The organism is Sphingobacterium sp. ML3W (assembly GCF_029542085.1).
Taxonomy (GTDB): domain Bacteria; phylum Bacteroidota; class Bacteroidia; order Sphingobacteriales; family Sphingobacteriaceae; genus Sphingobacterium.
In genome coordinates, this window is the sequence record NZ_CP107036.1 from 3,689,898 (window position 1) to 3,920,583 (window position 230,686).

188 protein-coding genes, 5 tRNA genes and 1 other RNA gene (2 of these 194 only partly in view) are annotated in these 230,686 nt (G+C 39.3%); 97 read left to right on the forward strand and 97 right to left on the reverse strand.

The genetic code is table 11. The features are described 5' to 3' along the window. The 17 genes from rpoB to OGI71_RS15765 all read right to left on the reverse strand — a co-directional run. Positions 1–3,241, reverse strand: the 5' portion of a protein-coding gene (gene rpoB / locus OGI71_RS15685; RefSeq protein ID WP_223583977.1) for a DNA-directed RNA polymerase subunit beta. It extends 569 nt beyond the left edge of the window; only the first 3,241 of its 3,810 coding nucleotides appear in the window; its start codon is at positions 3,239–3,241; its stop codon lies beyond the left edge, outside the window. 168 nt (positions 3,242–3,409) lie between these two features. After that, positions 3,410–3,787 (reverse strand): 50S ribosomal protein L7/L12, encoded by a 378-nt coding sequence (rplL, locus tag OGI71_RS15690; protein ID WP_002992785.1) that lies wholly within the window; start codon positions 3,785–3,787, stop codon positions 3,410–3,412. A gap of 78 nt (positions 3,788–3,865) precedes the next feature. Then, positions 3,866–4,384, reverse strand: coding sequence for a 50S ribosomal protein L10 (gene rplJ / locus OGI71_RS15695; RefSeq protein WP_223583976.1), 519 nt, complete (start codon positions 4,382–4,384; stop codon positions 3,866–3,868). A 2-nt stretch (positions 4,385–4,386) separates the two neighbouring features. Then, positions 4,387–5,085 carry a 50S ribosomal protein L1 gene (rplA, locus tag OGI71_RS15700; protein ID WP_046672240.1) on the reverse strand — a complete coding sequence of 233 codons (699 nt, stop codon included), beginning with the start codon at positions 5,083–5,085 and terminating at the stop codon, positions 4,387–4,389. Between the two features lie 22 nt (positions 5,086–5,107). Then, positions 5,108–5,551 (reverse strand): 50S ribosomal protein L11, encoded by a 444-nt coding sequence (rplK, locus tag OGI71_RS15705; RefSeq protein ID WP_028072660.1) that lies wholly within the window; start codon positions 5,549–5,551, stop codon positions 5,108–5,110. Positions 5,552–5,946: 395 nt separating this feature from the next. Further along, positions 5,947–6,150: a hypothetical protein gene (locus tag OGI71_RS15710; RefSeq protein ID WP_282250192.1), complete on the reverse strand. Its 204-nt coding sequence runs from the start codon at positions 6,148–6,150 to the stop codon at positions 5,947–5,949. A gap of 10 nt (positions 6,151–6,160) precedes the next feature. Continuing rightward, a complete protein-coding gene (locus OGI71_RS15715) occupies positions 6,161–6,634 on the reverse strand; it encodes a DUF5675 family protein (RefSeq protein ID WP_282250193.1) in 474 nt (157 codons plus the stop codon). 10 nt (positions 6,635–6,644) lie between these two features. Then, positions 6,645–7,274 carry a fibronectin type III domain-containing protein gene (locus OGI71_RS15720; protein WP_282250194.1) on the reverse strand — a complete coding sequence of 210 codons (630 nt, stop codon included), beginning with the start codon at positions 7,272–7,274 and terminating at the stop codon, positions 6,645–6,647. A gap of 544 nt (positions 7,275–7,818) precedes the next feature. After that, a complete protein-coding gene (locus tag OGI71_RS15725; protein WP_282250195.1) occupies positions 7,819–8,013 on the reverse strand; it encodes a hypothetical protein in 195 nt (64 codons plus the stop codon). Positions 8,014–8,711: 698 nt separating this feature from the next. After that, a complete protein-coding gene (gene nusG / locus OGI71_RS15730) occupies positions 8,712–9,257 on the reverse strand; it encodes a transcription termination/antitermination protein NusG (protein WP_046672242.1) in 546 nt (181 codons plus the stop codon). A 19-nt stretch (positions 9,258–9,276) separates the two neighbouring features. Further along, the gene (gene secE / locus OGI71_RS15735) at positions 9,277–9,471 is read right to left on the reverse strand and encodes a preprotein translocase subunit SecE (RefSeq protein WP_028072657.1); all 195 of its coding nucleotides are present in this window, start codon (positions 9,469–9,471) and stop codon (positions 9,277–9,279) included. 23 nt (positions 9,472–9,494) lie between these two features. Beyond that, positions 9,495–9,565: transfer RNA gene (locus tag OGI71_RS15740), tRNA-Trp, on the reverse strand. Between the two features lie 160 nt (positions 9,566–9,725). Continuing rightward, a complete protein-coding gene (gene tuf, locus OGI71_RS15745) occupies positions 9,726–10,910 on the reverse strand; it encodes an elongation factor Tu (RefSeq protein WP_120261630.1) in 1,185 nt (394 codons plus the stop codon). Between the two features lie 72 nt (positions 10,911–10,982). Then, positions 10,983–11,054 (reverse strand) — tRNA-Thr (locus OGI71_RS15750). Between the two features lie 95 nt (positions 11,055–11,149). Further along, positions 11,150–11,222, reverse strand: a tRNA-Gly gene (locus OGI71_RS15755). Positions 11,223–11,271: 49 nt separating this feature from the next. After that, positions 11,272–11,352: transfer RNA gene (locus tag OGI71_RS15760), tRNA-Tyr, on the reverse strand. A 26-nt stretch (positions 11,353–11,378) separates the two neighbouring features. Further along, positions 11,379–11,451 (reverse strand) — tRNA-Thr (locus OGI71_RS15765). 329 nt (positions 11,452–11,780) lie between these two features. On the opposite strand from OGI71_RS15765, the gene OGI71_RS15770 reads away from it, so the two are divergent. Further along, complete coding sequence (locus tag OGI71_RS15770) at positions 11,781–12,944, forward strand: BamA/TamA family outer membrane protein (protein WP_282250198.1); 1,164 nt, start codon at positions 11,781–11,783, stop codon at positions 12,942–12,944. A 148-nt stretch (positions 12,945–13,092) separates the two neighbouring features. On the opposite strand, the gene OGI71_RS15775 is transcribed toward OGI71_RS15770, so the two are convergent. The 4 genes from OGI71_RS15775 to OGI71_RS15790 all read right to left on the reverse strand — a co-directional run bounded on the left by OGI71_RS15775 (position 13,093) and on the right by OGI71_RS15790 (position 17,982). Then, on the reverse strand, positions 13,093–13,620 hold the full coding sequence (locus OGI71_RS15775) for a hypothetical protein (protein ID WP_282250199.1): 528 nt from the start codon (positions 13,618–13,620) through the stop codon (positions 13,093–13,095). Between the two features lie 263 nt (positions 13,621–13,883). Then, positions 13,884–15,203, reverse strand: a complete 1,320-nt coding sequence (locus OGI71_RS15780) for a HAMP domain-containing sensor histidine kinase (RefSeq protein WP_282250200.1) — start codon at positions 15,201–15,203, stop codon at positions 13,884–13,886. Positions 15,204–15,206: 3 nt separating this feature from the next. Beyond that, positions 15,207–16,568, reverse strand: a complete 1,362-nt coding sequence (locus OGI71_RS15785; RefSeq protein WP_282250201.1) for a sigma-54 dependent transcriptional regulator — start codon at positions 16,566–16,568, stop codon at positions 15,207–15,209. Positions 16,569–16,599: 31 nt separating this feature from the next. Beyond that, positions 16,600–17,982, reverse strand: coding sequence for a TolC family protein (locus OGI71_RS15790; RefSeq protein WP_282250202.1), 1,383 nt, complete (start codon positions 17,980–17,982; stop codon positions 16,600–16,602). Between the two features lie 324 nt (positions 17,983–18,306). Here OGI71_RS15790 and OGI71_RS15795 point away from each other — a divergent pair, with 324 nt between their 5' ends. The 16 genes from OGI71_RS15795 to OGI71_RS15870 all read left to right on the forward strand — a co-directional run bounded on the left by OGI71_RS15795 (position 18,307) and on the right by OGI71_RS15870 (position 55,307). Further along, entirely contained in the window at positions 18,307–19,560 is a 1,254-nt protein-coding gene (locus OGI71_RS15795; protein ID WP_282250203.1) for an HlyD family efflux transporter periplasmic adaptor subunit, read from the forward strand. An 88-nt stretch (positions 19,561–19,648) separates the two neighbouring features. Next, positions 19,649–22,015 (forward strand): ABC transporter permease, encoded by a 2,367-nt coding sequence (locus tag OGI71_RS15800; protein WP_282250204.1) that lies wholly within the window; start codon positions 19,649–19,651, stop codon positions 22,013–22,015. A 101-nt stretch (positions 22,016–22,116) separates the two neighbouring features. Continuing rightward, a complete protein-coding gene (locus tag OGI71_RS15805; RefSeq protein ID WP_104385115.1) occupies positions 22,117–22,800 on the forward strand; it encodes an ABC transporter ATP-binding protein in 684 nt (227 codons plus the stop codon). A gap of 103 nt (positions 22,801–22,903) precedes the next feature. Then, positions 22,904–25,321 carry an ABC transporter permease gene (locus OGI71_RS15810; protein ID WP_282250205.1) on the forward strand — a complete coding sequence of 806 codons (2,418 nt, stop codon included), beginning with the start codon at positions 22,904–22,906 and terminating at the stop codon, positions 25,319–25,321. 46 nt (positions 25,322–25,367) lie between these two features. After that, positions 25,368–27,773, forward strand: coding sequence for an ABC transporter permease (locus tag OGI71_RS15815; protein WP_282250206.1), 2,406 nt, complete (start codon positions 25,368–25,370; stop codon positions 27,771–27,773). Between the two features lie 199 nt (positions 27,774–27,972). Next, the gene (locus OGI71_RS15820; RefSeq protein ID WP_282250207.1) at positions 27,973–30,390 is read left to right on the forward strand and encodes an ABC transporter permease; all 2,418 of its coding nucleotides are present in this window, start codon (positions 27,973–27,975) and stop codon (positions 30,388–30,390) included. 57 nt (positions 30,391–30,447) lie between these two features. Next, positions 30,448–32,850 carry an ABC transporter permease gene (locus OGI71_RS15825; RefSeq protein WP_282250208.1) on the forward strand — a complete coding sequence of 801 codons (2,403 nt, stop codon included), beginning with the start codon at positions 30,448–30,450 and terminating at the stop codon, positions 32,848–32,850. Positions 32,851–32,900: 50 nt separating this feature from the next. Further along, on the forward strand, positions 32,901–35,309 hold the full coding sequence (locus tag OGI71_RS15830) for an ABC transporter permease (RefSeq protein WP_282250209.1): 2,409 nt from the start codon (positions 32,901–32,903) through the stop codon (positions 35,307–35,309). 59 nt (positions 35,310–35,368) lie between these two features. Continuing rightward, entirely contained in the window at positions 35,369–37,750 is a 2,382-nt protein-coding gene (locus OGI71_RS15835; RefSeq protein ID WP_282250211.1) for an ABC transporter permease, read from the forward strand. An 84-nt stretch (positions 37,751–37,834) separates the two neighbouring features. Beyond that, positions 37,835–40,195: an FtsX-like permease family protein gene (locus OGI71_RS15840; RefSeq protein ID WP_282250212.1), complete on the forward strand. Its 2,361-nt coding sequence runs from the start codon at positions 37,835–37,837 to the stop codon at positions 40,193–40,195. Positions 40,196–40,543: 348 nt separating this feature from the next. After that, entirely contained in the window at positions 40,544–42,934 is a 2,391-nt protein-coding gene (locus OGI71_RS15845; RefSeq protein ID WP_282250213.1) for an ABC transporter permease, read from the forward strand. A gap of 33 nt (positions 42,935–42,967) precedes the next feature. Then, the gene (locus OGI71_RS15850; protein ID WP_282250214.1) at positions 42,968–45,331 is read left to right on the forward strand and encodes an ABC transporter permease; all 2,364 of its coding nucleotides are present in this window, start codon (positions 42,968–42,970) and stop codon (positions 45,329–45,331) included. Between the two features lie 19 nt (positions 45,332–45,350). Further along, entirely contained in the window at positions 45,351–47,735 is a 2,385-nt protein-coding gene (locus OGI71_RS15855; RefSeq protein ID WP_282250215.1) for an ABC transporter permease, read from the forward strand. A 29-nt stretch (positions 47,736–47,764) separates the two neighbouring features. After that, positions 47,765–50,170: an ABC transporter permease gene (locus tag OGI71_RS15860; protein WP_282250216.1), complete on the forward strand. Its 2,406-nt coding sequence runs from the start codon at positions 47,765–47,767 to the stop codon at positions 50,168–50,170. 50 nt (positions 50,171–50,220) lie between these two features. Beyond that, on the forward strand, positions 50,221–52,605 hold the full coding sequence (locus OGI71_RS15865; protein ID WP_282250217.1) for an ABC transporter permease: 2,385 nt from the start codon (positions 50,221–50,223) through the stop codon (positions 52,603–52,605). Between the two features lie 296 nt (positions 52,606–52,901). Then, positions 52,902–55,307 carry an ABC transporter permease gene (locus OGI71_RS15870; RefSeq protein ID WP_282250218.1) on the forward strand — a complete coding sequence of 802 codons (2,406 nt, stop codon included), beginning with the start codon at positions 52,902–52,904 and terminating at the stop codon, positions 55,305–55,307. Between the two features lie 194 nt (positions 55,308–55,501). Here the strand turns inward: OGI71_RS15870 and OGI71_RS15875 are convergent, their stop codons facing one another. Then, complete coding sequence (locus OGI71_RS15875; RefSeq protein WP_282250219.1) at positions 55,502–56,185, reverse strand: hypothetical protein; 684 nt, start codon at positions 56,183–56,185, stop codon at positions 55,502–55,504. A gap of 136 nt (positions 56,186–56,321) precedes the next feature. Between OGI71_RS15875 and OGI71_RS15880 the strand changes: the two genes are divergently transcribed. The 5 genes from OGI71_RS15880 (at position 56,322) to OGI71_RS15900 (ending at position 63,718) form a co-directional block, all read left to right on the forward strand. Beyond that, complete coding sequence (locus OGI71_RS15880; RefSeq protein ID WP_282250221.1) at positions 56,322–56,546, forward strand: helix-turn-helix transcriptional regulator; 225 nt, start codon at positions 56,322–56,324, stop codon at positions 56,544–56,546. Between the two features lie 418 nt (positions 56,547–56,964). Next, positions 56,965–59,403 carry an ABC transporter permease gene (locus OGI71_RS15885; RefSeq protein ID WP_282250223.1) on the forward strand — a complete coding sequence of 813 codons (2,439 nt, stop codon included), beginning with the start codon at positions 56,965–56,967 and terminating at the stop codon, positions 59,401–59,403. A gap of 212 nt (positions 59,404–59,615) precedes the next feature. Then, positions 59,616–62,018 carry an FtsX-like permease family protein gene (locus OGI71_RS15890; protein ID WP_282250224.1) on the forward strand — a complete coding sequence of 801 codons (2,403 nt, stop codon included), beginning with the start codon at positions 59,616–59,618 and terminating at the stop codon, positions 62,016–62,018. A gap of 92 nt (positions 62,019–62,110) precedes the next feature. Further along, positions 62,111–62,770 (forward strand): ABC transporter ATP-binding protein, encoded by a 660-nt coding sequence (locus tag OGI71_RS15895; RefSeq protein ID WP_120261602.1) that lies wholly within the window; start codon positions 62,111–62,113, stop codon positions 62,768–62,770. 96 nt (positions 62,771–62,866) lie between these two features. After that, positions 62,867–63,718 carry a transglutaminase-like domain-containing protein gene (locus OGI71_RS15900; protein ID WP_335994728.1) on the forward strand — a complete coding sequence of 284 codons (852 nt, stop codon included), beginning with the start codon at positions 62,867–62,869 and terminating at the stop codon, positions 63,716–63,718. A 15-nt stretch (positions 63,719–63,733) separates the two neighbouring features. Here OGI71_RS15900 and OGI71_RS15905 read toward each other — a convergent pair whose 3' ends face one another. After that, positions 63,734–64,888, reverse strand: a complete 1,155-nt coding sequence (locus tag OGI71_RS15905) for a hypothetical protein (RefSeq protein ID WP_282250225.1) — start codon at positions 64,886–64,888, stop codon at positions 63,734–63,736. 177 nt (positions 64,889–65,065) lie between these two features. Here OGI71_RS15905 and OGI71_RS15910 point away from each other — a divergent pair, with 177 nt between their 5' ends. The 12 genes from OGI71_RS15910 to OGI71_RS15965 all read left to right on the forward strand — a co-directional run bounded on the left by OGI71_RS15910 (position 65,066) and on the right by OGI71_RS15965 (position 75,186). Next, a complete protein-coding gene (locus OGI71_RS15910) occupies positions 65,066–65,716 on the forward strand; it encodes an epoxyqueuosine reductase QueH (protein ID WP_282250226.1) in 651 nt (216 codons plus the stop codon). 102 nt (positions 65,717–65,818) lie between these two features. Further along, complete coding sequence (locus OGI71_RS15915; RefSeq protein WP_282250227.1) at positions 65,819–66,355, forward strand: DUF177 domain-containing protein; 537 nt, start codon at positions 65,819–65,821, stop codon at positions 66,353–66,355. 14 nt (positions 66,356–66,369) lie between these two features. Further along, positions 66,370–66,561 (forward strand): 50S ribosomal protein L32, encoded by a 192-nt coding sequence (gene rpmF / locus OGI71_RS15920; protein ID WP_077437804.1) that lies wholly within the window; start codon positions 66,370–66,372, stop codon positions 66,559–66,561. A 106-nt stretch (positions 66,562–66,667) separates the two neighbouring features. Further along, positions 66,668–67,606: a phosphate acyltransferase PlsX gene (gene plsX, locus OGI71_RS15925; RefSeq protein WP_077437805.1), complete on the forward strand. Its 939-nt coding sequence runs from the start codon at positions 66,668–66,670 to the stop codon at positions 67,604–67,606. Between the two features lie 6 nt (positions 67,607–67,612). Continuing rightward, positions 67,613–68,602, forward strand: coding sequence for a beta-ketoacyl-ACP synthase III (locus OGI71_RS15930; protein WP_120261596.1), 990 nt, complete (start codon positions 67,613–67,615; stop codon positions 68,600–68,602). Between the two features lie 75 nt (positions 68,603–68,677). Further along, positions 68,678–69,157 (forward strand): acetyl-CoA carboxylase biotin carboxyl carrier protein, encoded by a 480-nt coding sequence (accB, locus tag OGI71_RS15935; protein WP_282250229.1) that lies wholly within the window; start codon positions 68,678–68,680, stop codon positions 69,155–69,157. A gap of 71 nt (positions 69,158–69,228) precedes the next feature. Next, positions 69,229–70,584 carry an acetyl-CoA carboxylase biotin carboxylase subunit gene (gene accC, locus OGI71_RS15940; protein ID WP_282250230.1) on the forward strand — a complete coding sequence of 452 codons (1,356 nt, stop codon included), beginning with the start codon at positions 69,229–69,231 and terminating at the stop codon, positions 70,582–70,584. A gap of 76 nt (positions 70,585–70,660) precedes the next feature. Next, positions 70,661–71,521, forward strand: coding sequence for a twin-arginine translocase subunit TatC (gene tatC, locus OGI71_RS15945; protein ID WP_223583945.1), 861 nt, complete (start codon positions 70,661–70,663; stop codon positions 71,519–71,521). Between the two features lie 13 nt (positions 71,522–71,534). Continuing rightward, the gene (gene rpiB / locus OGI71_RS15950; protein ID WP_282250232.1) at positions 71,535–71,981 is read left to right on the forward strand and encodes a ribose 5-phosphate isomerase B; all 447 of its coding nucleotides are present in this window, start codon (positions 71,535–71,537) and stop codon (positions 71,979–71,981) included. 272 nt (positions 71,982–72,253) lie between these two features. Then, on the forward strand, positions 72,254–73,828 hold the full coding sequence (locus OGI71_RS15955; protein ID WP_282250233.1) for a M28 family peptidase: 1,575 nt from the start codon (positions 72,254–72,256) through the stop codon (positions 73,826–73,828). A gap of 127 nt (positions 73,829–73,955) precedes the next feature. Beyond that, positions 73,956–74,891: a J domain-containing protein gene (locus OGI71_RS15960; RefSeq protein WP_282250234.1), complete on the forward strand. Its 936-nt coding sequence runs from the start codon at positions 73,956–73,958 to the stop codon at positions 74,889–74,891. A 4-nt stretch (positions 74,892–74,895) separates the two neighbouring features. Further along, positions 74,896–75,186 (forward strand): chaperone modulator CbpM, encoded by a 291-nt coding sequence (locus OGI71_RS15965; protein ID WP_282250235.1) that lies wholly within the window; start codon positions 74,896–74,898, stop codon positions 75,184–75,186. A gap of 36 nt (positions 75,187–75,222) precedes the next feature. Here OGI71_RS15965 and OGI71_RS15970 read toward each other — a convergent pair whose 3' ends face one another. From OGI71_RS15970 to OGI71_RS15990, 5 genes are all read right to left on the reverse strand, one after another. Further along, positions 75,223–76,116: a hypothetical protein gene (locus OGI71_RS15970; RefSeq protein ID WP_282250236.1), complete on the reverse strand. Its 894-nt coding sequence runs from the start codon at positions 76,114–76,116 to the stop codon at positions 75,223–75,225. A gap of 12 nt (positions 76,117–76,128) precedes the next feature. Then, complete coding sequence (locus OGI71_RS15975; RefSeq protein ID WP_282250237.1) at positions 76,129–78,168, reverse strand: energy transducer TonB; 2,040 nt, start codon at positions 78,166–78,168, stop codon at positions 76,129–76,131. A gap of 29 nt (positions 78,169–78,197) precedes the next feature. Then, positions 78,198–78,566, reverse strand: coding sequence for a BlaI/MecI/CopY family transcriptional regulator (locus OGI71_RS15980; RefSeq protein ID WP_282250238.1), 369 nt, complete (start codon positions 78,564–78,566; stop codon positions 78,198–78,200). Between the two features lie 149 nt (positions 78,567–78,715). After that, the gene (arfB, locus tag OGI71_RS15985; protein WP_282250239.1) at positions 78,716–79,120 is read right to left on the reverse strand and encodes an alternative ribosome rescue aminoacyl-tRNA hydrolase ArfB; all 405 of its coding nucleotides are present in this window, start codon (positions 79,118–79,120) and stop codon (positions 78,716–78,718) included. Beyond that, positions 79,117–79,836, reverse strand: a complete 720-nt coding sequence (locus OGI71_RS15990; RefSeq protein ID WP_282250240.1) for a DUF1003 domain-containing protein — start codon at positions 79,834–79,836, stop codon at positions 79,117–79,119. Before OGI71_RS15990 ends, arfB begins: the two co-directional genes overlap by 4 nt. A 208-nt stretch (positions 79,837–80,044) precedes the next feature. Here OGI71_RS15990 and bshA point away from each other — a divergent pair, with 208 nt between their 5' ends. From bshA to OGI71_RS16010, 4 genes are all read left to right on the forward strand, one after another. Next, positions 80,045–81,187: an N-acetyl-alpha-D-glucosaminyl L-malate synthase BshA gene (gene bshA, locus OGI71_RS15995; protein WP_223583935.1), complete on the forward strand. Its 1,143-nt coding sequence runs from the start codon at positions 80,045–80,047 to the stop codon at positions 81,185–81,187. Positions 81,188–81,261: 74 nt separating this feature from the next. Continuing rightward, positions 81,262–81,966 carry a UMP kinase gene (pyrH, locus tag OGI71_RS16000; protein ID WP_075991132.1) on the forward strand — a complete coding sequence of 235 codons (705 nt, stop codon included), beginning with the start codon at positions 81,262–81,264 and terminating at the stop codon, positions 81,964–81,966. 28 nt (positions 81,967–81,994) lie between these two features. After that, positions 81,995–82,558 (forward strand): ribosome recycling factor, encoded by a 564-nt coding sequence (frr, locus tag OGI71_RS16005; RefSeq protein WP_223583934.1) that lies wholly within the window; start codon positions 81,995–81,997, stop codon positions 82,556–82,558. Positions 82,559–82,812: 254 nt separating this feature from the next. After that, the gene (locus OGI71_RS16010; RefSeq protein WP_282250245.1) at positions 82,813–83,796 is read left to right on the forward strand and encodes a sugar phosphate isomerase/epimerase; all 984 of its coding nucleotides are present in this window, start codon (positions 82,813–82,815) and stop codon (positions 83,794–83,796) included. Between the two features lie 43 nt (positions 83,797–83,839). On the opposite strand, the gene purE is transcribed toward OGI71_RS16010, so the two are convergent. The 8 genes from purE to glyA form a co-directional block, all read right to left on the reverse strand. Continuing rightward, the gene (gene purE, locus OGI71_RS16015) at positions 83,840–84,349 is read right to left on the reverse strand and encodes a 5-(carboxyamino)imidazole ribonucleotide mutase (RefSeq protein WP_282250246.1); all 510 of its coding nucleotides are present in this window, start codon (positions 84,347–84,349) and stop codon (positions 83,840–83,842) included. A 7-nt stretch (positions 84,350–84,356) separates the two neighbouring features. Then, positions 84,357–85,499: a 5-(carboxyamino)imidazole ribonucleotide synthase gene (locus tag OGI71_RS16020; protein WP_282250247.1), complete on the reverse strand. Its 1,143-nt coding sequence runs from the start codon at positions 85,497–85,499 to the stop codon at positions 84,357–84,359. 32 nt (positions 85,500–85,531) lie between these two features. Next, positions 85,532–86,035, reverse strand: coding sequence for an NADH-quinone oxidoreductase subunit B (locus tag OGI71_RS16025; protein WP_223583930.1), 504 nt, complete (start codon positions 86,033–86,035; stop codon positions 85,532–85,534). A 2-nt stretch (positions 86,036–86,037) separates the two neighbouring features. Continuing rightward, positions 86,038–86,625 carry an NADH-quinone oxidoreductase subunit A gene (locus tag OGI71_RS16030; protein ID WP_282250248.1) on the reverse strand — a complete coding sequence of 196 codons (588 nt, stop codon included), beginning with the start codon at positions 86,623–86,625 and terminating at the stop codon, positions 86,038–86,040. 126 nt (positions 86,626–86,751) lie between these two features. Continuing rightward, entirely contained in the window at positions 86,752–88,092 is a 1,341-nt protein-coding gene (ffh, locus tag OGI71_RS16035; protein WP_259186461.1) for a signal recognition particle protein, read from the reverse strand. Between the two features lie 135 nt (positions 88,093–88,227). After that, positions 88,228–88,923: a zinc metallopeptidase gene (locus OGI71_RS16040; protein ID WP_282250250.1), complete on the reverse strand. Its 696-nt coding sequence runs from the start codon at positions 88,921–88,923 to the stop codon at positions 88,228–88,230. A gap of 231 nt (positions 88,924–89,154) precedes the next feature. Further along, a complete protein-coding gene (locus OGI71_RS16045) occupies positions 89,155–89,745 on the reverse strand; it encodes a sigma-70 family RNA polymerase sigma factor (protein WP_077437828.1) in 591 nt (196 codons plus the stop codon). Positions 89,746–90,374: 629 nt separating this feature from the next. Beyond that, a complete protein-coding gene (glyA, locus tag OGI71_RS16050) occupies positions 90,375–91,646 on the reverse strand; it encodes a serine hydroxymethyltransferase (protein ID WP_282250251.1) in 1,272 nt (423 codons plus the stop codon). Between the two features lie 286 nt (positions 91,647–91,932). On the opposite strand from glyA, the gene OGI71_RS16055 reads away from it, so the two are divergent. From OGI71_RS16055 to OGI71_RS16085, 7 genes are all read left to right on the forward strand, one after another. After that, positions 91,933–92,283, forward strand: coding sequence for an iron-sulfur cluster assembly accessory protein (locus OGI71_RS16055; RefSeq protein WP_108635906.1), 351 nt, complete (start codon positions 91,933–91,935; stop codon positions 92,281–92,283). A 337-nt stretch (positions 92,284–92,620) separates the two neighbouring features. After that, positions 92,621–96,034 carry an isoleucine--tRNA ligase gene (gene ileS, locus OGI71_RS16060; protein WP_282250254.1) on the forward strand — a complete coding sequence of 1,138 codons (3,414 nt, stop codon included), beginning with the start codon at positions 92,621–92,623 and terminating at the stop codon, positions 96,032–96,034. Between the two features lie 3 nt (positions 96,035–96,037). Further along, a complete protein-coding gene (locus OGI71_RS16065) occupies positions 96,038–96,424 on the forward strand; it encodes a TraR/DksA C4-type zinc finger protein (protein ID WP_046674049.1) in 387 nt (128 codons plus the stop codon). Between the two features lie 54 nt (positions 96,425–96,478). Continuing rightward, the gene (locus OGI71_RS16070) at positions 96,479–97,129 is read left to right on the forward strand and encodes a lipoprotein signal peptidase (protein WP_282250257.1); all 651 of its coding nucleotides are present in this window, start codon (positions 96,479–96,481) and stop codon (positions 97,127–97,129) included. A gap of 129 nt (positions 97,130–97,258) precedes the next feature. Next, positions 97,259–98,203 carry a M20/M25/M40 family metallo-hydrolase gene (locus OGI71_RS16075; RefSeq protein ID WP_282250258.1) on the forward strand — a complete coding sequence of 315 codons (945 nt, stop codon included), beginning with the start codon at positions 97,259–97,261 and terminating at the stop codon, positions 98,201–98,203. 125 nt (positions 98,204–98,328) lie between these two features. After that, positions 98,329–99,243, forward strand: coding sequence for an SDR family oxidoreductase (locus OGI71_RS16080; protein WP_282250259.1), 915 nt, complete (start codon positions 98,329–98,331; stop codon positions 99,241–99,243). Between the two features lie 14 nt (positions 99,244–99,257). Further along, positions 99,258–99,785, forward strand: a complete 528-nt coding sequence (locus OGI71_RS16085; protein ID WP_120261652.1) for an acyl-CoA thioesterase — start codon at positions 99,258–99,260, stop codon at positions 99,783–99,785. 116 nt (positions 99,786–99,901) lie between these two features. Here the strand turns inward: OGI71_RS16085 and OGI71_RS16090 are convergent, their stop codons facing one another. The 4 genes from OGI71_RS16090 to OGI71_RS16105 all read right to left on the reverse strand — a co-directional run bounded on the left by OGI71_RS16090 (position 99,902) and on the right by OGI71_RS16105 (position 102,403). Beyond that, positions 99,902–100,312: an EVE domain-containing protein gene (locus OGI71_RS16090; protein WP_257093906.1), complete on the reverse strand. Its 411-nt coding sequence runs from the start codon at positions 100,310–100,312 to the stop codon at positions 99,902–99,904. Between the two features lie 27 nt (positions 100,313–100,339). Next, positions 100,340–100,690: a gliding motility protein GldC gene (gene gldC, locus OGI71_RS16095; protein ID WP_282250266.1), complete on the reverse strand. Its 351-nt coding sequence runs from the start codon at positions 100,688–100,690 to the stop codon at positions 100,340–100,342. 88 nt (positions 100,691–100,778) lie between these two features. Continuing rightward, the gene (locus OGI71_RS16100) at positions 100,779–101,024 is read right to left on the reverse strand and encodes a hypothetical protein (RefSeq protein ID WP_282250267.1); all 246 of its coding nucleotides are present in this window, start codon (positions 101,022–101,024) and stop codon (positions 100,779–100,781) included. 8 nt (positions 101,025–101,032) lie between these two features. Further along, complete coding sequence (locus tag OGI71_RS16105) at positions 101,033–102,403, reverse strand: DEAD/DEAH box helicase (protein WP_282250268.1); 1,371 nt, start codon at positions 102,401–102,403, stop codon at positions 101,033–101,035. A gap of 176 nt (positions 102,404–102,579) precedes the next feature. Here OGI71_RS16105 and OGI71_RS16110 point away from each other — a divergent pair, with 176 nt between their 5' ends. After that, the gene (locus OGI71_RS16110) at positions 102,580–104,718 is read left to right on the forward strand and encodes a S46 family peptidase (protein ID WP_282250269.1); all 2,139 of its coding nucleotides are present in this window, start codon (positions 102,580–102,582) and stop codon (positions 104,716–104,718) included. Positions 104,719–104,836: 118 nt separating this feature from the next. Next, positions 104,837–105,016, forward strand: a complete 180-nt coding sequence (locus OGI71_RS16115) for a hypothetical protein (protein WP_045753606.1) — start codon at positions 104,837–104,839, stop codon at positions 105,014–105,016. A 75-nt stretch (positions 105,017–105,091) separates the two neighbouring features. Here OGI71_RS16115 and OGI71_RS16120 read toward each other — a convergent pair whose 3' ends face one another. The 7 genes from OGI71_RS16120 to OGI71_RS16150 all read right to left on the reverse strand — a co-directional run bounded on the left by OGI71_RS16120 (position 105,092) and on the right by OGI71_RS16150 (position 113,852). After that, positions 105,092–105,883, reverse strand: a complete 792-nt coding sequence (locus OGI71_RS16120; RefSeq protein ID WP_282250277.1) for a GLPGLI family protein — start codon at positions 105,881–105,883, stop codon at positions 105,092–105,094. A gap of 1 nt (position 105,884) precedes the next feature. After that, the gene (locus OGI71_RS16125) at positions 105,885–108,602 is read right to left on the reverse strand and encodes an outer membrane beta-barrel protein (RefSeq protein WP_282250280.1); all 2,718 of its coding nucleotides are present in this window, start codon (positions 108,600–108,602) and stop codon (positions 105,885–105,887) included. Between the two features lie 298 nt (positions 108,603–108,900). Continuing rightward, positions 108,901–109,689 (reverse strand): GLPGLI family protein, encoded by a 789-nt coding sequence (locus OGI71_RS16130; RefSeq protein WP_282250282.1) that lies wholly within the window; start codon positions 109,687–109,689, stop codon positions 108,901–108,903. Between the two features lie 17 nt (positions 109,690–109,706). After that, positions 109,707–112,451: an outer membrane beta-barrel protein gene (locus tag OGI71_RS16135; protein ID WP_282250283.1), complete on the reverse strand. Its 2,745-nt coding sequence runs from the start codon at positions 112,449–112,451 to the stop codon at positions 109,707–109,709. A 184-nt stretch (positions 112,452–112,635) separates the two neighbouring features. Beyond that, entirely contained in the window at positions 112,636–112,986 is a 351-nt protein-coding gene (locus OGI71_RS16140; RefSeq protein WP_282250285.1) for a hypothetical protein, read from the reverse strand. Beyond that, the gene (locus OGI71_RS16145; protein ID WP_282250287.1) at positions 112,979–113,530 is read right to left on the reverse strand and encodes a sigma-70 family RNA polymerase sigma factor; all 552 of its coding nucleotides are present in this window, start codon (positions 113,528–113,530) and stop codon (positions 112,979–112,981) included. Before OGI71_RS16145 ends, OGI71_RS16140 begins: the two co-directional genes overlap by 8 nt. Positions 113,531–113,537: 7 nt before the next feature. After that, entirely contained in the window at positions 113,538–113,852 is a 315-nt protein-coding gene (locus OGI71_RS16150) for a hypothetical protein (protein ID WP_282250289.1), read from the reverse strand. A gap of 107 nt (positions 113,853–113,959) precedes the next feature. Between OGI71_RS16150 and OGI71_RS16155 the strand changes: the two genes are divergently transcribed. The 19 genes from OGI71_RS16155 (at position 113,960) to OGI71_RS16245 (ending at position 138,270) form a co-directional block, all read left to right on the forward strand. Then, a complete protein-coding gene (locus OGI71_RS16155) occupies positions 113,960–115,330 on the forward strand; it encodes a dipeptidase (RefSeq protein WP_282250291.1) in 1,371 nt (456 codons plus the stop codon). 61 nt (positions 115,331–115,391) lie between these two features. After that, positions 115,392–116,294 (forward strand): LysR family transcriptional regulator, encoded by a 903-nt coding sequence (locus tag OGI71_RS16160; protein WP_120261560.1) that lies wholly within the window; start codon positions 115,392–115,394, stop codon positions 116,292–116,294. Positions 116,295–116,374: 80 nt separating this feature from the next. Beyond that, positions 116,375–117,355 (forward strand): c-type cytochrome, encoded by a 981-nt coding sequence (locus OGI71_RS16165; RefSeq protein ID WP_282250294.1) that lies wholly within the window; start codon positions 116,375–116,377, stop codon positions 117,353–117,355. A gap of 1 nt (position 117,356) precedes the next feature. Beyond that, entirely contained in the window at positions 117,357–117,830 is a 474-nt protein-coding gene (locus OGI71_RS16170) for a DsrE family protein (protein ID WP_282250295.1), read from the forward strand. Position 117,831: 1 nt separating this feature from the next. Continuing rightward, positions 117,832–118,749 (forward strand): substrate-binding domain-containing protein, encoded by a 918-nt coding sequence (locus OGI71_RS16175; RefSeq protein ID WP_282250296.1) that lies wholly within the window; start codon positions 117,832–117,834, stop codon positions 118,747–118,749. A 66-nt stretch (positions 118,750–118,815) separates the two neighbouring features. Beyond that, on the forward strand, positions 118,816–119,607 hold the full coding sequence (locus OGI71_RS16180) for a lysophospholipid acyltransferase family protein (RefSeq protein WP_282250297.1): 792 nt from the start codon (positions 118,816–118,818) through the stop codon (positions 119,605–119,607). Then, positions 119,589–120,347: an ABC transporter ATP-binding protein gene (locus OGI71_RS16185; protein WP_282250299.1), complete on the forward strand. Its 759-nt coding sequence runs from the start codon at positions 119,589–119,591 to the stop codon at positions 120,345–120,347. The genes OGI71_RS16180 and OGI71_RS16185 overlap by 19 nt, the downstream gene beginning before the upstream one ends. Positions 120,348–120,469: 122 nt before the next feature. Then, positions 120,470–120,691 carry a DUF2795 domain-containing protein gene (locus OGI71_RS16190; RefSeq protein ID WP_028072584.1) on the forward strand — a complete coding sequence of 74 codons (222 nt, stop codon included), beginning with the start codon at positions 120,470–120,472 and terminating at the stop codon, positions 120,689–120,691. Positions 120,692–120,771: 80 nt separating this feature from the next. Next, on the forward strand, positions 120,772–121,239 hold the full coding sequence (locus OGI71_RS16195) for a hypothetical protein (protein WP_282250300.1): 468 nt from the start codon (positions 120,772–120,774) through the stop codon (positions 121,237–121,239). Positions 121,240–121,626: 387 nt separating this feature from the next. Beyond that, positions 121,627–122,616: an anthranilate phosphoribosyltransferase gene (trpD, locus tag OGI71_RS16200; protein WP_282250302.1), complete on the forward strand. Its 990-nt coding sequence runs from the start codon at positions 121,627–121,629 to the stop codon at positions 122,614–122,616. A 28-nt stretch (positions 122,617–122,644) separates the two neighbouring features. Beyond that, a complete protein-coding gene (locus OGI71_RS16205) occupies positions 122,645–123,244 on the forward strand; it encodes a phosphoribosylanthranilate isomerase (protein WP_282250303.1) in 600 nt (199 codons plus the stop codon). After that, positions 123,241–124,425 carry a tryptophan synthase subunit beta gene (trpB, locus tag OGI71_RS16210; protein WP_282250305.1) on the forward strand — a complete coding sequence of 395 codons (1,185 nt, stop codon included), beginning with the start codon at positions 123,241–123,243 and terminating at the stop codon, positions 124,423–124,425. The genes OGI71_RS16205 and trpB overlap by 4 nt, the downstream gene beginning before the upstream one ends. Before the next feature lie 3 nt (positions 124,426–124,428). Next, positions 124,429–125,190, forward strand: coding sequence for a tryptophan synthase subunit alpha (gene trpA / locus OGI71_RS16215; RefSeq protein WP_282250307.1), 762 nt, complete (start codon positions 124,429–124,431; stop codon positions 125,188–125,190). Between the two features lie 288 nt (positions 125,191–125,478). Beyond that, complete coding sequence (locus tag OGI71_RS16220) at positions 125,479–126,072, forward strand: RNA polymerase sigma-70 factor (protein ID WP_282250309.1); 594 nt, start codon at positions 125,479–125,481, stop codon at positions 126,070–126,072. A gap of 85 nt (positions 126,073–126,157) precedes the next feature. Beyond that, positions 126,158–127,342, forward strand: coding sequence for a FecR family protein (locus OGI71_RS16225; protein WP_282250310.1), 1,185 nt, complete (start codon positions 126,158–126,160; stop codon positions 127,340–127,342). A gap of 195 nt (positions 127,343–127,537) precedes the next feature. After that, entirely contained in the window at positions 127,538–130,882 is a 3,345-nt protein-coding gene (locus tag OGI71_RS16230) for a SusC/RagA family TonB-linked outer membrane protein (protein WP_282250311.1), read from the forward strand. A gap of 14 nt (positions 130,883–130,896) precedes the next feature. Continuing rightward, the gene (locus OGI71_RS16235) at positions 130,897–132,336 is read left to right on the forward strand and encodes a SusD/RagB family nutrient-binding outer membrane lipoprotein (protein ID WP_282250313.1); all 1,440 of its coding nucleotides are present in this window, start codon (positions 130,897–130,899) and stop codon (positions 132,334–132,336) included. Positions 132,337–132,343: 7 nt separating this feature from the next. After that, positions 132,344–134,809 carry a phospholipase C, phosphocholine-specific gene (locus tag OGI71_RS16240; protein ID WP_282250314.1) on the forward strand — a complete coding sequence of 822 codons (2,466 nt, stop codon included), beginning with the start codon at positions 132,344–132,346 and terminating at the stop codon, positions 134,807–134,809. An 872-nt stretch (positions 134,810–135,681) separates the two neighbouring features. Beyond that, entirely contained in the window at positions 135,682–138,270 is a 2,589-nt protein-coding gene (locus OGI71_RS16245; RefSeq protein WP_282250316.1) for a TonB-dependent receptor, read from the forward strand. A 39-nt stretch (positions 138,271–138,309) separates the two neighbouring features. Here OGI71_RS16245 and OGI71_RS16250 read toward each other — a convergent pair whose 3' ends face one another. Next, positions 138,310–138,891 carry a Maf family protein gene (locus tag OGI71_RS16250; protein ID WP_282250317.1) on the reverse strand — a complete coding sequence of 194 codons (582 nt, stop codon included), beginning with the start codon at positions 138,889–138,891 and terminating at the stop codon, positions 138,310–138,312. Beyond that, entirely contained in the window at positions 138,891–139,409 is a 519-nt protein-coding gene (locus OGI71_RS16255; RefSeq protein WP_282250318.1) for an HAD hydrolase family protein, read from the reverse strand. Before OGI71_RS16255 ends, OGI71_RS16250 begins: the two co-directional genes overlap by 1 nt. 602 nt (positions 139,410–140,011) lie before the next feature. Here OGI71_RS16255 and OGI71_RS16260 point away from each other — a divergent pair. From OGI71_RS16260 to OGI71_RS16290, 7 genes are all read left to right on the forward strand, one after another. Next, positions 140,012–143,443 (forward strand): response regulator, encoded by a 3,432-nt coding sequence (locus OGI71_RS16260; protein ID WP_282250320.1) that lies wholly within the window; start codon positions 140,012–140,014, stop codon positions 143,441–143,443. Then, positions 143,431–144,270, forward strand: coding sequence for a protein-glutamate O-methyltransferase CheR (locus OGI71_RS16265; RefSeq protein ID WP_282250322.1), 840 nt, complete (start codon positions 143,431–143,433; stop codon positions 144,268–144,270). Before OGI71_RS16260 ends, OGI71_RS16265 begins: the two co-directional genes overlap by 13 nt. Positions 144,271–144,276: 6 nt before the next feature. After that, positions 144,277–144,837, forward strand: a complete 561-nt coding sequence (locus tag OGI71_RS16270) for a chemotaxis protein CheB (protein ID WP_282250323.1) — start codon at positions 144,277–144,279, stop codon at positions 144,835–144,837. 22 nt (positions 144,838–144,859) lie between these two features. Beyond that, the gene (locus OGI71_RS16275; RefSeq protein WP_282250325.1) at positions 144,860–146,461 is read left to right on the forward strand and encodes a response regulator; all 1,602 of its coding nucleotides are present in this window, start codon (positions 144,860–144,862) and stop codon (positions 146,459–146,461) included. Between the two features lie 55 nt (positions 146,462–146,516). Next, complete coding sequence (locus tag OGI71_RS16280) at positions 146,517–147,050, forward strand: plastocyanin/azurin family copper-binding protein (protein WP_282250327.1); 534 nt, start codon at positions 146,517–146,519, stop codon at positions 147,048–147,050. 389 nt (positions 147,051–147,439) lie between these two features. Then, the gene (gene lpdA / locus OGI71_RS16285; protein ID WP_282250328.1) at positions 147,440–148,846 is read left to right on the forward strand and encodes a dihydrolipoyl dehydrogenase; all 1,407 of its coding nucleotides are present in this window, start codon (positions 147,440–147,442) and stop codon (positions 148,844–148,846) included. Positions 148,847–148,913: 67 nt separating this feature from the next. After that, positions 148,914–149,318 (forward strand): hotdog domain-containing protein, encoded by a 405-nt coding sequence (locus OGI71_RS16290; protein WP_282250329.1) that lies wholly within the window; start codon positions 148,914–148,916, stop codon positions 149,316–149,318. A 152-nt stretch (positions 149,319–149,470) separates the two neighbouring features. Here OGI71_RS16290 and OGI71_RS16295 read toward each other — a convergent pair whose 3' ends face one another. Further along, positions 149,471–149,770, reverse strand: coding sequence for a DUF3817 domain-containing protein (locus OGI71_RS16295; RefSeq protein ID WP_282250330.1), 300 nt, complete (start codon positions 149,768–149,770; stop codon positions 149,471–149,473). A 244-nt stretch (positions 149,771–150,014) separates the two neighbouring features. Here OGI71_RS16295 and lpdA (OGI71_RS16300) point away from each other — a divergent pair, with 244 nt between their 5' ends. Continuing rightward, positions 150,015–151,403 carry a dihydrolipoyl dehydrogenase gene (gene lpdA, locus OGI71_RS16300; RefSeq protein WP_335996174.1) on the forward strand — a complete coding sequence of 463 codons (1,389 nt, stop codon included), beginning with the start codon at positions 150,015–150,017 and terminating at the stop codon, positions 151,401–151,403. Between the two features lie 76 nt (positions 151,404–151,479). On the opposite strand, the gene OGI71_RS16305 is transcribed toward lpdA (OGI71_RS16300), so the two are convergent. The 4 genes from OGI71_RS16305 to OGI71_RS16320 form a co-directional block, all read right to left on the reverse strand. After that, positions 151,480–152,484, reverse strand: coding sequence for a LacI family DNA-binding transcriptional regulator (locus OGI71_RS16305; protein ID WP_282250332.1), 1,005 nt, complete (start codon positions 152,482–152,484; stop codon positions 151,480–151,482). Positions 152,485–152,615: 131 nt separating this feature from the next. Next, positions 152,616–153,146, reverse strand: coding sequence for an HAD family hydrolase (locus OGI71_RS16310; protein ID WP_282250333.1), 531 nt, complete (start codon positions 153,144–153,146; stop codon positions 152,616–152,618). Between the two features lie 73 nt (positions 153,147–153,219). Further along, entirely contained in the window at positions 153,220–153,699 is a 480-nt protein-coding gene (locus tag OGI71_RS16315) for a hypothetical protein (RefSeq protein ID WP_282250334.1), read from the reverse strand. Between the two features lie 103 nt (positions 153,700–153,802). Next, positions 153,803–154,453: an ABC transporter ATP-binding protein gene (locus OGI71_RS16320; RefSeq protein ID WP_282256144.1), complete on the reverse strand. Its 651-nt coding sequence runs from the start codon at positions 154,451–154,453 to the stop codon at positions 153,803–153,805. Positions 154,454–154,625: 172 nt separating this feature from the next. Here OGI71_RS16320 and sucC point away from each other — a divergent pair, with 172 nt between their 5' ends. The 3 genes from sucC (at position 154,626) to OGI71_RS16335 (ending at position 158,288) form a co-directional block, all read left to right on the forward strand. Next, positions 154,626–155,819: an ADP-forming succinate--CoA ligase subunit beta gene (sucC, locus tag OGI71_RS16325; RefSeq protein WP_120261531.1), complete on the forward strand. Its 1,194-nt coding sequence runs from the start codon at positions 154,626–154,628 to the stop codon at positions 155,817–155,819. 249 nt (positions 155,820–156,068) lie between these two features. Next, positions 156,069–157,514 carry an asparagine--tRNA ligase gene (gene asnS, locus OGI71_RS16330; protein ID WP_282250335.1) on the forward strand — a complete coding sequence of 482 codons (1,446 nt, stop codon included), beginning with the start codon at positions 156,069–156,071 and terminating at the stop codon, positions 157,512–157,514. A 153-nt stretch (positions 157,515–157,667) separates the two neighbouring features. Further along, positions 157,668–158,288: an L-threonylcarbamoyladenylate synthase gene (locus tag OGI71_RS16335; protein ID WP_223583873.1), complete on the forward strand. Its 621-nt coding sequence runs from the start codon at positions 157,668–157,670 to the stop codon at positions 158,286–158,288. 400 nt (positions 158,289–158,688) lie between these two features. Here OGI71_RS16335 and OGI71_RS16340 read toward each other — a convergent pair whose 3' ends face one another. From OGI71_RS16340 to tilS, 7 genes are all read right to left on the reverse strand, one after another. After that, positions 158,689–159,123, reverse strand: a complete 435-nt coding sequence (locus tag OGI71_RS16340; protein ID WP_282250336.1) for an SRPBCC domain-containing protein — start codon at positions 159,121–159,123, stop codon at positions 158,689–158,691. A gap of 248 nt (positions 159,124–159,371) precedes the next feature. Continuing rightward, positions 159,372–159,935, reverse strand: a complete 564-nt coding sequence (locus OGI71_RS16345; protein ID WP_282250337.1) for a Crp/Fnr family transcriptional regulator — start codon at positions 159,933–159,935, stop codon at positions 159,372–159,374. Between the two features lie 15 nt (positions 159,936–159,950). After that, positions 159,951–160,280 carry a DUF721 domain-containing protein gene (locus tag OGI71_RS16350; protein ID WP_077437878.1) on the reverse strand — a complete coding sequence of 110 codons (330 nt, stop codon included), beginning with the start codon at positions 160,278–160,280 and terminating at the stop codon, positions 159,951–159,953. After that, a complete protein-coding gene (gene recF / locus OGI71_RS16355) occupies positions 160,273–161,376 on the reverse strand; it encodes a DNA replication and repair protein RecF (protein WP_282250338.1) in 1,104 nt (367 codons plus the stop codon). Before recF ends, OGI71_RS16350 begins: the two co-directional genes overlap by 8 nt. A 34-nt stretch (positions 161,377–161,410) precedes the next feature. After that, entirely contained in the window at positions 161,411–161,731 is a 321-nt protein-coding gene (locus tag OGI71_RS16360) for a DUF4834 family protein (RefSeq protein WP_282250339.1), read from the reverse strand. An 88-nt stretch (positions 161,732–161,819) separates the two neighbouring features. Beyond that, the gene (locus OGI71_RS16365; protein ID WP_282250340.1) at positions 161,820–162,314 is read right to left on the reverse strand and encodes a hypothetical protein; all 495 of its coding nucleotides are present in this window, start codon (positions 162,312–162,314) and stop codon (positions 161,820–161,822) included. Between the two features lie 35 nt (positions 162,315–162,349). Then, the gene (gene tilS / locus OGI71_RS16370; RefSeq protein WP_282250341.1) at positions 162,350–163,681 is read right to left on the reverse strand and encodes a tRNA lysidine(34) synthetase TilS; all 1,332 of its coding nucleotides are present in this window, start codon (positions 163,679–163,681) and stop codon (positions 162,350–162,352) included. A 99-nt stretch (positions 163,682–163,780) separates the two neighbouring features. Here tilS and OGI71_RS16375 point away from each other — a divergent pair, with 99 nt between their 5' ends. Beyond that, complete coding sequence (locus OGI71_RS16375) at positions 163,781–166,282, forward strand: OstA-like protein (RefSeq protein WP_282250342.1); 2,502 nt, start codon at positions 163,781–163,783, stop codon at positions 166,280–166,282. Positions 166,283–166,326: 44 nt separating this feature from the next. On the opposite strand, the gene OGI71_RS16380 is transcribed toward OGI71_RS16375, so the two are convergent. Further along, entirely contained in the window at positions 166,327–166,902 is a 576-nt protein-coding gene (locus OGI71_RS16380) for a non-canonical purine NTP diphosphatase (RefSeq protein ID WP_282250343.1), read from the reverse strand. A 164-nt stretch (positions 166,903–167,066) separates the two neighbouring features. Between OGI71_RS16380 and OGI71_RS16385 the strand changes: the two genes are divergently transcribed. Further along, positions 167,067–167,681 carry a hypothetical protein gene (locus tag OGI71_RS16385; protein WP_282250344.1) on the forward strand — a complete coding sequence of 205 codons (615 nt, stop codon included), beginning with the start codon at positions 167,067–167,069 and terminating at the stop codon, positions 167,679–167,681. A 76-nt stretch (positions 167,682–167,757) separates the two neighbouring features. Here the strand turns inward: OGI71_RS16385 and OGI71_RS16390 are convergent, their stop codons facing one another. The 6 genes from OGI71_RS16390 to OGI71_RS16415 all read right to left on the reverse strand — a co-directional run bounded on the left by OGI71_RS16390 (position 167,758) and on the right by OGI71_RS16415 (position 175,070). Beyond that, positions 167,758–168,405 carry a hypothetical protein gene (locus tag OGI71_RS16390; protein WP_282250345.1) on the reverse strand — a complete coding sequence of 216 codons (648 nt, stop codon included), beginning with the start codon at positions 168,403–168,405 and terminating at the stop codon, positions 167,758–167,760. Between the two features lie 128 nt (positions 168,406–168,533). Then, a complete protein-coding gene (locus tag OGI71_RS16395) occupies positions 168,534–169,514 on the reverse strand; it encodes a deoxyhypusine synthase family protein (RefSeq protein ID WP_282250346.1) in 981 nt (326 codons plus the stop codon). Between the two features lie 142 nt (positions 169,515–169,656). Beyond that, positions 169,657–171,873 carry an outer membrane beta-barrel protein gene (locus tag OGI71_RS16400; RefSeq protein WP_282250347.1) on the reverse strand — a complete coding sequence of 739 codons (2,217 nt, stop codon included), beginning with the start codon at positions 171,871–171,873 and terminating at the stop codon, positions 169,657–169,659. Positions 171,874–171,893: 20 nt separating this feature from the next. Then, positions 171,894–173,369 (reverse strand): N-acetylmuramoyl-L-alanine amidase, encoded by a 1,476-nt coding sequence (locus tag OGI71_RS16405; protein ID WP_282250348.1) that lies wholly within the window; start codon positions 173,367–173,369, stop codon positions 171,894–171,896. Continuing rightward, the gene (locus tag OGI71_RS16410) at positions 173,362–173,733 is read right to left on the reverse strand and encodes a BlaI/MecI/CopY family transcriptional regulator (RefSeq protein ID WP_282250349.1); all 372 of its coding nucleotides are present in this window, start codon (positions 173,731–173,733) and stop codon (positions 173,362–173,364) included. Before OGI71_RS16410 ends, OGI71_RS16405 begins: the two co-directional genes overlap by 8 nt. A 239-nt stretch (positions 173,734–173,972) precedes the next feature. Next, entirely contained in the window at positions 173,973–175,070 is a 1,098-nt protein-coding gene (locus tag OGI71_RS16415) for a dipeptide epimerase (protein WP_282250350.1), read from the reverse strand. Between the two features lie 306 nt (positions 175,071–175,376). On the opposite strand from OGI71_RS16415, the gene gltB reads away from it, so the two are divergent. Further along, the gene (gltB, locus tag OGI71_RS16420) at positions 175,377–179,891 is read left to right on the forward strand and encodes a glutamate synthase large subunit (protein ID WP_282250351.1); all 4,515 of its coding nucleotides are present in this window, start codon (positions 175,377–175,379) and stop codon (positions 179,889–179,891) included. Between the two features lie 17 nt (positions 179,892–179,908). Beyond that, a complete protein-coding gene (locus OGI71_RS16425; RefSeq protein WP_282250352.1) occupies positions 179,909–181,369 on the forward strand; it encodes a glutamate synthase subunit beta in 1,461 nt (486 codons plus the stop codon). A gap of 148 nt (positions 181,370–181,517) precedes the next feature. Here the strand turns inward: OGI71_RS16425 and OGI71_RS16430 are convergent, their stop codons facing one another. Next, entirely contained in the window at positions 181,518–182,810 is a 1,293-nt protein-coding gene (locus OGI71_RS16430; RefSeq protein ID WP_282250353.1) for an esterase-like activity of phytase family protein, read from the reverse strand. A gap of 245 nt (positions 182,811–183,055) precedes the next feature. Between OGI71_RS16430 and OGI71_RS16435 the strand changes: the two genes are divergently transcribed. Beyond that, positions 183,056–186,103, forward strand: coding sequence for a VIT domain-containing protein (locus OGI71_RS16435; protein ID WP_282250354.1), 3,048 nt, complete (start codon positions 183,056–183,058; stop codon positions 186,101–186,103). A gap of 147 nt (positions 186,104–186,250) precedes the next feature. On the opposite strand, the gene OGI71_RS16440 is transcribed toward OGI71_RS16435, so the two are convergent. The 3 genes from OGI71_RS16440 to tgt form a co-directional block, all read right to left on the reverse strand. Further along, positions 186,251–187,162, reverse strand: coding sequence for an EamA family transporter (locus tag OGI71_RS16440; protein WP_282250355.1), 912 nt, complete (start codon positions 187,160–187,162; stop codon positions 186,251–186,253). Positions 187,163–187,271: 109 nt separating this feature from the next. Then, positions 187,272–188,351, reverse strand: a complete 1,080-nt coding sequence (locus OGI71_RS16445; protein WP_282250356.1) for an LptF/LptG family permease — start codon at positions 188,349–188,351, stop codon at positions 187,272–187,274. A gap of 99 nt (positions 188,352–188,450) precedes the next feature. Beyond that, entirely contained in the window at positions 188,451–189,581 is a 1,131-nt protein-coding gene (tgt, locus tag OGI71_RS16450) for a tRNA guanosine(34) transglycosylase Tgt (protein ID WP_282250357.1), read from the reverse strand. Positions 189,582–189,804: 223 nt separating this feature from the next. Here tgt and OGI71_RS16455 point away from each other — a divergent pair, with 223 nt between their 5' ends. Together OGI71_RS16455 and rsmG are read left to right on the forward strand one after the other, a co-directional pair. Then, the gene (locus OGI71_RS16455) at positions 189,805–190,968 is read left to right on the forward strand and encodes a glycosyltransferase (protein WP_282250358.1); all 1,164 of its coding nucleotides are present in this window, start codon (positions 189,805–189,807) and stop codon (positions 190,966–190,968) included. Positions 190,969–190,990: 22 nt separating this feature from the next. Further along, positions 190,991–191,626, forward strand: a complete 636-nt coding sequence (gene rsmG, locus OGI71_RS16460; RefSeq protein ID WP_282250359.1) for a 16S rRNA (guanine(527)-N(7))-methyltransferase RsmG — start codon at positions 190,991–190,993, stop codon at positions 191,624–191,626. Here the strand turns inward: rsmG and OGI71_RS16465 are convergent, their stop codons facing one another. After that, a complete protein-coding gene (locus OGI71_RS16465; RefSeq protein ID WP_282250360.1) occupies positions 191,627–192,217 on the reverse strand; it encodes a hypothetical protein in 591 nt (196 codons plus the stop codon). Positions 192,218–192,285: 68 nt separating this feature from the next. Continuing rightward, positions 192,286–192,519, reverse strand: a complete 234-nt coding sequence (locus OGI71_RS16470; protein WP_223583853.1) for a hypothetical protein — start codon at positions 192,517–192,519, stop codon at positions 192,286–192,288. 377 nt (positions 192,520–192,896) lie between these two features. Here OGI71_RS16470 and dprA point away from each other — a divergent pair, with 377 nt between their 5' ends. The 5 genes from dprA to accD all read left to right on the forward strand — a co-directional run bounded on the left by dprA (position 192,897) and on the right by accD (position 197,142). Next, entirely contained in the window at positions 192,897–194,018 is a 1,122-nt protein-coding gene (gene dprA, locus OGI71_RS16475; RefSeq protein ID WP_282250361.1) for a DNA-processing protein DprA, read from the forward strand. Between the two features lie 85 nt (positions 194,019–194,103). Next, on the forward strand, positions 194,104–195,606 hold the full coding sequence (locus OGI71_RS16480; RefSeq protein WP_282250362.1) for an MFS transporter: 1,503 nt from the start codon (positions 194,104–194,106) through the stop codon (positions 195,604–195,606). Continuing rightward, positions 195,599–195,826, forward strand: coding sequence for a DUF6814 family protein (locus tag OGI71_RS16485; RefSeq protein WP_282250363.1), 228 nt, complete (start codon positions 195,599–195,601; stop codon positions 195,824–195,826). Before OGI71_RS16480 ends, OGI71_RS16485 begins: the two co-directional genes overlap by 8 nt. A gap of 150 nt (positions 195,827–195,976) precedes the next feature. Then, positions 195,977–196,074, forward strand: an RNA gene (ffs, locus tag OGI71_RS16490) — signal recognition particle sRNA small type. Between the two features lie 225 nt (positions 196,075–196,299). Further along, the gene (gene accD, locus OGI71_RS16495) at positions 196,300–197,142 is read left to right on the forward strand and encodes an acetyl-CoA carboxylase, carboxyltransferase subunit beta (protein WP_282250364.1); all 843 of its coding nucleotides are present in this window, start codon (positions 196,300–196,302) and stop codon (positions 197,140–197,142) included. Positions 197,143–197,233: 91 nt separating this feature from the next. On the opposite strand, the gene OGI71_RS16500 is transcribed toward accD, so the two are convergent. Beyond that, positions 197,234–197,569: a hypothetical protein gene (locus OGI71_RS16500; RefSeq protein WP_282250365.1), complete on the reverse strand. Its 336-nt coding sequence runs from the start codon at positions 197,567–197,569 to the stop codon at positions 197,234–197,236. A gap of 296 nt (positions 197,570–197,865) precedes the next feature. On the opposite strand from OGI71_RS16500, the gene OGI71_RS16505 reads away from it, so the two are divergent. Both OGI71_RS16505 and OGI71_RS16510 read left to right on the forward strand, forming a co-directional pair. Further along, the gene (locus tag OGI71_RS16505; protein ID WP_077437903.1) at positions 197,866–198,201 is read left to right on the forward strand and encodes a MerR family transcriptional regulator; all 336 of its coding nucleotides are present in this window, start codon (positions 197,866–197,868) and stop codon (positions 198,199–198,201) included. Positions 198,202–198,356: 155 nt separating this feature from the next. Continuing rightward, positions 198,357–198,716 carry a DUF488 family protein gene (locus tag OGI71_RS16510; protein WP_282250366.1) on the forward strand — a complete coding sequence of 120 codons (360 nt, stop codon included), beginning with the start codon at positions 198,357–198,359 and terminating at the stop codon, positions 198,714–198,716. A gap of 98 nt (positions 198,717–198,814) precedes the next feature. Here OGI71_RS16510 and OGI71_RS16515 read toward each other — a convergent pair whose 3' ends face one another. Beyond that, on the reverse strand, positions 198,815–199,309 hold the full coding sequence (locus OGI71_RS16515; protein WP_282250367.1) for a metallophosphoesterase family protein: 495 nt from the start codon (positions 199,307–199,309) through the stop codon (positions 198,815–198,817). Positions 199,310–199,312: 3 nt separating this feature from the next. Then, positions 199,313–200,020: a methyltransferase gene (locus OGI71_RS16520; RefSeq protein ID WP_282250368.1), complete on the reverse strand. Its 708-nt coding sequence runs from the start codon at positions 200,018–200,020 to the stop codon at positions 199,313–199,315. A 95-nt stretch (positions 200,021–200,115) separates the two neighbouring features. Here OGI71_RS16520 and OGI71_RS16525 point away from each other — a divergent pair, with 95 nt between their 5' ends. After that, positions 200,116–201,273 (forward strand): hypothetical protein, encoded by a 1,158-nt coding sequence (locus OGI71_RS16525; RefSeq protein WP_282250369.1) that lies wholly within the window; start codon positions 200,116–200,118, stop codon positions 201,271–201,273. A gap of 220 nt (positions 201,274–201,493) precedes the next feature. Here OGI71_RS16525 and mutS read toward each other — a convergent pair whose 3' ends face one another. Further along, the gene (gene mutS, locus OGI71_RS16530; protein WP_282250370.1) at positions 201,494–204,100 is read right to left on the reverse strand and encodes a DNA mismatch repair protein MutS; all 2,607 of its coding nucleotides are present in this window, start codon (positions 204,098–204,100) and stop codon (positions 201,494–201,496) included. A gap of 144 nt (positions 204,101–204,244) precedes the next feature. On the opposite strand from mutS, the gene OGI71_RS16535 reads away from it, so the two are divergent. Then, positions 204,245–205,771: a TlpA disulfide reductase family protein gene (locus OGI71_RS16535; RefSeq protein WP_282250372.1), complete on the forward strand. Its 1,527-nt coding sequence runs from the start codon at positions 204,245–204,247 to the stop codon at positions 205,769–205,771. Between the two features lie 52 nt (positions 205,772–205,823). Further along, entirely contained in the window at positions 205,824–206,588 is a 765-nt protein-coding gene (gene mtgA / locus OGI71_RS16540) for a monofunctional biosynthetic peptidoglycan transglycosylase (RefSeq protein WP_282250373.1), read from the forward strand. A gap of 157 nt (positions 206,589–206,745) precedes the next feature. Here the strand turns inward: mtgA and OGI71_RS16545 are convergent, their stop codons facing one another. The 16 genes from OGI71_RS16545 to OGI71_RS16620 form a co-directional block, all read right to left on the reverse strand. Next, positions 206,746–207,204: an ABC transporter ATPase gene (locus OGI71_RS16545; protein ID WP_282250374.1), complete on the reverse strand. Its 459-nt coding sequence runs from the start codon at positions 207,202–207,204 to the stop codon at positions 206,746–206,748. Between the two features lie 25 nt (positions 207,205–207,229). Beyond that, positions 207,230–207,775 carry a DUF420 domain-containing protein gene (locus tag OGI71_RS16550; protein ID WP_282250375.1) on the reverse strand — a complete coding sequence of 182 codons (546 nt, stop codon included), beginning with the start codon at positions 207,773–207,775 and terminating at the stop codon, positions 207,230–207,232. A 4-nt stretch (positions 207,776–207,779) separates the two neighbouring features. Next, complete coding sequence (locus OGI71_RS16555) at positions 207,780–208,511, reverse strand: SCO family protein (protein WP_282250376.1); 732 nt, start codon at positions 208,509–208,511, stop codon at positions 207,780–207,782. 12 nt (positions 208,512–208,523) lie between these two features. Next, positions 208,524–208,901, reverse strand: a complete 378-nt coding sequence (locus OGI71_RS16560; RefSeq protein ID WP_112373816.1) for a cytochrome C oxidase subunit IV family protein — start codon at positions 208,899–208,901, stop codon at positions 208,524–208,526. A gap of 27 nt (positions 208,902–208,928) precedes the next feature. Continuing rightward, positions 208,929–209,663 (reverse strand): cytochrome c oxidase subunit 3, encoded by a 735-nt coding sequence (locus tag OGI71_RS16565; RefSeq protein ID WP_120261491.1) that lies wholly within the window; start codon positions 209,661–209,663, stop codon positions 208,929–208,931. A gap of 9 nt (positions 209,664–209,672) precedes the next feature. After that, positions 209,673–210,254, reverse strand: coding sequence for a cytochrome c oxidase subunit 3 (locus OGI71_RS16570; protein WP_108635990.1), 582 nt, complete (start codon positions 210,252–210,254; stop codon positions 209,673–209,675). Next, the gene (gene cyoE / locus OGI71_RS16575) at positions 210,254–211,159 is read right to left on the reverse strand and encodes a heme o synthase (RefSeq protein ID WP_282250381.1); all 906 of its coding nucleotides are present in this window, start codon (positions 211,157–211,159) and stop codon (positions 210,254–210,256) included. The genes OGI71_RS16570 and cyoE overlap by 1 nt, the downstream gene beginning before the upstream one ends. Positions 211,160–211,232: 73 nt before the next feature. Next, on the reverse strand, positions 211,233–212,276 hold the full coding sequence (locus OGI71_RS16580) for a COX15/CtaA family protein (protein ID WP_282250383.1): 1,044 nt from the start codon (positions 212,274–212,276) through the stop codon (positions 211,233–211,235). Between the two features lie 80 nt (positions 212,277–212,356). Next, complete coding sequence (locus tag OGI71_RS16585) at positions 212,357–214,228, reverse strand: cbb3-type cytochrome c oxidase subunit I (protein ID WP_181390647.1); 1,872 nt, start codon at positions 214,226–214,228, stop codon at positions 212,357–212,359. A 28-nt stretch (positions 214,229–214,256) separates the two neighbouring features. Further along, positions 214,257–215,594 (reverse strand): cytochrome c oxidase subunit II, encoded by a 1,338-nt coding sequence (locus OGI71_RS16590; protein ID WP_282250384.1) that lies wholly within the window; start codon positions 215,592–215,594, stop codon positions 214,257–214,259. Between the two features lie 43 nt (positions 215,595–215,637). Further along, entirely contained in the window at positions 215,638–216,873 is a 1,236-nt protein-coding gene (locus tag OGI71_RS16595) for a quinol:cytochrome C oxidoreductase (RefSeq protein ID WP_120261486.1), read from the reverse strand. A gap of 19 nt (positions 216,874–216,892) precedes the next feature. Next, positions 216,893–217,543 carry a cytochrome c gene (locus OGI71_RS16600; protein WP_120261485.1) on the reverse strand — a complete coding sequence of 217 codons (651 nt, stop codon included), beginning with the start codon at positions 217,541–217,543 and terminating at the stop codon, positions 216,893–216,895. Beyond that, positions 217,515–218,051: a DUF3341 domain-containing protein gene (locus tag OGI71_RS16605; RefSeq protein WP_120261484.1), complete on the reverse strand. Its 537-nt coding sequence runs from the start codon at positions 218,049–218,051 to the stop codon at positions 217,515–217,517. The genes OGI71_RS16600 and OGI71_RS16605 overlap by 29 nt, the downstream gene beginning before the upstream one ends. Before the next feature lie 6 nt (positions 218,052–218,057). Further along, positions 218,058–219,542 carry an NrfD/PsrC family molybdoenzyme membrane anchor subunit gene (nrfD, locus tag OGI71_RS16610; protein ID WP_077437920.1) on the reverse strand — a complete coding sequence of 495 codons (1,485 nt, stop codon included), beginning with the start codon at positions 219,540–219,542 and terminating at the stop codon, positions 218,058–218,060. A 29-nt stretch (positions 219,543–219,571) separates the two neighbouring features. Then, positions 219,572–222,586 (reverse strand): TAT-variant-translocated molybdopterin oxidoreductase, encoded by a 3,015-nt coding sequence (locus tag OGI71_RS16615; RefSeq protein ID WP_282250388.1) that lies wholly within the window; start codon positions 222,584–222,586, stop codon positions 219,572–219,574. A gap of 37 nt (positions 222,587–222,623) precedes the next feature. Further along, entirely contained in the window at positions 222,624–223,886 is a 1,263-nt protein-coding gene (locus OGI71_RS16620; RefSeq protein ID WP_282250389.1) for a cytochrome c3 family protein, read from the reverse strand. Between the two features lie 381 nt (positions 223,887–224,267). Here OGI71_RS16620 and OGI71_RS16625 point away from each other — a divergent pair, with 381 nt between their 5' ends. After that, on the forward strand, positions 224,268–224,696 hold the full coding sequence (locus tag OGI71_RS16625; protein WP_282256145.1) for a methionine-R-sulfoxide reductase: 429 nt from the start codon (positions 224,268–224,270) through the stop codon (positions 224,694–224,696). Here the strand turns inward: OGI71_RS16625 and OGI71_RS16630 are convergent. Then, the gene (locus OGI71_RS16630) at positions 224,686–225,696 is read right to left on the reverse strand and encodes a LacI family DNA-binding transcriptional regulator (protein WP_282250391.1); all 1,011 of its coding nucleotides are present in this window, start codon (positions 225,694–225,696) and stop codon (positions 224,686–224,688) included. The genes OGI71_RS16625 and OGI71_RS16630 overlap by 11 nt on opposite strands. A gap of 143 nt (positions 225,697–225,839) precedes the next feature. On the opposite strand from OGI71_RS16630, the gene OGI71_RS16635 reads away from it, so the two are divergent. Further along, positions 225,840–228,122 (forward strand): GH92 family glycosyl hydrolase, encoded by a 2,283-nt coding sequence (locus tag OGI71_RS16635; protein ID WP_282250393.1) that lies wholly within the window; start codon positions 225,840–225,842, stop codon positions 228,120–228,122. A gap of 77 nt (positions 228,123–228,199) precedes the next feature. Beyond that, a complete protein-coding gene (locus tag OGI71_RS16640) occupies positions 228,200–228,526 on the forward strand; it encodes a DUF493 domain-containing protein (protein WP_223583831.1) in 327 nt (108 codons plus the stop codon). Between the two features lie 38 nt (positions 228,527–228,564). On the opposite strand, the gene OGI71_RS16645 is transcribed toward OGI71_RS16640, so the two are convergent. After that, the gene (locus tag OGI71_RS16645) at positions 228,565–228,831 is read right to left on the reverse strand and encodes a hypothetical protein (RefSeq protein ID WP_282250396.1); all 267 of its coding nucleotides are present in this window, start codon (positions 228,829–228,831) and stop codon (positions 228,565–228,567) included. A gap of 285 nt (positions 228,832–229,116) precedes the next feature. After that, positions 229,117–230,686: the 3' portion of a polyribonucleotide nucleotidyltransferase gene (gene pnp, locus OGI71_RS16650; RefSeq protein WP_120261476.1), read on the reverse strand. Its footprint extends 617 nt past the window's final position; only the last 1,570 of its 2,187 coding nucleotides appear in the window; its start codon lies beyond the right edge, outside the window; the stop codon is at positions 229,117–229,119.

Here is a 230,686-nt window from a genome sequence, read left to right on the forward strand (position 1 = left end):
ACACGATATCAACCGGAGTACCATCTTCCAAGAATGGCATATCTTCATCACGTACGATACGTGCAACAATACCTTTGTTACCGTGACGACCTGCCATCTTATCCCCTACTTTCAATTTACGTTTCTTAGCTACGTAAACTTTCGCCATCTGCACGATTCCTGATGGAAGCTCATCCCCAACAGATACTGCGAATTTATCACGTTTGAATGAACCTAATTCTTCATTAATTTTAATATTGTAATTATGAAGGGCCATTTTGATCAACTCGTTTTTATCTTCGTCAGTTGTCCATCCCATTGGGTTGATGTTGTTGTATTCTAATTCAGCTAAGATTTTTTGTGTAAACTTAGCACCTTTAGCAACTAACAACTCTTTATATACATTGTACACACCTTGGCTTGTTTTACCATTCACTACAATGAATAATTTCTCCACCAAACGGTCTTTCAATGATTTAACAGCTCTATCGTGAGCAACCTCTAATTTCTCTAAAGTTTTACGTTCAACTTCTTTAGACATTTTCTTCGCACGAGAGAATAACTTCGTATCGATAACAACACCTTTTAATGAAGGTGGAGTTTTCAATGAAGCATCTTTCACGTCACCAGCTTTGTCACCAAAGATTGCACGTAATAATTTCTCCTCTGGAGAAGGATCAGACTCACCTTTAGGCGTGATTTTACCGATCAAGATATCACCACCACCAACTTCAGCACCGATACGGATAATACCGTTTTCATCTAAGTCTTTCGTCGCTTCTTCAGATACGTTAGGAATATCAGCTGTTAACTCTTCTTCACCACGTTTTGTATCACGAACTTCAAGTTCGAATTCTTCAATGTGAAGAGAAGTAAACCAGTCTTCTTTCGCTACACGCTCAGAAATTACGATCGCATCCTCAAAGTTATATCCTTGCCAAGGCATGAACGCTACCTTTAAGTTACGACCCAATGCTAATTCACCATTTTCAGTAGCATAACCTTCACACAATACCTGTCCTGGTTCAACTCGTTGACCTTTCTTAATGATAGGCTTCAAGTTCATACAAGTATTCTGGTTAGTTTTCTTGAATTTGATCAATTTATATGTTCTGACATCATCATCAAATGATACTAAACGATCATCATCGTTTCTGTCGTAACGGATTTTAATTTCATCAGCATCTACATATTCAACCACACCATGACCTTCGGCATTGATCAATGTACGTGAATCTTTCGCTACACGACCTTCAAGACCAGTACCTACGATAGGAGCCTGCGGACGCAATACAGGCACAGCCTGACGTTGCATGTTGGATCCCATCAATGCACGGTTGGCATCATCGTGCTCCAAGAAAGGAATCAATGAAGCCGCAATAGATGTAATTTGGTTTGGAGCAACGTCCATATAGTCAAGCATTTCAGGCTCGATAATTGGGAAGTCACCTTCGTATCTGGCTTTTACCTTTGCATCTTCAAAATTACCTTTGTCATCATACAAAGCATTTGCTTGTGCAATTGTTTTACCATCTTCATCCTCAGCTGACAAGTATACCACAGGTTGGTCTACAACAACAACACCATCTTTTACCTTACGGTAAGGAGTTTCAATAAAACCTAAATGGTTGATTTTTGCATGTACAGCCAAAGAAGAAATCAAACCGATGTTTGGTCCCTCTGGTGTTTCGATTGTACAAAGACGACCGTAGTGTGTATAGTGAACGTCACGAACCTCGAAACCTGCGCGCTCACGAGAAAGACCTCCTGGACCTAAAGCTGACAAACGACGCTTGTGCGTAATTTCAGCAAGAGGGTTAGTTTGGTCCATGAACTGAGACAACTGGTTGGTACCAAAGAACGAATTGATTACTGACGATAAAGTACGTGCATTAATCAAATCTGTTGGTGTAAACACCTCGTTATCTCTGATGTTCATACGCTCACGGATTGTACGCGCCATACGAGATAGACCCACACCAAATTGAGCATATAATTGCTCACCAACTGTACGTACACGACGATTTGACAAGTGGTCAATATCATCCACCTCAGCTTTGGAGTTGATCAGGTTGATCAAATACTTCACGATTGCAATGATATCTTCACGCGTCAAGACCTTAGTCTCATCTGGTGTACCCAATTTCAACTTACGGTTGATACGGTAACGACCTACATCACCTAAGTCATAACGTTTATCAGAGAAGAACAAGCGATCGATGATACCACGAGCAGTTTCCTCATCTGGTGGTTCAGCGTTACGCAATTGACGATAGATATGCTCTACAGCCTCTTTTTCTGAATTGGAAGTATCTTTTTGTAAAGTATTATATATAATAGAATAATCTGCATTATTTGACTCATCGTCTTTCGCTAAGATAATAGACTTAACGCCAGCTTCGATAATCAAATCAATGTGATCTTCTTCTAGAACAGTTTCACGTTCAAGGATAATTTCGTTACGGTCGATAGATACTACTTCACCAGTATCCTCATCCACAAAATCTTCTACCCATTTTTTTAATACCCTAGCCGCAAGACGACGGCCAACATATTTCTTAAGACCAGATTTACTAACTTTTACTTCATCAGCTAGGTCAAACAATTCTAAGATATCTTTATCTGAATCGTAACCGATCGCACGCAATAAGGTAGTAACTGGGAATTTCTTTTTACGGTCGATATAAGCATACATGACGTTGTTTACGTCTGTAGCGAATTCGATCCAAGACCCTTTGAAAGGAATTACCCTTGCAGAATAAAGTTTAGTACCATTTGTGTGTCTACTTTGACCAAAGAAAACGCCCGGTGAACGGTGTAATTGCGATACGATGACACGCTCTGCACCATTTACCACGAAAGTACCTTTAGGAGTCATATAAGGGATAGTCCCTAAATATACATCCTGAACAATAGTTTCGAAATCTTCGTGTTCTTCATCATTACAAGATAACTTTAACTTAGCCTTTAGAGGAACGCTATAAGTCAAGCCGCGTTCGATACACTCTTGGATATCATAACGTGGTGGATCAATGAAATAATCCAAAAACTCTAGCACAAAAATGTTTCTTGAATCAGAAATAGGGAAGTTTTCCGAGAATACCTTGAACAGCCCTTCCTGATGGCGGTTGTCAGAAGTAGTTTCTAGTTGAAAAAACTCCTTGAAAGATTCCAATTGCACATCTAAGAAATCTGGATATTCCAATACTTTCTTACTTGTTGCAAAGTTTATTCTTTCTTGTTGAATATTATTGTTTGCCAAGGGAATATGAATTTTAGTTTTAAAAAAACTGCGCTTACATGCATGCTGTAAACCACATGTCCACTGTGCCCAGCATATACACAGCATAGTGGCGTATTGATATAAATAGGAATAGACTCTGACGAAAAATCGTCAGAGTCTAAACCTTTTCGGGCTAATTAGTTGAGATTATTTAATCTCAACAACAGCACCAGCTTCTTCTAATTGTTTTTTCAAAGCTTCTGCTTCGTCTTTAGATACACCAGCTTTCAATTCTTTAGGTGCTCCGTCAACTAAATCTTTAGCTTCTTTCAAGCCTAATCCAGCTAAATCTTTAACCAATTTAACTACAGCTAATTTTTGACCACCAGCTTCTTTCAAGATAACGTCAAATGAAGTTTTCTCTTCTGCAGCAGCAGCACCACCTTCAGCTGGAGCAGCAGCTACAGCAACAGCAGCAGCAGCAGGCTCGATGCCATACTCGTCTTTTAAGATATCAGCTAATTCTTTAACTTCTTTTACTGTTAAGTTAACTAACTGTTCAGCAAGTTGTTTTAAATCTGCCATTTTATTTTGAATTTTTGAATGTACTTTGTAAAAATTGTTAATTAAATTGTAACGAATAATTCTGTTCTAGAGGATTCGTTAACCTCTTTCTTCTAAAGCTTTTACTAAACCTGCAACAGTATTTCCTCCTGATTGAAGAGCCGAAATAACATTTTTCGCAGGTGACTGCAATGCCGCGATAACGTCAGCAATAAGTTCGTTTTTAGATTTAAGATTAACTAATGCAGTTAATTGATTATCTCCTACGAATGCTGTTGCCTCAATGAAAGCCGCCTTTAACAACGGTTTCTCACCTGTCTTGCGCAATTCTTTGATCAATTTAGCAGGTGCATTAGCGACTTCTGAAAACATCATTGTAGACGCACCTTTAAGCGTTCCAAAAATATCTTCTTCTTCAACACCAGCTTCGATCAATGCTTTCTTAATTAAAGTGTTTTTAACAGCTTTAATTTCGATACCTTGCTCAAAACATTTACGACGAATGTTATTCACTTTTTCAACTGACAACTCAGCAGTATCGGCAATATAGAAGTTACCGTAAGATTTAATCTGTTCGGCCAAAGCTTGAACAATTTCTTGTTTTTCTTCTTTTCTCATGATTAAATACCTGCTACTGATTTAGTCTCAATATGAATACCAGGACTCATAGTTGAGGAAATGTGAATACTTTTAAAGTAAGTTCCTTTAGCTGCAGATGGTTTCAAACGTGCTAGAGTTTGTAATACCTCTAATGCGTTATCATATATTTTATCTGCATCGAACGACGCTTTACCAATAGAAGTATGGATGATACCGGTTTTGTCAACTTTGAAATCGATCTTACCACCTTTTACATCTGTTACAGCTTTACCAACTTCTGTTGTAACTGTACCAGTTTTAGGGTTAGGCATCAAGTTTCTTGGACCTAAAATACGACCCAATTTACCAACTTTAGCCATAACACTAGGCATAGTAATAATGATATCAACGTCAGTCCAACCACCTTCAATTTTGCTGATGTAATCATCTAAACCTACGTAGTCTGCACCTGCCGCTTTAGCTTCTTCTTCCTTATCAGGAGTACACAAAACTAAAACGCGAACAGTTTTACCAGTACCGTGAGGTAATGTTGCAATACCACGCACCATTTGATTTGCTTTACGAGGATCTACGCCCAAACGAACGTCGATATCCACAGAAGCATCAAATTTGGTCAATGAGATTTCTTTAACTAAAGCCGAAGCTTCTTTTAAAGAGTATGCTTTACCAGCTTCAATTTTGGATAGTGCCGCTTTTTGATTTTTTGTTAATCTAGCCACTTTTCTTAAATTGATTTCTTAATTAATTGTTCCAAGGAGCATTACCGGATACAGTAATACCCATACTACGTGCTGTACCAGCTACCATTCTCATAGCAGCCTCTACAGTAAATGCATTTAAATCAGGCATTTTATCTTTAGCGATTGTCTCAACTTGTTCCCAAGTAATAGCCGCAACCTTCTTACGGTTAGGCTCGCCAGATCCACTTTTTAATTTAGCAGCGTCTTTCAACTGAACTGCTACCGGTGGAGTCTTGATGATAAAATCAAATGACTTATCCGCGTAAACTGTAATGACAACAGGCAATACTTGACCTGGTTTGTCTTGCGTACGAGCGTTGAACTGCTTACAGAAATCCATGATATTCACACCTTTAGCACCTAATGCAGGTCCTACTGGAGGTGAAGGATTCGCAGCTCCGCCCTTAACTTGTAATTTTACTAACGCACTGACTTCTTTTGCCATTTTGTTTTGAATTTAATTTTGTTAAATGTCTGTTAGTAAGTTGGAAGCAAATAACGTAACATTCATCGATCAGGACGTAACACCCCAACCGAGGTGCAAAGTTAATAAGAAGATTTGAATCCTGCAAGTATATAACTTTTAATTTTTCAGGAATTTATGATTTTTTTACAGATATTTCAACATATAAAGCCATCCTCAATCAAGAGAATGGCTTTATATAAATAAACTAACAATTAACGACCTACTTCCGCAGCCTGCACTTCCCGATCAGCCATCCTACCGCGTAGCTGGCCACAGTCCCCAACACCGCCGACAGCATTGTCTGAAAAAGATCGCCCAGGGAGAAACTAGCCCAGATAGAGACCAGCGTACCGCCGAAGGTTCCAAAACGAATATCATTTAGCCGCATCCGGACCTCCTTTTTCTAATTCATCAGTGGAGTCTTCTGTCTCCGCATTATCCTTCTCAAGTACTGTTTCCATGATTCCCAGCCCCAAGGCGACATATCTGACGACTGCCAGCACTTTTCCCGGCAATTTGACAGGGGCCATCAGAATCATCTGCAAGGCCCGATTTATTTTATTTACTATTGTTTTCATGTGATTACATTTACGATAAACACTGTTCTTCAAACGTCGGCCCCGAGACAATCTCCACAGTTACTTTTTCGCCATTATCCCAAGCCTTGCACATAAGCACATAGAGCTGCAGATACGTCCTGGTCGATCCATACACCGCATAATCCCCATCCTTCATTTTCCAGTAATCCCCCACCAGCACACATCCGGCGGTATCACTGAAATAGTTACCGATATGGATATAGACGTATTCAAAATTTGGCACCTGCATCATTTGGGCCATACCGCGATGAAGCCCCGGATAAAGGCGAGAGTACCTTGCATGCATACCACCTGCTTTGCGTAGTTGCACGTTATATTGTCCGGCAGGTATGGCCGTACTCCCCGGTATCTTTTCGTCACGTACCGAATCTTCTAGCGCGAGACAGAAATACTTCCCATCGACGTAGACTTTGGAGAGCGTAGCATGCTCGCTACGCTTCTCCCTTTTAATGGTGATAATCATCTGAACTCCGCTATCGAACCAATATAGTTTCTGTTTGGCTCCAGTCGCCCGCTCCCTTGCTATTCACTGCACGGACTTTAAATTCATACAGCTGAGCCACTTCCAACGGCGCTATGATATTACCGCGTGAGGAGGTTGTCGTCAGGCGGTCACTCCACTCCGCTTCGGGCGTTTCCACTTTCCGATAGCAGTACTCATATAACTTTGCCGCTCTGCCCTGGGATTCAAAATCCAGCCTCAGCTGTCCCGATTGCCTTCCATCAGAGACTTTCACGCCCTGGACCTGAGCCGGGATTATACTGCCGACAGCTGGTGCACTCGTCGGAAAGCCTGAACTCAATAAGGTGGAGAGATGCCCCTTTGCTACGCTATTGACATAATAAGCCAGTTGCTGCAAAGCTTCGGCCAGCGGCTCTTTGCTTTCATCCTTACGTGCGGTATCCTCCGGCGATCCTCGTTTGCGGGCTATTGCCAGTTTGACCGAAAAGTCTTCAAGCAGGGTTTTGATATCATCCAGTGCGGGGCTAGGTGTTGTAAAATTACTGTTGCCAGTCATCGCATTGATGACCGTATTTCCTAAAATCATCAGTTCATCATCTTTCATTTTGACAAAACCGATCAGTGCTTTTGTTTTAGCCATTTTTTTCTGTTTAAATTTTTAAAAACATGTCCTTTACCTCGCGAGTTGATTGAACGATACAAACATACTTTAGCAGCTAAGGCGAATGCAAATAATGACGCTATTTGACGTAAAATGACTCGAAATGACGGGAATACCTGTCAGAAACATCACTCAAAAAGTTTATTTTCCGGATACAAAGTCCCAAAAACCGGATCACTCTCGTTAGAGACTGATGTATTTTTCTTAACTATCCGATACGGTTTGCAACAGACTTAATACAGGTTATGAAAAACCCGATACAGTTTATCACACCCCCAATACAGTTTGCGATAAATCAGATAACGTAAACGACAAACCTGATACAGTTTATGTCAAACCGGATACGATTTATGACAAACCCAACACCGTCCGCGATAAACCAGACAACGTAAACGGCCAACTAGACAAGGTAAACGATAAACCCGATACGGTTTACACCGAACCGGATACCGGTTGTTACCCACCTGATACCGAAAATTGACAGGATCCCCCTATTGACCATGCCTGTACTTCTTGTTGCGTCTCAGCGCCTCGCTGATATCGACATCTGTATAGTAATGTTTCCTTCCAGCTCGCTGGGATTAAGGAGCTGATCAGCGACGTAACATTCATAGTTTTTTTTGCTGATTTTCAATTTTTCCATGATAACGATTTTGTCCAGAATTTCCGATGCAGTCTTGGTTTCGATCTCTTTTAGCAGGTCAATGGATTGCTGCATCAGTAGGTTAGACTTTTTGTTGAGCAACACGGATTTCGTACAGAAAAGTGAGAATCTCTGTCAATGCATGCGCAATTCCTTCAATTGAATGGGATAATTGATTAAGCCATTGCATAATGTAAGTTAATTACGATACAGAGACCGGCTCCCCTTTATATTAGGTTATAATCTATAGACTAAATATGTAATATAAGTTAACAAACAATCTGGATAGGATCAGGTAATAATCGATGAAATGGACTGCTTTTGGGACGAAAATAAATATCGGTACAAACCTTTAAATCCAAGTGAGTCTATCTTTTTGCACATGTATTATTGATACGGCATCCCAGATATTTGATAGCAGGGAATGGTAATGGAATTGAAGAGAGAATTGAGAGAGAATTCAAGTATCGCTTGACGTTATGATACAAGTGCGTGCAGATTTAGCGAAAAGAGAGAAGTAATCTTTTGTATTCAATAGTATCAATGGAACTAGCGTCTTTCGTAGTGTAAGGAACACAACATTCTTCTTGTACAGGGTGATGAAATTGTATGCTTAAGAATGATTTCCCCAAAACTTTCGGTATGATACCATTTTCTTTACAAAGGACGATACGGATGAAGTAGTCATCAGTCCACGATAACATAGAAGAGGAAAAAACAAAAAAAGCCTTACATTTTCATGTAAAGCTTTTCTCTATCGTTAATTACTAATCTTACTCTTTTTCTACTTGCATGTAGTTCAATTCAAGTGGAGTCTTACGACCGAAGACCTTCACCATGACGATCAATTTCTTCTTATCTTCATGAACCTCTTCTATTTCACCTGTAAAACCGTTAAAAGGACCATCGTTTACTTTTACAGTTTCACCAACGTAGTAAGGAACATTAATGGTTTCACCTTGCTCAGCCATTTCATCAACCTTACCTAAGATACGGTTAACCTCTGCTTGGCGTAAAGGGACAGCGTTTCCAGCTTTATCTCCCAAGAAACCAATTACGCTATTGATATTCTTAATGATGTGCTCCAACTCTCCATCCAATGCGGCTTCTAACAAAACGTATCCAGGGTAGTAGTTACGTTCTTTAGCGACCTTCTTACCATCGCGCATCAAGTAATATTTTTCCATTGGAATCAACACTTGAGGAATCAAGTGTTCAATACCTAAACGACTAACCTCGGCATCAATATATTGCTTTACTTTCTTCTCTTTCCCACTTACAGCACGAACTACGTACCATTTTAAACCTTGATCTGCCATAAATAAATACTATTGAAAATTAAGAAGCAATACCGTACAAGAACTCTAACCCTACACTTGAAGCCTTATCCATTACAAAGACTACCAATGCAATAAGAAGAGATGCAACAAGCACAATAACAGCTGAACTTTGCAACTGAGACCATGTAGGCCAAGTCACTTTCTCAGTGATCTCTACATAAGAGTCTTTAAAAAAATCAAGTACTTTTGCCATTTTAGTTTATCTGTTTTTATAAGCACGGGCACCAGGACTCGAACCCAGACCAAAGGTTTTGGAGACCTTCGTTCTACCTTTAAACTATGCCCGTGTATTTCTTATTTTGTGATGCAAATATAGTGTTTTAAACCACTTTCTGCAAATCTTTTTTAACTTTTTTTTATTTTAATCCGATAAATCGCTTATCGAAAAAATAAGCTAATCAACCTCAGTCGATTAGCTTATTTTATCTTTTTCTAGATCTTTACAGACTAGATGATTTCAGTTACCTGACCAGCACCTACTGTACGACCACCCTCACGGATAGCGAAACGTAGACCTTTTTCCATTGCAATAGCAGAAATTAATTTCACGCTGATTGTAACGTTATCACCTGGCATAACCATTTCAGTACCTTCTGGTAAAGAGATCTCTCCAGTTACGTCAGTTGTACGGAAATAGAATTGAGGACGGTATTTGTTGAAGAATGGAGTGTGACGACCACCTTCAGCTTTTGACAATACGTAAACCTCAGCTTTGAAATGATCGTGAGGAGTTACTGAACCTGGTTTACAGATAACCATACCGCGTTTGATATCAGTTTTCTCAATACCACGTAACAATAAACCTACGTTATCACCAGCCTCACCGTAATCTAAGATTTTACGGAACATCTCAACACCTGTTACTGTAGATTTCAAGTTCTCAGCACCCATACCTAAGATCTCAACTGGATCACCAGAGTTGATTACACCTCTTTCGATACGACCTGTAGCAACTGTACCACGACCTGTGATCGAGAATACGTCTTCTACTGGCATCAAGAAAGGCAACTCAGTTAAACGTGGAGGAATTGGAATGTAGTTATCAACAGCATCCATTAATTCCATGATTTTCTCAACCCACTCAGGCTCACCATTCAATGCACCTAAAGCAGATCCTTTGATTACAGGGATATCATCACCTGGGAATTCGTAGAATGACAATAACTCACGAACTTCCATTTCTACTAAGTCTAACAACTCAGAGTCATCAACTAAGTCAGTTTTGTTCATGAATACTACTAACGCAGGAACACCTACCTGACGAGCCAACAAGATGTGCTCACGAGTTTGAGGCATAGGACCATCAGTCGCAGCAACTACGATGATAGCACCGTCCATTTGAGCAGCACCAGTTACCATGTTCTTAACGTAGTCAGCGTGACCTGGACAGTCAACGTGTGCATAGTGACGGTTAGCTGTAGAATATTCTACGTGTGCAGTATTGATTGTGATACCACGCTCTTTTTCTTCAGGAGCAGAGTCAATTGAATCAAATGAACGAGCTTCTGACAAACCTTTATCAGCCAATACTTTAGTGATAGCAGCTGTAGTTGTAGTTTTACCGTGGTCAACGTGACCGATAGTACCAATGTTTAAGTGTGGTTTACTACGGTCAAATTTCTCTTTTGCCATGTTTATGCGAATTAGTAATTATAAATTATTTCTATTTGTTATATACTCTTGCTTAACTTTTACACAAGTACGAGCCAAAGATGGGATTTGAACCCACGACCTCTTCCTTACCAAGGAAGTGCTCTACCCCTGAGCTACTTCGGCTTACTAAAAAACCTTATTTACGTATTAATGCCCCCACCTTTAGATACATTATTATCAAAGAAGATAGAGACTAAATTTAATACTTGAAAAATTTGAGCGGAAGACGAGGTTCGAACTCGCGACCTATAGCTTGGAAGGCTATCGCTCTACCAACTGAGCTACTTCCGCTTAATAATTAGAAACTAGAGTAAATCTAAACTCCAATTAAAAAAAAGTGTGGAGGGAGAAGGATTCGAACCTTCGAAGCCGAAGCAACGGATTTACAGTCCGTCCCATTTGACCGCTCTGGAACCCCTCCAGACCTGTAACTTTCGTTACATTTAGAGCCTCTTATCGGAATCGAACCAATGACCTACTGATTACAAGTCAGTTGCTCTACCAGCTGAGCTAAAGAGGCTTCTAATATTTTTTTTAAATAACTTACGTTCTATCAACGCTAATCAGATATATTCATCTTTTCAGCGAGTGCAAATATCGAATTTACTTTTGATTATTGCAAGTTTATTTTTTACTTTTTTTTTTCATTTAAAGAACTAAGCAAACTTCGTTTTTAAGAACCGTTGTTCCCTTGTTTGCTGATGCAAAGATAGACACAAAACTCACTTTACAAAAATATTTGTCAAAAAAAAACAACACTTTTTGTCAATTATACTGATATGCAGCACAATAATTTTTAATTGTTTATTTACCTATTTTGGTTATTTGCCTAATGTACTATCTTTGGGCATGCAAATTTTATCGCAATCACTTTCAAAACTTACCCGGTATACAACGCTCTGTGCTTTGTTTATAGCCGGAACAGGCGATTTGAAAGCTCAAAATATTATTCAAAAATTGAGTAAAAAATTCCTTTCTGCCGAAAAGGACTCTACCCGTTCAGGCAGTTTTATGGTTTTACCCGCTGTCGGTTACGCACAAGAAACAGGAGTAGAATATGGATTAGCCAGCTCATATAATTTTTACCTGGACAAGTCAGATCCCCATATCCGTACCTCCACGATGACATTAATGGGAACCTTTACATCCAAACATCAGTCAAATTTTAAATTTCAAACTGATCTTTGGACAAAAAATAACGACTACCATTTCGTCAGTGAAATCCGTTATCGCAACTGGCCTTTTAATTATTATGGCATTGGTATGGATACCTGGAAGACCGATGAAGAACGCGTTGACCAAAAGCTATTTCGTGTAAAATTGGAAGCGGAGAAAAAAATCGGCAACAATCTGTATTCCGGAATCAATATACAGTACGATAATTTTTCGATCCGTAGCGATAGTAGCGACCATATATTTAACCAATCTAATCTCATTGGAAAAGAGGGTGGGCAACAATTGCTGCTCGGCGTATCTCAGTTATTTGACAACCGAGACAATGTTTCCTATAGTACACGTGGTTATTATGCCAAATTACGACTGGCCTATGCACCGAAATTATGGACCAGAGAAGACTTTAATGGAGCAAATCTAGACCTAGACCTTCGCGGATTTATTCCATTACATCAGAAGGTCACATTGGCCCTTCAGGGGATCTTTCGTTCGACATTCGGAAAAACAATTCCGTTCTATAATTACCGTGAACTAGGTGGTGATATGATGATGCGCGGGTATTACCTCGGCCGTTATCGTGACAAGAACTACCTCGCTTCGCAAGCCGAATTACGTTATCGTTTTCATCCTCGTTTTGGCATTGTCGGTTTTTCGGGAATTGGATCAACCTTTTCAAAAGAAAATAGCAGTAGGTATGTGCCAAGTTATGGCGGCGGACTACGCTACTTCTTTAGTTTAGAGCACAATAGTAGTATTCGGTTTGATTATTCTTATGGTGAACAAAGGGCCGGTGAAAAACGTCAATCGGGCTTCTACCTATCTTTAAGTGAAGCTTTTTAAAAAAACCTTCATGCGTTCATAGCTGTATCTGCCTGTGAACGCATGAAGGTTCTTACTGGTCTATAAACCGAGCATAGCGAGTTCATTGATAGCTTTCAATATCCTAATTAAACATTCATTAAAGACTTTATGAAGGACAGCGAAAATGCTAAAACCTAATCAGAAAATTTTCTTTACGTTGTCCGGTCCTAAAAAAGACCAAGCCAATTCGATACAAATCTACGGTGACAACTACGCGACCATCATCCTTTAGCTTGTTCCAATAGTCTTCACGTTCTGCTGACAAATACGGTTCGTTCACTATCAGCATATCCCGGTCATTGATAGAAGTAAGCAAATTCAAGTCAAGATTCATCTGATCTACATAATAGATCTTCCGAAAAGAATAACTCCCGACCCTATGTTTAAATAGAGTCTCATAACTCGCTAGGGACTTTTCGGTCAAAAACACAAACTGATCATAAGCAAAAACCTTTAATAGACGATCGACCAGCAGATATTTTTTTTCCTCTGCCTTTCCCGTTGCCCTGATGTCGTGAGGCAAGTTTAAGATCGTATCAGGATCATCTTTCTGATAAATTACTTCATCGACCAATTTATAAACAAAGGGAGAATGTGTCCCATGCCGGCTATGGGAGATGAAATAATGGCGCCAATACTTCAGGTGGTAATTCATTTTGCTGCAAACTTCGAAAAATTTACCTTGATATACAATTAAATTCTCGCTCTGTAATGGTATATTTAATCATCTACAACTCTATAAAATCATTTCACACAGAATCCAGAATAGTTGACCTTAGTTTTACACACCGCAATACCACTTTTACTAATTATTTCACATGGAACATTCAAGCACAAAGACATGAACAAGTCATTTAAACCCTATTCGGGATACAGAGAGGACTTATGAATAAAATACATTGTATCTGGGATGATATTTTAAAATTGAAGTATAAAAGCACTACCTTCTCCCTCAATACTATTGAGAAAGATTGTACCCTTATGCAGCAACATAATTTGCTTGCTCAGGGTCAGGCCAACCCCTGTTCCCGTTTTCTTTGTTGTAAAAAAAGGTGTAAATATCTGTTCCTGGAGATCAGCGGGAATCCCGGAACCATTATCTTCGATACGAATTTGCACGCTTCCGTCAATTTCCAGTGCAGACAAACTAATATAAGCCGCCTCCCTGGTCTTTACTGCATCAATCGCATTTAGCATCAGATTGATAATAACTTGTTCGATCAAGTTGACATCAGCATACAGTATCAACCGGGTATTCTTTAAGATGATATCAACATCAATATTTTTCTGAATTAGTGTCGGCTCGAGCAACTGATAGATATGTTCAAATAATTGGGAAACCTGAATCGGAGCCACCTGTGGCTGATCCACCTTGTTGATCATGCGGTAGCTTTTTGCAAAATGTAAAAGCCCCTCACTTCGACGTTTGATGGTGGATATACCTGTTTTTAAATCATCGATGTCCTCATGTCCCCTGAAATGATCCAAACGTCCGTTAAGTGTTTCGGCCAACGAACTGATCGGCGCGATAGAATTCATGATCTCGTGCGTAAGTACACGCAATAATTTATGCCAGGCTTTTGTCTCAGTCTCGTCAATAGCTTCGTTAATATTTTGATAAACGACAATGCGAAATATAGCATCTTGTGTTTCAAAACTAGAACTCTGAATCAACAATTTTATCTTTCCTTTACTTGACTGAATAGACTCCATTTGTTGCCGCCCATTATCCAGTAACATGGTCTTTTCATAAAGGTCAGGATTTTTCTTTTTCAGTCCAGCAATATTCCCTAGGTGTGGTAGATGAAAAAGCTGTTTGAAGGCATCATTCACCCACATTACTTTTCCCGTGTCCATTTCATAGAAGATAATAGCCGAGTTAAGCATATTGATGACACGATCAAGGTACTGGTGCTGTATCTCCTGTTTAATATTAATTTCCTTATACGTTTCGTTAATTTGATTAAAAGCGAGGAAAAGCTGTCCCTCAACCGATTTTGGGTTTTTCACCAAAAAACGTCGTGTGAAATCTCGATATTTAACTGCCTCAGCAAATTCCACAAGCTGTCTTTCCAAAAAATTATACTGGGCATATAAATTAAAGCCAAGATAGAGCATAATACAAAAGATCAAAGACGCCTGTACATACTCACACTTCATCAATAGGTAGGCGCCGACAACCGCAGCTACCAACAGCAAAATAATCTTAATTACATTTAAAATCTTTCCATGTCTCATAGACTAGATATCGTATTTCTCCAAACGCCTATAGAGTGCCGCACGAGTAAGCCCCAATTCCTTTGCTGCCTTACTGATATTTCCATTATAACGTTCTATGGCCGACTTAATGGCTTTTCGCTCCAGCTCTTCTAGATTTTGACTACTAGGAACTGATTCAACAACGACCTGTTCAGCTTGCTGCTCAATAGGAGAGAAAAACAGATCATTTCCAGCAATACTTACTTGATCGGCCATGATAACAGCCCGTTCGATACTGTATTGCAACTCACGCACATTTCCAGGAAAGTGGTAAGCAAAGAGCTTTTTTATGGCATCCGGTTCAAATCCTTCTATCCGTTTATTGTACTTCTTCGCATAGATATCCAGAAAATGTGCCGCCAATAGTCTAATATCTTCTCCCCTATCCCGTAAAGGAGGAACTTGAATTTCCACGGTATTGATCCGATAAATCAAATCCTTTCGAAAACGGCTTTCGTCGGCCAAGTGTTTAAGGGATACATTGGTTGCGGAGATTAGGCGTATATCCACAGGGATAGGTTGATAAGAACCCAACGGCGTAACTTGTCGATTTTGCAGCACAGTCAATAGTTTGGCCTGTTGCTGTAACGAGATATTTCCGATTTCATCCAGAAACAACGTTCCACCATTTGCCGCTTCAAAACGTCCCTGACGGTCTTCCCGCGCATCTGTGAATGCCCCTTTTTTATAGCCGAAAAGTTCACTTTCAAACAATGTCTCTGTCAACGCACCTACGTCAACTTTCACATAGACCTGATCCGAGCGCAACGAGCGCCGTTGAATAGCTTGTGCAATCAAATCCTTACCTGTACCATTTTCACCCAAAATCAAGATATTAGCATCCGTTGGTGCTATCTTCTCAAGCTTATATTGCAGTTCGTCCATGACAACTGAGTTACCGATCAGATCCGGACTATTACTGGAACGTAACAGCGAACTCTTATTTTTCTTTTCTCTATTTTTTGATTCTGCAAGCGTGCTTTCAATTGTTGCCAGCAACTGTTCGTTTTCCCAAGGCTTGACCACAAAATCAGCGGCACCCTGTTTCAGCGATTTTACAGCCAGATCCACAGCCCCATAGGCTGTGATCATAATCACATGAACCTGTGGAAATTTTTCCTTGATCCGCGACAACCAATATAAACCCTCATTTCCGGTATTGATTGTGCTTTTGAAATTCATATCCAGAAGCACAAGGTCATAAGGCATTTTCTCCAAATGCCCAATTAGGTTCTCTGGATTAGATTCGACTTGAACATGGCTGACTTTAGGTTTTAGCAAGATCCGTGCTGCCGTAAGTAAATCTTGGTCATCGTCGACAACTAAAATAGATGCTTTTTTCATATTCCCTGGCTTCATTCAGACACTAAGATAACTATAAATTTAACGAGCCAGCGTAATAATCATTGATATATTTTTGTAGCAGCCACTCATACTGCTTGACAACCAATTGAATCTGGCTATTATCATATTTTGTCTTTGCAGTTAAAAATATGACTGAATTACTATTTCCCAGTTCAAAGACAACCTTAGCGATACGAAATGATTCAGCATAATTTGTATTTTGCTCATGCAATTGCGTGATCGTATTGCTAGCATTTTTCAGGTTAAAAACCGCATTTGCAGTCTCGGCCCTTAAATTATTCAGCGCAATCTCGCGTTGAAATTTACTTGATTCCAAATCTAGTTTAGCCAGTTTAACATCATTCTTAACCTTAAATCTATTAAAAACAGGTATTGAAAGATTTAATGATACAGACTTCCCAAGATTATTTTTCATCTGATACCAATAACCTCCAGTCGTTACATTTTTAGAATAATTCGAACTCAACCCACCATTTAAAGATAAAGAAGGCCAATAGGATGATTGTGCTATTTTGATATTCTTTTCGGCCGCCTTAATCCTCCATTCCAGTGCCGGGATATCTGGAAGGCTCTCCGTCGCCAATTTATAAAGTGCTGTAGCGTCCAATTTTTGTGCATCAGTCTTTAATTCCAATGCTTGTAAATCGCCCAATTGTGCCTCGTCTACATTTAAAAACCCGGCCAACTTCACACGGTTCGTATAAAGTCGCTGTTTATTGCTTTCGATCATATTGATATCGTTAGCAAGTTGCCCTTTCAGATCAAAATAATCACCGGGATTAATTGCCCCTTCTTTTTGCATCGATTCTGCACGACGCACCTGCTCACGTGTGACCTCTGTCTGCATCTCCGATTGCTTCAACACATCTTGTGCTGTTAATACTTGAATATAAGCCGTAATAACATCCAGTTTCAACGCGTTGACCTGCGAATCAAATTCAAGCTTTCCAGCCGTCTTCGCATCTGCCCGCATCCGAATATCATTCAATATGCGAAATCCATTAAAAACGGGTACACTAGCATCCAACCCAAAATTTCCAGATGAGTTATTTCTAGTAATATACTGATTTGTCGCGTTATCAACCGAACGTCCTGAAGTAAGGCTATGGCCTAAACGTCCATTTAAATCAGGCAATCGATTCGATTTGGCTTGCGAAAGATTCACCTCCGCACGTCTAACAGCTAATTCATTTTGTAATAAGGTAGGATTGGCTTTTATCGCCAATTGGATACATTCGGCTAGGCTGCGTTTTGTATCCTGCTTATCTCCGTTAGTGGCAGTTTCTACTTTTACAACGTCCTTCTCCCCTGTTTCTTGCTCAACCTGCTGTGCGTCAACTTTCATGTAAGTCAGCAAAAAACATAATGTACTATATATATAGATTCTCTTCATATCCACTTTTTGTTTTCCAAGCAGACCATCCCCATGCCAAACAATAAAATTTCTGATTATCAACAAGATGCACAAAACCACAAACAATCAATGTCCAAGTTCGTACAATCAACTGTCCGATATTGAACACCCACACAATCTTATTAAAATACAATAAAAATAAACAGCGAAAAACACAGATAAGACCAGGGTTGTACGCCATCGTACATGAAGTGTCCGCTATCGAACACCGAACAGTGGTACACACAAAATAAACAACTAAAAATCAATACGTTAAATTATTGGCACAGCTTTCATAGTTACATAGCAAATTGATATTAAATTATGGACAGACCTTTAGAAAAGAAGAAGTGGAATAGCAAACGCATTATGACCATTGTAGGGATTGCTGGCATCGTTGGATTAATCGGCGCGAGCTTTTACTTTACCTCGGGCAAAAGCAAGCTAAATGTAGAAGCGGACCGTATCTCTATTGTCGAAATAAAAAATGGTAACTTTCAGGAATTCATTCCAATCAATGGTACAGTGCTTCCGATCAGCAGCATCTATCTCGATGCTTCTGTAGGTGGTCGTGTGGAGGAAAAATTTGTTGAAGATGGTACTGTCTTAAAAAAAGGTGATCCGATTATGCGTCTATCCAATACAGATCAGGAGCTCACATTAGTTCAACAGGAAACTCAAGTACTGAACCTTTTGACACAGTCGCAAATCGCGCAGACCAATGCACAACAAGCATCTATTAACAACCGTAACCAGATGGCAGATGTCGAACAGGCTTTTAGAGAAGCGGAGCGGATCTATCGTTTAAATCAGAAATTGCTTAACGAAAAAGCCATTGGATCACAGGAATTTGAAAAATCAAAAAATGAATATAATTACCAAAAGGAACGAGTCAATCTAACGAAACAGATCCTAAAACAAGACGAAATATCCAACGCTCAGAAAACCAATCAGGACAAACAGACTTACCAACGTACACAAAGTGCATTGGAATTAATGAAACGGAAAATCGGTGACCTCATTGTGCGGTCACCTGTAGATGGTCAGTTAACAGCCTTTGATGCCGAAATTGGACAGAACAAAAATGCGGGCGAACGCTTGGGACAGATCGACGTATTGACTGGATTTAAAGTGCGTGCTGATATTGATGAGCATTATATTAACCGTATTTTCCCAGATCTACAGGGCGAGTTTTCCATTGGTGACAAAACCTACAAGCTTCGTATTAAAAAGGTATACACACAGGTAACGAACGGCCGCTTCCAAGTTGATATGGAATTTATCAATGAAGTACCCAAAGGAATCCGCCGCGGACAAACGTTACAGATACGTCTCGCCTTAAGTGATGAAACAAAAGCATTATTATTAGCTAAAGGCGGTTTCTATCAGCAGACTGGCGGCAACTGGATCTTCAAGCTCGATAAGAATGGAAATACAGCCTATCGTATCGACATTCAACTGGGGAGACAGAACCCTGAATATTATGAAGTTATCAAAGGGTTACAACCCGGAGACAAGGTAGTCGTATCAAGCTACGAAACATATGATAAAGTACAGGAATTAAGTATTAAAAGGTAAGTTTAAATTGACAAAATAAAGCCAGCGGGGTACCACTGGCTTATTTAAGCAAAATCCGAATAAGCAACACCAATTACACAATACCACAATGATAAAGAACTTTATAAAAACAGCCTTTCGAAACCTTTGGAAAACCAAAGGTTACAGCTTTCTCAATATTTTTGGGTTAGCGATTGGCATTGCAGCGGCAGCGTTGATCTTTTTATGGGTAGAAAATCAGTTAAGTTATAACGATAACTTCCCCAACAAAAAGGATATCTACATCGTCAAGTCAAAACAGACCTATGATGGTGCAACCTTTGTGTTCGAATCAACCCCCGGTCCCCTGGCACAAAATATAGCGAAAGAGATTCCAGGCATTAAACATGCCGTACGTATGACATGGAATAGCCCAATGTTATTCTCTGTTGGTGACAACAATTTATTTCAAAATGGGCTATATGCTGATGCGACCGTTGCGGACGTGCTTTCCCTTGAATTTATGGAGGGAGATCGTAAGACCGCGTTTGACAAAGTAGATAACATCATTTTATCAGAATCTGGTGCGAAAAAATTATTTGGTAACCAACCAGCTCTAGGCAAAACAGTGAAGACCAATAACAAGGACCTTTACATCGTTTCAGCCATTACAAAAGACCTCCCTAAAAATAGTAGTTATGAATTTCAATGGTTAATTCCCTTCAAAAAATTTGAGTCTACCCAAGACTGGCTGACCAGATGGGACAATAATGGTATCCAGACTTTAATTCAGGTTGAAGAAAATGCAAATGTTGATCGTATCAACAAACAGCTAATGAACTACGTCAAAAACAGAACCAATGGAGAGGTTACTTTTTCACAAAACTTCCTATATCCAATGGAAAGATGGATTACGTATAACCGTTTTGACAACAGTGGAAATGAGATAGAAGGAAGCTTAAAAAATATTCGTCTATTCACCATTATTGCGTGGATCGTTTTGCTGATTGCCTGTATCAATTTTATGAATCTCGCTACCGCCAGATCCGAAAAAAGAGCAAAAGAAGTCGGTATGCGCAAAGTTGTCGGCGCAAGTCGTCAATCGTTGATCGGTCAATTTCTCGCAGAATCATTGGTCCTAGCCTCTATCTCCTCTTTAGTCGCTATTTTATTGGTTTATATCTGTATTCGGCCATTTAATACCATGATTGGCCAAGACCTTCAGGTCGATTTATTAAAACCGATGCATCTTGCCTTTGTCATCACAATTACTTTAATATGCGGACTATTTGCAGGAAGCTATCCCGCATTCTTTCTGTCCGCTTTTAAACCACTATCTACGATCAAAGGAGCAAAGCAGAAAGCCGGGACCGGAAGTCTTATCCGCAAGGGATTAGTTGTGCTACAGTATACCGCATCAGTTGTACTGATCATTTGTACGATTATCATTTATCAGCAAATACAACACAACAAAAATAAAGACCTGGGTTTTGACAAGAGCCAGGTACTGACCACCGCATTGCAAGGGGACATGGCCAAACATCTTCCCCTGATCAAAAACCAGCTCATCGCAACTGGATTAGTGGAGCAGGTCGGTGTCAGTGATGTGAGTATTCTCAACATTTACAATAACACCTCTGGCTTCAATTGGGAAGGAAAAGATCCCAACAAGAGTATTCTGATCGGAATGTTTCGCGCAGATGAAGGATTAGTACCCGCATTAGATCTTAAAATGTTTGATGGAAGAAACTTCCACGCCAACTTACTAGGTGACAGCACTTCGGTTCTTATTAATGAAACCCTGGCTAAATTAATCCGCAAAGATGGTCATGTAGTGGGTAGTATCCTTAATTACGGCGAAGAAAATTATACTATTGCCGGAGTCGTCAAAAACTTTGTTTATAACAACGTGTATGCCGATCCAGATCCGATGTTATTTATTCCGCTAGTCAGAGAGAGTGGCCTATTGAATATCCGGACAAAAGCAGGGATTGACCTCCCACAAGCTATTCAGCAAATTGAAAAGATTATTGTAAAAAATAACCCCGGATTTCCTTTCGATTACAAATTTTTGGATGAAACCTTCAATAGCAAATTTCAGGCTGAACTTTTTATACAACAGCTATCCAGCGTATTTGCGATTATATCCATTATTATTTCATGCTTAGGTCTATTTGGTTTAGCCGCCTTTGCGACAGAACAACGTGCCAAAGAGATCAGTATACGTAAAGTCCTCGGTGCCTCTGTTTCAGGCCTTATTCAGATGCTTAATCGCGAATTTATTATCCTTATTGGTATCTCCTGTATCATTGCATTCCCGATTGCCTGGATTTTCATGCACAAATGGCTCGCAGATTATGCACATCACGTCACTATTTCTTGGACAGTCTTTGTACTGAGTGGCCTATCTGCGATAATAATAGCCTTATTAACGATTAGCTCACAAGCTTTTAAAGCAGCAATAGCCAATCCGACCAAGACACTCAGAGACGAATAAACAGAAAAATAAACAATTTACAAGAATAGAATTAAACAGAATAATAACCGTCTAAAGCGATTGCCGAGGACCCAAAACATAAGACCATGAGCGCAAAAAATATGATTAAAATAACCAATCTTCAAAAGTATTACCGCACGGAAGAAGTAGAGACTGTCGCATTGAACAATTTGAATATTCACGTAAAAGAAGGTGAATTTGTTGCCGTGATGGGTCCTTCTGGTTGTGGCAAATCAACTTTACTGAATATAATCGGACTATTGGATGATCTGGATGAAGGGAGCTATTTATTCAACGAGATCGAAGTGGCCAAATTTAAAGAACGCGGCCGTTCGGATCTGCGTAAGCACAATATCGGTTTCGTATTCCAGAGTTTTAATCTGATTGATGAATTGACGGTATTTGAAAACGTGGAACTTCCTCTTGTCTATACCAATGTCCCAGCAGCCGAACGTAAAAAACGTGTCGAAGAAGTATTGGAGAAGGTACAGATCATGCACCGCCGCAATCACTTTCCACAACAGCTTTCCGGAGGACAGCAACAGCGTGTAGCCGTTGCCCGTGCAGTCGTCAATAATCCCAAATTAATTCTTGCCGATGAGCCTACTGGTAATCTGGATTCCAACAATGGTAACGAAGTGATGCAGCTCTTAACGGAGTTGAACGAAGCTGGCACAACCATCGTCATGGTAACCCACAGTGAACACGACGCCAAATTTTCGGATCGTGTCATCCGTATGCTGGATGGTCAGGTCATTATGGAAACAACATCATTAGGATCCTAGCAAAGCTAGCTATCCATTTTAAGGACAAAAAATGTTCTTAAAAACCTAAAGCGCTTACCTATGAAGGATCAAGAGCTGTTAAACGAGTTTAAAATATAAAAAGATGAAAGGTTTAAAATTAATTTTGAGACAATGGGGACGTAACCGTCTGTTTACCTTCCTGAATATCATCGGTCTAGCGATCGGGGTCAGCGCAAGCTGGATTGTATTTCGAATTGTCAATTACGAATTCAGTTTTAACCAGAATCATCCCGACAAGGAACGGATTTATAAACTTTACTCGGCATTTAAGGAAGGTGAAAATATCCATCGTTTTGATGGGACCCCCTACCCTCTTGGTGCTTATCTCGGTGCTAATTTAAAGAAAGATCTGACCGGATTGGAATTGGTAGCACCTATCGCTAATCGATCATTTGAAAGCATTAAAGTAAAGCGTTCCAACAACGAAACATTGGAATTCAATGCGCAGGACAAAATTGCTGCAGCCACTACGGACTATTTTAAACTTGTTCCCTACAAATGGATTGTTGGTAATCCTAATACTGCACTCAAAAACAACAATGAAATTATCCTGACGGCCTCACGTGCAAAACAATATTTCCCCGATGCAGACTTAAAATCCCTTCTCGGCAAGACAATGCAATACGATGATCAGCTCCTTACCGTGACCGGAGTTGTCGCCGACTTAGACTACCCGAGCAGTTTTATCTCCAAAGAATTTATCCGTGTAAACCCCAATCCTCAGGAAGCAGAGAATTGGGAAAATTCAAGTTCAAATTTCCATGTTTATGTTAAATTAACTGAAAATGGACAGCCTTCGCAAGTGATTGCGCTAGCTACCAAAAAGTTTAAGGAAATGGCTGGCGAAGAATTTAAACAGTACAATATAACTCCTGGTTATGAATTAGCACCACTGACGGACTTGCATTTCAATAAATTCATCCTGGATGGAAGCGACAAAAAGGTGTTATTCGGGCTTATAGGTATAGCAATATTTCTCCTTATACTGGCTAGTATCAATTATATCAACCTGACAACGGCTCGTGTTCCTGCCCGGGCCCGAGAAATTGGTATTCGAAAAACATTAGGAGAACAACCCAGACACCTGACACTGTCCTTTATCAAAGAAACCTTTTTTACCTGTCTATTTGGGCTATTATTCTCCTGGCCATTGGTCAAGATATTTGAACTTACCTTTAGTACATATCTTCCGGAAAATATAAATGCCTATTCAGATGGTTTATCCGTTTTTATCTTTCTATTGGGTCTTATTATCCTACTCACGTTGGTTTCCAGTCTATATCCAGCTTATGTTATCAACAAAGTACACGTTGTAGAGGCCATCAAAATACATGCAACAGATAAAATTTCGTTTGGTGGCATTTCGCTCAGAAAGGTTCTCATCGTCTTTCAATTTGTAATCGCTCAGGCTTTTGTCGTACTGACAGTGATCATGGGTTTACAGCTACAACATGCTTTAAACAGCGATGTTGGTTTTCAGGATGATGCTGTTATTACACTCAAACTGCCCTATAGAAAAGCGGAAGATTCAGGTAAAAGTCCATTTCTGTTGAAAGAGCTCCTTCAAAAATATCCTGAAATAGAGCAGGTTTCGCTAGGTCACCTCCCAATGAATAATGATCAATGGGGAAATAATATCATGATGCAGAGCGATACCGGTCAGATCTTGGTCAATATGCCTTTTAAATATATTGAAGAAAATTACCTGGATGTATTCCAAATGAAATTACTGGCCGGGCGGCCCCTCAAACTTTCGGATACAACATCAGGAATACTGATCAATCAAAAGGCTATTAGTAAGTTTGGATTTAAATCCCCTGCTGATGCAGTCGGAACAATTGTTACCGTAAGCGATCGTCCAACGACAATTGTTGGTGTATTGGCCGATTTCCACAACTTTAATCTCCACGCTCCATTAGAACCCCTTGCTATGCAAATTTCAACCAACAAGGGCACGCTGCAGAATATTAATATCAAATTAAATGGAGATCCTAAAAAATGGCATCAGGCGATTGCATCCATAAAGACCGAATGGGAAAACGTATATCCAAATGCACCATTTACCTACCAATTTTATGACGAGCGGATCAAGGAACTCTATGAGAAAGACTATCGTTTTTATAAAATAATCAATTTGTCAACATCAATTACCATTTTATTAAGTTGCTTGGGATTGATCGGTTTAGTGACATTAACTACGCATCAACGGACAAAAGAGATCGGTATCCGAAAAATTTTGGGAAGCACGGTCAGTGGAATTGTGCTCCTGCTCTCAAAAGATTATATCAAACTCATTGTTATCTCGATCCTAATTGCTACACCGATTGCCTGGTTGGCGATTGATAAATGGCTAACAGACTTTGCTTTTAAAATAGATCTCAGCTGGTGGATGTTTATCATTCCAGCGATAGTAACTATTGGCGTAGCATTTTTAGCCATGAGCTATCAATCCGTCAGTGCCGCCCGTGCAAATCCTGTAGATAGTTTAAGAGATGAATAATAAAGAGCCATTTTGTAAAATATAAACCCAATAAAACTGAATTGTGATGAGTAATATGAAATTGATTTTTAGACAACTCTGGCGACACCGTCTTTTTACCGTTCTGAATGTATTGGGACTTGCCATAGGTATAAGCGCCTGTTGGTTTATCTTTCGTATTGTCAATTATGAATTTAGTTTTGACCGACAACATCCAGACAAAGAGCAGATATACAAGGTATATTTCCATACACAGGATAAAAATACAGATGGGGATTTTGACGCAGTACCATTTCCCCTTCCTTATTACCTGAAAGAGAACTCGCAAGATGTCGAATTGGTTGTACCTTATTATAATCGTTATTTTGAAATCGTAACACCAGCTTCCAGAAGTGAAACGCCCACAGAATTTGCCGGACAGGAAAAGATTTTTGCAACGACTGCCGACTATTTTAAAATGGTACCCTATAAATGGCTTGTCGGAAGTCCGCATCAGCTTTTCAAGCTCCGGAATGAAGTCGTTCTTACCGAATCGCGTGCGAAAGCCTATTTCCCAAAACTGCAAAATCAGGATATTATAGGCAAGACCATTTCTTATGACACGACACAGTTTACTGTATCTGGCATTGTAGAAGACCTAAGTTACCCAAGTACTTTTATTGGTAAAGAATTTATCAAAATACCTGATCAGGATCCGAATTTAAACAATTGGATGATGTTGATGAACTATTATCAGTTATTCGTCAAAGTCAAATCTGCCAATCATCTTAAAAATCTCGCGAATACCATCGATCAAAAATTAGTGCAGATGAATGGCGAAGAATATAAAAAAGAGAACTATAAGCAAACCGCCCGTTTTTCATCATTATCTGAGCTGCATTTTAACCCTATTATACAAAATTACAGCAATATCAAGGTGTTTTATGGACTTATCGGAATAGCTGCCTTTCTACTTGTATTAGCTGTGATCAATTATATCAATCTAAGTACCGCGATGGTGCCTATGCGCGCACGATCCATCGGTATACGGAAAACACTGGGGGAACGGGAAGTCTATTTGACCCGAAGCTTTCTAACAGAGACTTTTTGGGTCGCACTATTCGCCCTCTTGCTTTCCTGGCCTTTTACAAAAATGATGGAAATACTGTTCAGCGATTTTATCCCTTCGGACATCAACAACTACAACGATCAGTTCAATCTGTTGTTATTTATCATTGGGTTACTCGTCTTAATCACATGCTTCTCTGGAATATATCCATCGATATTGATCAACAAAGTAAAATTGATCGAGGTCATGAAAATAAAGACTTTATCCAACAACTCAAACAAGGGAATATACCTCCGCAAAGGACTGATTATCTTTCAGTTTATTATCGCTCAGGTTTTCCTTATTGGCACTTTCGTGATCACCATTCAGATCAAACATATGCTCAAGAGCGATCTGGGATTTACTAAAGATGCTATTGTGACCGTATCAATTCCCAATCGGGCTGCTGATAAAGCAACAACAGATCCATTTGTATTTAAACAGGCCTTATCCAAATATCCCGAAATCACCCGTGTCTCCTTGGGACATTTTCCTATGGATGATAGTTATTGGGGAAATAGAATCCGTAGATATGGCGAAGAGGAAATCAAAAATAGAATCATGCAATACAAGTATGTTGATCAGGATTACATTGACCTCTATGATATAAAACTTCTTGCCGGCCGCAAATTAATGATGTCTGATACGAGTTCTGGGATCATAATCAACAAAAAAGCAATGACCGAACTGGGATATAAGAATGTTGATGAAGCAATCGGACAATCTGTTATCTCCAGAGACAAAAAGGTAAAAATTGTAGGTATTATAGCCAATTTCCACAGCAAAGATCTTCACCAACAGTTTAATCCTATTGTGATGGAAGTTTCATCCGGTAGAGGCCCACTCGGACACATCAACATCCGTCTGGATCATGATCCAAAAAAATGGTCGACTGCCTTGGCAAACCTCGAAAAAGAATGGAAAAGTATTTATCCACATGCAAAATTCAGCTATCGCTTTTATGACCAGGAGATCAAATCCCTTTACGAGACTGACATGCGACTGTCCAAGATTATCAATTTGGCAACTGCAATAACCTTATTGCTGAGCTGCCTTGGCCTCGTCGGCTTAGTTACGATAACAACTGTACAGCGCACAAAAGAAATTGGAATCCGCAAAGTATTGGGAAGTTCAGTTACGGGTATCATTGGTCTACTGTCTAAAGATTACATCAGACTAATCATCATTTCAATATTGGTATCAACGCCAATTGCCTGGTGGGCCATGCACGAATGGCTGCAGGATATCACATTTAAGATAGATATACAATGGTGGTTATTTTTTATACCTGCCGTACTCACGATAGGAATAGCATTTTTGACATTAAGTTTTCAATCATTGCGGGCCGCACGTGCAAATCCAGTCGATAGTTTAAGAGATGAATAAAAGAAGCTCAATAGTGATCAGAGAAAGTAATGGGTCTCAATAATGAGCCCATTGCGCTCTCTACATACATCATCTCAATTAGAACTGAGAGCAGTATTTATCACGATAAATGTTTAAAAGGCAAATAAATGAAATACTAAAGTTAGCGTTGCTACGAAAAGCAACTTACTGAACTAGATAATTTTAAAAAACAGCAATCATGATACAAAATTATATTAAAATAGCCTGGCGCAATATTCTAAAGAATAGAGGTTATGCCACCATAAATATTGTAGGTCTCGCCATTGGTTTGGCTTGCTGTTTATTAATTGTTATTTATGTACAGAATGAACTTTCCTACGATAAATATCATGTCAACAAAGACCGCATTTTCCGCATCGCACATGACTATAAAGAAGTCGGCAGCACAGAACAACATCAAATCTGGGGAAATGCTCCGATCGGAGAAGCTCTGAAAGCCGACTTCCATGAGATAGAGAAGATCGTTCAATTCTCCGGGCAAACGTCCATCCTACTCAAGCAAGGAGAAAATAGATTCCAGGAAGAAAATGTATTTTTCATGGATTCTACAGCATTCGATGTATTCAGTTGGAAAATTTTGGCAGGAAATCCACATACAGCATTAAAAAATGCATATTCTGTTGTATTAACAGAAAGCACTGCTAAAAAGTATTTCGGTGATCAGAATCCCATTGGCAAAACCATTGAAGGGGGATTAGCAGCAGGTCGCGCTGATGCCGGTCTGTATACGGTAACAGCTGTGATGGCTGACGTACCGGCCAACTCACATTTTACCTTCGATGCTTTACTATCTATGAGTACCTTTCGAAAAGCAAGACCGGGTGTCTTCGAAAAAGAAGGTTGGGACTATGTAGATTTTTACACCTACTTTTTGACATCTAAAGAATTTGATAGTACAAAATTCAATCAGAAGATACCTGACTTTCTCAAACGGCACATCCCTGTACATGAAAATGCCAATTCAAAATACAGTTTCCATCTCGAGCCCATGCTTCAGGCATATATGCACTCCACTGCGGATCGCCAACCAGGAACAACGGGTAGCTTTCAAAATTTGTACATTTTCGCGATTATCGGGGGATTTATCCTGCTGATTGCCTGTGTTAACTTTATGAATCTTGCCACCTCTAGATCCATGGAGCGTGCCAAGGAAGTCGGTGTCCGAAAAGCTATCGGTGCCAATAAAAGCAATCTGATTCTACAGTTTATGTCTGAGTCGCTGGTACTTGTATTTATCGGCGGTATATTGGCTATCGCTTTAGTTATTGCCTTTCTCCCTTTTATGGAAGCTTTTTCCGGTAAACAGTTTGGTTATTCAACCCTCCTTAACAGCACGACATGGACTATTTTCTTTTTGGTAACACTTATAACCGGGATATTAGCCGCCAGCTATCCCGCATTGATCCTGGCAAATTTTAAACCGATTAAAGTTCTTAAGGGGACCTTTAGCAACAGTAAAGGTGGGACATTGTTACGTCGGGGTCTCGTCGTGTTTCAATTCTGTCTTTCTATTGCATTGATTGCAGGTACTGTGATTGTATTCTCACAATTGAATCAACTGCAACAGCAAGACCTTGGATTTCAAAAAGCACAACGTCTAATCATCGACTATAATTTCGATGAAAAAGTCAACAATAACTTAGAGGCAATCAAAAATATACTCGCAAAAGATAAAGATGTACAGTCGGTGACGGCTTCACGCACAGTTCCGGGAGCATTTTTTCCAAATGCCGGCACAGAAATTATGTCGATAGATGGTAAAATGACCGATTTCGCTCCTTCACTATATGAAGTAGATATAGACTTTATCCCCAATATGGGCATCAAGATGGCTGCGGGAAGAGCTTACTCACGCGATTTCCCAGCAGATAGCGCCCATTCACTTGTGATTAATGAATCGGCAGCCAAATTATGGGGCTATTCAAACCCACAGGATATCATCGGAAAACAATTTAGACAGTGGGGCAAAGAAGGTACGGTCATCGGCGTTGTAAAAGATTTCAATTACCTGTCTCTACATCGCAAAATTGAGCCACTAGCGCTACGACTTGAGCCAAGTAGCAGTCGTTATTTGGCCGTGAATCTACAAAATGTCAATCAGCAAACAATTGACCGAATTGGCAAATTATGGACCGAACTCGCCCCTCACCGTCCTTTTCTATATAGTTTCTTAGATGATAATTTTAACCGTCAATACGAAGCCGATTTTAATTTTAGAAGACTCTTTACAGCCTTTTCAAGTCTCGCTCTTTTCATTGCTTGCTTAGGTTTACTTGGACTGGTGACCTATACGGCTCAACAGCGTACCAAAGAAATCGGGGTCCGCAAAGTGCTTGGTGCTTCCATATACAATTTAGTGCTGCTGCTTTCTTCCGATTTTATCAGACTATTAGTCATTGCGCTTTGTATCGCTACACCATTATCATGGATAGCAATGAATAAGTGGCTGGATAATTTCGCCTACCATATTGAGCCAAAATGGTGGATGTTTGCTTTTGCTGGATTTTCAGCTGTTCTCATTGCCCTGGTCACCGTTAGCTTTCAAACGTTTAAAGCCGCTAAAGCCAATCCGGTAGATAGCCTGAGAGATGAATAAATAGTATACAATCAAGAACAAACTTAATATATCAGCACGAAACAAATAGATACGATCATGATCAAAAACTACATAAAAACAACCTGGCGAAGTATTCGGGCCAACCGATTTTTCAGCATCCTTAATATTAGCGGATTAGCGATTGGCATCTGTGTATCCCTTCTGCTATTTGCTTTTATCCGTCAGGAACTGAGTTTTGATACCATGTATACAAAAGCCAATAATATATACCGGTTGCACATGCAGCTGTCGGCGGAATACAATCGGGAGAAGATGATCAACCTCCCCAATGCAGTGGGCCCCGCATTGAAATCAGATATTGCACAGGTCGATAATATGGTACGGTTGGTAAAAGATGGCTTTGGAGCAACGGCTTCCATCCGCGCTGGTGAGGAAAATTTTAATGAGAGACAATTATACCTTGCAGATTCCACACTATTCTCCATCTTTGACTTCCAATTTATTGAAGGTAGTGTACATACTGCGTTCCTGAACAAAAAGAGTATTGTGCTTTCCCAATCAACAAAAGAGAAGTTGTTCGGAAACAGTGAAGCACTCGGCAAACTCATTTCCATTAACCAAAGGGATACTGTACAGGTAACCGGAGTATTCAAGGATCTCCCTGCCAACAGCACCCTGGACTGTAATATGGTCATGAATATTATGGATTCATGGATGGGGCAAAATGTCTATTGGAGTAATGCCAGTTATGAGACTTATATATTACTAAAAAAAGGAGCTGATCCAGCAATTGTTGCGCAAGAAGCAACTAAACTCATTGACAAATATGTCGAAAAAGATCACCGATATTTTACCGAATTTTTCCTACAACCATTATTAAAGGTACATCTTTACTCATCAAATCTCGGGGAGGGCGTCACCAAGCGTATGGGAAACATTGATACCATTCGCACGCTATCTATCCTTGCGTTTCTTGTTATCGTGATTGCCTGCATCAATTACATGAACCTGGCTACCGCTAAATCACAAAAAAATGCGAAAGAAGTAGGCGTAAACAAAGTACTTGGTGCTACCCGCAGCCAGCTCGTTGTCCGTTTCTTTGTTGAAACCGCAACGATTAGCCTTCTTGCTATGATCCTTGGCGTGCTGCTGTCTGTTATTCTGATTCCGCTGTTTAATTCTATCGGCAGTACAAATATTACCATCAGACAACTTGTGAACTGGGATATGCTAGGGATATTGGCGCTATCCTGGTTTATGATTACGTTTATTGCAGGTAGCTACCCAGCCTTATTCTTATCGAAAATCAAATCGATCGCATTGATGAATAAAGGTTATAACAAACAAGGGAAAACAGTTCTGATCAGACAAGTATTGGTGATATGCCAATTTACGATTTCGATTATATTAATCATCGGCATTAGTGTGATGCTCACCCAGATGAATTATATCCGAAATAAAGACCTAGGTTATCAACCTGAACATGTGGTCTCTATTCCTATCCGTTCTTTCCGGAGCCAGGAAAAACTCAATACACTCAATCAACAGGTCCAAAGCTTATCAAATACGCTATCCACCACATTCGCACAGTCCATACCAGGAAGTAACGAAAGTGGAAAAACAACCTATAAACTCAGCACAGATAAACAGGGGTTACCAACACTAAGTTGTGTTACTTATGGAAAGACAGTAAATACACTTGGATTAAAACTGCTTGCTGGAACAGATTTACCCGACATTTGGGGACGTCCAGATTCCACCTGTTATATGTTGATCAACGAGAAAGTACTGAAATACTTAGGATATAAATCTCCACAGGAAGCCATTGGAAAACATATTGTCACTGAGATGAGCCCGACCAACTCGATCATCACCGGTGTCGTCCAGGATTTTAATTATGCAAACCTTAAATCTGAAATCGGGGGTTACAGCTATTACACCATGAATGATCCCTCGGAATCACCACGCAACTTATTGATCCGTTATAAAACAACAGATGTTCAAGGATATATCGAACAAATAAAGAAGATATATACGACTGTTTCTCCAGAAGCTGCATTCGATTTTTCCTTTTTAGATCAGCATGTGCAAGACCAATATGAAAATGAAATTCGGTCATCCAATGTCATGAGCATGTTTTCGTTTCTTACTCTTTTTATAGCCTGTCTAGGTCTGTTGGGATTGGCAGCCTATACCACCGAAGCCCGAAGCAAAGAAATAGGTATCCGCAAAGTTTTGGGAGCCAGTGTTCCGAGCATTATTCATTTACTTTCATCAAATTATATCAAACTAATTCTTCTTGCCTTTCTTATTGCTGGACCGATCGCTTATTATCTATTCAGTCATTGGTTAAATGATTTTGTGTATCATATTGAGATGCCATGGTGGGCTTACCTGATTGCGATAATATCAGTCGCGCTGGTCGCATTTATCACGATAGGATTCCAGACATTTAAAGCCGCACTATTGAGTCCGGTAAATAGTCTAAGGGACGAATAGACCTTTAACTATTTCTACATATGGTTGAATCAATTTAAAACTAAACGACAATGATTGGAAACTCACTAAAAACAGCTTATCGTTTCTTGAAAAAACACAAGCTGATTACATGTATCAATGTCATGAGCTTAGCGATAGGCATTACAGCAACATTAGTCATTTTTTTGATGATTCAATACGACTATAGTTTCGATAAAAATGTTCCAAACCGCGAACAGGTTTATCGTATTGTCAGTAACGGTGATTTTAAGAATGCAGGTGTATACATGCCTTTAGTACGAACTATGGAAGAAGAGCTACCTAACCTCGACGCAGTAGCCCCGATATATCGAAGTCATGTTCAAAAATTAAAAATCACATCCAATAGCAACAAAGCTCAAGTTTTCCCTAAAGAGCAAGGTATTTTACTGACCAATAGTCAATATTTTGATATTTTACCCCGCAAATGGCTATCCGGAAATCCACTTAGCCTAAATACAGCTGGCCATATCGTATTGTCAGAAAAGACACTGGAAAAATTCTATGGAGATGAGTTACCCGCCGATGTCATTGGCAAAACCATTGTGTATGCAGACAGTATCCCACTCCAGGTTGTAGGTGTAGTTGAAAATGCACAGCAAAATTCAGATTTTAATTTCGACAGTTTTATCTCCGAAAAAACAATTCCACAGAACAACAGCCTGAAAGAGATGTTTAATTGGGAAGCGTGGAATAGTATTTCCGACTCCCATCAGGTATTAATCAAAACCAAACCGGGTACTGCTCCAAATGGCGTAGAAAGTAACATCGCAAATCTACTCAACAAGTACAGAAACAAAAATGGTAAGACATTTAAGGATAAGCTTATCTTACAGCCCTTATCGGAGGTTCATTTTGACACGACTTTCAATTATGGAGCTACTAAACCCGAAACACTCCGTAACCTGATTTTACTCGCTATATTTCTGTTAGCATTGGGAGCTGTCAACTTTATCAACTTATCTACCGCACAATCTATCGAACGGGCAAAAGAGGTGGGTATTCGCAAAACATTGGGCAGTTCAAAATCCACGTTAATTAAGCAATTTTTAGTAGAGACATTCCTGATCACCCTAACAGCGACACTGTTTGCTGTCCTATTACTACCCTTGTTTTTACGTGTTTTTGAAGGATTTATCCCTCCAAGTTTAAGTCTGGAATTGCTAGATAAAAAATTGATCGTGCTGTTCCTGTTTGTCCAACTTATTCTGGTAACATTATTGGCTGGTTTTTACCCTGCTTGGGTATTGACAGGATATGCTCCGGTATTAGCCCTCAAAAACCAATTGGGAAAAAACACCAATCTTTCCAGAAGTGCATGGATACGTAAAGCACTGACCATTTTTCAATTTGTGATGGCCCAAGCTTTTCTGATCTGTGTGTTGATTGTAATCCGACAAATCAATTACCTATCCCACAAGGACATGGGATTTCAACGGGATGCAATCATCAACATAGATATCCCCGGAGCATTTCAAAACTCGGACAAAGGGTCAATGCTCAAAAACGAACTAATGAAACTTCCTGAGGTGAAAGCCATAAGCTTTGGAAATATTGCACCAGCTATGAATGGATTTATGACCACATCAATGGTTTATGATCAATCTTCGGACAAAAAATCCTTAACTTTTGATAATCGATCAGGAGATGAGAACTATTTAAATGTTTATAAAATTCCACTTTTGGCAGGAAGGAATATTCGTTTACTGGACTCAACAAGCGAAATGTTGATCAATAGAAAAGGTTTAGAATTATTAGGTATCCAAGACCCACAGGATGCAATCGGTAAAACATTTGAAAATGGGGAGTCCATTATCGTCGGTGTTATGGGAAATTTTGACATCACTTCAGCCCACCAGGCTGTCAAACCTGTTCTATACATCGGAAGCAAGACCGGTTATGTGCTTCATATCGCTTTAGACCAAAAGCATCCAGAAAATTGGAAAACAGCTGTTGATAAGATTACATCTACTTACAAAGCTTCCTTCCCTGACGACGAGATCGACCTCCGCTTTGTGGATGAGATTGTCCAAAAATTCTATGACCAGGAAAAACGGCTTTCCAAATTGCTGTCCTGGGCTGTGGGGCTTTCCTTATTTATTGCGGGATTAGGATTATTTGGGTTAACTATATTTACAGCAAATCAAAGGACAAAAGAGATCGGCATACGTAAAGTTTTGGGTGCTTCCGTATTACAGATTACCATTTTATTGCTTAAGAATTTACTTACACTAGTGGCTATAGCCTGTTTGATTGCGTTCCCGATTGCCTATTACTTTATGCATCATTGGTTAAATGATTTCGCATATCGCACCGCAATAAATCCATGGATTTTTGGCTTATCTGCCCTAGGCTTGATTGCATTCGCAAGCTTCGTGCTGTCAACCAAAAGTATTATGGCCGCAAAAGCAAATCCAGTAGATAGTCTAAGAGACGAATAGATCAGGTGATGGCGGCGAGAATGGCATACAGTTAATTTTGAATCTAAAAACAGATCGCAATGATAAAGAATTTCATCAAAACCGCATGGCGCAGTATTTTTTCCAACAAATTCTATAGCGCTATCAATATCCTCGGGTTGACCGCAGGATTAGTTGTGGGAATCTTCCTATTACTATGGATAAAGGATGAATTGTCCTTTGACCGTTTTCACAAGAATCAAGGCTCGATCTACAAAATTGGGATTGAGGGTGGAACGGGGATCTCAAAACGAATATTTGGATCTATCATTGCCCCAGTTGGGAGTTTTGCCAAGAGAGAAATTCCCGAAGTTCAGGACGCTGTACGTATCCTTAGGATCGGTGATGCCGCCATCAAGTATAAAGACAAACGATTTAGAGAAAAAAATTTCGCTTTTGTAGATCCAAGTTATTTTAGTGTTTTTGATTTCCCGCTCATTCAAGGTAACCAGAAGCTGCCTTTTCCTGATAACAATTCCGTTGTTCTTACCGAGACCACTGCCCGTCGGTATTTTGGTGATGAAAATCCAATCGGCAAAACTGTGGTATTGGGAATAGAAGATTTATGTGTAGTAAGTGGAGTTATCCCCGACTATCCCGAAAACTCCTCCTTTCAATTTCAGGTACTCCTCCCCCTTTCACGGTTTAATGAACAGACTTACATCAAAAACAAAACCACCTACGACAATAAAACCTATCTGTCATCGATGGATGAAGATTGGTCGAGTTTCTCCTTTGGAACCTACCTGCAGTTGAGACCTGATGCAAACCCCGCTGTGGTGGCTCAGAAATTACAAAAGATACATGAACGCAATAAACCAGAAGATACTCCCGTGCCCTATGTCACGCAAGAATTAGCGAAGATGTACCTTTATCAGATGGATGGCAGCGATGGAGGAATTGGTACTGTCCATATCTTTATAGGCGTCGCATTGATGATTCTTGTCATTGCTAGTATCAATTACATCAACCTCTCAACAGCGCGCTCCTTATCCAGATCCAAAGAAGTCGGTATCCGTAAAATTATCGGGGCTGGAAGAAAAGAGTTATTTTCCCAATTTATTCTGGAGACGACATTGCTCTTCACAATCGCTGCAACTTTAGCAGTCAGTATTGTTTTTATCTTTCTCCCCTTTTTTAACAATTTCTCTGGCAAACATATTTCTTTGCAGCTATCTAGTATTGATCTCTGGAGCTATATTTTAATCATGTTGATAGGCACATTACTATTGACCAGCATTTATCCGGCATTATTACTTTCAAACTTTGACCCAATCAAAGTATTAAAGGGCAGATTCGGAATGAAGAAATCAAATTTTAGAAAGATATTAGTCGTGTTACAGTTTACGGTATCTATTGTTCTCATCACAATGACGATCGTCATCGGTCGACAATTGGAATATATACGCAACAAGAACCTAGGTTATGAAAAGAGCAATATTATCGCTGTTTCCATGGCTCATAAAATGGCGCAACATTTTGATGCCGTCAAAAGTGATCTCCTGAAAAATAAAGGCGTAAGTGATGTCATTCGACTTGGAAGGGATATGGTATATGGTGGTGGATCGACAGGAGATAACGATTGGGACGGAAAGCCCAGCAATTCAAATCTTTGGTTCAGCATTACGCATTCGGATCAATATGCACTTGATTTTTTCAAGATAAAACTGACTCAAGGGAAAAATTTCACCGGCTCAATGGCAGATTCTACGCATTTTCTCATCAATGAAACTGCCGTTCGTGAGATGGGATTAAAGAATCCAATTGGTGCTCGTTTACGGATTCGAACTGTTCCGGGAACCATTATTGGTGTGGTCAAAGATTTTAATTACGCAAGTGTACGTCAAAAGATCGAACCTATGGTCTTTCAATTTAGTCCAAAAGATTGCCAGCAGCTTTATATAAAAACAAACCCTGCCGGAACCGAGTCGGCGTTGCATGCGCTGCAACAAATCTGGAAAAGCTACTATGACGATATGCCTATCAGTTATAGTTTCCTGGACGAAAGCTACCAGCAACAATATATGAGCGAGCAAAAACAAGGAACATTGTTTAATTTCTTTGCCATCATAGCGATACTAATTTCTTGTCTGGGACTTCTTGGACTATGCACGTATACCGCACAACTGAAAACCAAGGAAATTGGCATCAGAAAAGTCCTCGGAGCAACGGTCTTCAATATTATGCAAATGCTGAATAAAGAATTTTTGCTCTTGATCATTATCGCTAATGTTATCGCACTTCCTGTCGCGTTATATTTCACTTCGAACTGGCTAGATGGATTTGCCTTTAGAACAACAGTGCCGATAACCATATTTTTAGGTGCAGGCTTCCTAACGATTATGATTGCCCTGTTTACTGTTAGTTTTCAATCGATCAAAGCAGCTATCGCCAACCCCGTGAAAAGTTTAAAAGACGAATAGCTTTTATTCATAAAAATTAACTCTTTATATATTGAACAATTAATCAGCACACCAAAACAACAAACATAACCATCAAACACCGCCATGATTAAATTATTTTTGAAAACCGCTTTACGCAATCTTAAACGCAACCCCTTAAATACGGCAATCAATATCCTTGGATTGTCCCTGGGATTTACGGTTGCTTTGGTAAGCACGCTATGGATCTTGAAACAGTTTTCCTTCAACCACAATCATGAAAACTATGATAGTATCTATCAAGTCATGTTAACAGGTACATTCAATAATGAAAAATCTACGGGTCATTCTACTCCTGTCCCCTTAGCAAAGGTTATTGCATCTGATTTTACCAATGAGATGCAGGATGTTGCATTGGTCACCAACGAAAGTAACAACCTTAAGGTTGGGGACAAGAAATTCAACGTCGACGGCTTTTATGCAATGGGCAAATTTTCCGAATTGTTTTCATTAAAATCTGTACATGGAGATATTTCTACCCCTACAGCAGCATCCACCATGATTATCTCCGAATCATTAGCCAATCGTCTATTGGGGTCAACTGATGTGATCGGGAAGACTATTCAACTCAACGGAAAAGAGCAATATAATATACTGGGTGTTTTTGAAGATATTCCTGAAAATAGTACATTTCAAGGATTAGCGTATATTTTGCCTTTTGTCGATTATCTCCACAAAAATGAGGGTGTCGACGAAAGGTGGTCAAACTGCTTTTTTCGCACGTATGGTAGGATTGAAAACCCACAAAATATTCTGGGACTTGAGCAAAAACTGACCAATATCTTTAGAACAAATCTTACAGATATCAACCCTGAGATTCTGTTGCACCCCATGTCCAAATGGAATCTTTATGATTCATTCAAAAATGGCAAAAATGCAGGTGGGCAGATTCAATATGTATGGATGTTTGCCTGGATCAGTATATTTATTCTTTTGTTGGCAAGTATAAACTTCATTAACCTCAGTACAGCCCGAAGTTTAAAAAGAGGAAAGGAAATTGGTATTCTAAAATCTGTTGGTGTAAACCGTCGGCAACTGATTGCGGGATTTTTAGTTGAATCCATCCTTTCCGTATCCTGTGCTTTTCTGATAGCACTTATATTAAGTACCTTGCTTCTTCCGTGGATCAATACCATCACCAATACCTCATTGCATGTTCCATTTACGAGTATTCAATTCTACACATATGCCTTATTGGCAGTTCTTATTTTAGGAGTTTCAGCTGGACTATATCCTGCACTGTTCTTATCCTCTTTCAATCCGATCCTTGCGCTCAAAGGAAAGATGAACATCGGTAAAAGAGGATTCAATGCCAGAAAGGGAATGGTTGTTGTACAATTTGCAATTTCCATCTTTTTGATGATTGCAACCTATTTGGTCATCAAACAATTGCACTATACAAAGGATCGTCCGATTGGTTACAAAAGCTCAAACTTAGTCAACATCACTAGCAGTAGTCAATTAATTTCCAAAAACTTTGAGATCCTAAGAAAAGAACTGACCAGTCAACGTTTGATTCAGGAGGCATCACTCACTTCTAATTTCGTAAACAAGCTCACTTTAACTGGCGGTGGTTTTAGCTGGCAAGGGAATGAAACAAAGGAAGGATCCATTATGGGAATTTTCACCGTAGACGAGAACTTTGCCAAAACGGTACAATGGAATTTTTTGAAGGGAAGAAATTTCTCCAAAGATTTCAAAACAGATTCCACGGGAGTAATTATCAATGAGGCAGCTGCCAAATTTATGGGGGTTACAGATCTGACAAGCAAGCAGCTTTCTCGGAGTGGAGTCAACTATACCATTATCGGTATTATACAGAACACATTATCCGAATCCCCGTTCAAATCCATTACACCTACGGCCTATTTTCTTGATTTTCTACCAAAAAATAAAATAACACTCAGACTGAATGAACAGCAAAATATCAGTCAAACGATGAAAGCAATCGCTCAACAATTCAATCGCTTTGATCCAGATCTCATCTTTGATTATGCGTTCACAGATCAAGAATATGCCAAGCAATTTGAACAAATGGAAATGATCAAAAGCCTGACCAGTATTTTTACTGGGCTCGCCATACTGATTTCCTGTCTTGGACTATATGCTTTGGTCGCATTTCTAACCGAGCAACGTGAAAAAGAAATTGGTATCCGTAAGGTTCTTGGCGCATCAGAAGTTGGTTTATGGAAATTGTTATGCACCGAATACCTATGGTTGACATTGATCGGTTTCCTCGTTGCAGCTCCTCTGGCCTATCTGTTAATGGAAACATGGCTCGACGATTATGTTTATCGCATTTCAATTAGCTGGACAGTATTTGCCTTTACGGGATTAACGGCACTGGGCATCACCCTAATAACGGTCAGTTATCAAGCCATTAAAGCGGCATTGGCCAATCCGGTGATCACATTGCGAAACGAGTAGACACACATGTACGGCGACGGACAGCAGACTGTCCGTTTCCGTACATATAACAGTCCCACCAAAACACAATACCAACTAATAATCAACAAATTACACTTATGGCAAACGAATTGAATTAGCTATTTCTAATGTGCATGACCAGCAAAAAGCTATCTATTTGGATAAACAGCTTTGCAGGACAGAAAATTATGAAACCATCATGATTTATTCAGTCATACTGGGGAGTGAATAACCGAGCAAAGCGAACTTATGAATGTCGCTTAAAACATAGATTCGATGAATAAATCTGATAGCTTCATCACAACTGAAGAACAAATTTACAGATGAAAAAGTCAAAAACTCAATACGATGATTAAGAATTACCTTAAAATTGCCTGGCGGAATATCAAAAAAAATAAGGGGTTTTCCTTATTAAACATGTTTGGCTTAAGTTTGGGCATTACCTGCTTCCTGTTACTAGCAGCCTATATTTTTCACGAATCAAGTTATGAACGTTTTTTTCCAAATGCCGACCGTTTAGCTTATTTCAGTCTGACCTATAAGGCACCCAATAGCAACGAAGAGGTAAATTCGAGTGTAACACCAACAGCCCTAGCCCCCACCTTGCAAGCAGAGCTTCCCGAAATCGAACAGGCAACCCGATTATTTGAATATTCCAAAGCCGGAAATATAGAATCGAAAGACGAAACAACGAAGGAAAAAAAACTGATGTATGCTGATCCTAATTTTTTTAACACCTTAGGTTACACATTTATCGAGGGCGATGCAAAACATGCATTAACTGAACCAAATCAAATCGTACTGACTAAAAAACTCGCCGAAAAATACTTCCCAAAACAATCTGCACTGGGAAAAACCTTAGCTATAGATAAAGTCAATTGGAAAGTCTCCGGTGTCATACAAGATTTACCTACAAATACACAGATAAACTTCACGGCCATTCTTTCCAACAAAGATTTAGCACGCTACAAGCAACCAGAATGGTCTTCGGCAAATGACATCACCATTGCGCTACTAAAAAACAAGGACAGTTTTGGCGCCATTCAACAGAAATTAGATCAGATCACCAAAGCGAAATTCGCCGAGGCAACCAAACAAGGTTATCAATTTAGCTTTTCAATTGAAAAACTAATCGATATTCATCTGCATTCTAAGGCTGCGGGTTCTGGCAATCTGGTGTATATCTATATTTTGATGGCTCTAGGAGCTGCGCTTATTATCCTGACGAGCATTAACTTCACAAATTTAATATTGGCACATGCCATCGAACGCAAAAAGGAAATTGGAGTTAAGAAAGTTTTAGGTGCCGCCCGAAAAACGATTTTCTTGCAATTCTTCTTAGAATGTAGTTTGATGGTATTGCTCTCCCTTTCTTTAGGCCTGCTGGCTACATTTCTATTATTGCCCGTATTCAGTTCGTACATGGGAAGCGAAATGCAATTAACGGTATGGACAGATCCCAGGTTCTATGCTATCCTGTTTCTATTTTTTATCGTATTGACACTACTTTCTGGCGGATGGCCGGCCTATTCTATTGCCAGCTCAAAACCAATGTCTATTTTCAAACGGAAATTGACGGAGAAACAAAGCGGGATTTCTTTTAGCAAGGTATTGGTCACCTTCCAATTCAGCATATCCATCTTCTTTATCATCTGCACCTTATTTGCGGGACGTCAAATGCAATTTATACAATCCAAAAATACAGGGCTAGACCGCACGAATATGCTGGTCATCGACGGGCAGGGATGGCAGGACAAGGAACGGCAATTGTTAAAAGATAAATTGATGCAGCTCAATAGTGTTCAGGGTGTAACTGCTTCCTATGACAATCCAGTCAATATTCAGGGCGGATATAGCATTAATGAAGTTGAGGGCCAACCAACCGATTTTGAAATGAATGTGACAGCAATTCCTATCGAAAAAGATTTTGTATCGGTCTTCCGTATTAAAACGGTCGCAGGGGAGCCACTTTCTGATACGGATATTTTGCGTGCACGGGATACCGTATCACCAGAATTCGGTTTCGTTGTCAATACACTTGCCGCATCGGCGATGGGATTTAAACCACAACAGGCTATCGGTAAGAAAATAAATTTAAACGGCCGTAAAGGCAGTATTAAACAAGTTGTTGCCAGCTTCAACTTCGCTTCACTCCACAATGAGATTAAGCCTATTGTACTTTTTCCTGAATACTATTATTTTGGTAATATTTTCATCCGACTCAACCCAAATACGCCAATTCAAGACGCAATAGCGCAAGTGAAATCGGTCGTGAAAGACATTAATGCGAAAAACCAATTTGAATATCATTTTCTAAATGATGACTATAGCAAACTGTATTTAAAAGATCAACAGACGACAAAAGTCATGCAGCTCTTCTCAATTATTACAATTGCCATTGCTTGTATGGGATTATTCGCGCTATCTGCTTATGCTGTGCAACAGCGTGTAAAAGAAATCGGAATCCGCAAAGTATTGGGTGCTTCCGTATTCAAAATTGTCAAGATACTCAGCGTTGACTTTATGGTACTCGTCTGTTCAGCCCTATTGATCGCGATACCATTGGGATGGTACGCCATGCATCGCTGGATGGACAATTTTGCTTATCACATTACACTGGACTGGTGGATATTTATTATTGCAGGATCAAGCGCACTGCTGGTCTCCTTTATTACAATCAGTTTTCAGACGGTAAAAGCAGCAGTCACAAATCCCATTGACAGTTTAAGGGATGAATAATTATCAATTATCTCATATTTCAATAGAAACAACATGTTTAAAAACCATATCAAAATAGCTTGGCGGAATCTTTGGAAAAGTAAGAGCTATTCTATTATTAATATCATTGGACTTTCCATCGGTATGACTGCTGTATTGATTATCGGCATATGGGTGCAAAATCAGTTGCAGTTTGACAATTTTTATAGCGATAAAGAAAACATCTACAAGGTTTTGAACAAAAATCGTAATGAAGAGGGCAAAATCAGCTTACAAGAATACACCTCAGGACAAGCTTCCCCGGCATTAATTGCCGATTATCCCGAAGTTGAGCGTGCAGCACGTATCTATTGGAGCATTAGTAGGCTAATTTCTTTTGATGACAAAAAGATCAAGTCTAAAGGCAACGAAGTCGATCCGGCCTTTATTCAGCTATTTGATTTTAAACTTTTAAAAGGCAATAACAGTAAGGCTCTTGGGGAGACAAGAAATATTATCCTGACCGAAAGTCTTGCCAAAAGTATCTTCGGTGATAAGGATCCTATAAATAAGACGATTATATTGGACAACAAGGAGCCTTACAAAGTCTCCGCTGTCATGCAGGATCTTCCAGGCAATACAAATTTTGATTTCACCTACCTCATTCCGCTTGTCAAAGCCGACGATTATTCGCCCAACTGGAATACGATTGCTTTCACGACCTATGTTCAACTAAAAAAAGGAACCAATATAGATGCTTTTAATAATAAGCTCATCGATATTATCAAGAAAAAGACCAATAGTGAATTGGGAGGATCCTTATTTATGTATCCAATGTCCAAAATGCATCTGTATTCAAAATTTGAACAAGGTGTTCCAGTTGGCGGAAAAATTGATCAGGTTAAACTTGTTGCGGGTATTGGTTTATTAATTTTATTGATTGCCTGTATCAATTTTATCAATCTCAGTACGGCGCGCAGCCAAAAACGGGCAAAAGAGGTCGCTATACGAAAAGTTGTTGGTGCAAAGCGTTTCAACCTTATCGCACAATTTCTGACAGAATCCTTATTATTGGCGATGATTTCTGGGGTACTTGCGACTACATTGGCAGTACTGACACTTCCGCTATTCAATAAGATATTTGATAAACCTTTGGTACTTTCATTGTCAGATCCAACAATCTGGCTCTCGTTGATCGGGTTTGTTTTTCTAACAGGCATCCTGGCGGGATTATATCCTGCATTTGTACTATCGGCTTTCAAACCGATAAAATCATTGAAAATATTTGGCTCATCAAAAAAGATCACCTTGAACTTTCGTGAATTATTAGTCATTTTTCAATTTGGTATTGCCATCATACTTATGATAGCCACGATTGTCGTCCGGAGACAAATTGAATATGCGGGACAACGTGATGTTGGCTATAACAATTCCCAACTAATAGAGATGGGCATGGAAGGCGATATGGGGAAAAACTATGACGCAATTAAATCAGAACTGATCAACAGTGGAATTGCTACTGCCGTCACACGTTCAGGGTCGTCAATAACCAGTAATGCCGGTAGCGCATGGGGTGGTTTTTCCTGGGATGGTTCAACGCCGGAACAAGGAAAAAAAATGGGCTTTAACTTGGGGAGAACAGAAAGTGACCTCGTCAAAACACTTGGATTAAAACTCATTGCCGGTCGGGATATCGACTACGCCAGGCTACCTGCGGATAGTTCGGCAGTACTGTTGAATGAGGCAGCCATCAAAGAAATGAATTTGAAAAATCCAATAGGAACGTACTTCAAATGGGGAAATACCACCCATATCATTGTAGGGGTTATCAATGATTACATCAGTGGTTCGCCCTACAGTCCGGTAACACCTTTGCTCATCACTTCAACAAAGAAATCCCTGTACAATTTAATTATCCGAACAAATCCAGCTTCTCCTGTGCAGGATCAGCTCACACGGATCGAACAGATTCTAAAAAAATTCAATCCCGCATATCCATTCGAGTATCAGTTTGTCGACCAGAAATTTGCCACTAAATTCAAAGACCAACAACAAACAGCCCAGCTCGCTTTCATCTTTTCGGGGCTAGCGATCTTTATTTCCTGTCTGGGTTTATTTGGACTAGCATCATATATCGCCGAGCTGAGGACCAAAGAAATTGGTATTCGTAAAGTACTGGGCGCCTCAGTAAGCGGAATTACGGCGATGCTATCCAAAGATTTTGTCAAGCTTGTTATTATTTCTATTCTAATTGCTTCACCTATTGCATGGTGGGCAATGAATAAATGGCTGCAGGATTTCTCTTATCGAATCGAAATACAGTGGTGGATTTTTGCATTAGCAGGCTTAGCAGCCTTGGTTGTCGCCTTCGTGACGGTAAGTTCGCAAGCAATCAGGGCGGCAAATCACAATCCAGTGAAAACATTAAGGGACGAATAATTATTTCAAGATAAACAACATGATCAAGACATACATCAAAATCGCGTGGCGGAATTTACTGAAGAATAAAGCTTTTTCGGCAATTAATATCATTGGGTTAGCCATCGGTATGGCTGGGGCCTTACTTATTGCCCTATGGTTGCAGAATATGTTGGGTACAGACCGTTTTCACGAAAAAAGTGATCGGCTTTATATTATCAGTAACCGCGATACCTATCAAGGCGAATTACAGGCCTGGACAAATACGCCTAAGATCATGGGGCCAACACTGAAAAGTGATTTCCCCGAAATTGAAAGCTTTACGCGTATCGAGCAGGATAATAAATTTCTAACAAGCTTCGGTGATAAAAATCTTGTTTCCAGTGCCACTTTTGCCGATCCCGGTTTCTTCAATATGTTTAGCTATCCATTGCTTAAAGGAGATAAAACCAATCCGCTTAAAGATGCAAACTCGGTTGTCATTACGGAAAAATATGCAAAGGCTCTTTTTGGTGATACGGATCCAATAGGAAAAACCATCAAAATAGAATCAACGTATTTAGTGACCGTCCAGGCGATCGTAAAAGATCCTTCCAGCTACAGCAGTATACAATTTGATTATCTGCTATCGTGGGATTTGGCCAAGAAAATGGGCTATGTAGATGAAAATTGGTCAAACAATTCAACCTATACTTACGTGCTGTTACGGGAAGGGACAACATTGGAAAACTTCAATGCTAAAATTAGACTTTTCAGCCAGAACCATATCAATGTAGGAGATAATGAAATCAAATCGACAAACGAAATCTTTGCATTTCCATACAAAGACACTTATCTCTACAACAAAAGTGAAAATGGCGCTTATACTGCCGGACGGATCCAGTTAGTTCATTTATTTACCTGGATCGGTGTCTTTATTTTGCTTGTTGCCTGTATTAATTTTATGAATCTCAGTACAGCCCGCTCCGAGAGAAGAGCCAAAGAGGTCGGCGTACGTAAAGTAGTCGGTGCACAAAGAAAAAGTCTTATTCTACAATTTATTATCGAGAGTATACTGGTCAGTATTGGTGCAATGATACTCGCTCTCGTAGCCATCGTATTAGTTCTCCCTGCCTTCAATGATCTGGTTGAAAAAAATCTTACCATCTCCATCTTGTCCGGTAATACATGGTTGTTCTTAATTGGCTTCACGTTGTTGACTGGAGTATTGGCGGGAAGCTACCCTGCATTTTTTCTCTCCTCTTTTAAGCCGTTAAAAACATTAAAAGGAAAATTGAATACATACAACAAAGGAATCAGTGTACGCTCTATCCTGGTTGTCGTCCAATTCAGTCTCGCTATTATCTTGGTTATAGCGACTATCATCGTTTCGCAACAAATCCAGCATACCAAGGATCGCGATCGTGGTTATAATGACAATGGGCTTGCTGCGACCCGATTTACGGGCAAACTTAACAGCGGAAAGATCTACCAGACTCTTCGAAATGAATTGTTGGCCAGCAATGCCGTGCTCTCGGTGACAAAAAATATGTCCCCGGTCACAGATCGTTACAGCAATGGCTGGGGTTTCTCCTGGCAGGGCAGTACAGAGAGCGATAAAAAAATCTCCTTCAACCGTTTCAGTACCGATGCCGATGCCGTGAAAACGCTGGGATTTAAACTTGTTGCTGGACGAGATATAAATATTTATCAATATCCGACAGACAGTAATGCCATGTTACTGACCGAAACAGCGGTCAAGCAGATGCGCTTGCAGCATCCGGTTGGGCAAACGATAAACGGTGATGGTCAGGACTGGGTCGTCGTTGGGGTAATCAAAGATTTTATTACGGAATCTCCCTTTGAAGCAAGTTATCCAATGGTCGTCTTTGGGCCTAAATCCTGGTTTACAAATATCCACTATCGTTTAAATCCAAACAACAGTACTGCAGTCAATTTAAAAACTATCGAAGCAATCTTTAAAAAGTTCAATCCAGAGTATCCATTTGACTACAAATTTATAGACGAAAATTTTGAAGCTAAATTCAAAGAAACACAATCTATTGGGACGATTTCAATGCTATTTTCAGGGTTGACCATCTTTATTTCCTGTCTTGGTCTACTCGCCTTGATCGCATATATGGCTGAGACACGTATGAAAGAAATCGCGGTTCGCAAAGTCCTCGGGGCAAGTTTGACACAGGTAACTTCATTGCTATCGGTAGACTTTATTAAATTAGTGATCATTGCTATTCTGATAGCCTCACCAATCGCTTGGTGGATAATGGACAAATGGTTGCAGGATTACAGTTACCGTATCCAGATTCAATGGTATTATTTTGTTATTGCGGGACTAATGGCGATATTAATCAGTATGGCAACCATAAGTTATCAAGCCATTAAGGCCGCACTTAGCAATCCGGTGAATAGTCTGAGAAATGAGTAAACAATAATACCAACCAATACGATCCCATTATGATAAAGAACAATCTAAAAATAGCGTGGCGGAATCTAAGAAGAAATTCTTCCACCTCAATCATCAATATCACTGGGTTAGCCTTGGGGATTGCGATCTGTTTGCTGATAAGCCTATATGTCACCGATGAATTCAGTTTTGATCGGTTCAATACAAATGCGGATCGAATTGTACGTGTCGTCTTTCGGGGTACGGTACAAGGAGGAACGATGAATGAGGCACATGTCATGCCGCCTGTGGCAGCCACAATGAAAGCTGAATTAGCAGAAGTACAGGAGACAGCGCGTTTGAGACAAGCTGGAGCACCCTTATTTACGGTTGGTGATAAAGTTTTTCGTGATGAACAGATGGCCTATGTTGATGCCTCCTTCTTTAAAATATTTACCTTGCCTCTTATCAAAGGTGATGCGAATACCGCGTTGAAGATGCCCTATACCACGGTAATATCTGAATCCATGGCACGCAAATATTTTGGAACAACAGACGTTGTAGGTCGGGATCTCGCCATAAAAGGTGATCAAAATATCCTAAAAATTACTGGGGTAATGAAGGATATCCCCAGAAACTCGCACTTCCATTTCGATATTTTCACCTCAATTTCGGCACTGGAAGATTCCCGTTCAAACTCCTGGATGACATCCGAATATTATACGTATGCGCTGCTCGCAGAAAATACCTCATTAAAAAGTCTAGAGAAAAATTTAGCGGCCTTATTTGACAAACATGTTGGAGCCCAGTTTATGGCTGGATTCGGAATGAGCTATGCGGATTACAAAAAATCAGGCAATACAATAGGTCTCTATTTACAGCCCCTGACCGATATCCATCTGCACTCCAATTTTGGCTACGATCTAAGTCCATCAGGTGATATCCGGTACATTTATATTTTTAGTGCTATAGCGCTGTTTATGCTATTAATTGCGACGATCAATTTTATGAACCTATCAACGGCAAGTGGTTTCCGGAGAAGCCGGGAAGTAGGTGTACGGAAAGTACTAGGTGCCGACAGGCAAAGCCTGATCCGTCAGTTCCTCTCCGAAGGCATTCTGCTGACCTATCTGGCATTGTTTCTAGCAGTCGGGATCGTTTTACTTGCTCTTCCTCTATTTAATCAATTATCAGGCAAATCCATTGAGATCCATCAACTCGATTTTGCCAAAATAATCCCCCTCCTGCTCGCATTCGGCTTACTGATCGGTCTATTTTCGAGTACTTATTCGGCTTTATATCTAGCGGCATTCAACCCTTTGGTTGTATTAAAAGGACGTTTGTTGCGATCTACAAAACGGTTCAATCTCAGGAGCAGCCTTGTGGTATTTCAGTTTATTATTTCCGTAGGGCTCATTTTCTGCACAGTGGTTGTCATCCGACAGCTCGATTATATGCGAAACATCAAATTAGGCTATGAAAAAGAGAATGTCATTGTGATCCAGAGTTGGCCCTTGGGCGAAAACGAAAAAACGTACGTCAAGCTATTATCCGAAGACAGCCGTATCAAGCATATTTCCCGCTCATCTTACCTACCCGCTGGAGAAACCAACAACAATAACTTCTTTGTCTATCCAGACGGAAATACAGAAAAATGGGTCAAAACACTACGTTATGATGTAGACGAGAACTATATTGCTGCAATGGGCATGCAGCTTCATGCGGGACGAAATTTTTCGAAAGCTTTTGGTAACGATACCTTATCCATTATCGTGAATGAAACCGCAGCAAAAGATCTGGGTTGGAAAGAAAAAAGCCTTGGCCGTACATTGACCAATAAGGATAATAAAACCTATCATGTCGTGGGTGTTGTCAAAGATTTTCATTTTAAATCGCTACACGAATCCATTTCACCATTGGTCATGGTATTGGGCGACCAAGCAGGGAGTCTGATTGTCAAAACACAGACAAAAGATACCGAGGCTCTCATTCAAAAGTTGAAAGCTGTCTATGACTCATTCCCTTCCGATATTCCATTCAATTATTCTTTCCTCGATGATCGCTATGCCCAGACCTATCAGGCCGAAGTCAAAACAGGAAAATTGTTAAGCATATTCGCCGGACTGACGATTTTTGTCGCCTGTCTAGGTTTATTTGGATTAGCTATTTTTACGGCAAATCAGCGCCGGAAAGAAATAGGTATACGTAAAGTCATCGGCGCCTCCGTTCCTGGTATCACACGGATGCTTTCGGCGGAATTTATCAAACTTGTTCTGATCGCCATCGTGATTTCTTCACCGATAGCCTGGTGGGCGATGTACAAATGGCTGGAAAATTTTGCTTACCGCGTTGAAATGCAATGGTGGATGTTTGCCGTTGCAGGGCTACTTGCTGTATTGATCGCACTTCTGACCGTTAGTTCACAAGCCATCAAGGCAGCTGTAGCAAATTCGGTTGATAGCCTGCGGGAGGAATAATCTCCTATACGACAAAAACAATGATATTGTAAACGCAACACAATAAAATTATGATTAAAACATATTTCAGATCAGCGCTACGACAACTATTGAAACATAGCTACTATACCTTTTTAACAATTGCTGGTTTAGGTCTGGCAATTGCATGTAGTTTATTTATCTATAGCTATAATAGCTTCCAATATAGTTTTGATCAGTTTCATACCGATAAAGATCGTACCTTTCTAGTCGTACAGGATCTGAAACTAGAGCAGGTCGAACATAGCAAAGGTGGATCTTATGCCATGTACAACGCTATTTTACGTGAAATTCCTCAAGTGGAACGAACGGTATTGTATATGGATAATAAGGACCTGATGCTACGGATAGCAGATCAGTTGTATAAAACGGAGGGCAAAGCCGCTTTTGTTTCATCGGAATATTTTAACACATTAAATTTCCCCTGGTTAGCGGGATCCCCAAAAGATCTGGATCAGCCTAATACCGTCGCATTGACCAAAACAACAGCCAAAACTTATTTTAATAACGATAACCCCTTGGGCAAAACGATCTTGGTCGACAGCAAATTTCCAGTGAAAGTTGTGGGTATCATAGATGACCGTAACAAAAATTCAGACTTCCGTTCAGAAATCTATTTTTCGCAAAGTTCGCTCGCTACTTTATGGCAAATCCCTCAAAACGACGGGTTCTTTAATAATTGGGGCTACTCCAACTCAAGCAATAATATCCTTGTCACCTTAAAAAACGCCGCCGATAAAAATACCGTCGAGCAGGCCATACATACGCTGGTTGCCAAGTACTGGCACAAAGATGTACTACAGACATTCAGTTATAAACTCCTGCCCTTAACAAGTTACCATTTTGACACAGATTACGGAAAGGGAACACAACGTACACTTCTGAGTATACTGGTCGCAATTGCCATCGGAGTCAGTATCATGGCATTGGTCAATTACAGCAACATCACCTTTGCCAGACAAATGAACCGCAGTGTAGAAATGGGCGTGAGAAAGGTACTGGGCTGTTCCAAAAGACAACTCTACATTCAGTTTCTGATCGAAACCCTGATCCTGACCGCTGCTGCTATCATCTTCGCCTTAGTTTTATTGCTGATCTTTTCCAATTGGGCAAATCAGGCTCTTTTTCCACATGAACCTGTACAGATTGTCCATCCTCGGTCATTTATAGCTATCATTGGCCTCATCTGGGTTTTAACGAGCCTGTTGACCTCCATCTATCCCCTCATTTTTGTCAACAAGATGGACATCCAGCAGGCATTGAAAAAGCTGACCATAGGCCCCTGGAACTTTAGCCGCAAAACGCTTATTGTTTTTCAGAATGTGATCGCCATGACGCTGCTGATCGCCACTTTTGTTATTGTCTTACAGGTAAATCACCTCAAAAACACAGATATTGGATTCAGTAGGGAGCAGGTTATCCTGCTTCCGTTCACAAAAAAAATGATCCAATCAAAAGCGAAAATCGCTCATTTCATCAGCAATAGAACCGATGTTCAATCGTACACTTTTAGCGATAATCCACCTTCATCTGAAAAGGTATGGGGCGGAACCATCCAGTTTGACAACAAAACAGAATGGGAAAAATGGCCTGCCCGATACGCTATCGGGGATTCTACTTATATCAGCACTTTTAACATCAAATTATTGGCAGGAAGAAATTTCAACGACAATTCCAAGAAACCTGAATTTCTGATCAATCAAAATATGGCTACCGCATTGGGCTATAAAGATCCTAATGATATTATCGGCAAGTCTTTAAACGCCGGTGGGCTGAACGAAGAACAAGTAGGAATAATTGTAGGGGTTGTTGCGGACTTTAGCACCAATTCGCTGAACGACCTCATCTCTCCTACAGTAATTGGGTATAACGAAACACGGTTAAAAAATGTAGCGATTAAACTGAAGGGTACCGATCACCAACTGCTCGTGAAAGACCTGGAACAGCAATGGAAAAATTGGTATCCCGATGAAGTGTTCCAATACAAATTCTATGATCAGCAGATTGCTCAGCTCTACAAGAAAGAAGCATTATTGGAAAAACTAATCTGGATCGCTGCTATCGTCGCGATAAGCATCAGTATGCTCGGTTTTTTGGGACTGCTCTCCATTAACATCCTGAAACGAACAAAAGAAATCGGAATCCGAAAAGTGTTAGGTTCTTCTGTAACAGGTATTATTGTATTGTTGTCACAAGATTTCTTTAAATGGATAACAATTGCTTTTTTACTTGCTACACCACTTGCGTATTATCTTATGAACCGCTGGCTGGACAATTTTCCATTTCGGATCAGTATGGGCTGGTGGATCTTTGGATTGGCTTTCTGCATTGGGCTTATTTTAACGACTGCCGTGGTATCTCTACAATCCATAAAAGCCGCCACCGCCAATCCTGTTGATAGTTTAAGGGACGAATAGAAAGGAAGCTGTCAAACAAGAGATAAGCGATCCTATGGATAGCTTAAGCTAGGTCAGGTTTACCTGTCTTGTTATTTGCTATCCGTTCGAGGAATCGACCAGACCGAGGTGTTCGCGGGTGTACAATGACTGTCCGATTTCGGACAGCCCACTCGGTAAAAACAATTTTAACAAACTAACAATCAGTAAACTACAGGCTTGGCCAAGGATTTGTATTATCGTACACAAATTAGCAAAAACCAAAACCTGCATCCGATCCGTTTGCGGTGATGAAAATAAACCTTATACGAGTGACAATGACTTTTACAAACTTCAAGATTGCCTGGCGGAATATCCGAAAGAAAAAAATTCAAAACCTGATCAACCTAGTTGGATTGACCCTTGGCATTACCTTTTTACTACTGGTCGGGGCCTATGTATGGGATGTTCAACAGGTAAATAGCAAGATCAAAAATATAGATCAGCAATTTTTATTACAGAGCAAGTATAAGAAAGAAGGATTTGGGATCAATTTGACCACAATCGGAGCGCTCCCCAAAGCCCTGTATGAAGAATATCCAAATTTGGTTGCCAACTATTATCGTATCGATGGATTAACAGGTATTATCGCTAATGGTGCTACAATCCATGAAGAAGGGATGGCCCTCGGTGATCCCAGCCTTTTGACCATGTTTGGTTTTGAACTTTTAGCAGGTAATCCTAAGACCGCGCTGAATAATCCCTTTTCTGTGGTGATCACCGACCAGGCTGCCTTAAAATATTTTGGAAACATAAATGTCCTAGGAAAAACCTTGCAGATTAAAAATTTCAAAGGCGAAAAACATGATTTTGAAATTACGGCCGTCATAAAAACTGCTGTACAAAATGCGATCATGGATTTGACAAAGGATATGCATTCCGATATTTTCCTGCCCATTGCCAACGAACAATACTTTGGCCGATCTCTGGATAACTGGAATAATCCTTACATCGCAGGTTACCTCGAATTGAAAGCTGGGGTGACGACGCAACAACTGGATGCGGCGATTCAAGCGCTGGTGCATAAAAACACCGATCAAGAATTTGCCAGCCAATACAGCCCCGACCTAAAACCGTTGAAAAGCTATTATCTAGACGATAATCAAGGCGCTGTCCGCAAAATGATTCAGACCCTAGTCTGGATAGCAATTTTTATCCTGGTCATGGCCATCATCAACTTTATCAATTTTAGTATTGCACAGCATATTACACGATTGAAGGAAATCGGTGTGCGCAAGATTATGGGTTCTTCCAGACCACAATTGGTAAGGCAATTGCTGACAGAGTATATTCTTATCGTAGCTATTGCAGCATTGATCAGTCTGCCCATCTATAGCATAGTACGCCCTTTGTTTGCATATGTACTGATGCGCGAGCTGCCATCTCTAATCAATTTACCGGGCTATTTTTTCGGTTTATTGGCCCTATTGACTGTAGTGATCGGCATGCTGGCGGGATTGTACCCAGCAATTAAACTGTCCAATATCAAGATACTTCCTTCGGTCAAAAATCAGTTCTCCGCATTGGGTGACAAGCAATTGGCTCGGAAAGTACTCTTGTTCTTTCAGTTCGCTGTTGCGCTACTCCTCTTGGTCTGCACTCTGATTATCTCCAAACAAGTCAATCTATTTATAAATAGCAATTTAGGGTACAACAAAGATTATCTGTTGACAGTACAGGCACCAAGGGACTGGTCCGAAAATGGTATCCGGAAAATGGAGGCCATCCGGCATGAGCTGCTGCAGGAATCAGTAGTCAAATCTGTGAGCCTTTCCTATGAGACACCAGGGCTATTAGGCTCAAATATGCAACCGGCTTTTGGCAATAACAACGATACGGACGTACAGGTGCAACGGATTAACAGTGACAGTTACTTTTTGGAAACCTATGAAATCCCCTTATTGGCAGGTACCTTTTTACCCAAAAATGCACTGACAAATACCACAAATAGATCCGTTGTGATCAACAAGAAAGCCATGGAAGATTTTGGCATCAGTGATGCCGAGAGTGCCATTGGTCAACAGATCGCCCTGAACGATCCAAAAGATAAGATGACCATTGTGGGCGTCACCGATAACTTTGTCGCAAATTCTCTTCACCGTGCATCCCCAGCTATTGTCTGGACAGATATCCATGAAAATTTCCAATACCGATACCTGAGTATCCGTTTAAAACCGGGCAGATTGTCCAGAGCAGTACAAGGACTGGAAAAAAAATGGAAAGAATTAATGCCTGATGCACCATTTAAATATCAATTTATGGATGACCGCATCAAAGGTTTATATGAAACGGAACTGCAACTGCATCGGGCAGCACAGATCGCCAGTGCTGTTTCACTTTTGATCGTTGTACTGGGATTGACCGGTCTAATCTCCTTATCGATTCATCTCCGTAACAAGGAAGTAGGTATCCGCAAAGTGCTGGGCGCCTCATTATCACATTTGATGCTGTTATTTTCAAAGGAATACTATGGCATATTTCTATTGGCGGTTTTGGTTACAGTCCCATCTAGCTATATGCTGATGCAACATTGGCTACAGAACTATATAATCCGGATAGAAATCAATGCTTTTACCTACCTTTTACCACTGGGCATACTGCTGAGCATACTTAGCCTACTGGTAGGCTTCATCGTATTTCGGGCGACCCGGTTTAATCCTGTTGAAAAATTAAGGGATGAATAATGTATTTCAAATTGCCCTTATCAATCCCATCAATAGTTTACGGGATGATAAGAAAAAGTAAGCCGTAGGTTATCGAAGCTAAAAAGTGTATCTATTATTAACCGATTGGGAATGAAAGTTTATAATTGGTGTACCTACGGCTTAGGATCTTTGATGCAATTTTTAGCTGTTCACAGTGAACGGCCAAAAATTGCTTATTTATTTTCAGTCGATTTTGCGTGAGCAGTTAAAACATAGCCGAAACCGTATTCAGTTTGATGACGAACAATCCTTGCGTCCTCGCTACCTTGAAGTAATTCATCTAAAACTAACATCAGATTTTTAGGCTGCATGTATTGTTTGAGTTCAACACAACACAGTGCGTGGATTTCATACGGTTGTCTTTCCTCATTAAAAAATCCTGCACCAATTTTCTCATTCAAAAAGATCCTTATCTTTTCAACCTCATCCGCTGTTGAAACTTTATAATGATCAATATCATGACGGATATCGATTAACTTAAATTCGATTATTTTTTGATCCTGCTCAACATCAACTTTATACATGTCGTAAATAACCCTGTCAGCCAATGTAGTCACATGTAATTCATATAAGTTTTTTTGTGATGATAGTTCTACTCCAAAAGGCATCATGGAATCCATACTATTTACCTCTAAAACACGATACATAGAAAATAAATCAAAAGCTAGAATTGATTTAATCTTAAACGTTTCAATTCCAGTCATAAAATCCAATGGTTTGCCCATTAAAAAGGAAACTTCTTCGGGTGACAGGTGTCGCGAAATACGTTGTAGCAGCATGCGATAATAGATTAGTATATCTAACTCTTCACATCTTCTCCTATACACTTTTGTTTTTTGATTTTTCGCTGTTTTCATAATTGGCACATTGAATTAATATAGATTTTCAATACAAAGAAATAGAAAATATTCTAAAAATAAAAACATTTGTATAAATAAAAATAACATTATATATATTTATCTATACAAAACGATGAAATATTAAGACAACACAATGACCAAACTAGGCGAATTTTTAGCGAAGAAGTCTGTAAATAAGTCTCAGATTGCGCGCAGAACAGGACTAAGTAAAGCCAGGATCAATGAATTAACAATGACCGAAACATCCAAATTGCGTTTGGATGAAATGTATTTAATCGCTTTGGCTATCGATACCGATCCAGCTAAAATGATGTCCGAATTATGTGAACATCTTCAATTGAAAGAGATTGAGGATTAAGTTCCGCATCTCGTAATTTTATGCACTTATGAGCAAAAAGCTACGAGATGCTATTGTTTCGCCGTATTTCATACAAATTCAGCAGTACCTCTTATAAATTGCATCCATAAAAATCTGAAAAACCGAACCATTCGAAAAGATAAAGCCAAAGTCAATATATTGGGGAACATAATTATTGCTAGCACAAATCATCTGATGCCTATGGATATTGAAAAAAAGAAGGGATATAACATCGCACGAATAATCTGTGCGGTATTGGACGTAAAACTGTTCGATATCGTACAGAAATAAAATCCAATAAACAAATCAAAAACCTATAAACCAGCAACTTAATAAAGTGGCAATACAATTGACTTCAGTCTAATGTCTAGATTGACCGGTCGATTACGGATCAATAAGACCTTAAAAAAGTATTGTTATGATAGGAAATAGTCTTAAAATCGCTTGGCGAAATATGGCAAAAAATAAACTCTATTCTTTTATAAAGATCGGAGGATTTGCTTTTGGTATTGCAATCTGTATTCTCATCGTACTTTATATCAAACAGGAGACCAGTTACAACAAATTTTATCCAGCGATGGATCGAATTTATCGTCTGGTCGTTCAGCTTCCGATCGAAGGTAAGATACAGCGTTGGGTGTCACTTTCGGCACCCGTTGCCCCAACGCTTAAAGCTGAAATTCCAGCTATAGAACAAACGGGCCGCATTCTCCCCAATCCGTTGTTTGGCGCGGGCAGCAACCAGCTCTCCCTGAACGACAATCCGCAGAGCTTTTACGATGATGGTTTTGTATACGTTGATCAATCTATTCTGGACATGTTTCCGACACCTATGATTTCAGGAAGACTTGCTCACGCATTAGATCAACCCAACACATTGGTCATTACGAAAAGTAAAGCGGAAAAATATTTCAAAACTGATCCTATCGGACAGACCATCTATCTGAACAATAACAAATCCAAGCTATATACCATCACTGGTGTGATTGAAGACATACCTCAAAATTCTACGCTGGCCGGTTATAGCTTCTTTATCTCTCTTGCGGGTGAACCTTTCTATCCCGGCGAGCAAAACCAATGGCTCAGCAATAATTATACGGTCTACGTTAAATTAAAACCACAGGCCAACATTGAACAAACAGAAAAAGAGATCCTAAAGAACTATAAAGAGCATTATTTGCCGGAATACAAAAAATCGGGTCGAAAGCTCAATCCTTTATTCGAACAGGTAAAAATCAACTTACAAAATGCACTGGATATCCATTTAAAGTCTGCTGATATTGAAGACGATAAAGTCAGTACACTTAATAGAGGCGATATCCGTCTGGTTTGGACATTTGCCACCGTAGCGTTATTTATTCTTCTGATAGCCTGTATCAACTTTATCAACCTGTCCACGGCCAATGCCGCTACACGAGCCAAAGAAATCGGTATCCGCAAAACAATTGGTTCGACAAGGACATCATTGATCGGACAATTCTTGCTCGAAGCAATTTGCTATAGTGTATTATCTTTATTCATTGGTCTATTGCTGAGTTGGTTTTTGTTGCCTATATTCAACAATCTCGCCAATAAGTCCTTGACGATTCCCTGGACATCCATATACTTTTTTCCATCTTTATTGGTGGCGATAATTTTCATCGGCAGCTTGGCCGGAATCTACCCAGCCTTGTATCTATCCCGATTTAAACCAATTGCTGCCTTGAAAAATAAGACCACCGGAGCCAAATCCTCGTTATTCAGAAATGGTCTTGTTATTTTTCAGTTTGCAACTTCTATCATCCTTATTGTAAGCGCCCTGGTGACCAATCAGCAGATACGCTATATCCTGGAAAAAGACCTGGGCTTTAAAAAGGAACAGGTGATTGTCCTGCGTGGCGTGGGTACATTGGGAAATCAGATCCCTAGTCTTAAGAATGAATTAAAGTCCATTCCAAATGTCAGCTCCGTTTCCCTAGGTGATTTTCTCCCTGTCCCCATTGATGGTGCCAAAAGAAATGGTAATCCCTTTTGGAATGAAGGTAGACGAGAGGTCGATATGGCGACACAGGGACAGTTCTGGGAGATTGACCAGGATTATCTTTCTACCTTCGGATTACAATTGACCAAGGGTAGAAATTTCGATCCCAAAATGGCCACGGACAGTACCGCTGCGATCATCAACCAGAAATTGGCGGATGACCTGGGATTAAAAAATCCGATCGGGGCAAAAATAACCAATGGCAATACCTGGACAGTCGTTGGTGTCGTGGACAATTTTATTTTTGAGTCACTGAAGGGTAAAGGGTACGCTGGTCTATGTATGGTACTGCGGGGTTATCCATCACTCCTCTCTATTAAAGTTAAGCCCGAAAACCTACAGCAGACCCTGAACGGGATTAACACTGTATGGAATAAATTTTCACCTAATCAAAAAATCAATTACAGCTTTTTGGATGAGGGCTTTGCTTCCCTTTATCAAGATGTTGAACGGACGAAAAATATATTCAGCTGTTTTGCTATCGTCGCCATTTTTGTGGCAGCCCTTGGTCTCTTTGGACTGGCCACCTATGTGACACAACAGCGGACAAAAGAAATCGGTGTACGGAAGGTACTTGGCGCCAGTACCCTCAGATTACTGAAACTGCTGTCTGGAGACTTTATAAAATTGGTGTTTGTTGCCTTGGTCATTGCCTCACCTGTTGCGTGGTGGGCAATGAACCAATGGCTAAGAGACTTCAACTATAAAATAGATATCAACTGGATATACTTTATTCTGGCGGGTATGGGCGCTGTCCTCATCGCCTTAGGTACCATTAGTTATCAAACATGGAAGGCTATCCGAACCAATCCAGTCGATAGTCTAAGGGATGAATAAAGTCAGAAGATCTTAAAAATTGGTGTTTGTTGCCTTGGTCATTGCCTTGCCTGTTGCGTGGTGGGCAATGAACCAATGGCTAAGAGGGGGATAAATGTTCGATTGCGAACGAAAACTGTCCGAAATCGAACATCAAAAACGAAACAAAGCCACCTAACAAACTCATAATAAAAGCATTAAAACAATGGCAAGGGGATTGTATTTTTTATTGCATGGCACAAAATGATTTCAAACTGGCTTGGCGTAAACTCTTAAAAAATAAGGGGTTCACGTTCTTGAACATTATCGGACTGACGCTTGGTTTTACCGGTTTTATCCTTTCCTATCAATACATCAATCGGGAAACAAGCTTTGATAAATGGAATCCAAACTATAAGGAAATCTATCAAATTGGTCTGGAAGTCGAAGGTGCTTTTACAGACGAAACCTCTCCTTCCCTGGCTCCGTTGCTAAAACAGAATTTACCAGATATCGTCTATGCCGGTAGAAAAATGGTCTACAACTATGGTAGCTACCCGCTCTTTGGGGAGAAGACGGTACTTATCAAAAATACCGCATTAATTGATTCTTCTGCTGCCCGGATCTTTCAGGTAGAAAATGCCAACGGACCACTCTACAAAAACAAAGATCAAAAGGATGCGACCATGGTCAAAAGTCCTATTGCGGAACTGCTTTTCAAAAAGGAGGATTTAACATTTGACAGCCCCCATTCCATTCCGTCTATGAGCCTTGATCTGGGTATGCGCGAGACGATTTATGGCACCATCAAAAAGCAAGGTCTATCCATGATTGATTACGATCTTCTTTTTATCCGTGAACTACAGGATATCTTTGCTGAAAATAATCCTTTTTTATACCAGACTTTTATTCAGGTCAGACCGGGTACAGATATCGCTAAGTTGACCGATCAGATCAACACAATCTACCACAAGGAAATCGCACTAAAAGATAAAATACGCTCTTCCGGTTATGCCAAGGGAAAGATCTACCTAGATCCATTGGCTAACTTGCACCTGCGGCCAAAAACAGGAAGTAACACCGCCTATATCATTACATGGATTATCGGTATTCTTTCTCTGTTGATACTCCTGCTCGCATCCGCCAATTTTGCTAATATGATTATGGCTCAAGCCGATCAACGTCTGAAAGAACTTGCGCTTAAAAAAATATTAGGAAGTTCGCGTTGGGCTATTGTCAGACAATTATCACTGGAAGTATTTATACTCACCAGCGGTGCGGCAGTATTGAGTTTAATTACCGGGGCGCTTACGGGCAATATATTACAAAAATGGTTCAATGATGATCTCAGAAGTTATATTTTAAGTTCTGAAACCATTATCCAGCTCTGTGTCGCTGTACTATTAACAACGATCCTTTCCGCAATATACCCTGCCATAGTTCTTTCAGGTTTCAAATCCGTCAATCTGCTCAAAGGCGGATTAACTTCCATACTAAAAAAAGGAACATTCCGAAATGCCTTACTAACTTTTCAGATCAGTATGGCGATTTTGTTTATTTCAGGTATGCTGGTCATTAGGGCCCAGCTTCAGTACATGCAGCATACAGATAAAGGGTTTGAGCCAGCGCAAGTGGTCAATTTCAAGGGAGTGGGCATGTATTACGACAACAAAATTGATGGCTCTTTCTACCAATTGAAACGGCGATTAGAAAATGATCCGAGCATTGCGGCAGTGGCTTCTGCAACAAATATCCCGGGAGAGGGGGAACAACCACCCAAAATGGAGTTCTCCTATGCACAAAAGAATATTTCTTTTGCGCATGTCGGTATCGATCCAGGCTATTTCAAAACATTAAATATCCCCAATCTACAAGGGAATATCAATCTGTCAATGGATCAGTTACTCCGGGATTCCCTTTCCAACTATGCGGTCATCAATGAATCTGCTGCTAAAAGTTTGGGACTTTCGAATCCCATTGGCACGAAAATTAGTGGCTGTGACACAGACTTCGAGATCGTTGGCCTAGTCAAAGATAGTAAGGCCTATGGTTTTGAAAATGCCGTTCAACCTACCCTCTATTCTTTTAAAAATGAGTGCGGGAGCATGCGCATTCAGACGACGCTTATGGTGAAAACAAGATCTGGAATGGTTGATCAGGCAATTGAGACAGTCAAGAAAGAATGGACAAAAAATACATCTGCAAAAGATCTGCCTTTAGACTACTCCTTTATGGATCAGCAATATGCTTTGCAGCATAAGAAACAACAAGAACTACAGCTTGCTTTTAATAGCTTCACGAGCCTTTCGGTTATTATCGCCGCATTGGGCCTGTTCAGCATGGCCGCTTATCAGGCAGCATTGCGCAAAAAAGAAATGAGTATCCGGAAAGTACTCGGTGCCTCGGCACAGCTGCTCTTTGTCCAATTAAATAAACCGCTTTTCAAGCTATTTCTGATAGGTATCGGCCTTACCCTTCCTGTAGCTTATTTACTCATGGACAAATGGCTGTCCAATTTTGCATATCATGTCAATATAAAATGGTGGTCGTTTTTGATCCCGATATTTTGCATATTTATCTTAATATTGATTTCCATTAGCTTCCAATCGTTGAAAGTTGCAAGAACAAATCCAGTAGATAGCCTACGGGATGAATAAGTAAAAATTAAAAGACAAAATAAAAAAGAGATACAAGGTAAGCCCAGGCTTGTACAACCAAAATCTCAATACTCAAATCTCAATACTAGAAAATGATACAATTAAAACATTTATTCAAGTGGTATAACGTAGGTGGTACACGCTCATTTGTTCTCAAAGATGTCAGTTTAGATATAGCAGAAGGTGATTTCATATCCATTATGGGCCCTTCGGGTTCAGGCAAATCTACCCTGTTGAATATTATCGGTATGCTGGACGAACCGGACGAAGGTGAATATATCTTTATGGATGAAAATGTATTGGAGATGAAAGCAAAAAAACGGTCGCAACTCTACCAATCTCATATTGGATATGTATTTCAGGCTTACCATTTACTGGATGAATTAACAGTATATGAAAATATAGAAACACCACTGATCTATAAAGACATTTCCAGCAAAGAGCGTAAAGCCATTGTGGCCGATATGCTTGACCGCTTTGGTATTGTGGGAAAGAAAGATCTATTTCCGGCTCAGCTGTCCGGTGGGCAACAACAGATCGTTGGTATCGCTCGCGCATTGGCGGGATCTCCGAAACTCCTGTTGGCAGATGAACCGACGGGTAACCTCAATTCCAAACAAGGCGAAGAGATCATGGAACTGTTCAAACAATTGAATGATGACGGTGTCACAATCATACAAGTTACCCACTCCGAAAAAAATGCGGAGTACGGCAAAAGAATTGTCAATATGCTGGATGGCCAGCTCAAATAATTGTATACCAATTTAACCTGAATAATCCCTACCTGGTACATGAATACTGTAGGGATTTTTTTGTATCATTTCTCAATTCATTTTTTTAACTTCGTTATGATGAATGAGAGAGAGCTGAAATCGTTAATATTCCTGTTGGACGATACTGATCAACAGATTATTCAGGAAGTGGAGCATCAGTTAAAAAGCCAAGGTCCTGAAATTGTTCCTTATTTGGAAAAATTTTGGGAGTCGAGCTTTGAACCAAGAGTCCAGGGGCGGCTGGAAAACATTATTCATGAAATTCAATTCGACCAGACCAAAAATGAATTGCAGATCTGGAATCTGAGCAATTCCTTCAATCTACTGGAAGGACTTATCATCCTCAATAACTATCAATATCCTTCTTACGAAGACCATAAAATCGTGTTGAAGATCGAAGATCTGAAAACAGAAGTGTGGCGCGGACTACAATACGATATGAGTCCATTGGAGAAGGTGAACCTGCTGAACCATGTGTTATTTGGTTCCTTTGGACTATCTGGCAACACAAAGGATTATCACCATCCGCAAAACTCCTATATCGGTCAGGTTTTGGACACGAAGCAGGGGAATCCGTTGACCTTATCCTGTATCTATAGCATTATTGCGCAAAAACTGGATATCCCGATCTATGGGATCAATTTACCCAAGCATTTTATTCTGGCTTACATGGAATCGGATGAGGAAGGAAATGAAAATGTTTTGTTTTACATCAATGCATTTAACCGTGGGCAGATCATGCAAAAAAGTGATGTTAATTCGTTCCTGAAGCAGTTAAACCTAGGTCCGGACAGGGAATTTACATTTCCCTGCGACAATGTGACTATCATGAAGCGCGCTTTGCGGAATCTCCTGTCAGCGTATGAAGCACATGAAAGTTCAGGCAAGCAACAGGAAATCAGAGAACTGTTCGAATTGCTTGCTTGACACAGTCTTTATCAATTAAAAATTTGGTCTTTCTCTGGCGTCCAAAAAGATATAATTTGGTGTCATTGTGCCATATGTTTTTGTTAATTCTGGTGCTGTATTTCCTTGATCCTCCAGTTTAAACCGGCTGATTTTCCTATTCTTCGTATCTGAAATATAAAGAAATTTACCATTTTCAATACGATCATCAATGGCAACTCCCGTAGGCTCCTCCAACCCAGTAGCGGAACCACCGATCACATAATCGGGACGGACAGTTTTTTCTCCGGTTCCAGTAAACAATTCCTTCGGATTTCTAAAGAACAGGACCTCCTTTTCTGTTGTTGCAACGGCGAATAACTTTTTGTTGGGAGCATAAGAAACAGCCCCTAAACCTGTTTTTCCTTGCACATAGACTTTCAGTGTCGGTACGAATCTTGACTCCGCAACAATCGTATCCCGAGGCCTGTCAATCAATTCTTGTTTAAGCAATGTAAAAACAGCAAAACCGTTCCCCTTACTTGTACCATCACTTTCAAATCCTACAAGTAACAGTTTGTCATTTTTATCATCTGTATTTCCCTGTAATAAGGTCAAGGAAGTTGGAACAATTTTTCCGAGACTAATCTGTTTATCAATGATCTTGGAACCTCCCGTCGATCCGCCTTTTCCTTCCGGACGGCTTACCGCATATAACATGTTTCCGCCGGTTGCCGCAAGCAGAAAATTGGTCACACTTGAACCTGTATTACCAACTTGTTGCGCATAGGTGTAATAGGCCAATCCTCTTACGTTTCTAAACCCTGTATAGCCAAGTGCACTTGCATTACCGGGGATCCCGTAAGCATCGTTGTCAAGAGAAATCCGCTGAATAAAGGTATCCTGAGCAATGGATCCCTCACTGGCCTGAAAAATTGCCTTCGCATTGGGATCAAAGATAACCGCTCCCCCGCCCTTTGTCGGAGAAAGATATTGATAGATATTATCCAGATTATTGGTATCAGCAGGATCAACAATAAAGAGATTCTTGATAGAAGAACTATTCGGTTGATAATCCCGGAAAGAAATATACAATCTTGAAACAAGTGATACTTCACCAACATCGGGTTCATCGTCCAATTTTTTACAGGAAGCAACGCCTATCAAACTGGCGAATAATACAATAACACAGGTTTGAAATGAAAATTTCATATTTTTTTATTATAAATAGCTTATTGCGTCAAACATACAAATCTACTAATATATGCAGAATATCAATGAATTTATCTCATTCTTTTAGACAGATATCATGATGTCTAAAACGGAAATATTTGCCATTTCGCTACTTTTTGATTAAAATTGCCTTTGTTTTTGATATCACATACGATTATGGAAAAGAAGGAATTTGTACGAGAGAAGTTGACATTACCGGGAGAAGGCAAAAAATTGCTTTTACATTCCTGCTGTGCACCTTGTGCCGGAGAAGTCATGGAAGCATTAATTGCTTCGGATATCGATTTTACGATTTATTTCTACAATCCAAATATCCATCCACGCAAGGAGTATGATCTGCGCAAAGAGGAGAACATTCGATTTGCGGAGAAGCATAATATCCCTTTTATTGACGCGGATTATGATGTAGACCATTGGTTTGATCTGGCTAAAGGCATGGAACAGGAACCTGAGCGAGGAATCCGTTGCACCATGTGTTTTGATATGCGCTTTGAGAAAACAGCGGAATATGCGGCGGCTAATGGCTTTGATGTGATCTCTAGTTCATTGGGTATTTCCCGTTGGAAAAACATGGAGCAGATCAACGACTGTGGCTTACGTGCAGCTTCTCGCCATGAAGGTATGGAGTACTGGACATTCAACTGGCGCAAGAAAGGCGGTTCGGCAAGGATGTTAGAAGTCTCCAAAAAAGAGAAATTCTACATGCAGGAATATTGTGGTTGCGCTTACTCGCTACGTGACACCAATAAATGGCGCATGGCAAATGGACGCGAAAAGATAGAGTTAGGTAAAAATTATTATGAATAAGTCGTGCGCTGTGTATATATAAAGCATTCGACTGGAATATTTAAAAAAATATTTCGATCCTAATGATTTTATACATACCTTTGCAGGCTCAAATGCAAGATTGTGAAACATCTAAAACAATACAGAATTCCCTTTTCGGGGCTCAACGCTGGAAAGCACAATTTTGAATTTGACGTTAATAAAAAGTTCTTTGACTGCTACGAACATTCGATTGTAAAAGATGGCAATCTGAAAGCAGAAGTTGAATTGCAAAAACAGGAGAACCTGTTGATTTTGCATTTTGATATCCAAGGCGAGATTCAATTGACTTGTGATACCTGCTTAAAAGAGTTTATGTCACCGATTTCAATTCAAGAACGGATATTGGTCAAATTCACGGATGAAGATTGGACAGACAATACCGAAGAGGTGTTGATCTTATCAAAAAGCGACCATGAGTTGGATATAGCTGAATTATTGTACGAATACATCAATTTGGCAGTTCCCTATATCGTGAAATGTGAAGAGCAGGGAGAAGGCATACAATGCGATCCTGAGATGTTGGCTTTATTTACAAGCGAGCCGGATTCAGAGGAGCAAAAAGAAGAAGAAATTATCGACCCACGTTGGGAAGCATTGAGAAATATTAAAAATAACTAAAACAAAAATACGAGATGGCACATCCAAAACGTAAAACTTCTAAATCAAGAAGAGACAAAAGAAGAACACATTATAAAGCTGAAGCTCCTAGCTTGACAGTATGTAAAGAAACTGGCGCAGTTCATTTACCTCACCGTGCTTACAAAGTAGACGGAAACTTGTACTACAACGGTAAATTGATCATTGAAAATACAGCTGTTGTCTAAGGTAAACCTTTCATAACACCAAAACATCCCAAACAAGCAATATTTTAGAAATTTGCTTTATTTTGGGATGTTTTTTGCGTATTATTGATTTACTAAATAATAACGGATGAAGATTGGTTTAGATATTTTAGGAGGAGATTATGCTCCTAAAGCAACGATAACAGGTGCGATTGAAGCACAAAAACAGCTTACTGGAGACCAAAAAATAGTCCTTTTTGGTAAAACTGAAGAGACTAAACAATTAATCGATCAAGCCGGAGGAAATTCATCTGACTTTGAATATGTGGAAGCTCCAGAAGTCATTGCGATGGGTGAACATCCAACCAAAGCAATAACTCAAAAACCCAACTCAAGTATTGCGAAGGGATTTGAATATTTAAAAAACAAAGAAATCGACTCATTCGCATCCGCCGGTAACACCGGAGCCATGCTCGTGGGATCGATGTTCAGCGTGAAAGCTATCCCAGGCGTATTACGCCCAGCCATAGCATCAATTGTTCCAAAATTGAAATCAGGATTCGGGATCTTACTGGATGTCGGTGCAAACGCGGACTGTAAACCAGAGATGCTGAACCAATTTGCAATGTTGGGCAGCCTCTTTGCCGAGCATGTATTCAATGTATCCAACCCTAAAGTGGGATTATTGAACATCGGAGAAGAAGAAGAAAAAGGAAACATCCTGACAACCTCTACCTACCCCCTACTTAAAGCCAACGACAAGATTAATTTTATCGGAAATGCTGAAGGCCGCGACCTGTTCAGTGACCATGCCGACGTATACGTATGCGATGGATTTACAGGCAATGTGGTCTTGAAACTTGCAGAATCATTTTATGTAGTGACCCTGAAAAAAGGTTTTAAAGATGATTTCTTCGACCGATTCAACTACGAGCAGTACGGCGGTAGCCCAATCTTAGGAGTTAACGCTCCTGTCATTATTGGCCATGGTATTTCAACACCTGAGGCCATTAAAAATATGGTTTTATTTTCAAGAGATATGATCGAGTCTAAATTCATTGACAGCATCAGATCTATTTTCAATTAAATATTTATGTCAAAGATTCATGCCGCGATTACGGCTGTAAATGGTTACGTTCCGGATTACATCCTCACCAACAAAGAGTTGGAAACAATGGTCGATACCAACGACGAGTGGATTGTATCACGAACAGGAATCAAAGAAAGACGCATCTTAAAGGGCGAAGGACTTGCTACATCAGATCTTGCTGTACCTGCCGTTCAGGGTTTATTGAAAAAGAGAGGAATAGAAGCGACAGATATCGATTTAATTATCTTTTGTACCAGTACACCTGATATGCTGTTTCCCGCTACAGCAAATATTTTGGCCGATAAAATCGGAGCGACAAATGCATGGGGCTTTGATCTACAGGCAGCTTGTTCGGGCTTCTTGTTCGGACTGAATACCGGAACACAGTTTATCAAAGCAGGTACGCACAAAAAAGTGCTTGTCATCGGTGCTGATAAAATGTCATCGGTAATCAATTATCAAGACCGTAATACCTGTATCCTTTTTGGAGATGGTTGTGGTTGTGTGTTATTGGAGCCAAATGAAGAAGGATTGGGTATACAGGATGCGATTTTGAAAACAGATGGTTCTGGTGGCCAATTCCTCAATATTAAAGGTGGTGGTTCATTAAACCCTGCTTCACATGCTACTGTTGACGCAGGATTACATTATGCTTACCAAGAAGGCCGTACAGTATTCAAATTTGCAGTGACAAATATGGCTGATGTTGCTCATGATGTCATGGTGAAAAACAATTTGAAGTCAGAAGACATTGCTTGGTTGGTACCACATCAGGCCAACAAACGTATCATCGATGCAACAGCAGAACGTGTAGGTCTTCCGGAAGAAAAAGTGATGGTGAACATCCAAAAATATGGAAATACAACTAGTGGAACAATCCCTCTATGCTTGTGGGAATGGGAATCTCAATTGAAAAAAGGAGATAACCTGATCCTTGCTGCTTTCGGTGGTGGCTTCACCTGGGGATCCATCTATTTAAAATGGGCGTATTAATTGTCCATTTTATGGTATAATTTATTACTTTTGACAGTTAGAATTTTTTAAGAAACAAACAAAACCTAGAATACTATGGGTATGGATATCAAACAAATTCAAGACTTGATTAAATTCGTTTCAAAATCAGGTGTGAATGAAGTCTCGATTGAAGAGCAAGATTTTAAAATTACAATAAAGACAAATCAAGAGCCTACGTATGTAACAGCTTCTGTTCCAGCTGTAGCACCAATTGCTACTGCACCTGTTGCTCAAGCTGCAGCTCCAGCTCCGGTAGCTACACCTGCGGCACCAGCTGCTAGCGCTGATGCGAACTTGATTACAATCAAATCACCAATGATCGGTACATTTTACCGTTCAGCGGGACCTGGTAAACCATCTTTCGTTAATATTGGTGATGATATCAATACAGGTAATGTATTGTGTATTGTTGAAGCGATGAAATTGTTCAACGAAATCGAATCTGAAGTTTCTGGTAAAATCGTTAAGATTTTGGTAGAGGATGCTCAACCTGTTGAGTATGACCAACCATTATTCTTAGTTGAGCCTAAGTAATTTACAAACGTAAATGAATACTATGTAGCCTCCAAAGGGCTACATTTTTGTAAACTTCATAATTCAAGACAATGTTTAAAAAAATATTAATTGCAAATAGAGGAGAAATTGCCCTGCGCATCATCCGTACCTGCCGTGAGATGGGTATCAAAAGTGTTGCAGTGTATTCAACCGCAGATCGAGACAGCTTACACGTAAGATTTGCTGATGAAGCGGTTTGTATTGGCCCTCCACCGAGTAAAGATTCTTACTTAAACATTCCGAATATTATTTCTGCGGCTGAATTGACAAATGCAGATGCTATTCATCCAGGATATGGATTCTTGTCTGAGAACGCACGTTTTTCGGCAATTTGTGCAGAGTATGGCATCAAATTTATTGGTGCTACCGCTGAGCAGATCGAAAAAATGGGCGATAAGTCCCGTGCGAAGGATACCATGAAAAAGGCTGGTGTACCTACTGTACCGGGATCAGATGGTTTGATCTCAAACGTAAAAGAAGGTATCGTATTGGCTAATGAAATAGGTTACCCTGTTATTATCAAAGCTACTGCCGGTGGTGGTGGTCGTGGTATGCGCATCATCTGGAAAGACGAAGAGTTTGAACCAGCTTGGGATTCTGCTCGTGTTGAATCTGCCGCTGCATTTGGTAATGATGGTATCTACCTTGAAAAATATGTTGAGGAACCCCGTCACATTGAATTCCAGATTGTAGGTGATCAGTTTGGTACAGTATGTCACTTGTCAGAACGTGACTGCTCGATCCAACGTCGTCACCAAAAATTGATCGAAGAATCCCCTTCACCATTTATGACACCTGAATTAAGAGCTGAAATGGGTGAAGCTGCTGTGAAAGGTGCAAAAGCTGTAAACTATGAAGGTGCCGGTACAATCGAATTTTTGGTTGACAAACACCGCAACTTCTACTTTATGGAAATGAATACCCGTATTCAGGTAGAGCATCCCGTAACAGAAGAAGTGATCAACTTCGATCTGATCAAAGAACAGATCAAGGTTGCTGCTGGCATTCCGATCTCCGGAAAAAATTATGAACCGGAAATGCACGCGATCGAATGTCGTATCAATGCAGAAGATCCGTTCAACAATTTTCGCCCTTCACCGGGAAGAATCACTAACTTTCACTCTCCGGGAGGTCATGGCGTGCGCGTAGATACACACGTATACTCAGGCTATACCATTCCGCCAAACTATGACTCTATGATCGCTAAGTTGATCACTGTTGCACAAACACGTGAGGAAGCGATCTGTACCATGGAGCGTGCATTGAGCGAGTTTGTGATTGAAGGCATCAAAACTACCATTCCTTTGCACCTGAGATTAATGCGTGACCCTAACTTTAGAGCAGGCAATTTCACAACAAAGTTCATGGAAACATTTGACCTAACTGAATATCCTGTAGAAGATTAAATAAAATTATCTTTACATACATAAAAAATACCATTCTTTACAATAAGAATGGTATTTTTGTTTCCAAACAATTTTTATGAGTACACCAAATTCGAAAGATCTAATACAAGCTATCAAAAATAAAGGGAAGAATATAGAAGCCGAGATGTCTTTCTTTGACCATCTTGAGGTCTTAAGATGGCATTTGGTTCGTTCGGCTATCGCCATCTGTATCTTTGCAGGTATCGCGTTCACATTCTACGATTTTGTCTTTAAAGATATTATCATGGGTCCCAAAAATCTGGATTTTTGGACCTATCGTATGATGTGTAAAGCCGCTGAGGTATTCAATTTAGCTGATTTCTGTGTCAAGAAGATACCTTTTAATATTATCAATACGGAATTGGCGGGGCAATTTATGCTCCAGATCAACTCCTGCTTGTTGATGGCTTTGATGATGGGTTTCCCTTATCTCCTTTTCGAAATTTGGTTGTTTGTAAAACCTGCATTGACAGACGTAGAAAGACGTTCTGCCCGGGGGTTTGTATTTTACGCTACAGTATTATTTGTTTTGGGCGCTCTTTTCGGATACTATATTGTCGTACCATTATCCATCAACTTCCTAGCGAATGTATCCTTAAGTGATGAAATCGTCAACCAGATTACGATAGACAACTACCTATCTACTATTGCGACATTGACATTAGGCTGTGGAATTGTATTCCTGCTGCCAATCATGGTATTTATTCTGTCTAAAATAGGTATTATGACGCCCGAATTTATGCGTGCCAGCCGTCGTTATGCAACAGTAATTATTTTGCTTATAGCAGCCGTAATTACACCTTCTGCAGATATTATCACCATGTTGACCGTTGCTGCGCCGATGTTCTTATTATATGAAATAAGTATCATGGTCTCCGCGGATGTCAAAAGAAAAAAATTAGCACAAGAAAAATAAAATAACAATAGAAATGAGCAGTGTAAAGAAAATTGCGATTGGAAGTGACCATGCAGGTTTTGAATACAAAACAGCATTGGTTAGCTTTTTAAATGAATTGGGTTATGAAGTAACCGACTTTGGAACAAACTCCCCAGATTCAGTCGATTACCCAGATTTTGCACATCCGGTCGCATCGGCGGTAGAGAATAAAGAGGCTGATGCTGGTGTATTGATATGTGGCAGTGCCAATGGTGTTGCGATCACAGCCAATAAACATCAAAATATCCGTGCCGCAATCTGTTGGTTGGAAGAAATTTCTGCATTAGCACGTCAACATAACGATGCCAATGTCGTATGTGTCCCAGCCCGTTTTATCGATCTTGATCTCGCTAAAAAGATCGTATCAACTTTTATGACAACCGAATTTGAAGGTGGACGTCATGCCAATCGTGTCAATAAAATAGCTTGCAGCTGTTAATAAATTAACATATTTTAAGAAGCGGATGAAGGGTAGAATATACTTTTCATCCGCTTTTTTAGTTATATTGTGTACTGATCTAAGGTGGTAAAGGTTAGCATTGCTATCACATCATATTGTTATGAACATAATAATACGCTGTGTCAATTGCTAATTGTTATTCAGTGATCATCTTATATTATTTTAAACAATAACAAAGTATTGCGTATAGCGCAGCGCCAAAGCTTACAGCACCAGGATCTCGATAGGCAATACTACATACTAAATACGAAATGAAGAAAATACATAACCTGATTTGGGTAGCGTTTTCTGTGGTGAGTTGTGCTCAGGCACAGGATGTCAATACCAAATATGCAAATGAAATCACTGTAGAATCGACACAAAAGCATCTACGAACGCTTGCTTCGGTGGACTTTGAAGGAAGAGGAACAGGACAGAAAGGCGGTCAGTTGGCCGCGGATTATATCGCAAATGAGTTCAAAAAATATGGACTTTCAGCACCTGTAAATGGATCGTATTTCCAGCCCCTACAGCTTATACATAATAGTTTTAAGGTCAAACAGTTTACGATCAATGACCGGCCTTTTCAAAATGGAAAGGATATTTTTGTCATTGGAAACAACGAAGAGAAACTTTTTGAAAGCAACGAAATAATATTCATTGGCTATGGAATTGATGATCCAAAGTATTCCGATATCACGGGCTTAGACCTGACCAATAAAGTTGTCCTGTTATTGAACGAAAGTGAACCTACGGATGATAAGGGAAATTCATGGATCACCGGGAAGAAGACTCCATCTGACTGGTCGACGAGCAGGAATAAGAAAATTAAGGAAATTCTCAAGAAGAAACCAAAATTGATATTAGCTGTCAACAGCCAGCTATCCCAATTGCTTGAAGAGGCAGGAGACCGCGCGACAGAAGGACGTTATAACTTGGCTATAGATCAGCCCGCACCCGAAAAATCGCCCATGATCCCAGTCGTCAACATAACGGATCATGCTGCGAATTATATCTTTAATCTTGCACGTACAAATCTGGCCGCTGTTGTCGGCAAAATCAACCGCTCTGGACAAGCAATTTCTTTTGCGATTAACACCAATTTCAAGGCCGACTTCGGTACAAATGCTAAACCTTTAGCTGACCCGAATATCCTGGGATACCTGGAGGGAACCGACAAAAAAGACGAAATTGTTGTCATTGGTGGACATTACGATCACGATGGCAAAGATTCCAAAGGAAACATCTTTTTTGGTGCTGACGACAACGCCTCCGGAACAACCGCTGTGCTGGAACTTGCCCGCAGTTTTTCCCGTGCAAAAGCCGCTGGTAATGGCCCAAGACGCAGTATCCTGTTTATAACTTATGCGGCTGAAGAAAAAGGTTTACTAGGTTCTAAATTCTATACCGAAAATCCAATCTTTCCACTGGCAAATACTGTTGCCTGTATCAACATCGATATGATTGGCCGTGTAGATGATAAGCACCTCAAGGGTAATCATGACTATATCCATGCGATCGGTTCAGATAAACTGAGTTCTGAACTTTATCAGATCAATAAAGATGAAAATGAAAAAAACACCAAACTGGAAATAGATTATATGTATGATAATCCAAAGGATCCAATGCGTCTGTATTACAGATCAGACCATTATAACTTTGCAAAGAAAGGTATACCGTCGATCTTCTATTTTTCGGGCCTTCATCCCGACTACCATACACCCGCCGACACCTATGACAGAATTGATTTCCCATTAATGGTCAAACGGGAGAAGTTGGTCTTTTTCACGGCATGGCAGATCGCCAATAGAGATGGGCGATTAATTATTGATAGTAATAAAGAATAACAAATCAAATTTACCGCAAAAAAGGAAGTCCCAGATATCAAACCCTGGGACTTCCTTTTTTTTGGTTGACAAGCAGAACAAAGCGCTTAAAAATTTGTTATATTTATTACAAGACAGCAAAATACATATGGCTTTTGTAGATTACTATAAAGTGCTTAACATTGATAAAACAGCTTCGGCAGATGATATCAAAAAAGCATATCGCAAATTAGCGCGTAAATACCATCCTGATGTAAACCCGAATGATAATGAGGCAAAACAGCGTTTTCAGGAGATTAATGAAGCAAATGAGGTATTGTCCGATCCAGAAAAACGCAAAAAGTATGACCAATATGGCGAACATTGGCAGCATGGGGAGGAATATGAAAAAGCGCAGCAACAATACAGACAATCCCAATCTGGTGGCGGCAACCCATTTGGTGCCGGAGGAAATCCATTTGCTGGTAGTGGCGGTTCGCAAGATTATACCGGAAATTTCGATGATGGCCAATTCTCAGATTTTTTCGAACAGATGTTTGGAAGCCGACGTGGCGGTGGCAGGCAAAGTACTTTTCGCGGGCAGGACTTTAATGCCGAATTGAGTTTAAGCCTTCAACAGGCCTATACAACCCATCAACAAACCTTTAATATCAATGGTAAAAGTATTCGTATTACAATCCATGCAGGTGTAGAGGATGGACAGAAAATCAAATTAAAAGGATACGGTAGTGAAGGGATCAACGAAGGCCCTAAGGGCGATTTGTATATTACAATCAATATCACTCCCGATGCAACTTTCAAACGACAGGGAAATGACCTGTATACTTCGCTGGATATCGATCTTTATACGGCTATTTTAGGGGGCGAGGCGACACTCGATACCTTTGGCGGTAAGATCAAATTAAAGATAAAGCCCGAAAGTCAAAACGGGGCAAAAATGCGGCTCAAGGGTAAGGGTTTCCCACTCTACCGGAAAGAAGGTGAATTTGGGGACCTCTATGTCAGCCTTAATATTAAAATGCCCAGCAATCTTTCCGACGAGGAAAAAGCATTGTTTCAGCAACTGAAGGATTTAAAACAATAATCTCATGGAAACGACACTCATAAAAGTTATTGACTTCTGCCAATCCAGAAAAGTTGAAACAACTTTTCTACAGACCATGGAAGAGTATGGCCTTATTCACATTATCATCCAACAGGAAGAACAATTTATTGATGAAGATGAACTCAAGAAACTGGAACGTTTGTCAAATCTTTATTACGACCTGGAAGTAAATCCGCAGGGAATTCAGGTGGCCAATCACCTATTGGATAAGGTAGAGCAACTTCAACATGAAATTCTACAGCTCAAAAATAAATTAAAAGCCCTGGATTATTAATCCAAGGCTTTAATAATTCTTCATAAAATAGAATAATTAGAATACCACATCCTTCTCTGTATTGATTTTGGTCTGCCAGACGATTTTATCTTGCAGCGTTGTATAAAGAATTTCATAGTCTCCTTTACAAACGACGAAGGATCCAAAAAAATCATTTGGTTTCATTAGCCGATAGACTACCAATGTGCGCTTCCCTTCAACCTCTCCGTATGCTTTCATCAGCATATATCCAGTTTTATTAATCTTCTCTTCAGGAATCTTATAGTCCAGATGTGAACGACTGCCATCATCAGGGCATTGTATCTCCGTCCTGCTCGGCGTAAAAACATAGCGGTCCCGATACATCGCGACATTGGATTGCACAATATCCTTCGCCCAATTGATATCATTAAAATCAGTGGGAAGCAGAAAGATCATACTGACCATCTTTTCCTTCCAAAGCCGATCATTGAACGGAATGACAAAATGCAATAACTTCTGTCCTTTAAATTCACTTATGCTGTAGAAATAGCGCCCTTCCTTGTTTTCCTCCCGTTGGAAAGTACTTAAGTCCAATAAATGACTTTTCTGACCTTTAACATTCGGATAGTTGTTCATCACAGCAAGCATATCATAGCTATACTTCCCTTTCAGTCTCCCTGTAAATAATACCTTGTAAGCTGTATCCTGGTAATTTAGATGCTTGAGTACATTTTTGTATTTGGCATTGACCTTGCTCACATTGATCGGTCCGGTATTCGCATCCCAATTTTCCTCCTTTAAAATATCATTCCCGAGAAATACAGCGAGTTCCTTATCAATATTGATAAAATATTCATCCCCTTCCACCGTATAACCATTAGGTACAACCTGATAGGACTTGCAGGACAATAAAACAAAACACAGAAACAAGACAATAAATACAAGCAATGTTCTCTCTTTTCTAAACATCCGATCGATCTCCTACGATTTAATCTTTTGCACCTTTACCCCCTCCCAACGATAAACATTATAAAGATCTGCATTCCTCTTCATTACCCTTAACGTCAGTTCATATTGATTTTTAATTGGACTACCATCAAGAATACCGGGTTTCCACTTTGCTCCACGCTGCAACAATCGAACAAGCTCATCACCCGCCTTCGTACTAGGAGTACTGATTACTTTAAAATTATTCAGTTGTCCATTTTTTTCGACGACAAACTGCACAACGACGTTCCCGTCTTCACCTGTCGAATTTGGATTAAAATTCTTCATGACATAATCACGCAATGCAATCATCCCTCCAATAGGTTCCGATGTTACATCAACACGAGTATAATTTTTCACATATTCACCATCAGGTTTAAATTTGAAATAAAAAGCTGCCTTTGACTCGACGGGAACACCATTTTCCAAAACCGGATCCCATTTGGACTGTGACAATAATTTCGTTGCTTGATCTCTAAACTCTTTGCCAAGATCCGTACTAACAATTAAAGACTTTATAGTACCATCAGGATTAATTGTGAAAACACTTTCAATGATCGGATCAATATCTTTATTGGATATTGATCTTGGCATTTTAAAATTTTTGGCAAACCAAGTTCTCAACCCTTCATAACCAAGTTTTGGTTCAGCCCATACCTTGCCAGATTTGTTTGGCTTATCTTCTCCCTGACTCAAGTTTAAACGGATAGGTAAAGTATAAGCAACACGAACTTTTCTACCATTTTGCACTCCGGAACTCCATTTCTCTGCTCTTCTCATTAACTTTAATGCAGCTTCGCCGGTACCATAGCCCAACTCTTTTTTGATTTTGAGATCCGTTAAGCTTCCATCCCGCTCCACGACAAATGAAATTTCAATAACACCATTCACTGCATTTTCCAATGCGGCTTTCGGATAATCATAGTTGTTGGAAACCCAAGTCATAAATTTACGCATTCCACCTACTGGTTCGGGAATAACTTCGACCTCAGTAAAAATAGCATTCGCCATAGGATTTGTCGTATCTTGCTGAATCAACTTGCCTCCCTCACTGTTTAATGCAATATGACCTTCGATACCAGGTTGAATAGGCTCAACAATAGCAGTCAATTTGGATTTAGGTGTTTCGTTTGCCTCCATTAACTTTTCAAGATCTGTAGCTACATCTTTTGCTCCTGCGATCTCCACCTGATTGATCGAACTTTCAACATCTGAAACAATATCCTTTGCACGCGTGGTATTGAATACCAGTGTAGACCCAACTACAACTAGCAGCATTGGCAATACAGCGGTATATAACAAACGCTTTTTCCGTGCTGATTTATTCTTAAATAACATCATAATTCTTTTCTTTAAAAATGAATGATTAGAAAACTCATGCGTCAGTGGTAAATGATCCACCTGCAACGCATGAGCGACCAGCATTTCGGCATAGGCCACCTTATCTGTCGAACAGATTTCGTCGGCAATACATTCATGCTGGAACTTTAACTCCTTTTGAAAGAAATATAAAATCGGATTAAACCAGTTGAAAATTTTCAACAGCTCCATCACAAGCAAATCATAAGAGTGCCCCTGATCGACATGAACACGCTCATGTGATTCAATACTACTTTTCTCCTTGATAGACTCTCCAATAATGATTTTATTGAAAAATGAGAAACTTAGATAATCATGTTCATCCCGTAATGCACGCACCAACAGTATCACCCGAAATAGCAACAACGTGAAAGCAATTGCAACACCTAGCCAATATACATAAGTCAAGATGTCTATCAAGGAAATTGGTTGCTCTTTGGGGCTATTGATGGCGATCTCCATATAGCCACTCAAATCCACCATAGGTATGGAGTACGCGATTATCTCTGCTTTCGGTAATTCTATAAATATCCCGATGGGTGCCAATAGCGAGAAAAATATCATCCCAATCAAATAGACGCGATTCCATTGAAAGAAGGTGAGTTTTCGAAAAATCAGCCTATAGAGCGCAAAGCTGATAATCAATGAAACATTGACAATCAATAAGTAAATCATAATCAAAAGTTTATAAGAGGTGGTTGTTGTTATTTATTCTGTTGGATGATCGAAAGAATATCGTTTAATTCTTTGACATCCAATTTATTCTCTTCCAGAAAATAAGAAAGCATACTTTTGGGAGAATTATCAAAATAATTATTCAACAACTTACCAGTGATTCCTTTTTTATATTCCTCTTTTGAGATCTTCGGCAAATACTGATGGCTTTTACCAAAAGACTCATGCGACACAAAACCCTTGGTTTCGAGAATACGCACTATCGTTGAAACTGTATTGTAAGCAGGTTTCGGTTCAGGTAGTCGGTCAATGATATCTTTGACAAAACCACGCTCCATTTCCCAAAGCTCCTGCATGATCTGTTCTTCTGCTTTAGTCAATTCTTTAAAATCTTCCATAACTCCTTATTATTAACAGTACTGTTGTAATCGATTACAATACAAGTATATAACTAAAGAAATAGTTTTACAACTATTTCTTTAGTTATATACACAAAACATTGATTATTAATATAATAAAATTTAACCAAACACTTTTTGATAACGAATTAATCCTCAAAACTTCGTTTACGTGAAGCTTTCAATTGGGATTGTTGCTTCTTCCGATCCAATCTTTTTAGCACACTGGAATAAGGTATTTTGGTTTTCTTTCTTGGTTTGGAGGGCACAAGCGCATCTTTCAATAAGTTAAGAAAACGACCTATGGCTATTTCTTTATTTCGTACTTGTGAGCGGTCCGTATCCGATTCCAATTGCAATACTCCCTCTTTATTGATACGATTCGAAAGCTTCTCAGCCACCACAGCCTTTTCTTCTACCGAAAAAATTGCAGACTGCTCCACATTCCATTGTAGGGTAACTTTGGAGGATACCTTATTAACATGTTGTCCCCCTGCTCCTCCCGATCTTGAAAATTTAAAGGTCAGCTCCCCTATTAATCCTGTTATATTCATTTGTTTTTAAACGCTTCTTCTATTTTTTCCATTTTCTGCAACAGGAAGCCCAATTTTTCTACTTGGTCACGCTGCACATCAACGAGTTCCTGCTCTTTTCTAATAATGAGGTGATCAATTTTCTCATGTAGTTCCCTGATTTCAAGCTCGGCCTTCAGATTAACCATATAATCATTCCGCGCCCGCTCGCGATCCTTGGCTTCTTGCCTATTTTGGCTCATCATGATCACCGGGGCCTGCAGCGCAGCCACACAGGACAAGATCAGATTAAGCAAAATAAATGGATAAGGGTCAAAACCTTTATTATTTAACCAATACATATTGACCGCGATCCAGATCAGCAAAAATACAACGAAAGAAATAATGAACGTCCAACTTCCTCCAAATTCAGCGACTTTGTCTGCGACACGTTCACCTACTGAGGCTGCTGTTGCTCCATCGTTATCCATGCTAGCGCTAATGACCTTATTGTCCTTAAAGCTCTGTATAACTTGTTGATCCAGTTGGCTGAGTTGTCCCGACTCATCTTTTAAAAATTCAGTAATATAAGCTTCCTTAAACCGTGTCAGTTCTGTCGCGGCAATATATTTATCTTTCCCAAAATTTGGATATTCCTTCCGGATTAATTTAAAAATGGGTTGTCGAATAGAAGCTCCCAAAATACGTTGTTCCAAAGGGAATTGTTGCCCTGAGATAGCACTGATAAAATTGTCCATATACCGCTTAAATGTCTACTTAAAGATAATGCTTTTTAAGTAATCAAAAAATTCACAAAACTATGGCAATTGGTTTTTGTTATTTTAGGCATAAATAGTCGAAATTTGCAACACAAAAATTAGAGATGAAACCATCTTGATTTATTCCGTTCAATAAAGGCTGATTAAATCTGGTTGCTTCATCTGCTTTAAAAATCAATTCATAAAGATGAAAATAGGCATTGTTTGTTATCCCACGTTTGGTGGCAGTGGTGTTGTGGCAACGGAATTAGGAAAGGCTTTGGCAGCCAATGGACATGAGATCCATTTTATAACCTACCGACAACCTGCACGCCTAGATTTCTTTTCGGAAAACCTTTATTACCACGAAGTTGCAGTATCTCAATATCCACTTTTTGACTTTTTACCTTACGAATCAGCGCTGGCCAGTAAACTGGTTGATGTCGTACGTTTTGAGAAGCTGGATCTGATCCATGTGCATTATGCCATTCCCCATGCTTCAGCTGCATTCATGGCAAAACAAATATTACTGACGACTTATGGTATTAATATTCCTGTGGTAACCACTCTCCATGGTACAGATATTACACTGGTTGGAAAAGATAAAAGCTTTAGTCCTGTCGTCACCTTCTCGATCAATCAGTCAGACGGTGTAACCGCAGTTTCACAAAATCTAAAAGATGAGACACTCCGGTATTTTGATATCTCTAGAGATATTAAAGTGATTACCAACTTCATCGATCTCGATCGATTCAGCAACAGGGACCGCTCCCATTTCAAAAAAGCGATTGCTCCGGGCAATGAGCGTATCTTGGTTCATACTTCCAATTTTAGAAAAGTAAAAAATACAGAAGACGTCATCCGTATATTTAAGAAAGTACATGATGTCATCCCCTCCAAACTATTAATGGTTGGTGATGGTCCTGAACGTCGCAACGCGGAGGAACTGTCCAGAGAATTGGATGTATGTATGGATGTTCGTTTTTTGGGTAAACAGGATGCTGTTGAAGAAATCTTGTCCGTTTCCGACCTTTTCTTGATGCCTTCGAGCTCCGAGAGCTTTGGTTTGGCGGCCTTAGAGGCAATGGCTTGCCAGGTTCCGGTTGTTTCATCCAATACAGGTGGATTGCCCGAACTGAATGAAAACGGTGTAACGGGATTTTTGAGCAATGTGGGCGATGTGGATGATATGGCCAAGAATGCGATCTATATTTTGGAAGATGCTGACAGATTGGAGAAATTTAAAGAAGCAGCATTAAATCATGCAAAAAAATTCCAATTGTCCAATATCATGCCTTTATACGAACAATATTACCGCGAAGTGATTGATCAAACAACAAAAGCGCAATAAATATCATTTTTGACCTTAAGGGTTGAAAAAAAAATTTTATCTTTGACCTTTGGAAAATTTCCAAAAAAACAATTATGAAATACAAACGTATCTTATTAAAACTTAGCGGTGAATCCTTAATGGGTGACCAAAGCTATGGTATCGATATTAACCGTGTATCACAATACGCTAATGATATCAAAGAAATTCACGATCAAGGTTTAGAAATAGCAATTGTTATCGGTGGTGGTAACATTTACCGCGGTTTGAGTGCTGAAAAATCAGGGATGGACCGTGTTCAAGCAGACTATATGGGAATGCTTGCCACTGTAATCAACAGTATGGCACTTCAAGATGCTCTTGAAAAAGTAGGGAAAAAGACACGTTTGCTAACGGCTATCAAGATGGAGCAGATCTGTGAACCATTCATTCGCAGAAGAGCTGTACGCCACTTGGAAAAAGGCCGTATTGTTATTTTCGGAGCTGGTACCGGAAACCCATATTTCACGACGGATACAGCAGCTTCTTTGCGCGCAATTGAAATCAACGCGGATGCTGTACTAAAAGGAACACGTGTAGATGGTATCTATACTGCTGACCCAGAGAAAGATCCTAGCGCAACAAAATTCGAAGAAATCTCATTCACGGAGGTATACGAGAAAGGATTAAATGTAATGGATATGACTGCCTTTACCCTTTGTCAAGAAAACAAATTACCAATCATTGTATTTGACATGAACAAACCCGGCAATTTATTGAAACTTGCCAATGGTGAACATGTTGGAACTGTGGTAAAATAATTAATATCTGTAAAAAACGTAATCTTATATGAACGAACTAATTTCAATTGAATTGGACGATTGTAAAGACAAGATGTCCAAAGCAGTTGCTCACACGGAGTCAGAATTAACAAAAATTCGTGCCGGTAAAGCTTCTCCATCTATGTTAGATGGTATTTCAGTCGATTATTATGGTAGTGCTACTCCACTTTCACAAGTAGCTAACATCAATACTACTGACGCTCGGACTATTGTCATCCAACCTTGGGAAAAATCGCTCATCAACGCAATTGAAAAAGCAATTACGGATGCTAATCTTGGTGTCAACCCACAGAATGATGGTATTGTGATCCGTTTGAATATCCCGCCTTTGACAGAAGAAAGAAGACGTGACTTGGTGAAAAAAGTAAAGGAAGAGACTGAAAGAGGCCGTATAGGTATCCGTAACATCCGCAAAGACACCAATGAGTCCATCAAAAAATTAAAAAATGATGGTGCCTCAGAAGACGAAATCAAAACCGCTGAAGGGGAGGTCCAAAAATTGACTGATGCATACATTGTAAAAGTTGATAATCTGTCTGAACTGAAAGAAAAAGATATCATGACTGTTTAAGTCCTTATTCTTAAACACACAAAACGAGGATGTTCAAAAGCTTGGACATCCTCGTTTTTTTTTATTGCTGTTTGTATCCTCCCCCTCCCTTTAGTAAATGTGCAATTTTCAGCGGGTTTGTTTTTACTTTTTACACAAGCTCTTTCTTGTTTTCTGATAATTCAATATTATCCTTTCACAAAAATATTCCACCATGTTTTATTGATTTTTGAACAAAATAATTGTACATTGTACACTAACACATAATCAGTTATATGATGAACAATTCTCGCCGTCAATTTTTAAAGCAAGCTGGAATAGGTCTTTCGGCAGCTTATCTGATGCCCAACTTGATATCTTGTCAAAATAAAACGGGTGCTGTCAGTGACAATCCATTGCAAAATATAGGGGTACAGCTGTACTCCATACGTGATTTGATGGATAAAGATCCGAAAGGTTCTTTGGAGCAGGTCGCAAAAATTGGCTACAAACATGTCGAGCTTTATGGCATAGATCCTACTGCCAAACAGTTCTGGAAATTATCCTATAAAGAGTTAAAAAAGATTCTGGATGACAATGGCCTAAAAACGCACTCAGGACACTATGATATGTCTAAATATCTCAGTAAATCACATACCGATAAAGAAGATTTAGCAGTTTACTTTGATGCAGCAAAAGAACTCGGACAGGAATATGTGATTGCGCCAGTGACACCAATGTTCGACATTAATGCGCTTAAAAAAGATGACTATCTTTATGCCGCCGAACAGCTCAATAAGGCCGGTGAACAAGCAAAAAAGCTGGGGCTAAAGGTTGCTTACCACAACCATTTTTGGGAATTTAGGGACTTAGGAAACAATGCTACAGGTGAAGATGTCATGTTGGCTTTTACGGAACCTGATCTTGTCGATTTTGAGCTTGATCTTTTCTGGGCTGAGAAAGCTGGGAAAAACCCTATATCCATATTTGAAAAATTCCCCAATAGATTTAAACTATGGCATGTGAAGGATATGGACCGTACAAAATCAAATCCGATCGAATGGCCTAAGGATGGTAAGTTACCGGTTGAACAGATCTTTAAAGATATCAAATATACCGAAGTTGGTACCGGAAGTATCCCTTTCCCCGAAATTGTCAAAGAAAAGGTTAAATCGGGTCTGAAATACGCTTTCGTAGAGCAAGACGACATCTACATGCCGAACAAGATGGAAAGTCTTAAGAAAAGCTACGATTACGTTCAGGCAAATCTTATCAAATAAAAAAGGGAAGCAAATGCTTCCCTTTTTTATTTGATAAATCCCCTTAGAATTGTGTATTCTCTACTTCGACCGCAGTTTCAATCACTTTCCGTGCTAATTCCTCTTTAAAATCAATAATGTTTTTACTTATTGTCTCATCATAAGTGCCCAGGATCTGAGCAGCTAATATACCTGCATTTTTTGCAGCATTTAGTGCGACTGTTGCTACAGGGATACCATTAGGCATCTGCAAGATGGATAGTACCGAATCCCACCCATCAATAGAGTTGGATGATTTTACAGGTACACCGATTACAGGCAAATGCGTGATTGAAGCCACCATTCCTGGTAAATGCGCAGCTCCACCAGCTCCCGCAATAATTACTCTTAAACCACGAGATGCAGCATTTTTAGCATAATCAAACATACGTTGCGGCGTACGGTGCGCCGAAACGATTGTGACCTCAAATTCTACTCCAAGGACTTTCAGGACATCGATGGCATCCTGCATAACAGGAAGATCAGATTTACTTCCCATGATAATGCCTACCTGGGCCTTATTATTGACTGACATAGTATTATTAAGCTTTAACTTTTAATATTTCTTGTACTTTTCTTGCGTTGGAGATTGCTTTATCCCGATCATCATTGATGATGCAGATATGCCCCATCTTGCGGAATGGCTTTGTATACTTCTTGCCATACAGATGTAAATAGACTCCTTCCATGGCCAACACCTCCTCTACTCCATCATATTTTGCCAAGCCCTCATAACCATCTTCACCCAGTAGATTGATCATGACAGCGTTTGTCCGACATCGTGTATCACCCAAAGGTAAATTGAATATCGCTCTTAGATGTTGTGCAAATTGAGAAACATAATTTCCTTCGATGGTTTGATGGCCGCTATTATGTGGGCGCGGTGCCAGTTCATTCACCAGAATATCACCATTTTTCGTTAGGAACATTTCCACTGCAAGCAAACCGACGATCTGCAGATCATCCGCGATTTTCTTCGCAATTGCTTCTGCACGTTGCTGGATCTCTACACCATATAATGATGGCGCGATAAGAAATTCCACTAAATTAGCTTGAGGATTAAATTCCATTTCTACCATTGGAAAAGTGGAGACATCACCTCTATCGTTACGTGCAACAATAACAGCGATTTCCTTTTCAAAATCTACCCACTCTTCAATCAAACTCGGCTCTTCAAAGGCATCCTGAATATCCGCTTCAGTAACGATCTTCTTTACGCCTTTTCCATCATACCCATCTCTACGTAGTTTTTGAATGTAGGGTAAACTCAACGAAGCATTTGTTAAATTATCTTTAGTTGATATCAACTGAAACGCAGAAGTCGGGATATCATTTTGTTTAAAAAACTGTTTCTGTAATCCCTTATCCTGGATCAGGCGAATAATACGCGACTGCGGATAAACGATTACCCCCTCTTCTTCCAGTTTCTCCAATGCATCAACATTTACTTTTTCGATCTCGATAGTAATCAAATCTAGGTCTTTACCAAAATTATATACTGTCTCAAAATCGCTCAATGAACCACATTCAAATTTATTGCACAGTTTACGACAAGGAGCATTCTTATCGGGATCCAGTACATGAACGTTTACATTGTAATTAATGGCTTCCTGGATTAACATTCTTCCGAGTTGACCACCACCAAGAATGCCTAATTGCAGTTCGCCATAAAAATCTTTTGCCATAATTGATTCTAAAATCTTATAAAATTTATCTTTTAAGCTTTTTCCTTGAACAACAGTTCGCCCAATAAGCTTTCTTTATCTATTTTTTTTTGCAGTTCAATAAAAGCACCTATCAGTGCTTCCGGACGTGGTGGGCATCCTTGCACATACACATCCACCGGGATAATTCGATCCACCCCCTTCACTACGTGATAACCATGCTGCCAATAAGGTCCTCCACAATTAGAACAGGATCCCATTGAGATTACATATTTAGGATCAGGCATCTGTTCGTATAGTTTTTTTATACGGTCTGCCATTTTAAATGTTACAGTACCAGCAATAATAATAACATCTGATTGTCTCGGTGAAGGTCTAGGAAAAACACCCATCCGATCTAGATCATATGTTGAAGCCATAGCTCCCATCATTTCGATCGCACAACAGGCAATACCAAAACTCATCGGCCACATCGAAGAAAGTCTTGCCCAGTTTAGCAGATCATCCAATTTGGCAACAACGACACCATTATTTTGCAGTTGACTATCTAAACTCATGCTTACTCAGGTTTTTTAAATCGAGGTTTAAAAGCAATCTTTGGCGCAGCTGTCACCTCTTGCGCAACAGTATTCTCTACGACCGCAACCGCCGGCTCCCTATAGTCCCGTACTTGATAGCTGCTGTTGTTCAATGTTGAATAAGCACTTTGAGGAATATTTACAGGAACCTTAGGTAGAGATACATTGGGTTTCACCCATTCCAAATCTCCTTTTTTCCAGACAAAAACCAATCCCAAGATTAAAATACCGATAAACATCGCCATTTCAATCATCGTAAACCATCCCCATCTGCCGTCTGCGGCAATGTATTCTGATTGTCCAAATACTGTAGCCCAAGGAAAAATAAAGATGAGCTCAACATCAAAAAGCAGGAACACTAAAGCGATGACATAAAATCGAGGATTGAATTGTACCCAAGAGGAACCGATAGGATCTTCGCCACATTCGTAAGTACCAGATTTAATGGGATTATTCTTTTTGGGAGAGATTAAACGTGCTAGAAAAATGGTCGCACAGACTAACAATGCCCCTATCAGCAGAATGATAAGGATTTTGCCGTATTCCGATAATTGTGCGGGGTCATCCATAATAATTACAAATTTAACAATTATTTCGTTTACTCTAGCGAGGAACTTGAAATTACAAATTATTTATTAAAAAAATGGGGCATTGTATGCTTACAATGCCCCACCGTATATAACAATATATTAAAATTACATTTTCCCAGGCATTTTAGGCATATTGCGCATCAACTTAGCGGCCATTGCAGGATTGGACATTTGTTTCATCACTTTACGCATGTCACCAAATTGCTTCAACAATTTGTTCACTTCATTAACGTCAGTTCCCGAACCTTTCGCAATACGCAAACGACGTTTTTGATCTATTACATCCGGATTTTCTCGCTCAAAAGGTGTCATCGAATCAATGATGGCTTCAATAGGTTTGAATGCATTATCATCGACTTCAATATCCTTCATCGCTTTTCCTACGCCAGGAATCATGCCCATCAAATCTTTCATGTTACCCATTTTTTTGATCTGTTGGATCTGGGATTTGAAATCATTGAAATCAAATTTATTCTTACGGATTTTCTTTTGAAGCTCCGCAGCTTGCTTTTCGTCGAACTGTTGTTGCGCACGCTCCACCAAGGATACCACGTCACCCATGCCCAAAATACGGGACGCCATACGATCTGGATAGAAAACGTCCAATGCATCCATCTTCTCTCCGGTACCGATAAACTTAATTGGTTTATTGACAACAGATTTAATCGATAGCGCAGCACCACCACGTGTATCACCATCTAATTTGGTCAATACAACACCTGTAAAATCAAGACGATCGTTGAATGTTTTCGCTGTATTGACAGCATCCTGACCAGTCATCGAGTCAACGACAAATAAGATCTCATCTGGTTTTGTCGCTTCCTTAACAGCAGTGATCTCCACCATCAAAGGCTCATCTATGGCCAGACGACCAGCGGTATCGATGATTACAACATTATGGCCATTGCGCTTTGCCTCTTCAACACCTGCTTTCGCAATAGCAATTGGATCTGTTGACGCTCTATCAACATAAACAGGAACACCAACTTGTTCAGCCAATACCTCCAATTGATCAATTGCTGCTGGACGATAAACGTCACCTGCGACCAATAATGGTTTTTTATTCTTTTTATCTTTCAGGAATAATGCCAGCTTACCAGAAAAAGTTGTTTTACCAGCACCATTCAGACCTGCGATCAAAATAACAGTAGGATTTTTACCAATCTCCAACTCTGTGACAGACCCGCCCATCAATTCTGTCAACTCATCATTCATGATTTTAGTCAACAACTGACCCGGAGAAATACTTGTCAATACATTCTGCCCTAAAGCTTTTTGTCTAACATCATCTGTAAAAGTTTTAGCAGTCTTATAATTCACATCGGCATCCAACAATGCTTTGCGAATTTCTTTCATCGTTTCCGCAACGTTGATTTCGGTAATACTGCCTTGTCCTTTTAATACCTTAAAGGCCCTATCTAGCTTATCTTGAAGATTTGAAAACATAAAATCTGAATCTTATTCTATATAAACAGCAAAGTTAAAAAAATTGTCTGTAGTAACCTCATTAACACCCCATAAAAAATGCGACTATTAAAAATAATCGCATTTCTTTGTATACTCGAGTTATACGACTACTCATTAGTCGCTCCTACGCCCACCAAATAAGATGGAAGCATAGTATAAAAGTGTGACCAGGGCACTCAAAGCCGCGACAACATAAGTCATAGCAGCCCATTTTAACGCATCTTTTGCACCGTCATGCTCCTCACCATTGTAAGTAACACCGGCATGGTTCAACCATTCCAAAGCGCGGTTTGAAGCATCAAATTCCACAGGAAGTGTGATGAACGAGAATATTGTTGTGATCGCCAATGCACCTACACCTACCGCTAACAACCATGGATTGCCGCCTTTGGAAAATGCAAATAACATCACACCGAGCATCAATACCCATGAGGTTAGTTTGGAAGCCGCATTGACCATTGGTACCATCGCTGAACGGAAACCTAACCATTTATATGCTTTCGCGTGTTGTACAGCATGACCACATTCATGGGCCGCTACCGCTGCTGCCGCAACACTGCGACCACTATATACTTCAGGACTCAAGTTGACCGTTTTATCCGATGGATTGTAATGATCTCCCAAGCGATCAGGAATCGACAGTACCTTCACATCATATATACCATTATCATTTAGCATTTTCTGCGCAATCTCACCACCAGACATTCCATTCCCCAATGGCATCTCTGAATACTTCTTAAATTTGTTTTTAAATCTCGTCTGGACAATTAGGCTTACCACCATTATTCCAATAAATAAAATCAAGTACATAGCTTTTTATATTTTTATCGTTATTCTCTTTTTAATAGTTTCAATATAATCATCAAACCTCATTCCAATTCCTATAAATTGATAAAGGCATGAACTTCTAAGATAGTAAAAAGCGCATAACTGACAAAAAGAACAATTTCTTCTGATGCCGACATGACATTGTAGCATAAAAAAGGGAGTGAAAACTCACTCCCTTCGATTGTTATTTTCTAAATTATACTACTTATTCGATTATCCCATCTGAAAGACCAAATCAGAACCTTCTATCATTTTACGTAAATTGCTCAATGCATAGCGCATTCTTCCTAAGGCAGTATTGATACTCACCTCTGTTATCTCAGCAATATCCTTAAAACTCATATCACAGAAGTGACGCATAATTAAAACCTCTTTCTGATCATCAGGCAGTTTCTGGATCATTTTCTTTAAGTCGACATCGACCTGTTGTTTCAGCATCTTAGATTCAGCACTTTCATCACTGAATTCCAATACTTCAAAAATGTCAAAACCATCAGCATTCACAATATTTGGGGCCCGTTTGGCTTTTCTAAAAAAGTCAACGATCATATTGTGGGCAATACGGATAGCCCAAGGCAAGAATTTCCCCTCTTCATTGTACTTGCCCGATTTTAATGTGTTGATGATTTTAATGAAAGTCTCCTGGAAAATATCTTCAGCAAGATATTCGTCTTTTACTTTCATATATATAGAGGTGTAAATTTTCGATTTATATCGATTCAACAATGCCTCTAGGCCGGACTCTTGGCCCCCGACATACATTTGGATCAATTCTTGATCACTCTTACTTTTCAAAAGTCTCATACGTCACTTACTTTTTTAGCAGTTCGCAAATAAATTATCAGTTCTGTTGTAAAATGTAAATGTTTAGCGTATAGTGTTCCTTTCTTATTGTAAAACAATCAATTAATAGTATTTCAAAGTACCGTAAAATTATTGAGTAATCAAATTATTACATTTCATTTTAAGATTTTTTAACATTTAGAAAGGTAAAAACGCCCTTCTCTTAACCAAAAAAAGCACTTGACAAAATACTTGAGACTGACTCAATTTACGAAGTGATTAACTTTGAGACAAATTCGAAACTAACAGGGACTTTATAGGGACCTCACTCGGACCTTGTCCGGACCTCATTCGGACCTCATTCGGACCTCATTCGGACCTCATTCGGATAAAAGCGTATAAAGTGCCTATTAATCCCCTATTATATTAGGATAAAATCCCTTTTAATTAGAAGGTTGGTATACAGTTGCCCGCAAGATAGTACGGCCTTACTTCATAGCAGATGCGGAGCATAAAACTTAAAAAACAAATGCATTAATGGCTCGCATGTGGCAGAGCAAGTACGCGGTGGGTATCGTATAAGATCAAAAACGAAAAAAGCGGAATCAACCTAAGATGATTCCGCTTTTCTATATGATAAAGACAGCGTCTTATTTATACAACGGAAACTCGGCCATCATGGCTCTCACTTTACCATGGATTTTATCCAATTCAGCATCGTTGGAAGCATTTTTCAATGCCTCATCAATTAACTCTCCGATTTGAATAATATCATTTTCTTTGATACCACGAGTAGTGATTGCGGCGGTACCGAAACGTACACCTGAAGTCACAAAAGGAGAACGTGTATCAAAAGGAACCATATTTTTGTTGGTTGTGATACCTGCTTTACCCAATACAGCTTCAGCTTCTTTACCAGAAATATCTTTGTTACGTAGATCAACCAACATCAAGTGGTTATCTGTACCACCAGAGATAATCTTATAATCTCTCTCAACGAAGAACTGCGCTAATGCTGCTGCATTTTTCTTCACCTGAACAATGTACTCCATATACTCGTCTGATAAAGCCTCACCGTAAGCAATTGCTTTTGCAGCAATTGTATGCTCCAAAGGACCACCTTGCGTACCTGGGAAAACAGCTAAATCTAACAACTGAGTTATCGTACGGATTTCACCTTTAGGCGTTTTGATACCCCAAGGGTTTTCAAAATCCTTACCAACCATAATCATACCACCACGTGGACCGCGTAGGGTCTTGTGTGTTGTAGTTGTAACGATATGACAATGAGGAAGAGGATCATTCAATAAACCACGAGCGATCAAACCTGCAGGATGAGAAATATCAGCCAAAACAATCGCACCGATTTCATCAGCAACTTTACGGATGCGTGCATAGTCCCAGTCACGGGAATAAGCTGAAGCACCGCAGATAATCATTTTTGGTTTTTCACGAAGTGCCGTTTCTTCCAACTGTTCGTAATCAATCAGACCTGTATCTTCTTTTACACCGTAAAATAATGGTTGATAGATCTTACCAGAAAGGTTTGCCGGTGATCCGTGAGTCAAGTGTCCACCATGAGATAAATCAAGACCTAAAATTTTGTCTCCAGGCTTGATTGTCGCCAAAAAAACAGCCGCATTTGCCTGTGCTCCAGAGTGAGGTTGAACATTTACCCATTCTGCGCCAAATAATTGCTTTGCACGATCAATTGCGATGGTTTCAATTTCATCCACAACTTCACAACCTCCATAGTAACGTTTTCCTGGGAGGCCTTCTGCATATTTATTTGTCAACACTGAACCAGCAGCTTCCATCACTTGTTTTGAAACAAAGTTTTCCGAAGCAATTAATTCAATACCTTCTTCTTGGCGTTTCAGCTCATCAGCTATTAAATTAAAAATGGCTTGATCTCTTTCCATTGTTTTTAAATGTTGTAAAGTAAATTTTGTAGTTTATTTTAATGCCTCAAAGATAGCATATTCCATAAAGAATATCGACAAAAAGCCATATTTTATTAAATGTTCTTAGAAAAATGGGCTTATTTATGCGAATTAGCTAATTAACAAGGTATCCTTTTAACTCCTATTTGGAGCCCCCAAATCCAATAAAAATTGAATGTTTTGTAAATGTCAAAAAATCTACGGCGGGCGATTTGCAATTAAAAATATGTATTTTTGTTAAAGAATTGGCTAAAACATTATCAAAATGAGCACAGAACATACAGCAATTGCTCCTGTTACCTTAACGCAAGGGGCAATCAAGGAACTCAATAAATTAAAAGATCAACAAGAAATTTCTGATGATTTTGGTTTACGTGTCGGTGTAGAAGGTGGAGGTTGTTCAGGTATGAGTTATATCCTTGGTTTTGACCAGAAAAAAGATGGAGACAGCGAGTACGAAATTGAAGGAATCCGCATTTTTATGAACAAAGCACATGGCTTATATCTTGCAGGCATGGAAATTGACTTCAAATCAGGACTTGACGCAAGAGGTTTTACTTTCAATAATCCAAATGCAAGTAGCACTTGTGGTTGTGGAAGTAGTTTTTCAGCATAAGTTGAAATTTACACATATTTCAATGAAAAAGGGGATTGCGGGTAGCAATCCCCTTTTTGTCCTAGCCCTCCGTAACAACAAACCCAATCAACTATTTAGGAAAATTCAATTATCCTTTATTCAACTTATTTCCTGCTACGATAGCCCCACCTCCTAGCTTTCAGTTCGACTTTATCTGCCACCATTATCGTATAATCTCTGACCAGTGACATTGATGGGGATTTTCAAAAATATTTTACCCATCATATAATGATACTACAGCAACAAAGCCCTCTTTCTTTTTCCATCATAATTCACTAAATTAGCGACCTTTAGAAAAGAAGCATACAACAGTCTGATGTACAAAGAATATAAGCAGTTAAATTTACCGGAGATTGGTAAAGAGATTTTGACCCGTTGGGAACAGGAAAAAATATTCGAAAAAAGTATCAATAATCGCCCTGAGAGCAAGTCATATACATTTTTTGAAGGGCCACCTTCTGCGAATGGAATGCCTGGGATCCATCACGTGATGGCTCGTACGATTAAGGATATTTTCTGTCGCTACAAGACATTGAAAGGCTACCAGGTAAAACGAAAAGGAGGCTGGGATACCCATGGCCTTCCAATTGAACTTGCTGTCGAGAAAGCTCTTGGTATTACTAAGGAGGATATTGGCAAAAAGATTACCGTAGAAGAGTATAACGACGCTTGCCGCAAGGAAGTGATGAAATATACCGATGTATGGAATGACCTAACCAACAAAATGGGGTATTGGGTCGATCTAGAGCATCCTTACATCACATATAAAAATGAATACATTGAAACATTATGGTATTTGTTAAAAGAGCTATATAAAAAAGGCTTATTGTATAAGGGTTACACCATTCAACCTTATTCACCTGCTGCAGGTACAGGATTGAGTTCGCATGAGCTTAATCAACCGGGTACGTATAAAGATGTGAAGGATACAACAATTGTTGCTGAATTTAGATTGATCAAAAGCCAGCTCCATCCAGCAATTGAAAAATTAGTAGACGATGAAGCCGAAGATGTTGCATTTATCGCCTGGACAACTACGCCTTGGACCTTACCGTCCAATACAGCCTTGGTAGTTGGTAAGAAAATAAACTATGTCAAAATCAGAACTTTCAATAAATATACAGGTGCACCGATATCTGTTGTATTGGCAAAAGATCTGATCAGCAAGCATTTTAAGGCAGAGGGACAAGATGCCTCGTTCCAAGACTATAAGTTAGGTGATAAAGTTATCCCTTGGGAACTTGCAACAGAATTTGTAGGCGAAGAGCTTGTAGGCTTGCGTTATGAACAATTGTTGCCTTATATCACTAATGAAGATTTACAAGAGAATGCTTTTCGTGTAATCCCTGGTGACTTTGTGACCACCGAAGATGGTACTGGTATCGTACATGCTGCGCCGACTTATGGTGCGGATGACTTTCGTGTAGCGAAAGAACACGGTGTACCGGGTATTTTGGTGAAAGACGAAAATGGAAAAGATGTTCCTACGGTAGACCGTACGGGTCGCTTTGTGAATGAAATCACCGATTTCGCAGGACGATTTGTGAAAGAGGAATACTACAGTGCAGAAGAACGTGCGAAAGAGGACTTCAAACCTACTGACGTCTTGATCTCGATCAAACTAAAAGAGGATAATAAAGCATTTGATGTAAAAAAATACGAGCACACCTACCCACACTGTTGGCGTACAGACAAACCAGTTTTATACTATCCATTGGATAGCTGGTTTATCCGTACTACTGCGGTAAAGGAAGATTTGGTAGCTTTAAATAAAACAATCAACTGGAAACCGGAAGCAACTGGAACAGGGCGCTTTGGAAACTGGTTGGAAAACCTGGTTGATTGGAACCTTTCCCGTTCTCGTTACTGGGGAACACCACTTCCAATCTGGCGTTCAGAAGATGAGAATGAAGAGGTTTGTATCGGTTCGCTACCTGAATTAAAGTCTTTGTTAGAGGCTTCCCTGACTTCGGATATTCTATCCGCAGATGAGAAAGCGAAAAACCAAGCCTACCTAGACAAATTTGACACAGAAAAACTGGATTTACACCGTCCATATGTTGACGACATCGTTCTTGTTTCTGACGCTGGTCAAAAATTATTCCGTGAGCCTGATTTAATTGACGTATGGTTCGATTCGGGAGCAATGCCTTATGCACAATGGGGATTGGATCACGAAAAATTGGCAAGAGGGGAAGAGTTTCCATTTAAAGATGGATTCAATCATGCATACCCAGCAGACTTCATTGCGGAAGGAGTTGATCAGACTCGTGGATGGTTCTTTACGCTACATGCGATCTCCACGATGATGTATAAATCGGTCTCTTTCAAAAACGTTGTTTCCAATGGATTGGTATTGGATAAAAACGGAAATAAGATGTCCAAACGCTTAGGCAATGGCGTTGATCCTTTCTCGACGATCGATCAATATAGTGCTGATGCTACCCGTTGGTATATGATCAGCAATGCAGCTCCTTGGGACAACTTAAAATTCAACATGGAAGGATTGGATGAGGTACGCCGCAAATTCTTTGGCACGCTATACAATACCTACGCGTTTTTTGCACTTTATGCCAACATTGATAAGTTCTCCTATGCAGAACCAGATATTGCATTAGAAAACCGTCCTGAAATCGACCGCTGGATTATCTCGTTACTAAATTCACTAACGAAAGAAGTGGATGAATATCTAGCGGATTACGAACCGACAAAAGCTGCCCGTGCAATCCAAAACTTTGTGGACGAACACTTGAGTAACTGGTACGTTCGTTTGTGCCGTCGTCGTTTCTGGAAAGGAGAATATACCGAAGATAAGATTTCTGCATATCAGACATTATACACTTGTTTGGATACAATTGCGAAATTAATGTCACCGATATCGCCATTCTTCTCGGATAGACTATTCCTGGATTTGAATACTGCAACCAATAAGGAACAAGTCGAGTCAGTTCATTTAGCCAACTTCCCCGTATACGATGAAAAACTAGTGGATAAAGATCTGGAAGAACGCATGGCCCTAGCGCAGGATATTTCGTCGTTGACACTTTCACTACGTAAGAAAACGTCGATCAATGTGCGTCAGCCATTAAACAAAATCCTCGTTCCTGTATTGGACAGTGCTTTTCAAGAGAAGGTAGAAAAAGTAAAAGATTTGATACTTTCGGAAACCAATATCAAAGATATTGAGTTTATTACGGATACAACTGGTATAATCAAGAAAAAAATAAAACCAAACTTCAAAGCTCTTGGCGCGAAAGTTGGTAAGGATATGAAGTTAGTTTCTTCATCTATCCAATCGTTGACTATAGATCAAATCAGTACATTGGAATCAGCAGGTGAATTGGCCTTAACGGGCACGCCATATACTATTCTATTGAGCGATGTAGAAATTATAGCAGAGGATGTGGAGGGATGGCAAGTTGCTAATCTGGGTAAATTGACCGTAGCATTGGATGTCCATATTACCGAAGAATTGAAAAAGGAAGGTTTATCAAGAGAATTGATCAACCGTCTACAAAATTTACGGAAGGAAAAAGGACTTGAAGTGACTGATAGAATTAACGTAAAGTTAACAGCAGCCTCAGAAGTAGTCAATGCAGCGAAAGAAAATTTATCTTATATTTGCACCGAAATTCTAGCCGATTCATTGGTATTTGAAGATTCACTAACTGAAGGAGAGACCATCGAGATCGATGGCAAAGAACTTAAGGCATTAATCCAAAAAAATTAAATTATGGCAAACAACAACGAGAAAACACGCTATAGCGATTCAGAATTACAAGAATTTAAAGATATTATCTTGGACAAGCTTAGAATAGCAAAAGAAGAGCTTTCCTCGTTGACAGCAACGCTCAATAACAGCAATGCGAATGGTACAGACGATACTGCGGGTACATACAAGACCTTAGAAGATGGCTCTGCAACTTTGGAGAAGGAACAAACCAACCAACTGGCTGCACGTCAAAAGAAGTTTATCGACAACCTGGAAGCAGCGTTGGTGCGCATCGAGAACAAAACATATGGTATCTGTAGAGAAACTGGAAAACTGATCCAAAAAGAGCGCTTGAAAGCTGTTCCGCACACGACGTTGAGCATCGAAGCGAAAAACAAACAATATTAATTTTAGGCAAAAATATATGGTCTTTGCGCGGGCAAAGACCATTTTTATAGCAAAATGAAGGGGTATACGAAACCAGTCGCACTAATTGTCGCGATTCTTTTAATAGACCAATTGTCAAAAATATGGGTTAAGCTCTCTATGACAATTGGACAAAGTCATCACATTTTAGGTAAATTCTTCCAAATCCATTTTATTGAAAACAATGGAATGGCCTACGGAATGGAATTTGGTGGTGATTACGGGAAATTGTTCCTGACCGTGTTTCGGATACTGGCCGTAGCTGGTATCGGGTATGGTCTACATTACATGATCAAGAATAAATACAACCGTGGCTTTATATTAAATGTAGCCCTGATTCTTGCCGGTGCTTTGGGAAACATCATTGATTCAGCATTTTATGGTGTGATCTTCAGTGAAAGTACCTTTTACGAAAAGGCATCTTTATTTCCGGCGGGTGGAGGATATTCATCCTTCCTGCATGGAAAAGTAGTTGACATGCTTTATTTTCCTTTAATTGAAGGTACTTTCCCTACTTGGGTACCTTTTTGGGGCGGTGAGGAGTTTCTATTCTTCCGGCCAGTATTCAACATTGCAGACTCAGCTATTTCAGTGGGTGTGGTGCTGATACTATTATTCCAAAAACGGTATTTCAAAACGGAAAAAGAAGAGAAATCGAGTATCCATAGTGAAATCGTTGAAGATTAACGAAATATCTTACAAAGCCTTGTTAATCACAAGGCTTTTCTTTTAAAACTTAAAAACGGGGATTGTAATCCGATTATCAAGCAATCTGGTAATATAGGTTATGACGATTTCCATACTAAATACCAAAAAATGAAAAACATAAATTTATTCCTAATCGTCTGCGCACTTTTTGTGACAAAATTGGCTCAAGCACAACAAATTGAAATCCCCAATCTAAAAAAACATATCTACTACCTAGCGGATGACAAAATGCAAGGTCGCGGAACAGGTAGTAAAGAAGTGTTCAAAGTAGCTGACTATATCGAAAAGGAGTTTAAAAAATATAAATTACAACCCAAGGGTGAAAAAGGCTATCGCCAATCTTTCAAAGCAAAGGTATGGAAGGTAAAAGTAGCTGACAGTATTCGCAATGCTGACAATATTATTGGTTTTATCGATAATGGAGCAGCGTTGACAGTTGTGATAGGTGCGCATTACGATCACTTGGGAACAGGTCACCAAGGTAGCTCCAAAGATTCTCTAGGTGTTGGTAAAATCCACAATGGGGCCGACGACAATGCTTCGGGTACTGCAGGTTTATTGGAACTCGCCCGTTATTTCAGCAGCAATAAAGAAAAAGAACCTTACAATTTGTTATTTATCGCTTTCGGGGCCGAGGAACTGGGATTGGTGGGATCCAAATATTTTACCGAACACCCTACCCTACCGTTGGAAAAAATAACGGCAATGCTTAACATGGATATGATAGGCCGCTACAATCCCGACAATGGTCTTGCCGTCATCGGATATGGAACAAGCAGTCAATGGCCGGCTATTTTCAAAGATATCCAAGCACCTATCAAGTTCAATTTAAGCAAAGACGGTAACGGAGGGTCGGATCAGACTTCATTCTACAAAAAGAATATTCCAGTATTATTCTTCCATACCGGCGGACACCCCGACTATCATATGCCAACGGATGACGCAGACAAGATCGATTACAATTCGTTAAAATCTATTCTGGATCTAGAGAAATCGGTGATTGAGAATATCATGAAACAATCGAGTAAAATGGACTTTATCTGGACCAACTAAAACGGATAAAATAAACCATCGAAGACCTTTCAAAATATAACCTAGCTCAAATGCAAACGTGAGCGGATTTATTAAGGTACTGTAGATACCCTCGAGATTAAAACACAAAAAAAATAAGTATACGGATGAAAAAAATTCTTGTCACAGGATCCAATGGCTTTTTGGGTCAAAAGGTCGTCGACCTACTTGCTGGAAATGATCTTTATGAAGTTACAGCCATTTCGAAAGGCCCGAATAGAAACCCTAATCAAGCGGGATATATTTTCTATCAGGTCGATTTGTTGGATCGGACCCTATTAGCGGATTTTTTATCCAACCATATTTTTGATGCGATTATACACACCGCTGCCATGACCAGTGTGGAAGCATGTGAAGCCGATAAAGCGGCCTGCCAGCTGATTAATGTAGATCTGGTACAAACACTAGCAAGTTACTGCGAAAAAAATAAGACACAGTTGGTGCATCTCTCTACTGATTTTGTATTTGACGGCAAAAAAGGTACAGCCTATAATGAATTGGACGCCCCCACCCCACAAAGTGAGTATGGAAAAAGCAAATATGCCTCTGAGCAAGTACTCATGCAGTCTTCCTGTCATTATGCGATCCTACGTACAATTTTGGTTTATGGTATCAACGGAGATCCGAATCGTTCCAACTTAGTCCTTTGGGCAAAGGCAAAGCTCTCACAAAAAGAAGCTATAAAAGTGGTTAATGACCAATGGAGAATGCCTACCTTTGTAGATGATTTAGCGCATGCTTGTCAATTGGCTATTGAACGACAAGCTCAGGGAATATTTCATATCTCTGGAGCGGAGTTGATGTCTATTAATGAGGCGGTTTATAAAATCGCAGATTATTGGAAACTGGACAAAACATTGATTTCAGAAATCAGCGCGTCAAGTATTGGACAAGCGGATAACAGGCCACGCCAGACAGGTTTTGATCTCAGTAAATCGAAAAATGAACTGGGCTATGTACCAACAGCGTTTATGAAATCTTTGGAAATAATTGATAGCCAATTCAAAGAATTTGGACGATAATGACAACAAACGATATGATAGAGAAATTTGCGAGAGAGTCATACACAGAGATGAACGAATTGGTCCTGCCTAACGATACCAACACATTTGGAAATCTAATGGGCGGCCGTTTATTATACTGGATGGATATCTGTTCAGCTATTGCTGCACAAAAGCATTGTAGCAATGTGGTCGTTACGGTATCTGTGGATAATGTATCTTTTAAGCGTTCAATCAAATTGGGTGAAGTGGTCACCATACAAGCGCAAGTGACACGTGCATTTAACAGCTCCCTGGAGGTACGCATGGAAATTTTCGCGTCTAATCTGCCCGAGGGCACACGCGTAAAAACCAATGAGGCATATTATACCTTTGTTGCTGTAGACGCCGACAACAACCCTAAAGCTGTCCCTGTATTGATACCTGAGACAGAGTCAGAACACAAAGCTTACGAAGATGCCCTTCAACGGCGAGAACTTCGCCTTATTCTTGCGGGAAAACTGAAACCGGAAAATGCAAAAAAATTAAAAGCATTGGTCAGTTTATTCAGTCAAAAGAACTGATACGATAGGCTATAATTGCAATAAATAAAAAGAGAGAACATGTTCATGTTCTCTCTTTTTATTTATTGTACTAGCCAAACAATGCAGTACCTGGGCCTATCATTCGTCTGAATCAACTAGTCCTCGTTGCCTAAGGCTAATATTCGATCAAATTCTTCAGGTTTTAGCGGCATTACTGATAAACGGCCCTGTCTTACCAAAGCGATATCCTGTAACTGTTCATCTGCTTTGATCGTCTCCAGGGTGACAGATTTCTTCAATGTTTCAACAGGAGCCAGATCTACAACAACCCAACGTTCGTCATCTGTTGTGGGGTCCTGATAAAATTCTTTCACCACCTTAGCGACACCAACCACATCCTTTCCTTCGTTGCTATGATAGAACAGGACCAAGTCCCCTTCTTTCATAGCTTTCATATTATTCCTAGCCTGGTAATTGCGTACACCATCCCAAAACGTCCGTCCATCTTTATTGAATTGTTCCCAACTATATTTAAATGGTTCAGATTTTACTAAGAAATATTGCATAGTCAAATATTTGTTAAGCGTTAAAAACTATTGTTGCGGCATTAATACTTCCATTTTATCCGCAAAATGCGCACAGTAATCACGCAAGTCGCCAATAACCTTCTCAGCCATGGGATCTCCACCTGCAGAACGGATAAATGAATCGCCTAAGGTTTGTAAGGTTTCGTAAAAAAAACGTTTCATTTCATCATAAGGCATGTCTTTTGTCCAAAGATCAATGCGCATTGAATTTTTATAATGTGAATCCCATAAGGCTAAAAACATTGCTTTAGCAGGTAATTCTTCTGCATTATTCCCATCTGTGGAGGACCACATGATGTTTTCAGGAACATTGTTTTCGTCAAGCTCTACTTGTAATTTTATTTCCGCTTTTTTCATTTTAGTATTGAGTATTGAGATATGAGTATTGAGATTTTACCTCAACAAGCCTCCGGCTTATCCACCATCTCCATTTTTTAATTTTCCGCTACGCGAATGTCACTTTAACGATCAGGCTGGCAACGCAGACCACGACCAAAAATGCTAACTGCAACATCCACATTTTTTTATTCTCTTTGATAAGTACTCTAAACAAAATATCGACTGCCGTCAGTAGTACCATCAAGGCTATAAATGCTCCCCATGTAAATAGTGCCTTTTCGTCATTGGGATTTTCCATAACAAACCATGCTACCAAGCATGCACTCGCGATATTTAATGGGGTAAACCGCATTTTTTTAACTATCGTTTCTTGAAACTACGATTTGATCCTGTTGCCTTACCACCGCCAGACTTCCCTTTGCTCTTAGTCTTCGGTTTAAAGCCTGAGGCACGTTGTGCTTCACGTACTTCCTTTTGTTTGATCACATATTTCTTTTCATGGAAGGCTCCCTGATAATCCGGGTTGTCTTTTTTCTTTTGATTATCAATATCACGGGCTATATCCTGTTTCTCCTGAAAAGGTGTTTTCTCAACGAATACCTCCTCTGGCATTGGATACACCGGAATACTCTGCTTAATCAATTTCTCAATTTTTCGGACATAATATTTCTCGGCTTCATTGCAAAAAGTGATTGCATCCCCTTCATTGAAGGCTCTACCAGTACGTCCGATACGATGCACATAGTCCTCTATAACAATAGGAACTTCAAAGTTGATAACATGGCTCACATTGGACACATCAAGTCCCCGTGCTGCGACGTCCGTTGCAACTAGGATACGGATATTTCCCTCCTTAAATGCATTGATCGAGTTTATACGGGTATTCTGCCCTTTATTGGCATGAATGACACGAACTTCATCTTTGCCATATTTACGCTCTAGAAAATGAAAAACGTTATCTGCAACTTGTTTTGTTTTACAAAAAACAATCAATCTACTAAAAGCTTCATCATCTTTCAATAGATGCTGTAGTAAATTCAGCTTCGTTTTTTGGTTAGGAACAAGATATAAAGCCTGACTGACCGTTTTTGCTGGTGTAGCTTGTTCAGACACCTCTATAACAGTAGGAAAAGCAAGAAAATCTCCAGCGATCTTACGAACAAGCTCACTCATCGTTGCTGAAAACAATAGATTTTGACGTTTGCGCGGGACGATTTCCAATACCCGGTGGATTTTGCTGATAAATCCCATATCCATCATCTTGTCCGCTTCGTCCAAAACTAAAAATTTGAGTGATTTAACAACGATATGTCCTTCTAAGTACAAATCAAGGAATCGACCCGGTGTAGCAACGATAATATCAACTCCTTTTTCAAGTGTTTCTATTTGAGTTTTTGGGCCTAATCCGCCATACAATACAACAGAACGTAAATCGAGATAAGTAGAAAATAATTTGATGTTCTCCTCGATCTGCATCGCCAACTCTCTGGTTGGTGTCAAGATCAGGGCACGCGCATCATTTCCTTGTGCATACTTCAATTTCATCAACATGGGCAATACAAATGCAGCCGTTTTTCCGGTTCCGGTCTGCGCTATTCCCATCACATCCTGCCCCGCCAATATCGGTGTAATTGCCTTTTCTTGGATCTCAGTCGGTTGTTCATACCCCGCTTCTGTGATCGCATTTAAGATCTGTTTATTGAATTTAAAATTTTCAAATGATTGCTGCATCCGACAAAGATAAGGAAAAGAGTCCATTTGACTTTCTTCGATGAACATTCCGGCACACATTTACTTTTAATTGACATAAAAATTGGGAAAAAGAACAATATAAAGTCTAATATTTTGGTTTTTAATAGAATTAAAGCATTTTTGTACGGTATAAACAAACTTTTTATCAGGTTGATATGAAAAAATTATGGATGTGTTTGTTGTTGATAACAACAAGCTTTGCTGCATTTGCCGATGAGGGAATGTGGTTTTTAATGTATCTGAAGCGTCTAAATGAGGCAGATATGCAAAAAAAGGGGCTTCGTTTGAGTGCCGAAGAGATCTACAGCATTAACAACTCTAGCTTAAAAGACGCTATCGTGCAATTCGCTGGTGGCTGTACAGCGGAAATTGTCTCAGATCAGGGCCTGGTATTCACTAATCACCACTGTGGCTACGGAGCAATTGCTGAATTGTCAACACCAGAAAACGACCACTTAACAAATGGTTTTTGGGCAAAATCGAAAAGTGAGGAATTGAAACCTAAATCGCTATCTGTACGCTTTTTTGTACGTATGGATGATGTTTCAAAACGTATCTTAGGTTTGGTTAACAATAAAATGACTGAAGATGAGCGCAACAAAATCATAGCGGCTGAGATTGCAAAAATCCAAAAGGAAAACAGCGAAAATGGAAAGTATATTGTTGAAGTAAAATCTTTCTACCAAGGAAATGAGTATTATTATTTTGTGTATCAAGATTATAATGACGTACGTTTAGTGGGAACTCCACCAAATAGTATTGGTAAATTCGGTGGCGACACGGACAACTGGGAGTGGCCTCGTCACACTGGTGACTTTTCAATTTTCCGCGTCTATGCAGACAAAAACGGGAAACCTGCCGAATATGCACAGGACAATGTTCCGTTGAAACCAAAACATTTCTTACCTGTTAGCTTAAAAGGTGTTCAGGAAGGTGATTTTGCCATGATCCTTGGTTATCCTGGTCGTACCAATCGTTGGATGCCTTCAGGAGGAATCAATCAAAACGTGAAATTTGCGTACCCTGCTTGGGTTGAAGCTTCCAAAACAGGTATGGATGCCATGAAGAAATTCATGGATCAGGATCAAGCGGTCAAATTAAACTATGCTTCGAAATATTCTCAAGTAGCCAATTACTGGAAAAATCGTCAAGGTATGATTGATGCGTTGACCTTACATAAAACGGCGGCATCTAAAGCAAAAGATGAGGTCAAATTTGACAAATGGGCAAATAAGGCTGCCAATAAAGCGGAATACGGTGATGTGATCAAAACAATCAATGCATTCTATACCGCAACCAACGAGCAAGCGAAACACGATAATTATTTGATGGGTATGATCCGTTCTAGTGCGATCGCTACTTTACCGTACTCCATCGGTTCTGGTTTAGAAGTTTATGCTACGGCTGATGAAGCCCGGAGAAAAGATATCCTTCCACGTTTAAAATCAGCGATTGATGCTGGCTACGAAAAAATGTATATGCCACTAGAAGAACAGGTATTGATCGACGAGCTGAATCTATACGCAAAAAAGGCCGGAAATATCGCACCTTATGTTGCTGAATTAGCGACTAAAAACAATAACGATTTTACAGCCTATATCAAAGAATCCGTAAAGAACAGCATTTTTGCTTCTGCAGAGCGTTTAAACAATTACTTGGAAAACCCAAATGCTGAAATTTTAGCAAATGATCCATTGTATAAGTTATCTTCGGCGTTGATCAGCAAATACCGTCAGGAAGATCCTAGCGCAAAAGCTGAGCATGACAAATTTGACGGAGCTTACCGCAAATATGTTGCTGGCGTATTGGCTTCCAATCCAAAAGGTAAATTCTATCCAGATGCAAACAGCACATTGCGTCTTTCTTATGGCACTATCAAAGGCTTACCAAAAGACCCACGTAACGACGCTGATAAGAACTTCTATACAACCCTAAAAGGTACTGTTGCGAAATACAAAAAAGGTGATGAAGAGTTCGATTTGCCACAACGTTTGATGGATTTGTACAAAAATAAGGACTATGGTCGTTACGCTGACAAAAAAGGATATTTACCAGTAAACTTCCTAAGTGACAACGATATAACTGGCGGAAACTCCGGTTCTCCGGTAATAAATGGCAATGGCGAATTAATTGGCCTAGCTTTTGATGGTAATATCGAGGCGATGGCTGGTGATGTGATCTTCGACCATAAGCTACAACGTACAATTTCAGTTGACATCCGTTATGTATTATTTATCATCGATAAATTTGCTGGCGCAACTAACATTATTGACGAACTTAAGATTGTTGAATAGTTTTTTTTAAGCTTTTTCGATAAAAAAAAACGAAATTTATTTTCAAATTGATTCGTTTTTGTATATTTAGGGAGTGTTTAGGAAAAACCATAAAAACTAAAATTATAATTATAAAAAAATGGAAAACTACGTAAAATTAAAAGAGTTAGTAGCTTCTATCGAAGCTGATGCAGACAAGTTCTTCAACAATGGTAATTCTGCTGCTGGTACACGTGTACGTAAAGGATTACAAGACATCAAAACCTTAGCACAAGAAATTCGTAACGAAGTTACTGCTAAGAAAAACGACGGAAAATAATCTTTCTTGAGTTTACATAAAAAAGGCCTTTCAAATGAAGGGCCTTTTTTATGCGTTAATGCGACCTAAAACTTGTTACAAGTAGTAACAGCCCATCAAGAGGTTATACACCTTCACTCCGAGATAATCACCCAATACAGCATTTAGTTTGTCGTAAACTTGCTTTCTATTCAAAGGTTTGTCTTTTTTCTTAAGAAACTCGTTAGAAGAAATCGTCACAGGACTCAACTCTACTTTGGTGGCAAACATATTATAGTGGAGCTCTGGAACAGCCAAACCCAAAATCATCCCAGGTAGACCATTGAATGCAGATGGCCCGCCAGATACGGGAATTTGATCTGTGTAAAATGCAACAGCATAGATTGAATCAAGTACAAGACCATTTGCTCTGCGGCATTGGTATCCTGCGATCTCCCTGTACTCGTTCGTAATTTTCCACTTAATCTTAAGGGTAGAATCGGCTATCACAATCCGTTCTCCTGCCAATTCAAAAGTAGATTTGAATTCCTTTGTTTTCAAATTCTGATAACTGCTGATTCCCGACTCAAAAATTCCCATCCGCATCAGTTGCTGAGCAGCCTCAGGATAATCTTCAGGAATATGTTCGCAAAGGACTTCATTTGCAGAAAATTTCAAGGTCTTTCTAAGCACCTGATTTTCTGGCGCCCCTTCCACTATTCCCTTTAATGCATTTCGGCTCTCTTCATCCTTAGAATAAGCCGCATAGCGCTTGATCAAATTTTTAAGAAATACGGTTTTCTCAAAAGTAATCGTTCCCTGATCTGGAAAATAAGCATATTGACCCTCCGCCGCCTTTCCCAAACACAGTATTAAAAATAGGGTTATTATATTTCTGATCGTTCTCATTCTATTTTGATTTGACTAACATCTTGTTGATTTCCCAGCTCAGTTTTACCATATAATACCTACCGATCGTATTAAATCGGCGCTCGGTCAAAAGTGTTCCATTTTGATTTCGCTCAAAGCCAACATTTTGGTTCAATACGTCATTGATCATAAATGTCAGTTCCAACTTCTCATCTTTCATAAACTTTTTTGACAGCCCAGGACTCAACACAAAACGCTCGAATTTCTTACTATAAACTGCAGTTGGTGCCTGATATCTATAATTAAAATCTGTCCGTAATACAAATTTGGCTGGCAGGAAGTATTTAAATTCTCCATTAGAAGAGAATGTAAAACCTTTACTATCTTCCATCATTCCAATTGAATTATCCTGGATGACATATCCCGGTGAAACTTCAAGTCCAAAATCCAAACCTTTTGTGGAGGACTTTTGAAGTCCATAACTCAATGAATAGGTCTGAAACTTTGCATTGGCCAAAACATTATTCACGTAATTATAATTATTACCAATAGAAATAGTAGGTCCCCCACCGTGTCTCAATTGATACTTTTTCCATAAAATCCCATAATACATTGGTCTTATACTAATCTGATTATTGGCATTATGGTTCAAGTTATCCCAGATAAAGGTCGTTTTGCCGACAGAGTCTATTGTCGTGTTTTGTACCAAAGCATTATTCGTTCGGGAAGCATTAATGTAAATACCATAAAACTCACCTGTAAGAATTGAGAAAGATCTAAAATTTAGATTCAATTCATTCGTATAAGATGGCTTTAAATTTTCGTTTCCTAAATATTCGTTCAATGGATCAAGATTTGACCGTAGTGGCTGAATCTGATTGAGCGAAGGTAATCCATTTGTTCCTCTATAGATCACGGAAATAGATCTATTTTTTTTAATCTCATAGTTTAAATCCAAAATGGGATTATAAACAAAGAAAGATCTGGACAAATGTGCGTCGTCCGCTCTGTTCAATTGTGACAAATCACTATTTTCAAACCTGTTGGCTATGTTAACAACAAATTTTTCCATCGGCTTATAGTTGATCGAAAGATTATAGGTGTTCTTCGTGGTTTTATACAGAAAGTCATTACTATATACATCATCCAAATCATCGTAGTCTCCTGTTTTTGGATTTTTATTCAGAGACTTTACCGAATTGCTATTGCGGTCAAAATTAATACCATATTCAAAAGCTAGTATGACCTTTTTTGATAACGGCTCAGAATAAGACAGTTCACCACCGACTGCAAATGTATTGTTATCGATAACTTTTTTCTGATCCAAGGTGGTATTTCCCACAGAATCTCCATTTCTATAGTAAACTAAGCTGGAATATAGCTGTTGGTCTCCATCCTGCTTACTTCCTGAGGTGAAATAATTGACTGTTAATGACCGGCCCTTTTTCTTAAATCGTTTCACATAAAGTGCTGAACCATTATACTGCTCCGACTTGGTATCATTTTGAAAATCTCGGGTATTTCCATTAACCATCTGATCAAATTGGTTGACTGTATTTGAGATCGTTCTCGAAGAACTGATATCCCGTCTCCTATTTGCGCCTGCCCATACAGTCAAATCGGATAAAGAATCAATTTTAAATTCATATTTCAGTCCAACGTTATGTCTTTTATTATCACTGGAAGCAGCTGTTTTGTTATTGCTAATCAGAATGGTATCTCTTGCTGCATTTCTGCTAAATATACTTCTATCCAGATCAACATTTGACTGGCTATATTTATAGTCAATCCGCCAGGAATGCTTCTTATTTGCGGTTTTATCCGAATATAAGAAACCCGTATTGAGGGACTTTGGAATTCCTTCGCCCTCAAAATTTCCGGAACCGTCTCCATCACCGCCTATACTTGAAGCTTCCTGACCATTCAATCCTGTTTTGCCTGTATTACTCGCGATCAAATAAGTTGAAACCCGAAAAGATTGGTTAAAATAATTCAAAAATCCCTGACCAAGATAAAATTTATTGTTTCCTCCTCCAGCATCAACTTTTCCAAAAATACCACGTTTCGCTTCCTCTTTTAGCTTAACATTGATGGTCTGTGTACGTACGCCATCATCAATACCTGTTTTCTCCGCTTTATCAGATTTTTTCTCATAGACCTGAATCTTATCCACCATATCCGAACGGATATTTCGGCTTACCAATTTTGGATCGTCACCAAAAAACTCCTCCCCATCAACAAGCATCTTTTCGACTGTTTTCCCTTGTGCGGTAATCTTTCCAGAGGCATCTACAGTGATCCCCGGCAAAACTTTCAGAAGGTCCTCAACCTTCGCATTCTTTTCTACCTTGAAACTCCGGGCATCGTACTCCGTTGTGTCTCCCTTTATTGTTATCGGAATCCGGCCCGTTACGATTACCTCCTGTAGTAAAGTAGCACTATTTGTAAGCCCGATCGACAGGTCTGTATAATCCCTCTTTGGCAAGATATCGGCATAATATTCGCCATATTTTGGATAGGTTACAATAAGTATATATTGGCCAGTATCTGGTTGTAGTAAAGAGAACCTCCCATCTTCATCGGATCGGGTGAAGTCTGTCAGAATAGAATCTTTGGCAGTTAACAACATAATCGTCGCATTATGAAGTTTAAGCTTATCTTTTGCGTCGTTAATTTTTCCCTCGATTTTGGATTGCGCCTGAACTATTCCGCATAAGCAAAGTAGAAAAAGTAAAAGTGATAACCACACTCTTTTCATAAAATTTATTAAATGGTATTTAGTGACAAATTGTAATAGCAGGCAAAACTACTATTTTACTGGATGTTTTTTGCTTCGTCATAAAAAAAAATAACTATGTAATGAAAAAAATCACCAACAAACTCAGGATAACTCAATATAAGTCAGATGATATCAACAAAATTTCATGTAAAATCATCAATAATAACATTGATTTTATTTTGCCACCATCGACAAAGGGCTATCCATGGATAGCCCTTTGTCGATCAGAACAGCTAGTATTTTTAAATCACATTGTCTATTGAATAAGATGATCCTCCTATAAATTGCCTAGCTCCATAATAAATTGAACCGTTTCCTTATTCATGTGCTGTGATAATACGCCCGAAATCTGATCGGTCATTGTCTTTCTCGTCATCCGTTTCACTTTGCTTTTTTCGAATCTCTTTTTATCCATGACCACATCATTGCTTAATTCGACTTTAGTGGCAAAATAGGAAACATGCTGGCTGGGCACCACCAATCCAAGAATCATCCCGGGAAGCCCGTTGATAGACTCAGGTCCACCACTGATCGGAATCTCGTTACAATAATACCCGATCACATAAATCGAATCAGCTGTAAGACCATTGGCTCTCCGGCAACTGTAACCTGCAATTTCACGATATTCATCAGTAACTTTCCATTTGATACGTTTCATTGTATCCTCCACAATAATCTTTTCACCTACGATATCATTATACCTTAGAAAAGAGCGGGTCGTCATATTGGACAAGGTAACCCCTTCAAAATCCAGCGCAAAGGTCATAATATACTTTTTAACCATCTCATCTAGATTATCATCTTTGACAGGTTCAAACAAAGTTTCATTGGCATTGAATTTTAAGGTCTTTTTCAATACGGCATTTTCAGGCAGCTTGGGTAACACCTGTTCAAAAAATATTTTTGATTTATCATCAGCCTTGGCCAAGAATTTCTTACCCACAATATTCTTCATGTACATGGTCTTATCGTAGGAAATGCTCCCGGACCTTCCGAATAGTGTGTACTGCGCCTTGAGGCTTAGAACAGTACAACAGAAACATAGGAAAACGATATATTTTAGCATGGTATTTATCTTAAATTTTATAAAAATATTTTTGTGAAGTCCCAAGATAGCTTGAGCATATAATATCTACGGATCGTATCATAACGGCGTTGTGTAAAAATTGATGTTGATGCCGAACGACTGAAACCTTTATTTTGGTCAAGCACATCATTGATCATAAAATCCAACATGAGCGATTCATTCTTCAGGAATTTTTTACTTACCCCGGGGTGTAACAAAAATTGTTCAAATTTTTGATCAAAAGCCTTCGTTGCTGCTTCGTAGGTATAGCTATAGTTTGTATATACTTTAAAGGTTTTGCCAATAAAATATTCTACACTTCCATTCGATCCAAATACAAAGCCGTTACTATTTGTGTTGCGCTCCAAGCTGGATTTCATTAACCGATATTGGGGACTGAAGTTCAAATCAAAATTCAATCCAGTCTTCGTATCTCTTTTAAAATTGTATGTAAAATTAAAATTCGTTGTATTGACTTTGTTTAGTTGCTGATTGAATAGATTATAATTGTCACTCATATTCAGATAGAACTGTGGCGAATTGGACAAGCCTAATTTTTTGCTCAATTTAAAATGATAGCCAGACCAGATGTTCACAGAGGTATTTGTTTTACCCTTTACATTGTTCCAAGTATAGATATTGAGTCCTTTTACAGTATCAATATTTTGCGTGATTGGATTTTTATCCAAAGTGATATTCCCACCCGCATAGACATAACTTCCAGTCAGAATACGAAAGGAGTTATAATTGATATTTAGAGAGTTTCTAAAAGAAGGTTTTAAATTTTCATTTCCCAAATAACGGTTGATCTGATCCGAGTTATCCAGAATAGGCTGAATCTGAGTCATGGAAGGCAGCTGATTCTTTCCTGTGTAATTCAACCATAACCCCTTGGTTTTTGTAAAAGAATATCCCGCACTTACATTGGGATTATACGTAAAATAACTTCTGGACAACCCTTGCTTACTATTGTTGTTATATTGCTCCAGTTTATCGTTATTAAAATTATTGGCAACGGTAAACTTAAACTTGTCCGTCGTATGCACTATGGCTAATTTATACCTGCTGCTCCGTCTATCAAAATCGTAATTGTTACTGAAACGAGTGTCTAGGTCATTATATTTCCCTTCAGCATCTTTATTGAATGATTCAACACGGGAGGAGTTATTACTACTTTCTATGCCAGTTCCGACAACAAGATTCCAAACTTTTGATAACGGCTCTGTATACGACACCGAAGCGCCTAACACGTCATTTTTATTATTGCGTTCTTTGCGTTGATCTGTAGAGTCTATTGGTGTATAACCTGCGGTATCCTTCTTAGCTAAACTATTTTCAACAGTTGAGAATAGATAACCATCTCCTATCATTTCACTTCGTCTGAATTGACCATCAAATGTAAATGAACGTCCCTTTTTCTTAAATTTATGTGTAAAATAAGTACTAAAATTCAATTCGTTGATTGTATTCTTGATGGTCTCATGAGTTTTTTCAGCTACAGTTGTATCCATATTCTGAGTAAACTGATAGCCTTCACGTCTGTTGTCCGACCAAAGATTTTTGCGGGAAGCTCCGCCCCGGATGGTCAAAGTATTTAATGAATCAAAATTCAGATCATATTTTAAATTGGCGCGATGCTGATCGTTCTCCGTATCTATGGATTTAGTTGATTTATTATTGATCAGGCCAGTACTAATTGTCTCATCATCTCCATCACTGCTTAATCTTCCGTATTTATAGTTGATATTGACATTATGTTTATCCTTGTTGAATTTATCCGAAAAATTGACACCAGAATTGATCGCACGCGGTATACCGATAACACCTTGTCCAGAAAAAGGATCCGTAAAATTCGTCCAGGACATGGATCCGTCATCCCCATATGAAACACCCGAGTCACCACCATATTTCTGTGCATCCTGCCAGTTCATACTTGTCGTCCCATTATTTCCAAAAAGACCATAAACAGAGATCTTTTGAGATCCCTTGAATTTGTTTAACATCAACTGCCCCATGTAATAGTCACTGGTACCGCCACCCAGCAAGGCTTTTCCGAACATGCCATTTTTGGAACCATCTTTTAGTTTGACATTAATAGTCTGTTCGCGTTGACCGTCATCTACACCTGTTCGTTCTGCCTGCTCGGATTTCTTTTCATACACCTGTACCTTATCAACCATATCCGATCGAATATTGCGGGTCACCAATGTCGGATCATCACCAAAAAACTCCTCGCCATCCACGAGTACCTTTTTGACAGTTTTACCTTGCGCGGTAATTTTTCCGGACGCATCGACAGTAATCCCCGGCAAGACTTTCAACAAATCTTCAACCTTCGCATTTTTCTCTACTTTAAAACTACCAGCGTCATACTCTGTGGTATCCCCTTTTATAGTAATGGGAATTCGACCAGTAACAATAACTTCCTCCAATAAAGTGGCCGTTTTGGTCAGTCCAACAGCTAGCTTGGAATAATCCCTGTCTTTAGAAATCTCTGTATAATAATCACCGTATTTGGGATAACTTACGATTAATAGATAGGATCCTGTATCTGGCTTTGATAAAGAAAAAAGTCCATTTTCGTCTGATCTCGTAAAACCTGTCAATATGGAATCTTTAGCGGTTAGCAACATGACTGTTGCATCAGATAGCTTAATCTGATCTTTTACATCACTTATTTTTCCGGCAATTTTGGACTGCCCTAGTGCTATTCCATGAACACCGAAAACGAAAAACAAGAGAATTTGCAAAACTCTTTTCATAAAATTGTTGGATAGTATATGAATATCAATATAACATTAGTATATAAAACCAATGTTTTGTTACAGTAAATTTAATTTTATTTCTCAAAAAGTATTTTAAACGATCTACGGCTAATTGAGACGAAATAAAAAGGCTATATAATCAGGATATAACGATCGGATAAATTCCACAAAAGGTTCGGAATTATTGATAGCTCTTATCGCGTTGTATCTTGATCAATTTCCATAATTGATGACAGAAAGAGCAGATTAATACCACAAAAACAATTTGGGAGAGTATCATTGTATAATTGCGGTATGTAGCCATCGTTTCCATCACCTCTAATCGATTCATCCAATAGTTATTGAGTAGAATACCACAGATTGATCCCAACAGAAAAAATATAATGGCATATTTTCTATCTGAAAGAGCTTTAGATTTTGCATTTTCTAAATCTGCAATCTGGCCCATAATACGTTGTTCAAAGTCATCAAAGGGCATGTTTACTTTGCTCATTTGCATGGCCTGTTTCATTTTCTTGTGTTTGTTATCCATGATATTCGGATTTTTTCATCAATTGACTCAATACTAGTTGCATATTTTTTCGTGCCCGATGTAGAATAACTTTCGTATTAGCGAGCGTCCAGCCCATTATTTCCTGAATTTCTTCCATTGATTGTTCCTCCAAATAGAATAGGCGTAGGGCGACAGATTCTTTGGGTGATAAAATAGCAAGGGCGTCATTAATCATTTCTCTTCGCTCATTGTCTATAATTTCATCAAGAATAGATTCATCATAGGCTTGGTCATGATCTGTCAGATCAAAGTCGATCAGTGTCAATTTCTTATACCTTATGCTATTAAAAGCAATATGAACAACGATACGATAAAACCAGGTGCTAAATTTTGATTTACCTTTAAATGAGGACAGCGACTGATAACATTTTATAAAAGCATCTTGAACAACATCCTCAGCCAAATGTTCCTGCTTGACAATGGAAAGCGCAACAGAAAAGGCCATATCCTGATAGGTTTTTATAAAATACCGGTATGACTCTACATCCCCGGACAGTATTTTTCGAATATAGATTTCATCCATTGAATGGCTAAATATCGCGTTTTTTATCCAGTTTATTCGCTACAATCATTGCCACACCGGCAGCTATGATCAAAATTGCGACCGCGAGTGAATCAGGCAAATCGGCACTCACATAGTTTTGTATTACGCCCACGATAAACAACCCAATACCTATTCCTAATACCAGAATCCCCGGTTTTTGCCAGTCAGCAGGCTGTCTTCTTCTTTCCTCCCCCGGGATATTGATTGCGGTACTGCGATAACGCATGACAAAATAAACACAAAGTGTGATACAGGTGAATAATCCCACAGCCATAACTGCTGCCATTGTCTGTTTTTCCATAATGATTTGATTTAGTTTTAACATTAGTCACTATCACTTCCGAAAAGGTTACAACAAATTGAGTTAAATGTGTCTATTTGTGTAGATTTGTTTCAAATACAAACAATATGCAAAACATTAAAGAATATGTAGAAGCAAACAAGCAACGTTTTTTAGATGAGTTGTTTGATTTATTGCGTTTACCTTCCGTCAGTGCCGATCCTAAATTTAAGGGCGACGTACAGAAGACTGCTGAATTTGTTGCTCAAAAGTTGCGTGAAGCAGGTGCTGACAACGTAGAAGTCTGTGCCACTGCTGGTAATCCAATCGTTTATGGTGAAAAAATTATTGATCCTTCATTGCCAACTGTACTGACTTATGGTCACTACGATGTACAGCCAGCAGATCCATATGAGTTGTGGGATACCCCTCCTTTTGAACCGACTATCCGCGATGGCAAAATATATGCCCGTGGTTCGGCAGATGACAAGGGACAGTTTTATATGCATGTGAAAGCTTTCGAATATATGATGCAAAACAATGCTTTGGCATGTAACATCAAATTTATGATCGAAGGTGAAGAAGAAGTTGGTTCTGTTAACCTAGGTACATTTGTAAAAGAAAACACCGAAAGACTTAAAGCGGATGTAATCGTGATTTCGGATACGTCTATGATCAGCATGGCGCAACCGTCTTTGGAGACAGGTCTCCGTGGACTTTCTTATGTCGAAGTTGAAGTCACTGGACCAAATCGTGATTTACACTCAGGTGTATATGGTGGTGCTGTTGCAAACCCGGCTACAATTCTCGCAAAACTCATTGCTTCTCTGCATGATGAAAACAATCATATTGCAATCCCTGGATTTTACGACGATGTCGTTGAATTAACGGTTGAAGAACGCAAAGCATTAAATGAAGCTCCATTTGATATCGAAGAATACAAATCAGATTTGGGTATTCAGAATATCTGGGGAGAGAAGGGATACACAACTTTAGAACGCACAGGAATCCGTCCTACTTTGGAGGTCAATGGTATCTGGGGTGGATATATCGGTGAAGGTGCCAAAACCGTGTTACCTTCCAAAGCAAATGCAAAAATCTCGATGCGCCTTGTTCCAAACCAAAATTCTGAACGCATTACTGAACTATTCAAAAAACATTTTGAGGGGATCGCACCAGATTATGTTAAAGTAGAAGTAAAACCGCATCACGGCGGTGAACCAGTAGTCACACCAACAGATAGTGTTGCCTATAAAGCTGCTGAAAAAGCATTACATGAAACATTTGGCGTAAAACCAATCCCTACACGTGGTGGTGGATCTATTCCAATTGTTGCTTTATTTGAAGACGTTCTAGGACTAAAAACAGTGCTCCTTGGATTTGGACTTGACAGCGATAACCTGCATTCTCCAAACGAGAAATATGGAATAGAGAATTACCTAATGGGTATCTCTACAATTCCTTTATTTCATAAATATTACGCAGAACTAAGCAAATAATTTAGTTTTTCATTAGATAAAGGGTTATTTTTAAATTTTAGAAATAACCCTTTATCGTTTTATGGATTTTGATTTTCGTCTCATCGTTTTTTATACTGCAGCTCAGCATCTTAATTTCACCAAGACAGCTTCGGCACTTTTCATCTCACAACCTGCAGTCAGCAAAAACATTCAGGAACTGGAAAAAAAACTCGGCGTCCCTCTTTTTGAGCGGAAAGGCAATAACCTTGACCTGACTGAATCGGGGCAAATTCTCTATAAATATGCCCAACAGATTATCAATCTCTACAATCAGGCAGGACAGGAAATACAAGAACTACAAACAGGACGTAAAGGGAATCTTGTATTAGGGGCCAGCACGACAATCTCTCAATATGTACTTCCAACGTTACTGGCAGATTTCTTATCTCAATATCCAAACAACCGTATCCAATCTTTTCAATCCAATAGTCGAAGTATTGAAGAACAGCTTATTGACAAGACACTAGACCTCGGAATCACGGAGGGATCAACTGACAATAGGGCTTTAAAGTATATCCCTTTCATGAAAGATGAACTTGTATTGGTCACCAATAGCGAAAACCCGCTATTAAAACAATTAAAAAATCCTATTCTCTCAGATATAACGCGTTTACCTTTGGTCCTTCGCGAGCAGGGTTCGGGCACCCGTACCATTATTGAGAATGCATTAAAAGAACAACGGATCAGTCTTGCTGAAATCCAGATTGAAATGATATTGCCATCAACAGAAAGTATCAAAGGATATCTGGCCCGCCGTCATAGTTTTGCCTTTCTCTCTATTCATACCGTTCAGCGGGAGGTCTTAAATAATCAATTGACCATCGTCGATATTCCTCATTTGTCTATCGAACGTTATTTCTATTTCACGCATCTATATGGTGGCCTTGCGGGTACTCCTAACCAATTCCTGCAGTTCTGTCTGAGACAAAATTTCAAGATATAACATTTGGTTATGTCTCATAAAGAAACATCGTTTTAATCCTTGTCGATAGGCTGGTAGATTTGTACAAACGAATTAGAGGCATGGAATACAAAAAACTAACAAATTACCTAAAAGCGCTCAGTTGGATCATTGTCGCATTGTTTATTACCTGTACAACACTATGTGTGTTTCCGCTTAAGCATGCAACCAATGATAACTCAACGGATTCACTTGCGCTCTCCAATGATTCATTAATTACACATGTATCACAATTCAAAGCCGTTTCTTTCAAAGACAATCCTGAAGGGGAAATGGCTAGTTATGGTGAAAAGCTGATCAAAAATACCTACGACTACTTTTACGATGGTGACATAAAAATCGGAAATAAATTGGCTTGCAGTAGTTGTCACCTCAACGGTGGGACCAAGGCATTCGCGGCTCCTTATGTTGGCCTCACAAATGTTTTCCCAATTTACATTGGACGGGAAAACAAAGTAGAATCTCTGGAGGAACGCATTAATGGTTGTTTTGAAAGAAGTATGAATGGTCGTGCTATTCCAGAAAACAGCAAAGAAATGCGCGCTATTGTTACCTATATAAAGAACATCAGTATCAATACAGTCAATAAAGGAAGATTAGCCGGCCAGGGTTTTGTCAAAATGGAAATCCCAAACCGTGCCGCAGATCCAAAACACGGTCAATTGGTATTTGAAGGCAAATGCACGAGCTGTCATGGAAAAGATGGACAAGGCATGGCACAGCCTACCGGCAGGGGATATTTATATCCGCCACTTTGGGGAAAAGACAGCTATAACGATGGAGCCGGTATGGCACGATTGCTTACCGCAACACGCTTTATCAAAGCTAACATGCCCTTAGGAGCAAGCTACGACGCGCCTCAACTCAGCGACGATGAAGCCTATGATGTCGCCGCCTATATCAATTCTTTTGACCGACCTAAAAAAGCAAACAAGGAGCTCGATTACCCAAATTTGGCAAAAAAACCAAAGGACAGTCCCTATCCACCATACGCAGATAACATTAGTTTAGAACAACATAAACACGGACCCTATAATTTTTAATATGATGAAAAAACAACTGACAATTGCTTGTATCCTCTTAGCGATGACAACGATTCAAGCGAAGGCACAAAGCAATAAATTATTACTCAACAACCATCAATATACGGGTGCTGTTGCCAAGAAAAAAGTGTATAAAGCGATCTATCAATTGGATAGTAATGATCCAAAAACAATTGAGAAGGCTATTCGAAATATCAACAACGTTTTGAAAGATCCGCGATTAAAGGGGCATCTTCAAATTGAACTGGTTGCTTTTTCAGGTGGAACAGAAGCTTATTTAAAGAAGAATAGCCAGTATGAAAAACCACTTCAGGACCTCGTAGAAAAAGGAGTTATTGTCGCTCAGTGCTTAAATACATTGGAAGAAAAACATATTGCAAAAGAAGAATTATTCGATTTTATCGGGTACGTCCCCAGTGGGAATGGTGAGTTAATCTTGAGGGCTAATGAAGGTTGGGTCATTGTTAAACCATAGTATGATGAAAAAGCTAGTCCCCTTCACCCTCGCTATGGCCTTGTTCGTATCGGCAAAAACTATGGCGCAAGAACATCGTTTTGATCCCCCTTGGAACACCCCACCAGAATCGGCGCTGAATTTTACAGTTCCCGGTATAGATAATATTCCAGATCTATATGGCGATATTGAAAATCCACAGCTAACAGTTTTCTTCGCTGGTAATCAGTTTATGGTCGTTGATGATTTATTAACATCTTTCAAAAAGGAATATCCGCAGTACGAACGTATTTTTGTGGAAACATTGCCTCCCGGAATTCTAGCAAAACAGATTAAAGGGGGCTCCATTACCGTCGGTAACCTACGCATTACGCATAAACCCGATATCTATACCGCAAGCAAACGCGCGATTAATGACATGGCTGATTATTTCAGTCATACCCAGACCTATTGTTACAACAATATATGTTTGATGATTCCACAGGGAAACCCTGCAAATATCAAAACATTGAACGATCTAGGCAACTCCAATGTGCGCATTAGCATGCCCAATCCGCAATGGGAAGGCATAGGAGAGCAAATCAAAGCATCGTATAAAAAAGCAGGGGGCGAACAACTGGTCAAGAAAATCATGGAAGATAAAGTAAAGGATGGAAGCACGTATTTAACAAAAATACATCATCGCGAAAGCCCGATGCGTATCCTTTATCGTCAAGCCGATGTCGCACCGGTCTGGACATCTGAGGTTGTTTATCAAAAACTTATTGGCCATCCGGTGGAAGGTATCACAATTCCGGACAGTCAAAATACCACGGCAACCTACGTGGCCGCAAAACTAAAAAATGCACCACATCCACAGGCGGCAGATGATTTTCTGAAATTTATGAACTCCCCTACAGCCAAGCAGATTTACAAGAAATATGGCTTTACAATAGACTAAAAAAGAAAATGGATAATTAATTATCCATTTTCTTTTTTTACTTTAGGTCAAAATTAGTTGAATTGTATGGTACTATTGCTCAAAAAACTCCATCGTTACTGGTATTTTATTAGCGTTCTACTTGTTTTCATCGTATTATTCCCCTATATCTATTTTTTGGCCCAGCATCCAGAAAAGAACTATGCGCGGATTGCACGTATGAGGCGTTGGGTCTCAATTGGAGGATCGGCATTGGCGGGTGTATTTTTTAAAGTAACTTACGAATCAAAAATAGACTGGAACAGACCGATGGTGCTATGTCCCAATCATACTTCAGTGCTCGATATCACAGCACTGACCTATCTATGTCCTGTCCCGTTTTCATTTATTGGTAAGGCCTCACTTCTTAAAAATCCCGTTACCCGCATATTTTTCAAAACCATAGATATTCCTGTCACGCGAAGGAGCAAAGTATCTTCATTTAAAGCATTTCAGCGGGCTAACGAGCTTGTTCAGAGTGGCCGAAGTGTCGTTATTTTTCCGGAAGGAAAGATCGATGATGGATTTCCACCTCAAATACATGCATTTAAGTCTGGTGCTTTTCGTATTGCTGTCCAAAATGATGTGCCTGTAGTACCTATTATCATTGAGAATGCATGGGACATTTTCTTTGATGACGGCGCAAAAAGAGGGTCTCATCCAGGAATTGTTAAAGTACATGTTTTTTCACCTATTGAAACAAAAGACTTTGACGACAACAATGCAACCGACTTAGAGAAAATTGTATATGACAAAATGCATTCCTATTGGATTATGAAGAATAAATCGTATTTTCATCAACCAGAGAACGTCCAAAAAATATGTCAGGAAAGATATTAATCGAAATCAAAGATATTGCGCGGGAATACCAAATAGGCTCAGAAACAATTCATGCGCTCAGTTCGGTTACCCTCAATATCAATAAAGGAGAATTTGTAGCACTTATGGGGCCCTCAGGGTCAGGAAAATCTACATTGATGAATATTCTAGGTTGCTTGGACACCCCCAGTAGAGGTGAATACATTCTCAATGGGATCAATGTAAGTGACATGTCAGAAGATGAACTCGCTGAAGTAAGAAACAAGGAGATAGGATTTGTTTTTCAAACGTTCAATCTACTTCCTAAAAGCACCGCGCTGGAAAATGTGGCACTGCCCCTAATCTACGCTGGATATAATAAAGCCAAGCGTGAAGAAAAAGCTACTGGCGCATTGGAAAGTGTTGGGTTGGGACACCGTATGGATCACAGACCCAATGAGCTATCTGGTGGACAACGTCAGCGGGTGGCTGTCGCAAGAGCACTGATCAATGATCCTTCCATTATATTAGCCGATGAGCCTACGGGAAATCTTGACACAAAGACATCCATTGAAATCATGGGCTTGCTCGAAGAGATCCACTCCAGAGGAAACACCATTATCTTGGTCACACACGAAGAGGATATTGCGCTACATGCTCATCGCATTGTACGCATGCGCGATGGACTAATTGAAAACGATTATCCCAATGCTGATATCAAATCCGTATCACCACGACTAAGTGCATTGAATGAAAAAGGGAGTGACTTTGAGAATATTTAAAAATATTATTTCATTATAAATCAAACACTTATATTATTTACACAAAAATAACAGTTGATTTACTTGTTTAAGTTAAATTAAATGATAGTTTTGCGAAAATAGAGAACTTAAATTGTTTTTATATGTATTGGACATTAGAATTAGCTTCGCATCTAGAAGATGCACCATGGCCAGCAACAAAAGATGAATTAATCGATTACGCTATTCGTTCGGGTGCACCAGTTGAGGTAATTGAAAACTTACAATCTCTTGAGGATGACGGTGAGCCATATGAAAATATTGAAGAAATTTGGCCCGACTATCCAACAAAAGATGATTTCTTCTTCAATGAAGATGAATACTAGAAAATAAAAAACGCCTTTAGTTAAAGGCGTTTTTTATTTCAGGAAATTAATCCATTGCTATGAAGTTCAGTCTTAAGCTTATGAAGATAAAAGTAAAGGTATTGTTGTTAACATTTCTAAGTTACATGCTATGTATTCCCCTATTCGCACAGGAAAAGCCGGTCACTTCCGAAAATGTTACTGTTTTAAAACAATTTGTACATCGTCTCAATGATATCAATCTCGCAACGGACATCATTTTAAGCCAGGATATATTAACAGCGAAAAATCTAGATGAAGACCAACAGGAATATCTTCTAGCCAGCATAGATGAGATGCGAATCAATGTACAGAGCAAGGATATCAGCAAATTAGAGTATATCAACTTTATACAAGCTGGTCGGAAAGAGACCTTCGATATTGACCTTGAAGGAATAGATCCAAAACAGGTCTATTTCGTTAGGCATCTCAATCGTTTTGTTTTTGCTACTGTTATTCGGGACAAAAAAATTGCCTCCTTTACTTTAGTTTCTAAAGGGAACAATAAAGCACATTTCGTATTCTATTAGTCTTTTATCAGCTTTATTGTTTGTCCGTACAAGTACCTATACCTTCTATGGTATTCAAGCAAATCTGATGGGCAATCTTTCTATTCTCGAAATAAATAAGTACAATCCAACCGTCTTATTCTCGGCTTCTACAATGGTCGGTTTGAAAGCAATTTTAAGCGCAAGGAGCTTTCTTAAAAATTTTTCAATAAAAACACTTGCATTTTAAAATTCTATCAACCATATTTGTATTAATAAAAACGGAAATGATAATAACTATATTAAATAAAGCTTGGTGGTGGCATGACGAATAACGTTGTGGCAAACTCCTATTGCATTATTTGATATACATCAAGATATGATGGGCTTGCCTGAATAAGGTAAGCCCTTTTTTATTTAAAAATAATTATGAAAGAAATTTTAGCCCATTTATTTGAATACAAGTCTTTTTCGCGAAAAGAAGCTTATGAGATCTTGACCAACATTGCCAAAGGTAAATATGACAGTCATCAAATCGCTGCTTTTATGACAGCTTACGGCATGCGTAGTATTCGGGTGGAAGAACTTGGTGGATTTAGAGATGCTATGTATGACCTGTGCCTCCAATTGGATTTTGATGACTACGATCTGATCGACCTATGTGGTACGGGCGGTGATGGCAAAAACACGTTCAATATTTCTACAATTGCTTCTTTCGTTACTGCCGGTGCGGGCTATCAAGTTGCCAAACACGGCAATATAGGTGTATCGTCGAGCTGCGGGTCTTCAAATGTAATGGAGTATTTGGGCTATCAATTTACGAATGACAAAGCTGAATTACAGCGTCAGCTTGACGAAGCCAACATATGCTTCCTACACGCACCACTGTTTCACCCAGCTATGAAAACAGTTGCGCCAATACGTCGTGCCCTGGGTGTAAAAACATTTTTTAACATGTTGGGGCCATTAACAAATCCAGCCAACCCGAAATTTCAATCTGTAGGTGTATTTAGCTTAGAGCTTGCACGCCTGTATGGTTATCTATACCAAAATACAAACAAACAGTACTCTATTATCCACGCTTTGGATGGCTATGATGAAATATCGATGACAGGAGATTTCAAGGTCATCAACAATCAGGGTGAAAATTATTATAATATGGAGGAACTAGGCTTTAGCCCTATTCATCCCCAGGAACTTGCTGGTGGAGAAAGCGTGGCTGAAGCAGCACAGACGTTTTTATCTATCTTGAATAATGAGGGCACAGATGTACAGAACAATGTAGTGTTGACAAATGCGGCATTTGCCATAAAAACATTTCATCCTGAAAAATCTTTCGGTGACTGTTTCTATGAAGCAGAAGAGTCACTCATGACAGGAAAAGCGTTCAAAAGTTTCAAAAAAGTAACAAACCAGTAAAATGTCAATTAAGATAAAAGTTTGTGGCATGAAATACCCCGACAATATCGTCGCAACGACCGCTCTTGCTGTTGATTACATCGGTTTTATATTTTATGAAAAATCCAAACGATTTGTTGGCGATGCCAACCGTGAATATATAAAAGGGCTTAAGAGCGTCACAAAAGTTGGTGTTTTTGTGAACGCAAACCTGACGGAAATTTATGATAAAATAGACAAATTCAATTTAAATGCTGTTCAATTGCACGGAGATGAAAGCCCTCAATTTTGTGAGGAACTTAAGCAACATACGGCCGTACCTGTGATCAAAGCTTTTGGTATAGACCAATATTTCGACTGGACAGTATTGGACGCCTATGTTGGGGCAATTGATTATTTTCTATTTGACACCAAAAGTAACTCCTATGGTGGTACAGGCATACGATTCGACTGGTCTTTATTGCATCAATACAAGCTCGAGTACCCTTATTTCCTCAGTGGCGGATTAGATGCGGACAACATCAAAGACGCTTTACGAGCAAATGATCCCAGGTTATATGCCTTGGATCTCAATTCAAAATTTGAAGTAGAACCGGGGTTAAAAGATATCGATCTTTTGGCCCACAGCATAAATAGTATTAAACAATGAGTATATACCAAGTCAATGAAAAAGGGTATTACGGTCCATTTGGTGGTGCCTATATCCCCGAAATGCTCTATCCCAATGTAAAAGAGCTACGTGAAGAATATCTCAAGATAATCGGAGAAAAAAGTTTTCAGGAGGAATTCAATCAACTACTCAGTGACTACGTAGGGCGCCCCTCCCCTTTGTACCATGCGAAGCGACTGTCTGAAAAATATGGTACAACGATCTATCTCAAACGTGAAGATCTCAACCATACTGGCGCACATAAAATCAATAACACCATCGGTCAGATCCTTTTAGCTGAGCGTCTAGGGAAAAAAAGGATCATCGCAGAAACGGGGGCTGGACAACATGGTGTAGCTACAGCTACTGTTTGCGCATTAAAGGGGATACAATGTGCCGTCTATATGGGAGAAATTGACATTAAAAGACAGGCACCCAATGTTGCGCGAATGAAAATGATGGGTGCGGAAGTTATTCCTGCAACATCTGGTTCAAAAACGCTCAAAGATGCGACCAATGAAGCTTTGCGTGATTGGATCAATAATCCGGTCGATACACATTACATTATTGGCTCTGTTGTAGGCCCACATCCATACCCTGACATGGTTGCCCGCTTCCAATCCATTATCTCCGAAGAGACCAAAATACAGTTATTAACAAAAACAGGTAAAGAGAATCCAGACATCGTATTAGCTTGTGTGGGTGGCGGATCCAATGCTGCAGGGATGTTCTATCATTTTCTGGATGAGGAATCTGTACAATTGTATGCTGTAGAAGCAGCGGGACATGGTGTTGATTCCGGTGAATCTGCAGCGACAACAGCCCTCGGAAAAGAAGGTGTACTGCATGGTAGTCGATCCATATTAATGCAGACTGAAGATGGTCAGGTCATAGAACCTTACTCAATCTCTGCCGGACTTGATTACCCTGGCATCGGACCGCAACATGCTTGGCTGTTTAAATCCGGAAGAGGAAAATATGTGAGTATCACAGATGATGAGGCGATGCGCGCGGGACTGGAACTCACTCGACTGGAGGGTATTATCCCCGCAATCGAAAGCTCACATGCACTCGCTTATTTAGGAAAAATCCCTTTCAAGGGTGATGAAACCGTTGTCGTTTGTTTATCAGGACGCGGCGATAAGGATCTCGATAACTATATGAAATACTTTGATTTTTAACGCATGAATACGATTGAAAAAAAAGAAGGCAACCCCCTTCTATCGATATATTTTACAGCAGGATATCCCGAACTGGACAGTACGATCCGCATAGCCAAGAAATTGGAAGAAGCGGGTGCCGACTTTTTAGAAATAGGTTTTCCCTACTCCGATCCTGTTGCAGATGGACCTGTTATCCAACACAGTTCAGAAGTTGCTCTGGCCAACGGAATGACTGTCAAAAAATTATTTGAACAATTACGTGAGCTACGCCAACATGTACAGATCCCGGTCTTTCTGATGGGCTATGTTAATCCCGTAATCCAATTTGGCGTAGAGAAATTCTGTGAAGAGTGCAAAAATGTAGGTGTAGATGGGGTGATTATTCCCGACCTACCAATGTATGAATACGAGGATCTCTATAGGGAAACTTTTGAGAAAAACGGCATCGCAAATATCTTTATCGTAACGCCGCAGACTTCAACTGAAAGAATCCGAAAAATAGATAGTCTATCCAATAGTTTTATCTACTTATTGTCCTCCAATGCCACAACGGGAAAAACACTAGATGTAGGCGAGGATACCAATGCTTATTTCAAGCGGATACATGATCTTCAGCTGACAAACCCTTTAATCGTTGGGTTCGGAATTTCAAACAAAGAAGCATTTCAAAAAGCAAGTCAATATACTGCTGGTGCAATTATCGGTAGTGCATTTGTAAAAAGATTGACGGAGCAAGATTATATGGATCAGATTCCTGATTTTATCAAATCAATAAAGGGGTAAAATAAAAACAATGTGCTAGCGCGTGTTCAACGGAAAGCGATGAACTCGCGTTAGTATCCTGTTAAGATGTTAAAAAGAAGCTTTATAGCCCAATTATAGAATAACCTAAAATTCTGCTTCCTTTAAAAGATATTTGTAAACTTCATTCATAATTTACTAATATTGTATCGTAGATATACTTTGGCTGGCAGTTCACTTTAACGAGCCTGAATCTCGTTAAGACTTGTCTACACAATCTGATTACATTCAATTAACAACCAATTCATCTATAACCAATAGTTTCGCAAAATGAAGAGCAAGGCTGAAGATCTAAATTATACCGAATGGATCATTCGCTTAAACGCAGGCGAAATGATTGCTTTTGAATGGCTGTACAATACATACAAGCACCAACTAGCTGGCAATCTGATTAAACTCGTAAAATCGTCTGATGTTGCAGAAGATATACTCCATGATGTTTTTGTCAAGGTTTGGGAAAATAGAACCAAGATTGATCCTCAACGCTCCTTTGAGGGTTATCTTTACCGGATAGCAGCCAATATGGTCGCAGACTTTTACCGGAAAATCAGTAAGGATAGAAATTACCAGGAATATCTTATTGCTATACAGGAAACTGTTTATCAACATATAGATGAGCTATTGGAAAATAAATACAGAAGAGAATTAATAGATAAAGCGCTCACAGAACTTCCGCCCAAATGCAGAACAGTTTTCCAGCTGTGCAAAATTGAAGGCCGTAGCTATGAAGAGGTTTCCAACCTCTTGCAAATATCTCCAAATACGATTAGTAACCATTTAAATCGTGCCAATAAAAAAATATTACTATTTCTACAGAATCCCGTAAACCTTCCCTACTTCCTGCTTCTGATCTGGGTTAAATAGCGTCCCCACAAAAAAAATAAAAAATATTTTAATTTCTTGTAGTGACTTTTCCTGAGTAACACGTAATAGATATAAAACGAGTCCCTTGGAAAAGAAAAATTTGAATAAATTATTTGAGGATTTTATTGCCAATCGTTGTTCGGCAGAAGATATCGAGCAATTGATGCGACATTTTGGTTCTCCAATATCAATGGATGAGCTCCGCAATCTCATTACACAACAGATGACGATGGGCCAATCCGAAAGTTCCTCCCCAGCTGTTGCATCTATCGTCGGTGCTACGGACAAAAAGCTGGCACTGACCATGTCTAAGTTTCAGGAGAGTGAAAAAAAACGGGGCCAGGTACAAACATTATGGCGATTTTCCGTTGTTGCAGCTGCCGTAATAATCCTCTGTCTTTTAGCAGTGCTTTGGCAAAACAAACCAGGTATACCTAAAGAAACGATCATGCAGGCTGCTAAAAAACAAACCGAAGAAATTCTACCAGGGAAAAACCAGGCTCGCCTTACGTTATATAACGGCAAAAAATTGAACTTTGATCAGCAACAACCTATCAATGAAAAAAACAGCAATCTTAATTATGAAAAGGGACGATTAGTATATAGCGGCAGTTCCGCAGAAGAAACTATACAATGGAACATCCTCGAAGTTCCAAAAGCTGGAACGTTCGAAATACAATTGCCAGATGGATCAACTGTATGGGTAAACGCCAATTCTAAGCTCTATTTTCCGAATCGCTTTCCTACAGATGAGCGCTTTGTCAAAGTCGAAGGAGAAGCATTCTTTAAAGTACAAAAAGATAAAAAACGTCCTTTTAAAGTCCAAACTAGAGATCTCAATATTTCTGTATTAGGTACTGCTTTCAATGTAAGAGCCTATCATCCCAAACATATATCAACTACATTGGTCGAAGGATCGGTCCAATTGACCTATCATGATCAGCACATCATCATGACGCCAGGGGAAAGAGCTTTTATAGATGAAAAAAACAAGTTAAAAACACAAGCTATAGATATTGAGGGTGCTACTGCATGGAAAGAAGGATATTTCTATTTTAAAGATGAAACATTAGGTAAGATATTACAAGATATTAGTAATTGGTATGATTTGAAAGTCAGCATAGTTGGAAATTTACCCAAGGGTCTATATAGTGGTAGTATGGATCGCAACAGTAAATTAAATGGCGTACTGAAAATGCTTGCAAATGTAGGTAACCTGGATTTTATCCTTAATGGCAATCATCTTACTGTTAAACAAAAAAACAAATAAAAACGCTGCCTATGATACGAAGTTAACACAAAAAAAAGCGGAGATGGTGGTAACATCTCCGCAATCTATTCAAAAAAGCTGTTCAAAAAAATCGTTAAACAACCTTAATTCAAAATTATGGAATATTTCTGTGATCGTAAAGAAACGATACAACTATGTCGTTTTTTTACGGAACATTATTTAATCATTAGAAGAATGAAATTGACAATCATCTTCATCTTGTTCTCAATTGGGCTCAATGCCAAAACAAACGGACAACAAATCAACCTATCAGTCAAGCACATGCGCTTGGATAATGTGCTAAAAAAAATAGCACAACAGACTGATTATAAGTTTTTTTATTCAAGCGACCTGGTAAATAAAGCAGAACCAGTTAATCTTACAGTAGAACAGGCGTCTTTAGATGAAACATTGGAAAAAATCCTCGCTCCGAGAGGGCTGAGCTACCAAAAGATGTCGCGAACAATCACAATTACGGCAGCCCTTAGGTTACAACAAATCGATATTTCAGGGACTGTAAGGGATGAAAAGGGACCACTTGCTGGCGTTAACATCTATACAAAAACTGACAATAAAATTGGAACCCGCACGGATTCAGAAGGAAAATTTGCATTAAAGGTACCCGTTAACTCAACACTAGTCTTTAGTTTTTTGGGATACGAGAGAAAGGAAATTACAGTGAAAGACAAAGATCTTCAGGTAGTGATGAACCCAATCAGCAATGCGATGGCGGAAGTGGTCGTCACTGCCTTAGGTATTAATAAAGAGAAGCGGAAGGTGGCTTATGCTGCACAGGAAGTTAAGGGAGAAAGTCTGTCCGTAGCCCGTGAGCCTAATGTTGCGTCTAGCTTGGTTGGTAAAGTTGCTGGCCTCCAAATCAAAACTAAATCTACCCTATTTGAAAATCCCGAAATTACACTGAGAGGGGGCAATGCTACAATCGTCATTGATGGGGTTCCTGCCCCAGATGGCTTTAATATGTGGAGCATAAATGCGGATGATATAGAAAATATTACTGTATTGAAAGGAACTGCTTCATCAGCTTTATATGGTTCAGTAGCACAAAACGGTGCTATTATGATCACTACCAAAAAGGGCAAAGGCGGAACTGCAGGAATTGAACTCACCTATAACTCTAGTACGGAATTTCAAGCCGGATTCTTACGTATTCCCAAAACACAGCAGGACTATGGCATGGGATTTAATGGAAAATACGCGTTTGTCGATGGAAAAGGTGGTGGTATCAATGATGCCTATGGTTACGTCTGGGGACCAAAATTGAATCAACCTGATCCGAGCACAAGTAGCGGTTTTGTCGAAATACCACAATACAATAGTCCATTGGATCCAGCGACAAATAAATTGAAACCCCTTCTATGGATCAGTAGAGGGAAAGAAAATTTAAATAATTTTCTCACTAATGGCTTAATAACGACCCATAATTTGAGTGTGGCCGGATCAACGGACAAGTCAGATTATCGCATCTCATTATCTCATTTGTATCAGAAAGGCCAAGTGCCCAACACCACGTTAAATTCTACCACATTAAGCCTAGCAGGGAAGCTCAAACTAAACAGTAAACTCGATGCCGAGGCAACACTATCCTATAATAGACAATACTCACCTAATTATCCAAATAGTGATTATTCTCCTGATAATTATCTTTACAACATCGTATTATGGATGGGACCTGATGTCGACATTCGGGATATGCGGAATTATTGGAAACCAGGGCGGGAAGGCTCGGAACAATTAACCTATAATTATAGCTGGTATAATAACCCTTGGTTCTTAGCATACGAGAAGGAAAGAGCCTATACCAATGATGTCATTGTATCACAAGGAAATATCAAATATAAGTTTAACAACGACCTAAAATTACTCGTTCGCGGTGGCATTACCACAAACTTTGCTAACAGTGAAAGCCGCGTTCCATATAGTTATATCAATTATGGTACAGCCGCAGCACCTTATGGTAATTATAGCGTCAATCGTGATAATCGCATGCGTTTTGTCAGTGATGCACTATTGACCTATGATAAAAAACTATCCCAAGATTTTACGATTAGTGCCAGTGTCGGGGCGAGTACTAGATTAGACCAGTACAATAAACTGGAGTCTAGAACAACAGGTGGGCTCTCTGTTCCAGCATGGTACAACCTGGATAATTCCAGAGACCCTGTCCGCTCTACCAATGAACGCGTGGAAAAACAAGTATATGGAATGTATGGCTATGTTGATCTGGACTATCGTAATATGGCAACTTTAAGTTTAACAGGAAGAAACGATTGGACCTCTGCTTTACAATCCCCTTACAATTCATATTTCTATCCTTCAGCTTCCTTGAGCCTGATCGTATCCGAAATGTTCCATTTACCTGCAGTAATCTCTTACTTTAAACTACGCGGTGCTGTAACAGATGCCACGACCGATATCAATGCCTATAGTGCGCTGTTAACCTACGAAATCGGTAGCAGATGGAACGGAAACCCTTCTTTGTATCTTCCTGATGCCTTACGTCCTCCGGGATTAAAACCCAACAAAACAATCTCTCAGGAATACGGTGCTGAGTTACGTCTATTTCGCAATCGGATCGGCGTTGATTTCACCTATTTCAACTATGACCGGACTAACAATGTTGTAGAAGTCCCCCTATCGGAAGCTTCAGGGTTTGCAAAACTTCAAGTAAATGGTGACCGTTACCGACGGAGAGGTATCGAAGTTGTCGTATCAGGAACACCTGTACAGACGGAGAATTTTAAATGGAGTACAACATTAAATTACTCCCGATTACGTAATACGGTGCTTGAATATCAAGGTGGTGAAGAAATTCGCGGTGGTGTAAAAGTGGGGGAACGAATGGATATCTATCGCGGCTGGGCATGGCAAAAGTCTCCAGATGGACAGATTGTCCATGAAAATGGAATTCCGCAATACATTAATCAGCAGGTCAATCTTGGCTATATGCTACCGAACTGGGAATTTGGGTTTCTGAATAACTTTCAATATAAAAATTTCGGAATTTCCTTTGCTTTCGACGGTCGTATTGGGGGGAAAACAAATAATGCTATAGAAGCAAAAATGTATGAAGGTGGTATGCATCCCAATACCGCAAATAGTTACCGTGACGATGCTTACCGTGGCGAAAAGACCTATCTTGCCGGTGGCGTAACACAAACCGGAGGAGATGTTACCTATGATGCCCAAGGCAATATAACTGGTGATTCCCGCACTTTCGTTCCTAATACCACCAAGGTAAACTATGTGGATTGGGTTTTTGCAACTTACACAAACGGAATTGATGAGTCAACTCTCTACGATCGAACTTTTGTTAAACTACGAGAGTTGACACTAAGCTATCAAATCCCCAGCAACCTTTTAACCAAAACACCATTTAAGACAGCGAGTTTTTCATTGGTAGGACGCAATTTATTACTCTGGTCGAAGGTCCCTTATATGGATCCTGACGGATATAGTGACTTACAGCTCGCTGAACCGACCGTTCGTAACATCGGTTTCAATGTCAATCTTAAATTTTAATTGGAGAACTTATTATGAAAAAAACATATATTCCTTGGCTCGTTTGCTTATTCACCATGGTGACTAGCTGCAAAAAATTTGATTATTATCAAGACAATCCCAATAAACCGACCAAAGCTACGCCGGCATTATTAATGACCTATATCTGTCAGAATATCTTTAACAATAATCCTATCAGTGCAGCTTATGCCTCAAGGCACCTCACTTATTATGAACGACCTAACGAATCCATCAACTACAATTGGAATCGCGGCGATTATGATAATTATGGAGGTTTACGTCAAGTGCTCAAATTAGAACCTCTTGTTACGGACAACAAAAATTTCCAAGGACTTGCTCATTTGTTTCGTGTAATCTATTTTGCGCAAATGACAGAAACCTTTGGCGATATTCCCTATACAGATGCCCTTCGCGCCGAACAAGACGGTCGCACGCCAATCTATGACAAACAAGAAGATATCTATGATGGACTACTGCAGGAACTGGAGCAAGCTAACTCCCTCCTGGATGTGGCAAATGGAAAAATAGACGGTGATATCATCTATGGCGGCGACGCCACTAAATGGAAAAAATTCGTTAATGCTTACAGGTTACGTCTACTGATCCATCTTTCAAAAAAAGAAGGCCAGTCGAAAATAGCCATTAAGCAACAATTCCAAGCTATCCTGAGCAATCCGACAAAGTATCCCTTGATGGAAACTAACAGTGACAATGCACAACTGGTATTCAATACGACTGATCCATCAAACTATTACCCTACAGCTGGGCATTTAAGCGTTTCCACTCTAGTATCACTCGAACAATCTTTTGTTGAAATACTACAAAAACGAGAAGACCCGCGTTTATTTTCTTTTGGGGATCCAATCGCAGGAAAAACGGCGGGAGTCTTTTCTAACTATAAAGGTGTGGATGCCGGCCTATCACCTGCCGATCAACAAGCCAGTGCTGCTCAATCGTCTCTAATTGCAAGAAGATTTGTCGACCTCCGTAGTCCAGTGAATGAACCGATGATATTCTTAAGTTATGCAGAGCAAGAATTTCTAATCGCAGAGGCTATTCAACGTGGTTGGATTACAGGAGATATGAACAACCATTATCAAAAAGGAATAACGGCGTCAATGGCTTTCTATAAAATAACTGGAATGATTGTTACTGATTACCTTAATAAAGATCTTGTTAAATTAGCTACCGGTGACCCTTTAACAAAAATATTGACACAGAAATACATTGCTTTCTATATGAATTCAAGCTGGGAACCTTTTTTTGAACAGCGCCGTACCGGAATCCCGACTCTAAGGGTGGGGCCTGGAACGTTGAATGGCGGCAAAGTGCCTAAACGCTGGCAATACCCACTTTCCGAGTCACAATATAATAAGGTGAATCTAGATGCTGCTATAGAGAGACAATTTCCTGAGGGAGATAATGTAAATGCCAGTATGTGGCTAATCAAATAAACTAAACATGGATACTAGAAGAGATTTTCTAAAAAAAGCGGCAATGCTTGCTGGGGGAGCATCACTTTCCCAAGTTATTCCATCCGCCATTGCAAAAGCAATGGCCATCGACCCCGCTTTAGGGAGCACTTTTTATGATGCTGAACATGTGGTTCTACTAATGCAAGAGAATAGATCTTTTGATCATGCGTTTGGTACACTACGGGGAGTACGAGGTTTCAATGATCCAAGGGCGATCCGCCAGCCAAACAGAAACAAAGTGTGGTTACAGACGCAAAAAACAGGTGAAACATACGCTCCTTTCCGATTGGATATTAAAGATTCAAAAATTACATGGATGGGATGTTTGCCTCATAATTGGACCGATCAAACCGATGCCCGAAACAAGGGAAAGATGAACAAATGGCTAGATGTCAAACATTCTGGATTTAAAGAGTTCGCAGACCTTCCACTGACCATGGGACATTATACACGAGAAGACATTCCATTCTACTATTCGTTGGCAGATTCTTTTACGATCTGCGATCAACATTTCTGTTCAAGTATTACAGGTACAAATCCCAACCGGCTCTATTTCTGGACAGCTAATATCCGGGAAAACCTGAACGGAAAAGCCCTCGTCTGGAACGGTGACTCAGAATTTAGTGGTAAAGCAAACTGGAAGACCTTCCCAGAACGTCTTTCGGCACTTGGCGTAGACTGGAAAATATATCAAAATGAAATTTCGTCAAGCAGTGCTGGATACAGTGGTGAAGCCAATAGCTGGTTAGCGAATTTTGGCTGTAACCCCATGGAATATTTCCCACAGTATCAAGTCAAATATAGTCCTCGCTACAGAGAGCTGCTCGCACGCAAAAAAGAAGAACTGGAAAAGAAAATAGCCACAACAACGGCGAAAGATACGCTTGAAAAGTTACATAAGGAGCATAAACATGTGCTGGAAGAGCTACAACAATACACGACGGAGAACTTTGAAAAACTTGATGAACAAACGAAAGATATTCATCGTCGTGCCTTCGTGAATAACAGTGCTCAGCCCGATTACATGGATCTAGAAACGATGCATTATCAGGAAGGCGACAATCAACGGGAATTACAAATCCCAAAAGGTGATGTGTTATATCAATTTAGAAAAGATGTCGAAGCAGGTAAACTACCAACGGTATCCTGGCTTGCTCCACCTCAACTTTTCTCGGATCATCCAGACTCTCCTTGGTTTGGTGCCTGGTATGTGAGCGAAATTATGGATATCCTAACACAAAATCCAGAAGTCTGGAAAAAGACAATCTTTATCCTTACCTATGATGAGAATGACGGTTATTTTGATCACTTCGCTCCTTTTACAGCTCCTAATCCTTATGAAGCAGATAGCGGTAAAGTGTCCCCAGATATTGACCCAAAATTGGAATTTGTGCGTCGCGACGAACAGTATTACCCCGAAAGTGGAAGAGAAAGCAACATCGGCTTGGGCTATCGTGTCCCTTTGATCATTGCTTCTCCCTGGACAAGAGGTGGCTGGGTAAACTCACAGGTATTTGACCATACCTCAAGCTTGCAGTTTTTAGAGAAATTCATTAGCCACAAAGTAAAAAAAGAAGCAAAGGAAACCAATGTGAGCAGCTGGCGACGTGCGGTCTGCGGAGATCTCACTTCTGCTTTTAGACCTTATAATGGAGAAGTAATTAAAAAGCCATTGGTATTAGAACGTCAGCCATTTATCAAAGAGATTCACCAGGCAAAATTTAAAGGTCTTCCGATGGGATTCAAGGCATTAACTGCAGATGAGATCAAGCAGATTGAGCAGGATCCTACCCACTCACCCTATTTTCCGAAACAAGAAGAAGGGCTTCGTGACTCCTGCACTCTTCCCTATGAGCTTTATACACATGGAGAATATCTATCCGGTGGAAGATATCAACTAACATTTGAAGCTTCAAACAAGACATTTGGAAAACATTCTGCGGGTTCACCGTTTACAGTATATCATAGTACTCCTTATAAGGGTGAGATTGGAACTTCCCGTAACTATGCTGTATCCCCAGGAGGCAGTTTGTCAGACAATTGGGCTATCAATGCGTTTGAAAATGGATTATTTCAACTTGATGTACATGGACCAAATGGATTTTATCGTATGTTTAAAGGCGACGCTAAACATCCAAATATCAAAATCCGTTGTACTTATGAAAAGAGCAGAGATGAAAAATCATTTACGGGTCGCCTGTTGTTCACTTGTATAAATCAAGACAGTAAAAATCACCAGCTTTTACTTGAAGACATCAGTTATGGACAGGGCAAAAAAGCAGTCCAACTCAAAAGCGGTGAGACATCAACAATTCAGTTTGATCTTTCCAAACAAAGTTTTTGGTATGATTTCCGTATCAGCTGCAAAGATGACAATACATTCCAAGAGCAATATGCGGGCCGTATAGAAACTGGGGAAAGCGGAAAAAGTGATCCACTATTAAGCCGATAATAAAAAATTGAGTCGGGGTTATTTTCGAAAGGAGATAACCCCGTCTATCTATGATTCTTGCAACAAATAGTCAATACGTCTGAAATCGTTTATTTTCAGAAATCATCACACGACAAACCATACCTTTCGATATTATTCCTGTATGCGACGAATAACGTGGTTGAATCCTTTATACAGTAAAACTGCACCAACGATCAAAAAAACAGCCAATAAATATAAACTGATAGAGTTAATAAATAATAGACATATCATAACGGTAATTTTTGGTTTTTCATTTCTTATCTACAAGTTATAACATTTATCCAAAATATTACAAATAAAAAATACAAATTTTATCTACATTTGTGGAAATGAGGAAAATTGCATTGTTCATCGGCTTATTTTTTTATTTGCTTGCAGCAAGCGGTGCAACCCTCCATTTCCATTTCTGTCAAGGAGAAGCACAAAGTGTATCATTAAGCCAAAATCAAACGGCTCATTGTCCGATGTGTGCCAAGTCAGAAAAAAAGCATCAAAACCACTGTCATCAGGAAGGTAGTTGCAAGGACGTAACCATTGCTGCCCAAAAAGTAGATGATTTCAACAGATTATCTCAGACACTTAATTTCAATAATTTTTCTCCGGCGATTATTACCCTTCACTGGATACATAATTATTACCAATTTTCCACAGATGAGGATAGTTCATCCAAATTAAGTACAAATCAGAGCACCTTCCTAAAGAGATACAGCCCTTCTGTATTTATTCTAAATCAGAGTTTCAGAATTTGATTTCCTAATTTTTTGATTTTTAATCAAAATAGACGTCGAAGATATTACCTTCGACCTTACATGCTATGCACGTTTTTTTAGTCCGTACATTATCAAAAAACTATGAATCAAATTTTAAAACAAATATATACTACAACCCTCTTATTGTTATTTTCCTTCGCAATTGCGCAGGCACAAAGCGACAGCACAAGAACGCTTACTGTAGCCGGTAACTGTGCGATGTGTAAAAAAAGGATCGAAACTGCTGCAAAATTACAAGGTGTCGAAAGCGCTGTATGGAACGCGAGTGATAATTTGCTACATCTCAAATACAATGCAAAAAAAGTTGAACTGGAAACAATCAAAAAGAATATTGCCCAAGTCGGACACGATGTAGACAATCTGGTTGCAAGTGACGAATCCTATGCAAAGCTTCATGAATGTTGTATGTATCCCAGATTGGAAAATGGAGAGGTTCCTGAAAAAAAGGCAGTACCTACCGAAGCTGGACATCATGATCATCCACATACCGTGACAGGTGTTGTTGTCGAAGAGAATGAAAAGGGAGATCTAAAACCTATTGTTGGAGCTAATTTACATTGGGCAAATTTGCCAAGCAGAAATACCCGAAGCAATGAGAATGGTGTATTTAAGTTAGAACACAAAGAAGGTTTTGACAAGCTTGTTGTTAGTTACGTTGGTATGAAATCCGATACGATTACAATTAAAGACTTACATGAGGTCGTCATGATTACAGCCAAAGGTAATGTGCTAATGGAGGTCGAAGTCAAAGGAACGCGTAAATCCACTTATATTGATCGTATGACACCTGCAAGACTGGAGGTTCTGACTGGGAAAGAATTATTTAAAGCGGCCTGTTGTGATTTAAGTGAAAGCTTTGAGACCAATGCCTCAGTGGATGTGATAAGTGCTGATGCTGTAACTGGTAGTAAACAGATTCAGATGCTAGGTCTAAGTGGTATATATACCCAATTGACGGTCGAAAACTTACCAGGACCGCGTGGTCTAGCTTCACCATTGGGATTAAATTCCATTGCTGGTACTTGGATCGAATCCATTCAAATTGCAAAAGGCGTTGGTTCCGTAGCTAATGGGTACGAAAGTATGGCCGGTCAGATCAACGTTGAACTGAAAAAACCTCAAAACTCCGAAAGGCTGTTTTTTAATGCCTATGCCAATAATATGGGACGTACCGATGTGAATTTGAATCTTTCACAAAAAATAGGTCAACATTGGTCCACATCAGTTTTATTACACGACAACTTTATGTACAATAAATCCATGAATTTTAGCCACAATGGATTCCGGGATGTTCCAGTTGGTAATCTCTTCTCTGGTGTAAACAGATGGCTCTATGAGAATGGTAAAGGTTTAATGGTACAATTTGGCGTGAAGTATTTAAATGATGATCGTACCGGTGGACAGATAGATTTTAACAAAAAAACAGATAAAGGAACAACCAATCGTTATGGTCTTGGTTTTGACATCGAACGTGTTGAAGGCTTTGCTAAAATCGGTTATGTATTTCCAGAAAACAAACACCGCAGTATTGGCTTACAGTTAGCCGGTTCCAACTACAATCAAAAAAGTTATTTCGGATTAAAAAACTACAATTCTGAGCAACAGAATGGCTATGCTAACCTACTGTTCCAGGATATTATAGGTACAGTAGCCCATAAATATCGTGTAGGTGCCTCTATCAATTACGATAACTACGATGAATGGTATTTAACAGATCAAAATTTCAAACGTAAAGAAGTCGTTTCCGGTGCTTTTGCGGAATATACCTTCAGTCCATCCGAAAAATTTGATGCAGTAGTGGGGCTACGTCAAGATTACAACTCATTGTATGGATGGTTTACCACACCACGATTAAATTTACGCTATGCTCCTATTACTGGAACTACATTTCGTGCAAGCTCAGGAAGAGGTCAGCGTACAGCAAATATCTTTGCGGAGAATACAGCCGTTTTGGCTAGTAGTAGAAGACTGATCATTCAGTCCCAGGATATTTATAATAGAGCCTATGGCCTGCAACCAGAAGTCTCTTGGAACACAGGGATTGCAGTAGATCAAAACATGCGCGTATTTGGAAGAGAAGCCTCTGCCTCAGTTGAATTTTTCCATAACAGCTTTTCCAATCAGGTTGTGGTCGATTACGAGAATCCAAGAGAAATCAGTTTTTACAACTTAACAGGAAAATCATTTTCCAACAGTTTGCAGACAGAATTTAGATTTATGCCTGCCCCACATTTTGAAACGAGATTAGCTTACCGTCTATTGGATGTCCAGACCGACTTTCAGAGTGGAAGAAAAACTAAACCCTTGTTAGCTAAACACCGTGGTTTTGTCAATTTAGCCTATAATCATCATTCCGGATGGAGCTTAGATTATACATTAAATGTTGTTGGACCAAAGCGTATACCTTCAACCATGGACAACCCAGTTGAATACCAGATGCCAACCGAATCAAAAACGTATGCTACAATGAATGCGCAGATCAGCAAAACATTTGGAAAGGATAAAAACTTCACTGTTTATTTAGGAGGGGAAAATCTTTCAAACTATTTCCAGAAAACACCAATCCTTGCAGCGGATCAACCCTTTGGAAATTACTTCGATACCTCCATGCTATGGGGCCCTTTAACAGGACGAATGTTCTATACAGGTGTACGCTATTTCATAAAATAGTACTGATTTAATATAAAAAAAGCGGCTAAGCCGCTTTTTTTATATTAACTTTTTCAGTTCCTGATATAACCGTGCTGTTGGAAGCCCCACCACATTATTATATTCACCTTCTATCTTCTCTATGCCAATTAAACCAATCCATTCCTGAATACCATAAGACCCAGCTTTATCAAGTGGAGAAAAATTAGTAACATAATAGTCTATCTCATCCCGATCCAAGACATGGAAATAGACTGTTGTCGTTTCCACAAAGGAATGTACAATACCTTGCCACTGTGTAGCGACAGCAGTGATAACCAAATGCTTCTTTCCGGATAAATTCTCTAAAGTCTGCATGGCTTCAGTCTCAGTCTTTGGTTTTCCCAAAATCTCACCAGCTGTTGAAACAACAACGGTATCTGCACAGATAACCAAACAGTCCGATTTATCCGCAAAAGCTTTCACTTTTTGCAATGCGATCTGACGAACTGCCTCAGTGGCAGAAAGACTCGGATCAACATACTCATCAGTCTCCCGAACCTCTACCTCAAACTCGATTCCTAATCCTGATAATAACTGTTTCCGTCTAGGCGATTGAGAACCCAAGATAACCGTTTTATTCTTTAAATTTTTCAACATCATTAAATGCTTTTTATCGTTTCATCCTCATACCAATTCCCTTGTATTTTAAGTACTTTTTCGATCAGTTCCCGTACGACTCCTTTTCCACCATTAAAACCAGAAATGTAATGCGATATCTTCTTAATTTCCTCCACAGCATCCGCCGGCGACACAGCCAAACCAACAGATCGCATGCAACTAAAATCAGGAATATCATCCCCGATATACATCAATTGATCAAGTCCAAGATTATACGTATTAGCCAATGCTTTCAATAGCGAAAGTTTATCTGAAACACGGGAGTGAATTTCTTTAACCCCCAACCCATGAAGACGCAGTTCCACCCCTTTTGAAGCTCCACCAGTAATGACAAAGATTGGATATCCTTTTTTTATAGCCAATTGCATCGCATATCCATCTTTGATATTAAAAGTTCGCAGCTGTTCTCCCCTCTCGTTAACTTGTACAGTTCCATCTGTCAATACGCCGTCCACATCCAATACAAATCCTTTTATCGTTTTAAATTCAGTCAGTACCATCGAAATATATTTTTGTAAAAATAAGGCATTTCAATTAAATATACGATTACACTTATATGGTCTTATTTATTGGATTTCTGTCAGAAAATTATTCAAATAAGCCAAAATATCATTTATTTGTCACAACATAGTTGTATTAGCAACTTATTATAAAAAACATTTGGATGAAACCTGTTATTTACCGTATCTTTGTAGAAGATAATTAAAGGTTATCTCGCTATGAAAACACTAACAGTGCTATTGAAACAGGTAATTCTGTTGAAAGTTGCATAAGATTAAAAAAACAATCAACTTAGTTTTTCAAAGCAAAAAACACGGCAACTAATTTAGTTTGGTCGCCCTTAAAAAGTCTTTTCATAATTTAGGTTTATAATTGGTTAGTAACAAACCCTGGTGCCCATCATCAGGGTTTTGTTTTATTAGGACTTTTTCTTCCATTATTTACAATATTGTATCTATTCGTATTTGTGACTATTTTAGGAATAGCAAGTTTTTTTGTTATTTTACATATATCTTTTTTTCCCCAGGTAATATCAGGAAAACTACCTACAGAAAAATGAACGATAGTTGGGCGACCAAAAATTCATTAAACTCATTCTCACATGGATCAAAAAAATTATAGAAAGCAAATTACCATAGGAGTGATAATTTCTTTTTCGCTTATTTTTATTTCCGCCCTATATTTTTTTATTTCTTTGCATCACATCCTTGATAATGAACGTAATATTGTTCGAATAGCCGAAAATAGATTTAATATAATTAATGAAATTAGATCAAACATAGATGATGTCAATGACATTAAACACCATTATTTCGCCAAAAGAGATCCTGCGCTGTTTATTCCTTACCAACTCGAACGAAAACAAACAGATGAGTTATTGAGAGCTATTAGTAAAGTGGACGAAATGTATGAGGTTTCACCACATGTGATCGAAACTTTGCGCAATGAAATTGTACTTTTCTACGATTTTGATAAAGATATCGCCTATGCCAAAACTAACAATGACACTTCAGCACCATACATTCACGAACAAAAAACAGCAATTTTCAATCAGATTGATATATTATCCAGGGATCTACTCGATCAAAGAGCAAATCGACTGGAAAACTCCAGAAACGATCTTCAGCTCGCACAAAACATTACTTATCTCTTCATTGCGATCGGTTTAAGTGGATTTTTCTATATTCTGGCTAAAATTTTCTCGATTTCAAAAGTGTTAAGGTCAACAGTCAAAAGTCAACAAGAATCAAACAATCGTCTTCAACTCCTGCAAGATCAGACCAATAATGATAACTGGATTTTAAATGCGATCAATCATATTGATGAACAGCTACGCGGTGATTATAGCGATAAAAAAATAGCAGCGATCAGCCTAAATGCTATTACGGATATGACGAAAGCATTGGGAGGTACAGTTTATGTTTTTGATGATACTTATCAGGAGTATCAATTATGCCATAAAATAGGAATTGCTTCCACACAGCAGGTAAAAAAGAGCATTAAGGAAAATGATGGTATTTTAGGCGAAGTAGCTAACAAACATGTTGTTGTGAAAATCAAGGATATTGATCACGCTCATCTCGTTTTAGAGACTTCTTTATCCAAAAGGATCGAGACTGAAATTTACATTATTCCATTTACTTATGAAAATCATTGTGTTGGGCTGATGGAAATCTGTTGCCCGCTGGTAAATGAAAAAGAGGAACAGTTGCGATTCAATTTCTTGGATAAAGTAAAAGGTAACATCGCTATTATTCTTAAAGTTGCGCAGACTCATGGCAAACTCGCCGATCTCTATGAAGAACTTCAACAGCAAACCGAGGAACTGGAGGCACAACAAGAAGAATTAAGGACGACTAACGAAGAATTAATCCATAAAACCCATTTACTAGAAGCTTCCGAAGAAGAGCTACGGGTACAACAGGAAGAGCTCATCCAGACGAACAATGAATTGGATGAGAAGGCAAAATTACTCTTTGCTCAAAATGAAGATCTAGAGAAAGCAAGACAGGCAATCGCTCAGAAAATAGAAGAAGTTGAATTATCAAGCAAGTATAAGTCTGAGTTCATGGCAAATATGAGTCACGAATTAAGGACTCCACTTAACAGTATTCTTATACTTGCCAAATTGTTGCAGGATAACAAAAAGGAAAACTTGAATGACGATCAGATAAAATATGCCTCCGTCATTCATAGTGCAGGTTCGGACCTCCTTCACTTGATCAATGAATTGTTGGATTTAGCAAAAATAGAATCTGGAAAAGTCGAAGTTCAAAAAGAGCATATCAACACGAATTACCTGGTCAATTATATTAAAGACTTTTTTCATGATACCGCTGAATCAAAGATCATCAAATTCAATGTCGAAATTGATGGAGATACACCGCAGGAATTTATTGGTGACGAGCATCGCATACAACAGGTGTTAAAAAATTTATTGTCCAATGCTTTTAAATTTACTGGTGAAAATGGTACCGTATCACTCAAGATAAATGTCGAGGATGGAACCATATATTTTACAGTCCAAGATAATGGTATTGGGATCGCTCCAGAAAAACAAGAACTTATCTTCGATGCCTTTAAGCAGGAAGACGGTTCCACAAGCCGCAAATATGGTGGTACAGGACTTGGCTTGTCCATATGCCGTGAAATAGCAAGTCTATTAAAGGGAAGAATCACACTAAACAGTAAAGTTGACGAAGGCAGTGTGTTTATTTTCAGTTTGCCATTAGAAGCGGACGCTCAAGATGGAAAAATCTCCGAATTACCCGTCATTGAAACAAATACAACAATTGCATATCCTCAATTAGAAGATATAACGATCGGAAAAGACCAATCAATTGACAATAGTAGAAAAAACAATAAACTGTTAATTATCGAAGACGATTTCATCTTTGCGGATATCCTCAAAGATTATGCAGTTCAAAATGGTTACGATGTCTATATTAGCTACGATGGACAGGATGGGCTCAACAAAGCACGAAACTTAATGCCTGCAGCAATCATATTAGATATTATGTTGCCAAAAATGGATGGGTGGGAGGTACTACGTAATCTTAAAAAAGCGACTTCTACAAAGGATATCCCCGTACACATGATGTCCGCAGGAACATTTCTCCATGATGAACCAATATCTGCTGGCGCTATCGGGTTTATGTCCAAACCTGTATCTGAAGAATCTCTCGCCGAAACTTTCCTGAAGATCAAAGCTTCTACAAGTCATCCTATTAAGAAAATTCTACTTGTAGAGGATCAAGAAATTCAAAGTGATTTTATCAAGCAATCTCTTGAAGAACAAAATATTCAAATATTTCAGGCATTCGATGCACAACAGGCGCTCGATCTATTGATTCAGGAAAAAATCTTCGACTGCATCATTATGGATCTAAATCTACCTGATAAATCTGGTATTGAACTGCTCAATGAGATCAAGTCGAATAGTGAATTTAAGGATCTGCCGATTATTATTAACACCGCAATGGAGTTAAATCCTGAACAAACATCAGAAATTTTGCAACATAGTCAGGCCATGGTATTAAAATCAGCCAAATCCAACAATAGATTAATTGACGAAGTCAATTTATTCTTAAATAAAATCCGAAGTAGCAAAACGGAATATCATTCATTTAATAATAGTTCATCTGTACTTGTGGAGAACAATTTAGCTTCCAAGACAGTATTGCTGGCAGATGATGATATGCGAAATATATTTGCTTTAAGTACCGCGTTCGAAAGCTATGACATGAAAATAGAGATCGCAAATAATGGTCAGGAAGCATTGGATATCTTAGCACGCAATGAGCATATCGATCTTGTTTTAATGGACATTATGATGCCCGTTATGGACGGCTATGAAGCTATCGAAAAAATAAGGGAGAACAAGAAGTTTTCGAATCTTCCCATTATCGCTGTTACAGCAAAAGCTATGAAAGGTGACCGGGAAAAGACAATCGCAGTAGGAGCAAACGATTATATTAGCAAACCAGTTGATGTGGATAAATTGATATCTTTAATGCGTGTATGGTTGAGTTAAGCAATAAAATAGCAGCAATGATCACTTTTGAAGAGTTGGAGGAAATTATTGACATTATCAAAAACCTCCACGGCTACGATGTTTCCGGATATACAAGGTCATCCTTAAAGCGGCGTGTTACCAGAATTATGGAGCTCAATAAGCTAGATCTGGTCGAATTAAAATCCAAATTAATTAACCAACCAGGCTTCAGTACTTATCTTTTACAGGAAATTACGGTCAATGTGACTGAAATGTTTAGAGATCCGGAATTTTACAAAGCATTAAAAAATGATGTATTCCCTTATCTGGCCACCTATCCTCATATCAAGTTGTGGAGTGCAGGTTGTTCCACAGGGGAAGAAGTTTACTCATTGGCAATTCTACTAAAAGAAGCTGGGCTCTATCAGCGTTCGTTTATCTATGGAACGGATATCAACACAAAAGTATTGGAAAAAGCCAAAAGAGGCATTTATTCTTTAGCAAAGGTGAAAGACTACTCTGAGAATTTCATTAAAACGGATCCCAAAAGTTCTTTATCCGAGTATTATACCGCGATGTACAATGCCGCCACGATAAATAATAGCCTCAAGAAGAATGTTCTTTTTTCCCAACACAGTTTGGTTTCAGATCGGGTATTTAATGAATTTCAGTTGATCACATGCCGTAATGTGTTGATTTATTTTGACACAAACCTCCAGGAAAAGGTGTTGGATTTATTTTATAATTCACTCTGTCACCTTGGTTTTTTATGTCTGGGTTCAAAAGAATCTCTGATTAACTACAAAAATGCAGCAAAATTTAAGGTCGTAAATAAAAAGCACAACATTTATCAAAAAATAGGTTAGATTAAGATGGAACGGAAAATTCTTTTATTAGCGGGATCTGCAGGCGGGTTTAGCGTTATTTTAAACATCCTAAAAGCCTTGGAACGTCCTATTCAAATACCGGTCATCGTTATTGTGCACAGAAACCCTAAATATGCATCGAGCATTGAAGATACATTATCAAAAGCGTTATTGCAGAAAATAAAAACAGCAGATGATAAAGAAACTATAGCAGATGGAACAATCTATTTTGCCCCCGCGGGTTATCATTTGCTCATCGAGCCTGATTATAGCTTTTCTTTAGATATCTCTGAACCCGTTCAATATTCAAGACCATCAATTGATGTAACCTTCGAATCTGCAGCCGAAGTCTATAAAGAAAACTGTACCGCTATTTTATTTTCTGGAGCTAATCAGGACGGCGCGGAAGGGTTGTTGATGATTAAAAAATATGGTGGTAGCACTTTTGTACAAGATCCACTGGATGCTGAGGTCCCAATTATGCCAAAGGCGGCCATAGAATTAAATGCGCAAGATAAGATCTTAACAATAGCCGAAATAAAAGATTACATCATGCAATTAACCTAAAGTTGTATTTAGATTTGATATAATGAAGAAGATTAATATATTGATCGTCGATGATAAAATTGAAAATATTATCAGTCTCACAGCTCTGCTGGAGGATATCGAATATGTAAATATAATTAGTAGTACGGATCCCAACGAAGCCTTAAAAATCTGTTGGAAAGAGGAAATAGATCTTGCCTTAGTCGATGTACAGATGCCCGAAATCAATGGATTCGAATTTGTTACTTTTTTGAAGAAAAACCCAAAAACGAATCACATTATTCCGATCATGGTAACGGCTATTTCGAAAGAGGATAAGTACCTTATTCAAGGACTTAACAGTGGAGCTGTAGACTACCTATATAAACCTCTTAACCCAGAAGCTACCATAGCAAAAGTCAAATCCTTTGTTCAGCAACTTTTGATACAACAGGAAATTAAAGAGAAAAATATCGCTTTAGAAGAATCGAAGCAAGCGATTCTTAAAGCGAAAGAGGAAGCTGAATTAGCAAGAAAATCAAAGGAAACTTTCTTAGCTAATATGAGCCATGAAATCCGTACCCCTATCAATGGCATTATGGGGATTACCCAAATGTTAAAAAACTCACAGCTTAGTCTCGAACAAGAAAACTGGATCAATAAACTCGATTCAGCATCTCAGAACCTACTAACAATTATCAATGATATATTAGACTTGTCCAAGGTCGATTCTGGCATGATGAAACTTAACATGGAATCCACTTCGGTACATGATATTACAGATGATTTGAATAATCTATTTATTGATAAGGCAAATTATAAGGGATTAAATTTTTATATAGATGTGGACGACCGGATAAACAGTTATTTTTTAACTGATCCACTTCGTTTAAAACAGATTCTAACAAACTTTATCTCCAATAGTTTCAAATTTACCTCAACGGGCTCAGTCATTTTAAAAATTCAACTTCTAACAGAAAGTGATTTGCAAATTGGTTTGCAGTTTCAAGTCATAGACACAGGCATCGGCATCGTCGAAGAAGCTTTGGAAAAAATATTCATTGCTTTTGAGCAAGGGGAAGACAGTATCACAAAAAAATTTGGTGGTACAGGTTTGGGTTTAGCAATTGTAAAACGTATCGCTGCCCTTCTCAATGGAAAAGTATTCGCATCAAGCGAATATGGTAAAGGAAGCATATTTTCTTTTGAATGTGCCTTTGACAAAATAGAAGATAAACCCCTAGAAAAAGAAACACAAGTGCTTTATACCGAGTTACCGAAATTTAATTCGCCGATGATCCTTATTGCCGAAGACAACGAATTAAACAGTTTTATGTTAGCGAATATTCTGAAAAGTTGGAACTGCGAAATTACACTGGCAACAAATGGACAGCTTGCATTAGAGGAAATAAACAGAAAAAAAATAGATTTGGTATTTATGGACGCACATATGCCCCTTATGAGTGGTTTCGAAGCAATTAAAGAAATACGTCGCCATCCTAATCCAACAATTGCGAATATGCCCATCATATCCATTTCGGCTTCGGTTTTAAAGGCCGAACAACAAGAAGCTATGGATGCAGGTGCAAACGAAGTCGTTGGGAAACCATTTGATCCTATCAAATTATATAAAACAATTGATGCTTTATTGTCAAAATTGAAATGATTGTTTCTATTTACCAATGAAATCATTAATTTTAAAGAATTAACAAAACGTAATAATGAAAAAACTTTTTATGATACCAGCAGTTGCAGTTGCTTTGTCAATTGCATCTTGTGGCGGAAACAGTGAGAAGTCTGGCAAATCAGCTAGTACAGAATCGACAACTTCAACAGAAAATCAAGCGACAGAAACAATACCTGGAATTGAAAACGTGGCTATTTCTAACAGCTTATCTTTAGAAGGTAACGATCAGATGAAATTTGACAAGGATTTATTCCGTGTTAAAGCTGGCGAGCCAGTAGAATTATCCTTCAAAAATGCGGGTACCATGCCAAAAGAATCTATGGGACATAATGTTGTCATCCTTAAACCAGGTGTAGATCTTCCAACTTTCGGTGCTGAAGCTGCAGCAGCGGTTGCTGACGAGTATATTCCAAAATCAGCGTTATCCTCTATCGTTTCCCACACAAAATTATTGGGTCCTGGTGAAACAGATAAAATTACATTTACACTTGAAAAAGGAGTATATTCTTTCATCTGTAGTTTCCCTGGTCATTACGGTGTAATGCAAGGAAAAATCGTTGCAGAATAATAAAATAAAAGCAAAAAGGATATTCAAATCTGGATATCCTTTTTGTTAACCTATCCTTTGCTCTTGTCTAGGACAGAAAAAAATCCTCTCAAGTAATCTTTCAATATCTATTCTTTCAATATCTATTATTGCCTATATCCCGTTGCTCTTCATAAGCACACCCTTTCAATATTGATGCATCAGTATACTTTACTTCTAGAAGCTTCGCCTCTATATATATTTTTCTTCCATACAAATTATCGAACTTAGATTATTTTAAAAGGGATAAGCCGCACTTCTTTTATCAAAAAAATGTAAAGTAAGTCTATTCGATTACAAATCGCAAGTTTTGATTTCCTATCCCATTAATAATCATTAAATTTGTACTACTAAAAATTAAAACGTAATCAATGCAATACGACGTAATTGTAATCGGAAGTGGTCCAGGCGGATATGTAGGAGCTATCCGTTGTGCCCAATTAGGATTAAAAACAGCTGTTATTGAAAAATATAGCACATTTGGTGGTACTTGTCTTAACGTTGGATGTATTCCTTCAAAAGCGCTTTTAGATTCTTCGGAGCATTACCACAATGCTGCCCATAATTTTGATGCATTTGGCATCAGTTTAAAAGATCTTAAGGTAGATATGGCAAAGATGATTGCTCGTAAAGACGATGTCATTGCGCAAAATACTGCCGGTATTACTTTCTTATTTAAGAAAAACAAGATTGACAGTTTCCAAGGTGTAGGTTCATTTGTGGATAAAAACACCATTAAAATAACAAAAGCAGATGGTTCTACAGAACAGATTACTGCCAAAAATATCATCATAGCAACAGGATCAAAACCGACTTCGTTACCATTCTTGCCAGTTGACAAAAAGAGAATTATTACTTCTACTGAAGCCCTTAATTTAAAAGAGATCCCAAAACACCTTATCGTCATTGGCGGTGGTGTAATCGGCCTGGAATTAGGCTCAGTATATGCTCGTTTAGGCTCAAAAGTTTCTGTAGTTGAATTTGCGAAATCTATCATTGGCACAATGGATGGTGGCTTAGGAAAAGAATTACAACGTGTTTTGAAAAAATCATTGGGTATGGAGTTCTACTTAGGTCATAAAGTAACAGGTGCTGCAGCAAAAGGTAAAACTGTAAAAGTAACAGCTGAGGATCCAAAGGGACAAGAAATCACATTGGATGGTGACTATTGTATCGTTGCAGTTGGACGTACAGCTTATTCTGAAGGTTTAGGCTTAGAGAACATTGGCATTACATTAGAAGAAAGAGGCAAGAAAATCCCTGTAAACGCACACTTAGAAACTTCTGTTCAGGGCGTATTCGCAATTGGTGATGTTATCACTGGAGCGATGTTGGCGCACAAAGCGGAAGACGAAGGAGTATATGTTGCGGAGTATATTGCTGGACAAAAACCACATATCGACTACAACTTGATCCCTGGTGTAGTGTACACATGGCCCGAAGTAGCTTCAGTTGGAAAAACTGAAGAGCAACTTAAAGAGGCTGGCGTGAAATATAAAGCTGGATCTTTCTCTTTCAAAGCTTCTGGCCGTGCAAAAGCATCCGGTGATACAGATGGGTTCGTAAAAGTACTGGCTGACGCAACAACAGACGAGGTATTAGGCGTGCATATGATTGGTCCACGTGCAGCTGACATGATCGGTGAGGCTACTGTAGCGATGGAATATCGTGCTTCCGCAGAAGATATCGCGCGCATCTGTCATGCTCACCCAACCTATACTGAAGCTATTAAAGAGGCTGCGTTAGCTGCAACTGCAAATAGAGCAATACACGCGTAAGCGTTAAACAGAATAAACTTAAGGGGAAAAGGAAACTTTTCCCCTTTGTCATAAATACCTATATCAGATGAATTTTTATACAAGAAAATGGGTCAAACCCGAAGACCTTAACCCCAATGGAACATTGTTCGGCGGAACACTTTTACGTTGGATAGATGAAGAGGCAGTCATTTACGCCATAGTACAATTAGGGAATCCAAAGGTGGTTACAAAGTTTATATCTGAAATAAACTTTGTAAATTCCGCGAAGCAGGGAGATATTTTGGAATTAGGTATTGAAGCGATCAATTTCGGAACAACCTCTTTGACAATGCGTTGTGAAGTCAGAAATAAAATCTCAAAGAAAACAATCCTATCCATCGACAAATTGGTGTTTGTCAATTTGGACGAGGATGGAAATCCCACCCCACATGGAAAAGATAGTATAACCTATGCTTATATGGGGATCGAGAAAACAGGGCGGGAAGACTAAACATCTCCCCTGCCCCTATGGTATAAATATGTATTTTTTATAAAGCTTTATTTGGAAATTTGCGATCGCAAATTATCAAGTACGATGTGGCATGCTTAGGCCTGTAAGGCTAGGGCTTACACTATTGAGATCTCTATGCGAATATCTCAATATTAGGATTTCTGTCTTTTGCCATCGATTTCCTTCTTTAGATCCAACTCTACCCAAAATCCCAGGATTGGAACCAAAGAAGCCAAAAAGTACTTTACAGCTTTTAAAATAGGCCACTTATATTCGACAGTAGACATGATGAGCATCACAACGAATATAACGACAAAAAAGCCATGAATGGATCCTGCGATCTTAACGGCCTCTGGTATTCCAGCAAAATATTTCAGTGGCATTGCAATGAAAAACAAGCAAATCGTGGAAATAGCCTCCCACAACGCAATCTGTCTAAATATTCTTAACATAATGATAAACTGTGTATTGTGAACTTCAAAAATAAGACTCTAAATACAGTTAACCCATTATTTTTTGCCCTTTTACCAAGACGTGACATTATCCATTATACAATGATATTGTTTTATCAAAAACCGCCAATTTTACAATAAATAGTTCATATTCATCAGAAAAAATACGTACTTTTGAATGAATATAAGGTTCGATACCTTGGTATTTGAAGCTATAACACTCAACTACAGAATATTTATTTATATGAATTACGACATCATTGTAATCGGTAGTGGTCCAGGCGGGTATGTTGCTGCCATTAGAGCCGCTCAGTTAGGGTTCAAAACAGCGATTATTGAACGCGAATCATTAGGCGGAATTTGTCTAAACTGGGGCTGTATCCCTACAAAAGCATTATTGAAAAGTGCTCAAGTATTTGAATATTTAAACCATGCCGCAGATTACGGCATCAATGTTCAAGGTGGTGAGGCTGATTTCGAAGCTATCGTCAAAAGAAGCCGCGGCGTAGCTGAAGGAATGAGTAAAGGTATTCAGTTCTTGATGAAAAAGAATAAAATTGATGTCATCAATGGAACTGCAAAAATTAAAAAAGGTGGTAAGATCGATGTAAAAGGTGCAGACGGTTCTACCAAAGAATATGCAGCAAAACACACCATCTTGGCGACAGGTGCACGTTCACGTGAATTACCTAACTTACCACAAGATGGCAAAAAGATTGTTGGCTACCGCCAAGCAATGACATTACCTAAACAACCAAAATCTTTAGTTGTTGTTGGTTCTGGTGCTATCGGTGTTGAGTTTGCTTATTTCTATAATGCAATTGGAACAAAAGTGACTATTGTTGAGTTTATGGATAGGATCGTTCCGGTTGAAGACGAAGAAATCTCAAAACAACTAGAAAAAAGCTTAAAGAAACAAGGTATTAATATCCTTACTAAATCAGAAGTTCAATCTGTTGACACATCTGGAGAATTGAGCAAGGTTTCTATTAAAACTGAAAAAGGTATTGAAGTAATCGAAGCAGAAGTTGTATTATCTGCAGTAGGTATTGCTCCTAATATCGAAAACATAGGCTTGGAAGAGGTTGGTGTAAAAACTGATCGTGGCCGTGTTGTCGTAGACGATTTCTACAAAACAAATATTGAAGGTGTATACGCTATCGGTGATATCGTTAAGGGTCAAGCTTTAGCACACGTTGCTTCGGCAGAAGGTATTACTTGTGTTGAAAAAATCAAAGGTCTTCATGTAGAACCTATTGATTATAACAACATCCCTGGATGTACTTATTGTTCTCCAGAGATTGCTTCTGTCGGTTACACTGAAAAAGCGGCAAAAGAAGCTGGATATGAAGTTAAAGTAGGTAAATTCCCATTCTCTGCTTCAGGAAAAGCTTCTGCAGCTGGAGCAAAAGACGGTTTCGTAAAAGTTATCTTCGATGCAAAATATGGTGAATTCCTAGGTGCACACCTTATTGGTGCGAATGTTACCGAAATGATCGCAGAGGTTGTTGTTGCCCGTAAATTGGAAACAACAGGACATGAAATGATCAAAACAATCCATCCGCACCCAACAATGAGTGAAGCTATCATGGAAGCATGCGCCGATGCATACGGTGAAGTGATCCACTTATAGTTACATATAATCATAAAAAAGAGGGGAAAATCGAATGATTTTCCCCTCTTTTTTATGATATTCATTTAGGTGAAAATTACATCACCAATCTCGACTTAAAAACAATTTGTTGATCCGCTACATCTGAATTCTCGATTCTTTCGAATAGAATTTCGGCTGCCTTACGCGCTTGCATACCTGGAAACTGTTCGATACGGCCCATTGGAGGATTTTCCATATACTGCCAAAGTGGATAATTAGCATAACTAATGAAGAAGATATCTTGATTTAAGACCAGTCCTTTGTTGCGCGCTGCTTTCATCAAATCCAGCGTAACAAAGTCATTGAAAGAAATAATCGCTGAAGGTCGTTCGGACATCGCAAATATGCTATCCATTGCTTTTTCATTTCCTTCCGTACTCAGGTCCGTTTCAATAATATTCTTTTCCAAGATATCCATCCCATTTCGCTTCATTGCAGATAAATAGGCTACTTTTCTATCCTCACTTGCAGGCAAAGTCTTTGGCCCGTTGACCAAAGCAATGACTCTATGACCACGGGCAACAAAAGCATCAACAGCCTCATTCATTCCTGTGGATAAATCGCTTTGAACTTTATTGATATTTGGCAAACTAGGGACACAATCAAAAAAGACAACTGGGATTCCAGATGACTCCAATTTTTCTATAAACTCCAAATTGGTCGTCTTCTTCCCGATAGACATCAAGATACCATCTACCCGATGGTTTTTAAATGTTTTTAGAATCTGTTCTTCCCGATCAGGATCATCCAACGACTGTCCCATTAAAACAGTGTACCGCTGTGCCGAAGCAACATTTTCGATTTCGCTTATTGCAAACGAAAAAAATGGTTCTGAAAGACTGGGTAAAATCACAGCTATGGTAAATGTTTTACGCTGTTTAAAAAAAATAGCTGTCTGATTGGGTTCGTAGTTCAATTCTTCGGCCATTTTTTTTACACGCATTGTTGTTACCAATCCAATACTTGGATGATCATTCAATGCTCTTGACACCGTGGAAGGACTGATTTTCAGCTTCTTGGCAATTTCCTTAATCGTGGCAGGCTTGTTCACTTTATTCATAAATCCAAGGGCTTTATATAAAAATAGGGCTTTTATATCCCTAATCATAATTTTTTTTCAACAATGTTTATTCTGTATATTTTATAGTCAAAACACTGTTAGTAGATAATACAAAGATAATCAATGCAAACTTAGTCCACAAATTGAATCGCAGTGATATCCACCGCAAATTCCTGTACTAAAAATTGAGCAGGGTCTATCTGCCGGAAAGCAAGCTCGTCCTGAAAATAAATTTTTATCCGATTGCTAAACTCACCCCAGTCTACAAATTTCACCTTGTTCAATTGCTCCAGTGGATTCCCCTTTGTCAAAACACATATTTTCTTACCTTCCGCACTCAGTTGCGAAAATAACGCAGTAATATGTTCAAAAAGATGCAATTTAAGTGGTAATACAGCGTTTACATGTAATCGTTCAAAATGCTCCTTGTACTTCATATCAAATCCAAATGTCGCTTGTGCATGTTCAAATAGGGATTCCTCCCCTTGATTTTCCAAATGGTTTTTCATAAAGTTGACCAAATCACCCTGCGGAGGAAAGGTCTCTGTGAATTCTATAAAGTTGGCAAAGAGATAATAAACTTGGAGTAAGTAGTCTTTTTTCGGAAAAAGAACATCATCCAATTCAAAGACATATACTTTTTTTTCTTCTGGAAACATCATCACTAATAGATCTTTAAATTAAAAAAGTTGAACAGATTATGCCAACAGATAACGAATAGAGAATCGGACCATATTACTTCGACACACAGACTAATGCAAACTCTTCAGCAGAATCCGAAGTGACCAAAAGTCCATCCAATGTATTTTCGTATATCTCCTCGCCCAATAAATTATTGCCCTTTGAAAGCAAAACATAAGGAAGATCAGCCGGAGGGTTCTCAATGATAGAAAATGTTTCAAGGATATCCTTATCTGGAACAAGAACTGAGATCTGATATTCATCAAATAAAACTTTGGCTTCGGCCAATGGTTCCAGTTCGAAACCACCTAAAGGTAACACATAATCAACCTGTTGATCTAAACTCAGTTTTAGCACCTCATGCGCAAAAGTTGGTAGCCAACCCTTTGGAATGACTGCATAATTCCCAGATTTTAAAAGCAACTCGGGAATCTCTTCCGAACTTGCATACAAAACTTCAAAACTATCTGAAAGTTTTCTAGCAATACGCATTGCCAGAGGTCTAGTTCCGAAAGTTATCAATATTTTCTTCATCAAATAAAATGTTATTCATCGGCAATTAAGCCCTCAAAGATTCGCCCAATAAATCTTTCTTATACCCTGATCTATAAGCACAATGGCTTTCCTATGAAATAGGTTATACAACCAATCCATCACGCATATGAATTGTTCGATCCGATATACGGGCCAATTCTTCATTATGGGTTACGATGATAAATGTTTGTTGGAATTTGTTTCTAAGATCAAAAAACAACTGATGTAAGGCTGCTGCATTTTCGGAATCTAAGTTCCCAGAAGGTTCGTCAGCTAAAATGATTGAAGGATCATTCATCAGAGCCCTAGCCACAGACACACGTTGTTGTTCACCTCCAGACATCTCAGCAGGCTTATGATCAATACGATGTGAAACCCCAAGTAGCTCCAATAGTTCTTTCGCTTTCGCTTCGGCTTCGGCTCGTCCCTGTCCTCGGATAAATGCAGGAATACACACATTTTCCAATGCGGTAAATTCAGGCAATAAGTGATGAAACTGAAAAACGAAACCAATATGCTCATTACGAAATGCACTCAGCTTTTTGGCACTCAGTTTATGGATATCGACACCATCAATAAAAATTGAACCTTGGTCAGGTTTGTCCAATGTTCCGATAATATGCAAAAGTGTACTTTTACCTGCCCCCGAGGCTCCGACAATACTTACAATTTCACCTTTTTCCACGGTTATGTCGACGCCTTTCAAGATGGGCAATGCCCCATAAGCTTTGTGAATTCCTTTGGCTTGTAACATCATAGGGCAAAGATAAATAAATTTACGATATCACACCTTTGAATAAATAAGCAGTTATTTCTCTATTTCAGCCATTTTATTTTTCACAAATGTCAAAAAATAGATAAAAGAGCAATTTATCCCTTGTCTTATCCCTCAAAAAAACATATTTTTACGCCAAATATTTTTGCAAATGAACATTCACGAATATCAAGGAAAACAAATACTAAAGAGCTTTGGTGTGCGCGTACAGGAAGGTATCGTAGCAGATACTCCAGAGCAAGCTGTGGAAGCGGCTAAAAAGATGAAAGAAGACTACAATTCCGACTGGGTTGTTGTCAAAGCTCAAATTCACGCTGGTGGCCGTGGTAAAGGTGGTGGTGTCAAGTTAGCTAAGAACTTAGATGAAGTCAAACAAAAAGCAACTGACATCATTGGTATGCAATTAGTAACGCCTCAAACTGGACCTGAAGGTAAAAAAGTAAACAAAGTTTTGGTCGCTCAAGACGTTTACTATCCAGGTGAAAGCGAAACAAAAGAATTCTACATGTCTGTATTATTAGACCGCGCTACAGGACGTAACATTGTTATGTACTCTACAGAAGGTGGTATGGACATCGAAGAAGTTGCAGAAAAAACACCGCACTTGATTTTCAAAGAAGAAATCGATCCAAAAGTAGGCTTACAAGGATTCCAAGCACGTAAAATTGCTTTTAATCTAGGTCTTTCTGGTGCTGCACACAAAGAAATGGTAAAATTCGTTGCTGCACTTTACAAAGCATACGATTCTACTGACTCTTCTATGTTCGAGATCAATCCGGTATTAAAAACTTCTGATGACAAGATCTTAGCAGTTGATGCCAAAGTAAATCTTGACGAGAATGCATTGTACCGTCACCCTGATTACGCAGCTATGCGCGATGTAACAGAAGAAGATCCAACGGAAGTTGAAGCTGGTGAATCAAACCTTAACTATGTTAAACTTGACGGTAACGTAGGTTGTATGGTAAACGGTGCTGGTCTTGCAATGGCAACAATGGATATCATCAAATTAGCTGGTGGTGAACCTGCAAACTTTTTAGATGTTGGTGGTACTGCAAATGCTGAAACTGTAAAAGCTGGTTTCAATATCATTTTGAAAGACCCTAATGTAAAAGCAATCTTGATCAACATCTTCGGTGGTATCGTTCGTTGTGACCGTGTAGCGCAAGGTGTCATTGATGCTTACAGTGAAATTGGTAATATTCCTGTTCCTATCATCGTACGTCTTCAAGGTACAAATGCCGAAGAAGCGAAAAAATTAATCGATGAATCAGGCTTACAAGTTTATTCTGCAATCTTATTGAAAGAAGCTGCTGAACTAGTAACTAAAGTATTGAAAGGTTAATTCCTTCAATCATCATAAAGCTTAAAAGCGGAACAACTGAGTTGTTCCGCTTTTTTTTGCTCCCAAGACAGCTATTTTTTGCTGAGTTTGACGCAAATAGTGGTCGGATAAAACTAGGTTTAGAAGCTTATTGATCCTTCATTCAGCGAATTAAATCAACATTTATACCCAATAAACCAATAGAATAGCTTATTTTTGTATTGCTTTTTTAACAAAGCATCTTTTACAAGTCATTCTCCAAAAATTAAGATGGAACACACAAGAATAAAGGAACTATTGAATGCCACAGAATTCGGCAAAGAGGTCGTTGTTAAAGGTTGGGTAAGAACTTTCCGTAACAATCAATTTATAGCAATTAATGACGGTTCGTCAATCAATAATATTCAAGCAGTAGTCGATTTTGAAAATACACCTGAAGATATCCTAAAGCGTATCACTACCGGAGCTGCAGTTCGTGTAAAAGGTCAATTGATAGAATCGCTAGGTAAAGGACAAAAGGTAGAAGTTAAAGCTACTGAAGTAAGCATTATAGGAGATTCAGATCCTGAAAAATACCCTTTACAACCGAAAAAACACAGTTTGGAATTTCTACGTGAAATTGCTCACCTACGTTTTCGTACAGGCACATTCAATGCGGTATTCAAAGTACGTAACGCTTTAGCTTTCGCCGTACATAAATTTTTTCAAGAAAATGATTTTGTGTACATGCATACACCGATTATCACAGGTTCTGATGCAGAAGGTGCCGGTGAAATGTTTCAGGTGACTACCTTAGATTTGAACAACCCGCCGCGTAAAGAAAATGGCGAAATTGATTTCAAGGAAGATTTCTTCGGAAAATCCACAAATCTTACTGTATCTGGTCAATTGGAAGGTGAGCTCGGTGCAATGGCTTTTGGGAACATCTACACTTTTGGGCCAACCTTTAGAGCTGAAAACTCGAATACAACGCGTCACTTGGCTGAATTCTGGATGATTGAACCAGAAATGGCTTTCTATGAATTGGAAGACAATATGGATTTAGCCGAAGCTTTGCTGAAATACGTGATTAAATACGCTTTGGAAACTTGTCCTGAGGAAATCGAATTTTTGAAAAGCCGTTTGTTAGAAGAAGAGAAATCAAAACCAGCAGCAGAACGTTCTGAATTAAATTTGGTTGAAAAACTGAACTTTGTCTTAGAAAATGATTTCGAACGTGTAACTTATACTGACGCTGTTGAAATACTAAAACGTAGTAAGCCAAACCAAAAGAAACAATTCAAGTATCTAATTGATGACTGGGGAGCTGATCTGCAATCTGAACATGAACGCTATTTAGTGGAAAAACACTTCAAAAGGCCTGTTATCCTAACTGATTACCCAAGAGAGATCAAATCTTTCTACATGAAGCAGAATGAGCCTGATGCTCAGGGTCGCAATACTGTTCGTGCCATGGATATTCTTTTCCCAGGTATCGGTGAAATGGTCGGCGGTTCACAACGTGAGGAAAATCTTGACCGTCTATTAGCGCGTATGGCCGAAGTAGGTATACCAGCAGAAGAAATGGAATGGTTCTTGGATACACGCCGCTTTGGTTCGGTGCCACATTCAGGATTTGGTGTAGGCTTTGAACGCTTGGTCTTATTCACAACCGGAATGACAAATATCCGCGACGTAATACCATTCCCTCGCACACCGAAAAACGCAGAATTTTAATATAAAGAATAACAGCCAAAACAAAATATTTTGGCTGTTGTTCTTTAAGAGATATTAGATTTGAGTATTGAGATATTCGATTTTAAACACTAAATATAAGCGTTTGGCTTACGAATGTCTCTATTTTTTAATTTTGACTTTTTAATTTACTACATGCTCATCAAAATATATAACGACAATCCCAATCCAAAAGCCATAGCGCAGGCCGTTGACATCCTTAGACGTGGAGGTGTAATCATTTACCCTACAGATACCGTTTACGGTATAGGCTGTGATATCACACAACAAAAGGCAATTGAACGTGTCTGTGAGATCAGAGGCTTAAAACCTGATAAAGCCAACCTCTCTTTTATCTGTTACGACCTGACCGATATTTCACAATACACCAAATCTTTCGACACCGCCGTCTTTCGTGTCCTTAAGAAGGCATTACCAGGACCTTTTACATTTATCTTCAACGCTACCACCAAAGTTCCCAAATTATTAAGTTCGAAGAAGAAGACTGTGGGTATTCGTGTGCCAGACAATAACATCGTTCGGGAAATCGTGAAACAATTAGGTAATCCGATTGTGACGACTTCCATCCACGATGAAGACGAAATTATCGAATACTCTACGGATCCCGAATTGATCTATGAGAAATACCAAGATCTCGTGGATGCCGTTATTGACGGAGGCTATGGGGACAATGTCGCTTCAACAGTAGTAGACCTTACAGAGGGAACCTTTGATGTTATTCGTGAAGGAAAAGGTGATCTGGAACAATACTTATAGTATTTAGTATTCTTCAAATAGCGCAGGACTATTTAACATTTCAACAAACATACATCTTAACAAACCAACAAAGATCAGATTAGATTGTTGGTATTTTGTGTATAAGATCTACTTTCCGATATTTTAACACTCACTTTTCCACAAGAACAACCACTTATTAACACCTGAAATGTTAATAAGTGGAACATACATATGTAACCATTGATCCAAAATGTGTATAACTCTACACTTATCAACAGCTAAATGTGAATAAGATAAATAAGCAAATCTAAAAAATACCGCTAAATGTGCAAAACTAAAGGGTTATCAACACAAAAATGTTTATAACAAGCTTAAAAGCTCTTTGCCATCGAAATACGATGTGTATAACAGATCCAAATTCACATAACAATGTTGAAAGTTAACAATTCAACTCCACACGTTGTTTCAATGCTGCATTGAAAAGTTCAAACCCCTGCCTCGTTGTCAACAATAACTTTCCGCAGAATGGGATTAATAAACCCGAAAACAGCTCACCTTGAATGAGTCGAACCTGCCCCTCCTCCATTTGCTCCAATATAAAATAATGTTCGCCATCAAAGATTCCAGGAATAATTAGCTCACCTTTCCAACGCAGCTCACGGTTGGAGTCAATACGCAAAAAACGTGGGCTCATCTTTATTTTAAAACCATCGGGTTGTTCTAGCATGACTGAACAACGCTGTCCCAATACGGGGTCCTTTTCAAAGCTTTTAATCGTTGGACTCCACACTGGATAAGTTTTGAAATCTGTCAATACTTGCCATACTTGTGCGACTGTCGCTCTAATCATGGTACTTGTCTCAATCTTTTTCATTGTTTTATAATTTATTATCCCTGTTTAATGATGCCCACATGCTTACCCGAATGGCCTTTATTGGTTGCTATACCCAAGATGGATTCATTGGATTGAATTACTCCAGAAAACGAGTGTGCACAAGGCATTTTCAGATTGAATACCTTATTACAGAAATTCTCGCCCAATTCAAAGCGCAAAGGCCCCTCACTTACTATTGGAGATAAAACAAAACTAGGATACAAAATGGAGACAGCTCTTGACTTTTATCAAGAACTCATTTTTGCGCGGATACGACTGAGTGTTTCGGGGCTCATACCCAAAACCGAGGCAATATATTGAAGTGATACTTGATGGAATAGGAATTTATGTTGCTCAAAATACTGTTGATAACGTTCTTCCGCTGTCAAACAAATAAAATCTGAAATTCGTTGCTCCATCGCTCCGAAACATTTTGCTAAAAATGCCTTTTCAAATTTATTCCATTCAATAACCTCAGATTCCATCTTTTGATAATCTAACTTTGATAAACGGTACAAATGACAGTCACTGATACATTGAAAATTCCATTTAGAAGGGGTATCAAAAATAAAAGAAGAGAGATCTGTAACAAAATGATTAGCAGTACCGATCCACTGTGTAAATTCTCCTTTTTTACTCCATGCATATTGACGAATCAGTCCTGATTCAATAACAAATAAATTGGAAGAATAGTCTCCTTCTTTGATAAGATAATCTCCTCTTTTGAGTTTAATTTGTTCGAAACTTGCGAACAATTTTTCTTGAGTGGTTTTGGGAAGAGGAAATAGGTTTTCAAACAATTGATTAAACATAGCTACGAAAGCAAACTACAAGATCACGACTTCTTCGATGATGACGTGTCCTACATACTCGTTTACCCTTCCGAGGATTTGCCGACGCATTAATGCCAGTTCGTTTTTAATGACGGCAGACTCCACACGCACAAATAACTTTTTGTCTCGCACATAAAGCTGTTGCGTACGGTTGGCAATTGCTTTACCAATCAACTGAGGCCATACCGAAGCGATTGAGGTCTCATCAAATTTTCGACGCAGCTTGTAAGCTTCAAGGAGGCGTTCTACCCCCTGCTTAATGGTCATATCATCGCTTGACCGAATAAATTCTAGGCTCTTTTTCGTTGGTTGCTTCTTATACATTCACTTGTCCTCCTTCGATACCAAATATACGAACAGGGCGGTTGATTTCGTTAAAGATTCGTTGAATTCTTTTCGAATCTGTATCCGTTAGAAAAATTTGCCCAAAATCATCCTCAGAGACCATCTGCATTAATTTATGGGTACGACGATCGTCGAGCTTATCAAAAATATCATCCAAGAGCAGCAAAGGTTTGAATCCCTTTTTCTGTTGTAGATAAGAATATTGAGCAAGTTTTAAAGCAATGAGAAATGATTTTTGTTGGCCCTGTGAACCAAATTTTTTCAGTGGCATTCCACCATGAATAGTAAATATCAGATCATCCTTATGAATTCCCTGACTGGTGCGTTCCAGCATACGGTCACGCTCAAGGTTCTTCTCCAAAATATTCAAGAAAGAATCTAACATTAAAGGAGATTCATACTGTAGTTGGACCGATTCAGCATCTTCGGTCAGGAATTGATAGTGTCGATCAAATTCTGGTTGGAACTCTGCCATAAATGATCTTCTCTTTTCAAAGATAATATTGCCGACTTCCTCCAGTTGAAAGTTAAGAATTTCGATTAAGCCTAGATCCAAGATATTGGTCTGACGGGCTTGCTTCAGCACGCTATTTCGTTGGGTCAGAAACTTATTGTAGATAATTAAGGTATCTAGGTATTTATTGTCAGTTTGTGAAATCACATTATCCACAAACTTTCGGCGTTCTTCGCTGCCATCTGTAACGATTACACTATCATTGGGTGATATCATGACCAAAGGGAAAAGTCCGATATGATCAGCCAATCGCGGATAATCTTTTTTATTTTTTTTAAACTGTTTTTTTTGATTCTTTTTTAGGCTACAGGAAATAACATCACTATTCGATTCCTTATCAAATTCTCCCTGCACCATAAACCAATCATTACCGGATTTGATATGTTGCGAATCAATAGGATTAAAATAGCTCTTACAAAGTGATAAGTAGTGGATCGCATCCAATAGATTGGTTTTACCAACACCATTATTCCCTGTAAAAGCATTTACTTCAGGGAGAAATTCCAAAGAAGATTCTGAGTAATTCTTGAAATTTAGAACAGAAAGTTGCTTGAGCCACATAGCCACAAAGATACGCTATTTGGATCGCTAAAAATTATTTTATTTCCTCAAAATCGACAAACTCACCAGCTGTTTCTGTCCCCTTACGCTCTGGAGTTTCCTTTGGTGGAATATAGTCAACCTGAATTTTACCCTCTGATTGGGATCTTTTATTTTCTTGTTGTCCTTGACCAGTGAATTCGTAATAGAAAGCACCACCTTGTCCCTGTCCGCTATATGCTCCCCCCTGTTCCTGCGCCTTTTTCATCAACTTTTCAGCTGCTTTGCGCATCGCAAACGGTAAAAATAATTTGAATAAGAATCTTACTACAAAGTAAACAGCGACTGTAATAAGTATAAATTTTAAAAATGCCATAGTTAATTCGTTGCTATTTTCTCAAATTTAACCAATAACTCGATAAACTGTTGTCTTTAAATTGTCAGATAAGAAATATTAACAAATTTTAAGACTTTCCCAATTTCCCTTTTGTGTCCATGATGGTGCGGTATAGCTCTTCTTGCCGTTGAGTCCCCAACACATAAGTTAATCCATCTTTATCTGTTAGATATACAGCATTTTTCCCCCCCGCAAAAAACTTAATCTTTCCTTTGGTATGCAGATTATAAACAGGATTATTAAAAAAGAATGTACTATAAGGAGCCTTTTCAACCTTCGAGATGGAGGCCAGATCAATTTTCACAACTCGCGTTGACCAAAGACCGCTGATCAAGATATGATCCTGAAATACCTCAATTCGAAACAAGACCATATACATCATCACAATAGATGTAATAATAATCCCAACTCCGACGATGAAAAACAATTGACTGGAGATCAAATGATCCAAGTTTAGATAAAATGCCGTAAAGCAGAATAGCACAAGTACCAAACGCACGCTTATCCAAACACGGTCACGTCCTAAATATTGATTTTCCGAATAGAGTACACCTTCTTTCATTTCTTTTATTAGTATTGGGATAGTAGCCTTAAGCCTTAATCACATTTACAGACTAAAGTAAGGACTTTTTTTGTATTGCTGGTAATCTTATAACGATTATCCATACGATAATTGGCTAGCCAAAGGATATCGCCATTACCGTTCACCACAATGGGAATATTTTCCTTTTCGAATAAGCTGATTTTTTTATTGATGAAAAAATCGCTCAATTTTTTCCGACCTTCCATGCCTAAAGGATAAAAACTATCCCCGACCTTCCATGAACGAATTGTTAAAGGAAAGACAAGCAGATCGTAATCGAGTTTTGCGATCTCTTTATTGTTGGTGATGGTAAGCTCGGTAGATACCCCAGCATGGAAACAATAATGCTTCCACTCTACGGTTGATGTTTCCGAGGTGATTATTGCTTCGTCCGAAGATATAAATTCCTTTTCTCTGATAAAAAGTTCATTTCTATCCAAAAGCATATTGTAACAATCCGATTGAAAAATACGACCTGATTCCTTGGCCCAAGCCTGTTGCAAATCACTTAACACTGCTTTTGAAAAATTAAAACCAGAGAACAATTCGTATAATAAAGGTAAATTATTCAAATATTCTTCCAGGTCCTCCTTACGTACTACCCAACCATCGCCTGCTGTCTGAAAAAGTTTGTTACGAATGGGTTCGACAAATTGTTGTAACAAGAGATATGATTCCTTAAAGTGTGTAATATTCTGTTCAAAAATCTGTTCAAAATCAGGTTGTAGTTTTTTGAAATGAGGAATAATATCTATTCGTATCTTATTGCGAGCATACTTTGTCGAAAAGTTAGATTGATCATCCCGATAAGCAATAGCATATTCCTGAACGTAATATTCAATTTCACTTGCTTTGAGAAATAAAAGTGGTCTAATGATACGATCTCTTAAGGGTAAAATTCCCTGAAGACCTTGTAATCCAGTTCCACGTGAAAGATTTAACAGTACGGTTTCAATGTGATCATTGAGGTGTTGGGCCACAGCAATTCGGTCAAACTGAAGTTCCTCCCTAAGCTGCTCAAACCAGGTATAACGGAGTTCACGTGCAGCCATCTGGATAGAAATTTGGTTTTCCTTGGCATAGGTCTTAGTATCAAATTGATTGACAAATATTGGAATTCCATTATCAGAAGCAAACTTTCTAACCAAGGCTTCATCCAACTCAGAGTCCTCCCCACGCAACTGAAAGTTACAGTGTGCAATAGCGATCCTAAAGCCCGCTTTTGCAAATAAATGTGCCATCAACATCGAATCTTTCCCACCACTTACTGTAAGCAATATTTTGTCATGAGGCATCATTAAATGCTCCTTTTCAATATATCCCTTTAATCTTTCCAGCACATTCATGTAACAAAGTTACGGTATATTTTGTCCGAATGACAAATTCAGATCTTAAAATTTGTGAAATCCAATAAAGTAGCAATTAAAATCCATATTTTTGCCCTTGTGAGACAATACATTTTTACCCTTATTGTATTAATTTTAACTGCCTTGACGGTCCAAGCGCAGAAACAGGACGAATTAAAGTTACTTTCTTCGTCGCATATTATTACTGGAAAAAACGGTAACGTTGTTTTCTATCGTCCAGTTTATGAGCATGTTGGTTCGACGCTATCGTCTGACAGTGGGTATTTACATAATGATAAACTAGGTCGTCAATTCTTTGAAGCGTATGGAAATGTAATCATCACCCAACCTGATGGCACACAGATATTTTCCAATAAACTGCATTATGAAGCGGCCATGCAGTTAGCCACATTGACGGGAGCTGTCCGTATGGTCAGTACCAGTGGATCGATATTGACCACCGACCATTTGGTTTATAACATGCGTAGTAAAATTGGAAACTATTATAGTGGTGGACGGATTCTCTCCGGAAGTGACACCATCACCAGTCAACGCGCGACTTATTTCGAAAATACCGGGGAATCCTATTTTAATCAAAAAGTTGTTGTCCGATCAACCAATGTTAAAGTCTATACAGACTCCATGAAATACAATGGCAACACCCGGATAACGGATTTCTACGGCCCTACAAATATGAAAGGAAACAAGGGTGAAAATCTATATACTGAAAAAGGTCGTTATCATATGGCAACTGGTCAGGCTTATTTTTCAAAAAACAACCTATATACAGAAGGCACTAAATTCCTTAAGGGGGACAGCCTTTTCTATGACAGACAAGTCGGTATCGGCAAGGCCGTGAAAAACGTTGTCTTTGTAGATACGCTGGATAAATTCTATGCTTATGGTGGATATGGACTCTATAATGGGAAAAACGAATCCATCACCATGACCGATAAACCTCTGGTTGTTTCGGTGGTAAAGAAAGATTCCACCAAAAAAGATTCTGTCTCATCCTTCTCGGCGGTGCAGCAAAAGTCCGAAAAAGAGCTAAAAAAAGAAGCCAAGGAATTAAAGAAAGCTGAAAAAGAAGAGCAGAAGGACAAGGAAAAAAACAATAAAACTGAAATTGTTGCTAATAAGGATTCTAAAAAGAGCTTAACGGAAAATAAAAATATCATCGGAAAGGATGAAAATTTAAAGGAAAACGCCGAAATGGACTCTGTCTTTATGACTGCTGATACCCTATTCTCCCAAATGATCTTCCGTCGAAATTATGTTGCCCGAGATTTTAAATTAAACCGTGAAGGGGGAGCCATCGAAGAAGACGATGAGGTCGATTATGGCGATAAAGATTCCATTTCTTCGGATGTAGATTCAACCAATACCCTACAACAAGCAGCAGATAGTCTTAAGAAAGGCATAGATAGTTTGCACGATAAGGAAATCAAGAAACCAGTCCTTGACAAGGTGGGCAAGAAATTACCAGATACGGTTACAACCAACAGGCAGAATATTCCGAAAAAACAACCGGTAATAGCGGGGGATCAAAATCGTATCGAAATTGAAAGAAACCTGAAGGCCGATAGTGTCTTGCGTAAAAAAGCAATCATTCCTAAAGGCGGGGAATCGGATAAGATTATGGGTGCAGCACTAAAAAATGCACAAGAAGGAAAAAGAGATTCCCTATCCCAAGATACTGCTAAAACAAGGATTCTAAAAGCCTACTATAATGCGCGACTATTTAAATCCGACCTACAAGCCGTTGCTGATTCGATGTATTATGGCATGCAAGATTCGATGTTTAGGTTAATGGGAAAACCGATGATGTGGGCTGAGAATTCGCAGATATCGGGCGATACAATATTCCTACAGGTGAAAAATCAGAAACTGGATAACTCCCTATTGGTTGGAAATGCATTTATGGTCAATGCTACTAGTGATTCATTGAAATTTAATCAGATTAAAGGACGAAAAATCACCAGTTTCTTTACCAATAACCGTATGGAGCGCCTCTTTGTTGATGGGAATGCTGAAAATATCTTCTATAACATCGATGAGAAAACCAATATAACGACAGAACTCGTTCATGACCGAAGCAGCCGTTTCAAAATTCTGATGGAGAACAATAAACTTCAAGAATATGTTTCTATCCGAAAAGTCGATGGAAAAGTCTATCCGATTGCTGAAGTTACAGCGGACAAGGAATTTTTACCAAACTTTACATGGCGTCCTGAGGATCGTCCTAAATCCAAAGATGATCTATTAAATAGGAAACGTGATCTTTCCAAGTCTTCTTTCACCGCTCCGACAGAGAAGGAGACAGAAGAAAACGGAAAAATGAAATCCAAGCCTAAAGAAGATAGGGAAAACCTTCAAAAAAAGGCCAGCGATACTAAATCTGGAGCGAAGGTTATTACAGACAAGACAAATGGTAATGCTAAAACAGCCAAACCTGAAGCAACAACAGCTAAATCAGTAAAAAAGGACACTGCTCCCATGGCCGATAAAAAAACTGTTAAACAGGATTCAACGAATCTAAAACCAGCAGTAATACGAGCACAAGATAGTACTCAAACCTCCAAAAAGAAAGAGGTAAAATAGTCCGTATACAAGATAAAGTTAATCGACCAAACCTTATCTCGGTATTATTTAGTTTTCAAATAAGTGGCAAGCTTGCCTACGGCAATCGCACGGTGACTGATCGCGTTCTTTTCTTCAGCACTCATCTCCGCAAAAGTTGTATCGTACCCATTTGGAATAAAAATCGGATCATACCCAAATCCATCCACTCCTCTACGCCCTTTAGTGATCTTTCCCTCGATACTTCCCTCAAAAAAATGTTGTTGTTCATTCAGGTATAAAGAAATGACGGTTTTGAATCTAGCTGTACGGTTTGGGGTATCTCCTAATCGTTCTAGCACCAGGTCAATATTCTTTTCCATATCCCTTGAGCCCGAGTAACGTGCCGAATAAACTCCAGGCTCGCCATTTAATGCATCTATTTCGAGACCTGAGTCATCACCAAAACAATAAAGTCCATATTTGTTAACCAAATAATCCGTTTTCTGCTGTGCATTTTCCTCAAATGTAACTCCAGTTTCTGGGATATCATCCTGACAATCGATATCGTTCAAACTTTTGATAACAAAAGCATCCCCCACTATTGCTTGGACCTCCTCCAATTTATGGGCATTATTTGTTGCAAATACAAGTTCTAGCATCCTCTTCAAATTTAAAAGTTCATTTGTTATCTCCCCCCAGCTAATAGTTTGTTCCTCATTTCACTATCCGCCTGTTGGATCACAATGAGCAAAAATAAGCATTTAGGATATAGATAAGCATAAATAAACTTATATTTGGCAAATATTAACCCAATAAAAAAATAATGAAAAAGTTCTCTACAGTCGTAAAAGTACTGTTTATTCTAATGCTAGTGGCACCTTACACCTTATTTGCACAAAAAATGAAAGTCATTACAGGAAATTTCGATTTCTTAAAAGGACAGCAGGAATTGAATGTTATATTTGATTATGCTCCCATGACCTTTTATAATGAAAAGATGTCCGAAAATGATTATTTAGAAAAGCGAAACAAAGACATCAGCTCCAATAAAGGTACAGCTGAGGCTGAAAATTGGAAAAATGACTGGGATTATTCAAAATCTACGGCGTTTCCAAATAAGTTTTTTGCATCGATGAACAAAAACTGTGATATCGTCACCGGCAAGAACGAGTCAGCTCCATATACATTAATAGTTCAAACGACATGGATTTATCCGGGGTGGTTTGCAGGTGTAATGAAACAGCATGCAAAAGTTAGCACCCTATTAAAATTTATTGAAACAGCTAATCCTTCTAATGTACTTCTTGAAATCAACAGCGAAAAAGCACCGGGCGATTTTGATTTTGTTGGAATACCAAATACAAATGACCGAATAGCTGAAGGTTATGCAAAAACGGGAAAATCCCTCGCGAAATTTATAACAAAGAAGATTAAATAACAGGATAACTACAAGGGATTTGAGAGCCTACATTGCCTCTTGAATCCCAATGTATAACCTAGCCACCCAATATAATTTAAGAAACAATAAATGTTTTAAACTCGTTCCAGAACAGTTTCTTTTTATTGACATCGGCAAACATCTCTTCAAAACTGAAGGTATTGAACACCGTTGCTATGCGCCCCTTCATATAGGAATTATGTTCGATTGGTGGAAGTTTCAACGATGCAGGTTCCACACCTAATAGAATAATCTTCGTCGGTTGAAAAAATTGCATAATCTGTTTAAAGTCGTTCGGATTATGCGTATTGGCCAAATTAACCACCGCAACAGTTTCCTTCGTTAATTTTAGGGCGCCAATCGTTTTTTCAAATGCTTCGAGTGCTGCTGGAGAGAAATAAGGATATTGTGCATAGTGCAGGATAAAAAGGATTCCCTGATCTTTGCTACCCTGATAAATAAACTCTCCACCTAATACTTCAAGGGCATTGACAACTCCAACAGAATCTTTTTCATTACCTACAACACTTGATTCGTTGCTTTTTTCTATCGTCGCTGGTTTAGCTAGCTGATCAGTAGCAGGAATTCCAACAGCGACATATTCTGTATCCTTTGCTTTAGACACAGCTTCCAGCTCTGATTGAAAATCAAAGCCATTGGCAAAAATCGTCTCATCCATCAAGGCTTGTAGGGCGACAGGATTATCTGTTGTTAAATTGCTCATTGTTTGAAAAGGAAATAGTAGAAAGTAAAGATAAGCAAGAAAAGAGTAAAAGAAAAAGGGAGTAAAGAATAAAGAAATTGCCTGAGACAAATTCTTCGTTCCTCACTCCCTTTCGTATATCGAAAAGATTAATGTCCTAAGATATAAGAGAAAATCAAAGGTGCTACGATTGTAGCATCAGATTCTACGATAAATTTAGGCGTATCAATATCCAATTTACCCCAAGTGATTTTTTCATTTGGAACTGCTCCAGAGTACGAACCATAAGAAGTAGTTGAATCAGAAATTTGACAGAAATAAGCCCAGAAAGGTACTTCTTCCCACTCCAGATCCTGATACATCATCGGAACCACACAGATTGGGAAATCACCGGAAATACCACCCGCAATCTGGAAGAAACCTACGCCTTTACCGGCGGAATTGTTACGATACCATTCAGTCAAATAAATCATGTACTCAATACCTGATTTAACGGTGTTTGCTTTCAATTTACCTTTGATCACATTTGACGCGAAGATATTACCTGTAGTCGAGTCTTCCCATCCCGGACATACAATCGGCAAATTTTTCTCAGCAGCAGCAACAATCCATGAGTCTTTTGGATCAATTTCATAATATTGTTCCAATACACCAGAATTAACTACTTGATATAAGAATTCATGTGGTAAGTAACGCTCGCCTTTCGCTTCTGCGGCATGCCACACATCTTCAAGATGTTTCTGCAAACGACGGAAAGCTTCTTCTTCTGGAATACAGGTATCTGTTACACGGTTGTAGTGATTATCCAATAATTCTCTTTCTTGTTCCGCTGTCAAATCTCTATAATTTGGTATTCTTTTGTAATGTGAGTGAGCAACTAGGTTCATCACATCCTCCTCCAAATTAGCACCAGTACAAGAAATAAAATGTACTTTATCTTGACGGATCATTTCTGCCAAAGAAACACCCAATTCAGCAGTAGACATTGCTCCTCCAAGAGAGATCAACATTTTTCCACCATCCAAAAGATGTTCCTCGTAACCTTTTGCAGCATCTACTAATGCCGCTGCGTTAAAGTGACGGTAATTATGCTCAATAAATTGAGAAATAGGTCCTTTTTGAGTACTCATGATATTTTCTAACTTTTATAAAATAATAAGTACGGCAAAGGTACTGAATATTATCTATTTCAGGTTCCCTCTCCCACCAAAACAGCTATTAACTGCTTATTTTTTAACAAATGTAAAAAGAATGCTAACACCATAAATAGAATTACATTCTTGAAACTTCCGTTTCGAGCGAAGTTTTCTTAGTTCTTTGTTTCTGATAAAGCCCAAATGTATAATTGAAATTTAAACCAAAAATTCGTGAATCATTTATTGTTTTAGAACGGATGTCGAATCGCTCCCCAGCAATTTCACGCTTGATCACATTTGTATGAAACAGATCTCGTGCCGTTAAAGCCAGACTGAGATTATTGGAAAACTGCTTATTGATCGCCAGGTGCATTTGGTACAACGGCTTAATAATTGTCTGTGCATAAAGTACATTCGTCCGATACGAATTGGTCCAATTTATTGTCAATTTATGTGGTAGCTTTACCTGCATCATCAAATTACTTTGAAAAGACCAAAGATTTCGATCAATCGATAGGTCATTTAGCTCATCAGGCATATTTTTATAGTGGATATATTGGGCCTGGCCAAAACCGTACAGTGTTAAGTTCCTAAAAATTTCCTGGCCCACATTCAAGGAAATAGCAGCACTCCGAACAGCCTCAATATTTTGATAAATCTGTGTATAATTCTTTTCATTAAGCTGATGGATCATGGATATATAATTTCGATGGTTAAGGAAAGTTACACCAATATTCCAACGCTGGCCATACACATATTTTAGCTCCATATTATCGGTCAGTTGTGGTACCAAATGAGCATTGCCCTGGTAGCTCGTATTGGCATCAAAAAAGAATATTGCAGGATTCAGATCCTGATAGTTGGGACGCACGATCCTTCGTCCATAAGCAATTTGTATGGCTTTGTTATTTTCTTTGTTGATTTTGTAAATGCCAAACAAAGTTGGGAAAAGATATAAAGTTTGTTTACGCTTACCCTGTCCCACATACACATCGTTAATTTCAGTATGAAATTGTGAATATTCAGTCCTTAACCCCAGCTTAAATTCCCACTGTTTTAATTTCACCTGAAAATCTGTATATAGTGCTTCGAGATACTCCACTTGCCTAAATGCGCTTTCAAGTGCGTCTGCATCCCGCAGATCTTGGTCAGTTTTCCCTTTTTTGTAATATCCACGTGAGCTACGTGCCGATCGGCTTAGCTGGAACCCAGCTTCCAGCGCAAATCGTTCTTCAAATTTTCGCTGGAAATCGGTCTTAAGTCCAAAAAGCTCAACAGCAAAAGGATTGTTGGAATATAGCTCATCTTTACGCTGATGTGCAGCTCTCTGCATGATCATTGTTATTAGATCTTGCCACCTATTGCTTGTATATTTTAGGTAATCGACATCCCATTGAATTGATGTCTTTTTGTTTTCAGCTGCAAAATCGTAGTGTAGGTTAGCACTATTTTTATGAACAGGATTGCGCAGGTTACTCCATGATGACGTGGATTGAAACAAGTCACCTGCGTTGGAAAAACCGGTCTTATAATCCCCTAATTCCTTATAGTTATTTTGAAGAAAATTCCAGTTCAATTCGATCGAAGAATTCTTGCTTATCCGATAATCAAGTCCGATTCGTGCATTCAATTCCAATGCATGATTACGCTCTTGGTTATGCTGAGTAATTGTATTGATCACATGGTCCTCCACTACCAATTTACGTTCGCGAGTGACATCGAAATAATTGGAAGACCGCGCAATTGAAAACCCCGAGTTGATGGTCCATTTTTTTGTGCCATATTGGATCAGCATACCATTGTTGTATTTCCACAGCTGGCCCTTTGATCCTCCCAAAAATACAGTTCCTTTCAACCCTTTTAATACATCCCTTTTTGTTCTAATATCAATTACTCCAGCATAGCCTTCAGCACTCCATTTTGCTGGCGGTATCGACATTAAATCAATGTTAGCGACTGATGTCACCGGTATAGATTTCAGATAACTTATCAATGCTATCCCATTGAGATGAGTTTGTTTACCATCTACAGTAACTAGCACACCCATTTTGCCTAAGAAAGATAGATTCCCTAATTCATCGATCTGTAAACTCGGAATATTATTCAATACATCAAATGTATTCCCATTTAATAAAACAGGATTGCTTCTAAGGTTGATCCGTACACGATCTAGAAGTTGCTGTTCAAGTACTGTGTTTCTCTTTACTTCAACCGTATCTATTTTTTGTGGCTCCAGACCAAGTGGTTTCAATATGACACTATCCCGCGATTGTACCGTTTTCTTCGGCTTTACCTGTGCCAATAAAAGGCAAGGCAAGCCCAGGGATAGCCATAATAGTATCCTAAATCTCATGCTGTTTTATCCATTAAAATTTATTGATCGAAGCTTTGATCTATTGCATTGGCTAATTTTTGGACAAAATAAAGTTTTACATTTTTATCTATTGCATTGATATTGTCCAGATCAAGTAAGAGTGCAGGTATTTTTGCATTACGTAGAACAGCGTGTTTCGTACTAATCTGAGGCCTGCTTACCTGCAATCCATTTTGTTGAAGTTTCTGATCTAGGCTAAATGCAAACCTATGATTATGCTGTTCAAGCACATTATTAGTAACCCCTGATTGGTACAAAATCCGAATCGGGAGCATCTCTTTTGTTTCTATGCGATCAAAATGAATGGAAAGAAATAAATCCCCTTCCAAATTGGATCGTTCCTTCAACGTTTTAAACTCGTCACCTGCACGCGATAGTAACACTTTATATCCTTTACGCTCTAATTCCTGCTTCAAAAGCAAACAAGTCTCCCAAGTCAACGCCTTTTCCGTCAATCCAGAAAAGGCTGTGGCTCCCACATCTTTTCCTCCATGTCCTGGATCTAAGACAATAGTTTTTATAACTCCTCCTTTTTCGGAATGAAAAATGGAGTACCACGAGCTCCGCGGTGGATTGATAAACGAATAAAACAATAGTAAAAAACATAAGACTGGAACAGCCAATATGTATCTCCATTTTGATCGGGCGGAGGATGGTTTAGTCATCATTACCTGTATACGTTCAACCAACTCATGCTGGTTATTAAACAAACTGCTCTGCAATCCAATCGGCTTTTCCTCCTGCGAAAAGGCAAGTAAAAAACGAGCATACCTGCTTTGACTGTACTTATTAGCCAAAATACGATCAACTTGGTATTCATGTGTTAAGTACAATTGCCTGCGCAACCAATAAACCAATGGATTCACCCAGAAAAGACAACGGAAGAATTCCATAACCCATTTATCTACCCGATGCTTGAATAGAATATGTTGGCTCTCATGTTCAAAAATTAATTGTCCCGCTGCTGTGTCGAGCAACCGCTCCTCCATGACAATAACATGTTGTACAGAACAGTTTACATATTGATCAAATGGATCTACGACAATAAATCCCTCGTGTTCATACCGATCTAACTGCCTAATTTTCCTACTTAATGTCATGTAGCGGACAATACAACGCAGTAACAAAAAGACTGTGACGAACACATAGAAATATGCAAGCCAATGACCAAGCGAAAGTGAGCTCCACAGCGAATCAGTCATTTCTTCTTCCGCGATCAGATCTCCGTCCATTTTTGCTGTATTTAATACTGGTTCGATCTGCCCTATTCCTGAAGCCGTTGCTACCGAAGAAAAGAATATTTCCCCTATACGGACCTTGCCAAAGGGCAATAGCACGCTAAACAGGCAAAGACCAATTAAAAAATAGCGGTTCCATTGGAAAAAAGAAAGACGATTGATGACAAGGAAATAGAGTGCCGCACCCAACATCAGACTACAATTGACCTCAAGCAGATAGTAAAGTAAATTATTCATGATCTTCATTCTTTTTGATGAGCTCTTCTATCTTCTGTAGATCTCCAGAGGACAATTTCTTTTCCTTTACCATAAAAGACAAAAGATTTTCGACCGAGTCGTCGAAGTAGTTATCCAGTACCCTCGAAAATGAAAATTTTCTATACTGCATTTTTGAAATCAATGGATAGTATTCATAAGTCTTTCCAAAAGCCTTATAACCTACATAACCTTTCTTTTCCAGTATTCGAACAATCGAGGAGATTGTATTGTAGGGAATTGAATTAGTTGGGTCTAAATGCTCAATGATATCTTTAACAAAGACTTCTTTTAGATGCCAGATCACCTGCATGACCTCTTCTTCTTTTTTTGTTAGTTCTTCCATAACATAAAGCTATAACTTATTCTTCAGTTATACAACTTATTTTTCAGTTTTTAAACTGAAAAATAAGTTGTATAACGAATTTCAATAAAAAAAAGAATACTAAGTCTTATTTCTACTTCTTTAGCAATCTCGAAAAGAAGAAATATGCAGCCACTAAGAAAATGATAATAACAATAAGGACGGCAACCTCTTGGCCACCTATCCCCCAGTTCATACTATTCATACCTTCTTTATAAAAGTTAAATTACCCATTGCTCACAGCGATCCAAAAATACTTGGTCCATATCCGCGCCGATACCCGGTTCATCCGAAATATGGATTTTGTAGCCATCATATTGGATCCCCCCAATCACAGGGTCTTCCAGATGACCAACCATGCAGGTATCTAAATCAAAAAATTTGACATTGGGAGCCGCATAGGCGAAATGAACTTTTGCAGCCAATGCTAAACGAGACTCCAGCATCCCCCCAATCATACAGTTAATACCATACTCCGAAGCAACTTTATTGATTCTCAAGGCTTCTTGAATCCCCCCTGATTTTGAAAACTTAATATTGATGTAATCGCAAGCATCTGCTTTACAAAGTCGTTCGGCATCATGATGCGAATAGACCGACTCATCAGCCATAATTGGGACGATTGTCTCTGCGCGCAACTGAGGTAACAATTCATCATTCCAGGTCCGCATAGGCTGCTCACAAAATTGAATTTTAAACGGTTCTAACCCCTGTAAGGCTTCTACCGCATCTTCATAGGACCAACCTTGATTTGCATCGATCCGAATAGGCATCTCAAATCCTACCGCTTTACGTATTTCACGGATACGAGCCACATCTGTTTTCGGATCCTTGCCCAATTTTACTTTCAACATCACAGCCCCCCCTTCTTGCAGACGCTTAGCTTTCATAGCCATTTCCGCTGGAGACGCTATACCTAGAGTCATATCCGTTGTTATCTCACGTTTAGCTCCACGCAAAAACTGATACAGTGGAATACCCGCATGTTTGGCGGCTAAGTCATGCAATGCGATATCAAAAGCAGATTTGATCGTTCGATTTCCTGCGATATACAAATCTAGCTCAGCCAATCGTTCATCGATTGCCAGTGGATCCTTCCCTTTCCAAATCTTGGCAAAATCACGAGCCAAAACCAGACAGGTATCCTGTGTTTCTCCCACAATCATCGGAAAGGCAGAGCATTCACCGACACCGTAAATAGTTGTATCGGTAAGTACACGTATAAAGGTATTTTGCGCATAATCCATGGTTCCGGTTGCGATAACAAATGGTTCCATCGGGATGCTTAGCCGGTATATCTCAATTTCAGTTATTTTCATCTTATTGTCTATAAATTAAGTCATTTTGATAGCGCACCAACGATGTGCAATACTTTGCCTAATTTATACATATTATTGCAATCCCACGATGCTTTTTCCATATCCAATAAAAATTTATCGCCAAATGATGCATTATTCGAGGATCGAAAAAGCGTGTTTACACAATAAAACAATAAATACAATATCCATAACAAAAACAACAAAAAGAAACAATAAAACCAAAACAAACACATTTTTATTAGAATATTTATAATTTTATTCATTTTTATTCCTATATTAGCAATGTATAATATTTGAAAAGGAAAGATGATTCAACAAAGACCGAAAACGGAGGGCCTTTACGACCCTAATTTTGAGCATGACGCCTGTGGAGTAGGCTTTGTCGCCCATATCAAAGGGAATAAATCACACGCACAAGTAAAAGACGCCTTGACCATGTTGGAGAACATGGAGCATCGTGGTGCCTGTGGTTGTGACCCCGAAAGTGGTGACGGAGCTGGTATCATGATTCAGCTGCCACACGAATTTTTATGGGAAGAATGTATCAGCTTAGGAATACAGTTAGAGGAACCGGGTTATTATGGAACAGGAATGGTATTTCTTCCTAAAGAAGAAGGCATGAACAAAATATGTCGGGACTTGATTGAGGAAGCGGCAGCCGAAAGAGGTATGAAATTCCTTGGCTACCGTCCAGTACCAGTCAATCGTGAAGGTATTGGACCAACAGCGCTCAGTGCAGAACCTGAAATCGTCCAGTTTTTTGTTAGCAGACCGGATGGAGTTTCAAACACGGAAGAATTTGAACGCAAACTTTTTGTTCTACGTCGCCTGATCATTCAAAAAGTTAAACAACAACAAGAATACCCTCTCCCACTTTACTTTGCATCACTTTCTTGCAAAACTATCATTTACAAAGGTCAACTAACAACATACCAAGTCGGCACCTATTACCTTGATTTACGCGATCCTCGTGTGGTATCCGCATTTGGATTGGTACACTCACGCTTCTCGACCAATACTTTTCCTTCTTGGTCACTAGCACAACCATTCCGTATGTTGGCTCATAATGGTGAAATCAATACCCTAACAGGTAACCTCAATTGGTTTTACGCTGGAATGCGTGCCCTTTCGTCACCTTATTTCACCGAAGACGAAATGGAAATCCTGCTTCCTATCGTTGATCGAGGCCAGTCGGATTCAGCCTGTCTTGACAATGTTGCCGAACTCCTTTTACACAGTGGCCGTAGCCTGACACACGTCATGTTGATGTTGGTACCTGAGGCATGGGATGGTAATACCCAAATGGATCCATTGAAACGTGCATTCTACGAGTACCATGCAACCTTGATGGAACCTTGGGATGGACCTGCAGCACTGTGTTTTACTGATGGTAAACATATCGGGGCAACACTAGACCGTAACGGTTTACGACCATTACGTTATGCTGTAACCTCTGATGATCGTGTTGTAGTTGCTTCCGAAGCCGGCGCACTTCCAATCGAAGAATCTACCATTATTAAAAAAGGCAGGCAACAGGCAGGCAAGATATTTCTCGTCGACATGGAACAAGGTCGCATCCTGACGGACGATGAAGTAAAAGATCAATTGATCAACCAACAACCTTATAGTGATTGGTTGGACAACTATAAAATCAAGTTAGAAGAACTGGAAGAACCTCGTGTCACCTATACCTATCTTTCCAAAGAATCCGTTTTCAAATATCAGAAGACATTTGGCTTCTCCAGAGAAGACCTCGAAACAATCCTGACGCCAATGGCATTGACCGGATACGAACCAACTGGTTCGATGGGTTCGGATGTTCCGCTCGCTATTCTTTCTGATCAGCCACAACATATCTCAAGTTACTTTAAGCAATTTTTCGCGCAGGTAACCAACCCACCTATCGATCCGATTCGCGAGCGTTTGGTCATGAGTTTGGCCACCTTTATCGGTAATGCGGGGAACATCCTGATCGAGGACAAAAAATTCTGTCACTGCGTGACCTTACCTCATCCGATCCTCACATCCAAAGAACTTGAAAAATTACGTTCTATTGATACCGGATTGTTTCAGGCAAAAACCATTCAGTCCTATTTCCGTTCAGACGGAAAGCCGGGTTCGCTGGAAGCAGGTTTAGAGCGTCTATGCAGATATGCCGATGACGCTGTACGTGATGGTTTTCAGGTATTGATACTTTCGGATCGTGCCATAGATTCCAAACATGCGGCCATCCCTTCTTTGCTTGCCGTATCAGCAGTCCACCACCACTTGATCAAGACCGGTAACCGTGGTGCTGTAGGACTAGTTGTCGAAGCCGGCGATGCTTGGGAAGTACACCACTTCGCCTGTCTATTGGCTTTTGGTGCCACAGCGATCAACCCGTATATGGCACTGGCAAGTATTCGTACCATGAAGGAACAAAACACCTTGGATACCGAACTTACCTGGCCCGAGCTATCCAAAAACTACGTAAAAGCAGTTAACAATGGACTGTTGAAAATTTTCTCCAAAATGGGAATTTCAACATTACAATCTTATCACGGAGCACAGATCTTTGAAGTACTTGGTATCGACAAATCTGTTGTTGATAAATTCTTCTGCGGCGCAGTATCTCGTATCGGTGGCATGACACTGGATGATCTAGCTAAAGAGGCCTTATCTAAACACTGGCGTGGATTTGAAAAAAGCCGTACACCACAGAACCTATTGCCGGAAGGTGGTATCTATCAATGGAAACGTCGTGGCGAAGGTCACTTGTGGAATCCAGATACCATTCACTTATTGCAGCAAGCATGCCGGACCGGAGACTATGCCACGTATAAAAAGTATGCAACCAAGATCAACGAACAGAAAGAACATATGTTTACCCTTCGTGGACTATTGGATTTTGCTAAACATCGCAATTCCATTCCATTGGAGCAAGTTGAGCCGGCAAGTGAAATACTAAAACGCTTTGCTACCGGAGCGATGTCCTTTGGATCTATCTCCCACGAAGCGCATAGTACCCTTGCCATTGCCATGAATCGCATTGGTGCAAAATCAAACACAGGTGAAGGTGGAGAAGACGAATTGCGCTATCAACCACTTCCGAATGGTGATTCCATGCGTTCGGCAATCAAGCAAGTCGCTTCTGCACGTTTTGGGGTAACATCAAATTACCTGACACAAGCGGACGAGCTACAGATCAAAATGGCACAGGGTGCAAAACCGGGTGAAGGTGGTCAATTACCAGGACCTAAGGTAGATGCCTGGATTGCGAAAACCAGACACTCTACACCTGGCGTTGGTCTGATTTCTCCGCCACCACATCATGACATCTACTCCATCGAAGATTTGGCACAGTTGATCTTCGACTTGAAAAATGCCAACCGCAAAGCTAGGATCAACGTAAAATTGGTATCTAAAGCTGGTGTAGGAACGATTGCTGCTGGTGTTGCTAAAGCACATGCTGACGTTATCCTCATCGCGGGTTTTGACGGAGGAACAGGAGCTTCACCAATTAGTTCGATCAAACATGCCGGACTACCTTGGGAGCTTGGGCTTGCCGAAGCACATCAGACGCTTGTAAAAAATAAGTTGCGTAGTCGTGTTGTTTTACAGGCCGATGGTCAGGTAAAGACAGGTCGAGATATCGTTATTGCAACACTATTAGGCGCCGAAGAATGGGGTGTTTCCACAGCCGCATTGGTGGCTGGTGGCTGTATCATGATGCGCAAATGTCACTTAAATACATGCCCCGTCGGGGTAGCTACACAAGATCCTGAATTGCGCAAACTTTTCTCTGGAAAACCCGAAGATATCGTTAACCTATTCACCTTCCTCGCCGAAGAAGTACGTGAGACCATGGCATACCTTGGTTTCCGCACCATCAACGAGATGGTAGGTCGTGCGCAGTTCCTGAAAAAACGTGAAAATATCGACCATTGGAAAGCAAAGAAAATCGATTTTACAGATATCCTACATGTAGAGCGCAATGAACCAGGACAATCGCTGTACAATACAGAGGAGCAAGATCACGGCATGGCCATGATTTTAGATTGGGGATTATTGAAACAATCCAAGCTAGCGTTGGAAAGCAAGACACCTGTATTTGGAACTTTCAAAGTAAAAAATACCGACCGTACCATCGGAACAATGCTATCCAATGAGATCTCCAAATTATACGGATCTGAAGGATTACCTGATAACACCATCAATTTCAAATTTGAGGGATCTGCAGGTCAGAGCTTTGGTGCGTTTTCAACAAAAGGACTTTCCTTTGAATTGCAAGGAGAAGCCAATGACTACGTTGGTAAAGGCTTGTCGGGTGCGCAGTTGGCCATTTATCCGGTAACGGAAAGTGCCCTTGTACCTGAAGATAATATCATCATTGGTAATGTGGCATTATTCGGGGCTACATCAGGACACCTATTCGTCAATGGACAAGCTGGTGAACGTTTTGCCGTACGTAACTCAGGGGCTACTGCTGTCGTCGAGGGTGTGGGTGATCACGGTTGTGAATATATGACAGGTGGTCGAGCACTGATCCTTGGTGCAACAGGACGCAATTTTGCGGCCGGGATGAGCGGTGGTATTGCGTGGATTTACGATATCAACGATGACTTCCGCGAAAACTGCAACCTAGAGATGGTTGATCTGGATCCATTGGAAAGTGAAGATGAAACAGCGATCATAGCTTTATTGAAACGCCATGTATTGTTGACAAATAGCCGTAGAGCAGATTTTATCTTACAGAACTGGTCCCGGGAAAAAAATAAATTCATAAAAGTATTCCCTAGGGAATACAAAAATGTCATTCGTCAAAAATTAGTTGAAGCATAAAAAAGGAAGCACAGATCATGGGAAAAATTACAGGTTTTAAAGAATTTGAGCGCGTGCTTCCAACAAAAGAAGCTGTTGAAGGCCGTGTACAGCACTTCAAAGAATTTAATAAAGGATATTCTGAGAATGAGCTGAATAAACAGGCTGCACGATGTATGGATTGCGGTATTCCATTTTGCCATTCAGGCTGTCCATTGGGCAATGTTATTCCTGAATTCAATGATGCGGTATATGACGGAAAATGGGAAGAGGCATACCAGATCCTGACCTCAACCAATAACTTTCCAGAATTTACAGGCCGGATATGTCCAGCACCATGCGAATCTGCTTGTGTGCTTGGAATCCATAGCACACCGATCACAATCGAAGAAATTGAAAAACATATCATTGAGATAGCATTCAAAAAGGGCTATGTTAAAGCCCATAAGAGCTATTTAAAAACAGGCAAGCGTATTGCTGTGGTTGGTTCTGGCCCTGCCGGACTTGCCGCTGCAGCACAGCTGAATAAAGCGGGCCATGACGTCACTGTTTTTGAACGTGACGATCAGGTCGGTGGTTTGCTCCGATATGGTATTCCAGATTTCAAACTGGAAAAGTCTGTTATCGACCGCCGGATTAATTTAATGAAAGAGTCAGGAATTGAATTTAAAGTAAATACAGAGGTCGGAAAAGACATAAGCTTCTACGAATTGAAAGCTTATGATGCTGTAGTATTGGCTACTGGATCTACCGTACCTTGGCACATGCAACTACCTGGACATGAAGCCAAAGGAATACACTTTGCCATGGATTTCTTGAAACAGCAGAATCAAGAAGTTAGCGGTATTGATATTGATCAAGAGCGTATTCTGGCAACAAACAAACATGTCGTCGTGATTGGCGACGGCGATACAGGTTCGGATTGCATTGGTACCTCCAACCGTCATCGTGCCAAGAGTATTACACAGATCGCCCGTAAACCGACTCCAGCAAAAGAACGTTTAAGAAACAATCCCTGGCCGATGGACAAAGTAACCTTCGGAACCTCCTCTTCGCAAGAGGAAGGCTGCGAGCGTCTTTGGGCAACGGAAACACAAGAGTTTGTTCATGACGAAAATGGCCATGTCAAAGCGGTAAAAATTAAGGAAGTTCAATACGAAGTCGATGAATTCGGACGCCGTACAAGATTGGGTGAATCCGAAGTTCGGGAAATTCCAGCTGATCTGGTTTTATTGGCTATTGGCTACAAACATACCGAGCAAAGACTATTGGAGCAACTCGGCGTACGTGTGGACGAAAAAGGAAATATCCTGGCAAACGATAAAGACTACCAAACTTCAGTGGAAAATATCTTCACAGCAGGTGACTGCCGTAAAGGACAATCCTTGGTGGTCTGGGCGATTTCTGAAGGCCGGGAGTGTGCACGAAAAGTAGACGAATACCTCATGGGTTATTCCGAACTTGAAAGCAAGGATTTCCTAGCCGCACAAAATGCTTAGCTATTGAAAAATCTAATATATCCTTCTGCGCAATGAGAAAGTAAATCAATAGGCGCAGTCGATGCTTTAGATTTTTAAATCAAATACAAAAACGCCTTCTGATATTAATTATCAACAGGCGTTTTTGTATCTAATTTAAAATAAATAATTACTTTATCGGAGTCTTTAATTTAATGAAGTAGATGCTATTCTTATCAACAGTGTTTATCGCTGGTAATATTTTCGATTTATAAATCCCCTCTCCCGTAACGCCAAAATCATCATCGTTACATACCGCAATTAAAGACGAATTAATAACAGCCAATCCTTCGGCTTTGTCATGCGGATACAGTTCTTTGATATCCGTCATTAAATCAGCCACCAAAGTTTTGGTTACAGGCTTAATATTATATTTAGCCAAAGTAGTGGCATCTTTTAGCTCTTCAACGCTCTTATCATCAAACAGTCTTCCCTTTTCACCATTCTTATCATCAGATATATCCGTTGCTCCCGCAAGGTCTATCTGATAAATCTTTTTAAACACATCCTTACGTGTTGCCTCTGTTGCGTATTTGTCATCACGCTCCAGTACAATAAAAGTAGAGTTAGACACCGCAGCAATCTCACTTACTGCCTGTAAATCGGTTCTTTCCATCATATACACATACTGTTTCGTATTTCCTGTCGCAATATCCATGGTGACAATGCGTATGACAAAAGAATTCTTCACCGCATCCTTAGAAGGGTTATAAAGAGGAAATTGCATAATACCGACCAAGGTCTTTCCATCTGGTGTTATGGTCAATCCCTCCATCCCACGATTTGGGCGACGTTTGGCAAATACCAATGGTAATTTCTTTCCTGTTGTCCAAGGATTGATCCGCTCAATCTCCTTTCCAGAAGCATCAAAGTGAACGATATGTGGCCCATACTCATCACTTACCCACCAAGAGCCATCGGCAGCTCTCGCCAGGCCTTCCGAATCGATGCCGTCTTCGCTTTTTCCCAAATCCTTTCCATTCGTATCCAAAGCGTTCTCTCCCGAACCACCTTTACCCTCAGGGTTCGGCAAGCCATTCAATTTTACACCATTTTTATTCTTTAATTCAATTGCTGATTCAAAAACCAACACATTATCCTTTAATCGAAATTTACCGATCTGCGGCGTAAACATCGGGTTAGCAAAGACTTTGCTATTTTTTTCTGTACCATCAATATTTGGTCCGCGATCCGTCAAAAGATAAAATACTGTTTTATCATTCGGATCCTGAACCATAGAAGATCCATACCCACCATTATACACCTTGACCTCACCAACCGTACCCAATACTTTTGGATCTGTGGCTACAGCCTTATCCGGATAAGTTAAACTGACAATTGGATCAATAATCTTTGACACATCATTCTTGCTGCAGGAAGCACACAAAAGAGCAATCCCCAATACACTGTATAGTCTTTTCATAATTTATTCTATTATCCTGCAAACATAAACCTCGCATATTAGGCAATCATTAACAAATGTTTAAATAACTTACATCCACCGACCAAATCATAATGACAAATAAAAATAGATTGCCTTTATGGAATTTGCTTTTTCATTGCATCAAAGAAAAAATAGGCAAAGGAATTGGGGGACGAACAGTATTGATCATTGTCAAACACCAGACCCCAATTCCGATGGAAACAAGCAGATAAACAATTATTCAAATGAAAAAGACAGTATTAGCCCTCCTCATCTTATTGGTATTTTCCAATGTGGATACAAAGTCTCAAATAAAACCCGGCCGTGAGGTACCCAGCTTAAAAATAAAAAATGAGCAACGTGTAGATGCAGCAAAACTCGTCGACCTAAAAGTGGCTGTCAGTATTTTTGGAAATATTGCAAAAACATCCATGACCATGACTTTCGAAAACACGACAAATCGGGATCTCGAAGGGGAACTTACTTTCCCGATGCCTGAAGGTGTTTCCGTTAGCGGTTATGCCTTGGATATCAATGGAAAATTACGCCAGGCGGTACCAGTAGACAAAAACAAAGGCACCGAAGTTTTTGAAAGTATAGAAACACGACGAGTAGACCCCGGGCTACTTGAAAAAGTAGAAGGAAACAATTTCCGAAGCCGAATCTATCCCCTACCTTCAAAAGGACGACGTACGATCCAGATTAGTTATTCCGAGAACCTAACACCAGAATCCGATCAGGCGTTATACTATTATCTGCCTTTGAACTATAATTCCATTATTGAAAACGTCGAGCTGAACATCAACGTTTATCAAGGCAATAAAAAGCCAAGCTTTACCGAGCAACCCGATGGTTCCTTGGCTTTTTCTGAACAAAACCATAACTACGCTGCTACATTACACAAGCAACAGTTCAAATCTTCAAAAAATCTCGCGATTAAACTCCCTTTAAACGAAAACGCCGTCTCAGGATTAAAACAATTCAACCAGGATGGCAGTTTTTACTTTCTAGCCAATGCAAAATTGGAAATACCTAAACAAACGCAAAAAAAATGGGGCAACAGCATAGCCATTATTTGGGATCGTTCATTAAGTTCAAAAAATAGAGATCTGGAAAAAGAGTTCAGCCTCCTGGATCAGTTTTTCAGTGAAAATCAGAATATATCAGTGGATCTAGGCTATTTAGATATACGTTTCAGCAAAGCCCGGACATTTCAGATCAGCCAGGGAAACTGGGAAGAGTTGAGAAATCAGCTGAAACAAACAGTTTATGATGGTGGAACCGACTATAGCCAAGTAAAGAGCGGAGTGCTACATGGCGCAAATTATCTCTTTTTCAGTGACGGACTTTCTACATTTGGCCAGAGCAAAATTGTGCTTGATCAGCCTACTTATTGCATCACCTCTTCAACCAGCTCAGACTATGCTAATCTCAAACAAATTGCCCAGACTCATTATGGGAAAATGGTCAATTTGACAAATACAACAAGCACTCAAGCCTATAATACGTTAAATTCGATCGACCTCCTCTTTTTGGGAGTAAAAGAACAATATGCTTTTACGGAAATCTATCCTGAGAAAGGCTCACCTGTTCAATCCTATTTTTCTGTTTCGGGACTTGGCAAAGACAGTGGGGCAAAAGAAATCACACTTTTAGTTGGTGATGGCACCCAGATAATTAAAGAAATCAAAGTTCCATTAAAGTCTGACAATGGGGAGGTCGATCTGCAACAGATCTGGGCACAAAAGAAAATAAATGCATTAGACATCCAATACGAAGACCATCGGGATGAAATCGAAGCAATCGGAAAGCAATTTGGCATTGTGACACGGAATACCAGTTTAATCGTTCTGGAAAATGTAGAAGATTATATACGTTATGCAATTACACCGCCAGTGGAGCTGCTTCCCGAATTCAATCGTCTCAAAAAAGAAGAACGCATAGAAAAGGAAGAACGCGTAGCAGATTTATTGACACAGGCCCAAAATATCACCGAGCAGCTCCAATCCTGGTGGAATACCGACTTTCAGCAAAAAACGAAATACCCACAACGGGATCGGTCAGGTCGGTCGACTCATACAACTATTGCCCAAGACGAGCCCACTGCAACTATTGTTGCTCCCCCAATACCGTCTCGTCCTTCGGCAAGCCCAGTGGCTACACCCGCGGTCGTGGAATCCAGATCAGCAGAGGGTGCTAACAACAAGAGCGTGTCTGCGTCCGCCAATTCAAGAGCAGCTAACGCAACAGTCAGCGAAGTAGCGCTGGAGGAGATCTCATCCACCGACGCACTTAAAGAATCCGTCACTGTAAATGCTGTTCAAGCACTAGAAGGGCGAGTCGCTGGAGTACAGGTAGCGAATACCCGCGATCAGGTATCTGGAAAAATAAGTATTCCCGAAATTAAGGAAGACAATACCTACCTAAAGGAGCTTAACCAAGCCAAAGATCCTTACAAAAGCTATCTTCAGCTTCGGGATCAGTATATGGGTACACCAACGTTCTATTTTGATGTCGCCAACTTCTTTTTCAAAAGGGGAGATAAACAAAAAGCATTGCTTATCCTAAGTGCCATGGCAGACCTCCAAATTGAAAATGCTGATCTTTACAAAACCATTTCATACAAACTCAGGGAATGGGGAGACGTCGACAACGCGTTGTACATAACCGGTAAAGTATTAAAATGGCGACCAATGGATCCACAGAGTCATCGTGACTACGCCTTAGTATTACAGGATAAGGGCCGTTACAACGAAGCCTTGGAAGAACTTTATGGCATCTTGATACAAAGCTATTCAGCGGAAGCCGCAAATAGAGATGATGGCATTGAAGAAATCCTTGTCATGGAGATAAATAACCTCATTAAACTTCAGAAAAACGCAACGGCTAAAGTTGCCGTAGAAAAGAAACTTGTCGCTGATCTACCTGTTGACATCCGGGTAGTCATCAACTGGAATTCCCAAAACACCGATATTGACCTCTGGGTAACAGATCCAAATGGAGAAAAATGTTTTTACAGCAATCCCGCAACAGCAATTGGAGGTCGATTAAGCAATGACTTTACGGGAGGCTACGGTCCAGAACAATTCCTATTAAAAAAAGCATTGAAAGGAAAATATAAAATAGAAGCTGATTTCTATAACGTTAGTTCCTTGACTCTGGCAGGTCCTGCTGCTGTGCTAGCTGAAATCTTCACCTATTATAGTTCAGGAAGACGAGAACGGAAACTCACGACAATCTACCTTGATCGTGACAAAGAAAGAAATATATTAGTGGGTGAATTTGTGTTTTAGTTCACCCGAAAGATAGGATTACTGAGAGATTCAAAAAGAAAAAGTAAGCCCGCTGCGAATTGGTTAGTTGAAATAGAAATGCAAAAGAACATAAGCAGATGGTGAAAGAAAAAAGGTGTCCGGAGTTGCCGGACACCTCAGTAATCTTTAATGCAATTTACGGATGATAAGTTCTTTTTGTCTTTTCTCCAGTTTCGTTTTCACATAAGGGTAGGTAAAAACAGCACCGAGAACGATACAGGCACCAAGGTAAAATCCACCGCTCATCGTTTCTTTCTGACCAAAGATCAACATAGCTAAAAGTATACCATAGACAGGCTCCAGATTGGTAGTTAATGCAACCGTAAAAGCAGATAATTCCTTCATCACTGCTACCCCCATCACATAGGCAACCGCCGTACAAACTACGCCTAATAATAAAAGATAAATCAGATCCTGTTGTCCCAATTTCATCTCAGCATTAAAATCTCCTGTAAACAGCATGAGTATACTGATCCAAAAACATGCTCCCAGCATTTCATAAAATGTGATCAGCGTTGGGCTGGATTTCTTGACCATTCTTGCATTGGCAATGGAAAATATACTTGCACAGAAAGCGCAACCGAGACCGGCCAATAAACCGACCAAATAATGAGTCTCGAACGAAAATATAGTATAAATCCCTACAATAATCACCAGACCGACGACAATATCCAGTAATGCGATACGTTTTTTGTTTACAATAGGTTCCAATATGGCCGTAAACAATGTCACCGAAGACAAAGTAACCAGTGTTACCGAGACGGTAGATACCTTAATGGAATAGAAAAACAAAACCCAGTGTAAACCGACAACGGCCCCGACCATAAAAAACTGAAGGAACTGTTTTCGAAAAACCAATATTGATTGTTTGGTCAACAGAAAATAGACCAACAAGGAAATAGACGCAATCGCCACACGATACCACACCAGATGAATAGCAGAAACAGAAATGAGACTACCCAAGATCCCTGTAAACCCCCAAATAAGGATTGTTAAATGCAGAATTAGAATATTCCGATTTAGTTGAATTTTAGACATATTCAATAGAATATAATTTATTTTGTAATGGCAATGAAAACGATTAGGAGCAGCACTTATTTTTCCCTTTGATATAAACTGCTTAAGCTAATGATGATATGAATTGGAATTATTTTGGAGCCTTTATCGTCAGATAAATTGCCACCAAAAAGAACGTCACATTAGGAATCAATACCGCAACCAATGGTGGCAATCCTCCTTTCAGCGAAAACATGGTCGCAAATTGAATAAAAACAATATATGTAAAACTTAAGCCGATTCCGATACCCAAACTTAAACCAATCCCCCCTCTGACCTTTTTGGAAGAAAGAGCCACCCCCATTAGGGTCAAAACAAAAGCGGAGAATGGATAGACATAACGTTTATATTTCTCCAGCAACAGATCGTTCATTACCCCAGTCCCCCTTGTTTCCTCTTTATGAATACGAATATTGAGTTCACGGGTATCCATTGCAGTAAACATATTATCCCGTAATTCAAAATCCGATGGTTTCATGTCCAAGGTCGTATCTTTGACCGTTCCTTTGTCCATTCGCTCATGTAGACCATTAATAATACGATTGGTGTATCCCTCAATTTTCCATTTTGTCGCCACAGAATCCCATGTGATACGGTCTGCCATCATCTTCTCCCTCAATGTATCCCCCTTGAAAATCTCCAATACAAAACCATAGCCCGTTTTGGTGGTATTATCAAAATTATCAATATACACATAGCTGTTTTTATCCAGCTGCATATGCGTTGAGACACGAGAATTATCTTTCAATGGCTTCACATAGATATTCTCAAAATCTACCTTCATTTTATTGGTATGCGGAATAATGAAGATATTGAACACCAAAGAAACGATAAAGATCAATGTTGCAGATATCATATAAGGCCGCAACAAACGGTTGAAACTGTATCCCGCACTTAATATCGGAACAATCTCGGTCTGATCTGCCATTTTTGAGGTAAAAAAGATAACCGCAATAAAATTAATCAGTGGACAGAGAAAATTAAGATAGAATGGAATAAATCCAGCATAATACTCAAAGATAATCTTATCTAAAGGTGCCTTATATTTCAAAAAGTCATCCAATCTTTCGGACACATCAAAAACAACCATAACCACGGTGAATATGGCCATCGTGAACACAAATGTTGTCAGGTACTTTTTGATGATGTAACGATCGATTAACGAAAGCATATTGTTAGATTTGAGTATTAAGATATGAGATTTGAGACTCTACTTCTGCAAGCCCAGGGCTTACATACTTTATCTATATTTTATTTTTATGTGACTCTATTACAAACGTTGATCCAAAATTTTCACCATTTTATTTTTCCAGTCATAGAATGTACCATCTATGATTTTCTCCCGGGCTTGATTGACCAACCAAAGATAAAAATGTAAATTGTGTAATGAAGCAATTTGCGCTCCTAAAATTTCCTGTGATTTTATCAGATGTCTTAAATAAGCCTTTGAATAAAATAGATCAGTATGTAAATCACTTTCTGCTTCAATAGGCGAAAAATCATCTTTCCATTTTTCATTCTTGATGTTGATGATACCATTTTGTGTAAACAACATACCATTTCGCGCATTACGCGTTGGCATCACACAGTCAAACATATCAACCCCCAAAGCGATATTTTCCAGGATATTTACAGGAGTACCTACCCCCATTAAATAACGCGGTTTTTCTTGAGGTAGAATATCACAAACCACCTCGGTCATCGCGTACATTTCCTCTGCCGGTTCACCCACGGATAATCCACCAATTGCATTTCCATCCCGATTAAAGGATGCTATTGTCTCTGCGGATTTTATTCTTAAATCTTTATAAACCGATCCCTGCACTATAGGAAATAATGTCTGATCATATCCATAAAGGGGATCAGTGCTATCAAAACGATCTACACAGCGCTTCAACCAACGATGGGTCATATCCAAAGAACGACGTGCATAACCATAATCACATGGATAAGGTGTACATTCATCAAATGCCATAATGATATCTGCACCGATAATACGCTGCGTATCCATCACATTTTCTGGTGTAAAAAGATGTTTTGAACCATCAATATGCGAACGGAAAGTAACTCCCTCTTCTTTAATCTTACGCACCTCTGTCAATGAGTATACTTGATAACCGCCTGAATCCGTCAAGATCGGACGATCCCAACCATTAAACTTATGTAACCCTCCGGCCTTATTCAGCACATCCAATCCCGGACGCAGATAAAGATGATAGGTATTACCTAAAATAATCTGTGCTTCAATATCATTTTTCAACTCATGCTGATGAATGGCTTTCACCGTACCAGCGGTGCCAACAGGCATAAAGATTGGAGTTTGAATGGGACCGTGTGCAGTTTCGACAACACCCGCACGTGCTTTTGATAGTGTATCTTGTGCTTGTAGCGTAAATTTCATTAATATTTTCCTCTGTGACTAATTATATTCCAGTAGACAGATTCCGCGTATGTTTTTTTTCATAACGCCAGTAAGACTGTTTTTCGTAACGGAAATAAGGTTCCGCTTACGGATATGTCACGCCCGTCTTTTCCTAAAATATGTTGCAAAAATACTATAAAAAGATTTGCAAACAGGATGTTTCAGGAATAAATTATCATTTTCCTTTATAAAAAGATTACGAATGCGCTTATCTTTGTGGGCTATGCTTGACCTACATGTATTTTTGGCCAATCTTCCATATATCATATTTGGGATATTAGGTCTTTTCCTATTGGCACAATTATATTACATCTTATTTGTTTACAGCAAATTGAGCAGGTACCAAATTGAAACGAATCAAACAGAAACCGATCTTCCTCCATTATCTGTCATTATCTGTGCGCACAATGAACAGGACAATCTTAGGGAATTTCTGCCCAGCATCCTCAATCAAGATTATACCAATTTCGAGGTCATTGTCGTAAATGATTTTTCTACAGACGAAACCCCTTGGGTACTTCAAGAATTTGATAAGCAATATGCTCATTTAAAGATTGTCGATATCAAAGAGCATATCCGGTTGAAACATGGTAAAAAATTCGCTGTGAGCATGGGGATCAAAGCTTCAAAATATGAAACTTTGGTATTTACCGATGCAGATTGCGTACCTCAATCTGATCAATGGTTGAAAGAAGTTGCTTCTGCCTTTAGACCAGAGACCGAAATCGTATTAGGCTATTCGCCCTATTTTAAGAAAAGAGGTTTACTCAATCTCTTAATCCGGTTTGAAACGAGCCACACTGCCATGAGTTACCTCTCCTATGCACTCAAAGGAGATGCCTATATGGGAGTCGGTCGAAATATGGCCTACAAAAAAGAGCTCTTCTTTCGAAATAAAGGATTTGCAGCACACATGCATATTAAATCTGGTGATGATGATCTTTTTGTCAATCAAAATGCAACAGCAATAAACGTCAATATCGCCCTTGCACCAGCTGCTATTGTTTACTCAGCTCCCAAAACAACCTGGAAAAGTTATTATAAACAAAAAGCAAGACATTCCGGTGCATCCACCATCTATAAAAAACGCCATCAACGCATGTTGGGAACCCAACTGGTTTCTGCGGTATTATTTTACCTGACTCTGATTGCTGTTACTATTGCATTCCCCACTTTTTGGTATGTCCCCCTTACAGCTTATCTATTGAGACTATTCGCACAATGGGCCGTTTTTACATCTATTTACAAGAAACTCGAAGTGAAAGAACTGATTTGGTGGCTTCCTTTGGTAGACTTCATCTACTATTTCTATATTTGCATCAATGGTTTGTTCAGCCGAAAAAAGAAAAAAATAAGCTGGAAATAATTCACCTTTAAAACATCACATTTTGAATCCTACAGTCGATATCATCTACGCCTACTTTCCGAAATTAACGGATGTACAGAAAGAACAGTTTGCCAAACTTGCAGACCTCTATACCTTATGGAATAGCCAGATCAATGTAATTTCACGTAAAGACATCGATAGTCTATACCTTCATCATGTATTACATTCATTGGGTATAGCCAAATTTGTGCAGGAATTAGCTCCAGGAACACAGGTTTTAGATGTGGGAACTGGCGGTGGTTTTCCCGGCATTCCTATGGCTATCTTATTTCCAGAAGTTAAGTTCCATTTAGTAGATTCTATCGGAAAAAAAATCAAAGTAGTTCGTGAGGTTGCAGCCGCTTTAGGACTTAAAAATGTTGAAGCCGATCATATTCGTGCCGAACAATTAGACGACAAATACGACTTCGTCATATCCCGAGCTGTAACCAGGCTCGGAGATTTTACACCTTGGATCCGAAACAAATTTACAAAAAAAGACAAAAACGGAATTCCAAACGGAATTCTCTACCTCAAAGGTGGCGACCTAAGTGAGGAAATTAAAGAATCCAAATTAAAAGCTGAATTGCACCCGCTTTCGAGTTACTTTAAGGAAGACTTCTTCGATACAAAATATTTGGTATACGTACCTATGTAGTTAAAGTTTTGCATTACCCATAGGAAACTGAAGTCGCCTATGGATAATGTCTACAGAATCTAGATAATATGTTAAGCACTTATGTATATAAGCGATCTTCTCATACCGATCATGCTCACGAAACCACTTTATAGCGGGTTCATAATATATCCTAAATTTGCGCAACGAATCTCCCGACAACTTACTGTATTCCTTCGTCAGCGGATACCATTCCTCTCGAATCAGATCCTGTTGGTATTCCTTTTCAAACTGTCGCTGAAGCTTTCTCGCATTCCGCCCTTTTCGACTCAACTTATTGTAGAGCTTATTAATACTCAGCCCTATCCCACCTTTCTTGGGCAAGTTAACCATCTCCTTGGTGTCTCCTAAGGCGTAAATGGATTTATAGCCTTCTTTTTTTTCGTTAAGCTTGTCCTCTGCCGGGTTATTTTTACGCTTAACCTGGATTGTATCTAATCGGAGTGTATCTTTCCCATTCTTCTTTTTTACGGTATCCTGCAAAACGAATTCTACAGGCTGAGCAAAAACAGGCAGATCAGAAGCCAAATAAACACAAAGAGCGATTAAAAATAGGAAACAAATACGTGCCATAGCTATAATTGATTACCCTAAGATAATCAACAGGAAATAGGGCCGAAATGACTTTAACGATCTTTAACTTATTGCCCCAGTTCCTTTTTGATCTCCTCACCGATTAGGTTAACCTCTTCGTCCATACCGAACATTGGCAACTCCGTTTCAGGATTCAGTTTCAACCAGGTGGTATCTGTATCCTTAATAATTTTTACATATTCCGTTCCATCTTTAAAGACAACATAGGTATCCTCCTCCTCCGGAAAAACAGAATAAATCACATCACCTAACTCGATATCAAAAGGTTCTTTCATTTCCATGCTAAAAATATTATTAATCAAGCAAAGCTACCAAATCCAGCACATTTTTTCCAAACACGACCTCAATTTCTTCTCCATAAAAGAAAGTCTGCAAATGATATTGCATCAAATGCAATAAGACAAATGAGCAATCCTGCTCAAAAAATCATCAGCCAGTCACAATGATATGAAACGTTTGGTACAGAAACTCTGCACGACTTACCATTTCTATAATGGCACAAAATCCAAGGCATATCATGATCTAGTGTATTTCTGTTGCACTTTCATCCAATCAAAGATTATACATGTGTTTAAAATAACCTTCAACACGAATTGCTTATTCTAATGAAAAGTCATACAAGATTTATAATTTTTCACTATATTTAAAGTACCCAATTATGAAACTAATCTATCCCATAGCTTTGACTAAGATCAAGGGCATTGGCCCTAGAACAGCCCGTAGTATCATAGCCCATAGTGATAGCTTAGCGGATTTCTTTTCCTATTCAAAAAAAGATCTGATGCAAATCCCTGGAGTAAGGGAATCAATTGCAGATGCCATACGCAACAAAACATACCTGGAAGCCTGTGAAAAAGAACTCGCTTTTATTGATAAACATCGTATCAAAGCCTTATGGATCGAAGATAAGGACTACCCTGATCGACTCAAGCAATGTGATGATGCTCCCCTCATGTTATATTACAAGGGACATGCTGCACTCAACACAACAAAAGTGATCAGTATCGTTGGGACGAGACATGCAACATATTATGGGCAGCAGCTATGCGAAGACTTTATTCAAGGCTTAAATGAAAATCAAGATCTTCTGATCGTCAGTGGTCTAGCATATGGTATTGATGCATTGGCACATCGCAACGCCCTAAAGAACAATATACCAACAGTTGCAGTGCTGGGACATGGATTGGATCGGATATACCCTGCCTCGCACCGGGAGCTTGCGTCAAAGATGCTCGAACACGGAGGCTTATTGACCGAATTTACATCTGAAACCATACCTGAGCGGGTCAATTTCCCGATGCGTAATCGCATTATCGCAGGAATGGCAGATGTCACGATCGTCGTAGAAGCAGCAATCAAAGGCGGAGCTTTGATTACCGCCGAGATAGCAAATAGCTATAATAGAGATGTATGTGCCTTTCCGGGATCCATTTACGAAAAGAGTAGTGAAGGAACCAACTATCTAATCAAAACAAATCGGGCACATATGATCAGACATGTTCAGGATCTCGAACATCTGATGAATTGGGAAATCAGTAAAAAAAATGAGACAAACCAACAATTAGCGCTTCCCTTTAAATTGGATAAGGATCAAGAGCGCCTTTTTAACCTCATTCATGCAACAGGACAACTGGAGCTTAATCAGATGATCGAACAGCTTCAATGGCCACAGAGTAAATTGGCGCTGGTCTTATTGGAATTGGAAATGCAATCACTGATCCATTCACTACCGGGAAAAGTCTATAAATCGCTTGGACAACCACTTGTAGCAACCAAATAAATTATCTGGAGGTTACACAACAAGATTTTAAATAATACATACAATATTTCTACAATAAGCAAACATAACACTAAACCAATTATTAATGAACGACAACAGTACAAAGAGCATCTGGAAAGTCATCGGAGCCTCTTCCATGGGGACACTTATTGAATGGTATGATTTTTTTATTTTCGGAAGTCTCTCCATCGTAATATCAACGAAGTTTTTCCCCTCCGACAATCCGACAGCAGCCTTTCTATCTACATTAGCCACTTTTGCCGCTGGATTTGTCGTACGCCCTTTCGGCGCCTTGTTTTTTGGTCGATTAGGCGATATCATAGGACGCAAATACACCTTTATGGTGACACTGATGCTCATGGGTGGTGCAACATTTTTGATCGGCTGTATCCCAAGCTATGCAAGCATCGGTTTTTGGGCGCCATTAATTGTACTGATCCTACGTCTCTTACAAGGGCTCGCTTTGGGGGGTGAATATGGAGGCGCAGCCACTTATGTTGCAGAACATGCGCCAGTGGGGCAACGCGGTTATTGGACTTCCTGGATACAGACGACAGCTACATTTGGTCTATTTATATCCCTCGTGGTGATTCTTTTAACCAAAAGTTTTCTGAGTGAAACACAGTTTGACAGTTGGGGCTGGCGCGTCCCTTTTCTGCTCTCCTTAGTTATGGTTTATGTATCATATCTCATCCGTAAAAAGATGAAGGAATCACCCGAGTTTAGTAAAGCTAAAGCTGAAGGGAAAACAAGTACAAATCCATTAAAAGAAAGTTTCGGGAATCGCTATAACCTCAAGTTTGTGTTACTAGCCCTATTTGGTGCAGCGATGGGGCAAGGTGTCGTTTGGTACACCGGTCAATTCTATTCCATGAGTTTCATGAAAACAGTCATGCATCTCCAATCTGATCAGGCTGATACCATTTTAGGTATCGCATTGCTGCTAGGCACCCCCTTCTTTGTCGTCTTTGGATGGCTTAGTGATAAAGTTGGCCGTAAATGGATTATGTTGGGCGGCATGCTCCTGGCTGTGCTGACCTACCGTCCAATCTATGAATCCATGTACCAGTTATCGAATGTTCAACAGAAAACAAAATTAAATGAAACAACAACACCAAGTACCAAGCAAAATTCAGCCATTGTTACCATCACCAAAAGTCAATATGACGATGGAACAGAAATGACCAGTTCAAAAATACAACATCAGACAGGTGAGCTTAAAGGAAAAGAAACGATTAAAACAACCACCCATTTGGCCGGTAAAAATTATATCCTACTCGTTGCCCTTATATTTATTCAGGTGATCTATATTACGATGGTATATGGACCCATTGCGGCATTTTTGGTCGAACTATTTCCCGTAAAAATCAGATATACGTCCATGTCTTTGCCCTACCACGTCGGTAATGGTATATTCGGAGGGCTCCTACCTGCAGTTTCCACTTACCTCACCACAAATGCTGAAGCTTCCAATACCCCACAATTTTATTTAGCGGGATTAGGATATCCCATCATTATAGCCGCTGTCTGCTTTATCATTGGTAGCCTATATATCAACAACAAATCAACACCTCCAAACCATGAATAATCTAAAAAAGCTTCTTGGTATCGTATGGATCATTTTGGCCATATACGCCGCATACTTTTCCATTTTTGAATTGGCATTACCTAAGATTTCAACAGGGCACCAAGAGGACCTGGTCTTTGGTATCATTATACTCTGTATCTTAACACCAATCATTTCTCTCGGTTTGGGGCTGTTTGGGTACTATTCTTTGTTGGGCGAGTACGACAGAGAGAAGATGTAATGCAATAAAAAACACTTTATGGCCATCTTAATGGATTATTTATACCAGCAAGATGGCCCTCCGAACAATTTATTCTAATGAGAATCAGCACCCTAGAATAAAAAGGCATTTTTTCTTTCCTAAAACTATTTTTTTTTCTACTTTTGTGGCGGGTAAGTCTTCTACGACCAGCTCCCATTGACTCCCCCAGGTTGGGAACAAAGCAAGGGTATTTGGTTGAGCGGTGCGATAGGAGTAGCTTACCCTTTTTTTGTGCCCAAATTTTTGGTTCAATGCTCCTGCTTAACCTTAATTCAGCTCCTTTTTTAACAAAACAATTTGCGTTCTAAACTGGTCTATTATTATACATCGGAATATTAAAAATTAAGCTTTCTAGACAAATACACTGATTTACTGCCATTTACATTCAACGCAATTATAATTGTATATAAAAGCATTTTTATCTAAGTTTGTAATCGAATAAGAACTATCGTATGAGTTGGTTTAAAAGAGAAAAAGCTGGTATTAGCACAGCTACCGCTAATAAAAAAGAAGCACCAGATGGCATGTGGAACAAGTGTCCCACTTGTAAAAAGCCGTTGTTGCATCTTGAACAAGTAGAAAACGACTATGTTTGTCAATATTGTGACCATCATTTAAGAATTGGCTCCAAAGAATATTTTTCAATTTTATTTGACAATAACGAATTTACTGAATTATTCCCTAATCTAAATTCTGGTGATCCACTGGAATTCTTCGATTCAAAACCATACCCTGAACGCTTAAAAGAAAGTCAGGCAAAAACAGGTCTGAAAGATGCAATACGCTCAGGTCACGGAAAAATGAATGGCAAAGACATCGTGATCGCTTGTATGGACTTTAGCTTCATTGGTGGATCAATGGGATCTGTTGTAGGAGAAAAAATTGCACGTTCGATTGATTACTGTATTGAACATAAAATTCCATTTATGCTGATCTCAAAATCAGGTGGTGCGCGTATGATGGAAGCGGCATTCTCTTTGATGCAAATGGCAAAAACTTCAGCTAAATTAGCTTTATTGGCGCAAGCGGGACTTCCTTATGTTTGTCTATTGACGGATCCAACAACAGGCGGTGTTACTGCATCCTATGCGATGCTAGGCGATGTAAACATTGCTGAACCGGGCGCGTTGATCGGATTTGCTGGCCCTCGTGTTATTAAAGAAACAATCAAAAAAGATCTTCCAAAAGGATTCCAAACATCCGAGTTTGTCCTTGAACATGGATTTTTGGACTTCATAGTTGACCGTAGACAATTAAAAAACAAAGTAGCTACTTATCTCAAATTGGTCGGATAAAACGGACAAAAGGAAAGCTAAATATAAAGAAGCTCTTAAAATATATTTTAAGAGCTTTTTTATGCTCTAATTAATTCCAGATTCACAATATTTATAAGTGATGCCAAAATGCCCAAATCTTCCTTTTTGACAAGTAATCGGGATCATCCTCGTGACGATAAGCTTCTCGCTCGAAAGAAATATGGAGATAGGCCTGATCAAAATCGTGCAAGCGAACAAAACGGATGACAAATTCACACAAATACCAGAGGTAGAACAACACAACCCCCAATTCCAATGCCTGGCGCAAATGGATGCGCTCATGACGGATTAATGCCCTATTATCTTTAAAAAAGCCATATTTTAGAAATATAATAGGAAAGATAGTAATCGCATTAGCTTTACCAAAAGAGAATAAATTTGTCCAAAATTTGCTAACTATAATCATACGATCAATCAAAATAGGTTTCAAACCTAGCCAAACTTAGCTAATTTAGCCTTCATTTACAATGATAACTATAATGCATAAATAGCAACATCATAGACTCAAGGTCTACAAACACTACAATAAGGCACACACCAAATGTTCATCACTTTTAAAAATCCGTTTGGAATCAGAAAACAATTCGCTATTACCGACTCATTTTCATAGCTCTATTTCCTCCTGAACTAAAATAAGAGATCGCAAAATTTCTTTTTGAACTGGAATTTTTATTAAGTTTGCTATAGATTAATTGCGAAGATATGCCGTACAAAGAGCGTGAAATAAATAAATTGTATTATACAATGGGAGAAGTGACAGAGATGTTTGATGTAAATGCATCCCAGATACGTTTTTATGAGCGTGAATTTGATATTCTTCAACCCAAGAAAAATAAAAAGGGCAACCGTCTCTTTACGCAAGAAGATATCGCAAACCTCAAAATCATCTTCAATCTTGTCAAAGAAAAAGGATATACGCTACAAGGCGCAAGAGACTATCTCCGTGACAATAAATCCGAAGCAAAAGAAAATCAACGCGTAGTGGACTCTTTAGAACGGTTAAAAAGCTTTCTCTTGGAAGTACGTGATTCCTTATAAGCAATCAAAGATACGCTGTCCTACGACTACTTTATCCCGAAAATTGGTTACTATCAAGAGAGAACACGAAATAAACGGCTTCCGCTTTTCACTTAAAATCATATATTTATAGTATTGTAATCCATCGCGTAATATAATCTATAAAAAGCAACCCCATGAAGATCGTGATAAAAAGGATTTATGATCTACCCTCACCCGATGATGGTTATCGTATGCTTATCGACAGACTTTGGCCACGTGGAATGACTAAGGAAAAAGCGAGTTTGTCAGAATGGAATAAAGACCTATCCCCCTCCTCAGAGCTCCGTGTCTGGTTTCACCAAAACCCAGATCTATGGGATGATTTCGCAAAAAAATATAGAGAAGAACTCGATCAGCAGGACTTTGGAAAAAAATGGCTGGAAGCCCATAGGCAACAAACCGTCACGACATTGCTGTATGCAGCTAACAACAAATTACACACACATGCCACAATTTTGCAGCAATATCTAAAGGACCTTCAATTGACTATGTAATCGATATGCTTACGGATTCCTGCATTGGGCTAGCGGCAGCAATTTTTCTGGCAAATAAAATCTGATCTATAGAAGTCTTTAAATAGATCTTTTATTGGCTATCTCTCATTAAGTTCAATAACTTCTAGGTTTTCGATCTTATCTTTATTTATCTCAAAGCGCATGAGTGTTCTTACTTTATGCCAACCATGTTTTCCTGCAGCTCCAGGATTGAGATGAAGACAACTGATTTTCGGGTCAAACACAACTTTAAGAATATGGGAGTGTCCTGTGATAAACAACTTAGGTGGATTTGCCATTAACTCGGCCTTTATCCGTGCTGCATACTTGCCAGGATAACCACCAATATGGGTCATAAAAACCTCCACCTTCTCACAGGTAAATCGCAAATCCTCGGGAAAACGTAAGCGAAGATCTTTTCCGTCAATATTACCGTATACCCCACGCAAAGGCTTAAAAGCTTCCAATTGGTCCGCGACATCAGCATCGCCAAAATCTCCCGCGTGCCAAATTTCATCACAATCAGCAAAGTACTTGAATACAGATTCATCTAAATAAGAATGTGTATCCGAAAGAAGTCCAATTTTTGTCATAGTCTAGAAAGCTAAAAAATAAGGTGCCAAGGCGTCCTTGTAAGATTCCGAGTAAATGCCTTTGGATTTATAAATCACAAATTCGCGCTGGTCAATCGCCGTTGTCTGCATGCGCCCAAAGGTCACAATCTTTCGAATAACAGGATCCCTATCGAATGATCTTATCTGAATTTCAACAGTACAATACAACCCATGATCAATCGCTAGTGCGGTTAGGGTTTCTGCAAGTTGAGTAGGGAGAATCAAAACGAGATTACCCCCGAAAGTTAAATGCAACGATGCAAAGTATAGCAATTCACGGAAAAAGTCCAGATCAGTGTGCCGGGCCAATTTCCTCCGCGCATCTGGGTTATGCAACGAATCTGTATAAAAAGGAGGATTCGATACAATCAGATCATAGAGTTCGCCTGTTTGCAATTGTTGAAATGACTTGGCATGCAATACAAGACGGCTCTGAAAAATCGAATTACTGAAGTTTCTGCGCGCCATCTCTGCAGCCAACGCATCTATTTCCACAGCCTCTATCTGACTATCTATCAAGCGTTGAGCCAGCATAAGGGCAATCACGCCAGTACCGGTACCCACATCCAAAACACGTTTTGCACCCTTTGTATCAACCAATGATGCCAGCAATACCCCATCCGTATTGATCTTCATCGCACAATTGGATTGATCAACTTCAAATTGTTTAAATCGAAATATTGACGCCATGAGCCAAAGATAAAACTTTTGGAATGTTTGCTGCAAAATAACGACAGCATCATACAATTAATTTGTTAATTTAGTCTCTGATAAATCCATAAGCCATGATGATCCGTCAGTTCATTTTTGCAGTATTCCTATTAATCTGTTTCCCTGCGACACAAAAGGTATGGGCACAGGAAACATGTGAAAAACACACCGCAGAAATCCTCCCCCTACTAACAGGTACACTGAACAACAATGAGTTCAACCGAATAGAACCATTATTAAATACCCTACAAGCCAGTTGTGGTGTAACGGAATTTGGCCAACGTTTGCGGATTCTTCTGCTCATAATCGAAAAAAAGAATAGTTCCGTAGAAATTGAACGTTATATCAACAATCAATTGGATAAGACATTTGTTCAACGCTTAGATGCGGCCGACCGGGATGACTTTGCGGATCAGTATGAACAAAATAAAGAAAAGTACAATTTCTACCCCTTGCGACATCCCTTGGATAATTTAATCAAGATCAGAGCCAAGGCACTCGTGTCATCAGGCAATTATACGCTCAATAATGATGAAAGAGATATTCTTCACCTATTTGCTGACACGGACACTCCGGAAAATGGGCAAGCAGACCAGGATTATACCCAAGATGCTGAAAGACCTATTACCCCTCCTAAAACCTATGGGAACAGAAGTAAATCCAAATTAGGTTATGTCCCTTTGGTCGGTGTAATGAGTCCCTTAGGTGGTTCGAATAAGATCTTTGGCAGCAATGTCACCTTAGGGTTTATGTTGATGAGTTCTTTGGAACGTAAATTTATCTTCGAGGGAGGTTTTAAAGTACGGATCAATTCAAATGATAGAAATATCGACTATAATTATGAAGGGTCCAATGTTACGGTCAATTCCTCCGCAACGGGATTTATAGGCGGTGCTGTAGGATACAAAATTTTTGATAATGAAAAATGTATTCTGATTCCCAAGGGAATAATAGGAATAGATATTACAGATACAGGTATTACGGAAAGTATCTATTCAGACGGTTATTATGATCCAGACGGCTACTACTACGAGGGTGGTTACAACGATCGCATGGTCACCATTAACAATGTGCACCTGGGATTGGGCTTCGCCTCTCTTTTTCAGATGAAGAATAAGAAATATGTTGGTATTGAACTTGGTTATCACTATGCACCTTATGACGCAAGCAGCAAGGTCCTGACACCGATACAATCAAACTATGGGAGTGTAGAAGTCTTTTTCAGATTTTAGTTTAAAATAAAACCTTCATGCTCTCACAAGTACAAACAGCTATGAAAATCGAATGAAGGTTCTTTCTTGCAAATAAATAAAGCGAAGCGAGCTCATTGATACCTTAAAGAATACGGATCAATAAAAAACAGACCATTCAGAAAAAAAAATACCATTCATTTAGCGACAACAATGGTTCATGCTAAATGAATGGTATTTTCTTAAGCGGTTATATCACTCGTTAATTTTTTAGTAAACGCTGGATTTCATCCAGTTTCATCAATGCTTCCACAGGAGTCAGCGAGTTAACATCCAGGTTATTCAACATATCGCGAATTTTATTTAAAACAGGATCATCAATAGAGAACATCTGCAATTGGTAAGCCTGTTTCTGAATCTTACGCATACTATCTTTGATCTGCTCCCCACCAGTACGTTCCTGTTCCAATCGTTTTAAAATCTGATTGGCACGGTTCAATAACTTTGGCGGCATCCCCGCCAGCTTGGCAACATGGATACCAAAACTATGCTCCGATCCCCCTGGTACCAGTTTACGCAAAAAGATCACTTTATTATTGACCTCCTTTACAGTTACATTATAATTTTTGATACGGTCAAGCGAAGTTGACAGCTCGTTCAATTCATGATAGTGTGTCGCAAAGAGAGTCTTCGCTTTAGCCGCAGGATGATTATGCAAATATTCTGCTATCGCCCAAGCGATTGAAATTCCATCATAGGTACTTGTTCCACGTCCAATTTCGTCCAAAAGGATCAAACTCCGATCAGACAAATTATTCATGATACTGGCCGTTTCGTTCATCTCCACCATAAATGTAGATTCACCTGAAGAAAGGTTATCTGAAGCCCCTACACGAGTAAATATCTTATCGACCAAGCCTATTTTAGCTTCCTTGGCTGGCACAAAACAACCGATCTGCGCCATCAATACAATCAAGCCAGTCTGACGGAGCAGGGCCGATTTACCGGCCATATTGGGACCAGTAATAATAATAATCTGCTGCGCTTTCGGATCAAGATAAGTATCGTTGGTAATATAGTCCTCCCCTATAGGTAGATTTTTTTCGATAACAGGATGACGTCCGCCCTTGATATCCAAAATCTTACTATCGCTAACTACCGGTTTAACATAGTAGTTTTTCTCGGCGACGATAGCAAAGTTGAGTAAAACATCCAACTTCGCAATAAGTTGTGCATTTAGCTGAACCGGCTTAATATATGCTGCAATGGCAGCCATTAGCTCGGCATACAATCTATTTTCCAATGCCTGGATCTTTTCCTCCGCCCCAAGAATCTGCTCTTCATATTCTTTGAGTTCCTCTGTGATATATCGTTCGGCATTCACCAAAGTCTGCTTACGTATCCATGTTGTTGGAACCTTGTCTTTATGCGTATTGGTTACCTCAAGGTAATAACCAAAGACATTGTTAAATGCTATTTTTAAAGATGGTATACCCGTCAATTCAGATTCCCTCTTTTGAATTTCCAGCAAATAATCTTTACCGCCAAAAGAAATCTTGCGAAGGCGATCCAGTTCCGCATCCACTCCCGCAGCGATTACACTACCCTTATTGATTGCCACAGGAGGTTCTGCCTGCAATTGTTGTTCAATCCGTTCACGAATCGCCACGCAGGCATCCAATTGATCGGAAATCAGGGCCAAAGACTGCGCATCCTTACGGTCGGTCAATTCCTTGAGCTTTTCAATAGCATATAATGCGCGTTTCAATTGGACGATCTCTCTGGGATTAGCTTTTTGGAGTCCGATTTTTGATATCAACCGTTCCAGGTCACCGACTTGCTTGATCTGGCCGATCAGGTCGTCCCGCAGTTCACGGTTGTTAAAAAAGAAATCCACGACATCCAAACGTTCCTGGATACCCTTTTTATCTTTCAATGGCATTACAATCCAGCGCTTGAGTAGCCGTGCGCCCATTGGACTGGCTGTATGATCGAGGACATCCGATAGGGTAACAGCATTTTCATTCATGGAACCAATCAGTTCCAGATTACGGATCGTAAATCGATCGAGCCACATAAACCGGTCCTCTTCGATCCGTGAAAGCGTAGAGATATGTTGTAGGTTACGGTGTTCCGTCTCATTGAGGTAATGCAGTGCAACGCCAGCAGCAACGATGCCAGCCGGCATCCGGTCCACACCAAAGCCTTTCAGCGAAGCCACTTCAAAGTGCTTTAGCAACGCTTCGGTAGCATAATCTCCGGTATAAGGCCACTCATCCAAAAAATAAGTGTAATAATGTGCCCCGAATTGTTCGATAAAATCCTTACTCTGTTTCTTTGGCAAAATAATTTCAGTCGGTTTGAAACCCTGAAGTAGTTTATCGATGTAAGATGTACTTCCCTGAGCAACCAGAAATTCACCCGTCGAAATATCCAAAAAAGCAATACCGATCTTATCCTTATCCGTAAAAATAGAAGCGAGATAGTTATTCGATTTCTGTTGAACAATATTATCGTTGTAAGAGACACCCGGAGTAACCAATTCGGTGACACCGCGTTTAACGATCGTCTTGGTTGTTTTGGGATCCTCCAGCTGATCACAGATTGCTACCCGTTGACCTGCACGCACCAATTTAGGGAGATAAGTCTCCAGAGAGTGGTGCGGAAACCCCGCTAAAGCCGTTTCTGATTCAGAACCATTTCCCCGCTTGGTCAAAACGATACCCAAAATCTGAGCCGCCTTGATCGCATCCTCACCAAATGTCTCGTAAAAATCGCCAACACGGAACAACAATAACGCCCCAGGATACTTGATCTTGATCGCATTATACTGCTGCATTAACGGTGTTACTTTCTTTTCTTTTGCCAACTTCTAAAATCAAATTTGTGAAGCGTAAAAATAGGATAATATCATCGCTTTGACAAATTACAATATCGAACAAATTTTAACATTAATTAAGAGGGCATGATTTTTTTAAATTAATATATTTGACTTACATATAAACCACTTGTTATGAAAGTCTATATTATTGCCTTATTGCTTCCACTATGGCTGCCATGTATGCTTTATGCACAAAAGAATCTTGAACCACTTTCTCTAACGGATAATTCCTATGATCAATTGAGTAAAAAGCAACTGGCGAAAGTGACCGGTAAAATCCTAAATGCAAGTCAAGAAGATCTATCCAAAATCCAAATCCAGTACAGTATCGTCAATTTAATAGGAACTCATCAAAGTAAAGCAACGATACCAGTAAACGCTGATGGCACATTCGAATTTAGACAAACGCATAATCTTCCCTATCAGCAGGTCTGGTTCAAATTGGGTGACTACGTCTATACCTGTCTTTACCTCCAAGACTGTTTAGAACTTATCTTTGATTTAGAAAAGCTGAAGAAGAAAAATGTTTACATGATCGGTGATGGCATTTCCTTCGCTGGAAAAGATGCAGAAGTAAATCGACAGATGAATGAATATACCTTATTTGATAAAAAACATAATCCCGATTTTTATAAACCCCTCCAATCACTTGAAGCCAAGGACTCACACTTTCAGCAAAAATTAGACTCTCTATTTACGATTCAAAGAAATACAAATACTGCCTTTTATAAAGCGTATAATACAACCTGTAAGCCATTAATTGATGCAGCGACCAATGCAGAGTATACGTACAAGCTGTTGAGTTACTATCTGACTAATAAAATCAAAAAAGAAATCGGCGATGGTCTGTTAATCCCAATTTACTCCATTTCCAATGAAGTTAGCGATTATTACCGATTTCTACATTACTATACCAAATATGTCCTCTATCCTGACAATGCAAGTCGTGGCGATTTTGTAAAAGTATCCGAATATATTGCCAAAACTTTTCCAGACAATTATGCGGATATCGTCAACCTAAGATTCGAGGATGGAGATATTCAAACGCAAAATGCTATCTATAGTATCATCCTGCCAAAATTAAAGAGTACATGGGCCAAGGAAAACCTCGGTATTGAAATAAGGAATTTAACAACCAAGCAGGAAAAACTAAAAAGGATGCTCGACACTGCACCTACAAAATCCGTACAAAGCTCTTTAGGCACATTAATTAGAGAGCTCCCTTTCGATGCAGCATTATTATTGAATAACACGAAAAGTGGCGCCGAGCTTATTCAAACCATAAAAGCAAAATATCCAAACAAACTAATTTTATTAGATTTATGGGCGACCTGGTGTGGACCCTGTCTTGATCAGATGCCCTATAGCAAAAAACTACATCACCAAGCAAAAGAGGCAAAACTTCCTATAGAATTTATTTATCTATGTACCGACGCTTCCTCTGATCAACAAAAATGGGTCAACAAAGTAGTAGAACTGGAACAGCCAGGTACACATCTGTTTGTCGGAAATAATTTGATTAGCGAACTATTTTCCCTATTTAACCGTTCCGGATTTCCAACATATGTTGTTATAAAACCGAATGGCGAAATAGATACAAAAGCCATATCGTGGATGAGTGGTGTAACTTTGGAAAAATTAAAAGAAATGATGAATTAATACATGGAAGTATAACTTTTTGATGGTATGTTTGCACAAATATTGTAATGATATGGCCATCAAGAGATCTGGTAAGCAAAATACAACCAGCAAGCAAAAAAATACCTTTAAGAAAGTTTCCTTCAATCCGTTGAAGTCTATCAAATCACCCATTCTCCGCATTATAAGTAGAGTTGTTCTTTATTTTATCGGTATTAGTCTTTTTTGGGTGATTAGCTTACGCTTCATTAATCCGCCTATTACCTGGTTAATGATTCAACGTGGTTTTGAACTTAAGGAACAGGGAAAAGGGTTTAAGTTAGAAAAAAACTGGTTGAGTTATGATGAGCTTTCGGATAATCTAAAGCTAGCAGCGATTGCAGGTGAGGATGCTCATTTCATGACACACTGGGGTTTTGACCTTAAAGGCATTCAAAATGCCATCAAGAAAAATGCACAGGGTAAAAAACTCCGTGGCGGAAGTACAATTAGTCAGCAGGTTGCCAAAAATGTCTTTCTCTGGCCGGGACGTTCCTGGTTAAGAAAAGGATTCGAGACTTACTTTACTGTCTTGATTGAAACATTTTGGAGTAAAAAACGTATTCTCGAAGTCTATCTCAATGTCATTGAAATGGGACAGGGAGTTTATGGAGCAGATGCAGCTGCTGAATATTACTTTAGCAAAACAGGAAGCAATCTGTCCAAAAAACAGGCCGCATTGATTATTGCGATCTTGCCAAATCCGCGCGAATGGGATGCCCGTAATCCTTCTGCTTATGTCAACAGAAGGGCGAATGCGATCGCCAAATATTTACATCATTACACTATTCCAGAATAATACCCCCTATTGGATCTTAGCATTAAATATGGAGATTTCAGTGATCTGGCACAGCAGATAGAATTCAGATAACTTGCTTTATCTTATTCATTGCTATCTCGTAACAACATAAAAAAACGCCATTGATGAAATGGCGTTTTTTTATATCCTCTTTTCGTTATGCGAATAATCTTTTGTGCCAGCTTTCCTTAAAAGGAACCACCCAAGCATTATCCAATTGATGCTCGTAGGTAATCGTATTATCAAACACAAGTGTGTTATCATTTATTTCACCAGCGGCCAATAACCTTTCAAAACCCGAACGATTGACTACTGCGACGACGCCGCTCGTGGACTTATACGCAAATTGCATACGATCGAAGAGTTGTACCCCGTACTTTTCTTCTATCCCTTTCAGAAAACGAACAGAGCTATCTACAGAGCAACCGGAAGCAGCAGCAATATCCTCGTCAACCTTTAGGATAATAAAAAGATGATCGCGAAGCTCAGCGGAAGCAGACAACGGCTTTCCATGAACCTTCCATTGTTCAGCAAAAGCGGCTAGTTCCACCGAAATTTGCTCTCCTTCTTCAACCGAAAGTATACGATCAGCCTGATAAATCCAAATACGTTTCATAAGTACACTCCTTTCTTTTATTAAATTAACCTATATAATAGGGTGAAATCATCAAATAAACAATGACACCTGTCACGGCAACATAGAGCCACATGGGGTAAGTAATCCGTGCAAGCTTTTTATGTCGCGCATACGATCCCGAGATACCTCTTACAAAAGTAAAAAGTACAAACGGTATAATTATAATAGACAAGAGAATATGCGTGATCAATATAAAGAAATAGATTGGTCTCAAAATTCCCTCACCCCCATATTTTGTTTCAATAGACGTCATGTGATAAGCTACATACATCGCCAAAAAAGCCAAGGAACAGGCAATACAACATTTGATCAAACGTTCATGCAGCGCTTTGTTACCTTTCTTTATTGCAGCTACCGCCCAAAACAGCAAAATCGCAGTAATACCATTGATCGTCGCATAAATAGGCGGCAAAAACGTCAATGGCTTCACATCATAACCTAATTTTTGTAGATTGACTGTAAACAATACGGCCACGACAACTGGTATCACAACAGAAAGCACCCAAATCCACTTACTGTATTTTTTCTCTTTGATAAGACTCTCTTCCATGTTTCTAAAATCTCTTTTGTTCTATCGTAGCGGGATGATTTCGGATCTCCTCCACCAACAATAATTTAATTTCATCTTCCAACCGATCAATATCCGTCTTGACATTGATATCATAGATACCTCTGATCCGTCCCTTTGTGTCAAGCAAAAGATAGTTGGATCCGATGATAAAAGGTTTTGTTTTGTCGTTACTTGCGATTGCATCCTGTAACAAACTCTCTTTGGCAAATTTAAAAATATCAACAGAAGGATCTGTCACAAAAAACCAAGATTTAGTCCAGGGTTTGTAAACTTTAGCATATTTCGCGAGCACCTCCGGAGTATCGTATGTGGTATCAACTGTAATGGAATACAGCTTTACCTTTTTATTATGAATAAAACGATTGGCGATCTGATCTAATCTTTTAATCATCGTTCTTGACAGCGATGCATCCCGCGAATACATCAGGTGAACGACCGAAAGTGTCGTATCATTATCCAATAACTGTACAGGCTTACTATCGTAATTAACGAAATTGACCGAAGGCACAGTATGATAGATTGTATCAGGGATATCCCGTCCCCATTTACGGTGCGTTGTTCCAGGAACTTCCTTCTTCCCAAAAATAGGTAGGGAAACGTAGCTATTGGAACCACTTTTATTTAGTATAAAATATAAAAATCCTGGCAATAAAAGAATTACTGCCAGGATCAATATAGTTTTAATACCTTTCTTTTGTCCAGTATTATTATCCATTATTCACTTTATCTATTTATTTGGAAACAATTGATGCTCCTGAAAAGCACCAGCCAAGAAACCTCCCTCAACTAACATCAGGACGATAAAATAAATAATAAAAATAAAGACTATTGCTACGGTAACGATGAAACTTGATTTTTCAAATTTCAAGTGCATAAAGAATGCAACGATATAATATGCTTTAACCAAAGTTAAAACGATATAAATAGTATTTACTAATGCACCTTTGGTTAAAATTTGCCAGTGGTGAACAAAACCTAATGCAATTAAGAACTCTAGACAAGTAAGCGCCAAAAGTACGCCAAATACTCTCCAGATGGCTTTCTTATCCATCCCACCTTCGTGAGCGTGCTCGCCGTGAGCGATATTATCTTGATATTGTGACATAGCGATCTAAAATTATTAATTCAGTGATTAGATTAAGTAGAAGAATGTAAATACGAATACCCACACCAAATCCACAAAGTGCCAATATAAACCTACTTTTTCAATCATTAAGTAAGAACCACGATTTTCGAATGTATTATTTAACGTCATGAAAAGAATGATGATGTTTAAAATAATACCAACTGTAACGTGGAAACCGTGGAAACCTGTAATCGTAAAAAACAAGTTTGCAAATTGCAACGCCGAAGTATAGGAAATATCGTGTGTAAAGTAAGGTAACAATGCCGTCTTAATTGCATCCCCCTCCAAACCAGTCGCTGGGTTTTTACCAAACCAGAATCCCATGTGGTGTAAGTGGGTCCACTCGATAGCCTGACAGCCTACGAAACAGATACCACCCAAAATCGTCCAAAGCATCCATTTAACGACTTCATTTTTTTGATTACGGTGGCCAGCTTCCACAGCCAAAACCATCGTTACCGAAGACATAATCAAAATAAACGTCATCAAACCAACGAATACCAAAGGTTGACCATGATCAGCAATACCCGGGATAGATTGGAAAATCTTATCAGGATCAGGCCATGTTGGGTGAGAAAAGCGTTGCGCGCCGTAATAAACCAAAAATGCAGAAAATGTGAAGGCATCCCCTACCAAGAAAAACCACATCATGATTTTTCCATACTCTAAGTTCCAAGGTGATTTTCCACCATTCCATGGACCAGTTTTTACCTTATCCAATTGCGATACTGTTGTACTCATTGTTTACTATTATTGATTCAAAAGTAAGAAAACATATATATAAATCCATAAAAGATCGAGAAAATGCCAAAAAATACTGGCAAGATCCATGCGGAAAAGATTGCCGTCCTTAGGAAGTTTGTTAACTCCTATAATCGCGCCAATCAAAACGATCAAACCCGCAATAATATGTGCCAAGTGCATCCAAATAAAAACGTAAATAAACGATTGGGATGCATTGTTATTCACAAAATAAACACCTCTTTCGATTAATACGTTCCAAGCATGTACCTGTAACGCAAAAAACACGATACCCAAAACAAAAGTGACCATCAACAATGCCTTTTGTTTGGAAGAATCACCATTTTTAGCCGCTTTATGCGCTAAAAACATCGTAAGACTACTTACCGCAATCACAATTGTGCTATACAATAGTGCATTTGGTAATAAGGTCTTGATCCCTTTGTCCACGCCACTCGCTGTGTATACAATGAAACCACTGGATAACGCAGCAAACATCATGAACATACCCAACATACCCAACCAAAGGTTGAATTTCTGAGCCTTTCTCTGTACTAACTTCTCGTCAGTCTGTGCTTGTATATCTAACATTATTTCAAAGGAATAAAGTTAAGCAATAATACGAGTTGTGTAACAGGTAAATAGATGAACGATGTAAACATAACTTTCTTTGCCGAAGGAATATCACAATTCTTAAAAAGCAAATAGCCATAATAACCAAACATCAATCCACCAATGACCGACACTATCGTAAACCAAATTCCACCAAAGCCAAAATAATAAGGTATAAATCCAGCAGGAATCATTAACAATCCTGTAATGAATACCATAAAGGCTGATATCTTATCACGTTTTGTAGTTGGTAACAACCTAAAACCAGCCAATTTATAGTCATCATCCACAACCCAAGCGATTGCCCAGAAATGTGGAAACTGCCATAAAAATTGAATCGCGAACAAAACAAAGGGAATAATAATAATTGCGGCTTCGTTGTGTCCACTGTAATAGGCCAGATCATCCTGTGAAAAGGCCGCATAATAACCAATTAATGGTGGAAATGCGCCCGGAAATGCCCCTACAAACACGGCTATTGGTGATTTTCTTTTTAACGGCGTATAGATGAATGCATAAAGTAGGATACAAAAAACCGACAGTAGGCCAGCGACAAAATTTAAGCGGACCAATACCAAGGTACCCAAGATGCCCATAAAGACACTCATTACCAAAGCTTGACCTGTTGTCATCCGACCAGAAGGTAGCGGTCTATCCTCTGTACGTTTCATCAACTTATCTAGATCTTTTTCGATGATTTCGTTAAAACCATTGGCAGAACCTGTTACCAGAAAACCACCTACAGTCAACAACAACCAATTGATCCAGAAAATTTCACCCTGTTGTTTTGATCCTATCAGAAAAGCAATTGACGCGGAGAATACCACCGTCAACGTAAGTCTTAACTTAACTAGCTTTTTAAAATCTGAAATAAATTCTTTCATAATTAAAAGAGACCTCCTACTACCAGTGTATTCAAACACATACTTTTTAACATAAACATCTCGAATTTCAAAATTAGTGCCTTTGCTTATTCAACAGCAACAACAGATAAAATTGAGCACCAAATAAAAGTGTCCCAACAACCAGATGCGTTGTCTGTGCAAATGCAGGTATTGCAAATCGAGCTAAGATAATTCCTGATAGCATTTGGATACCCACGAGGATCAACACGATCAAAGCAAATTTAAACTGCTTAGATCCCGTATTGAAACTAGTGCGGACCAAAAAGAATAATACAATAACTAAAATCAAAGAACAATATGCCAACCATCGATGTACTTCGAATTGTTGGCCAATAGCTGTTATAAAATCGGCACGGGCAATGTTGGAGCCAGTCAATAGATCAACTTCCTCCCGAACCCCTGTTCCGACGATCACCTGCGTTAACATCAACAAAATAGAGATCAACGCAAGACCTTTTAATACGCCTAAAGAACGATTAACCAATATGGTCTTGTCACGTAGTGTAACCGCTTTAAAGTATGTATATATACTGATACAAACAATTACAAGCGCCAAGAGCATATGTACTGTGATGATCCAGGGCATTAAATTGGTTGATACAACGATCGAACCTAACCAGGCCTGAATGACCACAACAAAAAGATTAACCACTGACCAAACAACGATCGAACTTTTTGATTTTATATACGTGAAGGAATAAATTGCGGTAAACAATAAACAAAATCCAGAAATAACTCCTACCAAGCGATTGATATACTCCGTCCAGGTCTTTGCAACATTAAATTCCTCATGCTGCAAAATACTTTTATCGGTACGAAGCTTATAAGCCATTTCCTTATCACCAAAAAATTCTACGATCTTGGCGAAACGTTCATTCTTTTTTGCTCTCCCTTCAATATAATGCTGTTCGTATCCTTGTGGTAATTGGGAAATATCTGTGGGCGGAATAATACGGTTAAAACATTTTGGCCAATCTGGACATCCCATACCTGAACCTGTACTCCGCACAACACCCCCAGCAATAATGACCATAAACAGTACGATAATCGTAACAAAATTGGTCTTTATAAATCGCTTTTCAGCAGCTGGAAACATAATACTACCCCTACCTCTTAAAATACAAACTTGTATAAAATAGAGTAGGTACAAGCCCTACTCTATTCTACTAAATCTTATTAGTCTTTTCTACCATTTTGAGCATTCCATTCTGCCTGGATACGCTCAGCTTCCTCATCTCCTTCAAAATCGTGAGGCAAATTCGAGCTCATCGTTTCAGAGAAAGGAACATCTTGAGGAATGAAATCCTCACCATGACCTGGCTTACTGTAATCGTAAGGCCAACGGTGTACTGTTGGAATTTCTCCTGGCCAGTTACCATGAATATGTTCTACTGGAGTAGTCCATTCCAACGTGTTTGATTGCCAAGGATTTTGTGTTGCTTTCTTACCGAAGAAGATCGAGTAAAAGAAGTTCCATAAAAATGCAACCTGTCCCAAAGCAGCAATAATAGCAGCCCAAGTAACTAATTGATTCACAGACACCCATTTTGCCATGAAAGCAAACTCGGTAAATGCATAATAACGACGTGGCACACCATCAATACCCATAAAGTGCATTGGGAAGAATACCAGGTAAGCACCAATGAAAGTCAACCAAAAGTGTAAATAACCCAATTTCGTGTTCATCATACGACCAAACATTTTAGGATACCAGTGGTAGACACCACAAAGCATACCGAAGATGGACGCAGATCCCATTACCAAGTGGAAGTGGGCTACAACGAAATATGTATCGTGCAAGTTGATGTCCAATGCCGCGTTACCCAAGAACAATCCTGTTAAACCACCGGAGATAAAGAAAGATACCAAACCGATAGCAAACATCATTGCAGGTGTAAAACGGATATTACCTTTCCACAAAGTTGCTAGGTAGTTAAATGCCTTAACAGCAGAAGGAACGGCAATAATCAACGTTGTGATCATAAATACACCACCTAAGAACGGATTCATACCTGTCACAAACATATGGTGACCCCATACGATAAATGACAATACAGTAATACCGATCAAAGAGTAAACCATGGCATGGTAACCGAAAATTGGTTTACGTGAATTTGTAGCAATAACCTCAGAAGTCAAACCTAATGCAGGCATAACTACGATATATACCTCTGGGTGACCCAAGAACCAGAATAAGTGCTGGAACAAAATTGGAGAACCACCTTCGTTAGGTAAAATCTGTCCTTGTACTACCAAGTCAGACAAATAGAATGACGTACCAGCGGCACGGTCAAAAATCAAAAGAACCACTGCAGATACCAATACTGGGAATGACAACATACCCACGATCGCAGTTAAGAAAAACGCCCAGATTGTCAAAGGCATTTTCCATAGATCCATACCTTTTGTACGCATGTTCAAAATCGTACTTACGTAGTTGATACCACCGATCAACTGAGAAGCGACGAATAGAACCATACTAACCAACCATAAAGTCATACCTGTCGCAGATCCAGCGATTGCAGTTGGTACAGCGGATAATGGTGGATAGATTGTCCAACCAGCAGAAGCAGGTCCGCTCTCTACAAAGAAAGAAGCGATCATGATTACTGATGCAATGAAGAACAACCAGTAGGATAACATATTCATAAAAGGTGACGCCATATCGCGCGCACCGATTTGATATGGAATCAATAAGTTACTAAATGTACCCGATAGACCCGCTGTTAACACGAAGAATACCATGACAGTACCGTGGATCGTCACCAAGGAAAGGAAAAACTCCGGCTTAATACGGCCACCCTCAGCCCATTTGCCCAAGAATACTTCTAATATAGGGAATTCTTTATCCGGCCATGCTAATTGGATACGGAATAATACTGATAAAAGCATCGCAAAAACTGCCATGATGATACCAGTGATCAAGAATTGCTTGGCAATCATCTTGTGGTCACCAGAAAAGATATACTTTCTGATGAATGATTCCTCGTGATGATGTCCGTGCGAATCGTGATGTTCAGCGCTATGCGATATTACTGTACTTGACATATTCGATTTTATATTCAAAAATTCTTAATTAGTTCAAAGATGCTGTAACTTGTACGCTATCCTTTTTTACATTAGCCGTCTTACCACTGAATTCCTTTTGTAGGTCTTCAGTAAAATATTTGTTTTGTTTAGCTAACCACTCTTTATATTGTGCCTCAGTTACAACCACCACTTTCTTTTGCATGTTCCAGTGAGCAGATCCACAGATCTTGTTACATAACATCACAAAATCATAGTTGTAGTCTCCCAAACGATCACGCATTTCTTCTGTTGTTACAGTAGGTGTGAATTGGAAATAGTTGGTCATTCCTGGTACCGCATTGATCTGAACACGGAAATCTGGAATAAAGAAAGAGTGAATAATATCTTTTGAAACGATATGGAAACGAACTGGTTTGTTTACAGGTAACCAAATCTCAGAACCTTGAATATCATCCCATGAATTTTTATCATTAAAATCGATACCGTAAGGATTTGTTGGCGTCGTCATTTTGTAATTACGTTTACCAATAACGCCGTCTGTACCAGGGTAACGCACATTCCATTGGAACTGCTCGCCCAATACCTCAATTTGTAATGCAGATTTTTGAAGATCCTCAGGAACATTTGTAATTGATCTCCAAGTAAAGAAACCGAACAATACCAATACTGTCAAAACTACAGCAGGAACGATTGTCCAAAGCTTCTCAATCGCATTGTTATGCGGATAATAATACGCTTGACGTTTTGCACGCATACGGTACAAAAATGTAAAAGTCATCAACAAAATATGTGTAATAACCAATACAAATGTTGTAATTGCAGTCGTGATGATAAACATGGTATCAATACGTTCACCATGTTCAGTTACCGCAGATCTCCAATATGCGGCACCCCAATGTACGTATGACCAGTAAACACCGTAAAGAAATACAACCAAGAAGATAAACAACAATGCCGATTGGAATGTGTTATTCGCAAATGGATTGTATCTACCATTCATTTTTCGTGTCAATTCGTAGATCGAAAGTACCTTGCCAATAACAGCAACGATTGTACAAATGACTAAGAATAATAACACATAGTATGTGAAGTTTTTATAAACCTGAGGGTCTATTTGCTTCACTTCTTCAACAGCAGGAGCAGCTGCGCCAGCTTCTGTAGTAGAGCTAGCAGATGCAACAGCAGCAGTACCTGCTGCCGCTGTTGTATCTTTTGCAACCGAATCCGTTGCTGCAGGGGCAGCTACTGCTGTAGTTGCCGCTTTAGCAGAATCAGATGCTACTGTATCTTGTTGACTTGCAAGAATAGGATTTGCAAAAAGCAGCCCTAGTGCAAGCACAAAACCCGAGATGGATTTGAATCTATTATTTAATTTAAAGCTCATTTCTTTTATAACGTTTTTACGTAACCTTCCTTTAAAAGTGAAACTATATTTGGTGATGCAAACTCTCATCCAAGAAAGGATGATTTTTAGGCACCAAGGCTTGTTTACTCAATTTGTTCATCACTAAGAATACAAACAAACCTAAGAAACCAAGTGCAGTTCCGATTTCAATGATACCAAATCCTCTATGTTCAGCAACAGTACCAGGCATGATCATGATGTAATAATCTAGCCAGTGACCTGCCAACAATAGAATCGCTACGAACAACATAACATTTTGTTTACGTTTAGCATCGCGATCCACTAATAGTAACAATGGTGCCACAAAGTTAATGATAATACTCAACCAAAACCAAGGTTTGTATTCAGGTTCCCAACGTTTGTAGAAATAAACTGTTTCCTCAGGAATGTTTGAATACCAAATCAACATGAATTGTGCAAACCAAACATAAGTCCAGAAGATGGAGAAACCGAACATCAATTTACCCAAATCGTGTAAATGATTTTCGTTTACCCAGTTCATATAACCTGCTTTCTTCAATACAACAACGATAATCGTGATACAACAGATACCACTTACCCACATTGCTGCAAAGTTGTACCAACCAAACATTGTAGAAAACCAGTGTGCCTCTAAGGACATGATGGTATCGAAAGACCAGATTGGTGTAGTAAAACCGAAGATAACCAAGAAGATTGCAGACAATTTGAATGATTTCTTGTAAGAAGCCAAACCGCCTTCTAAATCCTCTTTATAAGAAAGTTTCGCAAAAATAACTGCAAAAATGCTATATAGTCCCATAAATACAACTTGACGGATCAAGAAGAAAGGAACATTTAAATAAGCAGATTTACCTGCGATAATAGGGTCGTAATTTGCATTATTAGGGTCAGTAAGACCATCTGCATGCCAATGGTGATACAAGTTATGTGTAGTCAAACCTAAGCCTACAATAACCAATAAAATCAATGATGCAATTGGTAAAACACCCGCCATAGCTTGAGGTATACGTACCAGACCTGCAGACCATGCAGACTGTGTTACATATTGCAAAGCAACAAAGAATGTTCCTGCTGCACAAACACATGTAAAGTAATAACCCATCAATAACAAGTTGGCGTATGTACGCTCTACAGTAACGTGATCGCCCGAAAGCAACCCCATAGCTACAGCAGCTACGCCTAGTACAACAGCGATAATACTGAACATTTTAGCTTTGCCAGCAAACTCGTATCGCTCGTTGAAATTATAATCGTGATGATGACTGTGAGTTCCCATTTATATATCTGATGTTAGATTATTTCTTTTGTAATTCGTGAACATACATAACAACTTTCCATCTCTCTTCTGGAGACAATTGAGATGCATGCGATCCCATGGAGTTATGTCCATAATAAATCGTATGGTAAATCTTACCATCTGTCAAGTCAGCCATGAAACCACCTCTTGAAGAGTTCGCTTTATCCGTTCTGTGATAAGATGGTGGCGGCGGAAAGTTCTCTAATTGACGAGTACCTCTAGAATCAGTTACACTACGATCTTTCGTAAGAGGTCCATCCCCTTTACCTTCTACCCCGTGACATACTGAACAGTACGTAGTAAATAAAGCCTTACCTTTTTCAAGGTTTTCAGCATTAACAAGCAAAGGGTTTTTCACTTCAGCACCAGCACGTACATAATCCTCTAATGTATTGGCATACTCAAAACGAGTGAAACCAATTGGGTCTGTACCTTTAGGAGGTGCCTGTGCTGTTTTTCCATCAGCAAAATTCGCATTGGGCTGATCCGGATTGAAAGCAAGCGGATCGTACATGTTACGGGAAAATTCCAAACCTGTACTACGAGTCGTTTTGTCACCACAAGAAGAAACAAGTGCTGTCAATGCTACAGCTGCGCATACAGTTCCAAGTAAATTCTTCTTATTCATAGCTAACATATTTTCTATCATTGTACTTAACTTCAACAGCACCGGCTTCTTTCAATAAGCTATCGATCAAAGCGTGGTCTGCATTTTCTTTGGCATCTACTGCAAGGATGAAACGGTCATCTGTCGCTCTTAGGTCCATCACGCGAGGTGTACGTCCCGGGAACAAGTGGTTACGGAAGAAAAATGTAGCAACCATTCCCAAAGCACACAATAAGATCGTAACCTCAAATGTTACTGGAACAAAGTTTGGCATTGCAAATGATGGTTTACCACCGACATTCATCGGCCAATCGTATACCATGGTATAATACAACAAACTAAAACCTAATGTCGTTCCTAATGCTCCAAAGCAAAATGCTGCGATAGGCAAGCGAGAAGGTCTTACACCTAACTTCGCTTCGATGCCGTGGATAGGCATCGGAGTAAAGCAGTCATAAATACTTATATTGTTTGCTTGCAATTTGTCGATCCCATGCATCATGTCATCCGGATCCGCAAAACTACCTAATATATATTTTGTATTGCTCATTGCTGATTATTTTCTAACTGATAATTCTTTAATCTCTTCTTCTGTCACTGAATCATATTTTTCCAATGATTCTTGGAAGTACTCAACTTGCTCGGCAGGGAATGCACCTTCTTGAGCCAATTTAGTTTTGTGTTGTAATGACGATGATTTCAACAACAATTTAACTTCGGCAATTGCGATACCTGGCAAGAAACGTAAGAACAACAAGAATAAAGTAAAGAATAATCCAATTGAACCTACAAAGATACCTACGTCTGTCCAAGTTGGGTAGAACATTGCCCAAGATGAAGGCAAGTAATCACGGTGCAATGAAGTCACGATAATTACGAAACGCTCAAACCACATACCGATATTTACCACAATAGATAGAATCCATGAGATCGGAATACTTGTACGGATTTTTTTGAACCAGAATAATTGTGGAGAAATTACGTTACAAGTCATCATTGACCAATACGCCCAAGCGTATGGACCCAACATACGGTTCTCGAAAGCATACATTTCGTATTCTGAACGAGAGTACATTGCAATAAACAACTCTGTTAAGTAAGCCACACCTACGATAGAACCAGTAGTCATGATGATAATATTCATCGACTCAATGTGGAACATCGTGATGTAGTTCTCAAAGTTCATTACTTTACGTAAGATCAACAATAAGGTCTGTACCATCGCGAAGCCTGAGAAGATCGCACCCGCCACAAAGTATGGAGGGAAGATCGTCGTGTGCCATCCAGGAATAACCGAAGTTGCAAAGTCCATGGATACGATCGTGTGTACAGAAAGTACCAGTGGCGTTGAAATACCTGCCAAGATCAATGACACGATTTCAAAACGTTGCCAAGTCTTCACAGAACCATTCCAGCCGAATGATAATACAGAATAGATCTTTTGTTTTAATCCAGTAGCACGGTCACGGATAGTCGCGATATCCGGCAACAAACCACAGTACCAGAATACCAAGGACACTGTAAAGTATGTTGAGATCGCAAATGCATCCCATACTAATGGAGAGTTGAAGTTTACCCAAAGTGATCCAAATTGATTTGGAAGAGGGAAAATCCAATATGCCAACCAAGGACGACCCATGTGAGCTACAACGTATGTAGCCGCACAGATTACCGCAAAGATCGTCATCGCCTCTGCGGAACGGTTGATTGAGTTACGCCAGTTCTGGCGGAAAATTAATAATACAGCTGAAATCAACGTACCAGCGTGACCGATACCAACCCACCATACGAAGTCGGTGATATCCCAAGCCCAGCCTACTGTTTTATTCAGACCCCAAGCGCCGATACCTGTCCAAAAGGTATAACTAACGCTAACTACCCATAATAAAGCACCTAATACAGCAACGGTAAAACCAATCCACCATGCTTTATTTGGTTTATTTTCAACCGGTAGTAAGATATCATCCGTAATTTTTGCATACGTGATGTCTTTACCGGTCATTAATGGTTCTCTTAATATTGATTCGTTATGCGATGACATAGTATTTTTATTTCAAATATTGTACAAGATTACGCCTCAAAAGTGTTTCTAACTTTTGTCATATAACCGATACCCGGTTGAACATTGATTTCCTCAAGTACGTAATAAACACGCTCATTGCGCAATGCTTTGGAAACTTCTGATTCTGGATCATTCGCATCCCCAAAAATAATTGCATTTGCCGAACATGCTTGTTGACAAGCCATTTGGATATCGCCATCTTTAACTTTGCGATTTTCAATCTTAGCTTGTAATTTACCTGATTGGATACGTTGGATACACATTGAACATTTTTCCATTACCCCACGTGAACGCGTTACTACATCTGGATTCAACACCAATTGTGTAAACTCATTGTTCAAGTAGTTGTCAAAACGTGAATCATTCCAGTATGCGAACCAGTTGAAACGACGTACTTTGAACGGACAGTTGTTCGCACAGTAACGTGTACCGAAACAACGGTTGTAAGCCATATGGTTCAGACCTTCTGAAGAGTGTACTGTTGCCAATACCGGACATACAGTTTCACAAGGTGCGTGACCACAGTGCTGACACAACATTGGTTGGTGAACAACAGTGATATCTTCGAAATCCAATTCAGCTGAAGCTTTCGCAATCTCTTTCTCTTTTGTAAGATCTTGATCTTTACCTTCGATTGTATAGTAACGGTCGATACGTAACCAATGCATCTCACGACGACGACGAACCTCGTCACGACCTACAACAGGGATGTTATTCTCTACGTTACAAGCAACGATACAAGCACCACAACCTGTACATGCGTTCAAGTCGATCGCCATCACCCATTTGTGACCCGGTTGCTCATATTTGTTCCACAAATCGTACGTTTTGTGATTATCTGTAAAGCGTCCCGCCTCAGAGTTAGGATCTTTCAAATATTTCGCAAACGTAGTCTCACGAATCACGTTACGACCTTCGATGGTGTGGTGTGTTTGTGTTTGTGCCAATTGGTAAGTTCCAGAAGCTTTCGCTACAGTTGCTTTTGCAACACCTTGAACAGTACCGTTGATGATAGAAGCAAATGGGAATGCGTTTTTACCAACTTCATTACCTGCTTTACCAACTTTAGTACGACCGTAACCTACAGCAACTGAAACAGTTCCTTGTGCTTGACCTGGTTGTTGTACAACAGGCAATTCCAATTCAACACCATTTGCTTTTACAGTTACTTTACCATCTTCACCTAAGCCTAGTTTTTCAGCATCTTTTGGATTTAGGGCAGCATAGTTGTCCCAAGTTACTTTAGAGACTGGATCAGGCAATTCCTGTAAGTAAGCGTTGTTTGCGTAACGACCATCGCGAAGAGCAGAAGGTTCGTAAAGTTTCAATTCAAACTCACCAGTGATTGCTTTACTAGAAGCTTCGATTGCAGTCGCGGCAGCAGCAGCATTTCCTGTAAATGCAGGAGCAGTTGCAGCTTTAGCACCTTTATATTCAAAACCAGTTTGCAATACAGCATCCCAGTTTTTCGTAGAACCAGCTAAGATTTGTGTAGACCACAAGTTCTTAACAAAGTTGTACATATCTGTTGTGTTTCCTGCCCAAGTCAACAAGCTTTGCTCAACTTGACGCGTTTGGAAAACAGGATTGATTGTAGGTTGAACGATAGAGTACAAACCTTCTTTCGGGTTAGCATCACCCCAAGACTCCAAGAAAGTACTTGCAGGAGCGATCGCTGTCAATTCCGACGCAGTCTCATCAGCACGTTGTGCAAATGATAATGTGAAAGGAATCTGTTTCAAAGCTGCTTTTACATCATCCGCTTTGAAGTAGTCATATACAGGGTTGCTGTTCAAGAAGAATGCGACACCCACCTGACCACCTTTTGCAGCAGCTAAGAAAGCTTGGAAAGAAGAATCCGAACCTTGGTATTGTTTAGAATAGTTATCTAAATCAATGATTGTACCGTAAGCGCCCAATGCAACGTTGATTGCATTGACCAATACCTGAACATTCACATCATTAGAACCAGCAACAACCAGGGCAGCACCTTTGCTGTTCACCAATTCTTTTGCCGCTAGCGCTACACCTTTTTGTGCCTTTTTGTTTGCAGTCGCACCAGCTAATGTTTGACCGGTGATTGCATTATATAAAGCGACCAAGGTAGCACCTTCTTCCGAAGGTTTGATAGCAATACGCGCATCCGCATTTGTACCAGTCATTGAAAGACCAGACTCAAATTGCACATGACGTGACATTTTTCCATTTTTCAATGATTTATAGTCACGATTTTTAGCGTATTGTTGTGTATGTTCTTCACCTGCCAACCAAGTTCCTAAGAAATCAGCAGCAACTGAAACGATTACATTTGCTTTATCAAAATTGTATGAAGGAACTACAGCTTTACCAAAAGAAGCTTTATTTGCTTCGATAATACCGCTGTAAGAAACAGCATCGTATTGTACATGATTCGCTGTAGGGAATTTCGTTGCGAAAGCAGCGATAGCTGCCAAAGTTGAAGGACTGTTTACAGTATTAGAAACGATCGTAATTTGTTTACCAGAAGATGCAGCAGCAGTCAATGCTTTAACAACTTCCCCATCCAATTTAGACCACTCAACATCTTGACCTTTCAATTGCGCTTGCTTCAATTTAGATTCATCATATAAATCCAATACCGAAGCAGCAGTTGTTGAATCCAAACCTTGGTTCAAACCAATTGCATTAGGGTTAGGTTCAACATTGATAGGGCGACCTTCACGCGTTTTAACTAAGATACTTTGACCATTGAATGTCGACGTATAATAGTTAGGGATACCTGGAGTTACCTCTTCAGGTTTAATCAAATAAGGAACTGCCTTATGCACAGGAGTACGGTTACAAGCCGCTAAAGAAACAGCACCCAAACCAAAACCTAATGCTTTCAAGAAGTCACGGCGAGGAGTTTTAGTACTCAAGCCAGCTTCGTTTAATACATCTTCTACAGGAATAGATTCGGCAAACTCACCCTTGCTTCCCTCAACGAAAGCAGGAGTTTGATTTAACTCTTCCAAACCTTTCCAATATTTTTTATTGCTATCCATTTAAGCTGTATATAAGATTGCGTATTTCAAATAATTATTAATAGTGACATTTACCACACTCAAGACCACCGATCATGGCTGCAGTCATTTTCTCACCTTTCTTAATTCTTTCGTGTGCCTTGATCAAATCTTCATAATATTTATTATCTGATTTGATATCTGTCTTTTTGTGACAATCAACACACCATTTCATCGTCAATGGAGAGTATTGGTATACTTCTTCCATGTTTTGGATCGGACCGTGACAAGTCTGACACTCTACTCCTGCTACCACAACGTGTTGTGAGTGATTGAAGTAAGCGAAATCAGGCAAGTTATGGATACGAACCCATTGAATTGGTTTCGGATTGTTACCATAAGTACGTGTCTCAGGATTCCAATCCAATGCACGATAGATTTTAGCAATTTCTGGAGAGATCTCACCATCATAATGCTCCGACGCAGTGACTGTATTGTGGCAGTTCATACATACGTTAGCCGATGGAATAGAAGCATTTTTAGATTTAAATGCACCACCGTGACAGTATTGACACTCTATTTTATTTACACCAGCGTGGATTTGGTGTGAGAACTTGATTGGCTGAACAGGTTTGTAACCTTCGTGAACACCGACGTTCCACATCGTCTTCCAACCACCTACTGCCAATAAAGCAACAAGCATCAACACGGTAAATCCAACCAATTTTTTGTTTTTAACGAATGCTTTCGCAAACTTCACAAAACGTTGATTATCCTCAGGTTCCTCTTGCGCAGCAATAGCTTCCTGATTCTTAGCAATTACATTTTCTAAGGTACGGATCACACGGTTCAACACCACGATCACAACAACCGCCAAAACAACAACCGCGATCAAGCCCAAGATCATGAACATGGATGCATTATCATCTTTTGCAGCAGCGCCACCAGGAGTATCACCTTTCGGCTTCTCTACTGAGGCATCTTTGATAAACGCAATTACCGATTTAATCTGATCGTCAGATAAATCCGTAAAAGAAGTCATCACAGATTTGTTGTACTCTTCAAAGATTTTAACGGCCTCAGCATCACCTGTAGCAATTAAAGCTTGAGAGTTACGGATCCATTTAATCAACCATTCTTCAGATTTCGTATCTGGAACTCCTTTCAAAGCAGGCCCAACTACTTTTCTGTCAATGGCGTGACAGGATGTACACTTAGATTTGAAGATTTTTTCACCTTCCTTGACATCTTGCGCATGCAACGTCGTAACGGCAAATAATAGCATCAAACTCGTTGACACCACCCTCGCAAGGCTTCCCAAAACGGATGAGATAGTTCTCATATTTAGCACTTTATACTATTTATTTGTGAATGTAAAAAATTAACTCCCATGGTTAAAGGAGCCACTACCCCCCTAACAATGCCACAAAAGTATGATTTATTAACAAATCGCTGACAATTTTGTGACCTTTAATATCAATTTATAATCATTCTAAACAATTGCGTTTAAACCACATTAAATCCCTATTATGCGAACGAAGTACATCAATTGCCTTAACTTTTCATCATGGTACTCCCATCAAATATAAGACATTACCATGACAATTTAAAATACCTGAATATCAAGATCATTCCGCGCTAAAAAAACTTTTTCCCATATTAATTCCGTAACTTTATACGTATGAAAGCGCTATTATATAGCTACTGTATCTGCTTGTTCCTAATGGGCTATTCCTGTCAGGGTCAGCAGAACATTAAACAGACTACAAAAATGGAAACGAATAAAAAACACAACCCGTTAAGCAAAGAAGAAGAATATGTGATTGTGCATAAAGGGACGGAACGTCCTTTTACGGGTGCACTTTTGGAAAACAAAGTGAAAGGAACTTACATTTGTCGACGTTGCGATAGTCCGCTGTACCGTTCGGAATCAAAATTTGAATCTGGCTGTGGCTGGCCAAGCTTTGACGATGAGATCCCTGAAGCAATCACGCGGATCACGGATGCAGATGGACGCCGTACGGAAATCCTCTGTACCAATTGTGGTGCGCATTTGGGGCATGTTTTTCTTGGGGAAGGTTTCACGGCAAAAAACACGCGCCATTGCGTCAATTCTATTTCAATGAAATTCGTAGCGGATACTACAAAGTAACCTTTGCTTTCGTCGACTCACGAATTTTCAATTCACAAGGCAACACCATCTTACGTGTTGCTTTTATTTTGCCCTGCAGACGGAGCAAAAGTATGTTGATCAGATTTTCTGCAATCTCCTTGATCGGCTGTGAAACAACAGTGATGGATGGTTCCAGTAATTTAAATACGGTATGATCATCGAAGGCGATCATTGCCGGCATGACAAAATTATATTTCTTCGAAGCTTTTAATCCAGAAATCGCCAGATAATTGGTCGAAAATAAAACAGCATCCAAACGGTTTTCACAAATAAAATCTTTTAGGGATTCCATTGCTTCGTCATCCGACGCATCCATCTGCACCTTCTGAATAAAACTTTGTTGCTTATTATTATCCATCGCTTTCAGGTATCCCTCCGAACGCTCCTTCATCTGGGTCTGATCCGAGTATAGAGACACAAAGCCGATACGCTTAAACGCCTGTTGACATAAATGACTGGTCGCATCAAAAGCCCCCTGAAAATTGTCTGCGCCAACATAGTCTGTCTCCAGATCCGGAAAATAGCGGTCAAAAAGTACAACAGGAATATTACTTTGCTGTAATTGTTTGACTGTATCCTCCAAACCATCTGAAGGCGTAATGATAAAACCGTCAACCTGACGATCGTAAAACATCTGGATCAGTTCCTTCGCCTTCTCGACATCGTTATTCGTACTACAATAAATAATGCGGTATCCCTGCTCGTAGACTTTGCTTTCGATCAGACGCGCGATATTGCCAAAGAAAGGATTCGAGATGTCTTCGATAATCAAACCTAAAATCTTGGTTTTTCCGGTTCGTAAGCTTTTCGCCAATTCATTTGGCTTATACCCTACTTTCTTGACATAATCCAATACGCGCTTGGTCAACGCTTCGCTGATACGCTTCTCTTTTGCCTTGTCATTCAAAATAAAGGATACTGTAGTTACAGAAATTCCCAACGCCTTTGCGATATCACTGATCAGAATACGTTTCTTCATGTAGAGTAGGTTTGTTAAGTTTTTATTTCGAAGATTACTAAAGTAAAAAATTTAACGACAATTTACTAAAATAATAATAAAATTGCGCTAAAAGGTTTTATTTACTAATTTTAAGCAGTTTCAAATACCCGAACACAAAACCTATGACAGGAAATAAACTCATCACAACAGTGTTGGGCACGCTAATTTTACCATTTTGCGTTCAAGCTCAGCAAAATTTAACACAATATGTCAATCCATTTATTGGATCAGCAGATCACGGACACGTGTTTGTCGGAGCCAATGTACCACTAGGTGCGGTACAACTTGGGCCAACCCAAATTCCACAGATCTGGGACAAATTCAATGGCTGGGATTGGTGCAGCGGCTACAATTACAAAAGCCAGGAAATATTGGGTTTTACCCACACCCATCTGAGCGGAACAGGTATAGGTGACCTCAATGATCTTATGATCGTTCCGGCGAATGGCAAGCTACAATTGACACCTGCAGAATTCAACAAAATGAATACCGGTTATGGCTCATCATTCAAAAAAGAAAATGAAGTCGCTAAGCCCGGATTTTACAGTGCCTATCTGGATGATTATAAAGTTCAGGCCAATCTCACTGCAACGGAAAGAGTTGGTTACCATCAATACCGATACGAAAAAACAGACAATGCTCATATCTTAGTTGACCTAGGTTATCACATCAATTGGGACAAACCAACCGATACCTATATCAAACAGATCAATGATTCTACATTCGTTGGTTATCGTTTCTCCACAGGCTGGGCCAGTGACCAAAAACTGTACTTTGCCATAAAAACTTCGCAACCTATCCAAAAGGTTAGGTTCTTTGATGGCAAAGACGAAAAATTCGGTCAGATGACCTTCAAAGGACAAGCGATCAAAGCAGCGCTTTTCTTTGATGCGACTAAAAACAAGAACATTGAACTGAAAGTCGGTATTTCACCCGTCAGCTCGACCAATGCCTTAAATAATATCAATGCAGAGATTCCGGGTTGGAATTTTGAGAAAGTAAAACAAGAAGCCGATCAACGTTGGAATAAAACCTTGAACAAAATCCAGTTTGAAGCAGATAAGGATACAAAAACAATCTTCTATACTGCTTTATACCACACTTACTTCGCCCCTACGATTTTCAACGATGCAAACGGCGATTATATGGGTACGGATAAACAGGTGTACGAAAAGCAAGATTTTGTAAATCATACCGTATTCTCCCTTTGGGATACCTATCGTGGGCTTCATCCACTGATGACCATCCTTGAGGACCGTAAGATCAATCAGGATTTTATCAAAACGATGCTTGCGATCTATCAACAACAAGGGAAATTACCGATGTGGCATTTACAGGGTAACGAAACCAACACTATGGTTGGCTTGCCAGCCATTCCGGTCATCGCAGATGCCTTCTTAAAAGGAATCATCGACGAGAAGGATTATCCTTTGGTGTGGGAAGCCGTCAAAACAACCGCTATGGGCAATGACCATGGATTGAAATTTGCGCGCGACCTGACTTATATTCCTATTGACAGTATGCCGAATGAATCTGTAGCTTGGGCATTGGAATATGCTATCGCCGACTTTGGCGCTTATAAAATTGCAGAGAAATTAGGAAAAACAGAAGATGCTGCTTATTTCAAAAAACGCTATAAACTATATGAGCAATATTTTGATAAAGAAGTTGGTCACTTTGTTGGTAGAAAAGCGAACGGTGAATTCCGCAGACCTTTTGATCCATTAATGGCCAAGCACCGTGAAAATGATTACTGTGAAGGAAATGCATGGCAATATACCTGGTTGGTACCACAAGATGTGACAGGTTTGATCAATCTTTTTGGCGGCGAACAGCAATTTTTAAAGAAACTGGATTACTTCACAACCATGTCTTCGGATCTCGGTGGAGAAGCTTCTCCAGATATCTCAGGGCTAATCGGCCAATACGCACAGGGCAACGAGCCCAACCACCACATCCCTTACTTATATGCATATGCAGGGCAACCTTGGAAAGGTGCAGCTTTGGCGCGTAAAGCGATGACCGATTTCTATACAAATACACCGGCAGGACTTTGTGGTAACGATGACGTCGGTCAGATGAGCGCATGGTATGTATTCTCCGCGATGGGATTCTATCCATTGAATGCCATGAGCGGTGTTTATGTATTTGGTTCGCCGATGATGGAACATGCCAACATCAATTTGCCAAATGGTAAAACGCTAGCGATAACAGTCAAAAACCAAGGTAAAGCAAACCAATACATCAAATCGATTAAATTGGACGGAAAACCTTACACCAAGACTTTCATCACACATGCGCAATTGCTACAGGGAGGTCAGATGGAAATTGAGATGAGCGCTACGCCGAACAAAAACTTCGGAAAAAATAAATCCGACAGACCCACAAGCGTTGACAATAATTAACTGAAAAATTGTCAGCAAAACATTCATGGATTAATATTTGTTAATACCTTACTATATAAAATTAAGGAGAACAAAAAATGGCAGATTACAAAAACATCAATATACAAGACATCCCTGATGGTGGTGAGAATCCAAAAGACTTCTATGAAAGCTTCAAAGAAAGATTAGAAGATTTGGAGACCTTTCCAAAAGACTATACCTATAAGTTCATCTTACCAAAGGATCAAGATCATTTCAACCAGATCCAACAAGTATTTGATGATACCGATGCACGGTTTGACTTCAAGGATTCCAAAACAGGAAAATACACCTCGATCACAGTCAACCTGAATGTAAAAGATGCAGATCAGGTCATTTACTTCTACAAAGAAGTTGCCAAGATAAAAGGTGTTATTATGCTATAAAAACAAAACAGGCTGTCGAAATGACAGCCTATTTTGTTTTATTCTTTAAGATGCTCCTGCTTCACCAAATCCTTCCGAACAATCAATTCTTCTATCGCTACTTTACCGAACAATTCTTTGGGAACCTTTAGTTTCAAAAGATAACATATCGGGCGCCCCGATTGAATCCCCGGGCTCCATCTTTTTTGTATTCTTAGAAAATCAAGTAGAACCAGATCTTTAGAACCGCCTCTCCTATCCAATAGTATCCCGTCTTTTTCGACAAGTACCTCAAATATATGATCAGCATGGATCGCTTTGTCCAACCGACCTTCCTTCCCCCTTAGCTTCTTTTAGATAATGTAACCAACGGATCTTAAAGTTCTCCATCCCATCCCTTGGCTCAAGAAAGATATCAACTGTATTAAAGATCCTTCCTGTATCAGCAGGTGTTAGCACCTGTGCAACAACAGGAACGCATAATATAGACAACAAAAGAAGACTCCATAATCGAATCATAAGCTCAGATATATAGCTAAAGCTAGTCAATATTTAGCGTACAAAAAAAGCCCGCTAATAGCGGGCTTTTTTATATTTGTTTAAGAACAAGCTTATTCCTGACCGGCACCAGCTACAGGAGCTTCGCCATTCGGGTTATCTTGTTTTGGCTTATCTTCTCTTGGAGGGCGAGGCAATAAAGCTTTACGTGAAAGTTTCATTTTACCTTGCTTGTCGATATCCAACAATTTAACTGTTACTTTATCACCTTCTTTGAAGATTCCGTCCATTGTTTCAAGACGTTTCCAGTCAATTTCAGAGATGTGTAACAAACCATCTTTACCCGGCATAATCTCTACGAATGCACCAAATGGCATAATTGATTTTACTTTACCTTCGTAAGTTTCTCCGATCTCCGGTTTAGAAGCAATCGCTTTAATACGACCTACAGCATCATCAATAGCTGCCTTGTTATCTGCGAATACCTGAACAACACCTTTATTATCAACTTCTTCGATAGAGATTGTTGCACCAGTTTCACGTTGCATTTCTTGGATGATCTTACCACCTGGGCCGATCACAGCACCAATAAATTCTTTATCGATCAACAATTGAACAATACGAGGTGCATGTGGTTTGTAGTCTTCACGTGGAGCAGAAATGGTTTTCTTCATTTCACCTAAGATGTGTAAACGGGCTTCTTTCGCTTGATCCAAAGCCTGTGTCAACACTTCCCATTTCAAACCATTGATTTTTAAGTCCATTTGACAAGCAACGATACCTTTCTCAGTACCCGTTACTTTAAAGTCCATATCACCTAAGTGATCTTCATCCCCTAAGATATCCGATAAAATTGCATATTTACCAGTTTTTTCATCAGAGATCAATCCCATTGCGATACCAGATACAGGAGCTTTCAACTTCACACCAGCATCCAAAAGAGCCAATGTACCAGCACATACAGTCGCCATGGAAGAAGAACCATTGGATTCCAAAATATCAGAAACCACACGGATTGTATATGGGTTTTCGTTATCGGCAGGTAATACTTGTTTCAATGAACGCATCGCCAAGTTACCATGACCAACTTCACGACGACCAGGACCTCTGTTTGGTCTTACTTCACCTGTAGAAAATGCGGGGAAGTTGTAGTGCAGGATAAATTTGTTATAACCGTTGATAAAAGCACCATCAATCATTTGCTCATCGTCTTTAGCACCTAAAGTAACCGACGTTAATGATTGTGTTTCACCACGTGTGAATACAGCAGAACCGTGTGCCGCTGGCAAGTAATCCACTTCAGACCAGATTGGGCGTACAGTACGCACGTTACGTCCATCTAAACGCATGCCTTCATCTAAAACTAGATTACGGACAGCATCATACTGAACATCGTGGAAATATTTTTTGAATAAGAATGCGGTATCATCATCCAATTCTTCAGGCATTGTTGCTCTGTATTCTTCTGCAATTTTTGCAAAGTTTTCAGAACGGTCATGTTTTGCAGAAGCTGATTTTGCAATTGCGTATACTTTATCATAAGTAGCAGCAAAAATAGAATCTCTCAATTCAAGGTTTTCAGGCTCGTGATTATACGCACGTTTCACAGTTTTACCGACCAAATTAGCCAATTCTACCTGTGCAGCAACTTGTTTTTTGATAGCCTCATGAGCAAAAGCAATT

Coding starts and splice junctions, on each gene's coding strand:
- OGI71_RS16185 (WP_282250299.1), top strand. CDS start 119,589: ATGTCAGGAAAGATATTAATCGAAATCAAAGATATTGCGCGGGAATAC.
- OGI71_RS16360 (WP_282250339.1), bottom strand. CDS start 161,731: ATGGCATTTTTAAAATTTATACTTATTACAGTCGCTGTTTACTTTGTA.
- OGI71_RS16295 (WP_282250330.1), bottom strand. CDS start 149,770: ATGTTAAGAATATTTAGACAGATTGCGTTGTGGGAGGCTATTTCCACG.
- OGI71_RS16195 (WP_282250300.1), top strand. CDS start 120,772: ATGAAGATAAAAGTAAAGGTATTGTTGTTAACATTTCTAAGTTACATG.
- OGI71_RS16400 (WP_282250347.1), bottom strand. CDS start 171,873: ATGAGATTTAGGATACTATTATGGCTATCCCTGGGCTTGCCTTGCCTT.
- OGI71_RS16205 (WP_282250303.1), top strand. CDS start 122,645: ATGAAATACCCCGACAATATCGTCGCAACGACCGCTCTTGCTGTTGAT.
- OGI71_RS15840 (WP_282250212.1), top strand. CDS start 37,835: ATGATTAAATTATTTTTGAAAACCGCTTTACGCAATCTTAAACGCAAC.
- OGI71_RS16520 (WP_282250368.1), bottom strand. CDS start 200,020: ATGGCGTCAATATTTCGATTTAAACAATTTGAAGTTGATCAATCCAAT.
- OGI71_RS16110 (WP_282250269.1), top strand. CDS start 102,580: ATGAAAAAATTATGGATGTGTTTGTTGTTGATAACAACAAGCTTTGCT.
- OGI71_RS16290 (WP_282250329.1), top strand. CDS start 148,914: ATGAATTTTTATACAAGAAAATGGGTCAAACCCGAAGACCTTAACCCC.
- OGI71_RS15770 (WP_282250198.1), top strand. CDS start 11,781: ATGCAAATTTTATCGCAATCACTTTCAAAACTTACCCGGTATACAACG.
- lpdA (WP_282250328.1), top strand. CDS start 147,440: ATGCAATACGACGTAATTGTAATCGGAAGTGGTCCAGGCGGATATGTA.
- OGI71_RS16305 (WP_282250332.1), bottom strand. CDS start 152,484: ATGAATAAAGTGAACAAGCCTGCCACGATTAAGGAAATTGCCAAGAAG.
- plsX (WP_077437805.1), top strand. CDS start 66,668: ATGAAGATTGGTTTAGATATTTTAGGAGGAGATTATGCTCCTAAAGCA.
- OGI71_RS16270 (WP_282250323.1), top strand. CDS start 144,277: ATGGAACGGAAAATTCTTTTATTAGCGGGATCTGCAGGCGGGTTTAGC.
- gldC (WP_282250266.1), bottom strand. CDS start 100,690: ATGAAAAAAGCGGAAATAAAATTACAAGTAGAGCTTGACGAAAACAAT.
- OGI71_RS16635 (WP_282250393.1), top strand. CDS start 225,840: ATGACAGGAAATAAACTCATCACAACAGTGTTGGGCACGCTAATTTTA.
- OGI71_RS16310 (WP_282250333.1), bottom strand. CDS start 153,146: ATGATGTTTCCAGAAGAAAAAAAAGTATATGTCTTTGAATTGGATGAT.
- OGI71_RS16485 (WP_282250363.1), top strand. CDS start 195,599: ATGAATAATCTAAAAAAGCTTCTTGGTATCGTATGGATCATTTTGGCC.
- OGI71_RS16250 (WP_282250317.1), bottom strand. CDS start 138,891: ATGATGTTGAAAAATTTAAAGAATAAAACGGTTATCTTGGGTTCTCAA.
- OGI71_RS15965 (WP_282250235.1), top strand. CDS start 74,896: ATGGAAACGACACTCATAAAAGTTATTGACTTCTGCCAATCCAGAAAA.
- OGI71_RS16080 (WP_282250259.1), top strand. CDS start 98,329: ATGAAAAAAATTCTTGTCACAGGATCCAATGGCTTTTTGGGTCAAAAG.
- OGI71_RS16075 (WP_282250258.1), top strand. CDS start 97,259: ATGAAAAACATAAATTTATTCCTAATCGTCTGCGCACTTTTTGTGACA.
- ileS (WP_282250254.1), top strand. CDS start 92,621: ATGTACAAAGAATATAAGCAGTTAAATTTACCGGAGATTGGTAAAGAG.
- OGI71_RS15715 (WP_282250193.1), bottom strand. CDS start 6,634: ATGATTATCACCATTAAAAGGGAGAAGCGTAGCGAGCATGCTACGCTC.
- OGI71_RS16600 (WP_120261485.1), bottom strand. CDS start 217,543: ATGATAGAAAATATGTTAGCTATGAATAAGAAGAATTTACTTGGAACT.
- OGI71_RS15900 (WP_335994728.1), top strand. CDS start 62,867: ATGATGAATGAGAGAGAGCTGAAATCGTTAATATTCCTGTTGGACGAT.
- OGI71_RS16130 (WP_282250282.1), bottom strand. CDS start 109,689: ATGCTAAAATATATCGTTTTCCTATGTTTCTGTTGTACTGTTCTAAGC.
- lpdA (WP_335996174.1), top strand. CDS start 150,015: ATGAATTACGACATCATTGTAATCGGTAGTGGTCCAGGCGGGTATGTT.
- trpB (WP_282250305.1), top strand. CDS start 123,241: ATGAGTATATACCAAGTCAATGAAAAAGGGTATTACGGTCCATTTGGT.
- OGI71_RS16440 (WP_282250355.1), bottom strand. CDS start 187,162: ATGTCTAAAATTCAACTAAATCGGAATATTCTAATTCTGCATTTAACA.
- OGI71_RS16510 (WP_282250366.1), top strand. CDS start 198,357: ATGAAGATCGTGATAAAAAGGATTTATGATCTACCCTCACCCGATGAT.
- OGI71_RS16040 (WP_282250250.1), bottom strand. CDS start 88,923: ATGTACTTGATTTTATTTATTGGAATAATGGTGGTAAGCCTAATTGTC.
- rplK (WP_028072660.1), bottom strand. CDS start 5,551: ATGGCAAAAGAAGTCAGTGCGTTAGTAAAATTACAAGTTAAGGGCGGA.
- accD (WP_282250364.1), top strand. CDS start 196,300: ATGAGTTGGTTTAAAAGAGAAAAAGCTGGTATTAGCACAGCTACCGCT.
- OGI71_RS16010 (WP_282250245.1), top strand. CDS start 82,813: ATGATGAACAATTCTCGCCGTCAATTTTTAAAGCAAGCTGGAATAGGT.
- OGI71_RS15875 (WP_282250219.1), bottom strand. CDS start 56,185: ATGAAAACAGCGAAAAATCAAAAAACAAAAGTGTATAGGAGAAGATGT.
- OGI71_RS15955 (WP_282250233.1), top strand. CDS start 72,254: ATGAAGAAAATACATAACCTGATTTGGGTAGCGTTTTCTGTGGTGAGT.
- rplJ (WP_223583976.1), bottom strand. CDS start 4,384: ATGAGAAAAGAAGAAAAACAAGAAATTGTTCAAGCTTTGGCCGAACAG.
- OGI71_RS16340 (WP_282250336.1), bottom strand. CDS start 159,123: ATGAAAAAGATTGAGACAAGTACCATGATTAGAGCGACAGTCGCACAA.
- OGI71_RS16550 (WP_282250375.1), bottom strand. CDS start 207,775: ATGGAAGAGAGTCTTATCAAAGAGAAAAAATACAGTAAGTGGATTTGG.
- OGI71_RS16380 (WP_282250343.1), bottom strand. CDS start 166,902: ATGCTAGAACTTGTATTTGCAACAAATAATGCCCATAAATTGGAGGAG.
- OGI71_RS16315 (WP_282250334.1), bottom strand. CDS start 153,699: ATGAAGAAAATATTGATAACTTTCGGAACTAGACCTCTGGCAATGCGT.
- OGI71_RS16640 (WP_223583831.1), top strand. CDS start 228,200: ATGGCAGATTACAAAAACATCAATATACAAGACATCCCTGATGGTGGT.
- OGI71_RS15825 (WP_282250208.1), top strand. CDS start 30,448: ATGATCAAAAACTACATAAAAACAACCTGGCGAAGTATTCGGGCCAAC.
- OGI71_RS16630 (WP_282250391.1), bottom strand. CDS start 225,696: ATGAAGAAACGTATTCTGATCAGTGATATCGCAAAGGCGTTGGGAATT.
- OGI71_RS16435 (WP_282250354.1), top strand. CDS start 183,056: ATGAAAAAGACAGTATTAGCCCTCCTCATCTTATTGGTATTTTCCAAT.
- OGI71_RS16395 (WP_282250346.1), bottom strand. CDS start 169,514: ATGAGTACTCAAAAAGGACCTATTTCTCAATTTATTGAGCATAATTAC.
- ffh (WP_259186461.1), bottom strand. CDS start 88,092: ATGTTTTCAAATCTTCAAGATAAGCTAGATAGGGCCTTTAAGGTATTA.
- OGI71_RS15885 (WP_282250223.1), top strand. CDS start 56,965: ATGATAGGAAATAGTCTTAAAATCGCTTGGCGAAATATGGCAAAAAAT.
- OGI71_RS15895 (WP_120261602.1), top strand. CDS start 62,111: ATGATACAATTAAAACATTTATTCAAGTGGTATAACGTAGGTGGTACA.
- OGI71_RS16350 (WP_077437878.1), bottom strand. CDS start 160,280: ATGTATAAGAAGCAACCAACGAAAAAGAGCCTAGAATTTATTCGGTCA.
- OGI71_RS16445 (WP_282250356.1), bottom strand. CDS start 188,351: ATGCTTTCGTTAATCGATCGTTACATCATCAAAAAGTACCTGACAACA.
- OGI71_RS16145 (WP_282250287.1), bottom strand. CDS start 113,530: ATGGATGAAATCTATATTCGAAAAATACTGTCCGGGGATGTAGAGTCA.
- mtgA (WP_282250373.1), top strand. CDS start 205,824: ATGGCCATCAAGAGATCTGGTAAGCAAAATACAACCAGCAAGCAAAAA.
- glyA (WP_282250251.1), bottom strand. CDS start 91,646: ATGGAAAGAGATCAAGCCATTTTTAATTTAATAGCTGATGAGCTGAAA.
- OGI71_RS16560 (WP_112373816.1), bottom strand. CDS start 208,901: ATGTCACAATATCAAGATAATATCGCTCACGGCGAGCACGCTCACGAA.
- OGI71_RS16245 (WP_282250316.1), top strand. CDS start 135,682: ATGAATCAAATTTTAAAACAAATATATACTACAACCCTCTTATTGTTA.
- OGI71_RS16335 (WP_223583873.1), top strand. CDS start 157,668: ATGCTCATCAAAATATATAACGACAATCCCAATCCAAAAGCCATAGCG.
- arfB (WP_282250239.1), bottom strand. CDS start 79,120: ATGAATATAACAGGATTAATAGGGGAGCTGACCTTTAAATTTTCAAGA.
- OGI71_RS16470 (WP_223583853.1), bottom strand. CDS start 192,519: ATGGAAATGAAAGAACCTTTTGATATCGAGTTAGGTGATGTGATTTAT.
- OGI71_RS15820 (WP_282250207.1), top strand. CDS start 27,973: ATGATACAAAATTATATTAAAATAGCCTGGCGCAATATTCTAAAGAAT.
- nusG (WP_046672242.1), bottom strand. CDS start 9,257: ATGGCAGATCAAGGTTTAAAATGGTACGTAGTTCGTGCTGTAAGTGGG.
- OGI71_RS16465 (WP_282250360.1), bottom strand. CDS start 192,217: ATGGCACGTATTTGTTTCCTATTTTTAATCGCTCTTTGTGTTTATTTG.
- OGI71_RS16125 (WP_282250280.1), bottom strand. CDS start 108,602: ATGAAAAGAGTGTGGTTATCACTTTTACTTTTTCTACTTTGCTTATGC.
- OGI71_RS16155 (WP_282250291.1), top strand. CDS start 113,960: ATGCAAAACATTAAAGAATATGTAGAAGCAAACAAGCAACGTTTTTTA.
- OGI71_RS16090 (WP_257093906.1), bottom strand. CDS start 100,312: ATGCAATATTTCTTAGTAAAATCTGAACCATTTAAATATAGTTGGGAA.
- OGI71_RS16160 (WP_120261560.1), top strand. CDS start 115,392: ATGGATTTTGATTTTCGTCTCATCGTTTTTTATACTGCAGCTCAGCAT.
- OGI71_RS16230 (WP_282250311.1), top strand. CDS start 127,538: ATGAAATTGACAATCATCTTCATCTTGTTCTCAATTGGGCTCAATGCC.
- OGI71_RS16190 (WP_028072584.1), top strand. CDS start 120,470: ATGTATTGGACATTAGAATTAGCTTCGCATCTAGAAGATGCACCATGG.
- OGI71_RS15930 (WP_120261596.1), top strand. CDS start 67,613: ATGTCAAAGATTCATGCCGCGATTACGGCTGTAAATGGTTACGTTCCG.
- recF (WP_282250338.1), bottom strand. CDS start 161,376: ATGTGGCTCAAGCAACTTTCTGTTCTAAATTTCAAGAATTACTCAGAA.
- OGI71_RS15890 (WP_282250224.1), top strand. CDS start 59,616: ATGGCACAAAATGATTTCAAACTGGCTTGGCGTAAACTCTTAAAAAAT.
- OGI71_RS16415 (WP_282250350.1), bottom strand. CDS start 175,070: ATGAAAATAACTGAAATTGAGATATACCGGCTAAGCATCCCGATGGAA.
- OGI71_RS15805 (WP_104385115.1), top strand. CDS start 22,117: ATGATTAAAATAACCAATCTTCAAAAGTATTACCGCACGGAAGAAGTA.
- OGI71_RS16135 (WP_282250283.1), bottom strand. CDS start 112,451: ATGAAAAGAGTTTTGCAAATTCTCTTGTTTTTCGTTTTCGGTGTTCAT.
- OGI71_RS16265 (WP_282250322.1), top strand. CDS start 143,431: ATGGTTGAGTTAAGCAATAAAATAGCAGCAATGATCACTTTTGAAGAG.
- OGI71_RS16615 (WP_282250388.1), bottom strand. CDS start 222,586: ATGGATAGCAATAAAAAATATTGGAAAGGTTTGGAAGAGTTAAATCAA.
- OGI71_RS16260 (WP_282250320.1), top strand. CDS start 140,012: ATGGATCAAAAAAATTATAGAAAGCAAATTACCATAGGAGTGATAATT.
- OGI71_RS16480 (WP_282250362.1), top strand. CDS start 194,104: ATGAACGACAACAGTACAAAGAGCATCTGGAAAGTCATCGGAGCCTCT.
- OGI71_RS16405 (WP_282250348.1), bottom strand. CDS start 173,369: ATGAATAATTTACTTTACTATCTGCTTGAGGTCAATTGTAGTCTGATG.
- OGI71_RS16605 (WP_120261484.1), bottom strand. CDS start 218,051: ATGAGCAATACAAAATATATATTAGGTAGTTTTGCGGATCCGGATGAC.
- OGI71_RS15725 (WP_282250195.1), bottom strand. CDS start 8,013: ATGCAGCAATCCATTGACCTGCTAAAAGAGATCGAAACCAAGACTGCA.
- OGI71_RS16240 (WP_282250314.1), top strand. CDS start 132,344: ATGGATACTAGAAGAGATTTTCTAAAAAAAGCGGCAATGCTTGCTGGG.
- OGI71_RS16045 (WP_077437828.1), bottom strand. CDS start 89,745: ATGAGACTTTTGAAAAGTAAGAGTGATCAAGAATTGATCCAAATGTAT.
- OGI71_RS16580 (WP_282250383.1), bottom strand. CDS start 212,276: ATGTTTCCAGCTGCTGAAAAGCGATTTATAAAGACCAATTTTGTTACG.
- OGI71_RS15860 (WP_282250216.1), top strand. CDS start 47,765: ATGATAAAGAACAATCTAAAAATAGCGTGGCGGAATCTAAGAAGAAAT.
- sucC (WP_120261531.1), top strand. CDS start 154,626: ATGAACATTCACGAATATCAAGGAAAACAAATACTAAAGAGCTTTGGT.
- OGI71_RS16150 (WP_282250289.1), bottom strand. CDS start 113,852: ATGGAAAAACAGACAATGGCAGCAGTTATGGCTGTGGGATTATTCACC.
- accC (WP_282250230.1), top strand. CDS start 69,229: ATGTTTAAAAAAATATTAATTGCAAATAGAGGAGAAATTGCCCTGCGC.
- OGI71_RS16320 (WP_282256144.1), bottom strand. CDS start 154,453: ATGTTACAAGCCAAAGGAATTCACAAAGCTTATGGGGCATTGCCCATC.
- OGI71_RS16175 (WP_282250296.1), top strand. CDS start 117,832: ATGATGAAAAAGCTAGTCCCCTTCACCCTCGCTATGGCCTTGTTCGTA.
- OGI71_RS16590 (WP_282250384.1), bottom strand. CDS start 215,594: ATGAGCTTTAAATTAAATAATAGATTCAAATCCATCTCGGGTTTTGTG.
- OGI71_RS16595 (WP_120261486.1), bottom strand. CDS start 216,873: ATGGGAACTCACAGTCATCATCACGATTATAATTTCAACGAGCGATAC.
- trpD (WP_282250302.1), top strand. CDS start 121,627: ATGAAAGAAATTTTAGCCCATTTATTTGAATACAAGTCTTTTTCGCGA.
- OGI71_RS16345 (WP_282250337.1), bottom strand. CDS start 159,935: ATGTTTAATCAATTGTTTGAAAACCTATTTCCTCTTCCCAAAACCACT.
- OGI71_RS16565 (WP_120261491.1), bottom strand. CDS start 209,663: ATGAGTACAACAGTATCGCAATTGGATAAGGTAAAAACTGGTCCATGG.
- OGI71_RS15780 (WP_282250200.1), bottom strand. CDS start 15,203: ATGAGACATGGAAAGATTTTAAATGTAATTAAGATTATTTTGCTGTTG.
- asnS (WP_282250335.1), top strand. CDS start 156,069: ATGGAACACACAAGAATAAAGGAACTATTGAATGCCACAGAATTCGGC.
- tilS (WP_282250341.1), bottom strand. CDS start 163,681: ATGAATGTGCTGGAAAGATTAAAGGGATATATTGAAAAGGAGCATTTA.
- nrfD (WP_077437920.1), bottom strand. CDS start 219,542: ATGTCATCGCATAACGAATCAATATTAAGAGAACCATTAATGACCGGT.
- trpA (WP_282250307.1), top strand. CDS start 124,429: ATGAATACGATTGAAAAAAAAGAAGGCAACCCCCTTCTATCGATATAT.
- OGI71_RS15775 (WP_282250199.1), bottom strand. CDS start 13,620: ATGAATTACCACCTGAAGTATTGGCGCCATTATTTCATCTCCCATAGC.
- OGI71_RS15855 (WP_282250215.1), top strand. CDS start 45,351: ATGATCAAGACATACATCAAAATCGCGTGGCGGAATTTACTGAAGAAT.
- OGI71_RS15905 (WP_282250225.1), bottom strand. CDS start 64,888: ATGAAATTTTCATTTCAAACCTGTGTTATTGTATTATTCGCCAGTTTG.
- bshA (WP_223583935.1), top strand. CDS start 80,045: ATGAAAATAGGCATTGTTTGTTATCCCACGTTTGGTGGCAGTGGTGTT.
- rpiB (WP_282250232.1), top strand. CDS start 71,535: ATGAGCAGTGTAAAGAAAATTGCGATTGGAAGTGACCATGCAGGTTTT.
- gltB (WP_282250351.1), top strand. CDS start 175,377: ATGATTCAACAAAGACCGAAAACGGAGGGCCTTTACGACCCTAATTTT.
- pyrH (WP_075991132.1), top strand. CDS start 81,262: ATGAAATACAAACGTATCTTATTAAAACTTAGCGGTGAATCCTTAATG.
- OGI71_RS15850 (WP_282250214.1), top strand. CDS start 42,968: ATGTTTAAAAACCATATCAAAATAGCTTGGCGGAATCTTTGGAAAAGT.
- OGI71_RS16065 (WP_046674049.1), top strand. CDS start 96,038: ATGGCAAACAACAACGAGAAAACACGCTATAGCGATTCAGAATTACAA.
- OGI71_RS16085 (WP_120261652.1), top strand. CDS start 99,258: ATGATAGAGAAATTTGCGAGAGAGTCATACACAGAGATGAACGAATTG.
- cyoE (WP_282250381.1), bottom strand. CDS start 211,159: ATGAAAGAATTTATTTCAGATTTTAAAAAGCTAGTTAAGTTAAGACTT.
- OGI71_RS15960 (WP_282250234.1), top strand. CDS start 73,956: ATGGCTTTTGTAGATTACTATAAAGTGCTTAACATTGATAAAACAGCT.
- tuf (WP_120261630.1), bottom strand. CDS start 10,910: ATGGCAAAAGAGAAATTTGACCGTAGTAAACCACACTTAAACATTGGT.
- OGI71_RS16525 (WP_282250369.1), top strand. CDS start 200,116: ATGATGATCCGTCAGTTCATTTTTGCAGTATTCCTATTAATCTGTTTC.
- OGI71_RS15975 (WP_282250237.1), bottom strand. CDS start 78,168: ATGATTTACTTATTGATTGTCAATGTTTCATTGATTATCAGCTTTGCG.
- OGI71_RS16280 (WP_282250327.1), top strand. CDS start 146,517: ATGAAAAAACTTTTTATGATACCAGCAGTTGCAGTTGCTTTGTCAATT.
- OGI71_RS16585 (WP_181390647.1), bottom strand. CDS start 214,228: ATGTCAAGTACAGTAATATCGCATAGCGCTGAACATCACGATTCGCAC.
- OGI71_RS15720 (WP_282250194.1), bottom strand. CDS start 7,274: ATGGCTAAAACAAAAGCACTGATCGGTTTTGTCAAAATGAAAGATGAT.
- OGI71_RS15795 (WP_282250203.1), top strand. CDS start 18,307: ATGGACAGACCTTTAGAAAAGAAGAAGTGGAATAGCAAACGCATTATG.
- OGI71_RS15990 (WP_282250240.1), bottom strand. CDS start 79,836: ATGGACAATTTTATCAGTGCTATCTCAGGGCAACAATTCCCTTTGGAA.
- OGI71_RS15830 (WP_282250209.1), top strand. CDS start 32,901: ATGATTGGAAACTCACTAAAAACAGCTTATCGTTTCTTGAAAAAACAC.
- rpmF (WP_077437804.1), top strand. CDS start 66,370: ATGGCACATCCAAAACGTAAAACTTCTAAATCAAGAAGAGACAAAAGA.
- OGI71_RS16030 (WP_282250248.1), bottom strand. CDS start 86,625: ATGGATGACCCCGCACAATTATCGGAATACGGCAAAATCCTTATCATT.
- accB (WP_282250229.1), top strand. CDS start 68,678: ATGGGTATGGATATCAAACAAATTCAAGACTTGATTAAATTCGTTTCA.
- OGI71_RS16105 (WP_282250268.1), bottom strand. CDS start 102,403: ATGCAGCAATCATTTGAAAATTTTAAATTCAATAAACAGATCTTAAAT.
- OGI71_RS16385 (WP_282250344.1), top strand. CDS start 167,067: ATGAAAAAGTTCTCTACAGTCGTAAAAGTACTGTTTATTCTAATGCTA.
- OGI71_RS16545 (WP_282250374.1), bottom strand. CDS start 207,204: ATGAAACGTATTTGGATTTATCAGGCTGATCGTATACTTTCGGTTGAA.
- OGI71_RS15815 (WP_282250206.1), top strand. CDS start 25,368: ATGAGTAATATGAAATTGATTTTTAGACAACTCTGGCGACACCGTCTT.
- OGI71_RS16275 (WP_282250325.1), top strand. CDS start 144,860: ATGAAGAAGATTAATATATTGATCGTCGATGATAAAATTGAAAATATT.
- OGI71_RS16535 (WP_282250372.1), top strand. CDS start 204,245: ATGAAAGTCTATATTATTGCCTTATTGCTTCCACTATGGCTGCCATGT.
- OGI71_RS16120 (WP_282250277.1), bottom strand. CDS start 105,883: ATGAGAACGATCAGAAATATAATAACCCTATTTTTAATACTGTGTTTG.
- dprA (WP_282250361.1), top strand. CDS start 192,897: ATGAAACTAATCTATCCCATAGCTTTGACTAAGATCAAGGGCATTGGC.
- OGI71_RS16235 (WP_282250313.1), top strand. CDS start 130,897: ATGAAAAAAACATATATTCCTTGGCTCGTTTGCTTATTCACCATGGTG.
- rplL (WP_002992785.1), bottom strand. CDS start 3,787: ATGGCAGATTTAAAACAACTTGCTGAACAGTTAGTTAACTTAACAGTA.
- frr (WP_223583934.1), top strand. CDS start 81,995: ATGAACGAACTAATTTCAATTGAATTGGACGATTGTAAAGACAAGATG.
- OGI71_RS15785 (WP_282250201.1), bottom strand. CDS start 16,568: ATGAAAAAAGCATCTATTTTAGTTGTCGACGATGACCAAGATTTACTT.
- OGI71_RS16070 (WP_282250257.1), top strand. CDS start 96,479: ATGAAGGGGTATACGAAACCAGTCGCACTAATTGTCGCGATTCTTTTA.
- OGI71_RS16500 (WP_282250365.1), bottom strand. CDS start 197,569: ATGATTATAGTTAGCAAATTTTGGACAAATTTATTCTCTTTTGGTAAA.
- OGI71_RS16390 (WP_282250345.1), bottom strand. CDS start 168,405: ATGAGCAATTTAACAACAGATAATCCTGTCGCCCTACAAGCCTTGATG.
- OGI71_RS16505 (WP_077437903.1), top strand. CDS start 197,866: ATGCCGTACAAAGAGCGTGAAATAAATAAATTGTATTATACAATGGGA.
- OGI71_RS15970 (WP_282250236.1), bottom strand. CDS start 76,116: ATGTTTAGAAAAGAGAGAACATTGCTTGTATTTATTGTCTTGTTTCTG.
- OGI71_RS15980 (WP_282250238.1), bottom strand. CDS start 78,566: ATGGAAGATTTTAAAGAATTGACTAAAGCAGAAGAACAGATCATGCAG.
- OGI71_RS16365 (WP_282250340.1), bottom strand. CDS start 162,314: ATGAAAGAAGGTGTACTCTATTCGGAAAATCAATATTTAGGACGTGAC.
- OGI71_RS16180 (WP_282250297.1), top strand. CDS start 118,816: ATGGTACTATTGCTCAAAAAACTCCATCGTTACTGGTATTTTATTAGC.
- OGI71_RS16455 (WP_282250358.1), top strand. CDS start 189,805: ATGCGCTTATCTTTGTGGGCTATGCTTGACCTACATGTATTTTTGGCC.
- OGI71_RS16025 (WP_223583930.1), bottom strand. CDS start 86,035: ATGAGTTTAGATAGTCAACTGCAAAATAATGGTGTCGTTGTTGCCAAA.
- OGI71_RS15810 (WP_282250205.1), top strand. CDS start 22,904: ATGAAAGGTTTAAAATTAATTTTGAGACAATGGGGACGTAACCGTCTG.
- tatC (WP_223583945.1), top strand. CDS start 70,661: ATGAGTACACCAAATTCGAAAGATCTAATACAAGCTATCAAAAATAAA.
- OGI71_RS16170 (WP_282250295.1), top strand. CDS start 117,357: ATGATGAAAAAACAACTGACAATTGCTTGTATCCTCTTAGCGATGACA.
- OGI71_RS16115 (WP_045753606.1), top strand. CDS start 104,837: ATGGAAAACTACGTAAAATTAAAAGAGTTAGTAGCTTCTATCGAAGCT.
- OGI71_RS16220 (WP_282250309.1), top strand. CDS start 125,479: ATGAAGAGCAAGGCTGAAGATCTAAATTATACCGAATGGATCATTCGC.
- OGI71_RS15835 (WP_282250211.1), top strand. CDS start 35,369: ATGATAAAGAATTTCATCAAAACCGCATGGCGCAGTATTTTTTCCAAC.
- OGI71_RS16425 (WP_282250352.1), top strand. CDS start 179,909: ATGGGAAAAATTACAGGTTTTAAAGAATTTGAGCGCGTGCTTCCAACA.
- OGI71_RS15790 (WP_282250202.1), bottom strand. CDS start 17,982: ATGAAGAGAATCTATATATATAGTACATTATGTTTTTTGCTGACTTAC.
- purE (WP_282250246.1), bottom strand. CDS start 84,349: ATGTCAGTCAATAATAAGGCCCAGGTAGGCATTATCATGGGAAGTAAA.
- OGI71_RS16430 (WP_282250353.1), bottom strand. CDS start 182,810: ATGAAAAGACTATACAGTGTATTGGGGATTGCTCTTTTGTGTGCTTCC.
- OGI71_RS16165 (WP_282250294.1), top strand. CDS start 116,375: ATGGAATACAAAAAACTAACAAATTACCTAAAAGCGCTCAGTTGGATC.
- OGI71_RS16255 (WP_282250318.1), bottom strand. CDS start 139,409: ATGGTACTGACTGAATTTAAAACGATAAAAGGATTTGTATTGGATGTG.
- OGI71_RS16055 (WP_108635906.1), top strand. CDS start 91,933: ATGAGCACAGAACATACAGCAATTGCTCCTGTTACCTTAACGCAAGGG.
- OGI71_RS16570 (WP_108635990.1), bottom strand. CDS start 210,254: ATGTTAGATATACAAGCACAGACTGACGAGAAGTTAGTACAGAGAAAG.
- OGI71_RS15800 (WP_282250204.1), top strand. CDS start 19,649: ATGATAAAGAACTTTATAAAAACAGCCTTTCGAAACCTTTGGAAAACC.
- OGI71_RS16140 (WP_282250285.1), bottom strand. CDS start 112,986: ATGGATAACAAACACAAGAAAATGAAACAGGCCATGCAAATGAGCAAA.
- OGI71_RS15710 (WP_282250192.1), bottom strand. CDS start 6,150: ATGAAAACAATAGTAAATAAAATAAATCGGGCCTTGCAGATGATTCTG.
- OGI71_RS15870 (WP_282250218.1), top strand. CDS start 52,902: ATGACTTTTACAAACTTCAAGATTGCCTGGCGGAATATCCGAAAGAAA.
- OGI71_RS16620 (WP_282250389.1), bottom strand. CDS start 223,886: ATGAGAACTATCTCATCCGTTTTGGGAAGCCTTGCGAGGGTGGTGTCA.
- OGI71_RS15865 (WP_282250217.1), top strand. CDS start 50,221: ATGATTAAAACATATTTCAGATCAGCGCTACGACAACTATTGAAACAT.
- OGI71_RS15910 (WP_282250226.1), top strand. CDS start 65,066: ATGGAAAAGAAGGAATTTGTACGAGAGAAGTTGACATTACCGGGAGAA.
- OGI71_RS15845 (WP_282250213.1), top strand. CDS start 40,544: ATGATTAAGAATTACCTTAAAATTGCCTGGCGGAATATCAAAAAAAAT.
- tgt (WP_282250357.1), bottom strand. CDS start 189,581: ATGAAATTTACGCTACAAGCACAAGATACACTATCAAAAGCACGTGCG.
- secE (WP_028072657.1), bottom strand. CDS start 9,471: ATGGCAAAAGTACTTGATTTTTTTAAAGACTCTTATGTAGAGATCACT.
- OGI71_RS16515 (WP_282250367.1), bottom strand. CDS start 199,309: ATGACAAAAATTGGACTTCTTTCGGATACACATTCTTATTTAGATGAA.
- OGI71_RS16100 (WP_282250267.1), bottom strand. CDS start 101,024: ATGCGGTTTACCCCATTAAATATCGCGAGTGCATGCTTGGTAGCATGG.
- OGI71_RS16555 (WP_282250376.1), bottom strand. CDS start 208,511: ATGGATAATAATACTGGACAAAAGAAAGGTATTAAAACTATATTGATC.
- OGI71_RS15880 (WP_282250221.1), top strand. CDS start 56,322: ATGACCAAACTAGGCGAATTTTTAGCGAAGAAGTCTGTAAATAAGTCT.
- OGI71_RS16020 (WP_282250247.1), bottom strand. CDS start 85,499: ATGGCAAAAGATTTTTATGGCGAACTGCAATTAGGCATTCTTGGTGGT.
- OGI71_RS16625 (WP_282256145.1), top strand. CDS start 224,268: ATGGGCTATTCCTGTCAGGGTCAGCAGAACATTAAACAGACTACAAAA.
- OGI71_RS16410 (WP_282250349.1), bottom strand. CDS start 173,733: ATGGAAGAACTAACAAAAAAAGAAGAAGAGGTCATGCAGGTGATCTGG.